The 230,686-nt window shown below is 70.1% G+C and carries 178 protein-coding genes, 2 tRNA genes, 3 rRNA genes, 3 pseudogenes and 1 riboswitch (2 of these 187 running past the window's edge); of the genes and pseudogenes, 79 read left to right on the top strand and 107 right to left on the bottom strand.

Going from position 1 to position 230,686, the window contains the following annotated elements:
* Both ACSYGN_RS24750 and ACSYGN_RS24745 read right to left on the bottom strand, forming a co-directional pair.
* Positions 1–355, bottom strand: the beginning of a protein-coding gene (locus ACSYGN_RS24750) for a serine/threonine-protein kinase (protein WP_460399175.1). The gene continues 887 nt to the left of window position 1, outside the view; 355 of the gene's 1,242 nt are visible here — the first part of the coding sequence; its start codon is at positions 353–355; its stop codon lies beyond the left edge, outside the window.
* 243 nt (positions 356–598) lie between these two features.
* Positions 599–2,305, bottom strand: coding sequence for a serine/threonine-protein kinase (locus ACSYGN_RS24745; protein WP_460403707.1), 1,707 nt, complete (start codon positions 2,303–2,305; stop codon positions 599–601).
* 529 nt (positions 2,306–2,834) lie between these two features.
* Between ACSYGN_RS24745 and ACSYGN_RS24740 the strand changes: the two genes are divergently transcribed.
* From ACSYGN_RS24740 to ACSYGN_RS24715, 6 genes are all read left to right on the top strand, one after another.
* Positions 2,835–6,728 (top strand): FHA domain-containing protein, encoded by a 3,894-nt coding sequence (locus tag ACSYGN_RS24740; RefSeq protein ID WP_460399173.1) that lies wholly within the window; start codon positions 2,835–2,837, stop codon positions 6,726–6,728.
* 396 nt (positions 6,729–7,124) lie between these two features.
* A complete protein-coding gene (locus ACSYGN_RS24735; RefSeq protein WP_460399171.1) occupies positions 7,125–8,510 on the top strand; it encodes an ABC transporter substrate-binding protein in 1,386 nt (461 codons plus the stop codon).
* Between the two features lie 100 nt (positions 8,511–8,610).
* Positions 8,611–9,891, top strand: coding sequence for a carbohydrate ABC transporter permease (locus ACSYGN_RS24730; RefSeq protein WP_460399169.1), 1,281 nt, complete (start codon positions 8,611–8,613; stop codon positions 9,889–9,891).
* The gene (locus tag ACSYGN_RS24725) at positions 9,888–10,799 is read left to right on the top strand and encodes a carbohydrate ABC transporter permease (RefSeq protein WP_460399167.1); all 912 of its coding nucleotides are present in this window, start codon (positions 9,888–9,890) and stop codon (positions 10,797–10,799) included. Before ACSYGN_RS24730 ends, ACSYGN_RS24725 begins: the two co-directional genes overlap by 4 nt.
* A gap of 257 nt (positions 10,800–11,056) precedes the next feature.
* On the top strand, positions 11,057–13,264 hold the full coding sequence (locus tag ACSYGN_RS24720) for a bifunctional glycosyltransferase/CDP-glycerol:glycerophosphate glycerophosphotransferase (RefSeq protein ID WP_460399165.1): 2,208 nt from the start codon (positions 11,057–11,059) through the stop codon (positions 13,262–13,264).
* Positions 13,265–13,266: 2 nt separating this feature from the next.
* Positions 13,267–15,486, top strand: a complete 2,220-nt coding sequence (locus ACSYGN_RS24715; protein ID WP_460399163.1) for a bifunctional glycosyltransferase/CDP-glycerol:glycerophosphate glycerophosphotransferase — start codon at positions 13,267–13,269, stop codon at positions 15,484–15,486.
* 109 nt (positions 15,487–15,595) lie between these two features.
* Here ACSYGN_RS24715 and ACSYGN_RS24710 read toward each other — a convergent pair whose 3' ends face one another.
* The gene (locus ACSYGN_RS24710; RefSeq protein WP_460399161.1) at positions 15,596–16,009 is read right to left on the bottom strand and encodes an organic hydroperoxide resistance protein; all 414 of its coding nucleotides are present in this window, start codon (positions 16,007–16,009) and stop codon (positions 15,596–15,598) included.
* Between the two features lie 122 nt (positions 16,010–16,131).
* On the opposite strand from ACSYGN_RS24710, the gene ACSYGN_RS24705 reads away from it, so the two are divergent.
* Positions 16,132–16,629, top strand: coding sequence for a MarR family winged helix-turn-helix transcriptional regulator (locus ACSYGN_RS24705; protein WP_460399159.1), 498 nt, complete (start codon positions 16,132–16,134; stop codon positions 16,627–16,629).
* Here ACSYGN_RS24705 and ACSYGN_RS24700 read toward each other — a convergent pair.
* A complete protein-coding gene (locus ACSYGN_RS24700; RefSeq protein ID WP_460399157.1) occupies positions 16,577–18,748 on the bottom strand; it encodes a glycosyltransferase family 39 protein in 2,172 nt (723 codons plus the stop codon). The two genes, ACSYGN_RS24705 and ACSYGN_RS24700, sit on opposite strands and share 53 nt — an antisense overlap.
* Before the next feature lie 148 nt (positions 18,749–18,896).
* Between ACSYGN_RS24700 and ACSYGN_RS24695 the strand changes: the two genes are divergently transcribed.
* Complete coding sequence (locus ACSYGN_RS24695) at positions 18,897–20,219, top strand: glycosyltransferase 87 family protein (RefSeq protein ID WP_460399155.1); 1,323 nt, start codon at positions 18,897–18,899, stop codon at positions 20,217–20,219.
* Between the two features lie 32 nt (positions 20,220–20,251).
* Positions 20,252–21,217 (top strand): UDP-glucose 4-epimerase GalE, encoded by a 966-nt coding sequence (gene galE, locus ACSYGN_RS24690; protein ID WP_460399153.1) that lies wholly within the window; start codon positions 20,252–20,254, stop codon positions 21,215–21,217.
* Between the two features lie 143 nt (positions 21,218–21,360).
* Here galE and ACSYGN_RS24685 read toward each other — a convergent pair whose 3' ends face one another.
* On the bottom strand, positions 21,361–21,987 hold the full coding sequence (locus tag ACSYGN_RS24685; RefSeq protein ID WP_460399151.1) for a TetR/AcrR family transcriptional regulator: 627 nt from the start codon (positions 21,985–21,987) through the stop codon (positions 21,361–21,363).
* A gap of 206 nt (positions 21,988–22,193) precedes the next feature.
* Between ACSYGN_RS24685 and ACSYGN_RS24680 the strand changes: the two genes are divergently transcribed.
* Positions 22,194–23,114, top strand: a complete 921-nt coding sequence (locus tag ACSYGN_RS24680) for an ABC transporter permease (RefSeq protein WP_460399149.1) — start codon at positions 22,194–22,196, stop codon at positions 23,112–23,114.
* Positions 23,107–23,964 carry an ABC transporter ATP-binding protein gene (locus ACSYGN_RS24675; protein WP_460399147.1) on the top strand — a complete coding sequence of 286 codons (858 nt, stop codon included), beginning with the start codon at positions 23,107–23,109 and terminating at the stop codon, positions 23,962–23,964. Before ACSYGN_RS24680 ends, ACSYGN_RS24675 begins: the two co-directional genes overlap by 8 nt.
* A 12-nt stretch (positions 23,965–23,976) precedes the next feature.
* Here ACSYGN_RS24675 and ACSYGN_RS24670 read toward each other — a convergent pair whose 3' ends face one another.
* Both ACSYGN_RS24670 and ACSYGN_RS24665 read right to left on the bottom strand, forming a co-directional pair.
* Positions 23,977–24,357 carry a GtrA family protein gene (locus ACSYGN_RS24670; protein WP_460399145.1) on the bottom strand — a complete coding sequence of 127 codons (381 nt, stop codon included), beginning with the start codon at positions 24,355–24,357 and terminating at the stop codon, positions 23,977–23,979.
* A gap of 225 nt (positions 24,358–24,582) precedes the next feature.
* Positions 24,583–29,520 carry an NAD-glutamate dehydrogenase gene (locus tag ACSYGN_RS24665; RefSeq protein ID WP_460399143.1) on the bottom strand — a complete coding sequence of 1,646 codons (4,938 nt, stop codon included), beginning with the start codon at positions 29,518–29,520 and terminating at the stop codon, positions 24,583–24,585.
* 509 nt (positions 29,521–30,029) lie between these two features.
* On the opposite strand from ACSYGN_RS24665, the gene ACSYGN_RS24660 reads away from it, so the two are divergent.
* Entirely contained in the window at positions 30,030–30,596 is a 567-nt protein-coding gene (locus ACSYGN_RS24660) for a DJ-1/PfpI family protein (RefSeq protein ID WP_460399141.1), read from the top strand.
* A 136-nt stretch (positions 30,597–30,732) separates the two neighbouring features.
* Here the strand turns inward: ACSYGN_RS24660 and ACSYGN_RS24655 are convergent, their stop codons facing one another.
* Positions 30,733–31,398, bottom strand: coding sequence for an HAD family hydrolase (locus tag ACSYGN_RS24655; protein ID WP_460399139.1), 666 nt, complete (start codon positions 31,396–31,398; stop codon positions 30,733–30,735).
* A gap of 69 nt (positions 31,399–31,467) precedes the next feature.
* Positions 31,468–31,983 carry a DUF6912 family protein gene (locus tag ACSYGN_RS24650; protein ID WP_460399137.1) on the bottom strand — a complete coding sequence of 172 codons (516 nt, stop codon included), beginning with the start codon at positions 31,981–31,983 and terminating at the stop codon, positions 31,468–31,470.
* A gap of 315 nt (positions 31,984–32,298) precedes the next feature.
* Between ACSYGN_RS24650 and ACSYGN_RS24645 the strand changes: the two genes are divergently transcribed.
* Positions 32,299–32,754, top strand: coding sequence for an Rv3235 family protein (locus ACSYGN_RS24645; RefSeq protein WP_460399135.1), 456 nt, complete (start codon positions 32,299–32,301; stop codon positions 32,752–32,754).
* 467 nt (positions 32,755–33,221) lie between these two features.
* Here ACSYGN_RS24645 and secA read toward each other — a convergent pair whose 3' ends face one another.
* Positions 33,222–36,041, bottom strand: coding sequence for a preprotein translocase subunit SecA (secA, locus tag ACSYGN_RS24640; protein WP_460399133.1), 2,820 nt, complete (start codon positions 36,039–36,041; stop codon positions 33,222–33,224).
* Positions 36,042–36,348: 307 nt separating this feature from the next.
* Here secA and ACSYGN_RS24635 point away from each other — a divergent pair, with 307 nt between their 5' ends.
* Both ACSYGN_RS24635 and ACSYGN_RS24630 read left to right on the top strand, forming a co-directional pair.
* Positions 36,349–36,930, top strand: coding sequence for a GNAT family N-acetyltransferase (locus ACSYGN_RS24635; protein WP_460399131.1), 582 nt, complete (start codon positions 36,349–36,351; stop codon positions 36,928–36,930).
* A gap of 299 nt (positions 36,931–37,229) precedes the next feature.
* Positions 37,230–38,408, top strand: coding sequence for a winged helix-turn-helix domain-containing protein (locus ACSYGN_RS24630; protein ID WP_460399129.1), 1,179 nt, complete (start codon positions 37,230–37,232; stop codon positions 38,406–38,408).
* Between the two features lie 13 nt (positions 38,409–38,421).
* On the opposite strand, the gene ACSYGN_RS24625 is transcribed toward ACSYGN_RS24630, so the two are convergent.
* The 7 genes from ACSYGN_RS24625 to mtnA form a co-directional block, all read right to left on the bottom strand.
* Positions 38,422–39,183, bottom strand: coding sequence for a response regulator (locus ACSYGN_RS24625; RefSeq protein WP_460399127.1), 762 nt, complete (start codon positions 39,181–39,183; stop codon positions 38,422–38,424).
* 205 nt (positions 39,184–39,388) lie between these two features.
* Positions 39,389–40,078: a ribosome hibernation-promoting factor, HPF/YfiA family gene (gene hpf, locus ACSYGN_RS24620; RefSeq protein WP_460399125.1), complete on the bottom strand. Its 690-nt coding sequence runs from the start codon at positions 40,076–40,078 to the stop codon at positions 39,389–39,391.
* Between the two features lie 314 nt (positions 40,079–40,392).
* Positions 40,393–41,358, bottom strand: a complete 966-nt coding sequence (locus ACSYGN_RS24615; RefSeq protein ID WP_460399123.1) for a ComF family protein — start codon at positions 41,356–41,358, stop codon at positions 40,393–40,395.
* Between the two features lie 247 nt (positions 41,359–41,605).
* Positions 41,606–43,453: an LpqB family beta-propeller domain-containing protein gene (locus ACSYGN_RS24610; protein ID WP_460399121.1), complete on the bottom strand. Its 1,848-nt coding sequence runs from the start codon at positions 43,451–43,453 to the stop codon at positions 41,606–41,608.
* Positions 43,443–45,533, bottom strand: coding sequence for an MtrAB system histidine kinase MtrB (gene mtrB / locus ACSYGN_RS24605; protein WP_460399119.1), 2,091 nt, complete (start codon positions 45,531–45,533; stop codon positions 43,443–43,445). Before mtrB ends, ACSYGN_RS24610 begins: the two co-directional genes overlap by 11 nt.
* 1 nt (position 45,534) lies before the next feature.
* Positions 45,535–46,224 carry a two-component system response regulator MtrA gene (gene mtrA / locus ACSYGN_RS24600; protein WP_383780672.1) on the bottom strand — a complete coding sequence of 230 codons (690 nt, stop codon included), beginning with the start codon at positions 46,222–46,224 and terminating at the stop codon, positions 45,535–45,537.
* A gap of 8 nt (positions 46,225–46,232) precedes the next feature.
* Complete coding sequence (gene mtnA / locus ACSYGN_RS24595; protein ID WP_460399116.1) at positions 46,233–47,372, bottom strand: S-methyl-5-thioribose-1-phosphate isomerase; 1,140 nt, start codon at positions 47,370–47,372, stop codon at positions 46,233–46,235.
* A 141-nt stretch (positions 47,373–47,513) separates the two neighbouring features.
* On the opposite strand from mtnA, the gene ACSYGN_RS24590 reads away from it, so the two are divergent.
* The 5 genes from ACSYGN_RS24590 to ACSYGN_RS24570 are packed head-to-tail and all read left to right on the top strand — an operon-like array spanning position 47,514 to position 53,265.
* Positions 47,514–48,923, top strand: coding sequence for a glycerophosphoryl diester phosphodiesterase membrane domain-containing protein (locus ACSYGN_RS24590; RefSeq protein WP_460399114.1), 1,410 nt, complete (start codon positions 47,514–47,516; stop codon positions 48,921–48,923).
* 4 nt (positions 48,924–48,927) lie between these two features.
* A complete protein-coding gene (locus ACSYGN_RS24585) occupies positions 48,928–49,743 on the top strand; it encodes a DUF4129 domain-containing protein (RefSeq protein WP_460399112.1) in 816 nt (271 codons plus the stop codon).
* Complete coding sequence (locus ACSYGN_RS24580; RefSeq protein WP_460399111.1) at positions 49,740–50,966, top strand: DUF4350 domain-containing protein; 1,227 nt, start codon at positions 49,740–49,742, stop codon at positions 50,964–50,966. Before ACSYGN_RS24585 ends, ACSYGN_RS24580 begins: the two co-directional genes overlap by 4 nt.
* A complete protein-coding gene (locus ACSYGN_RS24575) occupies positions 50,966–51,955 on the top strand; it encodes an AAA family ATPase (RefSeq protein WP_460399109.1) in 990 nt (329 codons plus the stop codon). The genes ACSYGN_RS24580 and ACSYGN_RS24575 overlap by 1 nt, the downstream gene beginning before the upstream one ends.
* Entirely contained in the window at positions 51,955–53,265 is a 1,311-nt protein-coding gene (locus ACSYGN_RS24570) for a DUF58 domain-containing protein (RefSeq protein ID WP_460399107.1), read from the top strand. The genes ACSYGN_RS24575 and ACSYGN_RS24570 overlap by 1 nt, the downstream gene beginning before the upstream one ends.
* Before the next feature lie 120 nt (positions 53,266–53,385).
* Here ACSYGN_RS24570 and rrf read toward each other — a convergent pair.
* The 4 genes from rrf to ACSYGN_RS24550 all read right to left on the bottom strand — a co-directional run bounded on the left by rrf (position 53,386) and on the right by ACSYGN_RS24550 (position 60,093).
* A 5S ribosomal RNA gene (gene rrf, locus ACSYGN_RS24565) occupies positions 53,386–53,502 on the bottom strand.
* Between the two features lie 88 nt (positions 53,503–53,590).
* Positions 53,591–56,709, bottom strand: a 23S ribosomal RNA gene (locus tag ACSYGN_RS24560).
* A 305-nt stretch (positions 56,710–57,014) separates the two neighbouring features.
* Positions 57,015–58,540 (bottom strand): 16S ribosomal RNA (locus tag ACSYGN_RS24555).
* The 16S, 23S and 5S rRNA genes sit together here, the layout of an rRNA operon.
* A gap of 545 nt (positions 58,541–59,085) precedes the next feature.
* The gene (locus tag ACSYGN_RS24550) at positions 59,086–60,093 is read right to left on the bottom strand and encodes a stage II sporulation protein M (protein ID WP_460399105.1); all 1,008 of its coding nucleotides are present in this window, start codon (positions 60,091–60,093) and stop codon (positions 59,086–59,088) included.
* Between the two features lie 164 nt (positions 60,094–60,257).
* Between ACSYGN_RS24550 and ACSYGN_RS24545 the strand changes: the two genes are divergently transcribed.
* Positions 60,258–61,256 carry an RDD family protein gene (locus tag ACSYGN_RS24545; RefSeq protein ID WP_460399103.1) on the top strand — a complete coding sequence of 333 codons (999 nt, stop codon included), beginning with the start codon at positions 60,258–60,260 and terminating at the stop codon, positions 61,254–61,256.
* A 56-nt stretch (positions 61,257–61,312) separates the two neighbouring features.
* On the opposite strand, the gene ACSYGN_RS24540 is transcribed toward ACSYGN_RS24545, so the two are convergent.
* From ACSYGN_RS24540 to ACSYGN_RS24505, 8 genes are all read right to left on the bottom strand, one after another.
* On the bottom strand, positions 61,313–61,933 hold the full coding sequence (locus tag ACSYGN_RS24540) for a hypothetical protein (RefSeq protein ID WP_460399101.1): 621 nt from the start codon (positions 61,931–61,933) through the stop codon (positions 61,313–61,315).
* Positions 61,934–62,080: 147 nt separating this feature from the next.
* Entirely contained in the window at positions 62,081–63,538 is a 1,458-nt protein-coding gene (gene ahcY, locus ACSYGN_RS24535) for an adenosylhomocysteinase (RefSeq protein ID WP_460399099.1), read from the bottom strand.
* A 377-nt stretch (positions 63,539–63,915) separates the two neighbouring features.
* A complete protein-coding gene (locus ACSYGN_RS24530; protein ID WP_460399096.1) occupies positions 63,916–64,896 on the bottom strand; it encodes a cation diffusion facilitator family transporter in 981 nt (326 codons plus the stop codon).
* A gap of 184 nt (positions 64,897–65,080) precedes the next feature.
* Positions 65,081–66,232 carry a mannose-6-phosphate isomerase, class I gene (gene manA / locus ACSYGN_RS24525; RefSeq protein ID WP_460399094.1) on the bottom strand — a complete coding sequence of 384 codons (1,152 nt, stop codon included), beginning with the start codon at positions 66,230–66,232 and terminating at the stop codon, positions 65,081–65,083.
* Positions 66,233–66,458: 226 nt separating this feature from the next.
* Entirely contained in the window at positions 66,459–67,592 is a 1,134-nt protein-coding gene (locus ACSYGN_RS24520) for an SIS domain-containing protein (RefSeq protein WP_460399092.1), read from the bottom strand.
* Positions 67,593–67,646: 54 nt separating this feature from the next.
* Positions 67,647–67,817, bottom strand: a complete 171-nt coding sequence (locus tag ACSYGN_RS24515; RefSeq protein WP_460399090.1) for a Trm112 family protein — start codon at positions 67,815–67,817, stop codon at positions 67,647–67,649.
* Between the two features lie 493 nt (positions 67,818–68,310).
* Positions 68,311–69,675, bottom strand: coding sequence for a phosphomannomutase/phosphoglucomutase (locus ACSYGN_RS24510; RefSeq protein ID WP_460399086.1), 1,365 nt, complete (start codon positions 69,673–69,675; stop codon positions 68,311–68,313).
* Between the two features lie 253 nt (positions 69,676–69,928).
* Entirely contained in the window at positions 69,929–70,348 is a 420-nt protein-coding gene (locus tag ACSYGN_RS24505; protein WP_460399084.1) for a DUF3499 domain-containing protein, read from the bottom strand.
* A 352-nt stretch (positions 70,349–70,700) separates the two neighbouring features.
* Here ACSYGN_RS24505 and ACSYGN_RS24500 point away from each other — a divergent pair, with 352 nt between their 5' ends.
* The gene (locus ACSYGN_RS24500; protein WP_460403705.1) at positions 70,701–71,150 is read left to right on the top strand and encodes a metallopeptidase family protein; all 450 of its coding nucleotides are present in this window, start codon (positions 70,701–70,703) and stop codon (positions 71,148–71,150) included.
* A 98-nt stretch (positions 71,151–71,248) separates the two neighbouring features.
* Here ACSYGN_RS24500 and ACSYGN_RS24495 read toward each other — a convergent pair whose 3' ends face one another.
* From ACSYGN_RS24495 to ACSYGN_RS24485, 3 genes are all read right to left on the bottom strand, one after another.
* Positions 71,249–72,769 (bottom strand): DUF5719 family protein, encoded by a 1,521-nt coding sequence (locus tag ACSYGN_RS24495; RefSeq protein ID WP_460399082.1) that lies wholly within the window; start codon positions 72,767–72,769, stop codon positions 71,249–71,251.
* Complete coding sequence (locus ACSYGN_RS24490; RefSeq protein ID WP_460399080.1) at positions 72,766–76,539, bottom strand: glycosyltransferase; 3,774 nt, start codon at positions 76,537–76,539, stop codon at positions 72,766–72,768. The genes ACSYGN_RS24495 and ACSYGN_RS24490 overlap by 4 nt, the downstream gene beginning before the upstream one ends.
* A 331-nt stretch (positions 76,540–76,870) precedes the next feature.
* Positions 76,871–77,134, bottom strand: coding sequence for a WhiB family transcriptional regulator (locus tag ACSYGN_RS24485; protein WP_003975777.1), 264 nt, complete (start codon positions 77,132–77,134; stop codon positions 76,871–76,873).
* 773 nt (positions 77,135–77,907) lie between these two features.
* On the opposite strand from ACSYGN_RS24485, the gene ACSYGN_RS24480 reads away from it, so the two are divergent.
* The 4 genes from ACSYGN_RS24480 (at position 77,908) to ACSYGN_RS24465 (ending at position 81,958) form a co-directional block, all read left to right on the top strand.
* The gene (locus tag ACSYGN_RS24480; protein WP_460399078.1) at positions 77,908–78,411 is read left to right on the top strand and encodes a cysteine dioxygenase; all 504 of its coding nucleotides are present in this window, start codon (positions 77,908–77,910) and stop codon (positions 78,409–78,411) included.
* Between the two features lie 34 nt (positions 78,412–78,445).
* Positions 78,446–79,405: a 2-phospho-L-lactate transferase gene (gene cofD, locus ACSYGN_RS24475; RefSeq protein ID WP_460399076.1), complete on the top strand. Its 960-nt coding sequence runs from the start codon at positions 78,446–78,448 to the stop codon at positions 79,403–79,405.
* 110 nt (positions 79,406–79,515) lie between these two features.
* Entirely contained in the window at positions 79,516–80,778 is a 1,263-nt protein-coding gene (locus tag ACSYGN_RS24470) for a coenzyme F420-0:L-glutamate ligase (protein ID WP_460403703.1), read from the top strand.
* Between the two features lie 151 nt (positions 80,779–80,929).
* Entirely contained in the window at positions 80,930–81,958 is a 1,029-nt protein-coding gene (locus tag ACSYGN_RS24465) for a DNA-3-methyladenine glycosylase family protein (protein ID WP_460399074.1), read from the top strand.
* A gap of 399 nt (positions 81,959–82,357) precedes the next feature.
* Here the strand turns inward: ACSYGN_RS24465 and manB are convergent, their stop codons facing one another.
* Together manB and ACSYGN_RS24455 are read right to left on the bottom strand one after the other, a co-directional pair.
* Positions 82,358–83,440 (bottom strand): mannose-1-phosphate guanylyltransferase, encoded by a 1,083-nt coding sequence (gene manB, locus ACSYGN_RS24460; RefSeq protein WP_460399071.1) that lies wholly within the window; start codon positions 83,438–83,440, stop codon positions 82,358–82,360.
* A gap of 200 nt (positions 83,441–83,640) precedes the next feature.
* The gene (locus ACSYGN_RS24455; protein ID WP_460399069.1) at positions 83,641–85,026 is read right to left on the bottom strand and encodes a peptidoglycan recognition protein family protein; all 1,386 of its coding nucleotides are present in this window, start codon (positions 85,024–85,026) and stop codon (positions 83,641–83,643) included.
* 129 nt (positions 85,027–85,155) lie between these two features.
* Here ACSYGN_RS24455 and ACSYGN_RS24450 point away from each other — a divergent pair, with 129 nt between their 5' ends.
* From ACSYGN_RS24450 to ACSYGN_RS24440, 3 genes are all read left to right on the top strand, one after another.
* Entirely contained in the window at positions 85,156–85,917 is a 762-nt protein-coding gene (locus ACSYGN_RS24450; protein ID WP_460399067.1) for a TIGR03089 family protein, read from the top strand.
* 568 nt (positions 85,918–86,485) lie between these two features.
* Positions 86,486–88,216 (top strand): LCP family protein, encoded by a 1,731-nt coding sequence (locus tag ACSYGN_RS24445; RefSeq protein ID WP_460399065.1) that lies wholly within the window; start codon positions 86,486–86,488, stop codon positions 88,214–88,216.
* Positions 88,217–88,356: 140 nt separating this feature from the next.
* Positions 88,357–89,964 carry an LCP family protein gene (locus tag ACSYGN_RS24440; protein WP_460403701.1) on the top strand — a complete coding sequence of 536 codons (1,608 nt, stop codon included), beginning with the start codon at positions 88,357–88,359 and terminating at the stop codon, positions 89,962–89,964.
* Positions 89,965–90,034: 70 nt separating this feature from the next.
* Here ACSYGN_RS24440 and ACSYGN_RS24435 read toward each other — a convergent pair whose 3' ends face one another.
* Positions 90,035–91,063: a glycosyltransferase family 2 protein gene (locus tag ACSYGN_RS24435; RefSeq protein ID WP_460399063.1), complete on the bottom strand. Its 1,029-nt coding sequence runs from the start codon at positions 91,061–91,063 to the stop codon at positions 90,035–90,037.
* A 125-nt stretch (positions 91,064–91,188) separates the two neighbouring features.
* On the opposite strand from ACSYGN_RS24435, the gene ACSYGN_RS24430 reads away from it, so the two are divergent.
* Positions 91,189–92,760, top strand: coding sequence for an LCP family protein (locus ACSYGN_RS24430; RefSeq protein WP_460399061.1), 1,572 nt, complete (start codon positions 91,189–91,191; stop codon positions 92,758–92,760).
* A 168-nt stretch (positions 92,761–92,928) separates the two neighbouring features.
* Here ACSYGN_RS24430 and ACSYGN_RS24425 read toward each other — a convergent pair whose 3' ends face one another.
* Positions 92,929–93,495, bottom strand: a complete 567-nt coding sequence (locus ACSYGN_RS24425; RefSeq protein WP_460399059.1) for an acyl-CoA thioesterase — start codon at positions 93,493–93,495, stop codon at positions 92,929–92,931.
* Between the two features lie 118 nt (positions 93,496–93,613).
* Between ACSYGN_RS24425 and ACSYGN_RS24420 the strand changes: the two genes are divergently transcribed.
* Both ACSYGN_RS24420 and ACSYGN_RS24415 read left to right on the top strand, forming a co-directional pair.
* Complete coding sequence (locus ACSYGN_RS24420; RefSeq protein WP_460399057.1) at positions 93,614–94,951, top strand: LCP family protein; 1,338 nt, start codon at positions 93,614–93,616, stop codon at positions 94,949–94,951.
* Positions 94,944–95,573, top strand: a complete 630-nt coding sequence (locus ACSYGN_RS24415) for an HAD family hydrolase (RefSeq protein ID WP_460399055.1) — start codon at positions 94,944–94,946, stop codon at positions 95,571–95,573. The genes ACSYGN_RS24420 and ACSYGN_RS24415 overlap by 8 nt, the downstream gene beginning before the upstream one ends.
* 181 nt (positions 95,574–95,754) lie before the next feature.
* Here ACSYGN_RS24415 and ACSYGN_RS24410 read toward each other — a convergent pair whose 3' ends face one another.
* Both ACSYGN_RS24410 and ACSYGN_RS24405 read right to left on the bottom strand, forming a co-directional pair.
* Entirely contained in the window at positions 95,755–96,123 is a 369-nt protein-coding gene (locus tag ACSYGN_RS24410) for a four-helix bundle copper-binding protein (RefSeq protein WP_460399052.1), read from the bottom strand.
* A 290-nt stretch (positions 96,124–96,413) separates the two neighbouring features.
* A complete protein-coding gene (locus tag ACSYGN_RS24405) occupies positions 96,414–97,586 on the bottom strand; it encodes an acyl-CoA dehydrogenase family protein (protein ID WP_460399050.1) in 1,173 nt (390 codons plus the stop codon).
* A 188-nt stretch (positions 97,587–97,774) separates the two neighbouring features.
* On the opposite strand from ACSYGN_RS24405, the gene ACSYGN_RS24400 reads away from it, so the two are divergent.
* Positions 97,775–99,118: a UDP-glucose dehydrogenase family protein gene (locus tag ACSYGN_RS24400; protein ID WP_460399048.1), complete on the top strand. Its 1,344-nt coding sequence runs from the start codon at positions 97,775–97,777 to the stop codon at positions 99,116–99,118.
* A gap of 162 nt (positions 99,119–99,280) precedes the next feature.
* On the opposite strand, the gene ACSYGN_RS24395 is transcribed toward ACSYGN_RS24400, so the two are convergent.
* Positions 99,281–99,787: a CGNR zinc finger domain-containing protein gene (locus tag ACSYGN_RS24395; protein WP_460399046.1), complete on the bottom strand. Its 507-nt coding sequence runs from the start codon at positions 99,785–99,787 to the stop codon at positions 99,281–99,283.
* A 157-nt stretch (positions 99,788–99,944) separates the two neighbouring features.
* Between ACSYGN_RS24395 and ACSYGN_RS24390 the strand changes: the two genes are divergently transcribed.
* Both ACSYGN_RS24390 and ACSYGN_RS24385 read left to right on the top strand, forming a co-directional pair.
* Positions 99,945–100,304 carry a VOC family protein gene (locus tag ACSYGN_RS24390; RefSeq protein ID WP_460399044.1) on the top strand — a complete coding sequence of 120 codons (360 nt, stop codon included), beginning with the start codon at positions 99,945–99,947 and terminating at the stop codon, positions 100,302–100,304.
* Positions 100,305–100,324: 20 nt separating this feature from the next.
* A complete protein-coding gene (locus ACSYGN_RS24385) occupies positions 100,325–100,729 on the top strand; it encodes a VOC family protein (protein WP_460399042.1) in 405 nt (134 codons plus the stop codon).
* Positions 100,730–100,807: 78 nt separating this feature from the next.
* Here ACSYGN_RS24385 and ACSYGN_RS24380 read toward each other — a convergent pair whose 3' ends face one another.
* The 4 genes from ACSYGN_RS24380 to ACSYGN_RS24365 are packed head-to-tail and all read right to left on the bottom strand — an operon-like array spanning position 100,808 to position 103,854.
* Positions 100,808–100,975 (bottom strand): type II toxin-antitoxin system Phd/YefM family antitoxin, encoded by a 168-nt coding sequence (locus tag ACSYGN_RS24380; RefSeq protein ID WP_460399040.1) that lies wholly within the window; start codon positions 100,973–100,975, stop codon positions 100,808–100,810.
* Positions 100,972–102,159 (bottom strand): dipeptidase, encoded by a 1,188-nt coding sequence (locus tag ACSYGN_RS24375; RefSeq protein WP_460399038.1) that lies wholly within the window; start codon positions 102,157–102,159, stop codon positions 100,972–100,974. Before ACSYGN_RS24375 ends, ACSYGN_RS24380 begins: the two co-directional genes overlap by 4 nt.
* 7 nt (positions 102,160–102,166) lie before the next feature.
* The gene (gene purE / locus ACSYGN_RS24370) at positions 102,167–102,688 is read right to left on the bottom strand and encodes a 5-(carboxyamino)imidazole ribonucleotide mutase (RefSeq protein WP_460399035.1); all 522 of its coding nucleotides are present in this window, start codon (positions 102,686–102,688) and stop codon (positions 102,167–102,169) included.
* Positions 102,685–103,854, bottom strand: coding sequence for a 5-(carboxyamino)imidazole ribonucleotide synthase (locus ACSYGN_RS24365; protein WP_460399033.1), 1,170 nt, complete (start codon positions 103,852–103,854; stop codon positions 102,685–102,687). Before ACSYGN_RS24365 ends, purE begins: the two co-directional genes overlap by 4 nt.
* Before the next feature lie 191 nt (positions 103,855–104,045).
* On the opposite strand from ACSYGN_RS24365, the gene ACSYGN_RS24360 reads away from it, so the two are divergent.
* Positions 104,046–104,684, top strand: coding sequence for a GtrA family protein (locus ACSYGN_RS24360; RefSeq protein ID WP_460399031.1), 639 nt, complete (start codon positions 104,046–104,048; stop codon positions 104,682–104,684).
* Between the two features lie 92 nt (positions 104,685–104,776).
* On the opposite strand, the gene ACSYGN_RS24355 is transcribed toward ACSYGN_RS24360, so the two are convergent.
* Both ACSYGN_RS24355 and ACSYGN_RS24350 read right to left on the bottom strand, forming a co-directional pair.
* A complete protein-coding gene (locus tag ACSYGN_RS24355) occupies positions 104,777–106,048 on the bottom strand; it encodes an ATP-binding protein (RefSeq protein ID WP_460399029.1) in 1,272 nt (423 codons plus the stop codon).
* A gap of 405 nt (positions 106,049–106,453) precedes the next feature.
* Positions 106,454–107,131 (bottom strand): response regulator transcription factor, encoded by a 678-nt coding sequence (locus ACSYGN_RS24350; protein WP_018566970.1) that lies wholly within the window; start codon positions 107,129–107,131, stop codon positions 106,454–106,456.
* 694 nt (positions 107,132–107,825) lie between these two features.
* On the opposite strand from ACSYGN_RS24350, the gene ACSYGN_RS24345 reads away from it, so the two are divergent.
* A complete protein-coding gene (locus tag ACSYGN_RS24345) occupies positions 107,826–109,331 on the top strand; it encodes a peptide MFS transporter (RefSeq protein WP_460399027.1) in 1,506 nt (501 codons plus the stop codon).
* Positions 109,332–109,525: 194 nt separating this feature from the next.
* Here ACSYGN_RS24345 and ACSYGN_RS24340 read toward each other — a convergent pair whose 3' ends face one another.
* From ACSYGN_RS24340 to ACSYGN_RS24315, 6 genes are all read right to left on the bottom strand, one after another.
* Positions 109,526–110,794 (bottom strand): hypothetical protein, encoded by a 1,269-nt coding sequence (locus tag ACSYGN_RS24340; protein ID WP_460403699.1) that lies wholly within the window; start codon positions 110,792–110,794, stop codon positions 109,526–109,528.
* 74 nt (positions 110,795–110,868) lie between these two features.
* Positions 110,869–112,155 carry a neocarzinostatin apoprotein domain-containing protein gene (locus tag ACSYGN_RS24335; protein WP_460399024.1) on the bottom strand — a complete coding sequence of 429 codons (1,287 nt, stop codon included), beginning with the start codon at positions 112,153–112,155 and terminating at the stop codon, positions 110,869–110,871.
* Complete coding sequence (locus ACSYGN_RS24330; RefSeq protein ID WP_460399022.1) at positions 112,152–113,138, bottom strand: COG1470 family protein; 987 nt, start codon at positions 113,136–113,138, stop codon at positions 112,152–112,154. The genes ACSYGN_RS24335 and ACSYGN_RS24330 overlap by 4 nt, the downstream gene beginning before the upstream one ends.
* A 78-nt stretch (positions 113,139–113,216) precedes the next feature.
* Positions 113,217–113,963, bottom strand: a complete 747-nt coding sequence (locus ACSYGN_RS24325; RefSeq protein ID WP_460399020.1) for an LPXTG cell wall anchor domain-containing protein — start codon at positions 113,961–113,963, stop codon at positions 113,217–113,219.
* Between the two features lie 188 nt (positions 113,964–114,151).
* A complete protein-coding gene (locus tag ACSYGN_RS24320; RefSeq protein WP_460399018.1) occupies positions 114,152–114,658 on the bottom strand; it encodes an ATP-binding protein in 507 nt (168 codons plus the stop codon).
* Between the two features lie 394 nt (positions 114,659–115,052).
* Positions 115,053–115,433 carry an STAS domain-containing protein gene (locus tag ACSYGN_RS24315; RefSeq protein ID WP_460399016.1) on the bottom strand — a complete coding sequence of 127 codons (381 nt, stop codon included), beginning with the start codon at positions 115,431–115,433 and terminating at the stop codon, positions 115,053–115,055.
* Positions 115,434–115,670: 237 nt separating this feature from the next.
* Here ACSYGN_RS24315 and ACSYGN_RS24310 point away from each other — a divergent pair, with 237 nt between their 5' ends.
* On the top strand, positions 115,671–116,774 hold the full coding sequence (locus ACSYGN_RS24310; protein ID WP_460399014.1) for an RNA polymerase sigma factor SigF: 1,104 nt from the start codon (positions 115,671–115,673) through the stop codon (positions 116,772–116,774).
* A 177-nt stretch (positions 116,775–116,951) separates the two neighbouring features.
* Here ACSYGN_RS24310 and hutI read toward each other — a convergent pair whose 3' ends face one another.
* From hutI to hutU, 4 genes are all read right to left on the bottom strand, one after another.
* Positions 116,952–118,124 (bottom strand): imidazolonepropionase, encoded by a 1,173-nt coding sequence (gene hutI / locus ACSYGN_RS24305; RefSeq protein ID WP_460399012.1) that lies wholly within the window; start codon positions 118,122–118,124, stop codon positions 116,952–116,954.
* A 95-nt stretch (positions 118,125–118,219) separates the two neighbouring features.
* Positions 118,220–119,581, bottom strand: coding sequence for a formimidoylglutamate deiminase (locus tag ACSYGN_RS24300; RefSeq protein ID WP_460399010.1), 1,362 nt, complete (start codon positions 119,579–119,581; stop codon positions 118,220–118,222).
* Complete coding sequence (locus tag ACSYGN_RS24295; protein WP_460403697.1) at positions 119,578–120,786, bottom strand: allantoate amidohydrolase; 1,209 nt, start codon at positions 120,784–120,786, stop codon at positions 119,578–119,580. The genes ACSYGN_RS24300 and ACSYGN_RS24295 overlap by 4 nt, the downstream gene beginning before the upstream one ends.
* Positions 120,787–120,884: 98 nt before the next feature.
* Positions 120,885–122,549, bottom strand: coding sequence for a urocanate hydratase (gene hutU, locus ACSYGN_RS24290; protein WP_460399008.1), 1,665 nt, complete (start codon positions 122,547–122,549; stop codon positions 120,885–120,887).
* Between the two features lie 244 nt (positions 122,550–122,793).
* Between hutU and ACSYGN_RS24285 the strand changes: the two genes are divergently transcribed.
* The 5 genes from ACSYGN_RS24285 (at position 122,794) to ACSYGN_RS24265 (ending at position 126,631) form a co-directional block, all read left to right on the top strand.
* Positions 122,794–124,188, top strand: coding sequence for a type III PLP-dependent enzyme domain-containing protein (locus ACSYGN_RS24285; RefSeq protein WP_460399006.1), 1,395 nt, complete (start codon positions 122,794–122,796; stop codon positions 124,186–124,188).
* Positions 124,189–124,368: 180 nt separating this feature from the next.
* Positions 124,369–124,893 carry a hypothetical protein gene (locus ACSYGN_RS24280; RefSeq protein WP_460399004.1) on the top strand — a complete coding sequence of 175 codons (525 nt, stop codon included), beginning with the start codon at positions 124,369–124,371 and terminating at the stop codon, positions 124,891–124,893.
* A complete protein-coding gene (locus tag ACSYGN_RS24275; protein ID WP_460399002.1) occupies positions 124,890–125,705 on the top strand; it encodes a transcriptional regulator in 816 nt (271 codons plus the stop codon). Before ACSYGN_RS24280 ends, ACSYGN_RS24275 begins: the two co-directional genes overlap by 4 nt.
* A gap of 28 nt (positions 125,706–125,733) precedes the next feature.
* On the top strand, positions 125,734–126,234 hold the full coding sequence (locus ACSYGN_RS24270; protein WP_460399000.1) for a roadblock/LC7 domain-containing protein: 501 nt from the start codon (positions 125,734–125,736) through the stop codon (positions 126,232–126,234).
* 22 nt (positions 126,235–126,256) lie between these two features.
* Positions 126,257–126,631, top strand: coding sequence for a roadblock/LC7 domain-containing protein (locus ACSYGN_RS24265; RefSeq protein ID WP_460398998.1), 375 nt, complete (start codon positions 126,257–126,259; stop codon positions 126,629–126,631).
* A 416-nt stretch (positions 126,632–127,047) separates the two neighbouring features.
* On the opposite strand, the gene ACSYGN_RS24260 is transcribed toward ACSYGN_RS24265, so the two are convergent.
* A complete protein-coding gene (locus ACSYGN_RS24260) occupies positions 127,048–127,632 on the bottom strand; it encodes a hypothetical protein (protein WP_460398996.1) in 585 nt (194 codons plus the stop codon).
* 136 nt (positions 127,633–127,768) lie between these two features.
* Positions 127,769–128,617, bottom strand: a complete 849-nt coding sequence (locus tag ACSYGN_RS24255) for a MurR/RpiR family transcriptional regulator (protein WP_460398994.1) — start codon at positions 128,615–128,617, stop codon at positions 127,769–127,771.
* A gap of 159 nt (positions 128,618–128,776) precedes the next feature.
* Here ACSYGN_RS24255 and ACSYGN_RS24250 point away from each other — a divergent pair, with 159 nt between their 5' ends.
* Entirely contained in the window at positions 128,777–129,214 is a 438-nt protein-coding gene (locus ACSYGN_RS24250; protein ID WP_460398992.1) for a hypothetical protein, read from the top strand.
* A gap of 410 nt (positions 129,215–129,624) precedes the next feature.
* Here the strand turns inward: ACSYGN_RS24250 and ACSYGN_RS24245 are convergent, their stop codons facing one another.
* Positions 129,625–131,016, bottom strand: coding sequence for a cystathionine beta-synthase (locus ACSYGN_RS24245; protein WP_460403695.1), 1,392 nt, complete (start codon positions 131,014–131,016; stop codon positions 129,625–129,627).
* A 151-nt stretch (positions 131,017–131,167) separates the two neighbouring features.
* Here ACSYGN_RS24245 and ACSYGN_RS24240 point away from each other — a divergent pair, with 151 nt between their 5' ends.
* The 3 genes from ACSYGN_RS24240 to ACSYGN_RS24230 all read left to right on the top strand — a co-directional run bounded on the left by ACSYGN_RS24240 (position 131,168) and on the right by ACSYGN_RS24230 (position 135,019).
* Entirely contained in the window at positions 131,168–132,448 is a 1,281-nt protein-coding gene (locus tag ACSYGN_RS24240; protein ID WP_460398990.1) for an SGNH/GDSL hydrolase family protein, read from the top strand.
* 243 nt (positions 132,449–132,691) lie between these two features.
* Entirely contained in the window at positions 132,692–133,912 is a 1,221-nt protein-coding gene (locus tag ACSYGN_RS24235; RefSeq protein ID WP_460398988.1) for an acetyl-CoA C-acetyltransferase, read from the top strand.
* Between the two features lie 336 nt (positions 133,913–134,248).
* Positions 134,249–135,019: a hypothetical protein gene (locus tag ACSYGN_RS24230; RefSeq protein ID WP_460403693.1), complete on the top strand. Its 771-nt coding sequence runs from the start codon at positions 134,249–134,251 to the stop codon at positions 135,017–135,019.
* Between the two features lie 21 nt (positions 135,020–135,040).
* On the opposite strand, the gene ACSYGN_RS24225 is transcribed toward ACSYGN_RS24230, so the two are convergent.
* Positions 135,041–135,322 carry a hypothetical protein gene (locus tag ACSYGN_RS24225; protein WP_460398986.1) on the bottom strand — a complete coding sequence of 94 codons (282 nt, stop codon included), beginning with the start codon at positions 135,320–135,322 and terminating at the stop codon, positions 135,041–135,043.
* Positions 135,323–135,453: 131 nt separating this feature from the next.
* Here ACSYGN_RS24225 and ACSYGN_RS24220 point away from each other — a divergent pair, with 131 nt between their 5' ends.
* A complete protein-coding gene (locus ACSYGN_RS24220) occupies positions 135,454–135,684 on the top strand; it encodes a DUF4287 domain-containing protein (protein ID WP_460398984.1) in 231 nt (76 codons plus the stop codon).
* A gap of 125 nt (positions 135,685–135,809) precedes the next feature.
* On the opposite strand, the gene ACSYGN_RS24215 is transcribed toward ACSYGN_RS24220, so the two are convergent.
* Positions 135,810–136,718, bottom strand: coding sequence for a Bax inhibitor-1/YccA family protein (locus ACSYGN_RS24215; RefSeq protein WP_460398981.1), 909 nt, complete (start codon positions 136,716–136,718; stop codon positions 135,810–135,812).
* A gap of 270 nt (positions 136,719–136,988) precedes the next feature.
* Between ACSYGN_RS24215 and ACSYGN_RS24210 the strand changes: the two genes are divergently transcribed.
* The gene (locus ACSYGN_RS24210; protein WP_460398979.1) at positions 136,989–138,026 is read left to right on the top strand and encodes a DUF6215 domain-containing protein; all 1,038 of its coding nucleotides are present in this window, start codon (positions 136,989–136,991) and stop codon (positions 138,024–138,026) included.
* A 34-nt stretch (positions 138,027–138,060) separates the two neighbouring features.
* Here ACSYGN_RS24210 and ACSYGN_RS24205 read toward each other — a convergent pair whose 3' ends face one another.
* Positions 138,061–139,242, bottom strand: a complete 1,182-nt coding sequence (locus ACSYGN_RS24205; RefSeq protein ID WP_460398977.1) for a 4-hydroxybenzoate 3-monooxygenase — start codon at positions 139,240–139,242, stop codon at positions 138,061–138,063.
* Between the two features lie 299 nt (positions 139,243–139,541).
* Here ACSYGN_RS24205 and ACSYGN_RS24200 point away from each other — a divergent pair.
* Positions 139,542–139,960, top strand: a pseudogene (locus tag ACSYGN_RS24200) (class I SAM-dependent methyltransferase); the annotation flags it as partial.
* 115 nt (positions 139,961–140,075) lie between these two features.
* Here the strand turns inward: ACSYGN_RS24200 and ACSYGN_RS24195 are convergent.
* Both ACSYGN_RS24195 and ACSYGN_RS24190 read right to left on the bottom strand, forming a co-directional pair.
* The gene (locus ACSYGN_RS24195; RefSeq protein WP_460398975.1) at positions 140,076–140,396 is read right to left on the bottom strand and encodes a MazG-like family protein; all 321 of its coding nucleotides are present in this window, start codon (positions 140,394–140,396) and stop codon (positions 140,076–140,078) included.
* 77 nt (positions 140,397–140,473) lie between these two features.
* Entirely contained in the window at positions 140,474–141,040 is a 567-nt protein-coding gene (locus ACSYGN_RS24190; protein ID WP_460398973.1) for an ATP-binding protein, read from the bottom strand.
* A 181-nt stretch (positions 141,041–141,221) separates the two neighbouring features.
* On the opposite strand from ACSYGN_RS24190, the gene ACSYGN_RS24185 reads away from it, so the two are divergent.
* Positions 141,222–142,529, top strand: coding sequence for a helix-turn-helix domain-containing protein (locus ACSYGN_RS24185; protein ID WP_460398971.1), 1,308 nt, complete (start codon positions 141,222–141,224; stop codon positions 142,527–142,529).
* Here ACSYGN_RS24185 and cutA read toward each other — a convergent pair.
* Entirely contained in the window at positions 142,526–142,846 is a 321-nt protein-coding gene (cutA, locus tag ACSYGN_RS24180; RefSeq protein WP_460398969.1) for a divalent-cation tolerance protein CutA, read from the bottom strand. The genes ACSYGN_RS24185 and cutA overlap by 4 nt on opposite strands.
* Positions 142,847–143,151: 305 nt before the next feature.
* Here cutA and ACSYGN_RS24175 point away from each other — a divergent pair, with 305 nt between their 5' ends.
* Positions 143,152–144,066, top strand: coding sequence for an HAD family hydrolase (locus ACSYGN_RS24175; RefSeq protein WP_460398967.1), 915 nt, complete (start codon positions 143,152–143,154; stop codon positions 144,064–144,066).
* A gap of 100 nt (positions 144,067–144,166) precedes the next feature.
* On the opposite strand, the gene ACSYGN_RS24170 is transcribed toward ACSYGN_RS24175, so the two are convergent.
* Positions 144,167–144,252: transfer RNA gene (locus tag ACSYGN_RS24170), tRNA-Leu, on the bottom strand.
* Between the two features lie 582 nt (positions 144,253–144,834).
* Between ACSYGN_RS24170 and ACSYGN_RS24165 the strand changes: the two genes are divergently transcribed.
* Positions 144,835–145,605 carry an ABC transporter ATP-binding protein gene (locus ACSYGN_RS24165; protein WP_460398965.1) on the top strand — a complete coding sequence of 257 codons (771 nt, stop codon included), beginning with the start codon at positions 144,835–144,837 and terminating at the stop codon, positions 145,603–145,605.
* A complete protein-coding gene (locus ACSYGN_RS24160; protein WP_460398963.1) occupies positions 145,605–148,133 on the top strand; it encodes an ABC transporter permease in 2,529 nt (842 codons plus the stop codon). The genes ACSYGN_RS24165 and ACSYGN_RS24160 overlap by 1 nt, the downstream gene beginning before the upstream one ends.
* Before the next feature lie 89 nt (positions 148,134–148,222).
* Here ACSYGN_RS24160 and ACSYGN_RS24155 read toward each other — a convergent pair whose 3' ends face one another.
* From ACSYGN_RS24155 to ACSYGN_RS24085, 15 genes are all read right to left on the bottom strand, one after another.
* Entirely contained in the window at positions 148,223–149,521 is a 1,299-nt protein-coding gene (locus ACSYGN_RS24155) for a class I SAM-dependent methyltransferase (protein ID WP_460398961.1), read from the bottom strand.
* 503 nt (positions 149,522–150,024) lie between these two features.
* Positions 150,025–151,428: an NAD(P)/FAD-dependent oxidoreductase gene (locus tag ACSYGN_RS24150; protein WP_460398959.1), complete on the bottom strand. Its 1,404-nt coding sequence runs from the start codon at positions 151,426–151,428 to the stop codon at positions 150,025–150,027.
* A gap of 465 nt (positions 151,429–151,893) precedes the next feature.
* The gene (locus tag ACSYGN_RS24145) at positions 151,894–152,844 is read right to left on the bottom strand and encodes a Ppx/GppA phosphatase family protein (RefSeq protein ID WP_460398957.1); all 951 of its coding nucleotides are present in this window, start codon (positions 152,842–152,844) and stop codon (positions 151,894–151,896) included.
* 160 nt (positions 152,845–153,004) lie between these two features.
* A complete protein-coding gene (locus ACSYGN_RS24140) occupies positions 153,005–153,523 on the bottom strand; it encodes a DUF501 domain-containing protein (protein ID WP_460398955.1) in 519 nt (172 codons plus the stop codon).
* 140 nt (positions 153,524–153,663) lie between these two features.
* Positions 153,664–154,140: an FtsB family cell division protein gene (locus ACSYGN_RS24135; protein ID WP_460398953.1), complete on the bottom strand. Its 477-nt coding sequence runs from the start codon at positions 154,138–154,140 to the stop codon at positions 153,664–153,666.
* A gap of 272 nt (positions 154,141–154,412) precedes the next feature.
* Complete coding sequence (gene eno, locus ACSYGN_RS24130; protein WP_460398951.1) at positions 154,413–155,693, bottom strand: phosphopyruvate hydratase; 1,281 nt, start codon at positions 155,691–155,693, stop codon at positions 154,413–154,415.
* Positions 155,694–156,260: 567 nt separating this feature from the next.
* Positions 156,261–156,950 (bottom strand): transglycosylase family protein, encoded by a 690-nt coding sequence (locus tag ACSYGN_RS24125; protein ID WP_460398949.1) that lies wholly within the window; start codon positions 156,948–156,950, stop codon positions 156,261–156,263.
* Between the two features lie 3 nt (positions 156,951–156,953).
* Positions 156,954–157,124, bottom strand: a riboswitch (cyclic di-AMP (ydaO/yuaA leader).
* Positions 157,125–157,322: 198 nt separating this feature from the next.
* Complete coding sequence (locus tag ACSYGN_RS24120; protein WP_460403691.1) at positions 157,323–158,387, bottom strand: transglycosylase family protein; 1,065 nt, start codon at positions 158,385–158,387, stop codon at positions 157,323–157,325.
* 198 nt (positions 158,388–158,585) lie between these two features.
* The gene (locus ACSYGN_RS24115; RefSeq protein ID WP_460398947.1) at positions 158,586–159,914 is read right to left on the bottom strand and encodes a cytochrome P450 family protein; all 1,329 of its coding nucleotides are present in this window, start codon (positions 159,912–159,914) and stop codon (positions 158,586–158,588) included.
* Positions 159,915–160,152: 238 nt separating this feature from the next.
* Positions 160,153–161,220, bottom strand: a complete 1,068-nt coding sequence (locus ACSYGN_RS24110) for a nucleoside triphosphate pyrophosphohydrolase (RefSeq protein WP_460398945.1) — start codon at positions 161,218–161,220, stop codon at positions 160,153–160,155.
* Positions 161,221–161,393: 173 nt separating this feature from the next.
* Entirely contained in the window at positions 161,394–162,041 is a 648-nt protein-coding gene (locus tag ACSYGN_RS24105) for a SurA N-terminal domain-containing protein (RefSeq protein WP_460398943.1), read from the bottom strand.
* Positions 162,042–162,203: 162 nt separating this feature from the next.
* Complete coding sequence (locus tag ACSYGN_RS24100) at positions 162,204–163,031, bottom strand: glycoside hydrolase domain-containing protein (protein ID WP_460398941.1); 828 nt, start codon at positions 163,029–163,031, stop codon at positions 162,204–162,206.
* Positions 163,032–163,210: 179 nt separating this feature from the next.
* Positions 163,211–164,695 carry a protein kinase domain-containing protein gene (locus ACSYGN_RS24095; protein ID WP_460403689.1) on the bottom strand — a complete coding sequence of 495 codons (1,485 nt, stop codon included), beginning with the start codon at positions 164,693–164,695 and terminating at the stop codon, positions 163,211–163,213.
* 38 nt (positions 164,696–164,733) lie between these two features.
* The gene (locus ACSYGN_RS24090) at positions 164,734–165,372 is read right to left on the bottom strand and encodes a hypothetical protein (RefSeq protein WP_460398939.1); all 639 of its coding nucleotides are present in this window, start codon (positions 165,370–165,372) and stop codon (positions 164,734–164,736) included.
* 354 nt (positions 165,373–165,726) lie between these two features.
* On the bottom strand, positions 165,727–168,057 hold the full coding sequence (locus ACSYGN_RS24085; RefSeq protein WP_460398937.1) for an N-6 DNA methylase: 2,331 nt from the start codon (positions 168,055–168,057) through the stop codon (positions 165,727–165,729).
* Positions 168,058–168,247: 190 nt separating this feature from the next.
* On the opposite strand from ACSYGN_RS24085, the gene ACSYGN_RS24080 reads away from it, so the two are divergent.
* Both ACSYGN_RS24080 and ACSYGN_RS24075 read left to right on the top strand, forming a co-directional pair.
* Positions 168,248–168,952 (top strand): hypothetical protein, encoded by a 705-nt coding sequence (locus ACSYGN_RS24080; protein ID WP_460398935.1) that lies wholly within the window; start codon positions 168,248–168,250, stop codon positions 168,950–168,952.
* Positions 168,953–169,039: 87 nt separating this feature from the next.
* Positions 169,040–169,834 carry a hypothetical protein gene (locus tag ACSYGN_RS24075; RefSeq protein WP_460398933.1) on the top strand — a complete coding sequence of 265 codons (795 nt, stop codon included), beginning with the start codon at positions 169,040–169,042 and terminating at the stop codon, positions 169,832–169,834.
* Between the two features lie 30 nt (positions 169,835–169,864).
* Here ACSYGN_RS24075 and ACSYGN_RS24070 read toward each other — a convergent pair whose 3' ends face one another.
* The 12 genes and pseudogenes from ACSYGN_RS24070 to ACSYGN_RS24015 all read right to left on the bottom strand — a co-directional run bounded on the left by ACSYGN_RS24070 (position 169,865) and on the right by ACSYGN_RS24015 (position 188,230).
* Positions 169,865–170,593 (bottom strand): HNH endonuclease family protein, encoded by a 729-nt coding sequence (locus ACSYGN_RS24070; RefSeq protein WP_460398931.1) that lies wholly within the window; start codon positions 170,591–170,593, stop codon positions 169,865–169,867.
* Positions 170,594–171,056: 463 nt separating this feature from the next.
* Positions 171,057–171,560 (bottom strand): hypothetical protein, encoded by a 504-nt coding sequence (locus ACSYGN_RS24065; RefSeq protein ID WP_460398929.1) that lies wholly within the window; start codon positions 171,558–171,560, stop codon positions 171,057–171,059.
* Positions 171,561–171,575: 15 nt separating this feature from the next.
* Positions 171,576–172,652: a suppressor of fused domain protein gene (locus ACSYGN_RS24060; protein WP_460398927.1), complete on the bottom strand. Its 1,077-nt coding sequence runs from the start codon at positions 172,650–172,652 to the stop codon at positions 171,576–171,578.
* Between the two features lie 94 nt (positions 172,653–172,746).
* Positions 172,747–173,763: a hypothetical protein gene (locus ACSYGN_RS24055; protein WP_460398924.1), complete on the bottom strand. Its 1,017-nt coding sequence runs from the start codon at positions 173,761–173,763 to the stop codon at positions 172,747–172,749.
* 56 nt (positions 173,764–173,819) lie between these two features.
* The gene (locus ACSYGN_RS24050) at positions 173,820–174,581 is read right to left on the bottom strand and encodes a DUF4265 domain-containing protein (RefSeq protein WP_460398922.1); all 762 of its coding nucleotides are present in this window, start codon (positions 174,579–174,581) and stop codon (positions 173,820–173,822) included.
* Complete coding sequence (locus tag ACSYGN_RS24045; RefSeq protein ID WP_460398920.1) at positions 174,557–174,913, bottom strand: hypothetical protein; 357 nt, start codon at positions 174,911–174,913, stop codon at positions 174,557–174,559. Before ACSYGN_RS24045 ends, ACSYGN_RS24050 begins: the two co-directional genes overlap by 25 nt.
* A 223-nt stretch (positions 174,914–175,136) precedes the next feature.
* Positions 175,137–175,640, bottom strand: a complete 504-nt coding sequence (locus ACSYGN_RS24040; RefSeq protein ID WP_460398918.1) for a hypothetical protein — start codon at positions 175,638–175,640, stop codon at positions 175,137–175,139.
* Positions 175,641–176,098: 458 nt separating this feature from the next.
* Complete coding sequence (locus ACSYGN_RS24035) at positions 176,099–176,728, bottom strand: SUKH-4 family immunity protein (protein ID WP_460398916.1); 630 nt, start codon at positions 176,726–176,728, stop codon at positions 176,099–176,101.
* Between the two features lie 74 nt (positions 176,729–176,802).
* Positions 176,803–183,531, bottom strand: a complete 6,729-nt coding sequence (locus ACSYGN_RS24030) for a LamG-like jellyroll fold domain-containing protein (protein WP_460398914.1) — start codon at positions 183,529–183,531, stop codon at positions 176,803–176,805.
* Positions 183,532–184,223: 692 nt separating this feature from the next.
* Positions 184,224–184,649 (bottom strand): annotated as a pseudogene (locus ACSYGN_RS24025) (LamG-like jellyroll fold domain-containing protein); the annotation flags it as partial.
* Positions 184,650–185,090: 441 nt separating this feature from the next.
* Positions 185,091–187,442, bottom strand: coding sequence for a DNRLRE domain-containing protein (locus ACSYGN_RS24020; RefSeq protein WP_460398912.1), 2,352 nt, complete (start codon positions 187,440–187,442; stop codon positions 185,091–185,093).
* 233 nt (positions 187,443–187,675) lie between these two features.
* On the bottom strand, positions 187,676–188,230 hold the full coding sequence (locus ACSYGN_RS24015) for a type 1 periplasmic-binding domain-containing protein (RefSeq protein ID WP_460398910.1): 555 nt from the start codon (positions 188,228–188,230) through the stop codon (positions 187,676–187,678).
* Between the two features lie 527 nt (positions 188,231–188,757).
* On the opposite strand from ACSYGN_RS24015, the gene ACSYGN_RS24010 reads away from it, so the two are divergent.
* Together ACSYGN_RS24010 and ACSYGN_RS24005 are read left to right on the top strand one after the other, a co-directional pair.
* Positions 188,758–189,258 (top strand): hypothetical protein, encoded by a 501-nt coding sequence (locus tag ACSYGN_RS24010; RefSeq protein WP_460398908.1) that lies wholly within the window; start codon positions 188,758–188,760, stop codon positions 189,256–189,258.
* Between the two features lie 188 nt (positions 189,259–189,446).
* Positions 189,447–189,998, top strand: coding sequence for a hypothetical protein (locus ACSYGN_RS24005; protein WP_460398906.1), 552 nt, complete (start codon positions 189,447–189,449; stop codon positions 189,996–189,998).
* Between the two features lie 157 nt (positions 189,999–190,155).
* Here ACSYGN_RS24005 and mfd read toward each other — a convergent pair whose 3' ends face one another.
* From mfd to ACSYGN_RS23990, 3 genes are all read right to left on the bottom strand, one after another.
* Positions 190,156–193,701, bottom strand: a complete 3,546-nt coding sequence (gene mfd / locus ACSYGN_RS24000) for a transcription-repair coupling factor (protein ID WP_460398904.1) — start codon at positions 193,699–193,701, stop codon at positions 190,156–190,158.
* 584 nt (positions 193,702–194,285) lie between these two features.
* The gene (locus ACSYGN_RS23995) at positions 194,286–196,865 is read right to left on the bottom strand and encodes an ABC transporter permease (protein ID WP_460398902.1); all 2,580 of its coding nucleotides are present in this window, start codon (positions 196,863–196,865) and stop codon (positions 194,286–194,288) included.
* A complete protein-coding gene (locus tag ACSYGN_RS23990) occupies positions 196,862–197,650 on the bottom strand; it encodes an ABC transporter ATP-binding protein (RefSeq protein ID WP_460398900.1) in 789 nt (262 codons plus the stop codon). Before ACSYGN_RS23990 ends, ACSYGN_RS23995 begins: the two co-directional genes overlap by 4 nt.
* Positions 197,651–198,106: 456 nt before the next feature.
* Between ACSYGN_RS23990 and ACSYGN_RS23985 the strand changes: the two genes are divergently transcribed.
* The 3 genes from ACSYGN_RS23985 (at position 198,107) to ACSYGN_RS23975 (ending at position 202,145) form a co-directional block, all read left to right on the top strand.
* Positions 198,107–199,618, top strand: coding sequence for an MFS transporter (locus ACSYGN_RS23985; RefSeq protein ID WP_460398898.1), 1,512 nt, complete (start codon positions 198,107–198,109; stop codon positions 199,616–199,618).
* Positions 199,619–200,106: 488 nt separating this feature from the next.
* Entirely contained in the window at positions 200,107–200,475 is a 369-nt protein-coding gene (locus tag ACSYGN_RS23980; protein WP_460403687.1) for a DUF485 domain-containing protein, read from the top strand.
* An 89-nt stretch (positions 200,476–200,564) separates the two neighbouring features.
* Positions 200,565–202,145: a sodium/solute symporter gene (locus ACSYGN_RS23975; protein WP_460403685.1), complete on the top strand. Its 1,581-nt coding sequence runs from the start codon at positions 200,565–200,567 to the stop codon at positions 202,143–202,145.
* Between the two features lie 96 nt (positions 202,146–202,241).
* Here ACSYGN_RS23975 and ACSYGN_RS23970 read toward each other — a convergent pair whose 3' ends face one another.
* The 3 genes from ACSYGN_RS23970 to ACSYGN_RS23960 all read right to left on the bottom strand — a co-directional run bounded on the left by ACSYGN_RS23970 (position 202,242) and on the right by ACSYGN_RS23960 (position 207,297).
* Positions 202,242–203,129: a cellulose-binding protein gene (locus ACSYGN_RS23970; RefSeq protein ID WP_460398896.1), complete on the bottom strand. Its 888-nt coding sequence runs from the start codon at positions 203,127–203,129 to the stop codon at positions 202,242–202,244.
* A 245-nt stretch (positions 203,130–203,374) separates the two neighbouring features.
* Positions 203,375–206,299 (bottom strand): SUKH-4 family immunity protein, encoded by a 2,925-nt coding sequence (locus tag ACSYGN_RS23965; RefSeq protein WP_460398894.1) that lies wholly within the window; start codon positions 206,297–206,299, stop codon positions 203,375–203,377.
* An 8-nt stretch (positions 206,300–206,307) separates the two neighbouring features.
* Entirely contained in the window at positions 206,308–207,297 is a 990-nt protein-coding gene (locus tag ACSYGN_RS23960) for an SMI1/KNR4 family protein (protein ID WP_460403683.1), read from the bottom strand.
* Positions 207,298–207,594: 297 nt separating this feature from the next.
* On the opposite strand from ACSYGN_RS23960, the gene ACSYGN_RS23955 reads away from it, so the two are divergent.
* Both ACSYGN_RS23955 and ACSYGN_RS23950 read left to right on the top strand, forming a co-directional pair.
* Entirely contained in the window at positions 207,595–208,212 is a 618-nt protein-coding gene (locus tag ACSYGN_RS23955) for a YwqJ-related putative deaminase (RefSeq protein ID WP_460398892.1), read from the top strand.
* Between the two features lie 88 nt (positions 208,213–208,300).
* Entirely contained in the window at positions 208,301–208,795 is a 495-nt protein-coding gene (locus tag ACSYGN_RS23950) for an SUKH-3 domain-containing protein (RefSeq protein WP_460398890.1), read from the top strand.
* Between the two features lie 60 nt (positions 208,796–208,855).
* Here the strand turns inward: ACSYGN_RS23950 and ACSYGN_RS23945 are convergent, their stop codons facing one another.
* Positions 208,856–210,172, bottom strand: a complete 1,317-nt coding sequence (locus ACSYGN_RS23945) for a sensor histidine kinase (RefSeq protein ID WP_460398888.1) — start codon at positions 210,170–210,172, stop codon at positions 208,856–208,858.
* A gap of 181 nt (positions 210,173–210,353) precedes the next feature.
* Here ACSYGN_RS23945 and ACSYGN_RS23940 point away from each other — a divergent pair.
* The 7 genes and pseudogenes from ACSYGN_RS23940 to ACSYGN_RS23910 all read left to right on the top strand — a co-directional run.
* Positions 210,354–211,055: pseudogene (locus ACSYGN_RS23940) on the top strand (hypothetical protein); the annotation flags it as partial.
* Between the two features lie 11 nt (positions 211,056–211,066).
* Positions 211,067–211,137 (top strand) — tRNA-Gln (locus ACSYGN_RS23935).
* Positions 211,138–211,266: 129 nt separating this feature from the next.
* Positions 211,267–212,715 carry a bifunctional UDP-N-acetylglucosamine diphosphorylase/glucosamine-1-phosphate N-acetyltransferase GlmU gene (glmU, locus tag ACSYGN_RS23930; protein WP_460398886.1) on the top strand — a complete coding sequence of 483 codons (1,449 nt, stop codon included), beginning with the start codon at positions 211,267–211,269 and terminating at the stop codon, positions 212,713–212,715.
* A gap of 132 nt (positions 212,716–212,847) precedes the next feature.
* A complete protein-coding gene (locus tag ACSYGN_RS23925; protein ID WP_460398885.1) occupies positions 212,848–213,828 on the top strand; it encodes a ribose-phosphate diphosphokinase in 981 nt (326 codons plus the stop codon).
* A gap of 261 nt (positions 213,829–214,089) precedes the next feature.
* A complete protein-coding gene (locus ACSYGN_RS23920) occupies positions 214,090–214,683 on the top strand; it encodes a 50S ribosomal protein L25/general stress protein Ctc (protein WP_460398883.1) in 594 nt (197 codons plus the stop codon).
* Positions 214,684–214,799: 116 nt separating this feature from the next.
* Positions 214,800–215,405, top strand: coding sequence for an aminoacyl-tRNA hydrolase (gene pth, locus ACSYGN_RS23915; RefSeq protein ID WP_460398881.1), 606 nt, complete (start codon positions 214,800–214,802; stop codon positions 215,403–215,405).
* Between the two features lie 53 nt (positions 215,406–215,458).
* Positions 215,459–215,968: a hypothetical protein gene (locus ACSYGN_RS23910; protein WP_460398879.1), complete on the top strand. Its 510-nt coding sequence runs from the start codon at positions 215,459–215,461 to the stop codon at positions 215,966–215,968.
* Between the two features lie 274 nt (positions 215,969–216,242).
* Here ACSYGN_RS23910 and ppc read toward each other — a convergent pair whose 3' ends face one another.
* Positions 216,243–218,975, bottom strand: coding sequence for a phosphoenolpyruvate carboxylase (ppc, locus tag ACSYGN_RS23905; protein ID WP_460398877.1), 2,733 nt, complete (start codon positions 218,973–218,975; stop codon positions 216,243–216,245).
* A gap of 390 nt (positions 218,976–219,365) precedes the next feature.
* Here ppc and ACSYGN_RS23900 point away from each other — a divergent pair, with 390 nt between their 5' ends.
* The 4 genes from ACSYGN_RS23900 (at position 219,366) to ACSYGN_RS23885 (ending at position 221,617) form a co-directional block, all read left to right on the top strand.
* On the top strand, positions 219,366–220,382 hold the full coding sequence (locus tag ACSYGN_RS23900; protein ID WP_460398875.1) for an acyl-CoA desaturase: 1,017 nt from the start codon (positions 219,366–219,368) through the stop codon (positions 220,380–220,382).
* Positions 220,379–221,053: a TetR family transcriptional regulator gene (locus ACSYGN_RS23895; protein ID WP_460398873.1), complete on the top strand. Its 675-nt coding sequence runs from the start codon at positions 220,379–220,381 to the stop codon at positions 221,051–221,053. Before ACSYGN_RS23900 ends, ACSYGN_RS23895 begins: the two co-directional genes overlap by 4 nt.
* A 64-nt stretch (positions 221,054–221,117) precedes the next feature.
* On the top strand, positions 221,118–221,372 hold the full coding sequence (locus ACSYGN_RS23890; protein ID WP_460398871.1) for a type II toxin-antitoxin system Phd/YefM family antitoxin: 255 nt from the start codon (positions 221,118–221,120) through the stop codon (positions 221,370–221,372).
* The gene (locus ACSYGN_RS23885; protein ID WP_460398869.1) at positions 221,369–221,617 is read left to right on the top strand and encodes a type II toxin-antitoxin system RelE family toxin; all 249 of its coding nucleotides are present in this window, start codon (positions 221,369–221,371) and stop codon (positions 221,615–221,617) included. The genes ACSYGN_RS23890 and ACSYGN_RS23885 overlap by 4 nt, the downstream gene beginning before the upstream one ends.
* On the opposite strand, the gene ACSYGN_RS23880 is transcribed toward ACSYGN_RS23885, so the two are convergent.
* The gene (locus ACSYGN_RS23880) at positions 221,592–221,972 is read right to left on the bottom strand and encodes a VOC family protein (protein ID WP_460398867.1); all 381 of its coding nucleotides are present in this window, start codon (positions 221,970–221,972) and stop codon (positions 221,592–221,594) included. The genes ACSYGN_RS23885 and ACSYGN_RS23880 overlap by 26 nt on opposite strands.
* A 1-nt stretch (position 221,973) precedes the next feature.
* Entirely contained in the window at positions 221,974–222,816 is an 843-nt protein-coding gene (locus ACSYGN_RS23875) for a trans-aconitate 2-methyltransferase (protein ID WP_460398865.1), read from the bottom strand.
* Between the two features lie 119 nt (positions 222,817–222,935).
* Here ACSYGN_RS23875 and ACSYGN_RS23870 point away from each other — a divergent pair, with 119 nt between their 5' ends.
* Positions 222,936–223,433 (top strand): MarR family winged helix-turn-helix transcriptional regulator, encoded by a 498-nt coding sequence (locus ACSYGN_RS23870; protein WP_460398863.1) that lies wholly within the window; start codon positions 222,936–222,938, stop codon positions 223,431–223,433.
* Here the strand turns inward: ACSYGN_RS23870 and ACSYGN_RS23865 are convergent.
* Positions 223,392–224,159, bottom strand: a complete 768-nt coding sequence (locus tag ACSYGN_RS23865; RefSeq protein ID WP_460398861.1) for a LuxR C-terminal-related transcriptional regulator — start codon at positions 224,157–224,159, stop codon at positions 223,392–223,394. The two genes, ACSYGN_RS23870 and ACSYGN_RS23865, sit on opposite strands and share 42 nt — an antisense overlap.
* Positions 224,160–224,440: 281 nt before the next feature.
* Here ACSYGN_RS23865 and ACSYGN_RS23860 point away from each other — a divergent pair, with 281 nt between their 5' ends.
* Both ACSYGN_RS23860 and ACSYGN_RS23855 read left to right on the top strand, forming a co-directional pair.
* Positions 224,441–224,896, top strand: coding sequence for a GNAT family N-acetyltransferase (locus ACSYGN_RS23860; protein WP_460403681.1), 456 nt, complete (start codon positions 224,441–224,443; stop codon positions 224,894–224,896).
* A 254-nt stretch (positions 224,897–225,150) separates the two neighbouring features.
* On the top strand, positions 225,151–226,236 hold the full coding sequence (locus ACSYGN_RS23855) for a hypothetical protein (RefSeq protein ID WP_460398859.1): 1,086 nt from the start codon (positions 225,151–225,153) through the stop codon (positions 226,234–226,236).
* 47 nt (positions 226,237–226,283) lie between these two features.
* Here the strand turns inward: ACSYGN_RS23855 and ACSYGN_RS23850 are convergent, their stop codons facing one another.
* Positions 226,284–226,676, bottom strand: a complete 393-nt coding sequence (locus tag ACSYGN_RS23850; protein ID WP_460398857.1) for a nuclear transport factor 2 family protein — start codon at positions 226,674–226,676, stop codon at positions 226,284–226,286.
* A 106-nt stretch (positions 226,677–226,782) separates the two neighbouring features.
* On the opposite strand from ACSYGN_RS23850, the gene ACSYGN_RS23845 reads away from it, so the two are divergent.
* Both ACSYGN_RS23845 and ACSYGN_RS23840 read left to right on the top strand, forming a co-directional pair.
* Positions 226,783–227,226 (top strand): MarR family winged helix-turn-helix transcriptional regulator, encoded by a 444-nt coding sequence (locus tag ACSYGN_RS23845; RefSeq protein ID WP_460398855.1) that lies wholly within the window; start codon positions 226,783–226,785, stop codon positions 227,224–227,226.
* 78 nt (positions 227,227–227,304) lie between these two features.
* Positions 227,305–227,508 (top strand): hypothetical protein, encoded by a 204-nt coding sequence (locus ACSYGN_RS23840; RefSeq protein WP_460398853.1) that lies wholly within the window; start codon positions 227,305–227,307, stop codon positions 227,506–227,508.
* Positions 227,509–227,550: 42 nt separating this feature from the next.
* Here the strand turns inward: ACSYGN_RS23840 and ACSYGN_RS23835 are convergent, their stop codons facing one another.
* The 3 genes in view from ACSYGN_RS23835 to ACSYGN_RS23825 are tightly spaced (at most 5 nt apart) and all read right to left on the bottom strand, a layout consistent with a single transcriptional unit that may run on beyond the window.
* Entirely contained in the window at positions 227,551–228,210 is a 660-nt protein-coding gene (locus tag ACSYGN_RS23835) for a hypothetical protein (RefSeq protein WP_460398851.1), read from the bottom strand.
* On the bottom strand, positions 228,210–230,387 hold the full coding sequence (locus tag ACSYGN_RS23830; protein WP_460398849.1) for a hypothetical protein: 2,178 nt from the start codon (positions 230,385–230,387) through the stop codon (positions 228,210–228,212). The genes ACSYGN_RS23835 and ACSYGN_RS23830 overlap by 1 nt, the downstream gene beginning before the upstream one ends.
* A gap of 5 nt (positions 230,388–230,392) precedes the next feature.
* Positions 230,393–230,686, bottom strand: the 3' portion of a protein-coding gene (locus tag ACSYGN_RS23825) for a hypothetical protein (protein WP_460398847.1). Its footprint extends 153 nt past the window's final position; 294 of the gene's 447 nt are visible here — the last part of the coding sequence; its start codon lies off the right edge, out of view — the gene reads right to left on this strand; its stop codon occupies positions 230,393–230,395.

The raw sequence follows: 230,686 nt of genomic DNA, 5'->3' as shown, positions 1-230,686 counted from the left end.
CGAGCCCGTCGGCGATGTCGGCGACGATCGCCACCGCCGCCTCGGGGGCGAGCCGCCGTTCCCGTTCCAGGCGGGTGCGCAGATCGGTGCCTCGGATGAGGTCCATCACGAGCGCCAGGTCGTTGCCGTCGACGACGAGGTCACGCACCGACACGACATTGGGGTGCTCCAGGCCCAGCAGCGCCGTGCGCTCCTGGACGAAGCGACCGACGAGCTCCTGGTCGGACGCGAGGTCCTCGCGCAGCAGCTTGATCGCGACGGGCCCGTCGGGCCCCTCGCCCAGCCACACCGTGCCGGCGCTGCCCCGCCCCAGGATCTGGTTCGCGGTGTACCGGCTGCCGATCTTCCGTCCCAAGACTGCTCCTACAGACGCGTGTTGCCGACAAAACTACGCGTCCGACGAACCGGCCCTCACCACAGAGGCGGAAATCACCCGCCACGTGTCGACAAATCCCCAGACTCGCCGCGAGCAGGGCGCAAGTGCCGGCTGTGCACTTCGTGCACAACCGGAACAACGGGCACGACTCGCACGGCGGACCGGCGGATCGGCGGATCCGGCCGTCCGTGGACAGCGGCATGCCCCGCCGACGGCGAACGGCTAGTTCCCGCCGGTCTTGGAGCCGATGTCCTTGATCCAGCCGCCCACGGAGTGGGCCCAGGCGCTCAGCTGTGCCCAGTAGCCCTTGCCCGTGCCGATCCAGTCCGGCAACGGGGTCAGCTTCCAGATCAGCCAGCTCGCGACGAACAGGATGACGATCGTGACCAGGCAGCCCTTCAGGCAGCCCAGACCGGGAATCTTCATCGGGTTCGCGCTGCGCTGCCGCGGCGGCCGGGGCTCGCGGGCGGGCCGCCGGGGTTCGGGCTGCGCTGGCGGAGCGTACCGCTGCGGGGCCTGGGGCTGCTGCGGCGGGGCGTAGTGCTGCGGCTGCTGCTGGGCGGGATGGCCGTAGCCCTGCTGGTAGCCGGGCTGCTGCTGCCGCTGCGGGGGACGCTGCACCTGGCGGCCCTGGGGCTGCGGGGCCTGGCGCGGCGGCTGGTCGGGGCGGGCCACCTGGCGCTGCGGGCGGCGGCGCAGCGGGTCCTCGCCGGGGTCGAGGTACTGGATCTGCGTCTGCTCGTTGCGGTCGCGGGCGGCGCGCAGCTGGGTCTGCCAGGGGTGCGGCTGCTCGGGCTGCTGCCCGCCCGGCTGGTTCTGCGGCACGGGCGGCATGACCGAGGTGGGATCGGCGGCGCCGGTGTGCGGCAGGACGGTCGTCGGGTCGGCGGCGCCCGGCGGGGTGCCGGTCTGCGGCAGGAAGCTGGTCGCGGCGTTCGGGTCGTAGGCCCCGGCCTGGCCCTGCGGCAGTACCTGCGTGGGGTCGGCGGCTCCGGGTACGCCCGGTACGGCGGCGGGCGACGGGTCGGGGGCCAACAGGGCGGCGACGCTCTCCGCGGCGGCGATCTGCATGCTGTTGGCATGCACGCCGATGCCCTCGGCGACGACGCGCAGGCCGCGGGCGAGGTTCTCGGCGCTGGGCCGCTCGGCGGGGTTCTTGCGCAGGCAGCGCTCTATGACGGTCCACAGCGGTTCGGGGACCGTGGAGGGGCGGCGGGGTTCGGCGCTCAGGTGCTGGTGCAGCACCTCCAGGGCGGTGCTTCCGGCGAACGGCGGACGGCCGGTGACCAGCTCGTAGAGCAGGATCCCGGCGCCGTAGACGTCGACGGCGGAGGTCTGCGGGCGGCCCTCGGCGGACTCCGGGGCGACGTACGCGGGCGTACCGACGAATTCCTGGGTGCGGGTGAGGCCGGGCGAGTCGGCGAGCCGGGCGATGCCGAAGTCGGTCAGCAGCGGGTGCATCTCGCCGCCGTTCTGCATCAGCAGCACGTTGGCCGGTTTCAGATCACGGTGGACGACGCCGTCGGCGTGGCTGGCGGCGAGCGCGTCGGCGATCTGCGCGGTGATCAGGGCGGCGCCGACCGGGGTGAAGGGGCCGTTCTCCCGCAGGAAGCGGTGCAGGTCCGGGCCGTCGACCAGGTCCATGACGAGGGCCAGCAGATCGCCCTCGACCACCAGGTCGCGCACCCGGACGATGTTCGGGTGGGTGAGGCGGAGCAGCACGGAACGCTCGCGCAGGAACCGCATCACGATGTCGGGGTCGCTCGCGAGCTCCTCCTTGAGGACCTTGATCGCAACCGTCTCACCGGGCTGGCCGGGCACAGCGGCCTCGGCACCCGCCGTCTCCCGCTGGCGGGCACGCCAGACGGTCCCCGTGGCACCGCGTCCGAGCGGCTCCTCGAGGAAGTACTTGCTGCCTACCGGCCGCACGTCATGCGCTCCCTGCTGCTGGTTCACGTTCCGACCCACTGTAGTGCCGGAAGCCCCGGCGACGGCCTGTCGTCCGGCTGTGCGTCACATGCGGGTCCGGTGTGCCGCCGCCGGGTCGTGCTCTGTTCCCTGCGTTCCTTACGCACGGCGTGTCGGACCTGTTCGCCGGATGTGTTCCCGGACCCTTCCCGGACATGTTCCCGGACACTTTCGCCGGACATGTTCGCCGGACATGTTCGAAGGAAAGACGCTCTCCTCGGTCCCGTGGTTGCCGGACCCGGACGTGACCGATCTCAAGCGGTCGTCCGCATGCCAGTTCTGCGGCACTTTTGCGGGCAGAGCCGACCAATCAAGATCACTTGACGCCGGGCGGAGGGCGGGCTGTCAGTGGCAGGTGGGAGGATGCGGGTGTACTGCTGGCCGACGTGCCCGCGTGCGGTGCCGGGGGTGGTCCGCGGCGCGGTGGGGGAACCGCGCGCATCCTCGTCCCGGAGTGCGCGGGTGCCGTGCAGAAGGGACCGCTGCGCCGATGCAGATCCGGCTGACCGTCGTAGACCCGCTGGGCCCGACCCCGCAGCAGCGGGGCCGCGCCGCGCGCCGCGACGTGCTGGTCACGGCACCGGCCGGCACCGCGCTGGCCGAGGTGGCGGCGGGGCTGGCGGCGGCAGTCGCGGGGGACGGCGGCGGCGCGGTCGTGCTGTACGCGGGCGCGGAGCGGCTGGACGGCAGGCGCTGCACCCTCGGCGAGCCCCCGCTGACCGACGGCGCGCTGCTGTCGCTGGGCGCGCCGGGCGAGCCGGAGGCCCATCCCCAGGCGGACGACGCCGCGGCCCGGCTGCATGTGGTGGCGGGTCCGGACGCGGGCGGGGTCCATCTTCTCCACGGCGGCCAGATCCGTATCGGCCGCTCCGCCGACGCCGATGTGCCCCTCGACGACCCGGACGTCTCCCGGCTGCACTGCGCGATCACCGTCGAGCCGGGCGGCCGGGTCTCGGTCGCCGATCTGGGCTCCACCAACGGCACCGTGCTGGACGGCACCCGGGTGGGCGCCCAAGCCGTCCGCTTCCCGACCGGCGCGCTGCTCCGTCTGGGGGAATCGGCCCTGCGCCTCACGCCGTCCGACGCGCCAGGGACGCGTACGGAGACGGCCCCGGACGGCGAGGGGCATGTCCGTCTGGCCACGGGGGCGGCAGGCTCGAAGGCTACGGCGGCTGCGGCCCATACGCGCATGACGCACGCCCCGGGAGACACGGACGCGCCGTCGGAGGGTACTCACCAGGCCTACGGCCCGGCAGGCTGGGGCAGCCCCGGGGAACCGCACGCGGTCCCGGGCCAGGGACACGCCCCGCGCATCGAGAGCCGGGGCGGTTCCGGGAGGGCGACGGCGGCCGACGGCGACGCGCGCGAGACACACAGCGGGGCGACGGGAAGGGGAACGGGGACAGGCAGCCTGCCCGGGCCCCGGACGGGCGGCGGGCTCGGTGCGGCTGCACCCGGCCGGGGAGCCCTGAGTGACGACCGGGACACCCACGCGCAGGGGCGATGGGCCCCGGGTGACGACAGCGCCCGCGCGCGAGACAGGGGCCCCGCCGGTACAGACCCGCGCGCGGGCGGCCACCCCGAGGACCGAGCGGGCGGAGCGTACGGCGCACGCGGCCGGGGTCCCGCAGGACGCGGCCGGGGTCCCGTAGGAGAGGACGGCGACACCCGCGCACAACGCCGAAGGACCACGGGCGGGGACGGACAGCCGTACGACCGGCAGGCCGCGGCCGACAACACAGACCCACGCGCGCGTGATCGCCACCCCGCCACCGGCACACCCACCGACCCGGCACCACACCACCGCAACGCGCCCCACGGCGAACCGGGCCAGCACGGCGACCCGGGCCCGCACCGTGACCCGGGCCCGGGCCCGCACAACACCCGGACCCCCGCCGACGCGGACCCCCGCACACGAGCCCGAGGCTTCACCGGTGCCCCCACGGATCCCGCCGTCCAGGGCAACGCAGGTCGGGACCAGAGCACAAGCCCGCGCCCCCACCGCACCCCCGCCGACGACGACCTCGGCCAACCCGCACGCCTCCCCGCCCCGGACGCCGACATTCCACACGCCGCCCGCAAGCGCGGTGGCCTGTCCGCGTGGGCCAGGAAGCTGGCCGGCGGCAAGGGCGCGCACCCGCAGCCGCACGAGGCGTACGGCGCCGGTGCCGCCGCCGGCACCGGCGCGGGTGACGCCGTACGACCGCAGCAGCCGGAGACCTGGCCCGACCCGGCGGCGCTGCTGCTGACGGCGCTGGGGCCGGGGCCGCGGTTGTGGGAGCGCGGGGCCGGGCACCCCGAGGCGCTCACCGTGCGGCTGGGCACAGCCGACCGTACGGCGCCGAACGGCCTGGGCCTGCTGCCCGCCGTACCGGTGACCACCGCGCTGCGCGAGGCCGGTGCGCTGGGCCTCGCGGGGCCGCGTCCCCGGCTGTCGGGGCTGGCCCGCTCGGTGCTGGCACAGCTCACCGCCCTGCACTCCCCCGATGTGCTGGAGGTCGTGCTGATCAGCACGGACCGCGCCCGCCCGGTCGAGGAGCGCACCGCCGAGTGGTCCTGGCTCGGCTGGCTGCCGCATCTGCGCCCGGCGAACGGGCAGGACTGCCGACTGCTGCTCGCCTACGACCGCGAACAGGCCGCGGCCCGCACGGACGAACTCCTGCGCAGGCTGGACGACCGCATGGCGCGCGACACCCAAGGCACACGGACCGGGGCCTTCCCGGTGCCGTACAGCGTGCTCGTCGTCGACGGTGACCCCGGTGGCGCCGATGTGCGGGATGCCGTGGAGCGGCTGGCGCTGGAGGGGCCCGCGGCCGGGATACACGTGCTGTGTCTCGCCGAGACCGCCCCGGCGGCACCCGCCTCGCCGGTGCCGGTGACGGAGACGTACGACGCGGCCTGCGCGGTGTCGCCCGCCTTCCGCGCCTGCGGAGCCGTCTCATTGCTCGGCGGTGATGTCGCGACCGCGCTGCATCTGATGCGCGTCGCGCACGGCGCCCCCGTCGGCTCCGGCACCGTGGCCGCCGTGGACGCGGTCTCGCCCGCCTGGGCCGAGCGGTTCGCGCGGGCCCTCGCACCGCTGCGCACCGACGGCGCCCAGGGCGAACCGCACGCGCGCGTGTCGGCCCCGCTGCCGCCGTCAGCCCGGCTGCTGGACGAGCTGGGCCTGGCCAGGGCCACCCCGGCGTCGCTGATGGCGCGCTGGGCGGACGCCGCCGACGACTCCGACTCGCCCGGCGGCAGGGCCCGCGCCGTGCTCGGGGCGGGACCACGTGGCCCGCTGACCGCGGATCTCGTCGCCGACGGCCCGCATCTGCTGATAGAAGGGCCGCCCGGCAGCGGTCGTACGGAACTGGTGCGGGCGGTCGTGGCGTCGCTGGCCGCGGCCGAGCGCCCCGACCGGCTCGGCATCGTCCTGGTCGACGGCCGGGACGGCACCGGCGCGTCCGGCAGCGCGGGCGGCGCCCATGGTTCTTCAGGCAGCTCTGGCAGCTCCGGCGGCCCCGGCGACGGGCTGCGCGTGTGCACCGAGGTACCGCACACCACCACCTATCTGACCGCCAACGACCCCGTCAGGATGCGGGAGTTCGCGCAGTCGCTGAGCGCCGAGCTGAAGCGGCGGGCCGAGTTGCTGGGCCGTACCGGCTTCGCCGAGTGGCACACCCGCCATGAGCTGTCTGGCCGGGTGGTCCCGCAGCACACGCCCGGCGGACGCACCGGGGCCGGGCGCACCGGCGCCGGGTCCGCCGCTGCCGCCGGCGGCGATCTGGAGAGCCCACCGAGCACCACGCTCCGGCTGCGCCCGTCGTCCGCCGCCCGGCAGGCGGAGGCCGCGCCGCCGCTGCCCCGGCTGGTGGTGGTCGTGGACGATCTGGACGCGCTGGTCTCCCCGGCGCTGGGTTCGCCCGGGCGGCCCGCGGCGGGCTCGGTGCTGCGGGCACTGGACGCGGTGGCCCGGGAGGGCGCACGACTCGGGGTGCACCTGGTCGCGGCGACCGGCCCGGGCGGCCGTACGGCGGACACCGAACCGGCCCGCCGGGCCACACTCCGCGTCACCCTGGACGCACCGCCCGCCCACCACGCCGCCACCGGGTCCCGCGGCCAGGAGCCCGGCGGTGAACCGGCCCCCGGGCGAGGCCGACTGGCGCATGCCGACGGCCGGGTGACCGCCTTCCAGGGCGGCCGGGTCACGGGCCGTATACCCCGCACCGCCACCCAGCGGCCCACGGTCGTACCGCTGGAGTGGCAGCGCATGGGCGATCCGCCGACCCGCCGTCATGTCCGCGAACTGGGCAACGGTCCGACGGATCTGGCGCTGCTGGCGAGCGCCCTGGAGCGGGCGGCCCGTTCGGTCGCGGCGGCCGAGGTCCCCTCACTCCTCTGAACAACCAGCCCCATCGGCCGGATGTGCCAGCCCTGTTGATCCCCCGTCAGCCGCCCCTGCCCGCAGGGTCCCTGCCCGCACGGGCCCCTGCGCGCCCGTGCCACCCGCCCGTCCCGAAAGCCCACCACAACCGCCGCACAAGTCCCGCGCATGCCCCGCGCAGACCCCACGCATACCCCGCGCATACCCCGCGCGAGTCCCCCACAGCCCCGTCCCGGCGACAACCCAACCCCCGTGCAACCGCCGCGCAAACCTCCATGACGGCACGTCACGAGGCGGTTACGATCAGCCGTTTGCCGAGGCAGGCACTCTTGCCGCCCGCAAGCGGACGGGCGTAGACCAGACCGCACGGGACAGCGCTCGAACGTTCAACGATGAACGAAGAACGGGGCAGTGATGCGCAGCGAAATGAGCAGCACGATCCGGACGAACTGGGCAGCGAGGACCGCGGCGGCGGTCACCGTGGGGGCGTTAGCACTCTCGCTCACCGCCTGCGGCGGCAGTGACGACAAGAAGAACGACGGCGGCAAGAGCAGCACCCCGAGCGGCAGCACCGTCACGCTCCCCAAACTGGACGGGGCGAGCCTGGAGGTCGCCGCCGTCTGGACCGGTCAGGAGCAGAAGAACTTCAAGCAGGTCCTCGCGGAGTTCTCCAAGCGCACGGGTGCCAAGGTCACCTTCGTGCCTGCGCAGGACCCCATCATCAACTTCCTCGGTTCGAAGATCGCGGGCGGTCAGCCGCCGGACGTCGCGCTGCTCCCGCAGCCCGGTGCCATCAAGCAGGCCGTGGAGAAGAAGTGGGCCAAGCCGCTCGGTGCCGAGGCTCAGGCGGAGCTGGCCAAGAACTACTCGCAGGGCTGGCAGGACATCGGCAAGGTCGACGGCAAGCAGTACGGCGTCTACTACAAGGCCGCGAACAAGTCACTGATCTGGTACAACGCCAAGGTCTTCGGGAACGCGGGCGCCAAGGAGCCGAAGACCTGGCAGGAGCTGATGACGGCGGCTCAGGCGGTGTACGACTCCGGTGTCACCCCGTTCTCTGTGGCCGGGGCGGACGGCTGGCCGCTGACGGACTGGTTCGAGAACGTCTATCTGTCGCAGGCGGGCCCGGAGAAGTACGACCAGCTCGCCCAGCACAAGATCAAGTGGACGGATCCCTCGGTCAAGCAGGCGCTGACGACGCTGGCGCAGATCTGGGGCAAGAAGGACTATGTGGCGGGCGGCCAGAGCGGCGCGCTGCAGACCGAGTTCCCCAAGTCGGTCACCCAGACCTTCACCGGCGGCGACCAGCCGAAGGCGGCGATGGTCTACGAGGGCGACTTCGTGCAGGTCAACATCGGTGAGACCAAGGCGAAGGTGGGCACGGACGCGAAGGTGTTCCCCTTCCCGGCGGTCGGCTCCACCGCGCCCGTGGTCTCCGGCGGCGATGCTGCGGTCATCCTGAAGGACTCCAAGGCGGCGCAGGCGCTGGCCACGTTCCTGGCCTCGCCGGACGCGGCGACGATCCAGGCGAAGCTGGGCGGCTATCTGTCCCCCAACAAGAACGTGCCGGTCTCCGCGTACCCGAACGAGGTGCAGCGCACGATCGCCAAGGCGCTGATCGCGTCCGGTGACGATTTCCGCTTCGACATGTCCGACCAGGCCCCGCAGGCGTTCGGCGGCACTCCGGGCAAGGGCGAGTGGAAGGACCTCCAGGACTTCCTGAAGAACCCGTCGGACGTGGCGGGCGCGCAGGCGAAGCTGGAGAAGGACGCGGCGGCGGCGTACGGCAGCGGGAGCTGATCCGGGGATGGCGTCGGCCACGGAGGCGGGGGCCCCTCACCCTGCACGGCCTGCCCCCGCCGCATCCAAGTCACCGAAGCAGCCGCGGGGCCGCAGGAGCGTGACCGGCACCCGCAGGACGGTGGCGGCGCTGTTCCTGCTGCCCGCCCTGGTCCTGCTCGGCGCGCTCGTGGTCTATCCGATCGGGTACTCGGTCGTCCGCAGCTTCTACGACTCCTCCGGGAACGGGTTCGCCGGTTTCGACAACTACAAGGCCCTCTTCACGGACGACGGCATCCGCGCCGCACTGAAGAACAACATCATCTGGGTGGTGGTCGCGCCGGCGGTCTCCACGGCGCTCGGTCTGGTCTTCGCGGTGCTGACCGAACGGGTGCGCTGGGGAACGGCGTTCAAGCTGATCGTCTTCATGCCGATGGCGATCTCGATGCTCGCGGCGGGGATCATCTTCCGGCTGGTCTACGACCAGGACCCGGACAAGGGCGTCGCGAACGCGGTGTGGGTCGGTATCCACGACACCTTCGCCCAGTCGTCGTCGTTCCCGAAGGCGCACCCCGGCCGTCAGTCGCCGCTGAAGCCCGATCACGGCGGGTTCATCACCTCGGCCGTCGTGCACACCGGCCAGACCGTCACGCTGCCCCTGGTGGGTGTCGCGCCCGACCAGATGCCCGGCGGCGCTGAGAAGGCCGTGGCGGCGCGGCCCGAGCCGGGGAAGATCACGGGAACGACCTGGCAGGACTTCACCCGCGGCAAGGGGGTCGGCAGGCTCGGCGAGCCCGATCCGGCCGAGCTCGGCTACTCCGGGATGAAGATCGAGGCGGTCAAGGACGGCAAGATGGTGGCGTCGGCGAAGGCCGCGGGCGACGGCACCTTCACGCTGCCCGCCGCGGCCGACGGGGCGCGACTGCGGCTGCCCGCGGGCAACTTCACGGAGCCGTACAACGGCGTGGACTGGCTGGGCCCGTCGCTGGTCACCCCGGCGATCATCGGGAGCTATGTCTGGATGTGGGCGGGCTTCGCGATGGTGCTGATCGCGGCCGGTCTGGCAAGTGTGCCGAGAGAGTTGCTGGAGGCCGCGCGGGTGGACGGCGCGGGCGAGTGGCAGGTGTTCCGCAGGATCACCGTGCCGCTCCTCGCGCCGGTGCTCGCGGTGGTCGTCGTCACCCTGATGATCAATGTGCTGAAGATCTTCGACCTGGTCTTCATCATCGCGCCGGGCTCCTCCCAGGACGACGCGAACGTGCTGGCCCTGGAGCTGTACCGGAAGGGCTTCTCCGAGGACCAGCCGGGCATCGCGAGCGCGATCGCGGTGTTCCTGCTGCTGCTCGTCATCCCGGTGATGCTGTTCAACATCCGCAGGCTCAGGCGGGAGGTACGGCGATGACGACGGCGCACGCCGAGAGCGTCACGAAGTCTGCCGCGCCGGTGGCGGCCAGGTCCGGGCCCTCGCTCGGGGAACGGCTGACCGGGCTGGTCAGCGGCAGCGCGGTCCGGGTGTTCCTGGTCCTGGTGGGCCTGTTCTGGCTGGTCCCGACGATCGGACTGCTGCTGTCCTCGCTGCGCACGCCGGAGGACATGAGCGCGAGCGGCTGGTGGAAGGTCTTCAGCGAGCCGTCGCAGCTCACCTTCGGCAGCTACCGGAAGCTGCTGGAGAACAGCGACATCACCGACTCCCTGGTGAACACGCTGCTGATCACCGTCCCGGCGACCCTGCTGGTCGTGGTGATCGGCTCCCTCGCGGGCTACGCGTTCGCGTGGATGGAGTTCCCGGGCCGCGACTGGTGGTTCCTGGGCGTGGTCGGGCTGCTGGTGGTGCCGGTGCAGGTGGCGCTCATCCCGATCGCCGAACTATTCGGCAAGATCGGCCTGTTCGGCACGATCCTCGGAGTGGTGCTGTTCCACACCGGCTTCGGGCTGCCGTTCGCGGTGTTCCTGCTGCGGAACTTCTTCGCCGAGATCCCCCGCGAACTGCTGGAGGCGGCCCGGCTGGACGGCGCCGGTGAACTCCGGGTGTTCACACGGGTCGTGATGCCGCTGGGCGGACCGGCGATCGCGAGCCTCGGCATCTTCCAGTTCCTGTGGGTGTGGAACGACATGCTGGTCGCGCTGGTGTTCACCAAGTCGAGCACCCAGCCGATCACCGTCGCACTCCAGACGCAGGTACGGCAGTTCGGCAACAACATCGACGTGCTGGCACCCGGCGCGTTCATCTCCATGGTGATCCCGCTGGCCGTGTTCTTCGCGTTCCAGCGGCAGTTCGTGTCCGGCGTGATGGCCGGGGCGGTCAAGTAACGTCGTCCGACCATCGGTCATCCAAGTAGCGCTCCTCAGGGCTGCGTTCCCAGAGGCGGGCCGACACCGGCCCGCCTCTTCGCGTTCACCGGGTGTCCCCCGCGAGCCGTAGCCAGCCGTAACCAGATCACTCCATCGGCCGTTGTCCGGGACGTACGCGTCGCCGTACGTCCGTGCCGTGACGTCACCCGGGCACGCCGTCGGCCTCCCGGTCCAGGAGGCGCCGTACGCCCGTGCCGTCCGACCGAGAGAGCAGAATGCCCCGCTTCAGCATCATCGTCCCGTCCCACGGGGTCGCCGGGCGGCTGTCCCAGGCGCTGGACTCGGTCCTCGGCCAGTCCTGCGGCGACCTGGAACTGATCCCCGTGACCGACGCCCCGGGCTGCCCCGCCGACGACGTGGTGGCCGGTTACACCGGGCGGGACTCCCGGGTGGTCCCGGTGCACTCACCGCCCTCCGCGGGCGTGGGCGGGGCGCGAAACGCCGGGCTGCGGGCGGCGACCGGCGCGTTTGTGCTGTTCCTGGACGGCGACGATCTGCTGGTGCGGGGCGCGCTCGCCGCACTGGACGCCCGGCTGGCCGAGACCGCTGCCGGTCAGGTCGACGTCCTGTACTGCGAGCACGAGCGGGTGCCGTGGTGGGAGGGCGAGCCGACCCAGCCCGCGCTGCTGCCGGGCACCACCCCGGCGGACGCCTTCGCCCCGGACCGGGTGCCGTCCCTCACCGGTGTGCCCTTCCCGGCGTGGAGCGCCGTATACCGCCGCGACTTCCTGCTGGAACACGAACTCGCCTTCCCCGACGGCCACTTCACCGACATCGGCTGGGGCGGTCTGGTCACGGTGCACGCCGGGCGGATCGCGGTGACGCGCTCGGTCGTCGTACGGCACCGGCTGCGGCGGCAGGGCAGCCGGCTCAACACACCCGGCGCGCATCAGCACGGCCTCCTCGACCAGGTGGACCTGGTGCTGACCCGGGCTGCGGAGCGGGGCCTCGCACCCGAGCGGTCGTACGCCCTGTTCACGCAGCTCTTCGCGCCGGTGCTGCGGACGGCGGCCCACCCCGAGCGGCTGCCGTCCGGCCGCCGCGCCTTCTTCCGCCGGGCCGCGCGCCTCTACCGGCGTCACCGCCCCGCCGGGTTCCGGACGCCCGGCGGCAGCCTCGGTGTGCAGCACCGGCTGCTGGCGTGGGGGGCCTACGGCGCGTTCAGCGCCCTGCGTGCCGTCAACCGCTCCGCCGTACGGGCCGCCGAGGCCGTGCCCCGCCCGCGCATGCTGCGCACCCGGCTGCGCTACGCCCGCGATCTGCGCCGCCCCCTCGACCCCAACCTTGCCGTCTACTGCGCCTATTGGGGCCGCGGCTATGCCTGCAACCCGGCCGCGATCCATGCCAGGGCACGTGAACTGGCCCCGCACATCCGCTCGGTGTTCCTCGTCGAGCCCGGCCAGGAGCACACCCTGCCGGAGGGTGTGGAGCACGCGGTGATCGGGAGCCGCCGCTACTGGGAGGTGCTGGCCCGCGCCACGTACCTGGTGAACAACGCCAACTTCGCGGAGGGCGTCGTCAAACGCCGCGGCAGCGTCCATCTCCAGACACAGCACGGCACACCGCTGAAGAAGATGGGCGTCGACCAGTCGACGTACCCCGTGGTCGCCGCCCAGAGCGGCAGCTTCACCAGGCTGCTGGGCCGGGTGGACCGCTGGGACTACAACCTCTCCTCCAACAGCCACTCCACCCAGATGTGGGAGCGCGCCTTCCCCGGCTCCTACGAGGCGCTGGAGTACGGCTATCCGCGCAACGACGTCTACTACTCGGCGACCGCCGACGACGTGGCCCGCGTCCGGCGCGAACTCGGCGTCCCGGACGGCGCGACCGCCGTCCTCTACGCCCCCACCCACCGCGACCACCGCACCCACTTCGAGACCGGACTCGACCTGGAGGCCTTCTGCCGGGCTGCCGGTGACGACGTCGTGGTCCTGCTGCGCGCCCACTACTTCTACGACCCGGGCGGCCCGGGCCGGACCACGGGCCGGGTCATCGACGTCACCGCGCACCGCTCCTCCGAGGACGTCTGCCTGGCCGCCGACGCGCTGATCACCGACTACTCGTCGATCATGTTCGACTACGCCAATCTGGACCGGCCGATCGTGGTGTACGCCGACGACTGGGACGTCTACCGGGACACCCGCGGCGTCTACTTCGACCTCCTAGCGGCACCGCCCGGCCCGGTGGCCCGCACCCCGAAAGAACTGGCCGCCGTGTTCCGCGAAGGGACGTACGCAGGACCGGAGTCCGCCCGCCTGAGGGCCGAATTCCGGAGGCGATTCTGCGAGTTCGACGACGGCCGGGCCGCCGAGCGGGTCGTACGGCGGGTGCTGCTGGGCGAGCCGCCGCAGGCGCTGCCGCCCGTGGTGCCGCTCGCCGAGCGCGTCCCCGCCCCCGCCGCCGTGTCCCACGCAAGGAGCTGACCGTGCCCCGCATCAGCGTCATCGTGCCCTGCTTCAAGGTGCAGGGCTTCCTGCGCGAGTGTCTCGACTCGGTGCTGGAGCAGTCGTACCGCGACATCGAGGTGATCGCCGTCGACGACCACTCCCCCGACGGCTGCGGCGCGATCCTCGACGAGTACGCCGCCCGCGACCCGCGGGTGACGGTGCTGCACCTGGCGGAGAACGCCGGTCTCGGACGCGCCCGCAACGCCGGACTCCCGCACGCCACCGGCGACTTCCTGCTCTTCCTCGACAGCGACGACACCCTCACCCCCGGCGCCCTCGCCGCCGTCGCGGCCCGGCTCGACGAGACCGGCGACCCGGATGTGCTGGTCTTCGACTACGCCCGCACCTACTGGTGGGGCGGGACGCGGCGCAACGTCCTCGCCGAGGTGCTGACCGAGGCGGGCGAGGGCACCTTCACGGCCGCCGAACACCCCCGGATCCTCGACCTGTTGATGGTCGTCTGGAACAAGGTGTACCGGCGCGCGTTCGTCGAGCAGAACGGCTTCGAGTTCCCGCCGGGCTACTACGAGGACACCCCCTGGACGTTCCCGGTGATGCTCAGCGCGGGCCGGATCGCCGCGCTCGACCGGATCTGCCTCAACTACCGCCAGCGCCGCCAGGGCAACATCCTCTCCACCACCAGCCGCAAGCACTTCGACATCCACGACCAGTACCGGCGGGTCTTCGCCTTCGTCGACTCCCGCCCGGAGCTGGCGGGTTGGCTGCCGTATCTGCACCGCAAGATGGGCGAGCACTGCCTCGACATCCTCGCCAAGCCGGACCGGCTGCCACCCGCCGACCGGCACGAGTTCTTCCGCCGTACGGTACGGCTGCTGCGCGAGCGCCGTCCGGACGGCGCCGTCATGGACGGCGAGCTGCGGCTGCTGACCGCGGGCTGGACGGCGTACCGGATCGGCCGGCAGACCGGGCGCGCCCGCCGCGAACTCGGCCGGCGCGCGGAGATCGTACGGCAGTCGGCGGCGGTACGCGCCGGACGCGGCTGGTCCGCGCTGCACGCGCTGCGCCCGCTGGACGAACGCCTCGTCGTGTACTCGGCGTTCTCGCACGACGGGATGCTCGGCGACCCGGCCGCGGTCTACCGCGCACAGCGGGAGTTCGCGCCGCAGCTGCGTGGGGTGTGGGTGGTGCGCGACGCCGAGCAGGCGGCGCTGCTGCCGCCGGGCACCGAGCATGTGCTGCCCGGCTCGCGCGGCTGTCTGGAGGTCACCGCACGCGCCAAGTACGTCGTCAGCAACGTCAATTGGCCCGGCACCCTGGCCAAGCGCCCCGGCAGTGTGCACATCCACACCCACCAGGGCACCCCGCTCAAGTACATGGCGGCCGATCTGCTGGACCGGCCCGGTGCCCGCTTCGGCGTCGATGTGCCGCAGCTGCTGCGCCGCGCCGACCGCTGGGACCACAGCCTGGTCGCCAACCGGCACTCCGAACTGGTGTGGGAGCGGGCCTACCCCTGCCACTTCGCCTCCGCGCGCACCGGCAGCCCCCGCAACGACGTGCTGGTCAACGCCACGGACGGAGACGGCGCCGCGTTCCGCTTCCGGTACGGCATCCCCGAGGACCACACCGTCGTGCTGTACGCCCCGACCCTGCGCGACCACGTCCGGGGCGGCCACACCGAACGCGTCGACCTGGCCGCGCTCGCCGCCTCGCTGGGCGAGGGGCACACCCTCGTCGTACGGCTGCATCCCTCGCTCGCGACCGGTCCGGCGCGCGGGCTCGGGCTCGCCGAGCTGCACCGGCGCGGCGTTCTGGTCGACGCGACGGACGAACCGCATGTCGAGGAGGTCATGCTCGCCTCCGACGCCCTGGTCACCGACTACTCGGCCCTGATGTTCGACTACGCCAACCTGGACCGGCCCATCGTGATCCACGCCGACGACTGGCCCACGTTTATCGCGAGCCGGGGCGCCTACTTCGACATCACCGCCGATCCGCCCGGCCATGTGTCCTACTCCGGGCGGGAGTTGCGGTGGCTGTTCGCCTCGGGGGCCTGGCGGGACGAGGAGTCGGAGCGGCTGCGGGCGGAATTCCGGGCGCGGTTCTGCGAGTTCGACGACGGCCGCGCCGCGGAGCGCGTCGTACGGACCCTGCTGCTCGGCGAGTCGATGCCGGCGCCCGGAGCGTCACCGGTGCCGGGACCGGCGGCGGGGCGGGAGGACCTGCTCACGGCGACGTGACGGGACCTGTCCACGTCACCGTCACAGCGTGCGGGGGCCGGTCGTTATCACAGTGCGGGGGCCGGTCGTTGCTCCGGCCCCCGCAATGCGGGTCAGTCGATGCAGCGCGTCACTCGACGATGAGGTCGACCTCGATGTTGCCGCGGGTGGCGTTGGAGTAGGGGCAGACCTGGTGGGCCTGGTCGACCAGCTTGCGGCCGGTGGCCTCGTCCACGGAGTCGGGCAGCTCCACGCGCAGCGTCACCTTCAGCCCGAAGCCCTCGCCCTGCTTGCCTATGCCGACCTCGGCGGTCACCGCCGCGTCGCTCACGTCCACCTTGGCGGCGCGGCCGACGAGGCCGAGGGCGCTGCCGAAGCAGGCGGCGTAACCGGCGGCGAAGAGCTGCTCGGGGTTGCTGCCCTGGCCGTTGCCGCCCATCTCCACCGGCAGGGCCAGCGCGAGATCGATCCGGCCGTCGGAGGAGACAGCGCGGCCGTCGCGGCCGTGGGTGGCGGTGGCGACAGCGGTGTAGAGCGCGTCCATGGAAAACCATCCCTCTCGAGTCACGTTCCGGCGGCCTCCCCTGGCCGCCTCACGACCATCAGTAGAGCACACAATTGAATTGCACACAACTAAATGTTGCCCGACGGGGTACTCTGGGGGTCATGAACGCGACCTCGCCCACCGCCGCCGAGCAGGACCAGCAGGAGGACTGGCTCCGTCTGGACCTCCAGATCTGCTTCTCCCTGCACGCCGCGGCCCGCGCCTTCAACGGCGTCTACCGCGTGATCCTCAAGGATCTCGGCCTCACCTATCCGCAGTACCTGGTGATGCTGGTGCTGTGGGAGCAGGGCGAGCTGCCCGTGAAGAAGCTGGGCGAGCGGCTGCGCCTGGACTCCGGCACGCTGTCCCCGCTGGTCAAGCGGCTGGAGACAGCAGGGCTGGTCCGGCGGGAGCGCAGCGTGCGCGACGAGCGGTCGGTGGAGGTGCGGCTGACCGAGCGGGGGGCGGCGCTGCGGGAGCGGGCGCTGGAGGTGCCCCGGCGGATCGTCGCCGCGACCGGCGTCCCGGCGAGTGAGATCGGTGACCTGAAGGAGCGGCTCGATCTGCTCACCAGGACGCTGGACGCTGCGGCGCTGCAGGCGGCCGAGGGGTGCGGATAGCCGGGCGGACAGCCAGACTGACAGCCGGGCGGCGCACGTAGAGGCGCACGGACACGGCGTCCCGTACGGACTCCTCGCGGAGGGTGAACTGCTCCTCCACGACGGACAGTTTGGCCCGCTCGGTGGGGTCGCCGGGGTAGCGCGGGGCGTCCAGCACACGCCGCTCGGCGACCACCCACACCCGGTTCAGCCCGGCGAGCCGGTGGCGCAGGGTCCGTTCGCCCACCTCACGGCCGTACAGCGTCCCCGACTCGGCGGCCGACCGCGCGAGCGCCACGTCGTCCATCCCGCGGAACCCGGCCGGATACGCCAGCGCGATACTCCGCGCCTGCCCCGGCAGGAACAGCACGGGGTCCCCCGGCCGCAACTCCCTGGTGGCAAGCGCGGCGAGCGCGGCGAGATTGTCGGGGCGGGTGTCCGGCACGCGGTCCGCGCGGAGGAGGGGGAGCTGGAGGAGGAAGACGAGGGCGACGGCCAGGGCGCCGGTGGTGGTGATGAGGGGGGAGGAGAGGAGGCGCGTGAGGGGGTGGGGGGTGGCGTGCAGGGGGGTGCCTGAAGCGGGGCAGGAGGACGGGCCCGGGGCGGGGCCGTCCTGGCCGGGGCCGGAAGGCGGGCGCGGGGCGGGAGCATCCGGGCCGGGGCCGCGCAACGGACGCACGGCGGTGTCCTGGCCTGAGCCGGAGGACCGGCGCAGGACTGCAGCATCCAGGTCGGGGCCGGAAGAAGCGTGAAGGGCGGCAGTGTCAAGGCCGGGGCCGCACGACGAGGGAACGGGGGTGTCCGGGCCCGGCACCGGCAAGGGGGTGCGCGAGGGTTGGTGAGGCCACCGGCCCGCAGTCTCCGTCCGGCGTGCGGCGCCGAGCGCGCCGAGCGCGCCGAGCGCGACCAGCAACGGCACTCCAGGGAGGCGGCGTGACGGGACGGGCAAGCGGCTGCGCGGGGCCGCAGCCGGGCGGGTGCCCGGGGAGCGGCGCGGCAGCCTGTCCGCGAGCTGCGTCAGCCACTCCGCACCGGATCCCGTGAGCCGCAGGGCCCCAGGGAGGCGGCGCGCCGCGATGGGCAAGCGGCTGCGCAGGACGGAGCGCGGGGCCGCACCGACGTCTGGGTGCCCGGAGCGGTGCCGTAGGTATCGGGTCGCCAGCTCCGTCAGGCGTTCCGCGCCCAGTGCCGTGAGGAGCGGGGCGCCGGCGAGGGCGTACAGGACGTACCGGTCGACGTAGAGCGGGGTGAGGAGGGACGCCGCCATCAGGGTCGCCGGGGGCACCAGCAGCAGCGGGAGCGCCACTCCGGCGCCCGTCGGCTCACCCCGGCGCCCCAGTGTCCGGGACGCGCCCAGCACCGCGAGGGCCAGGCACGTCCGGTAGATCCCGTCGGACTGCCCGAGGAACTCCCGCGCCAGCCACTCCGCGCTGTCCGTCCCGGGTTCCCTGAGCCAGGCCAGCTGGGCCGACTGCGCCCGTGACACCAGGACGACCGGGACGAGCGCCACAACGACAACACCCGCGGCCGGCGCCCACCCCCGCCACACCCTCCACGGCGCCCGGGCGAGGGCGAGGGTCACGGCGTGCGCGAGGAGGAGCAGCACCGCGAACTCGTGCAGCCAGCAGGTGACGCCGACGACCCCGCCGTACGCCCACCAGGACCGCCCGCCAGTGGTCACCGCCCGGACGAGCAGCAGCGTCGCGCCGGTCACACCGGCGGCGACCAGTGCGTAGGAGCGGCCTTCCTGGGCGTAGTGACCGGACATCGGGGTGACCGCGTACAGCAGCCCGGCCCACAGTCCGACGCGCGGCCGGGCGAGGCGGGTGCCGAGCGCGGCGACCAGTCCCGCGGTCAGCGCCGCCGCGCACACCGACGGCAGCCGCAGCAGGACCTCGTCGGCACGGACGGCCAGGACGGCGTGCATGAACAGGTAGTACAGGCCGTGCACGGCGTCGACGACGTGCAACAGCCGCCAGATCTGCGGCACCGAGCGGCGGGCGACCTGGAAGGTGACCGCCTCGTCGCGCCATATGCCGCCGCGGTCGAGCCCCCACAGTCCCAGCACGAGCATCACGGCGGAGGGCACCGCCACGGTCACGGCACGACGGAACCGGCTCGGCTCTCTGCAGCTCAGCATGATCCGATTTTCTGGAATTATCCCCTCTTTGCGAGGTATTGATGACATATCAGCGCCAATATGCCATCCGCCCGGCTTACCCTCCTCTGTGATGAACCACCTCACACATCACCTGACACGCCGTCTGAGACCCCGTCCGACAGGCGACATGACACGCCACCCGGCAGCAAGCGGCCTGGCAGACCGCCTGGCACCCCGACACACAAGCGGCCCGGCGCGCCCCGCGCTCCTCCTCGCCGCCGCCTGGCTGGCCACCCGCGCGCTGATGCTGTGGACGATCACGCACGCCACCTCCCGCCTGCTCGGCGGGGGCCGCGTGGCGCGCGAGGTGTACCGGCTGTACGTCCACTGGTACGGCGTCCTCGGGCACGGCGCCTTCCCGGCGCGCGACCCGCTGTGGCAGTACCCGCCGGGCGCGGGCCCGGTACTGCTGACGCCGGGACTGCTGCCGGGCCTGACGTACTTCCAGGCGTTCGTCGTCCTCTCGCTCGCCGCCGACGCGGCCGTGACGGTCGCTCTCGCGCGCGCGGGACGCCGTCCCGGCCACAGCATGCGCGGCGCGCTCTACTGGATCTGCTGTCTCCCCCTCCTCGTCCACCTCCCCTTCGCGCGCTACGACGTGCAGGTCACGGCGTTCGCCGTCATCGCCCTGCTGACGCTGTCGCGCTCCACGCGTGCGTGCGGCGCGCTGGCGGCGGTGGGCGGCCTGATGAAGGTGTGGCCGGTGCTGGTGCTGCTGGGGCTGGAGAGGGGACGGCCCGCGCGCCGCGCGTGGACATGGGCGGCGCTGACCGGCACCGTGTCCTTCACCCTCCTCGCCCTCTCGTTCAACAATCCGCTCTCCTTCGTGCTCCAGCAGGGCGGCCGGGGCGTGCAGATCGAGTCGTTCGGCGGCACGGTCCTGAGCCTCGCGCGCCACGCCGGGTGGCAGGGCGGGGTGCGCTATCAGTACGGCGCGATGGAGTTCACGGGGCGATATGTCGGCGCGGTGGCCGACGTGTCGCTCGCACTGACCGGTGTGGCGTTCGGGCTGCTTCTGGTGTGGCGGCTGCGGGCGAGGCGCTGGACCCGGGCGACGCCGTACGACGCGGCCCTGACGGCGGTCCTGCTGTTCACGGTCACCAGCAGGGTGATCAGCCCGCAGTACATGATCTGGCTGCTCGGTCTGGCGGCGGTGTGTCTGACATCACGGCAGACGGCGCAGCGCCCGGTGGCGGCGCTGATCGCGGTGGCGACGGCGGTGAGCACGGTCGTCTACCCCGTCATGTATCGCGAGGTCATCGTCTGCAGTGGGACGGGCACCACGCTGATTCTGCTGCGCAACGCCGTGCTGGCCGCCGCGGCCGTCCTGTCCTTCACCCGCCTCTGGTGCTCCACACGCCCCACGCCGCCGCCCCTACCACACCCGCTGCCGGAAACCCGTGCACCGGCTCCGGTCGTCCCTGCGGCCCGCCGGCGCCTGATTCACTGATACCGGACGACCAACGAAGGAGACGGCAGCAGATGACGTGGCTGATCACCGGAGGAGCCGGATACATCGGGGCGCACGTGGTGCGCGCGCTCACCGAGGCGGGCGAGCGGGCCGTGGTCTACGACGACCTGTCCACCGGCGTCGCCGCGCGCGTCCCGGACGGAGTGCCCCTGGTGGTGGGCTCGACGCTGGACGGCGAGCGGCTGGCGCGCGCCCTCGCGGACCACGGTGTCACGGGGGTCGTCCATCTGGCGGCGAAGAAGCAGGTGGGCGAGTCGGTGGAGCGCCCGCTGCACTACTACCACGAGAACGTGGAGGGCCTGCGGGTCCTGCTGGAGGCGGTGACCGCGGCCGGGGTCGGGTCCTTCGTCTTCACGTCGTCGGCGGCGGTGTACGGCATGACGGACGTCGACCTGGTGACGGAGGAGACGCCCTGCGTCCCGCTGTCCCCCTACGGCGAGACGAAGCTGGCGGGCGAGTGGCTGGTCCGTGCGACGGGCCGGGCGACCGGCCTGGCCACGGCCTGTCTGCGCTACTTCAACGTGGCGGGCGCGGGGGCCCCGGAACTGGCGGACACGGGCGTCTTCAACCTGATCCCGATGGTCTTCGAGAAGCTGACGGCAGGCGAGCCCCCGCAGATCTTCGGCGACGACTACCCGACCCCCGACGGCACCTGCGTACGCGACTACATCCACGTGGTCGACCTGGCGGAGGCCCACGTCGCCGCGGCCCGCGCCCTGCGCGCCGCCCCGGGCCGCGACCTCACCCTCAACATCGGCCGCGGCGAGGGCGTCTCGGTCCGCGAGATGATCGACCGCATCACGGCGGTCACCGGCCACACCCTGCCCCCTGTCGTCTCCCCGCGCCGCCCCGGCGACCCGGCCAAGGTCGTGGCCTCCGCGGACCGCATCACCACAGAGCTGTCCTGGAAGTCCCGCCACGACGTCCAGGACATGATCACCTCAGCCTGGCAGGGCTGGCAGCACCACCACTCCTAGGCCTCTCCTCTCAGCCCGTCCGGCGTTTGAGGACGAGGCCCGAAGGGCCGATAGAGCGGGGTCTGGGGGCGCAGCCCCCAGGGACGGGAACGGGAAGGGGCGGCAGGGGCGAACCCCCTCAAGCCCCGCCCCGCCCGCCCCGCTCACAGCGCCCGCAGCGCTGCCGCCGTCGCCCGGGCCAGGGACGCCAGATACCCCTTGGGAAGCTTCGGCGAACGGATGACAACGGACCGCCAGTACAACGGCCCGGAGATCAGGTCGAGCGCAAGATCCTCATCGAGCGATGCCGAGATGTCCCCCCGTGCGACCGCCGCCCGGACGATGCCGCTCGCCACCCCGTCCTGCCCCTCCCGCAGCGCCTTCTGCATGGCCTCGGCGATATCGGGATTGCGCGCCGCCTCCGCCTGGAGATCGGGTATGACCTGCGAGGCGACAGGATGGCGCAGCGCGCGCGCCATCACCTCGTAGAGCAGACGGAGATCCCCCTCCAGCGAACCGGTGTCCGGCGTGGGAAGGCCCTGGATGGCGAGGGCCGAGACCAGATCGAGCACCAGGTGCAGCTTGGAGCGCCAGCGGCGGTAGACGGCCGTCTTGCCGACTCCGGCCCGGCGGGCGATGCCCTCGATCGACATACGGGCATAGCCGACGGCCGCGAGTTCCTCGAAGACCGCAGCCTGAATGGCCTCGGTCACATCCTCGCGGAGTACGGCCGCCCCGGCGGGGGCACGGCGGCGAGGACGCGTCTGGGAGCCGTCGGCGTTCGTCGTCATGGGTCCAAGCATAGGGCGTTACGACGATACGGTTGCGTTCCGACGTCATAACGGCTTACTCTCACGTTGCGACGATACGGTCCCGTTCCGACGTAAGCAAACGTCTTGGAAAGCGTTGGCAAACGAACGGTGATGGTGCCGGTGTCGGCGCGCGGCACCCGGCGCCCCCGAGCGCCGCCCCCTCCCCCCGAGCGAAAGCAGCGGATGTGAGCCAGGTCCTTCACACACCGCCCTCCCCAGTGGCGGCACCCGCCGACGAGGCAGAACTCGCGGCGCTCGCCGCGCGGTACGGGCTCTCGGTCAGCGGCGCCCGCCCCTCCCTCCTCCAGTACGTCCGGCAGCTGTGGGCACGCCGCCACTTCATCACCGCGTTCGCCACCGCCAAGCTCACCGCGCAGTACAGCCAGGCAAAGCTCGGCCAGGTCTGGCAGGTCATGACCCCGCTGCTGAACGCGGCGGTGTACTACTTCGTCTTCGGTGTCCTGCTCGGCACCAAGCGGCACGTGCCGGACTTCATCCCGTTCCTGGTGACCGGCGTGTTCATCTGGACGTTCACGCAGAGCTCGATCATGGCGGGCACCCGCGCCATCTCCGGCAACCTCGGCCTGGTGCGGGCGCTGCACTTCCCGCGTGCCGCGCTGCCCATCTCCTTCGCGATCCAGCAGCTCCAGCAGCTGCTGTTCTCGATGGGCGCGCTCGTCGTGATCCTGCTCAGCTTCGGCGTGCCCTTCGCCGCCTCCTGGGTACTGGCGATCCCGGTCCTGGTCCTGCAGTCCTTGTTCAACGTCGGGGTCTCCATGATCGTGGCCCGGATGGGCGCGAAGACCCCGGACATCGCCCAGCTGATGCCGTTCCTCCTGCGCACCTGGATGTATGTCTCCGGTGTCATGTGGAGCATCGAAAAGCTGTCGGCATCGGACGGCATGCCGAATCTGGTAAAGGTTGCCCTGCAGCTCAACCCGGCCGCCGTCTACATCGGCCTGATGCGCTACGCCCTGATCGACAGCTTCCACTCCAGCCAGCTCCCCCACCATGTGTGGCTGGCGGCCGCGGCCTGGGCGTTCATTGCGGCCATCGGCGGCTTCATCTACTTCTGGAAGGCTGAGGAGACGTACGGCCGTGGCTGACCACTCCACCGACAGGATTCCCACCGTCGTCGTCGCGGGCGTCGACATCGTCTACCGCATCAACGGCACCGGCTCCGGACGCGGCTCCGCGACCGCTGCCCTCAACCGCATCCTGCACCGCAAGCAGGCCGAGAAGGCGGCCGGCACCCGCACGGTGCACGCCGTCAAGAACGCCTCGTTCGTCGCCTACAAGGGTGAGGCCGTCGGTCTCATCGGGACCAACGGCTCCGGCAAGTCCACCCTGCTCAAGGCCATCGCGGGCGTGCTGCCCGTCGAGAACGGCCACATCTACACCCACGGCCAGCCCTCCCTCCTCGGCGTCAACGCGGCGCTGATGGGCGACCTCACCGGCGAGCGCAACGTCTGGCTGGGCGGACTCGCCATGGGCATGTCCCGGGAGGAGGTCAAGGAGCGCTACCAGAGCATCGTCGACTTCTCCGGTATCAACGAGAAGGGCGACTTCATCACCCTCCCCATGCGCACCTACTCCTCCGGCATGGGCGCCCGGCTGCGTTTCTCCATCGCCGCCGCCAAGGACCACGATGTGCTGCTCATCGACGAGGCCCTCGCCACCGGCGACCGCCAGTTCCAGAAGCGCTCCGAGGGCCGGATCATGGAACTGCGCGAGCGCGCGGGCACGGTGTTCCTGGTCAGCCACAACAACAAGTCGATCCGCGACACCTGCGAGCGTGTGCTGTGGCTGGAGCGCGGCGAACTGCTCATGGACGGGCCGACCGAGGAGGTTCTGGAGGCCTACGAGGCGTTCACCGGCGGGCCCGACAAGGACAAGAAGACCAGGATCGAAGAGCTGAAGAACCGGGCGCAGCAGAACGCCAGCCCGGCGGCCTGAACCGCCCCCGCCTCAGCGCCGGAACACCCACGTCCGGTAGACCGCGAAGCGGAATACCGACGCCAGCACGATCGAAAGCGCCTTGTCCACGTCGGACTCCAGCGGCCCCTGCATTCCCAGGCCGTGATATCCGACGTAGAACAGGGCGCTTTCCATCACCACCCCGATGACGCTGAAGACGAAGAACAGCGCGATCTGCCGCCGGGTACGCGTGGCGCGGTCCCGGTAGGTGAAATAGCGGAACCCCAGGTAATTCGTGACCATGGCGACAGCGCTCGCCAGCACCGTCGAGGCCATCGCCGGCCAGTGCAGTCCGTGCAGCAGCACATTGAACGCCAGGAAATTCACCGCCACGCCGCTGCCGCCGGCCATGCTGAATTTCACGGCCTCCACGACGGCATTCCCCGCGGACACGCCGACGGCTCCCGGCCCCGGTCCCGGATGAGGGGCGGGGACGGCGGCGTACGGGGTCCGGGCGTCCACCCTTCCCGTGTACCGGGCGAAGGTAAGCCGTCTGCCCGATTCACTTCAGGGCTCGTCAAGAAAGCCGGCCCCGTCCCGGTCCGCGAGGACGCCCCGGCCGCCGTCGCGGACCGGGACGCCCTCACCGCCGTAGAGCTACGCGTGCGAGCGCAGCAGCGTCCGCATCGTGCGCATCGCGACCGACAGGTTGGCCAGGTCGAACGCCTCCGAGCTCTGGATCTCCACCAGCGTGCTGCGCGCCCGGCCGAGGATCGCCGCGTTGCCGCTCTCCCACAGCTCGAAGCGCTGCTCCGGCGTCGACACGCCGTTGCCCACGGCGAGCACGTCCGCCGTGACCGCCGCGTGCACCGCGTACAGGTCCTCGCGGATCGCAGCGCGGGCCATGGACTGCCAGCGGTCGGCACGCGGCAACTCGCTGACGCGGTCCATCAGCCGGGTGATGCCCAGGCGCTCGGCGAGGTCGTAATAGACCTCGGCGACGTCCATCGGCTCCTTGCCCATCCGGTCGGCCACCGAGACGATGTCCAGCGTCGGGAAGGCCGAGGAGAAACCGGCCACGCGGGTGGCCAGCTCGTCCGGGACACCGGAGCCGGCCATGGCGTCGTAGATGTGCTGGTACCACTCCAGATCCACGCCGCGCAGCAGCTTCTGGAGCTGCCCCCAGACCTGTTCGACGCGCTCGGAGAAGAACTCCACCGTCTCACCGAGCTGGAGGGGCTGCGGCCGGTTGTTGAGCAGCCAGCGGGTGCCGCGTTCGACGAGGCGGCGCGAGTGCAGCCGGATGCGGATCTGCACGGCCGCGTCGACCTTGTTGTCCAGCGCCTCCACCGCGTCCCACACAGGCGCCGAGCGGAAGATCGTGCGCGCCACGGTCTGCGCCCGCACGATCTCCTCCAGCGACGCGCCGGTCTCCTCGCGCAGCCGGTGCAGATATGTCGTACCGCCGGTGTTGACCGTGTCGTTGACCAGGACGGTCGTGGTGATCTCGCGGCGCAGCGGGTGGTGGTCGATCTGCTCCGCGAACTGCTCGCGCAGCGCGGTCGGGAAGTACGCGTACAGCAGAGTGCGCAGATACGGGTCGTCGGGCAGCGAGGTCGCCAGCAGCTCGTCGGCGACGGTGATCTTCGTGTACGCCAGCAGGACGGCTGTCTCCGGGCCGGTCAGGCCCTGCCCGGTGTTGAGCCGCTCACGGATCTGGCGGTCGGCGGGCAGGAACTCCAGCGCCCGGTCGAGGTGCCCCTCGCGCACCAGGTGGCGCATGAAGCGCTGCTGGGCGTGGAGCATGTCCTTGGACTGGGCGAGCGCGTTGGCGATCGCCGTGTTCTGCGCGTAGTTGTTGCGCAGGACCAGGCTTCCCACCTCGTCGGTCATCTCGGCCAGCAGCCTGTTGCGCTGCTTGAGGGTCATGTCGCCCTCGGTGACCAGGCCGTTGAGCAGGATCTTGATGTTCACCTCGTGGTCGGAGGTGTCCACACCCGCGCTGTTGTCGATGGCGTCGTTGTTGATACGGCCGCCGTGCAGCGCGAACTCGATACGGCCGAGCTGGGTCAGGCCCAGGTTGCCGCCCTCGCCCACGACCTTGGCCCGCAGGTCGGCGCCGTCGACGCGGATGGCGTCGTTGGCCTTGTCGCCGACGTCGGCGTGGGTCTCGGTGGACGCCTTCACATAGGTGCCGATGCCGCCGTTCCACAGCAGGTCGACCGGTGCCTGGAGGATGGCGCGCATCAGATCGGCCGGGGTCAGCTTGGTGACGCCGGACTCGATGCCGAGCGCGTCACGGATGTGCGCGTTGACGGTGATGGCCTTGGCGCTGCGCGGGAACACACCGCCGCCGGAGGACAGCAGGCCGGTGTCGTAGTCGGCCCAGCTGGAGCGGTTCAGCTCGAACAGGCGGCGGCGCTCGGCGTAGGAGGTGGCCGCGTCCGGGTCGGGGTCGATGAAGATGTGCCGGTGGTCGAAGGCGGCGACCAGGCGGATGTGCTCGGACAGCAGCATGCCGTTGCCGAACACGTCGCCGGACATGTCACCGATGCCGACGACCGTGAAGTCCTCGCTCTGGGTGTCGGTGCCCAGCCCGCGGAAGTGCCGTTTCACGGACTCCCAGGCGCCGCGGGCGGTGATGCCCATGCCCTTGTGGTCGTAGCCCGCGGAGCCGCCGGAGGCGAAGGCGTCGCCGAGCCAGAAGTCGTAGGCCTGGGCGACCTCGTTGGCGATGTCCGAGAACGTCGCCGTGCCCTTGTCGGCCGCGACCACCAGGTAGGTGTCGTCCTCGTCGTGCCGTACGACGTTCTCGGGCGACACGACCTCGCCGCCGACCATGTTGTCGGTGATGTCGAGCAGCGCGGAGATGAAGGTCTTGTAGCTGGCGATGCCCTCGGCCAGCCACGCGTCCCGGTCCACGCCCGGGTCGGGCAGTTGCTTGGCGACGAAGCCGCCCTTGGCGCCGACCGGCACGATCACCGTGTTCTTGACCATCTGCGCCTTGACCAGGCCGAGGATCTCGGTGCGGAAGTCCTCGCGTCGGTCGGACCAGCGCAGACCGCCGCGGGCGACCTTGCCGAACCTGAGGTGCACGCCCTCGACGCGCGGCGAGTACACCCAGATCTCGAACGCCGGGCGGGGCGCGGGCAGGTCCGGGATGACCTGCGGGTCGAACTTCATGGAGATGTAGTCGTGCGGTGTGCCGCTCTCGGTCTTCTGGAAGAAGTTCGTGCGCAGCGTCGCCTTGATGACGGTGAGGAAGGAGCGCAGGATGCGGTCCTCGTCGAGGCTGGCCACCTGGTCGAGCGCTGCGTCGAGCTCCTCCAGCAGGGCGTCGACCAGTTCGTGCCCGGCGTTCTGGCGCTCCGGCGCCATCCGTGCCTCGAAGAGGGAGACGAGCAGCCGGGTGGTGTGGACGTTGTCGCGGAGGGTGTCCTCCATGTAGTCCTGGCTGAAGGTGGAGCCCGCCTGGCGCAGATACTTGGCGTACGCGCGCAGCACCATCGCCTGCCGCCAGTTCAGGCCGGCGCCCAGCACCAGGGCGTTGAAGCCGTCGTTCTCCGCCTTGCCGGTCCAGGTCGCCTTGAACGCCTCCTGGAAGCGCTCGCGGCCGTCGTCGCCGAGGAGGTCGCCGCCCGGGGCGCTCGGCGTCCCGGGGATGCGCAGCCCGAAGTCGTAGATCCACGAGGTGGTGCGGTCGGCGCAGCGCAGTTCGTACGGCCGCTCGTCGATGACCTCGACGCCGAGCCGGTTGAGGACCGGCAGCACCGCGGACAGGGAGACGGACCGGCCCTTGCGGTAGATCTTGAAGCGGCGCTCCTCGGGTGCGGCGCCGACCGGTTCGTAGAGGCTGAGCGCGAAGCTGTTCTCGGCGCTGAGCGCCTCCAGATGGACCAGGTCGGCGACGGCGGCGCGCGGGCTGTGGTCGGCCTTGTAGCCCTCGGGGAACGCGTTGCCGTAGCGGCGCGCCAGTTCGGCGGCCCGTTCCTCGCCGCACTCGGCGTTCAGCGCCTCCGCGAAGCCGTCGGCCCAGGAGCGGGCGGCCTCCACGAGGCGGGCCTCGATGCGTTCCTTGTCGCTGTCGCTGAGCTGCGGCAGTTCGGTGCCCTGCGGGACGCGGACGACGAAGTGCAGCCGGGAGAGGATCGACTCGGTGTTCCAGGCGGTGAAGTCGACGCTGGTGCCGTGCAGCTCCTCCTTGAGGATGTCGATGATCCGCAGGCGCACGCCGGTGGTGTAGCGGTCGCGGGGGAGGTAGACGAGCGCCGAGTAGTAGCGCCCGTACTCGTCCTGGCGCAGGTAGAGGCGCAGCCGGCGGCGTTCCTGGAGGTAGAGCACCGAGGTGACGATGGCGCGCAGTTCGTCGGCCGGGGTCTGGAACAGCTCGTCGCGCGGGTACGTCTCCATGATCTGGAGCAGGTCGCGCCCGTCATGGCTGTTGGGCGAGAAGCCGGCGCCCCGCAGCACCTCGTCGACCTTGCGGCGCACGACGGGCACCCGGCGGACCGAGTCGGTGTAGGCGGACGAGGAGAACAGGCCGAGGAAGCGGCGCTCGCCGATGACGTCGCCGTTGACGTCGAACTTCTTGACGCCGATGTAGTCCAGGTAGGACGGCCGGTGCACCGTGGCGCGGCTGTTGGCCTTGGTCAGCACGAGCAGCTTGTGCTCGCGGGCCTTGGCGCGGGCGTCGACCGGCAGCCGCTCGAAGGAGGGGCTGGCGGGATGGCTTTCGTCGCCGACGTGGTGCTTCGGGTCGGACCGCAGTATGCCCAGGCCGGTGCCGGGGACGGCGGCGAGGGAGTCGTCGTCGCGCAGCCGGTACTCGCGGTAGCCGAGGAAGGTGAAGTGGTCGTCGACCAGCCAGCGCAGCAGCTCACGGGCCTCCTCGACCTCGTGGTCGCGCAGATCGCCGGGCTGCGGCTCGTCGGGCAGGCCCTCGGCGAGCCGGGCCGCCGCCAGATGCATCTTCTCCCAGTCCTCGACGGCCTCGCGGATGTCCGACAGGACACGCAGCAGATCGGCGGTGATCTGCTTGAGGTCCGCGCGGTCCGTCTCGCGGTCGATCTCCACGTGGATCCAGGACTCGTTGTGCGCGTCGTGCGGGAGGGGGTCGGCGGGCGGCTCGGGGAGGATCTCGATGAGCTTGCCGGTGAGGTCGCGGCGGGCGGTCATCTGCGGGTGGACGACGACGTGGATGCCGCGGCCCTGGCGGGTGAGCTCGTTGGTGACCGAGTCGACCAGGAAGGGCATGTCGTCGGTGACGACCTCCACGACGGAGTGGCTGCTCGTCCAGCCGTTCTCCTCGACCGTCGGGGTGTGGACCCGCACGCTCGCGGTGCCCTGGGGACGGTTCTCGGCCAGCCGGTAGTGGGAGAGCGCGGCGCCGAAGAGGTCCTCCGGGTCGCGGTCGGTGAGGTCCTCCGGGGCGATGTGCAGGTAGTAGCGCTGGAGGAACGTGAGCACGGCGTCCTGGTCCGGGAGGCCCCCGCTCGTCGTCCCGGTCGGTAGGTGCCCCCCGGCCGGGCCGTTCTCAGCTACCCGGGCGGCCCTCTCGAGCAACTCGGCCTTGGCTTCGTCCAGCTTGGTCTGCATTGTCCTCTGGCTCCTGTCGCGCGCCGTTGCGTGACGTAGAAAGAAATACGGTCTCTTCCCCTGTGGCGTGACGCCGCGACGCGTGGTGTCCGGTCTGTTCCGACGCTATGCCGCAGGGTGGGAGGAGCGGGGGGTTATCGGCCATTCTCGACTCGCCCGACGGATGTGACGCTGCTCTCCGTCCGGCCGCGTCCGGGTCTCTGCCCGGCGTCCAGGGGACCTGCGGGATCCCGGGCCGCCCGCGAGGACCAGCGACCGCCGCCCGGTCACGGAGGTGCTCCGTGCACACCGGGCGCGGAGCCGGGGCGGCATTGCCCCCGCGACCTATCGCGCTGATCACGCCACCCAGGCTAGCGCCCCCTACCCCGGCCCCGTCATGAGCCGTATGTGTACAAAACCTGGGGTGGAACTTTGACAGTTTGCACAGGGACGGGCGGGGTTGCGCCGTCGTATCCGGCAGGGCAGGTTGCACATGACAGCTCACGCCCGCCCGAGGGGAACGACTCGTCATGACAGCGAAAATCCTCATCGTCACCGGCGACGCGGCCGAGTCACTGGAGGTGCTGTACCCCTATCAGCGGCTCCGCGAGGAGGGCTACGAGGTCCATATCGCGGCGCCCACCCGCAAGAAGCTCCAGTTCGTCGTCCACGACTTCGAGCCCGGTTTCGACACCTACACCGAGAAGCCCGGCTACACCTGGCCTGCCGACCTGGCATTCTCCGAGGTGGACCCCGGGGACTACGCGGCCATCGTCATCCCCGGCGGCCGGGCCCCCGAGTATCTGCGCAACGACCCGGAGCTGCGCAAGATCCTCAAGTCCTTCTTCGACACCGACAAGCCGGTCGCCCAGATCTGCCACGGCCCGCTGCTGACCGCCGCGACGGACAGCCTGCGCGGCCGCCGGGTCACCGCCTACCCCGCCCTGGAACTGGACATGCAGTCCGCCGGAGCCACCTTCCAGGACACCGAGGCCGTGGTCGACGGCACGCTCATCTCCTCCCGGGCCTGGCCGGACCACCCGGCATGGATGCGGGAGTTCCTGAAGGTGCTGCGGGCCAAGACGCCGGCCGGATGAGCCCGCTCGTCGGCGGGCGGGGCGGGGCGGAACGGGGACGCCGGGGCGGGTGCTTGCCGCTCGCGCGGCGCGCGCGGGCCGTTGCCGCTCGCGGCACGGGACGGTGCCGCCTCGCTGCGGCGGCGGCCGTCCCGCCTCACGCCGCCATACGCCGGGCCTCCGTCACCGCTTCCGCCAGGGTGTCGACCACGGGGGCGCCGGTCTCCTCCAGGCTGGCCCGGCTGTGGGAGCCGCCGGTGTAGAGCACCGCCTGCGCGCCCACGTGCCGTGCGGCCAGCGCGTCGTCCGCGGCGTCGCCGATCACTACGGTGCGGGACGGCTCCACCTCGGCGAGTGCCTCCAGGTGGCGCACCATGTGCTCGGCCTTGCTGCCGCCGGACGGGCCGGTGCGCCCGTCGACCCGTATGAAGTGCGGCTCGATGCCGAAGCCCCGTACCAGCGGAACGAGTTCGTCATGCACATACATGCTGAGGATGGACTGGCTGTACCCCGCCGACCGCCACCCGGCGAGCAGTTCCTCCGCTCCCTCGGTCAGCCCGCACCGGGTGCGGTGCTCCGCGTAGTGGCGGTGGAAGACGCCGTCCATCAGCTCCCACTCGTCCTGCGAGGGCACCCGTCCTATCAGGCGCTCGTAGAACTTCGGCACGGGCACGCAGTACAGCGCCCGGTACCGCTCCAGCGTGAGCGGGGCCAGACCGAGTTCGGCGAACGCCGCGTTGGTCGCCCCGATGATCGCGTCGTTGTCGTGGAACAGCGTGCCGTTCCAGTCCCACACGATGTGCGTGGCTTCGTGCTTCCCCATGCCCAAAACCGTACCCGCCACCACTGACAATCAGGACAACGGCAGGTGGAAGCGCAGGTGGCAGGGCCTTCAGGCCCCGGCCGTCACCAGATTCGGGATCTCCTGCGTGGCGTACCACAGCAGTTCGTGGTCCTCGGCGCCGTCCACCACGAACTGCGCGTCGTCGTCGCCGGCATCCGCCGCCGCCAGTGCCCCGGCCGCCGCGGCCACATCCTGCTCCGCCTCGTCGGCGTCCGCGTGCACCGCCGCCGCCTTGGCCAGCCGTACGGTCCCGGAGACCCGCACCTCGCCCAGCGACGCCTGGTCGAGACCGCGGTCCGGGTCGGCAGCGGCGGCGTTGTCGGGCACGTCCACGGCCACGACGACCCGGCGCCGTACCGCATCCGGGTCCGCCGCGAGCAGCCGCAGCGAGGCCAGCGCGGCGCGGCTCAGTGCCGCGTACTCCAGTTCCTCGATGTCGTCCGACAGGTACCACTCGCGCAGCCCGGGCGTGACGGCGTAAGCGACGAACGGCCCGCTCGCCAGCTCGCCCGTCCTGTACGCCTCGGCGAGACCGGGAAGGGTCAGGGGGACGTAGACGCGCATGGCTGCCGCTCTCCGTAGGTGTCGGTGATCGTCGATCGTTCGGCGGGTCCTGAAGGGTCTTCAGGATACGTGCGAGTGTCCCCTTTCGAGTCGCTGACAGGGACCCCGGACACGTCCACCCGCACCCCCGTGATTCACCCGGTGCGGGCCCGCCGGCACTGGCCTCCCGCCGCCCAGGTCACCCTCACAGATGAACTTTCCCGCCGCCCGACACGGACGCGGCCCTGCTTGCCGCCACCGGGCCCGAGCCCGTACAAGAACCGCAACCGAAAGTTACCGCCCGGTATCAGCCGGGCCGTCCGTCACGGGGATCCCATGAACAAGGTCATGACCAGAGCGGCCCACCGTCCGCCGTCCCGCCGCGACCAGCGCCGTCCCGGCGACCGGCGGCCGGCGGCCGGACCGGCCGTCTCCCGGCCCCTGCCCGTCCCACGCCCCACCGACGTCTTCGCCGACCGTCTCCTCGCGGTGCTGAGCGGTCGGCGGCCCGTGCACTGGATGCTGCGGCACACCGTGGGCCGCGCCTACGACGACCTCGCCCGCCTCGCCGAAGGCGGCACCCTGCGCACCACCCGCGGCACCCTGCCCGTCGTCCGCGACATCGGCTACTTCGTGCCACGCCGGGGCGCCGTCGAGGCATTCGCCCGCATCGGCGCGGGCGACCAGGTACGCGCCATGGCCTTCCGCCTCGAACAGGGCCCCGACCTCCGCTGGCGCTGCACGGCCGTAGAACTGGGCGGCCCCCGCCCACCCCACGACACGGACGACTGACCCCCGGGGAGGCAACAGGGGGCGGCCAGGCGCCCTTGCCGGGCGGCGCTGGGCCAACCCCGGCGCCTTCCTCACCCGGGCGGCGAGCGGCGCCGTGCGGGACTCTCGGACCGGGGGCGGCGCCTGCGGGACTCTCGGCCGGGAGCAGCACTCTGGCGCGGGAGCGCGGCCCGGGAGCGCGGCCCGGGAGCGCCGCCGTCCGGGACCGTCAACACCCCCCCACGGGACGACTGGGCGGGTCCGGTGGGCGTCTCCCTGCACGGACCCGGGAGTTGCCCCTCCGGACCGGGCCTGCACCCCTGGACAGACCTGGCAGGCCCCTGGACAGACCCGTCCAGGGGGACCCGGACCCCACCCGGACCGGCCAGGGTGTCCCCGGACCCGGAACGCGCGAGGGCCGGGCTCCCCGGTGGGAAGCCCGGCCCTTCGAGCAGTCGCGGCGCTGTCGGCCGCAGCGCTGCCGTCGATTACTTCCGGCGGCGGCGGCCGGCCTTGGCCTGCTTGCGGCGTTCCGCGCGGGTGAGGCCGTCGGCCTCGGAGCGCACCGGCTCGTCGTCATCGGCGGTGAAGTCGCCCTCGACGGTGCCTCCCTCGCCGTCCACGGTCGGCGCCGAGAAGTGCAGGTTGCGCCGCTGCGGGGCGTCGAGGCCCTTGGCGCGGATCTCCGGGCGGGCCCCGGCCTGTGCGGGCACCGCGTCCTGCTTCTGGAGGTCGGCGACCGGCGCGGCGTCCTCGACGGGGACCTCTTCGACCTGCTGCTCGACCTGGACCTCCAGGTTGAACAGATAGCCGACGGACTCCTCCTTGATGCCCTCCATCATCGCGGTGAACATGTCGAAGCCCTCGCGCTGGTACTCGATCAGCGGGTCCTTCTGCGCCATCGCGCGCAGGCCGATGCCCTCCTGGAGGTAGTCCATCTCGTAGAGGTGCTCGCGCCACTTGCGGTCGAGGACCGACAGCACGACCCGGCGCTCCAGCTCACGCATGATCTCGGAGCCGAGCTGCACCTCGCGCGCCTCGTACTGGTCGCGGATGTCGTCCTTGATGGACTCGGAGATGAACTCGGCGGTCAGACCGGCCCGGTCACCGGCCGCGTCCTCGAGCTCCTCGATGGAGACAGCCACCGGGTAGAGCTGCTTGAACGCGCCCCACAGCCGTTCGAGGTCCCAGTCCTCCGCGAAACCCTCGGCGGTCTCGGCACCCACATAGGCGTCGATCGTGTCGTCCATGAAGTGCTGGACCTGCTCCTGGAGGTCCTCGCCCGCCAGCACGCGGCGGCGCTCGCCGTAGATGACCTCACGCTGCCGGTTGAGGACCTCGTCGTACTTGAGGACGTTCTTGCGGATCTCGAAGTTCTGCTGCTCGACCTGCGACTGGGCGGACGCGATCGCACGCGTGACCATCTTGTTCTCGATCGGCACGTCGTCCGGGACGTTCGCCATCGACATCACGCGCTCGACCATCTGGGCCTTGAACAGACGCATCAGATCGTCACCGAGGGAGAGATAGAAGCGCGACTCGCCGGGGTCGCCCTGACGGCCGGAACGACCGCGCAGCTGGTTGTCGATACGCCGCGACTCGTGCCGCTCGGTGCCGAGGACATAGAGGCCGCCGAGTTCCTCGACATCGTCCTTCTCGGCCTTGACGGCCTCCTCGGCACGCTTCAGAGCGGCCGGCAGGAACTGCGCCCACTCCTCGATGTGCTCCTCGGGGTCGAGGCCCTGCTGACGCAGCTCCGCCTCGGCGAGGTCCTCGGGGTTGCCGCCGAGCTTGATGTCGGTACCACGGCCGGCCATGTTGGTCGCCACGGTCACCGCGCCCCGGCGGCCGGCCTGGGCGACGATCTGGGCCTCACGCTCATGGTGCTTGGCGTTGAGCACCTCGTGCTGGACGCCGCGCTTGCTGAGCTGCTGCGAGAGGTACTCGGACTTCTCGACCGAGGTGGTGCCGACCAGGATCGGCTGGCCCTTCTCGTGCTTCTCGGCGATGTCGTCGACGACCGCCTCGAACTTCGCGACCTCGGTGCGGTAGATCAGGTCGGACTGGTCCTTGCGGATCATCGGCTTGTTGGTCGGGATGGGGACCACGCCGAGCTTGTAGATCTGGTGGAACTCGGCGGCCTCGGTCATCGCCGTACCGGTCATGCCGGACAGCTTCTTGTAGAGGCGGAAGAAGTTCTGCAGGGTGATCGTGGCGAGCGTCTGGTTCTCGTCCTTGATGTCCACCCCTTCCTTCGCCTCGATCGCCTGGTGCATGCCCTCGTTGTAACGACGGCCCGCGAGGATACGGCCGGTGTGCTCGTCGACGATCATGACCTCGCCGTCGAGGACGACGTAGTCCTTGTCGTTCTTGAAGAGCTCCTTGGCCTTGATGGCGTTGTTCAGATAACCCACGAGCGGGGTGTTGACCGACTCGTAGAGGTTGTCGATACCCAGCCAGTCCTCGACCTTGGTGACACCGCCCTCGTGGATGGCGACCGTGCGCTTCTTCTCGTCGACGTCGTAGTCGCCGGTCTCCTCCAGGCCCTTGAGCGGGTTGCCCGCCTCGCCGCGCTTGAGGCGCAGCACGAGCTTGGCGAAGTCGCCGTACCACTTGGTGGCCTGGTCGGCCGGGCCGGAGATGATCAGCGGCGTACGGGCCTCGTCGACCAGGATGGAGTCGACCTCGTCGACGATGGCGAAGTTGTGGGCGCGCTGGACCAGCTCGTCCTTCGACCAGGCCATGTTGTCGCGCAGGTAGTCGAAGCCGAACTCGTTGTTCGTGCCGTACGTGATGTCGCACGCGTACTGCTCGCGGCGCTGCGCCGGGGTCATGTTGGCCAGGATGCAACCGACGGTGAGGCCCAGGAACTTGTGGACCCGGCCCATCATCTCGGAGTCGCGCTCGGCCAGGTAGTCGTTGACCGTGACGATGTGGACGCCGTCTCCGGACAGGGCGTTCAGATACGCCGGCAGCGTGCCGACCAGGGTCTTGCCCTCACCGGTCTTCATCTCGGCGACATAGCCGAGGTGCAGCGCGGCGCCGCCCATCATCTGCACGTCGTAGTGCCGCTGGCCGAGGACGCGCTTGGCCGCCTCACGGACGGTGGCGAACGCCTCGGGGAGCAGGTCGTCCAGGCTCTCGCCGTCGGCGTAGCGCTCCTTGTACTCGTCGGTGAGGGCCCGCAGCTCGGCGTCGGAGAGGTCGACGAAGTCCTCTTCGATGGAGCTGACCTGGTCCGCGATGCGGTGCAGCTTGCGCAGGATCTTGCCTTCGCCTGCACGCATGATCTTCGAGAGGACGGACACGGGGGCTTGTCTCCTTGCCGGTCGGGCCTGGGACGGTCGGAATTCGATGTGACTTGTTGAGCAACGGCCATCGTATGCGAGGACACGGCCAAGCCGGGAGGCCCGCCGTGACGCCTGCTACGGCGACGGCCGCCCACTGCTGCCGGACCGCCTCCGGCGACACTCGATCGGCGCTTCGAATGGACAACGCCCGGGGGTCCCCGATGGTGCCGCGATCCGCAAACGAAAATTACGCGAACCGTGACCGCCTGCTCACACACGGCGAAAAGCCCTGGCATACGTGTGGACCACCGCGCAGAATCGGCCGATGGAGCCCGTCACCCTCACCACCAGCCGCCTCCTCCTGCGCACCGTCGGCGCGGGGGACACCGACGCCGTGTACGCGGCTGCCCAGGACCCCGACATCCAGCGCTGGACGACGATCCCGTCGCCCTACCTCGCCGAGCACGCGCAGAACTTCACACAGCAGCTCGTCCCCGACGGCTGGGCCACCGGCTCCGTGTTCACCTTCGGCGTCTTCGTACCGGACGGTGACCTGGCGGGCATGATCGGCCTCACCCGCCACTCCCTCGACACCGCGGAGATCGGCTTCTGGGCGACGAAGGAGCACCGCGGCCACGGCTACACCGCGGAGGCCGTGACCGCCGTAACCCGCTGGGCCTTCACAGCACTCTCCCTGGACCGCATCGAATGGCGAGCCGAGGTCGGCAACCGCCCCTCCCGCAAGGTCGCCGAAAATGCCGGCTTCACCTTCGAAGGCACCCTCCGCTCGGCCATCACCAACGCAGGCACCCGAAGAGACTGCTGGGTAGCCTCCCTACTCCCCTCAGACCTGAACCTCCCAAGCCCCTCCCCCTACCTCCCCCCGAACACCCCGTCCGACCACTGAGGCCAAGCCCCGCCCAGGCCACCCCCACCCACCTCATCTACCGCCCCCCAACCGCCCGTCCGGCGCTTGAGGCCGAGTCCCGCCCGGGCCGCCCCCCACCCACCCGCCCAGCCCCCTCTCAGCCCGTCCGGCGCTTGAGGACGAGGCCCGAAGGGCCGACAAGGGGGGTCCCTGGGGGCGCAGCCCCCAGGGACGGGAACGGGAAGGGGCGGCGGGGGCGAAACCCCTCAGGCCCCCACCCCCGCCCCAGCAACCCACCCCCACCCCCGTTGTCAGTGGCACCGCCTATCGTGCGCCCCATGACACCCGTCCCGCCCAGCCCCGGAACCACCCTCTCCGCCTCGGAGGCCCGCCGCCTCGCGCTAAGAGCCCAGGGCTTCCTAGGCCAAGGACCCGCCCGCCGCACAGGCGTCCGCGGGGTGCTCCGTCACCTCGGCGCGGTCCAGCTGGACACCATCTCCGTCCTGGCCCGCTCCCACGAGCTCGTCCCCTACGCCCGCCTCGGCGCGGTCGGCCGCAGGACGGTCGAGGACGCCTACTGGAAGGACACTCACGCCTTCGAGTACTGGTCGCACGCCGCCTGCATCCTCCCCGTCGAGGAGTGGCCGCATTTCGCCTTCCGCCGCCGCGCCTACCGCAACCGCCCGCACTGGAACCACGAACTCCCGGACGGCGCCTACGACCAGGTGATCAAGCAGCTCCGCACCGAGGGCCCCCTCACCGCGGCGGAGCTGGGCGGCGCGAAGCGGACCAGCGAGTGGTGGGACTGGTCGGGCACGAAGGTCGCGGTGGAGCGGGCGCTGATGTACGGCGAGGTGGTGTGCGTGGAGCGGCGCGGCTGGAAGCGGGTGTACAACCTGGCCGAGCGCGCGATCCCGGCGGAGCTCCTGCACGACGACCTGGACGACAGGGAGTGCCTGCGCCGCCTGGTGCGGCTGGCCGGTGAGTCGCTGGGCGTCGGCACGCGCGCGGACATCGCCGACTACCACCGGCTCAAGGGCGAGGAGTTCGACGCGGTGATCGCCGACTCGGGTCTGGTCCCGGTCACGGTCGAGGGCTGGGACAAGCCGGCCTGGGCCGACCCGGTGGCCCTGAAGTCGGAGCCCCGCGGCCGCCACCGCACCACGCTGCTGTCCCCTTTCGACTCCCTGATCTGGGAACGGGCGCGCACGGAGCGGATCTTCGGCTTCACCCACCGGCTGGAGGCCTATGTCCCCAAGCCGAAGCGTCTGTACGGCTATTTCGCGATGCCGATCCTGGCGGGCGGGCAACTGGTCGGCAGGGTGGACCCGGCGCGTGAGGGCCGCACCCTGGTCGCCCGGCAGATCGGGCTGAGGGGCCCGAAGGCGGTCCCGGCCGCGGCCCGGGCGCTGGTCGAGGCGGCGAGCTGGGTGGACTGCACGGACATACGGCTGGAACGCGTGGACGCCCCGGAACTGCACGCCCCTCTCACCGCGGCCGTGGCCGCCCTCCTCTGAGGCACCGGCGGTATCAGCGGATCTCGAGGATCTTCTCCCGCATCGCGTACACCACTGCCTCCATCCTGGAGTGCAGCTGCAGCTTCTCCAGGATGTTGCGCACATGGTTCTTCACGGTGTTCTCGGAGATGTACAGCTCCTTGGCGATGTCACGGTTGTTCATCCCCGTGGCGACGAGCTTGAGCACCTCCAGCTCACGGTCCGTCAACCGCGGTGCGGGCACCAGGCGCCGCTCGTCGGTGCGCTGGATCATCGACTTGAACTCGGTGAGCAGCTTCGACGCCATGGACGGACTGATCTGTGACTGTCCGTCGGCCACCGCGCGGATGGCGGTGGCGACCTCGTCGGTGGAGATCTCCTTGAGGAGATAGCCGGTCGCGCCCGCCTTGATCGCGTCGTAGAGGTCGGCCTCCTCGTCACTGATCGTCAGCATGATGATCTTGGCGCTGGGTGCCACCTCCTTGATGGAGGTGCAGGCCTCGATACCGCCCCGCTTGGGCATCCGCACATCCATCAGGACGATGTCGGGCAGCAGATCGGCCGCCTTGTCCACGGCTTCGGCGCCGTCCCCGGCCTCGCCGACGACCTGGATGTCCTCCTCGGCGGCGAGCACGATCTCCAGACCACGGCGGAAGAGGGCGTGGTCGTCGACGACAAGGACTCTGATCGGCTCCTTGCGTGAAGCGGTCGCACCCGTGTCCGGGCCCGGCCGAGAGCCCGTGCCGACGACGCCGTCGGCACCCGCCTCATGCATCGGTCCGAAGCTGTCCGCCATCGTTCCTCCCCCTGAAGGCTGTGGCCTGCGGTCCTGCGCCATCGCCAACCCAAGGCAGCGGCCCACCGGTTGGGCCGCACGGCCATGATTCCATGAACGCGCGACGGGACGGCGCCGACGCGGGCGCGAAGTGGTGGCACACCGGTGCCCCTGGGGGCGCACACGCGCTCCAGGGGCACCGCCTCAGCTGCCGGCCGGGTGCGGGTCAGCCGCCGAGGGAACCGCCCGCGTCGGACAGGGGCACCTCGGTGACCATCGTGTCGGTCCGCAGGTGGATCACGCCGTAGTCGTACGCGTGCCGCCGGTAGACGACACTGGGCTCCTTCGTCTCGGAGTCGACGAACAGATAGAAGTCGTGCCCGACCAGTTCCATCTCGTACAGCGCCTGGTCAAGGGTCATCGGGGCGGCGACGTGGGTCTTCTCGCGGACGATCAGCGGGCCTTCGCCCTGCACCTCCAGCGAACCGATCTTCTTCGTGGGCACCCCGCCCTGCTCTTCCTCCCCCACGATGTCGCCGCTGCCGTTCAACGTGGCCGCGCCCGGGACGTGGTCCGGGACCTCGGCGGCCGAGATACGGCGTCCGCGGCGCGAGTAACGCTTGTCGTGCTGCTTGCGCAGCCGGGCCTCCAGCTTCTCCGCCGCAAGATCGAGGGCCGCGTATGCATCGCTGGCCGCTGCCTCCGCCCGGATCACCGGACCACGGGAGCGGAGCGTGATCTCCACTCGGTCAGAACGGTCGGCCTGTCGCGGGTTGGGCTCCTTGGACACCTCGACGTCGAGGCTGATCACCTTGCCATCGAGCTTCTGGATCTTCTCCAGCTTCAGCTTCTCGACCACGTGCTTGCGGAACCGCTCGGGCACCTCGGTCTTGTGGCCCTTGACGACGATGTCCACGCAGAACTCCGTTCCCGGATCGCTCCGCACAGCGGCAGAGCGTCTCCCTTTTGCACCCGGCTCCGGTGAGCCCCGGAACCTCGGACTCGGTGACCTTCCACCTCCTCCTCCCCCACGGGCGAGTTCCCCATCCCGCAGCCGTGAGTGACTCGGAATACTCCGGCACGGCATTCGGATATGAGGGGTATGGCCTGCGGCTTTCCCTCACAACCTGAACATATCTCGCCGGGAGGTATGTCGTCACCCTCTATCGAGCCGTACCTCCGTTCAGCTGAATTGACCTTCTCAATGCCTGCAACGACCCACGTCTGCGGTCAGTTCCGGAATATTTCGAAGGAATCCGGAGGGGCGGCGACCACGGCGGCCGGCACCGTGCCGACGGCGCTGTCCGCGACCGCCAATTCCGGTGCGCCATACACGCAGTTCTCCTTCGCTTGTCTCCCCCCGTTCCTCGCCCCCCTTGGTCCGTCCCTCCGTTCCTCCATGCCTTCCCTGCGCACCGCCGCGTACACAGCCGCCGCCGCATCGCTCCCGTCTCTCGCATCACTCCTCTCCGGCTCCGGGGTGTCCCCTGCGGCGGCCCGCAGTGCACGCGCCGCCTCCGCCAGCGTGGCGCCCGTGGTCAGCAGGTCGTCGACGAGGACGACCCGCGCCCCGGCGAGCAGCCGTCCGCCGCCCGGCACCGTCTCCAGCGCACCTGCGAGATTGGCCAGCCGCTGCCGGGAGCCGAGCCCCGACTGGTCGGCCACCGTCCGCCGCTGCCGCAGCACCGCGAGCACCCTGGCCCCGATGCCGGTCCGCCGCAGCTCACCGGCCGCCGCGAGTGCGATCCGCCGCACCGGGTCGTGCCCCCGCGCCCGCACCGCCCAGCGCGCGGAGGGAACCGGCACCAGCAGCACCGCCCCGGTGGCCCCACGGAACCCCGGCAACCGCCCCTCGTGCCCCGTCGACGCGCTCCCGGGCCCGGTCGGCGCCGCTGTCCGCACCTCCCGCAGCGCCGCGCGCACGGAGCCCGCCAGCGCTTCGCCCAGGGGCGTCGCAAGGGCCAGCGCACCGCGTTCCTTGTGGGCGAGGAGAGCCGCGCGCACCGCGTCCGTGTACGGCGCCGCCGCGCACACCACGGGCAGCCCGGGCGGCTCCGGCACCGGCCGCACCCGGCGCGCCGCGGCTCCGGTCAGCGCCCGGCGGCACCGCGGGCAGAGCACCGCCCGGGGCCTTCCGCAGCCGCCGCAATCGGCCGGAAGGACCAGGTCGGTGAGGTCCTGCCACCACCCCCGCATCACCCCACTGTGCCCCGCCCGCCAGGAGTCGGCCACCCCTGTGGACAACACCCTGTGGACAACTCACCGCGGCACACCACGGGCCTCACACGCACGAGTGACCGCCCGTCAACAACCCGTGCGCCGCCCGCCGACCATGCGTACCTGATCCGGGACAGCCCGTACTCGACCGCCCGGCCACCCGACCGCTGGATCGCCGGACTACCCGACCGCCCGACAAGCGACCGGCCTTCCGACGGCCCGCGCCTCACCCGGGATAGACCGGCCCCGACCCCGCCTTGACCAGCTTCTGCCACTGCGCCCCGGAGGGCAGCCGCACGATGCCGTCCTCCGAGTGCGCCACCAGCGGCATCCGGTCGTCCTCGGACGCGGCGATCTCCTTCACCCCGGTCACCGCGGCCGGTGCCTGGCCCTCCGGTACGGAGCCGTCGACCTGGGCGTAGCGCATCTGCTGGAGGCCGCCGTGCTCGTTGCCCACGACGACGAGCCGGCTGTCCCCCGCCCACGACATGGCCGTGACGTCCTCCAGATCGGGGGCGACGGACCGCAGGTCGAGGACGGCGACGTCCGGCTGCTTCCCGGGCTTCGTCTCGGTGCGCTGGATACGGCCGACGAGCAGGGAGCGCTGGCCGTTCTTCTCGACGCGGAGCGCGATCCGCGTCCCGTCGGCGGCAACCCGTACCGCCACTATCCGGCCGTCGAGCTGCGGGGTCCGCACAGTGAGCGGCTGCCCGGAGCCCTGCTGCAGCAGGACCAGCCGAGGAGCGGCGGTGTCGCGGTCGGCAACCCACAGATCGCCCCGGGAGTCCCAGCTGGGGGCGGTCAGGCCGTCCTCGGCGGTCTTGCCGTTGCTGACCAGCACGGGCTCCCCGAGCGAGCCGCTCGACGCCACCGAGGCCACGTAGAGCGACCTCCCGTCGGTGGTGACTCCGGCCGCGGTGTGCTCGTCGCGGGAGACGGCCACCGACTCCAGCGGCTTGACGCCCTCACCGAGCGCGCCCGGGACCGTCTCCGGGGTCGTGACAGTGCTTCCTGCCGGGATGCGCACCAGCCGGTGCTTGTCGTCCAGGAAGTACACGTACTCGGGCCGGTTCTCGGGCCGGTTCGCCGCGCCGTGCGCGGCGACCGCCTCGGCATGGTCCTCGTCGAGCGTGCACAGCGCGCTGCCGTCCGTTGCCTCCAGTTCGACCGTGTCGACCGTGGGCGTCAGGCTCTGGAGCGTGAACAGGATCTGGGTCGCCATCTCGGTGCACCGGGCGGGAGCGACCTTCTTCGGCTTCACGTTCAGCGGCACCGTGAGCTTGTTCTGATCGTCGGGTGTCAGTGACGCGACGCCCTTGCGCAGCGCCACGTCGGTGGGGAAGCTCGAGCGGACCACGGGGCTGAGCCGGGTGGTGGGCCCGTTCAGCAGCGAACGCACGACCTGCGTCATCGGGTCGACGCGCTCGCGCACGTACACGGGATCCGCCACGGCCGCGGGCTGGCTCCCGGACGCAGTGTCCGAGGCGAAGTAGTACTTGTTCACGGACATGTAGTTGCGCTGGAAGTCCGACCTGGCCATGACGATGCCCTGGGGCAGCCCGTCGATGCGCCACTGGTCGGACTTGGTGTCACGCACGAGGTGCACCGGCTTGCTGTACCCCCCGGCGGTGGGCGAGTACGCCTGCTGCGTGTCCACCGTGGAGACGCTGTTGCCGGTCAGCAAGTAGGTGAGGCTGTCGGCGCTCTCCCGCCCGCCCGCCGCTCGGTCGAGCTCGATGCTCGGCCCGTTCTCCAGCACGGTCGTGGACCTCTCCGGCTGCCACCTGTGCGCCGCGTCGGCCGTGAGGTACTTGCGCGCGGTGTCGTAGTGCGGATCGTCGCTGGTCAGCGCCTCCAGGAAGCCCTGCACTATCTCCGCGGGCAGCGCGTCCTCGCGGGGCGGCATGGCGAAGACCCGTACCTGGGTGTCCTGCCGCGGCGTGGACGCCACGTCGCGCAGGTCCCCGTTGTCGGGCATCGAGGCGCACCCCGCCAGCAGGACGACGCCGAAGGCGGCGCACGCCGCGGCACGCCCTGGTCGGCGCAGGGGGCTCCCCGCGCGGTCAGCGCCCACGAAATGCCTCCCCTGGCTGATGCGCGTCCTGCGGCCCTGCGGCCCGGCCCGGGCCGCTGTCACCCGCCGTGTCGGCGGGCGGCGCGCCCTCGGGGCGGCGTACGCCCGCGGCGGCGGCTCTCGGCACCACGCGCGCGCCGTTGCCGTTGCCGGGCAGCGCGGCCGGATCGGCGGCGGGGTTGCCGCCGGTCGGCCGCGGCGTGATGGTCGCCCCGTTCGGCAGCGGCGGCACCGGTCCCGTGCCGGGCTGGGCGGGTACGGTGGCGGACTTGGTGCCGCTGCCGCTGGGCAGTCCGGCGTCGTCGAGGCCGCGGTTGCGGCGCGAGTCCTTGGGTTCGAGCGGTATCGGCGAGCCTCGCAGCGGTTCGTCCGCGGTGCGCGGCAGGGTCAGCCGGAACTGCGAGCCGCCGCCCGGCTCGCCCCATGCCTGGAGCCAGCCGCCGTGCAGCCGGGCGTCCTCCAGCGCGATGGACAGGCCGAGGCCCGTACCACCGGTGGTGCGCGCGCGTGCCGGGTCGGCCCGCCAGAAGCGGCTGAAGACGCGGGTGGCCTCGCCGGGCTTGAGCCCGACGCCGTAGTCGCGCACCGCGATGGCGACGGCACCGCCCGCGGAGGCCAGCCGGACGACGACGTCCTTGCCCTCGCCGTGCTCCACGGCGTTGACGACCAGGTTGCGCAGGACGCGCTCCACGCGGCGGGCATCGGCCTCGGCGACCACGGGCTGCTGGTCGCCGGTGACGCGGATGCGCGAGCTCTTGCGCTCGGCGAGCGGCTCGGCGCCGCTGACGACCCGGCGCACGACCTCCCTGAGGTCGATCGGCTCGGCCTCCAGGGCCGCCGCCCCGGCGTCGAAGCGGCTGATCTCCAGCAGGTCGGCCAGCAGCGACTCGAACCGGTCCAGCTGGTCGGCGAGCAGCTCCGCGGACCGCGCGGTCACGGGGTCGAAGTCCTCCCGCGCCTCGTGGATGACATCGGCGGCCATCCGTACGGTGGTCAGCGGGGTGCGCAGCTCGTGCGACACGTCGGAGACGAACCGGCGCTGCATCCGGGAGAGGTCCTCCAGCTGCTGGATCTTGAGCTGGAGGTTCTGCGCCATCTTGTTGAAGGCCTCGCCCAGGCGCGCGATGTCGTCCTCGCCGGTGACCTTCATACGTTCCTGGAGGCGTCCCGCGGACAGCCTTTCCGCGATCCCCGCGGCCATGCGGACCGGGGTGACGACCTGGCGCACCACGAGCCAGGCGATGGCGCCGAGCAGCACCACGACGAACAGCCCGGCCGTCGCCAGCGTCGTCTTGACGAGGCTCAGCGACTTCTCCTCCTGGGTGAGCGGGAAGAGGTAGTAGAGCTGGTACGGGTCGCCGTTCGGGTCGTTGACCTGCTTGCCGATGACGAGGGCGGGCTGGGACTGCTGGTCCTGGTCCTTGTAGACGATGCGGGTGTAGCTCTGCGCGGCCACCGGGCTCGCGTCGACCCGCTCGCGGAGGTTCTCGGGCACGCTGACGTTGGGGTCGACGCCGCCGGAGGCGCGCGGTCCGCGTCCGCCGCCGCTGTTCTGGCCCGCGGGCAGCGTCACCACGTCGAAGGCGCCCTGGCCGCCGCTGGAGAGCGATTCGACGAGATCGCTCATCCACTGGATGACGTTCTGGGAGGGGCGGCTGCCGTCCGAGGCGGTGGTGCCCTCTCCGGTTCCGGCGGCGGCCTCGTCGGCCTTCTGCCTGGCCACCCCGAAGCCGCCGGTGGCCTGGCTCTGCGACGCCTTGACCTTGGCGTCGAGCAGTCCGTTGCGCACCTGGCCGATGACGACGAAGCCGAGCATCAGGACGACGCCCAGCGACATCAGCAGGGTCGTGGCGACCACCCTGAGCTGGATGTTGCGCCGCCACAGCCGCATCACGGGCAGCAGCGGCCGGCGCACCCAGCGCAGCAGCAGCCTCAGGACCGGGCTGCCCTGGACCCCGCCCTGCAGCAGCCCGCCCGCCAGGACGCGCCTCCAACGCGAGCCCGGCGTCCTCCGGCCGACAGGCCGCTCCCCGCCGGCTCCCGGCCTGCCGGGAGCCGAAGCGGCACTGTCCCCGGACATGTCAGCTCGGTCCCGCCTTGTATCCGACGCCACGGACGGTCACCACGATCTCCGGGCGCTCCGGGTCTTTCTCGACCTTGGAGCGCAGCCGCTGGACGTGGACATTGACGAGGCGGGTGTCGGCGGCGTGCCGGTAGCCCCAGACCTGCTCCAGGAGCACCTCTCGGGTGAACACCTGCCACGGCTTGCGGGCCAGCGCGACCAGCAGGTCGAACTCCAGCGGCGTCAGCGCGATGGAGTGCCCGTCGCGCTTCACGGAGTGCCCGGCCACGTCGATGACCAGGTCGCCTATGGCGAGCTGCTCCGGCGCCGGCTCCTCCGACCTGCGCAGCCGCGCCCGGATCCGGGCGACCAGCTCCTTCGGCTTGAACGGCTTCACGATGTAGTCGTCTGCGCCCGACTCCAGGCCCACGACGACGTCGACGGTGTCGCTCTTGGCCGTGAGCATCACGATCGGCACCCCGGACTCCGCCCTGATCAGGCGGCACACCTCGATGCCGTCCCGGCCGGGCAGCATCAGGTCGAGCAGCACCAGGTCGGGCTTGGCCTCACGGAACGCAGCCAGCGCCTTGTCGCCGTCGGCCACGAAAGACGGCTCGAAACCCTCACCACGCAACACGATGCCGAGCATCTCGGCCAGTGCGGTGTCGTCATCGACGACAAGGACTCGTCCCTTCATAAACGACATCATCCCATTAGCTAAATCGTTACCTGGCGTGACCTGGCACACAGACCGGCAAGCGCCTCGGCCGTCACGGGTGACACAACGCCTTCCTCGGTGACGATCGCCGTCACCAACTCCGGTGGCGTCACGTCGAATGCCGGGTTGTACGCCTGAGTTCCCAGGGGTGCCACCGGAATCCCGCCTCCCGCTCCGGCCACCGGCACCTGGGGTGCTGTGACCTCGGTCACCTCGTATCCGGGGCGCTGTTCCACCTCGATGGACGCCCCGTCCGGCGTCTTAGGATCCATCGTCGTGACGGGTGCCACGACGATGAACGGCACATGGTGATACCGCGCGAGCACCGCGAGCGGATAGCTCCCCACCTTGTTCGCCACCGAACCGTCGGCCGCGATGCGGTCCGCCCCGACGAGCACCGCGTCCACCTCCCCGGCCGCGAACAGCGAACCCGCCGCGCCGTCGGTCAGCAGTGTGTACGCCATGCCGCTGCGTGCCGCCTCATAAGCCGTCAGGCGAGCACCTTGCAGCAACGGACGCGTTTCGTCCACCCAGAGGCGCCTGAGCCGTCCCTCCCGGTGTGCCGCGCGGGCCACCGCGAACGCCGTCCCCTCGCCGCCGGACACCAGCGAGCCGGTGTTGCAGTGGGTGAGGACGCGGTGGCCGCCACCGGGCAGCAACTCGTCGAGGAGGGCGAGCCCGTGCTGGGCCATCCGGGCGCTGGCCTCGGCATCCTCCTGGTGCAGCGCGCGTGCCGCGGCCAGCGCCATCGCCGACGACAGCTTCGAGTCCCCGGTCCTGGCGAGCCCGGCACGGTACGCGGCCTCGGCGCGGCGCACCCCGTGCGAGAGGTTCACCGCCGTGGGGCGGGCGGCCACCAGCGCGTTCACCGCCTCGTCGACGTCGAAGCCACGGGCGGCGGCGAGCGCGACACCGTAGGCACCGGCGATGCCGAGCAGGGGCGCGCCGCGCACGGCGAGCGAGCGGATCGCGTCGACCAGCGCCGACGCGTCCGTGCACACCAGCTCGACCTCCTCCGTCGGCAGTCTCGTCTGGTCCAGGAGGACCAGCACCGGGCCCTCGGGTGGCTCCTCCCAGCGGATCACGGGGATCTCGGTGGGCCGGTTGTCGTCGCCGGATCGCGCGTACTGATCAGCCATGCGGTCAGTCTGCCCCGGAACCGGCGGACAATTGAAGGTGCGCAGCCCATACGGGGGCCGCTGACCTTGTGACCTGCGCATGGCACGATGGCTCCGAACCAGCCGACGCCACCGCCGGACGCGCACCGTGAAGGAGCGACGATGAACGACTCTCCGGGCTGGGCCTCGCCCGGATCCGCCCCGTCCGACAGGCAGGAGCCCGGCGCGTCCCGTCCCGCCGGTCCCGAGGGGCCGCCCAGCGATCCGCCAGGCCAGAACCCGGCGGGCGCCGGTTCGAAGTGGTCGAGCGACCAGCCGCCGTCCGGACAGTGGTCCGCGCCCACGGGCGCCCCGGCCCCCGGCCAGACACCTCCTCCGCCTCCGCCCGGCCAGGGCTGGGGCGGCGGACCCGGCGGCCCGGGCAGTCCCGGCGGCCCGGGCAGTCCCGGTGGCCCGGGCAGTCCCGGTGGCTACGGCGGTCCCGGGGGTCCGGGAGGCCCGGGAGCCCCCGGTGGGTACGGGTACGGCGGCTACGGCCCGCCCGGCGGTTACGGCGCCCCGTGGGGCGGCTGGGGCGGTCCGCCGCCCGCCGCCAAGCCCGGCGTGATCCCGCTGCGCCCGCTGGGCGTCGGCGAGATCCTCGACGGCGCGATGTCCACGATGCGGGCCTACTGGCGCACGGTCCTGGGCATCTCCCTGACCGTCGCGATCGTCACCCGGACCATCACCGTGCTGTTCCAGGGCCTCGTCCTGAACGACCTCGCCGGCTCCGACGCGCTCGACGACCCGAACGCCAGCGGCGGCGAACTGGCCCGCGCCGTCGGAGACACCTTCGCGGGCCTCGGCGTCGTCTGGCTGATCACCCTGATCGGCACCGTGATAGCCACCGCCCTGCTGACGGCCGTCACCAGCCGCGCCGTGCTCGGCAAGCCGGTGACGGCAGGCGAGGCATGGCGTGACGCCCGCCCCCAGATTCTGAGGCTGTTCGGCCTGATCCTCCTGATGATCCTCATCGCCGTCGGTGTAGTCCTCGCCGGCACCGCGCCCGGCATCATCGTGGGCTTCTCCGCGTCCGGCCCCGCGGGCGCCGTGCTCGCCGTCGTCGGCGCCATCGCGGCCTTCGTCGTCACGCTGTGGCTCATGATCCGCTTCTCGCTGGCCTCGCCCGCCCTGATGCTCGAGAAGCAGAGCGTCCGGAAGTCGTTGAGCCGCTCCGTGAAGCTCGTGCGCGGCTCCTGGTGGCGGGTCTTCGGCATCCAGCTGCTCGCCATGATCATCGCGAACCTCATGGCATCGATCATCGCCATCCCGTTCACCTTCGCCGCCATGGCGCTGGACGGCAACGGCGTCACCGGGTTCCTGGAGAACTCCAGCGACCAGGTCGGCTGGACCTTCCTCATCATCAGCGGCATCGGCGCGGTGATCGGCTCCATGATCACCTTCCCGATCACGGCCGGTGTCGTCGTCCTGCTCTACATCGACCAGCGCATCCGCCGCGAGGCCCTCGACCTCGAACTGGCCCGCGCAGCCGGTGTCCAGGGCTACGGCCCCACCCCCGCCCCCGGGAGCTGACGGCGTGCACTGGACGGGGGGAGTGCTCACAGCGGTCCCGGCACCGCAGTACGCCGCGGACACGGCCGCTGGCCCGCTGACGCGGGCCGCGGACACGGCCGTACGGACGCTGCTGCACGGCCACGGCGCCGCCCTGCTGTCCCTGGCGCGCGCCGACGGCGAACCACCGGTGACGATCCCGCGCGACCCCGCGCAGAAGGCGGCCCGCCGCGAACTCTCCAAGCGGCTGTACCACCAGAACGACCCCAGCCTGTACGAGCGCGCCCTGAACGCGTTCTGGGACTGGCTCGGCAAGCTGTTCGGCGCCGCCTCGTCCGCCACCCCCGGCGGCACCGTAGGCCTGGTCGTCATCGCCCTGGCCGTCGTGGCCGTGGCGATCGCCCTGTGGTGGCGTCTCGGCACCCCGCGCCGCCAGGCCGTCTCCACGCCCGCCCTGTTCGACGACCGCCCCCGCAGCGCCGCCGAACACCGCGCCTCCGCCGAGGCGCACGCCGCCCAAGGCCACTGGAACCCCGCCCTCCAGGAACGTATGCGGGCCATCGTCCGCTCCCTCGAGGAACGCGCCCTGCTCGACGTCCGCCCCGGCCGCACCGCCGACGAAGCCGCCGCGGACGCCGCCGGCGCCCTCCCCGGACACACCGACCGGCTGTCCGCCGCGGCCCGCGAGTTCGACGACGTGACGTACGGCGGCCGAAGGGCGAGCAAGCAGTCGTACCAGCGGATCGCCGAACTCGACCGCGACCTGGAACGCACCAGGCCCGTCCACACGAGCAGCACCCCCAGCACGGCCCACAGCGGCCACCAGGGAGCCGCCTCATGACGACCCGGGCCACCCTCCCGTCCACCCCGGCCACCACCGCCCCGGGCACCACCTCCGTCTCGCCCACCGCCCGCCAGGTGTGGACCCGCTCGCGGGGCATCGCACTCGCCCTCGTCCTCATCGCCGTGGCGGGCGTGGTGATCGCCGCGATCCGCTCCGACACCCGGCACGGCGCCCTCGACCCGCGCTCCGCCGACCCCTACGGCAGCCACGCCGTCGCCGCGCTCCTCGCCGACCACGGCGTCTCCACACGTGTGGTCACCACCCTCGGTCAGGCACAGGCCGCGGCAGGCCCGGACACCACGCTCCTCGTCGCCGTCCCCGACCTGCTGACGAAGAGCCAGCAGACCCGGCTGCACACGGCGACCGCCAACGCCGCCGGACGCACCGTCCTCGTCGCCCCCGGCAGTTGGTCCGTCGAACAACTCGCCCCCGGAGTCACCGCGGACCCCGCCATCAGCGCCAAGACGACGCTCACCCCCGGCTGCAGCCTTCCCGAGGCCCTGCGCGCGGGTCCCGCCGACACGGGCGGCCTGCGCTACACCAGCACCCGCCTCGACACCGACACCTGCTACCCCAGCCAGCGCCTCGCCACCCTCCTGCGCATCCCTGCGGGCTCCGGAGCAGGCGACACCATCGTGCTCGGCTCGCCCGACATCCTCTTCAACAAGCGCCTCGCCCAACAGGGCAACGCCTCCCTCGCCCTTCAGCTCCTCGGCTCCCGAAGCCATCTCGTCTGGTACCTCCCCTCGCTCTCCGACACCACCGCCGCCGGCCCCCAGGGACAGCGCGGTCTGCTCGACCTGCTCCCCGCGGGCTGGCGCTGGGGCACACTCCAGCTCTTCGTCGCAGCGGCCCTCGCCGCCCTGTGGCGGGCACGCAGGCTCGGCCCGCTCGTGCCCGAGAAACTCCCCGTGGCGATCCGCGCCTCCGAGACCGTCGAAGGCCGCGCCCGCCTCTACCGCAAGGCAGACGCCCGTGACCGGGCCGCCGCCGCTCTCCGCTCCACCACCCGCACCCGGCTCGCCCCCCTCGCAGGCGTCCCCGTCGCCCAGGCACACGCTCCCGAGGCTCTGATCCCCGCCCTGTCCGCCCATCTCCACAGCGACGCACCGGCGGCCCTGCACGCCCTCCTCTTCGGCCCGCCACCCGGCGACGACACGGCCCTCGTCGCCCTCACCGACCAACTCGACGCCCTCGAAAGAGAGGTACGCCGTCCATGATGGCCCCGACCACTGACAACGCCGCGTACGCCGGCAATCCGGGCCAGGCCCGGGCCGCGCTGGAGTCCCTGCGCGCCGAGATCGCCAAGGCCGTGGTCGGCCAGGACCCCGCCGTCACCGGCCTCGTCGTCGCCCTCCTGTGCCGCGGACACGTCCTCCTCGAAGGCGTCCCCGGAGTCGCCAAGACCCTCCTCGTCCGCACCCTCGCCGCCGCGCTCGAACTCGACACCAAACGCGTCCAGTTCACCCCCGACCTCATGCCGAGCGACGTGACCGGCTCCCTCGTCTATGACACCCGCACCGCCGAGTTCTCCTTCCAGCCGGGCCCGGTCTTCACCAATCTGCTGCTCGCCGACGAGATCAACCGCACACCGCCCAAGACCCAGTCGTCCCTCCTCGAAGCCATGGAGGAACGCCAGGTCACCGTCGACGGCACCCCGCGTCCGCTCCCCGAGCCCTTCCTCGTCGCCGCCACCCAGAACCCCGTCGAATACGAGGGCACCTACCCTCTGCCCGAAGCCCAACTCGACCGCTTCCTCCTCAAGCTGACGATCCCTCTGCCCTCCCGCCAGGACGAGATCGACGTCGTCACCCGGCACGCCGAGGGCTTCAGCCCGCGCGACCTCCATGCCGCCGGCGTACGCCCCGTCGCCACCGCGACCGACCTCGAAGCCGCCCGCACCGCCGTCGCCAAGACGGCCGTCTCCCCCGAGATCGCGGCCTACGTCGTCGACATCTGCCGCGCCACCCGTGAATCACCCTCCCTCACCCTCGGCGTGTCGCCACGCGGCGCCACCGCCCTGCTCGCCACCTCACGAGCGTGGGCCTGGCTGACCGGCCGCGACTACGTCATCCCCGACGACGTCAAGGCCCTCGCCCTGCCCACCCTCCGCCATCGCGTCCAGTTGCGCCCCGAAGCGGAGATGGAGGGCGTGACCGCCGACTCCGTCATCAACGCCGTCCTCGCCCACGTCCCGGTCCCCCGCTGATGCCGCTCACCGGACGCACCGCACTCATCGCGGCCCTCGGCACCCTCCCCGTCGGTCTGTGGGGGCCCGGCTGGACGGGCGTCCTCGCCGTCGATCTACCCCTGGCGGCCGCCTGCGCATGCGACGTCGCGCTCGCGGCACCCGTACGGCGGATCACGCTCACCCGATCCGGTGACACCTCCGTGCGCCTGGGCGAGACCGCCGACGTGACACTTACCCTGACCAACCCCTCCCGGCGCCCGCTGCGCGCCCGCATCCGCGACGCCTGGCCGCCGAGCAGCTGGGAGCCCGGCACAGAGACCGCGGCCTCCCGGCACCGCCTGACCGTGCCGCCGGGCGAACGCAGACGCCTCACCACCCGCCTCAGCCCCACCCGCCGCGGCGACCGGCAGACCGACCGCGTGACGATCCGCTCCTACGGCCCCCTCGGCCTCTTCTCCCGCCAGGGCACCCACAAGGTCCCCTGGACCGTCCGCGTCCTGCCGCCCTTCACCAGCCGCAAACACCTGCCCGCCAAGCTGGCCCGGCTGCGCGAACTGGACGGCCGCACCAGCCTCCTCCAGCGCGGCGAGGGCACGGAGTTCGACAGCCTGCGCGAGTACGTCCCCGGCGACGACACCCGCTCCATCGACTGGCGCGCCACAGCCCGCCACTCCACCGTCGCCGTCCGCACCTGGCGCCCCGAACGCGACCGGCACATCCTGCTCGTCCTCGACACCGGCCGCACCTCCGCGGGCCGCGTGGGCGACGTGCCACGCCTCGACGCCGCCATGGACGCAGCCCTGCTCCTGGCGGCCCTGGCGTCCCGCGCCGGCGACCGTGTGGACCTGCTGGGCTACGACCGCCGGGTGCGCGCTCTGGTCCAGGGCCGCACGGCGCGCGATGTACTGCCGTCGCTGGTCACCGCGATGGCCACGCTGGAACCCGAGTTGGTGGAGACCGACGCCCGGGGCCTCGCCGCGACCGCACTGCGCTGCGCCCCGCGCCGCTCCCTGCTGGTGCTGCTCACCAGCCTCGACGCGGCACCGGTGGAGGAGGGCCTGCTGCCGGTCCTGCCCCAGCTCACCCAGCGTCATACGGTCCTGGTCGCCTCGGTCGCGGATCCCTACGTCGCGCGGATGGCGAAGGCCCGCGGCAGCACGGACGCGGTGTACCAGGCCGCCGCTGCGGCCCAGGCCCGGACGGAGCGCGACCGCACCGCCGAGCAACTCCGCAGGAACGGGGTCACCGTCGTGGACGCGACTCCGGAGGAGCTGGCGCCGGCGTTGGCGGATGCCTATCTGGCGCTGAAGGCGGCGGGACGTTTGTAGGCCGTCGTAGCCCCCTTGGCAAAGGGGGCACGGCAGCCCGGCAGACGGAAACCGATATGCATGCAGAAACAGAGAAGCCCCCGCACATGGTGTGCGGGGGCTTCCCCTTCATCAAAACTTGTTCGGCGGTGTCCTACTCTCCCACAGGGTCCCCCCTGCAGTACCATCGGCGCTGTGAGGCTTAGCTTCCGGGTTCGGAATGTAACCGGGCGTTTCCCTCACGCTATGACCACCGAAACACTATGAAACTGTCCAGCCACACCACGCAATAAAGCACGTGGGGCTGTTCGTGGTTTCAGAACCAACACAGTGGACGCGAGCAACTGAGGACAAGCCCTCGGCCTATTAGTACCGGTCACCTCCACCAGTTACCTGGCTTCCAGATCCGGCCTATCAACCCAGTCGTCTACTGGGAGCCTTACCCCATCAAGTGGGTGGGAGTCCTCATCTCGAAGCAGGCTTCCCGCTTAGATGCTTTCAGCGGTTATCCCTCCCGAACGTAGCCAACCAGCCATGCCCTTGGCAGAACAACTGGCACACCAGAGGTTCGTCCGTCCCGGTCCTCTCGTACTAGGGACAGCCCTTCTCAAGACTCCTGCGCGCGCAGCGGATAGGGACCGAACTGTCTCACGACGTTCTAAACCCAGCTCGCGTACCGCTTTAATGGGCGAACAGCCCAACCCTTGGGACCGACTCCAGCCCCAGGATGCGACGAGCCGACATCGAGGTGCCAAACCATCCCGTCGATATGGACTCTTGGGGAAGATCAGCCTGTTATCCCCGGGGTACCTTTTATCCGTTGAGCGACGGCGCTTCCACAAGCCACCGCCGGATCACTAGTCCCGACTTTCGTCCCTGCTCGACCCGTCGGTCTCACAGTCAAGCTCCCTTGTGCACTTACACTCAACACCTGATTGCCAACCAGGCTGAGGGAACCTTTGGGCGCCTCCGTTACTCTTTAGGAGGCAACCGCCCCAGTTAAACTACCCATCAGACACTGTCCCTGATCCGGATCACGGACCCAGGTTAGACATCCAGCACGACCAGACTGGTATTTCAACGACGACTCCACCACCACTGGCGTGGCAGTTTCACAGTCTCCCAGCTATCCTACACAAGCCGAACCGAACACCAATATCAAACTGTAGTAAAGGTCCCGGGGTCTTTCCGTCCTGCTGCGCGAAACGAGCATCTTTACTCGTAGTGCAATTTCACCGGGCCTATGGTTGAGACAGTCGAGAAGTCGTTACGCCATTCGTGCAGGTCGGAACTTACCCGACAAGGAATTTCGCTACCTTAGGATGGTTATAGTTACCACCGCCGTTTACTGGCGCTTAAGTTCTCAGCTTCGCCCCACCGAAATGGAGCTAACCGGTCCCCTTAACGTTCCAGCACCGGGCAGGCGTCAGTCCGTATACATCGCCTTACGGCTTCGCACGGACCTGTGTTTTTAGTAAACAGTCGCTTCTCGCTGGTCTCTGCGGCCACCCCCAGCTCAGGGAGAAAATCCCCTCACCAGGCGTGGCCCCCCTTCTCCCGAAGTTACGGGGGCATTTTGCCGAGTTCCTTAACCATAGTTCACCCGAACGCCTCGGTATTCTCTACCAGACCACCTGAGTCGGTTTAGGGTACGGGCCGCCATGAAACTCGCTAGAGGCTTTTCTCGACAGCATAGGATCATCCACTTCACCACAATCGGCTCGGCATCAGGTCTCAGACACATGAGCGGCGGATTTACCTACCACTCGTCCTACACCCTTACCCCGGGACAACCACCGCCCGGGATGGACTACCTTCCTGCGTCACCCCATCGCTCACCTACTACCAGCTCGGATCACCGGCTCCACCACTTTCCCCAACGGTAAACCGAAAGGGAACGGCTTCACGGGCTTAGCATCACCGGATTCGATGCTTTTCGCGTCACAGCGGGTACCGGAATATCAACCGGTTATCCATCGACTACGCCTGTCGGCCTCGCCTTAGGTCCCGACTTACCCTGGGCAGATCAGCTTGACCCAGGAACCCTTGGTCAATCGGCGCACACGTTTCTCACGTGTGAATCGCTACTCATGCCTGCATTCTCACTCGTCAACCGTCCACAACTCGCTTCCGCGGCTGCTTCACCCGGCAGACGACGCTCCCCTACCCATCACAGCGGGCGTTGGCCCTCATGCTGCAATGACACGACTTCGGCGGTACGCTTGAGCCCCGCTACATTGTCGGCGCGGAATCACTAGACCAGTGAGCTATTACGCACTCTTTCAAGGGTGGCTGCTTCTAAGCCAACCTCCTGGTTGTCTCTGCGACTCCACATCCTTTCCCACTTAGCGTACGCTTAGGGGCCTTAGTCGATGCTCTGGGCTGTTTCCCTCTCGACCATGGAGCTTATCCCCCACAGTCTCACTGCCGTGCTCTCACTTACCGGCATTCGGAGTTTGGCTAAGGTCAGTAACCCGGTAGGGCCCATCGCCTATCCAGTGCTCTACCTCCGGCAAGAAACACACGACGCTGCACCTAAATGCATTTCGGGGAGAACCAGCTATCACGGAGTTTGATTGGCCTTTCACCCCTAACCACAGGTCATCCCCCAGGTTTTCAACCCTGGTGGGTTCGGTCCTCCACGAAGTCTTACCTCCGCTTCAACCTGCCCATGGCTAGATCACTCCGCTTCGGGTCTTGAGCATGCTACTGAACGCCCTCTTCGGACTCGCTTTCGCTACGGCTACCCCACCCGGGTTAACCTCGCAACACACCGCAAACTCGCAGGCTCATTCTTCAAAAGGCACGCAGTCACGAGAGTGTGCAAGCACACTCCGACGCTCCCACGGCTTGTAGGCACACGGTTTCAGGTACTATTTCACTCCCCTCCCGGGGTACTTTTCACCATTCCCTCACGGTACTATCCGCTATCGGTCACCAGGGAATATTTAGGCTTAGCGGGTGGTCCCGCCAGATTCACACGGGATTTCTCGGGCCCCGTGCTACTTGGGTGTCTCTCAAACGAGCCGCTGACGTTTCAGCTACGGGGGTCTTACCCTCTACGCCGGACCTTTCGCATGTCCTTCGCCTACATCAACGGTTTCTGACTCGTCCTGCTGCCGGCAGACAGCAGAAGAGAGATCCCACAACCCCGCATGCGCAACCCCTGCCGGGTCTCACACGCATACGGTTTGGCCTCATCCGGTTTCGCTCGCCACTACTCCCGGAATCACGGTTGTTTTCTCTTCCTGAGGGTACTGAGATGTTTCACTTCCCCTCGTTCCCTCCACACTGCCTATGTGTTCAGCAGCGGGTGACAGCCCATGACGACTGCCGGGTTTCCCCATTCGGAAACCCCCGGATCAAAGCCTGGTTGACGACTCCCCGGGGACTATCGTGGCCTCCCACGTCCTTCATCGGTTCCTGGTGCCAAGGCATCCACCGTGCGCCCTTAAAAACTTGGCCACAGATGCTCGCGTCCACTGTGCAGTTCTCAAACAACGACCAGCCACCCACCACCCCGCACCAACACGCGCGAGTTCACTGGGACCGGCATGCCGAAGGGCGAGCAGCGCTCGCACCCTCAGACACCCAACAGCGTGCCCGACACCCCCGCCCTCTCGTCGTTCCGTTCCACGCCGAAGCAGTACTGGGAAGACACTGAGGTCCAGGTGTGCCGAGTAGTCAACGTTCCACCCATGAGCGACCAGCATCAGACGTTCGCTGATGTTCTGGCGTCTGGACCCCCGAAAGGGCCAGGTGCTCCTTAGAAAGGAGGTGATCCAGCCGCACCTTCCGGTACGGCTACCTTGTTACGACTTCGTCCCAATCGCCAGTCCCACCTTCGACAGCTCCCTCCCACAAGGGGTTGGGCCACCGGCTTCGGGTGTTACCGACTTTCGTGACGTGACGGGCGGTGTGTACAAGGCCCGGGAACGTATTCACCGCAGCAATGCTGATCTGCGATTACTAGCAACTCCGACTTCATGGGGTCGAGTTGCAGACCCCAATCCGAACTGAGACAGGCTTTTTGAGATTCGCTCAGCCTCACGGCATCGCAGCTCATTGTACCTGCCATTGTAGCACGTGTGCAGCCCAAGACATAAGGGGCATGATGACTTGACGTCGTCCCCACCTTCCTCCGAGTTGACCCCGGCAGTCTCCTGTGAGTCCCCATCACCCCGAAGGGCATGCTGGCAACACAGAACAAGGGTTGCGCTCGTTGCGGGACTTAACCCAACATCTCACGACACGAGCTGACGACAGCCATGCACCACCTGTACACCGACCACAAGGGGGACCCTGTCTCCAGGGTTTTCCGGCGTATGTCAAGCCTTGGTAAGGTTCTTCGCGTTGCGTCGAATTAAGCCACATGCTCCGCTGCTTGTGCGGGCCCCCGTCAATTCCTTTGAGTTTTAGCCTTGCGGCCGTACTCCCCAGGCGGGGAACTTAATGCGTTAGCTGCGGCACCGACGACGTGGAATGTCGCCAACACCTAGTTCCCACCGTTTACGGCGTGGACTACCAGGGTATCTAATCCTGTTCGCTCCCCACGCTTTCGCTCCTCAGCGTCAGTAATGGCCCAGAGATCCGCCTTCGCCACCGGTGTTCCTCCTGATATCTGCGCATTTCACCGCTACACCAGGAATTCCGATCTCCCCTACCACACTCTAGCCTGCCCGTATCGACTGCAGACCCGGGGTTGAGCCCCGGGCTTTCACAACCGACGCGACAAGCCGCCTACGAGCTCTTTACGCCCAATAATTCCGGACAACGCTTGCGCCCTACGTATTACCGCGGCTGCTGGCACGTAGTTAGCCGGCGCTTCTTCTGCAGGTACCGTCACTTTCGCTTCTTCCCTGCTGAAAGAGGTTTACAACCCGAAGGCCGTCATCCCTCACGCGGCGTCGCTGCATCAGGCTTTCGCCCATTGTGCAATATTCCCCACTGCTGCCTCCCGTAGGAGTCTGGGCCGTGTCTCAGTCCCAGTGTGGCCGGTCGCCCTCTCAGGCCGGCTACCCGTCGTCGCCTTGGTGAGCCACTACCTCACCAACAAGCTGATAGGCCGCGGGCTCATCCTGCACCGCCGGAGCTTTCCACCCGCCGAGATGCCTCGGCAGGTCGTATCCGGTATTAGACCCCGTTTCCAGGGCTTGTCCCAGAGTGCAGGGCAGATTGCCCACGTGTTACTCACCCGTTCGCCACTAATCCCCACCGAAGTGGTTCATCGTTCGACTTGCATGTGTTAAGCACGCCGCCAGCGTTCGTCCTGAGCCAGGATCAAACTCTCCGTGAATGCTTTTCACGGGAGCGGTACGAGAGGAGGAATAGTCCCCTCGTACACAGCGTCCTCGCTGTATTTTTCTTCAAAGGAACCACGTCCCGACCGGAGATCCGGCCAGAGACGGGGTATCAACATATCTGGCGTTGACTTTTGGCACGCTGTTGAGTTCTCAAGGAACGGACGCTTCCTTCGTACTCACCCTCTCGGGCTTTCCTTCGGGCTTCCCTTCGGTGTTTCCGACTCTATCAGATCTTTTTCCGATCCGATTTCCTCGGTGCTTTCCAGGTTCTCGCTCTTGCGAGCGATTTCCTTTCCGGCGGACCCGACTTTATCAGAAGTCTTGAGCCGGTCTAACCGGCCGCTCGTTTCCGATTCATCGGGAGGGGCTTCATCGAACTCGATGTCTCGATGTTCTGTGAAGCAGACAGACACTCACTGTCACCGACCGGGTAACCCAGTCCTAGGCAACTGTTCGAATCTACCTCCCCGCGAGCTCCGTGTCAACGGCTCCTTTGGGGCGAGGAAGAGATTAACAGTTCAACCGGGCTGTCCGCACATCAGGCCGCCGTAGGCACCGTGGCGCTGCGCTCGGCCTCGTCCACATCGCCCGTCTCACCGGCGCGCACGGCACGGCCGCCGAGGACGTAGACGTAGGCGAGGAAGGCGACTTCAGCGATGACGCCGATGCCGATGCGGGCCCAGGTGGGCAGTCCCGACGGGGTCACGAAGCCTTCGATGGCCCCGGAGACGAAGAGCACCAGGGCCAGTCCGATCGCCATACCGACGGCGGCTCGGCCTTCCTCCGCGAGCGCCGTCCGCCGGGTGCGTGAGCCGGGGTCGATGACGGTCCAGCCGAGGCGCAATCCGGTGCCCGCTGCGACGAACACGGCGGTCAGTTCGAGCAGTCCGTGCGGCAGGACGAGTCCGAGGAAGGTGTCGAGGCGGCCGGCGGAGGACATCAGACCGGCGCCGACACCGAGATTGAGCATGTTCTCGAGCAGGATCCAGAGAACCGGCAGGCCCAGGAAGATGCCCAGGACCAGGCACATCGCCGCGGCGCGCGCGTTGTTCGTCCACACCTGGGCGGCGAAGGACGCGGCGGGGTGACTGGAGTAGTAGGTCTCGTACTGGCCACCGGGGCGGGTCAGCGCCCGGAGCTCGTTGGGAGCGGCGATGGACGACTGGACATCCGGATGCGTGCCGATCCACCAGCCCAGGGCGACCGCGACCAGGGCCGAAATGAGCGCGGTGGGCACCCACCAGTGGCGGGACCGGTAGACGGCAGCGGGGAAACCCTGGCCGAGGAAACGGAGCACATCGCGCCAGGAGGCGCGGCGGGTGCCGGTGACGGCGCTGCGCGCGCGTGCGACGAGCTGGCTGAGCCGTCCGGTCAGTTGGGGGTCCGGCGCACTGGACTGGATCAGGGAGAGATGGGTGGCCGTGCGCTGGTAGAGGACGACGAGCTCGTCGGCTTCGGCCCCGTTGAGGCGCCGCTGACGTCGGAGCAGGGCTTCCAGGCGGTCCCACTCGGGTCGGTGGGCGGAGACGAAGACATCGAGGTCCATCGGTCGGCCTGCTCCTGGGCTGTTCGTCGACTGCTCGTCGGGGTTCCGGCGTGGTGTGATTGTGCTTCGTCGTGATCAGGTTGTCGTACTGGGGCGCACTGCGCACTCAGCTTGGCAGACTTGACGGTTCGCGGGGCAGGCCAGGGGAAGGGCGGGCGGCGGGCGTGAGTGAGCTGGTGACGGGTGAGGCGGTGGCGCTGGAGCTGCGTCCGGCGCGGCTGCCCAGCAGGGCGCTCGCGGTGGCGCTCGACCTGGGCGTGGCCATGCTCGTCTATATCGGGGTGACGATAGCGCTCACGGCTGCCACGTCCTCGATGGACGACGCGGCGCAGCTGGCGGTGTCGGTCGCCTGTTTTCTGCTGGTGCTGGTGGGTGTGCCGATCGCGGTGGAGACGCTCAGCCATGGGCGTTCGCTCGGGAAGCTGGCGTTCGGACTGCGGGTGGTGCGGGACGACGGCGGACCGATCCGCTTCCGGCATGCGCTGGTGCGGGGCGCGATCGGTGTCGTGGAGATCCTGATGACGTTCGGCGTCATCGCCTGTATCGCGTCGTTCGTGTCGGCGCGCGGGCGGCGTCTCGGTGATGTGTTCGCGGGGACGTTGGTGGTGCGGGAGCGGATACCGGCCGGACGGACCGGGTTTCTGCCCCCACCGCCGCCTTGGCTGGCCGGGCGGTTCGAGGAGCTCGATCTGTCTGCGGTGCCCGACGGGCTGTGGCTGGCCGTCCGCCAGTATCTGACCAGGATGCACCAGCTGGATCCGCAGGTCGCCTGGACCATGGCGGAGCGGCTCGCGGCCGATCTCGTGGCTGCCACGGGGGCTCCGGCGCCGCAGGGCGTGCCTCCGGCGGCGTATCTGACGGCGGTGGCGCAGGAACGGCAGTCCCGGGAGGCCCGGCGGGCCTTCGGGGGCTACGCCCCTCACCATCCCTACGGGGCCCACACCCCCTACGCCTCCCAGGTCCCGTACGGCGAGCAGGGCCGCCCGGCCCATCAGCCTCCGGCGCCCCAGTCGCCCGTACCGCCGTACAACCCGCCGCAGGCGTCGGCACCGCCCTACAACCCGCCGCAGCCCCAGTGGCAGTCCCAGCCGGAGCCGACGTCCCCGCAGCCCCCCGCCCCGTCGGCCGACCGCCCGTCCACCGGCTTCGCACCGCCTGCCTGACCGGCCCCCCACCGCCCGGCCGGACCCACCGCTGCAACCGACCCGGGGGGCGGGACTCAGCCGAACACCGACGGCGGTGAGTCGAGGTCCTCCAGTTCGATGCCGGGGGCCGCGAGAACCACGTCGCCGGCGATGTGCACGGAGTGCTGCTCTCCGGTGTCCAGGGCTGTGACCTGGTATTCGTCCACGGTCAGGGGGCCGTTGTCAGTGGCGTGTGTTTCTCTGTCCACCAGGGCCCAGGACTGGTCCACGGTGCGGGGTGCGAGGACCGGCTCCGTGAAGGCGACCAGGCGTACGCGGGTCGGCGCGGCGGCCGGGGAAGGGGTGAGGCGCAGCAGACGGGTGATGGCGACGAGGAAGGCCGGGGAGGTGCCGGTGAAGGTGTGAGCAGGGACGGTGTGCTCGGTGGCGAGGGCGCCGGTGGGGTCGGTGCGGACCCAGGTGACGCCGTCGAGGGCGGCGCCGCGCACCTGCCAGTCGGCGGTGTGGAGTTCGAGACGGATGGGGCGGCCGAGGTCGTCGAGGGCGAGGTCGACGGAGCCGCGGTGGTCGCCCGACGGGGTGGTCAGCCGGGAGACGTAGCGCCAGCCGGAGGGGCCGGGGGCGCAGTGGAAGTGTTCTTCTGCGAAGGGGGTGTGATCGTGCGGATCGTGCAGCGAATACCGGCCGCGGGGCATGGTGGTCCTGGGTCGTGACGGGCTGGTCCGGGCCGAAGGGGCAGGCCCCCGGCACGGGGGTGCGGGGGCCTGCCTCGGAATACCGGAGTACCGGCTACCGGAGTACCGGGCCGGGCGGACACGGTCCGCCCGGTGATGGTGGTCCGCTCAGTAGCGGTAGTGGTCCGGCTTGTACGGGCCCTCGACGTCGACCCCGATGTAGGCGGCCTGCTCCGGGCGCAGCCGGGTCAGCTTGACGCCGAGCGCGTCGAGGTGGAGCCGGGCGACCTTCTCGTCGAGGTGCTTGGGCAGCGTGTAGACGCCGACCGGGTACTCGTCGGGCTTGGTGAACAGCTCGATCTGGGCCAGCGTCTGGTCCGCGAAGGAGTTGGACATCACGAACGACGGGTGGCCGGTGGCGTTGCCCAGGTTCAGCAGGCGGCCCTCGGACAGGATGATGATCGTCTTGCCGTCGGGGAAGGTCCAGGTGTGGACCTGCGGCTTGACCTCGTCCTTGACGATGCCGGGGATCTCGGCGAGGCCGGCCATGTCGATCTCGTTGTCGAAGTGGCCGATGTTGCCCACGATCGCCTGGTGCTTCATCTTGGCCATGTCCGCGGCCATGATGATGTCCTTGTTGCCGGTCGTGGTGACGAAGATGTCGGCCTTGCCGATGACGTCGTCGAGGGTGGCCACCTGGTAGCCGTCCATGGCCGCCTGGAGGGCGCAGATCGGGTCGATCTCGGTGACGATCACCCGGGCGCCCTGGCCGCGCAGGGACTCCGCGCAGCCCTTGCCGACGTCGCCGTAGCCGCAGACGACGGCGGTCTTGCCGCCGATGAGGACGTCGGTGGCGCGGTTGATGCCGTCGATCAGGGAGTGGCGGCAGCCGTACTTGTTGTCGAACTTCGACTTGGTGACGGCGTCGTTGACGTTGATCGCCGGGAACAGGAGGACACCGTCGCGCTGCATCTCGTACAGGCGGTGGACGCCGGTCGTGGTCTCCTCGGTCACACCGCGGATCTCGGAGGCCAGCTGGGTCCACTTCTGCGAGCCGTCCGTGATGGTGCGGTGCAGCAGCTGGAGGATGACGCGGTGCTCGGCGGACTCGGCGGTGTCCAGGCCGGGGACCTTGCCGTCCTTCTCGTACTCGACGCCCTTGTGGACGAGGAGCGTGGCGTCGCCGCCGTCGTCGAGGATCATGTTGGGGCCGCCGGTGGGGCTGTCCGGCCAGGTCAGCGCCTGCTCGGTGCACCACCAGTACTCCTCCAGGGTCTCGCCCTTCCAGGCGAAGACCGGGACGCCCTGCGGGTCGTCGGGCGTGCCGTGCGGGCCGACTGCGATGGCGGCGGCCGCGTGGTCCTGGGTGGAGAAGATGTTGCAGGAGGCCCAGCGGACCCGTGCGCCGAGGGCGACGAGGGTCTCGATGAGCACGGCGGTCTGCACGGTCATGTGCAGCGAGCCGGTGACGCGGGCACCGGCGAGGGGCTGCGCCTCGGCGTACTCCTTGCGGATCGCCATGAGGCCCGGCATCTCGTGCTCGGCGAGGGTGATCTCCTTGCGGCCGAACACGGCCAGGGAGAGGTCGGCGACCTTGAAGTCCTGTCGGTTGTCGACAGTCGTCATTGCGAGCTGCTCCTCGGGGGTTTGGGTCGAGGTGGGTAGGGCTGGTCTGCGCGGCGGCGGGCACAGGGGTGCCCGCAGGAGGGCACGGACATGCCCGCGTACGGCGCGCAGCGCAGTCCGTCGGAGGCCCTCTCTCCCTCGGCCGGTCCGTGCTGGGACCGCCCGACCGCCATCAGCAGCGACGTCTGGCTCCGACCCAAGCTACACCGACGGCCCGGTGCTCCCCAGTCCGTCTCCGGACATCAGGCGGATCCCTAGAGTCTCCGGGGGACGCTGCCAGGCGGCCGTTCGCACGGCCCAGGGGGTCTGTTCGCGGGGCGCTGCGGGCGACTGCCCGCGCTGCCCCGGGCGTGGCGGACCAGGGCCGGGCCCGTGGGTCAGTGGCCGGCGGTGTGGGGGGTCGGGCCGCCGGGGGTGGCTTCGCGGTCCGGGCCCTTGGCGGCCTCGGCCTCGCTGTAGATGTCGGGCTCGAGGTAGATGGCGCGGGCGATGGGAACGGCGGCGCGGATGCGCGCCTCGGCGGCGTCGATCGCGCTCGCGACCTCGGCTGCGGTGTCGTCGTGCTGCACGGCGATCTTGGCGGCGATCAGCAGTTCCTCGGGGCCGAGGTGGAGGGTGCGCATGTGGATGACGCGGGTGACGGTGTCGCCGTCGACCATGGCGGCCTCGATCTGCTCGACGACCTCGGGGCCGGCGGCCTCTCCGAGCAGCAGCGACTTGGTCTCGGCGGCGAGGACGAGGGCGATGCCGATGAGCAGGACACCGATGCAGACGGTGCCGACGCCGTCCCAGACGCCGTCGCCGGTGAGCACGGCGAGACCGACGCCGCCCAGGGCGAGGGCCAGGCCGATCAGCGCGCCGAAGTCCTCCAGGAGGACGACGGGCAGTTCGGGCGCCTTGGCGCGGCGGATGAACTGCGCCCAGGACAGCGAGCCGCGCAGTTCGCTGGACTCCTTCATGGCCGTGCGGAAGGAGAAGCCCTCGGCGGCGAGCGCGAAGACGAGGACGCCGACCGGCCAGTACCAGTGCTCGATCTCGTGGGGGTGGCTGATCTTCTCGTAGCCCTCGTAGACGGCGAACACGCCGCCGATGGTGAACAGGACGATCGAGACGAGGAAGGCGTAGATGTAGCGTTCGCGGCCGAAGCCGAAGGGGTGCTCCGGAGTGGCCTCGCGCTGTGCCTTCTTGCCGCCGATCAGGAGCAGGAACTGGTTGCCGGAGTCGGCGACGGAGTGGACGCCCTCGGCGAGCATGGACGAGGAACCGCTGAACGCGAACGCCACGAACTTCGATGCCGCGATCGCGAGGTTGGCGCCCAGTGCCGCCACGATCGCCTTGCTGCCGCCTGACGCGCTCATGTGTTCGCGTGGTCCCTTCGTACGTCGTCTCGGGCGCCTCGGGCGCCTCTTGGGCACCTGGGCTCCCGCACCGTCCGGGCGGGGCCCGGTGGCGCTTTGCCCTGCCTTTGCCAGTGGGCCATTCTTGCAGCCCGCCATGGCGGTGGTGCGCCCGGACGTCCGCCGGGCGCACCGCAGGGGCCGGTCAGACGACGACGGTGGCCCGGAAGACCGTGCCGGTACCGGACACTTCGGCCGTTTCGCCCGCGGGGACGTAGACCGACTGACCCGGGGTCAGCTCGTGCTCACCGGCGCGGACGGTGCCCGCCGTGCAGAGCAGGATCTGCGGGGTCCCGCAGGTGAGGTCGCGGGCGGCACCGCCCTCGGTGAGGACGTAGCGGGACAGCCGGAACTCGTCGATCGGGGTGTCGTAGACCTCCTCGCCGTCCGGGGATGCCTCCGGGCGCAGCACGCCGGGGTCGGTCGGCTCGAAGCGGACGACGCGCAGGAGTTCGGGAACGTCGACGTGCTTGGGGGTCAGCCCGCAGCGCAGCACGTTGTCGGAGGTGGCCATGATCTCGACGGCGAGACCGTCGAGGTAGGCGTGCGGGATGCCCGCGCCGAGGTACAGGGCCTCGCCGGGCTGGAGGCGGACGTGGTTGAGGAGCATGCCCGCGACGACACCGGGGTCGCCGGGGTAGTGGTGGGCGATACCGGCGTAGACGGCGTAGTCGCCGCCGAGGCGGGCGCAGGCGGCCGCGGTCTCGGCGACGGTGCGGGCCATCTCCTCGCGGTCCGCGGTGAGGACCGCGGTGAGCACCTCGCGCAGCGCGGCCTCGGCGGGGTGGGCGTGCAGCAGGTCGACGTACGGCTTGAGGGAGTCGACGCCGAGGCCGTCGAGGAGACCGGCGGCGGCGAGCGGGTCACGGAAGCCGCACAGGCCGTCGAACAGGGTGAGCGCGCAGATCAGTTCGGGCTTGTGGTTGGCGTCCTTGTAGTTGCGCTGCGGGGCGTCCACGGGGATGCCTCGGCGCTCCTCGTCCTCGTAGCCCCGCTTCGCCTCGTCGAGGGTGGGGTGGACCTGGAGGGAGAGCGGTGCGGCCGCGGCGAGGATCTTGAGGAGGAAAGGCAGCCGCGGGCCGAACTTCGCCACGGCGGCGGGGCCGAGCTCGCGCTCCGGGTCGGCGGCGATGACCTCGGCGAGCGTGCCCCGCCCGGTGCGCGAGGGGGCGCCGGGATGGTCACCCATCCACATCTCCGCCTGCGGCTCGCCGCTGGGGGCGACGCCGAGCAGCTCGGGGATGGCTTTGGTGGATCCCCAGGCGTAGGGGCGGACGGTGTTGTCGAGGCGGTCCATCTATGTCTCTCTACGGTCTCTCGGTCGTTCTCTCCGCGTGCGGAACGGGTGCGCTCCGTGCACAGCCTCCCGGGCGGCCGTGTGCGGCCGTCCGGGTGCGGCCGTCCGGGTGCGGGATCGGGTTCGGGTTCGGGTTCGCAGGATGCGGGTCGGTCTGCGGTCTGCGAGGTGCGATCTGCGGTCTGCGAGGTGCAGGGTGCGGTCCGCGAGGTGCAGGGTGCGGGAGTCATGGTCGCGCCTCGGAGGCAAGCGCGAGGTAAACGGCGGCGAAATCCGTGATGGCGATCAGTTCGGCAAGCGACTCGAGTTCGCCGCCGCTCTCGGGCTCGAGCTCACTGATCGGCGTGTCGTGGCTGAGGGCCAGGTCACGGGCGGTCTGGGCGGCGGTGAGGCCGCCGATCGGACGGTCGCGCAGCAGCACCATGCGCGCGTGCAGCGCGGGAGCTTCCTCGACGCGGTCGCGGAAGAAGTCGTCGGGGTCGGCGCTGGCGGCGAGCGGACCGGCCAGCAGGGCGCTGTGCGCGGCGAGTGCGAGAGGCAGTTCCTCGACCAGCGCGGGGCGGCCTGCGAGTTCGGCCAGGGCGGCGGCGAAACGGCGGCCCGCGGCACCGGCCGAGGTGCCTTCCGTCCAGATCACCGGGAGGGTGTCGGCGAGTTCGGCGGCGAGGGTCTTGGCGGGGTTGCTGTACGTCACGACAGTCGGGCCGCAGCGCTCGGCGATCTGGTCGAGCCGGTCGGCGACCTTCTCCAGCGCCTCGGGCGGGGCGGTGAGCAGGCCGATGCGGTCGAGGAGGGCCAGCAGTGGGGTGAGCAGCGCCCAAAGCACGCCGGGCGAGGACGCGGCCACGGGTTCTTCCTGGTCGTACGGTGTGGTCGCCATCGGTACGAACAGTCCGTGGGCGGCGTCCAGGGCCTCGGCGACAGGGGTGCGGGCCGGGGCCACGGCGGCGACCGCGCAGCCGCGCCGGTAGGCCTGCTCGGTGAGCAGGGACAGGCTGGGTTCGGTGCCGTCGGGGGTGACGATGAGGAGCAGGTCGACCGATCCGGCCCAGCCCGGCAGCTCCCAGCGCAGGGCGCCGGAGGCGGGGGCGACACCGGTCGCGGGCAGCCGGGTCACGGGGCTGCCGGCAGCGGCCAGGGTGCCGAGGAGGTCGGCGGCGTGCGTGGCGGCGGCACCGGGGCCCGCGATCAGTACGGCGCGGGGGCGGCCGTCGGGCTTGAGGTCGCCGATCCCCGCCTCGACGGCGTGCCGGGCGGCCGTACGGACGCGGGCACCCGCCTCCGCGGCGCCGCGCAGCAGACCGCGGCGGTCCGCCTCCGCCAGCGCCTCGGGGGCGTCGAGCAGCGATTCGTCGAGCATGGGCGGCAGTCTCCGATCGCCGGGTGTTCGTCGGTGGGTGACGCCGGGCGGCTGTCAGGCGGGGTGACGGGCCTCGTCGACGAGGAGGACGGGGATGCCGTCGCGCACGGGGTAGGCGAGACCGCAGTCCTGGCCGGTGCAGATCAGCTCGTCGTCCTGCTCCTTGAGGGGGGCGTGGCAGGCCGGGCAGGCGAGGATCTCCAGGAGTCCGGCTTCTAGCGGCATGTCGTGTCCCTTCGGGCGGGGGTCTCGGTGCGTGCTCAGCGTAACCGGTGCGGGGGGTGGGGTGCGGCGCGCCGAACTGCCGGGGCTGCGCCCCTGCATGTCTCTTGCGGGGGCTCCGCCCCCTGGACCCCCGGCCTATGCCCCCCACCACCCGACTCGGCAGGCGGGACGGGAACCCACACAACCGATTGACTCGGGCGGGCCGCCCCGACTCGGTCAGCCGACTGGGCACCCAACGCAACCAACCGAGACGGGCGGGTGGGTGGGAAACCCGGGGGCGGAGCCCCCGGATCACACTGCGGGGACCGGGGCGAAGCCCCGGGAGCGGGTGCTGTGCAGCCGACCGAGACGGGCGGGCGGGTGGGCAAAACGGCGGGGCGCAGCCCCGACGCAGCGCTCCGGGGCAGGGGGCGCAGCCCCCGACCGAACTCCGGGCCCGGGGCGGAGCCCCGGGGCAGCGCTCCGGGGAAGGGCCCAGCCCTGCAGGGGAGTCTCAGGCTCGGATGAGTTTCAGGACTTCGTCGCGGACGGAGGACATCGTCCCCGCGTCCACCGCCTCCGCGTTCAGCCGCAGCAGCGGTTCCGTGTTGGAGAGGCGGACGTTGAACCACCAGTCGGCGGCGGAGACGGTGAGGCCGTCGAGGTCGTCGAGGGTGACCCCGGCCACGCCCTCGTACGCGGAGCGGATCGCGGCGAGCCGGGCCTCTTGGTCGTCGACCGTGGAGTTGATCTCGCCGGAGCCGGCGTACCGGTCGTACTGCGCGACCAGGGCGGACAGCGGGCCGTCCTGTCCGCCGAGCGCCGCGAGGACGTGCAGCGCTGCCAGCATGCCGGTGTCGGCGTTCCAGAAGTCCTTGAAGTAGTAGTGCGCGGAGTGCTCCCCGCCGAAGATGGCGCCGGTGCGGGCCATCTCCGCCTTGATGAAGGAGTGCCCGACGCGGGTGCGCACGGGGGTGCCGCCGTGCTCCTTCACGACCTCCGGGACCGACCGTGAGGTGATGAGGTTGTGGATGATGATGCCGTGGCCGCCGTTCCTGGCCAGTTCGCGGGTGGCGACCAGGGCCGTGATGGCGGACGGCGAGACCGGGTCGCCGTTCTCGTCGACGACGAAGCAGCGGTCGGCGTCCCCGTCGAAGGCGAGACCGAGGTCGGCGCCCTCCTCGCGGACCCGCTTCTGGAGGTCGACGAGGTTGGCGGGGTCGAGGGGGTTGGCCTCGTGGTTGGGGAAGGTGCCGTCGAGTTCGAAGTACATCGGGACGACGGTCAGGGGCAGGCCCGCGAGCACCGTGGGGACGGTGTGGCCGCCCATGCCGTTGCCCGCGTCGACGACGACCTTCAGGGGCCGGATCGAGGTCAGGTCGACGAGGGAGCGGAGGTGCGCCGCGTAGTCCTCCAACGTGTCGCGCCGGATGACGGTTCCCCGGCCGGGGACCGGTTCGGGTGCGCCCGAGTCCAGCCGGCTCTCGACCAGTTCACGGATCTCCGTGAGGCCGGTGTCCTGGCCGACGGGCGCGGCCCCGGCGCGGCACATCTTGATGCCGTTGTAGCGGGCCGGGTTGTGCGAGGCGGTGAACATGGCGCCGGGCAGGCCCAGCGCGCCCGAGGCGTAGTACAGCTGGTCGGTCGAGCACAGGCCGATCTCGGTGACGTCGGCGCCATGTGCCGCCGCCCCGCGCGCGAAGGCGGCCGAGAGACCGGGGGACGAGGGGCGCATGTCGTGGCCGATGACTACGGCGCTCGCGCCGGTCACCTGGGCGAACGCGGCGCCGAAGTGCTCGGCCAGTGACTCGTCCCACTGGTCCGGGACCACTCCGCGCACGTCGTACGCCTTGACGATCTGGGTCAGATCAGCAGCCACGGCCAACCCTCCTGAAAGTTCTATAGGTCGCCTCAAACTACCTCCTCAGGAAGGGCTGCTCGCCGCACGGCAACAGAGCCGACCCGACGCCGTCACGCGGTGATCACGCCCGCCGTTCACGGCAGCATCCAGGCCGGCACCTTGCGCGAGCCGGAGACGGCCACCCCGAACCAGCCGGCGCAAGAAACCGACGAAGGGCGGCGGAAACGGACCGCCGCCCTGCTGAAAGGTTTCGCGTGGAGCGTCTTCGCGCTCAGTTGTCCGGCGAGCGCAGCACCCGCAGATGCCCGCGCCGCGCGACCTCCATCGGGTCCGCCCCGCGCCCGCCGCCGGCCTGCGCGGCCCGCTCCTGCGGACGCGCCGCCTCACGCACGGCGTTGGCGAGTGCTTCCAGGTCGTCACCGCTGGGCCGGGCCGGGGCCGAGGTGTCGAGCAGGCGGACGACCTCCCAGCCGCGGGGTGCGGTGAGGCGCTCGGAGTGTTCGGCGCACAGGTCGTAACAGTGGGGTTCGGCGTATGTGGCGAGCGGGCCGAGGACCGCGGTCGAGTCGGCGTAGACGTACGTCAGCGTCGCGACGGCAGGTCGGCCGCAGGCGGTGCGCGAACAGCGACGTACAGGGCTCACGACGTTGGACGGTACCGCACTCTTGAGCGGGCCGCGACGACTCTCCACCAGGTCACTCCACCGTGTCGTGGCGTGAAGGGCCCTGTGCGCCCCTCCGGACCTGACCATGGTGACCTGCCGGGACGCTCCCCGCGAGGGCGCGTACCGTGCCGAATCCGGTCACGACCCGGCACAAACAGCGTCAATAGATCAGGGAACGACGGTCCGGGAAGGGCGGGAAATCGAGCCAGATGTTGGCTTGATCGGTCACCTGGCGACATGCCGTACAAGGGGCCGTCCGGGGACCCTGCGGCATCCGCGCGAGACGTCCACCATGGTCCGGCCGGGTGGCACACCCGGCCGTCCCGCGGCGCGTGGGCTCGGACACGCCGCGCGCCCGGGGGACTACGCTTCACCGGTGATGGACACTCCCGTACCGCCCCGTGGCACCGGCCGCGGGCCCAGGCGCCGTGACCGCCACGGCCGCGGCATGCGCGGACCGATCGCGCCTCCGCAGGTGCCCCTCGCGGCGAGCCGTGCCGAGGTGTTCGCCGACCTGGTGCAGGACTCGGTGGACCGGCTGGAACGCCGCTGGCCGCAGCTCGCGGACATCGACTTCCTGGTGCTGGAGGTGCCGAGCGCCGGCGGGCCCGCCGGACGGTGGAACGACGAGGCGGTGCCGCTGGGGGACACGCTCCCCGCGCGGGACGGGCAACGCGCGCGCGTCGTCGTCTACCGGCGGCCGGTCGAGATCCGCACCAAGGGCCGCGACGAACGCGCCGCCCTGGTGCACGACGTCGTCGTCGAGCAGGTCGCCGACCTCCTCGGCCTCACCCCGGAGACGGTGGACCCCCGCTACGGCGAGGACTGAACCCCGGCCCCGGACGGGAGGAACGAGCCCCGGCCGCAGGAGTCCACCCCGCACGCCGCAGGAGGGCGATGCCCCGGCCCCTCCCCCGCCCCCGGCGGCTACTTCTGCAGCACCGACACGTCCTCGTCCGCCTCCGGCACCGACACCATGCCCCGGTCGTCGGGGAGGGTCTGGACCGTGAAGCCCGGGACTCCCTCCTCTGTCGCCGTGAGGGTGCGTGCCGCGTAGACCGGGCCGCCCGACACGCGCTCCACGGTGAGGGCGTAGGTGCCCTTCAGGCCGCTCGGCACCGGTGCGTCGACGTTCTGGGTGGTGCCCGCCTTGAGGGTGAACGTCTTCGTCACCGCCGAACCGCTCTCGCTGCCAGCTGAGGCGGTGACCTTGACGGTCGCGGCGCTCTGGGGTGCGGCCAGCGACAGGGTGGTGCCCTTGCTGCTGTTGTCGGCCGCCGTCGCGCGGGTGCTCACCGGCGCGGTGGCCGGGATGAACGCCGTCTCCTGCTTGCTGCCCGTGCCCCGTACGACCTTCAGCGCGGCCACCACCGGCACGGAGGTGTCGCTCGCCGTCAGCACCAGGGAGCCGGCCTCGCCGCGGGTGACCTCGCCGAGGTCGACGGCGGTGGTCATGCCGGACTTGACGTGCAGGGTCTCGTTGCCGGCCGGGGTGATCTGCCCGTCCGGCGAGGCGAGCCGCACCTTGAGGTCCACATCGGCGTCGCCCGACGTGAACGCGATCAGCCGCACGTCGGTTGCGTCCTTGGGGATGCCCGGCAGCACCAGGCTGCCCGCCGCGTCGGTCGCCGCCGCCAGCCAGTCACCGCCCGTCTTGGTGTCCAGGGCCTGCACGGCCGCGCCCACCCGGCCGCTGCGGACGCCGACGTGCACGGTCAGGTCGGTCTGCTGCTTGTCGCTGAGCGTGGACAGCAGGATCGCCTTGGTCGTGTGCGGCGCGACGGTGATGCCCTCGCCCACGGTCGACTTGATCGCGCCGTCCTTGCCGTAGAGCTCGATGTCCACGACGGCGGCGGAGTCGTCCGGGTTGGTGAGGTGCACATAGTCCGTGCGGTCGGCAGAGGTGCTGGCGCCGGGGAACCAGAACTCGGTGTCCGGCGCGCCGCAGCTGAGGCCCTGGAGACCGCGGCCGGTGCCGGCGGCGACCTCGGTGGTCTGCTGGACGGTCCAGCCGGGCGCGTACTTGCCCTCGGCGGTGCCGATCAGCGCGGGCGATTCGCCGCCCGAGACGTCCCCGGTGGCCGGCTTGCCGGGAACGGCCGGGGTCAGGACGGCCTTCGTCGTCTTCTGCTTCCCGCTCTTGCCCGTGCCGCTCGAACTGCCGGTGCTGCCCGTGCTGCCGGCCGAATCCTCCGTCGCGGCCTGGAGCTGGGCCTTCCCGTCACTCGTGGTGCCCTCGGTGACCGGCGTGAACGACGTGTACGTCGTGTCGGCGATGTCGGAGAGGCTGGGCGCCGGGCACAGCAGGCTGGTGCGCTCCACGGGCAGCCGGGCCGCCGACTTCGCGCTGCCCGCGCCCGCCGCGTCCGGTGTGTTCAGCACGGCGAACCCGGTGACGGCGGCGAGGGCGGTCGTACCGGCGATCAGGGACAGGGTGGTGCGGTTCACTGCTGGCTCCCGTCGGGGCGCTCATTGCCGGTGCCGTGGGGGTGGGGCTGCGCGGGGTCGTACGCCGGGTCGTAGCCCTGCTGGTCGTAGCCCTGCTGGTAGGTCGGGTCATACGGGGTCTGGTCGTAGCCGCCCTGCTGGGGCGTGCCGCCGTAGGCGTACGGGTCGTACTGGCCGCCCTGGCCCGTCTGGTACGGGTCCTGCTGGTACGGGTCCTGCTGGTACGCCTGGTCGTAGCCGTCGGCCGGGTACTGCTGTGCGGCGGGCTGGTACTGCTCGTCGTACCCCTCGCCGCCGTAGGCGCCGTACGCGGGCTCCTGGTAGCCGCCGCCGGTGTCCCAGTCGGCGTAGGACTGCTGCTGCGGGATCGCGGCCGGGTCCTCCTCCGCGTTCTGCGCGTTCTCGACGTACTCCGCCTGCTCCGCGTGCTGCGGTACGGCGTCCGGGAAGGCGTCCTCCGGCTCGCCGGGCTGCTCCGCCTGGGCGGCCTCCGCCTCGGCCTGCGCGCGCAGCCGCCGGGCCCTGCGGCCCTCGCCGTCGGCGGTCTGGGCGGGCGCGGGCTGCTCCTCCTCGGGGAGGTCGTCGTCGTGGTCGCGGCGGCGGCCGGGGAGCGCGAGGACGACGAGGACGATCGCCAGCGCGCCCTGCGCCCAGTGCCAGCCGGTGTGGGTCAGCGGGGCCTCGTAGGTGACGTCCAGCCTGCCGCCCGAGGCGGGCAGTCGGAACCCCTGTGCCCAGCCGTCGACCGTGGTGCGGGTGAGTGTCTTGCCGTCCAGGGTGGCGGTCCAGCCGTCGGCTGCGGTGTCGGCGATGCGCAGGATCCGGCCGTCGGCACCGGACGGGACGGTGGTGTGGATCTCGACGGATCCGGCGGCGACGGACTGCGGGGTTCCGGAGCCGTCGGCGGACACGATGGTGGCGCGGGAGACCTGCTGGTCGACCCGCCACAGGCCGCTGCCGTTCTGCTGGCTGAGCCGGGACAGGCCGGGCGTGGCGTCCAGCACGCGCGTGATCTCGCGGGGCGCGCCCTTGTGGACGAGGACGTAGCGCACCGCGAACCCGCCGAGCTGGTCGGCCTGGTCGGCGCCGGAGCCGGCGACCAGGTTGGCGACGACCTTGTCGAGTCTGGTGTTCTCGCCGTCCGCGGCGGCCAGTTCGGCGTCGCCGAGGCGGGCGCCGGAGCCGCGGACCAGGGTGTAGCGCACGCGTGCGGTGGAGTCGCTGTCGAGGACCAGGGTGCGGGCCTGGTCGCGGGTGCCGCTCTCCTCGGCGACGAACGCGGGCACCTGCACGGGGTCGCGCCGCTCGACCGGGCCGTCGGCGCCGCTCAGTATCCAGCCCGCGGCGACGAGCAGCGGGCCCGCGGCCGCGGCGAACGCGATCAGCGCGGCCACCGGCTGGCGCCAGCCGAAGCTCTGCTCGGCGACCCGCGCGCGTGCGCCGTCGGCGCCGAGTGCGGCGGCGGCCAGCAGGGCGATGCCGTAGACGAGGGTGGCGGGACCGGCCCAGGTGGAGCCGTTGGACAGGACGGCGAAGACGAGCGCCACCAGGGCGGCGGCCCAGGCGGTCCGGATCGCCGCCTGGCGCTCGGAGCGCAGCAGCGCGCCGAGTGCTGCTAGCACGATGCCGATGAGCATCAGCCCGTCCACCGTGCCGGGGCCGCCGGGGCTGGCGCCGAGCAGGTCGAGGGCGGAGGCGGCCGAGGAGCCGAAGTCCAGGCCGGCCTCCTTGAAGAAGCCGGTCGGCAGCAGGGTGAGCGACCAGGGGGCCAGCACCAGCAGCGGGGTGGCCAGCTGGGCGATGAACCGCAGCCCGTAGGCGACGATCTCACGGCGGCGCACGGCCAGCAGCGCGATGCCGAGGACCAGGGCGATGGGCCACACGATCGGCGTGAACGCGGTGGTGACCGTCAGCAGCAGCGCGTACGCCCAGGTGGCACGCCAGCTGCCGCGGGCGCCGGAGGAGTTGGCCAGGCCGCTGGCGGCGACGCACGCGCGCGCGATGAGCGGCAGCAGGATCGCGAGGACGGCGGTGCCGAGGCGGCCGCCCGCGAGGGCGCCGGTGGCGGCGGGCAGGAAGGCATAGGCGACGGCCGCCCACGCGCGCAGGAGGCGTGAGGTGACCAGCGGCCGGGAGGCGAAGTACGCGGTGAGCCCGGCGAGCGGGACCGAGCAGACCAGCAGCACGGTGATCGCCAGGCCCGTCGAGCCGAACAGCAGGGAGGCCAGCATCGCGACGATCGCCAGATACGGCGGCGCCGACGGGGTGCCGCCCGCACCCACCGGGTGCCAGGCGTCCAGATAGCGCGACCACAGCTGTGAGGCGTCGGCCGGGGCGGGCAGCAGTGCGCCGCCCGACAGCGCGCCGCCGCCCAGCAGTTCGCGGCAGGCGGCCAGCGAGACGAGCAGCAGCAGGAGGAAGAGCACCGGTCCCGGTTTGCGGGCGATGCGCTTGAGGCGGGCGAACTGCTCGATCTCCAGGAAGTCCGCGTCGTCGCCGCCGGGCCCCGATTCGACCGCGCCGCCGTGCCGTCCGCCCACGGCGGCCTCGGGATCGGAGTGGCCGACGAGGTTGCCGGCGACCTGCTCCACGGTGGCTCGCACGGTCGCGCCGGGCGGCGGGAACAGGGGCCGCATCTCGTCCTTGTCGACCTGCGGCCTGCCGCGCCTGCGCCGTCCCGCGAGGATCCGCTCGGGGCGCAGCAGGGTGCCCATGAGGCCGCGGATCTCGTCGACGGCCTGTCCGGGGACCTTGCCGACGAGGTAGGCGAGCGTGCGCACCACGGTGCCGAGGATCAGCCGCAGCAGCACCCACGGCAGCCTGGCCGTACGGGTGTTGACGAGCAGGGTGTAGACGGCGCCCGCCTTGTCGACCTTGTGCGGGGAGGCCACGCTGCGGCCCACGCAGTCGACGCTGCGGCGCTCGCGGGCGGCGGCCTCGGCGTGCCGTACGACCGCGTCGGGGGCGATGAGGACACGGTGGCCGGCGCTGTGGGCACGCCAGCACAGGTCGACGTCGTCGCGCATCAGGGGCAGCCGGCGGTCGAAGCCGCCGAGTTCCTCGAAGACGTCGCGGCGGATCAGCATGCCCGCGGTGGACACGGACAGCACGGACCGGACGTGGTCGTGCTGGCCCTGGTCCTGTTCACGGCGGTCCAGGCCGGTCCAGCGGCGACCGGAGGAGGCGATGCTGACGCCGACCTCCAGGAGCTGGCGGCGGTCGTACCAGCCGTGCAGTTTGGGTCCGACAACAGCCACGTCGTCGCGGCCCAGTTCGAGTTCGTTGTCGACGACGCGCAGCAGTTCGGCCAGCGCGTCGGGTTCGGGGGCGCTGTCGTCGTGCAGCAGCCACAGCCAGTGGATCGGCTCTCCGTGCGGGAGCTCCGGCACGTCGTAGGCGTCGTCGCGCCAGCTGCGGGTGACGGGGTCCCAGCTGCTCGGGCGCTTCAGGTACGGCAGGTCGTCCGGGGTGAGGACGGGCGCGGTGCGGCTCGCCTCCTCGACGGCCTGGCCGAAGCCGGTACGGCGGGCGAGGTGCAGCACCCGGTCGGCGCCGAGGGCGTCCGTGATCAGCTGCGCGGACGCGTCGGCGCTGCCGGTGTCGGCGGCCGTCGCGTACTGGACGGGGCGCTCCTGGCCGAGCAGCCCCGCGAGCGCGTCGGGCAGCCAGCGGGCGCCGTCGTGGGAGACGAGCACCGCGGTCACCACATGACGCGGGAACTCAGGGGTGGCAGCGTGGTCTTGGGCTGCCGTATGGCTGTGCACGGACATCGAGGTACGGGCCCCGGTTCGTTGGACTGCGGTGGACGCCTGTGCCCTCTGGGGGCAGCGGGGCGTCTCGGACGAGCGACCACACTATCGGCTGACCAGGACAACGGCCCGCCGCCTGTGGACAACCCACCCGCGACGGGCCGTTAGGGCCGTATCCGTGCCGATTCCGCTTGCCTGAGCGATGTGCGCGCTTACGCGGGTGTGCTGTGCCGGTGCCGCACCGTGCCAGTGCTTTGCCGTGCCTGCGCCATACCGCTCCGACGGCGTCTTTCTCAGTACGCGACGGGTGCGCGCGAGCGGTGCACGCAAAGGGTGCACGCGACGGGCCGGGTCAGACCGCGGCCTTCTTCAGGCGGCGGCGCTCCCGCTCGGACAGACCGCCCCAGATACCGAAGCGCTCGTCGTTGGCGAGGGCGTACTCAAGGCACTCCGAGCGGACCTCACAGGCGAGACAGACCTTCTTGGCCTCACGGGTCGAGCCGCCCTTCTCGGGGAAGAAGGACTCGGGGTCGGTCTGGGCGCACAGCGCGCGCTCCTGCCAGCCGAGTTCCTCGTCCGCGTCGTCGACCAGCAGTTGCTGCACCAGCTCGGTCATGTGCGCCCCTCGTCTGTCTTTCGCGTCCCCGTGACGTCGCCGTTACCTGTGACGGCTGAACGACACGAGTGAAATTACAAGTGTGCTGCTCCGGGCGAGTCAAGCCGAGATCTGCTATTGGACCCGTTATTCACTCTGCAGAACCAAGGCCATACAGAAAGTGTTCAAATCACCCTAAACCTTGACACCCAGAAGGGATCCACGGGACCTTCCGACCCCGTACAGACCCTCGCACGGAGAAGGACGCCCAGGAGTTCGATCTCGTTCCGACCGATTCCGGCACGCGTTCCGGGGCGAGCCGGATCACGGTCGGATCACGGGATCGCAACGAGGTTTCGCGCGCCCGGATGTGCGCCATGTGTCCTGGCACCCCACAGAGCAAACCTTTCGTCATGCAGATGAACCGGATGAGGTGAAACATCTCCCCCCTTTCGGTCATGAAGTTGACAGTGAGGGGTGTGAGCCGCTTGCCTTGTGGGCATGCTCGCGAACTCGGCACTCGCCCCGACCCGCTCCGCCGGGTCCCTCGGTGCTGCCCGCGCTCGCTGTCTGTGTCGCTGTCTCTGTAGCTGTCGCCGCTTCGGCTGTTGAGCCTTTCGCGCTCCCGCCGTCCCTGAGCCCGACACGACCCGGTCGTTCCTGAACCGCACCCGGTGCGGCCCCGGCCGACGTCGTCACCCACCCCTCCGGAGTACGACCGCTCTCGTACCTCGTACGGGTGTCCTGTGCCGTATCTCTCTCCGCCGCCTCTTCAGCCGAGGAAACACCACCCCATGAACAGCGACAGCGACCTCCAGATCGCCGGCGACATCCTCGAAGTCCCGCACCTGCTCCAGCCGCCGCGTGAACACCCCGCCACCGTGGCCGAGTTCGTCGGTCTCGCACGCGCGGTCACCGCCGACCGCGCCCAGTGGGAGCACCTCGTCCGCTACGACGCCACGACCCGCTGGTATCACCGGCTGCGCACCGGCCCGGGCTACGAGGTGTGGCTGCTGTCGTGGCTGCCGGGCCAGGGCAGCGGGCGCCATGACCACGGCCGCTCCTCCGGCGTCCTGACCGTCCTCGCGGGCACGCTCACCGAGCACACCGTGCGGGGCACGCGCGCGCTGGGGCCGGGAGCGCAGAAGGTGTTCGCGCCGGGGTATGTGCACGAGGTCGTCAACGACGCGCTGGAGCCCGCGGTCACCCTGCACGTCTACTTCCCGGGCCTCACCGAGATGCCCATGCACCCGGCGGCCCCGCACTGCGAGGCACGCACGGCCTCCGCGACCGTGTGACGCGTTGTCGTACCCGCCTGCAAGACTTGCTCCCATGCGGATTGTGGTTCTGGCAGGCGGCATCGGTGGTGCGCGGTTCCTGCGCGGTCTGAGGAAGGCCGTGCCGGACGCGGACGTCACCGTCATCGGCAACACCGGCGACGACATCCACCTGTTCGGGCTGAAGGTCTGCCCGGATCTCGACACGGTGATGTACACGCTCGGCGGCGGCATCAACGAGGAGCAGGGCTGGGGCAGGGCCGACGAGACCTTCCATCTCAAGGAGGAACTCGGGGCGTACGGTGTCGGGCCGGAGTGGTTCGGGCTCGGCGACCGGGACTTCGCGACACACATCGTGCGGACGCAGATGATCGGCGCCGGTTATCCGCTCAGCGCGGTGACCGAGGCGCTGTGCGACCGCTGGCAGCCGGGGGTGCGGCTCATCCCCATGACCGACGACCGCGTCGAGACGCATGTGGCGGTCGAGGTCGACGGGGAGCGCAAGGCGGTGCACTTCCAGGAGTACTGGGTACGGCTGCGCGCCTCCGTGCCCGCCGAGGTGGTCGTGCCCGTCGGCGCAGACCAGGCCAAGCCGGCGCCGGGCGTCCTGGAGGCGATCGCAGAGGCCGACGTCGTCCTCTTCCCGCCCTCCAACCCGGTCGTGTCGATCGGCACGATCCTGGCGGTGCCGGGCATCCGCGAGGCGATCGCGGAGGCCGGGGTGCCGGTCGTCGGGCTCTCCCCCATCGTCGGGGACGCGCCCGTGCGGGGCATGGCCGACAAGGTCCTCGCGGCGGTCGGCGTGGAGTCCACGGCCGCGGCGGTCGCCGAGCACTACGGCTCCGGCCTGCTCGACGGCTGGCTCGTGGACACCGTGGACGCGGGCACGGTGGAGCGCGTCGAGGCGGCCGGGATCCGCTGCCGCGCCGTACCGCTGATGATGACCGACGTCGACGCGGCGGCACGCATGGCCGGCGAGGCGCTTGCGCTGGCGGAGGAGGTGCGAGGCGCGTGAGCGGGGCGTCTTCCGAGGGGCGGGAGGCTCCCGGCGGCGGGGCCGTGCAGGGGACCTCGGCCCGGGGCGCCGCGGCGGACGGCGGGTTTCGGGTGTGGGCCCCGGAGGGGATGCCCGAGGTGGTTCCGGGGGACGATCTCGCCAAGCTGATCGCCGCCGCCGAGCCCGGGTTCATGGACGGCGACGTCGTTCTCGTCACCTCGAAGATCGTGTCCAAGGCGGAGGGCCGGATCGTCGAGGCCGCCGACCGGGAGGCCGCGATCGACGCGGAGACCGTGCGTGTGGTCGCGCGGCGCGGGCCGCTGCGCATCGTGGAGAACCGGCAGGGCCTCGTCATGGCCGCCGCCGGGGTCGATGCCTCCAACACTCCCGCCGGGACCGTGCTGTTGCTGCCCGAGGACCCCGACGCCTCCGCGCGCGTGATCCGCGCAGGGCTGCTGGACACCCTCGGCGTCGATGTCGGTGTCGTCGTCACCGACACCTTCGGGCGTCCCTGGCGCGCGGGGCTCACCGATGTCGCCATCGGCGCCGCCGGTGTGCGCGTCCTCGACGATCTGCGCGGAAGCACGGACGCGCACGGCAACTCGCTCGCCGCGACCGTCGTCGCCACCGCCGACGAACTCGCCGCCGCGGGCGACCTCGTCAAGGGCAAGGCCGCCGGGCGGCCCGTCGCCGTCGTACGGGGGCTGCCCCATACGGTGGCCGAGGACGACGGGCCCGGGGCGCGGGCCCTGGTGCGCGACGCGCGCGCCGACATGTTCCGGCTCGGCACCTCCGAGGCCGTACGGGAGGCGGTCACCCAGCGGCGTACCATCCGGTCCTTCACCGACGAACCCGTCGACCCCGGCACGGTGCGGCGGGCGGTCGCCGCGGCCGTGACCGCACCCGCGCCGCACCACACCACGCCGTGGCGTTTCGTGCTCCTCGAATCGCCCGAGGCCCGGCTGCGGCTGCTCGACGCCATGCGCGACGCGTGGATCGCCGATCTGCGGCGCGACGGCAAGAGCGAGGAGTCCATCGCCAAGCGGGTGCGGCGCGGTGACGTGCTGCGCGACGCGCCGTATCTGGTGGTGCCGTGCCTCGTCATGGGCGGCTCCCACCATTATGGGGACGCGCGGCGGGACGGTGCGGAGCGGGAGATGTTCGTCGTCGCGGCGGGTGCCGGGGTGCAGAACTTCCTGGTCGCGCTCGCCGGGGAACGGCTGGGCTCGGCGTGGGTGTCGTCGACCATGTTCTGCCGGGACGTGGTGCGGGAGGTGCTGGGGCTGCCGGACGACTGGGATCCGATGGGGGCGGTGGCGGTCGGGCATCCGGCGGAATCGCCCCGGGTGCGGGGGGTGCGGGATGCCGGGGGGTTCATCGAGGTGCGGTGAGGCGAGGCGAGGGCGGGGTGGGAGCTGATTTTGGGTTCATGCCCGGGCTCGTGGCTGGGGGCGTCTCGCCGTTCTTGGGCTCGCCTACGCTTTAACCTCCTCCTACAACCGCCTCCTCCTTTTACATCTGGCTACCTCTGGGGTGTCATCCGTGGCTGGTCGCTTCGCACCTCGGTCCACGCGTACGACCGTGCGCGGCGGGCATGTCGGCGTACCCGCCGCGCCTGTGGTGTCCGGTGGGGTGCCCCGGCAGGGCGGTGCGCAGCCGCCCGAGCGGGTGCGGACGTTCGTGCCCGAGGGGGCGCTCGATCTCGGTCTTGTGCTCGGGCCGTTGCGGCGCGGGCCCGCCGATCCGACCTTCCGGGTCATGCCCGACGGCTCCGTCTGGCGGGCCTGTCGTACGCCTGCCGGGCCCGGCACGCTGCGGGTCTCGTGCTACGCCGGTGAGGTGCGCGGCGAGGCGTGGGGGCCGGGGGCCGAGTGGCTGCTCGACGGGCTGCCGGAACTGCTCGGCGCCGCCGACGATCCCGACGCGTTCGTGCCCCGGCACAAGGTGCTGGCGCTGGCGCGGCACCGGCGGCCGGGGTTGCGGCTGACGCGGACCGGGCTGGTGCTGGAATCGCTGATCCCGTCGATTCTGGAGCAGAAGGTCACGACCGACGAGGCGTACCGGGCCTGGCGGCTGCTGGTGCGGAAGTTCGGGGAGCCCGCGCCGGGGCCTGCGGCGGGCGGGCGGTTGTGGGTGATGCCGTCGGCTCGGACGTGGGCGCTCGTTCCGTCCTGGGAGTGGCATCGGGCCGGTGTCGACAACAAGCGGGCCTCCACTGTGCTGCGGGCCGTGCGGGTCGCTGCGCGGCTGGAGGAGGCGGCTTCCATGGCGCCCTCTGCTGCGCAGGCCCGGCTGGAGGTGGTGCCGGGGATCGGGCCGTGGACGTCTGCGGAGACGGTGCAGCGGGCGCTGGGGGCGGCGGATGCGGTGACCGTGGGGGATCTGCATCTGCCGGGGATCGTGGGGTGGGCGCTGGCGGGCGACCGGTATGCGGATGACTCCGTGATGCTGGAGTTGCTCGCGCCGTATGCCGGGCAGCGGCATCGGGCGGCTCGGTTGATTCTGCTCAGCGGGCGTGTGCCGGCGCGGCGGGCTCCTCGGATGCCTCGGGGTGACATCGGGCGGTTTTGAATCCTCTCCCGGCTGAAGCAGGGAGATTCCTGGCTCACGCTGCTCGGCCGCTCAGCGAGCGATCAAGTCTTCCGCGATCAACACCAGCCGGGTTGAAACCAGCCCGGGGTCTTGAAAAAAGTTCAAGAAGGCTGCGCGTGCTTGGTTCTCGCACCGCGCCGACGCCACGATAGCCGGTCGTGCAGTCAGTGATCCGCCAACGGGGGGGCGAATCACCGTTCCGGTGACGGGCGTCGGCCTCGGCGGGGGCGGGTGTTTTGCCCCCGCCGCCCCTTCCCGTTCCCGTCCCCGGGGGGCTCCGCCCCCGGCCCCCCGGACCTTCGCCCACCCGCCACCCGACTCGGTCGGCTGGAGGGTGGGCGACTCGCGGCGCGGGTGGGTACCTGCCCAGGGCCGGTGCTACTGGTCCGAGGAGAAGCGCACCGCTCCCGCCGGGATCCGGGCGTCGCACCAGATTCTGGCGCCCTCCCTCAGTTCGTTGTCCGCGCCGATGACCGCGCCGTCTCCGATCACCGTGCCCGTCAGGACGGACCGTTCGCCCACACGGGCCCGGGTGCCGATCAGGGAGTCGGTGATGACCGCCCCCGGCTCGATCACCGCCCCCGGCAGGATGGTGCTGCCGAAGACCCGCGCGCCCTCGGCCACGAAGGCGCCCTCCCCCACCACCGTGCCCCCCGTGAGCTTGGCGTCGGGTGCCACCCTGGCCGTCGGGAGGATCAGGCGGTCGCCGCAGCGGCCCGGCACCGCCGGGGACGGGGCTCGGCCGAGGACCAGGTCGGCGGAGCCGCGCACGAAGGCCGCCGGGGTGCCGAGGTCCAGCCAGTAGGTGGAGTCGACCATGCCCTGGAGGTGGGCTCCGGCGGAGAGGAGGTCGGGGAAGGTCTCGCGTTCGACGGAGACGGGGCGGCCCTGCGGGATCGTGTCGATCACCGAGCGGCGGAAGACGTACGCGCCCGCGTTGATCTGGTCCGTGATGATCTCTTCGGGCGTCTGCGGTTTTTCGAGGAAGGCGAGGACCCGGCCCGTCTCGTCCGTGGGGACCAGGCCGTAGGCACGCGGGTCGGTCACCTGCGTCAGGTGCAGCGACACGTCCGCGCCCGCCGTCTCGTGCGTGGCGACCAGGCGGCGGATGTCCAGGCCGGTGAGGATGTCACCGTTGAAGACCAGCACCGGGTCGTCGGGGCCCGAGTGGAGCCGGGCGGCCACGTTGCGGATGGCGCCGCCCGTGCCGAGGGGCTCGTCCTCCGTGACGTACTCGATGTGCAGCCCGAGCGACGAGCCGTCGCCGAAGAACGGCTCGAAGATCTCCGCTAGGTAGCTCGTCGCGAGGACGATGTGCTCCACGCCCGCCGCCCGCGCCCGTGCCAGCTGATGGGTGAGGAACGGGACTCCCGCCGCCCTGACCATCGGCTTGGGTGTGTGCACCGTGAGCGGGCGCAGCCGAGTGCCCTTGCCGCCGACCAGGAGGATCGCTTCTGTCACCTGTCGTCTCTGCTTCCTGCCGGGACCGGCCGAACTGTCCGTCGGCCGGCCAGTGTATGCAGACCGTTCGAGCGCGCCTTCGACGGTGTGGCGGGGTCCCGTGCGGTGACCCGTATGGCGTCCATGGTTTCCCCCCTTGGCGTCACGGCGTCCCCTCTGTTCTCCGGCCGCCCCCGACGGTGCTCCGAACGCGCCCGGCCTCAGCGCCCCTGGTCCTCGGCGGCGCTGGAACGGGCGGTGCCGAGCTCGCCGTAGAGCAGTCGCCCGGGGCAGTCGGTCCGGAACCCGTCGCGGTGACCGGAGATCACGTTCAGTCGTACGTTCTTTCCTTTTCGGTACAGATTCCCACCGCCGGACTTCAGATATGTGCTTCCGCGCGGATCGACCCCGTAAAGACCGAGTTTCCACGCGGTGAGCCGCGCGACGGCCCGGACCGCCGCGGCGGGCGGCGCGGAGCGGCTGAACGTGCCGATCACCGCGATCCCCATGCTGTCGGTGTTGAACCCGCGGGTGTGGGCGCCCATGACCGGTTTCGTCACTCCCCCGGCGCGGCCCTCGTAGATGTTTCCGCACTTGTCGACGAGGAAGTTGTAGCCGATGTCCCGCCAGCCGCTGCTGACCACGTGGTAGCGGTAGATACTGCGGATGACGGACGGGGCCTGCGAGCAGCGGTAGGTGTTGCCGGACGCCGTGTGATGCACGAAGGCCGCCTTGATCCGCTTGGTGTAGACGAACCCTTTCTCCCGCAGTTTCTCGTTCGCGCCCCAGCCGCGCCGGGTGATGATGCGCGGGCGCGGGCCGATGTACGGCTCAGCGGCGGGAGCCGCGGGGGCAGCAGATGCGGCGGGAGCGGCGGATGCGGCCGTGGTGTCGTCAGCGGATCCGTCCCCGCCCGGCCCGATACCGGTGCCCAGGCCCAGGCTCCTCGCCTCGCGTTCGGTCTGCTGTCTGGTCAGGGCCGGGAGGGCGTCAGGGGCTGCCGCGGCTGCCCGGTGGGCGGTGCTGCTGCCGCGGACGGGTGTGCGGGGTGGGGCGTCGTCGTCGCCCGGGTCCACCAGGTCCAGGCGCAGGCCCGCGGGGAGCGGGGCGGCAGCCGTTTCGGAGGAGTCCCGCGCCGCGGCGGGTACGACGCGTGCCGCCACGCCGTCCGAGTCGCCCACCCACAGCGGGGCCGTGGAGCCGTGGGTCCGGCCCCCTGCGCTCTCGGGGGCGTCCGGGTCGGCGCCGTGCTCCTCGTTGTGGGTCTCGACGTCCTGCCAGCCGGTCCACTGCCCCGAGCCGGTGGCCCGGGTGCGGACCTGGACGCGGCCCTCCAGTTCGGCGCCCGGGTCGTCCCAGACGACGCCCACGAGGGAGAAGCGGCGTACGTCCGGGCGGTACAGGGCCGCCTCCCGGGCCGCGCCGCCGATGCTGCCCCGGCCGGGCGCGGCGGGAGGCAGCGGCAGCGACTGGGTGCTGCCAGGGACGTCGCCCGCACCCCCGGGACCGTCGGCGGCCGGCCCTGCCGCCGAGGCGGGTGCGGCCGGTGGCAGGGCGAGGGCCGCCGCGCAGGCGACTCCGATGGAGGAAGCAATCAATCCACGCATAACGGAGATGTTGCGCATAGTCATATATGTCTGTCCATCGGGGACCTGACGGAGCGTCTGTTCCCGTTCCGCCGAACCGGTGGCCCCGCCATGCGGTGCACGCCGAGGGCCCGGCGTACCCTTGCCCGGGTGAATGCGACCGACCGCACCCCTGCCGACCTGCTGCGTTCCGCGCTCGCCGCGGACCCGGGACGCCCCCTGGTGACGTTCTACGACGACGCCACGGGCGAACGGGTCGAACTGTCCGTGGCCACCTTCGCCAATTGGGTGGCGAAGACGGCCAATCTGCTCCAGGACGACCTCGGCGCCGGGCCCGGCGACCGGGTGGCCCTGCTGCTGCCCGCGCACTGGCAGACCGCGGTGTGGCTGCTGGCGTGCTCCTCCGTCGGGGTCGTCGCGGATCTGGGCGCCGATCCGGCCGCCGCCGATCTGGTGGTCAGCGGGCCGGACACGCTGGAGGAGGCACGGGCCTGCCCCGGTGAGCGGGTGGCCATGGCGCTGCGCCCGCTGGGCGGCCGGTTCCCGCAGCCGCCGGCCGGCTTCACGGACTACGCCGTCGAGGTGCCGGGCCAGGGCGACCGGTTCGCGCCGTACGCGCCGGTCGATCCGGACGAGCCCGCGCTGAGTGTGGCCGGGGCCGAGCTCGGCGGGGCGGAACTCGTGGCGCGGGCACTGGCCGACGCGCCCGGCCTCGGGCTGACCGGACCCGGCTCGCGGCTGCTGTCGGGGCTGCCGTACGACACCTGGGAGGGCGTCAGCGCCGGCCTGTACGCACCCCTGGCGGCCGGGGGGTCCGTGGTGCTGTGCCGACACCTGGCCCGCCTCGACGACGACGCACTGGCGAAGCGGATCGAGAGCGAACGGGTCACGGCCACGGCCACCGGCCGCTGATCATTGCCGATCATTACTGGCCATTCGGACATTAATGGAAGTTTTCGGGACGGAAACGGCAATTAATGACCGAATTGGAGAAATTCCGATTCAGTGCCAGCTACGCCCACGCCATGGCCCTTACCGAGCCCCCACAACGCCCCGGCAATGCCCGGCAACGCCCCCGCCGCGCCCCGCCATGCCCCCGCTATGCCCCTGCTATGCCTCCGCCATGCCCTTCCGGTGTCCACTTTGCCCGATCGTGCCGCTATCCGGAACCCCACGACGGAGCTGCGGTTCGCACCCGGACGCGCCCCGGCGGCTCCCCGGACTGAGTCGTGGGTCACTTCCGGGTAAAGCCAGGGCCAAGGCAATGGAGTTTCCTTCAGGAGAATGAGGCGGATTGCACACTTGTAGGGACTGCGAATTTGCCGCCGGCGTCGCTTGGTGCCGTTTCTGGCGGATAGTGTGAGCCGATCCGGTGCACCCGGCCCAGGTCCGACCTGGGGTCGCGCACTGTTTGTACGAGACCCGAGCGCCTTGGTGGGGGGAAGGCGCCGCGTGGCCCCGACGGAGGATTCGGACAACCGTGGACGCGCAAAGCCGTGGGCGGGCGGACAACATCGACCCCGCAGACCAGTGGGTACTCAATCCGGACACCGGCGAATACGAACTGCGACTGCCATCTTCCGCTCCGCAGTCGACCGTTCCCCAGCCGCGCAGGTCCGCCCCGCGCAAAGCCTCCGGCGGCGGCTCGGCGCGAGGTGGTAAGCCGGCGCCTGAAGCGCCGGGGCGTGACGTTCCGCCTCAGCGGCGGCGCAGGAACTCGCCCGAGGAGCCCCCGCCGGGGCGCCGCTCGCGCAAGCCGGTGAAAAAGAAGTCGAAGGCGAAGAAGGTGCTGCTGTGGACCGGCGGGTCCATGGCGTTCGTCCTGGTCGCCGTGTCGGCCGCCGGGTACCTCTACATCAAGCACCTCAACGACAACATCACGTCCGTCCCCGACGACGGCGCCGGCACCGGTGGCTTCAGCAAGGACAAGGCGATCAACATCCTGCTGATCGGCACCGACAAACGCACCGGCAAGGGCAACGAGGGCTACGGCGACAAGGGCAGCGTCGGCCACGCCGATACCAACATCCTGCTGCACGTCTCCAAGGACCGCTCCAACGCGACCGCGCTGAGCATCCCTCGCGACCTGATCGTGGACGTCCCGGACTGCCCGACCACGCAGTCCGACGGCACCAAGAAGAACATCCCGGGCACCTCGAACGTCCGCTTCAACACCAGCCTCGGGCAGGACGGCCGTACGCCCTCCTGCACCATGCGCACGGTCACGAAGCTGACCGGCATCACACCGGACGACTTCATGGTCGCCGACTTCAACGCGGTCAAGTCGCTGACCACGGCGGTCGGCGGCGTGGACGTGTGTCTGGGCAAGGACATCAACGACAAGGACTCGCATCTCAACCTGAAGAAGGGCATACAGCACATCTCGGGCGAGAACGCGCTGGCGTTCGTGCGCACCCGGCACTCCGTCGGCTTCGGCGGCGACCTGAGCCGGATCCAGCTCCAGCAGCAGTTCCTGAGCGCGCTGATGCGCAAGCTGAAGTCCAACTCCACGCTCACCGACCCGACGAAGATGTTCGACGTCGCGGAGGCCGCCACCAAGGCACTCACTGTCGACTCGAAGATCAACAGCATCGGCAAGCTGAAGGACCTCGGTCTGGAGCTGGGCAAGCTCAACCCGAAGAACCTGACCTTCACCACCGTCCCGGTGAAGGACAACCCGGCGGAGAAGGTCCCCGTGACCGTCGTGCTCGAGGAGACGAAGGCCCCCCAGGTGTTCGCCGCCATCAAGGGCGACGTCTCCTTCAGCGACGTCAAGAAGAAGGCGAAGGCGGCCAAGGACGCCGCCGCCGACCGGCTCAAGGGCACCAAGTCCGCCGCCTCCGAGGTGCGGGTGCGCATCCTCAACGGCGGTGCCGTCGCGGGCTCCGCACAGGCCACTCTTAACTGGCTGCAGAATGATGAGGGCGTGACGAAGTCGGAGAACGACGGCAACGCACCGGCCACGCTCAGCAAGACCACGCTCGAATACGCGCCCGATCAGGCAGATCAGGCACGCAGGCTCGCCGCCATCATGGGGCTGTCCGGCTCCGCGATGAAGCCGGGCAAGAGCGTGACCAACTCCCAGGGACTGCCGACGATGACGCTGACCCTGGGCAAGGATTTCAAGGGCGCGGGCGTCTCGCTGACCACTCCGACCAAGGCACCGGATGTCCAGAAGTCCACAGCGGACAAAGTCGAGTGCGCCAAGTAACGACTCAGGGGTAACCCTTCTGGTCCGTCCCGCGTCTAACCGGACGCGGGACGGACCCGTGTCGGGCGCCGGGTGTGGGAGGGGCAGGCAAGTTGGCACGAAGCAGCGTGCGGGGGGAGGTGCCGGCGGTCGAGGACACGATGTCCCTGACACCGCAGGGCGCCGATGACGAGCCGCCGGTGGGCGGCCGCGGTCACGGCCGCGGCCAGGGCGGGGACGACGACACGGAGACCGGTGGTCGCAAGCCGCGCAGACGAAGAGTGCTGCGCTGGTCGGCGTCGGTACTGGCGGTGGTGATACTGGGCACCGCGGGTGCCGGATATCTCTACTACCAGCACCTCAACGACAACCTCAAAAAGGGCGCCCTGAACCTCGGCGACAAGAAGGACAGGGCGGCGGTGTCGAAGGCCAACGCCGCCGGCCAGACCCCGCTGAACATCCTGCTCATAGGCTCCGACGCCCGTGACAGCAAAGAGAACCAGAAGCTCGGCGGCGCCAAGGACACCTTCGGCTCCGCACCCCGCGCCGACGTCCAGATGCTGGTGCACCTCTCGGCGGACCGTACCAACATGTCGGTGATCAGCATGCCGCGCGACACCCTGGTGCAGATACCCAAGTGCACCGACCCGGCCACCGGCAAGGTGTACGCGGCGAGCACCTCCCTGGCGATGACCAACGACTCGCTCGGCCGCGGCGGCCCCGGGTGCACGGTGGCCACCTGGGAGAAACTGACCGACATTCACATCGACCACTTCATGATGGTCGACTTCGCGGGCGTGGTCTCCATGGCGGACGCCATCGGCGGCGTCCCGGTGTGCGTGGACGCCAACATCTACTCGCACACCTCCACCGGCCACGGCTCCGGTCTGAAGCTGAAGAAGGGCACCACTTCCGTCAAGGGGATCCAGGCCCTCCAGTGGCTGCGCACCCGGTACGGCTTCGAGGACGACACCGACATAGCGCGCACCAAGGCGCAGCACATGTACATGAACTCGATGGTGCGTCAGCTGCGCGAGAACGCCACGCTGAGCAACCCGGGCGAACTGCGCTCCCTCGCCGAGACGGCCACCAAGGCCCTCACGGTCGACGACGGCCTCGGCACGGTGGCCAAGCTCTACGACCTCAGCAAGGAACTGAAGAAGGTCCCCACCGGCCGTATCACCATGACGACGATGCCGTGGGAGTACTCCACGACCAGCAGCGGCCGGGTGGTGCCCAAGCCGGTCGACGCGGCGAAGCTGTTCCGGCTGGTGCGCGAGGACATCGCGCTGGACGGCAAGGACAAGAAGAAGACCGCGAGCGCGACGCCGACGGCGGCGGCCTCCGACCCGGCGGCGGCCGACGACCAGATCGCCGTACAGGTGCAGAACGGCACGCAGAGCAGCAGCGAGGCGGCCGTGTCGGGCCGGGCCCGCACCATCGCCGAACTCCTCGACTCCAAGGGCTTCACCAAGGCGGTCGCGGACTCCTCGGCCCTGCTCAGCGAGGACAAGACGGTCGTGCGCTACCCGAGCGCGGATCTCCAGGGCGACGCCCAGCGGGTCGCCAAGGCGCTCGGCATCCCCACCAGCCATGTGAAGAAGTCGACGGACGTGTCCGGGGTCACCCTGGTCGTCGGCGCCGACTGGCGCTCCGGCACGAAGTACAAGGCGGCGACCGAGGACGACACGACACCGACCTCGGCGGACGTCCTCAACGGCTCGGACACCAAGGCCTGTATGCACGTGGACCCGAACTACGTCTGGTAGTCCGGGTCCGGTGGTGCGGCAGTGGTTGCGTCGGTAGTACGGCGGTGGCGCATCGGTGCCGCTGCGGTGCTCAGCTCGCGCTGAGCACCGCGGGGCGGCGGGAGGCGATGACCCTCTTCGCCAGGGAGCGGGGGCTGGTCAGGAAGCCGAAGCCCCACGACATGTGCATGGTGGCGAGGGCAACGGGGATCTGGAGCCGCGCCTTCAGCGGCAGACCGCGGCCCGTCGGCAACGAGCCGAGGGCGATCGCCGCGAGATAACCGCCGGGCACCACCAGGGCCCACGGCGTCAGCGCGACGCCCGCCACGATCCCGGCTGCTATCACGCACACCGCGACGGGCGGGGCGAGATAGCGCAGGTTGATGGAGCCCTCGTGGTAGCGGGCCACGACGTGCCGCCAACGGCCGTAGTCCTTGTACTGCTTGGCCAGCGCCCGCACGCTCGGGCGCGGCCGGTACGACACCCTCAGCTCGGGCGAGAACCAGATCAGCCCGCCCGCCTCACGGATGCGGAAGTTCAGCTCCCAGTCCTGGGCGCGGATGAACTCCTCGTTGTAGCCGCCCTGCTGCTCCAGCGCCGCGCGCCGGAAGACACCGAGGTAGACGGTGTCGGCGGCACCGGCCTTGCCACCCGTGTGGAAGGAGGCGTTGCCGACGCCGATCTTCGAGGTCATGGCGGCGGCGACCGCGTGCTCCCAGTCGTTCTCACCCTCGGCGTGCATGATGCCGCCGACGTTCTCCGCGCCGGTCTCGTCCAGCAGCCGTACGGCGGTGGTGATGTAGTCCGGTGACAGCAGGCCGTGGCCGTCGACACGCACCACCACCGGATGGCGGGAGGCTTTGATCGCGGCGTTCAGCGCGGCGGGCGTGCGGCCGGTGGGATTGGGGACGGTGTGCACTCGGGGGTCCTCGGCCACGAGTTCGGCGGCGATCTCGTCCGTGCGGTCCGTGGACGGACCGAGGGCGATCACGACCTCCATCTCGCCACCGTACTCCTGAGCGAGGATCGCTTGGACGGCCCCGCGCAGATGCCGCTCCTCGTTGAGGACGGGCATGATCACAGACACGGCGGGGAGCCGCACGTCGGGCATGGCGTTCATAGGACGCTCACGTTACCGCGAACGGGGGACACCGGTGCGCGCCGCCCGGGTGGTGCTGCAGGCCGAAGGTCGTATGGGCCTACGGTGCTCACGGATCCCACGTACGGCCCTCGCGGAGGTGTCCCTTGCCCACGCCGCCCCGCTCCCCCGCCCGCAGGCCCACGGCCTCCCGCGGGGTGGGCGCACCACCGCGACCGCCGCGGCCCACGCACCCGCAGCGCCGCCCCCAGCCCCCGCCGCCCCGCCGGCCGCCCGCCGAAGCGGTCCGGCGCCGCCCGCGCTGGGCCGTGCGGGCGGTCACCACCCTCTCGGTGGTGGTGCTCGCCTCCGCCGGGATCGGCCACACGGTGATGACGGGCCTCGACTCGGGCATCACCCGGATCGACCCCTTCAAGGACATGAAGAACCGCCCGCGCGCCGGGCACGGCATGAACGTGCTGCTTGTCGGCACCGACAGCCGGGACCGGATCAGCGAGGCGCAGCGGCGCAGCTACCACCTGGGCGGCGCACCCTGCCACTGCACCGACACGATCATGATCGTGCACATCTCGGAGGACCGGGAGCGGGCCAGTGTGGTGAGCCTGCCACGCGACTCCTACGCCGTGGTCCCCGCGACCGCCGGCCGCCCAGCACACCCCGTCAAGCTCAACGCGGCGTACGCGGAGGGCGGCCCGAACCTCACCGTGCGCACGGTCGAGGACATGACCCACGTCAAGATCGACCACTATCTGGAGGTCGACTTCACCAGCTTCATGAAGACGGTCGACGTCCTCGGCGGCGTGAAGATCTGCACCACCCGGCCGCTGATCGACTCCTACACCGGCCTGGACCTGGCGCCCGGCTCGCACACCCTGATGGGCGGTCAGGCACTCCAGTACGTCCGCGCACGGCACGTCGACGGCGCGAGCGACCTCGGCAGGATGCAGCGTCAGCAGCACTTCCTGGCCTCGCTGATCGAGCAGGCCACCTCCTCCGGGGTGCTGCTGAACCCGCTGCGCTTCCGGGACGTCGTACGAGCGGTGCTCGGCTCGGTACGCGCCGACAAGGGCCTCGGGACCGGCGAACTCCTCGACCTGGGGCGCGCGATGCGGAACTTCTCGCCGTCCTCCTCCGAGTTCACCACCGTGCCCATCGGGCAGTTGGGCTACCCGGTCAAGGGCCTCGGCTCGACGGTGAAGTGGGACCCGGTCAAGTCGGCCCGGCTGTTCCAGGCGCTGCGCGAGGACGAACCACTCGCGGTCGAGAAGACGCCCGCGAAGGCGGCCGGAGCCGGGAAGCAGGACGGGACGAGTACGACCGCCGCCCCGCCCGCGCACGCCGAGCGGGTCGACGTCCCCCCGCAGCAGATCCACGTCCAGGTCGAGAACGGCACGGCTACGGCGGGGCTCGGCAGCCGGGTGGACGCTGCGCTGGCTTCCACCGGGTTTCTGACCACGCACCGGCCGGTCAATGCGGCGGAGCGTTCGGTACGGCGCACGGTGGTCCTCTACGACCCCCGCTGGGACCGCTCCGCGCGGTCCCTGGCCGCGGCGCTTCCTGGCAGCGAGCTGCGCCCTTCGAAGGGCCAGGGGCCGGTTCTGAAGGTGATCGCCGGTACGGATTTCACCGAGGTGCACAGGGTCCGGGCGGATGTGCCCGCGGAGAGCGGGTCGGGTGTCGTGACGGGGGACGAGGTGGTATGCCCGGACAAGGCGTAGCACGAACACCGGTGACCGCTGTGGCATGCAGCAGTACAACCCCCTAAGGGGCGCGGGGCTGTATCGAAAACGCGGCTCCGCCGCGGGGCGCGACCAGCCACAACGGCGCCGCAGCCGAATACCTGCAAGCCCGGCGCAAGCCAGAGCGCGGCGCCAGCCGGAGTGACGTCAGTCCTCGATCCCCTCGGCGGCACGCCGCTCACGGAGTTCCAGAATCGCCCGCCGCCGCGCCAGCCGGTGGGTGTGGCGGATCTGCGCCTCCTGGCTCCGCCGCCGGTCCTTCTCCGTCTCCGGGATCACCGGCGGGACGCGACGCGGCTTGCCGTCGGCGTCGACCGCGGCGAAGACCAGATAGGCCGAGCCGACCTTCACCGGCGGGGTGGACTCGTTCCAGCGCTCGGCCAGTACCCGCACCCCGATCTCCATGGAGGTGCGGCCGGTCCAGTTGACCTGTGCCTTGACGTGGACGAGGTCTCCGACGCGGACCGGTTCCAGGAAGTCCATCTCGTCCATGGACGCGGTGACGGCGGGACCGCCGCTGTGCCGGCCGGCCACCGCGCCCGCGGCGTCGTCGACAAGCTTCATGATCACACCACCGTGCACCGTCCCCAGCAGGTTGGTGTCGTTGTGGGTCATGATGTGGCTCAGGGTGGTGCGGGACGCTGAGATCAACTTGCCCGGGATGTCTGCTATATCCGGGGTGTCTGAATCCATGGCGCTGGCCTGGTCTGTCATGCGGTCCACCATAAGCGAGTCGGCATTCGGGGACTTTGTGTCGGGTTCGCAACAGCCGTGCCCCTGTTTGTCGCCGACCCTTGTGAAGGACATAGCCCGGCACTGCACACTAAGGCCCATGAACGATTGGCCCGAGGGATGGTCCGACGACAGCCGCGGCAACAGCTACGGACGCGGCAGCGCGAACGCGCAGCCCGAAAGTGCGCGTGTGATGCGGCAGGTCCGCCGCGGCCAGGCGGCACCGCCCGGCCAGGGCGGCGGCTACGGCCCGCCGCAGGGCGCGACACCGTACAACCCCGGCGTCCCGGAACAGCCGACCTATATAGACGGCCAGGGCTACGGCGGCCAGGACGGCTACGGCGGCAACGCCCCGGGCAACGGTTACGACAGCGGTTACAACACCGGCCAGGTCTACGGCGGCGGTGGCGGCGGTGGCTACGGCTCCGACGACAATGACCAGGCGGTCGGCCGGCCCCGGCCGAACTGGCGGCGCCGTATCAAATGGACCGCCATCACCGTGGTCAGCGTTCTGGTCGTCACCTCCGTGGCGACCTATTTCTGGGCCGACTCCAAGCTGCACCGCGACGTCGACCTCTCCAAGGTCATCGACCGCCCCGATGCCGGCAAGGGCACCAACTACCTGATCGTCGGCTCCGACAGCCGTGCCGGTCTGTCCGCCGCGGACAAGAAGAAGCTGCACACCGGGTCCGCGCCGGGCCAGCGCACAGACTCGATGATGATCCTGCACGTTGGCGACAACGGCGACACGCTGGTCTCGCTGCCGCGCGACTCGGACGTGGAGATCCCGTCGTACGTCGGCTCGACCTCGGGCAAGAAGTACAAGAGCACCGGCCGCCACACCAAGCTGAACGCGGCGTACGCCGAGGACGGCCCGACCCTGCTGGTGCGCGCGGTCGAGTACAACACCGGACTGCACATCGACCACTACGTGGAGATCGGCTTCGCCGGTTTCGCGAACATCGTGGACGCGGTCGGCGGCGTCACCATCGACATCGACAAGGGCTTCAAGGACAAGTACTCCGGCGCCGACTTCAAGTCGGGCAAGCAGACCCTGAACGGTGACCAGGCCCTGGCCTTCGTCCGCACCCGGCACGCCTTCGCGGCGTCCGACCTCCAGCGCACCAAGAACCAGCAGAAGTTCCTCTCGGCGCTGGCCCACCAGGTGGCCACCCCCTCCACCGTGCTCAACCCGTTCAAGCTGTACCCCACCATGGGGGCCGGACTTGACTCGCTGATCGTGGACAAGGACATGGGTCTGTGGGACCTGGCGTCCATGTTCTGGGCGATGAAGGGTGTCTCCGGCGGCGACGGCACGTCGATGAACATGCCCATCTCGGGCTCGACGGGCGGCAATCTCGTCTGGGACAAGGCTAAGGTCAAGACCCTGGTGAACGAGTTGCAGAACGACGAGAAGGTCACGGTGTCGAGTGGCTGAACCGGCAAGTGACAGACCGCCCTTCGACGCGGTGCTGTGTGATGTGGACAACGTGGTGCGCACCTTCGACTCGTCCGGTGTGACGGCTCTGGAACGGGCCGCCGGACTGGCCGAGGGCACCACGGCGAAGATCGGTTTCGCCCCGGAGACCGTCCTGCCGGCGCTGCGGGGCGAGATCACCCCGCAGGAGTGGGTGGCGGCCATCGCGGAGGGCCTGGCGGGTCTTCTGGAGGACGAGACGGCTGCCTGGGAGCTAGGCAGCGCGCTGCTGGAGTCCCCGTTCCGGGCGGACGAGACCGTGGTGGCGCTGCTGCGCCGGGCACGGATACGGGTGCCGGTGGTCCTGGTCAGCAATGCGATGCTGGGCCTGGAGGCCGACCTCGACTCGCTCGGCCTGAGCGACCTCGCCGACGACGTCGTCAACAGCGCCCGCGTCGGCATCGCCAAGCCCGACCCGCGCATCTTTCATCTCGCGGCGGCCCGTGCGGGGGTACGGCCGCAGCGGTGCCTGTTCGTGGACGACGCCCCGGAGAACGTCGAGGCGGCCACGGCGGTCGGCATGCGGGCGGTGCGCTACCGCGGCCCGACAGACCTGGAAGAGGCCCTGCGCCCCCTCTTCTGAGACCGCCGCAGGTTCCGCCTCTTCTGACACCGCCTGACGCCGCCACAGGACCTGTGCGCAGGACCTGTGCGCAGGACCCGTACGGTCCCGCCGGTCCCGCGCACGACCGAGGGCACCCCGGACGGCGCACAACACCACCAGGATGCCCTCGTCGATCACACCACCGTGGTCGTCACCGACGTCACATGGCGGCGCCCGCCATCGCACGGCAGGACTCGGCGCAGCGGCGACACGCCTCGGCGCAGCGCATCATCTGCGGATCGTCCGGCATGGTCATACACGCCTGCGCGCACATGTCGCAGGCCCTGGCGCACATCGCGCACATCTCCGCCGACATCGGGGAGCGGCGCATCATCATGTCGGCGCACATACGGGTCATCTCGGAGCAGTCGATCAGCGCACGCATGATCTGCATCTGGGCCTGGCCGCCGCCGCTCATCTGCATGCAGGAGCTCATCGTCTCCTCGCACACGGTGTGGCAGGACATGCAGGCCTCGATGCAGCTCTGCATCGCCTTGGACATGGCAGGCATGGTTCCCGACTGGGTCATGGCTCCTCCTCGAAGGGAGTGGGACCCGTGGACGGGCCCCGCGTGCCTTCCGTCCTACGCCAGCCGGGCAAGAGCCGCCATCCGGACGAACGCCGCCGATACGTCGTACAGGCCGCGTGCCGTACGAACCCTGACGTATCCCCCGCTATCACCGGCTCAAGTCCCCCTTGAGCCATCGGAGTGACCGCCGACACACCCGCGCCCGTCCGCCCACCTGGCGCCGGTTTCACCGGGAGGGCGCCCCGGCCGGTACGCCCTCCCGGTGAAACCGGCGGCCAACTGCCCTGCCGCTACGGCAGATTGCGCGCCATCACTATCCGCTGGACCTGATTCGTGCCCTCATAGATCTGGGTGATCTTCGCGTCGCGCATCATGCGCTCGACCGGGTAGTCGCGGGTGTAGCCGTAGCCGCCGAGGAGCTGGACGGCGTCCGTGGTGACCTCCATGGCGACGTCCGAGGCGAAGCACTTGGCGGCGGCGCCCTGGAAGGTGAGGTCGTTTTCCCGCCCGCCGACGGCGACGCGCTCGGACTTCGCGGCGGCCGCGTAGGTGAGCTGGCGGGCGGCCTCGATCTTCATGGCCATGTCGGCGAGCATGAACTGGACGCCCTGGAAGTCGGCGATCGGCTTGCCGAACTGCCTGCGTTCCTGGACATAGCCCTTGGCGTAGTCGAACGCGCCCTGGGCGACACCGAGGGCCTGGGCGGCGATGGTGATGCGGGTGTGGTCCAGGGTCTTCATCGCGGTGGCGAAGCCGGTGCCCTCCTCGCCGATCATGCGGTCGGCGGGGATGCGGACGTCGTCGAAGTAGACCTCGCGGGTCGGGGAGCCCTTGATGCCGAGCTTCTTCTCCGGGGCGCCGAAGGAGACACCCTCGTCGGACTTCTCGACGACGAAGGCGGAGATGCCCCGGGAGCGCCGGGCGGGGTCGGTCACGGCCATCACCGTGTAGTACTCGCTGACGCCCGCGTTGGTGATCCAGCGCTTCACACCGTTGAGGACCCAGTGGTCGCCGTCGCGCACCGCCTTGGTCGTCATACCGGCCGCGTCGGAGCCCGCCTCCGGCTCGGAGAGGCAGTACGAGAACATGACGTCGCCCTTGGCCAGCGGCACCAGGTACCTCTTCTTCAGGTCCTCGGAGCCGGACAGGATCACCGGGAGCGAACCCAGCTTGTTGACGGCCGGGATGAGGGAGGAGGAGACGCAGCCGCGGGCCACCTCCTCGATCACGATCACCGTGGCGAGCGCGTCGGCGCCCGCGCCGCCGTACTCCTCGGGCACATGGACGGCGTGCAGGTCGCCCGCGACGAGCGCGTCCAGCGCCTCCTGCGGGAAGCGGGCCTCCTCGTCCACGGCGGCGGCGTAGGGCGAGATTTTCGCCTCGACGAGCGCGCGGACTGCGTCACGGAGCATGTCGTGTTCTTCGGACGGGCGGTACAGGTCGAAGTCAGCCGTTCCGGCCAAGGTCTCTCACGCTCCAGTCGCGGTGGTGCCGACGCTAATTACCGTTAAGTAACCAGGATTCTAGAGCCCCGGTTGCCACGCGCCTAGGTGAGCTGGGCGACAGCCGGGAAGCCGCGCGCTCAGGTGTGCCCGCAGACCGGGGATATGCTCGGGCAGCGCATCGGATGACGTACCGTTCTGGAGCACTTATGAGCCTCAAGATCACTGTGATCGGCACCGGCTACCTCGGGGCGACACATGCCGCCGCCATGGCCGAGCTGGGCTTCGAGGTGCTCGCGATCGACGTGGTCGCCGAGAAGCTGGAACTGCTCGCGCGCGGCGAGACCCCGATGTACGAGCCCGGGCTCGACGACCTGCTGAGGAAGCACGTGGCCGGACTCGAGGGTTCCTCGGGGCGGCTGCGGTTCACCCAGGACTGGGCCGCGATCGGTGAGTTCGGTGATGTGCACTTCGTGTGCGTGAACACCCCGCAGCGGCGCGGCGAGTACGCCGCCGACATGTCGTACGTGGAGTCCGCGTTCGCCTCCCTCGCCCCGCATCTGTCCGGACCGGCCCTGGTGGTCGGCAAGTCCACCGTCCCCGTCGGCTCCGCCGACCGGCTCGCCGCCTACCTCGCCGAGCACGCGCCCGCGGGAGCCGACGCCGAACTGGCCTGGAACCCGGAGTTCCTTCGGGAGGGCTTCGCCGTCGACGACACCCTGCACCCCGACCGGATCGTGATCGGCGTACGCAGCGAGCGTGCCGAGAAGCTGCTCCGCGAGGTGTACGCCACCCCGGTCGCCGAGGGCTCGCCGTTCGTCGTCACCGACTTCCCGACCGCGGAGCTGGTGAAGACCTCCGCCAACTCCTTCCTCGCCACGAAGATCTCCTTCATCAACGCCATGGCCGAGGTCTGCGAGGCCGCGGGCGGCGACGTGGCCAAGCTGGCCGAGGCCATCGGCCACGACGACCGGATCGGGAAGAAGTTCCTGCGCGCCGGCATCGGCTTCGGCGGCGGCTGTCTGCCCAAGGACATCCGGGCGTTCATGGCGCGCGCCGGTGAGCTGGGCGCGGACCAGGCACTGACCTTCCTGCGCGAGATCGACTCCATCAACATGCGTCAGCGCGGTCAGATGGTGGAGCTCACGCGGCAGGCGGTGGGCGGCGGTTCCTTCCTGGGCAAGCATGTCGCGGTGCTCGGCGCCACCTTCAAGCCCGACTCGGACGACGTCCGTGACTCGCCCGCGCTGAACGTCGCCGGGCAGATACACCTCCAGGGCGGCCAGGTGACGGTGTACGACCCGAAGGGCATGGAGAACGCCCGCCGGGTCTTCCCGACGCTGGGCTACGCCGACTCGGCGCTGGAGGCCGTACGGGGCGCCGATGTCGTACTGCACCTGACGGAGTGGCGCGAGTTCCGGGAGCTGGACCCGGCGGCGCTCGGCGAGGTCGCGGCGGCGCGGGTCGTGCTGGACGGGCGCAACGCCCTGGACTCGGAGCTGTGGCGCCGGGCGGGCTGGAGCTACCGGGCGATGGGCCGCCCCACCGCGTAGGGCCTGTCCGGCGGATCAGCCGGAGACGCGTACGGCGGACAGCGGCCGGCAGGCGTGAGCAGGTGACTCCGGTTCGGCCGAGGCTCAGTCGGCCGAACCGGAGTCACGCTGCATTCTGCACCACTACGGCCCCGCTCCGTCGCCGAACCGCCCGCTCCCGCGTCACGCTTCTTTCGCCCGGTACCGCCGCATCTTCTGGCGCGCCCCGCACACCTGCATCGAGCACCAGCGGCTGCGGCCCGCGGGGCTGCGGTCGTAGTACGCCCACTGGCAGGTCACGGCCTCGCACGCCTTGAGCCGGGTCCAGGTGCCCGCGACCAGCCCCTCGGCCACGGCGGCGGCGACCCGGGAGAGCAGCGGGCCGGTGTCGGCGGCGGCGAGGCGCGCGGAGCCGTCGTGCTCGTCGACCGTGACCAGCAGCGGGGCGCCCGCCAGCAGCTCGCCGAGCGGGGTCACCGGGCGGTGCGGGGCGTGTCCGGCGTGGGCGAGCAGCGCGGCGCGCAGCGACTCGCGCAGTTCGCGGGCGGCGGGGAGGGCGTCCTGGGGGATGCCGAAGAGGGCCCGGCCGTCGGCCGTGTCGAGCGAGTCGGCGCCGGACTCGATGTCGAGTGTGTTCACCAGGGACTCGACGAGGGCCAGGCCCCCGGGCGCGGGCGGTCTCTCACTCATGGCCGTGACGCTACCTTTCGACGCCTTTCGAGAATCCCCTTGCGACGTTACCTCCAGTGGGGACCATCAGGTAACCGTTACCGGTTTCCGGCTCATGCAGGTAACTCACCGATCGTTCGATGATTCGATGAATCGATGATTCACCGAGGAGGAAGTCATGGCTCTCGCCAAGCTGGGCGTCGTCGTCCTGGACTGTCCCGACCCGCTCGCCCTCGCCGGTTTCTACGCCGGGGTGCTGGGCGGCACCGTGGAGGGCGAGGGAGACTGGGTGGACCTGAAGGTGCCGGGCGGTCAGTCGCTGGCCTTCCAGGCCGCACCGGGACACGTACCGCCGAAGTGGCCCGCGCCGGACGCCTCGCAGCAGTTCCATCTGGACCTGACCGTGGAGGACCTGGACGTGGCGGAGAAGGGCGTCCTGGCGCTGGGCGCCCGCCCGCTGGACACGGACGACCGCAGCCGCGGCTGGCGGGTCTACGCGGACCCGGCGGGGCATCCGTTCTGCCTGTGCGCCGGCTGACCCACGCACCTGGAGGTCCGATGCCCGCCGTGGCCCGTTTCCGCTCCGTGGTGATCGACTGCCCCGACCCGCTCGCCCTGGCCACCTTCTACGCGGGGCTGCTGGGCGGCACGCCCCGCGTGCAGGACGAGGACTGGGTGGTCCTGGAGACACCGGGCGTGCCACGGCTGGCCTTCAACCGCGAGCCGGGCTACCGGCCCCCGTCCTGGCCCCGAGCGGGCACGGACGCGCAGCAGTTCCACCTGGACCTGAACGCGGGCGCGACCTGGGCGGCGGTGGACGATGCCCAGGAGCGGGCGTTGGCGCTGGGCGCCGTCCCGCTGGACGTGGACAACGAACAGGATGACGACCCGGACCGCGACTATCGGGTGTTCAGAGACCCGGCGGGGCATCCGTTCTGCCTGTGCCGCATCGACCAGCGGTGACGAACAGGGGGCCTGCCCGGCGGATCACGCCGGACAGGCCCCGGACGGCCGGCGGCTGTCAGACGCCGTCCACCACCGTCAGGCGTCGCCCACCATCTCGCGCAGTTCCTCAAGCGTCACAGTGACGCCGGTGTGTCCCGCCTTGTCGTAGGCGACGGCGTCCTGGAGGTGCCGGGCGTTCGCGGGAGACCGCAGGAGGTACTCGGTCTCCCGGCTCGAGCCCTGACCGTCAGCGTTCGCCGTCATCCGTCGAGTTCCTCGATCCGCGCGTTCGACGCCCCCCGCTGCCCGCTCTGCTCCCGCGCCACGTCCTCCGCCGCCGACAGGACCCGTACCGCGTTCTGCCAGGTCAGCTTGGCCAGGTCGGGCCTGGACCAGCCCCTGTCGAGGAGTTCGGCGACGAGGTTGGGGTAGCCGGAGACGTCGTCGAGGCCGTCGGGGGTGAAGGCGGTGCCGTCGTAGTCGCCGCCGATGCCGATGTGGTCGACGCCCGCGGCCTCGCGCATGTGGTCGAGGTGGTCGGCGACCGTGGCGGCGGTGGCCACGGGGCGCGGGTTGCGCTCCTCGAAGGCCCGCTGCACCTTCATGGCCTCGGGCGTCATGTCGAGGTGGTGGAAGCCGTGCTCGCGCATGTTGGCGTCGGCGGCGACCGTCCAGTCCACCGCCGCCTGCAGCACGAACTTCGGCACGAACGTCACCATCGCCATGCCGCCGTTCTCGGGCAGCCGCTCCAGCACGTCGTCCGGGACGTTGCGCGGGTGGTCGCAGACGGCGCGCGCGGAGGAGTGCGAGAAGATCACCGGCGCGGCGGAGGCGTCCAGCGCGTCGCGCATGGTGGTGGCGGCGACGTGCGACAGGTCGACCAGCATGCCGAGCCGGTTCATCTCGCGGACGACCTCGCGGCCGAACGCCGAGAGCCCGCCGACGCCGGGCTCGTCGGTCGCGGAGTCCGCCCAGGGCACGTTGTCGTTGTGGGTGAGCGTCATATAGCGCACACCGAGCGCGTACAGGCCGCGCAGGGTGCCCAGGGAGCAGGCGATGGAGTGGCCGCCCTCGGCGCCCATGAGGGAGGCGACCCGGCCCTCCGCGCGCGCCGCCTCCATGTCGGCGGCGGTCAGTGCGGCCCGCAGGTCGGCCGGATGACGCTCGATGAGCCGCCGTACGCAGTCGATCTGTTCCAGGGTCGCGGGCACCGCGTCGGGCAGGTCCGAGCGGACGTACACCGACCAGTACTGCGCCCCGACGCCGCCCTGCCGGAGCCGGGGGATGTCGGTGTGCAGATGGGCGCGCTGGTCCTGGGCGATGTCGCGGGCGTCGAGGTCGTAGTCGACCTGTTCGCGCAGTGCGTACGGCAGGTCGTTGTGGCCGTCGACGACGGGGAACTCGCGCAGCAGTTCCCGGGCGCCCGCGAGGGAATCGGATGTCGTCATCGCGCCGTCACTTCCCGAAGCCGAAGCTGCCGGTGCCCTCGACCTTGGCGCGCAGGCGCCGGCCCTTCTCGGAGGCCTGGTCGTTGAGCTCCTGCTGGAAGTCCCGCATGCGGCCGAGGAGTTCCTCGTCGTGGGCGGCGAGGATCCGCGCGGCGAGCAGCCCCGCGTTGCGCGCGCCGCCGACGGACACCGTGGCGACGGGCACACCGGCCGGCATCTGCACGATGGACAGCAGGCTGTCCATGCCGTCGAGGTACTTCAGCGGCACCGGTACACCGATCACCGGCAGCGGGGTGACGGAGGCGAGCATGCCCGGGAGATGGGCGGCACCGCCCGCGCCCGCGACGATCACCTTGAGACCACGCTCCGCGGCCTGCTCGCCGTAGGCGATCATCTCGTGCGGCATCCGGTGCGCGGAGACCACGTCGACCTCGTACTCGATCTCGAACTCGGCGAGGGCCTGGGCGGCGGCCTCCATGACGGGCCAGTCGGAGTCCGACCCCATGACGATGCCAACAGCGGGGCTCATTCGGTGATCGTGCCTCTCAGATAGCCGGCAGCGTGACGGGCGCGCTCCAGCACGTCGTCGAGGTCGTCGCCGTAGGTGTTGACATGGCCGACCTTGCGGCCGGGCTTCACGTCCTTGCCGTACATGTGGATCTTCAGCTTGGGATCGCGGGCCATGCAGTGCAGATACGCGGAGTACATGTCCGGGTAGTCGCCGCCGAGGACGTTGGCCATCACGGTCCACCTCGCGCGCGGGCGCGGGTCGCCGAGCGGCAGGTCGAGGACGGCGCGGACATGGTTGGCGAACTGCGAGGTGACCGCGCCGTCCTGGCTCCAGTGGCCGGAGTTGTGCGGGCGCATCGCCAGCTCGTTGACCAGGACGCGCCCGTCGCGGGTCTGGAACAGCTCGACGGCGAGATGGCCGACCACACCGAGTTCCTTCGCGATGCGCAGCGCCATCTCCTCGGCGTGCAGGGCGAGGCCCTCGTCAAGGCCGGGGGCGGGCGCTATCACGGTGTCGCAGACGCCGTCGACCTGCCGGGACTCGACGACGGGGTAGGCGACGGCCTGGCCGTGCGGCGAGCGGACGACGTTGGCGGCGAGCTCCCGCACGAAGTCGACCTTCTCCTCCGCGAGCACCGGCACACCCGCCAGGAACGGCTCCTCGGCCTGCTCCGGGGAGTCGACGACCCACACGCCCTTGCCGTCGTAGCCGCCGCGGACGGTCTTGAGGACGACCGGGAAGCCGTCCGTGCCGTCCCCCGTGCCCTCGCCGCCCCCCAGCTCCGCGGCGAAGGCCGCCACGTCCGCGGGGCCGGTCACGATGCGGTGCCGCGGGCAGGGCACGCCGATCGCGTCGAGCTTCGCCCGCATCACGCCCTTGTCCTGGGCGTGCACCAGCGCGTCGGGGCCGGGGCGCACGGGGATGCCGTCCGCCTCCAGGGCCCTGAGGTGCTCGGTGGGCACATGCTCGTGGTCGAAGGTGATCACGTCGCATCCGCGCGCGAACTCACGCAGCGTCTGAAGGTCGCGGTAGTCGCCGACGACGACATCGCTGACGACCTGCGCCGCGGAGTCCTGCGGGGTGTCACTGAGGAGTTTGAACCTGATGCCCAACGGGATGCCCGCCTCGTGGGTCATACGAGCGAGCTGGCCACCGCCGACCATGCCGACTACCGGGAACGTCACGCCCCCAGCGTATCGGCCACGCCGCGGTGGCCGGATTCCGCTTCCGTTCCCCCTCCTCTTACCTGCTGCTTTCCGCCTTCTTGCTCAGCCGTTCCCGAGCCGTGAGCGAGCACGCGGACATTCACACAGGGGTGGTGGTTAGCATGACGGGGTTGACTTTTCCGCGAACCCGAACGGGGGCCTTCACGACCATGGACCATGGTTCCTCGGGGCTGCGCAAGATGCTGGACGAGGTTGCCAAGTTCGGGGCGGTGGGCGCCCTGGGCACGGTGGTGAACTTCGCCGTCTCCAACCTCCTCTGGCATCTGACCAGCCTCCAGGCCGTCCGCGCGAACGTGATCGCGACCGTCGTGGCCATCGGCTGCAACTACGTGGGCTTCCGCTATTTCACCTACCGGGACCGCGACAAGGGCGCCAAGAGCCGCGAGCTCACCCTGTTCCTGGCGTTCAGCGTGATCGGCCTGGTCATCGAGAACGGCATCCTCTACGCCGCGATCTACGGCTTCGGCTGGGACACCCAGCTGCAGCGGAACGTCTTCAAGGTCGTCGGCATCGGCATCGCCACGCTGTTCCGCTTCTGGTCGTACCGCACCTGGGTGTTCAAGACGCTGCCCGCCGAGGACGGCGCCGGGGCGAGGGACACGGTGGCCGGTGCGGAGGCGTTCCTCGCCGAGGCGGAGGCCGAAGCGGAGGCTGACATAGCCGGTGCGGAGGACGGTGCGGAGGCCGGTGTGGAGGCCGGTGCGCGGCTGGGCTCCCGTGTGGAGTCCGGGGTGGATCGGGTGGATGTGGCACGGCAGAAGCAGCGGACCGCGAAGCAGCGCGTCTGAGGCGTGCGCCTGCGGCTGCCGCGGGGGTGGTCGGCAGACCGTGGTCAATGGACTGTGGTCTCGGCGGACCGTCGTCTCAGCCGACCGTCGTCTCAGCGGACGGTGGGCTGCGTCCCGTCGTGCTTGCGGGACGGCGGGGTGCGGGACAGGAACAGACCGAAGACCGGCGGCTGCGCCTGGAGGAGCTCCAGCCGGCCGCCGTCGGCCTCCGCGAGGTCGCGGGCGACGGCCAGGCCGATCCCGGTGGAGTTGCGGCCGCTGATCGTCCGCTCGAAGATCCGCGCCCCGAGGTCCGCCGGGACGCCCGGCCCCTCGTCGGTCACCTCGACGACGGCCTGGTTGCCGGTGACGCGGGTGCGCAGCGCGACGGTGCCGCCGCCGTGCATCAGGGAGTTCTCGATCAGCGCCGCCAGCACCTGGGCGACCGCGGCCGGGGTGCCGACGGCCCGCAGATGCCGCTTCCCGGAGCTGACGATCGCCCGTCCGGCACTGCGGTAGGCGGGCCGCCACTCGGCGAGCTGCTGCTGGATGACCTCGTCGAGGTCGAACGGGACGGCGGAGCCGGTGCGCGGGTCACGGGAGTTGGTCAGCAGCCGCTCGACGACGTCCGTCAGGCGCTCCACCTGCGTCAGTGCGATGGTCGCCTCCTCCTTCACCGTGTCCGGGTCGTCGGTCAGGGTGATCTCCTCCAGCCGCATGGACAGCGCGGTCAGCGGGGTGCGCAGCTGGTGGGAAGCGTCGGCGGCGAGGCGGCGTTCGGCGGTGAGCATCCGGGCGATGCGCTCGGCGGAGGAGTCGAGGACGTCCGCGACACGGTCCAGTTCGGGGACGCCGTAGCGCTTGTGGCGGCGGCGCGGGTCGCCGGAGCCGAGGCGCTCGGCGGTCCGGGCGAGATCGGTGAGCGGGGAGGCGAGGCGGTTGGCCTGGCGCACCGCGAGGAGTACGGCAGCCACGACGGCCAGCAGCGCCACCAGGCCGATGATCAGCAGGGTCCGGCCGACCTCGCGGGACACGGTGGAGCGGGATTCCTGCACGGTGACCGTCTCGCCCTGCTCGCCGTCCGCCGTGGAGCGGATGACTTTGCCCTCGGGCCGGGTGCCGAGGGTGATGTTCGGCTTGCCGGGGATACGGATGACGGCGTACTGGCCCGGGGTGACCTGGCTGCGCAGGATCTCGGAGGTGACATGCTCCGCGCCGAGCAGCCGGCTGTCCACGATGCTGGCCAGCCGCACGGCCTCGGAGTCGACGCGCTCCTGGGCGCTGTTGCTGATGGTGCGGGTCTCGACGATGACGAGCGACAGCCCGAAAACAGCGATCACCACGAGCACCACGGCGAGCGTGGACTGGATCAGTCGACGGCGCATGTCCTCCAGCTTCCCCTGCGTATGCCTGTGACCGCGGCTTCGGCGGCGCCTGCGGCTGCCGCTCCGGCCACCGCTGCCACTGTGGCTGCCGCTCCGGCCACCGCTGTACCTGCGGCTCCCGCTGCGGCCACCGCTGCCACTGTGGCTGCCGCTCCGGCCACCGCTGCGACCGCGGCTCCCGCTGCGGCCGCCGCTGTGGGCAATCGTTCCGCAGGGCGGAACGGGTGGGCACAGCCCCCAGCACCGGGTGCCCACCAACCCCGGCCCACTGCCCCGACGGGGCGCCCCGAGGGACAGGAGTCACCCCGGGCCACCGGCACGCCCCGGGCCACCGGCAAGCGGCAAGCGGCAAGCGGCAAGCCCCGTGGGGCAAACCCCGTACGACGCGCCAAACCGCCAGAGGCCTCAGCTCTTCTCGAACCGGAACCCCACACCCCGCACAGTGGCGATGTACCGGGGATTCGCCGCATCGTCGCCGAGTTTCTTACGCAGCCAGGAGATGTGCATGTCGAGGGTCTTGGTCGACGACCACCAGGTGGTGTCCCAGACCTCGCGCATCAGCTGGTCCCGGGTCACGACCCGTCCGGCGTCCCGCACCAGCACCCGCAGCAGGTCGAACTCCTTGGCAGTGAGCTGGAGTTCCTCGTCGCCCATCCACGCGCGGTGCGACTCGACGTCGATGCGCACCCCGTGCGTGGCGGGCGGCTGCTGGGGCTCCGCGGCACCGCGCCGCAGCAGGGCCCGTACTCGGGCGAGGAGTTCGGCGAGCCGGAAGGGCTTGGTGACGTAGTCGTCGGCGCCCGCGTCGAGGCCGACGACGGTGTCCACCTCGTCGGCACGTGCGGTCAGGATGAGGATCGGAACGGTGTGGCCCTCTGCGCGCAGCCGGCGGGCCACTTCGAGGCCGTCCATGCCGGGCAGGCCCAGATCCAGCACGACCAGATCGACGCCGCCCTGCATCCCGGCGTCGAGCGCGGTGGGTCCGTCCTCGCGCACCTCGACCTCGTACCCCTCCCGGCGCAGGGCGCGGGCCAGCGGCTCCGAGATGGACGCGTCGTCCTCGGCGAGCAGTACACGAGTCATGAGGCTGATGGTAGTCCGACGGCGCTCGCTGCTGGGGTGTGATCGTGACGCGCGGCTTCTTACCTTCAGGCGGCCGTGGACGGGCCGGAGCTGGAGTTCCGCGGCGGTGGTGATGCCGGGACGGAATCCGATGTGCCTCCGTCGGGATTCCTTCGGGGTTCAGTCGGGGTTCCGTCGGGATTCCGATGGGAATCCGCTGAGGGCCCGCCAGGAGTCCGCCACGAGTCCGCCGAGAGCCAGCCGAGAGTCCCCTGAGAATCTGACAAGATGACAATCTGACGAGAACCTTGGAAAGGGTGGCCTTAGTTCCCGCACGACCTTGTGATCCGCGTCTCAGGTTCTTCCCTGACCGTCAATATTTCGGCTAGATTTCATCTACGCCTGTAGAACCGCACTACCCTTCGGCGACATTCCGACGCCGAAGGGCGCTTTTGCATACGGAGCGGCTCCGCCGGTTCGTGTGAGGAACGACCTGTGGCCGGGCCCCGAACCCAAAGACGCGAGCGGGGCGCGCATCCCGGTGGTCGCCGTCCACCGCTCCGTGACCCGGAGCGTAACCCCCTCAGGCGTGGGACAGGGCGGCCGGCCTTCCCCGGCACCGGCCGCCCCACCGGGCGCGAACCGTCCCCCGGAGCCTCCGGCTCGACCGAGCCGGAGACCCCTACGAGCGCGCCCCGACACCCAAGGAACGACCATGGCGTCCAGCCTGACGAAGGACTCGGTCACACCGGGCACCCCCGGTTCCGAGAAGACCTTCTTCGGCCACCCCCGCGGCCTGGCCACGCTGTTCATGACCGAGATGTGGGAGCGATTCTCCTACTACGGCATGAGAGCTCTGCTCCCGCTGTACCTGGTGGCTCCCGCCGGCCTGCACCTGAGTGCCGGTGCGGCGACCGCGATCTACTCGGTGTACGTATCGCTCGTCTACCTGCTCGCCCTCCCGGGCGGCTGGGTCGCGGACCGATTCCTCGGCCCGCGCAAGACGGTCGCCGTCGCCGGTGTGGTGATCATGTGCGGCCACCTCTCCCTTGCACTCCCGACCTCCGGCACCTTCTTCATGGGTCTCGGTCTGGTCGCCATCGGCTCCGGTCTGCTCAAGGCCAACATCTCCACGATGGTCGGCCACCTCTACGACGGCCCGGACGACGGTCGCCGTGACGGCGGCTTCACGCTCTTCTACATCGGCATCAACCTCGGAGCGTTCGCCGCGCCGCTGATCATCGGCACCGTCGGTGAGAACGTCAACTGGCACCTCGGCTTCGGTCTCGCCGCGCTCGGCATGGCGCTGGGTCTCGCCCAGTTCCTGCTCGGCACCCGCCACCTGAGCGAGCGCAGCGACATCGTCCCGACCCCGATGCCCGCCGAGCAGAAGGCCGCCACGCTGCGCAAGGGCCTGATCTGGCTCGCCATCGCCGCCGTGTTCTACGCGGTCGTCAGCTTCACCGGCCACTTCACCCTGAACTGGGCGCTGATCCCGCTCACCATCATCGGCCTGATCGTGCCGATCTTCGTGATCACCCGCATCCTGCGCGACAAGGAGCTGGACGCGGTCGAGCGGTCGAACGTGTCGGCGTACGTGTGGTTCTTCGTGGCCGCGGCCGTGTTCTGGATGATCTACGACCAGGGCGGTTCGACCCTGTCGATCTTCGCGGACGGCAAGGCCAAGAACAGCATCCTCGGCTGGGACTTCCCGGTCTCCTGGTACCAGTCGGTCAACCCGGTCATGATCATGGCGCTGGCGCCGGTGTTCGCGTGGCTGTGGCTGTGGCTGAACCGCCGCGGCAAGGAGCCGAGCACGATCGTGAAGTTCTCGTCCGCGCTCGTCCTCGTCGGTGCGTCGTTCGTGGTCTTCCTCGCCCCGCTGTCGATCGCCCAGGACGGCACCAAGGCCGCCGCGATGTGGCTGGTCGGGATCTACTTCGTCCAGACGATCGGTGAGCTGACGCTGTCCCCGGTGGGTCTGTCCGTCACCACGAAGATGGCGCCGAAGAAGTACGCCTCGCAGATGATGGGCGTCTGGTTCCTCGCGGTCACCGCGGGCGACTCCATCACCGCCCTGCTGTCCAACCCGGCGGTCGGCGGCGTCAACCTCGACCGCATGGGCTTCGTCGGCCTGGAGGCCGTCCTCGCCCTGATCGCCGGTGGCGCGGTGTGGATGTACCGCAACAAGGTCAACAAGCTGATGGCCGACGTGCACTGACGTCCGGCCACGGCAGCGGCCCTGGCTGAGGCCACGGCTGAAGCCACGGCTGGGCGGAGGGCCGCCGCGTCCCGGGGATCCCGGGGCGCGGCGGCCCTCCCTCGTTTCCGGCCCGCCGCACGGTGGCAGTGGCCATCGGCGGTAGCCGTCAGGGGTGGCCACCGGGGTCGCCGTAGGGGTCGCCGTAGGGCAGGTCACCGCGTCCGGCGCCGCGGCATGAACGTGAACACCGCACCGCCCAGCAGGATCGCCGTGCCCGCGACCAGGCCCAGCGCCTTGAGCGCGCCGTGATCACCGGAGCCGGTCTGGGCGAGGCCGCCGCTCGACGACGTACCGCTGCCCGAGGTGCCGCCCGAACCCGAGGTGCCGCCGCTCGCGCCGGACGCCTGCTGTGTGGTGTCCAGCGTCAGCGAGACCTCGGTCTTGGTCGGTGTGCAGGTGGTGGTGGTACCGAGCGCCTTGACCGTGAGGACGCCTGGCGAGAGTGTCGACTGCCCGCTCGCCCCCGGCTTGTAGGTGCCGGTCAGGTCCGGGATCGCGATCGGGTCGCCGGACTTGATGGCGGAGGAGTTGGCGGGCCCCTCGACATGGACCGTGCCCTTGTCCGAGCCGCCGAGCACGACCTCCATCGACGGCTTCACCGAGTCCTTGGGGATGTCGGCGGGGCTGTCCATCACCGATTTCTTGAACTGCACGGTGAGGTCGAAACTCCCGCCGTTCTTCTTCGCGTTGATCTGCACCGGCGAGGTGGCGTTCTTGTCCCCGATGGGTGTCTTGCAGGCGTAGGCGATCTGGACCTCCTTGCCGGTGAAGTCGGTCTGCCCGGTGCCGTCGCTCGCGGACTCCGACGGCGATGCCGACTCCGAGGCGGAGGTGGAGGCGGACGGGGACTGGGATCCCGGCTGCGAGGCGGAGTCGCTGGGATCCGGGCTGGTGCTCGGGCTCGTGCTCGGGCTGGAGCCGCCGTCCCCGGCGGTCACCTCGATGGTCGCCGCCTTCGACACGGTCACGGTCGGGGTGCACTTGGTGTCCGTCGACATCGCGTTGACGGTGTACGCGTCCGGCGTCAGCGTGACCTCGCCCGGCGCCGTCAGCTTCAGCGAGCCCTTCATGTCGGACAGCACCATGGCCGAGCCTTTGGGGATCGCCGGGTTCTCCCGCGGGCCCTGCATCGCGATGTTCCCGGTCTGCGCCCCGGCCGCCTTGAGGACGCCGGACGGCTGGACCGAGTTCGCGGGCAGATCGATGATGTTCGGGTTCTTGGACGCGGCCTGCACGAACTTCCACACCACGTCGACCGTGTCGCCCACCTTCGCGGTGGCCGGTGCGGTGATGTCGACCTTCGTGGTGCCGTCCACCGGGTCGATCCCGGCGGGCGGCACACAGTGCGTGGCGTACGACACCTCGGCGGCCTGGGCGGGCCCGGCGGCCGCGGCCAGCAGAAACCCGGCCGCGCCCAGCACCAGCGCCGACGCGGCCGCGCCCGCCCTGTGCAGGCCGCCGCGCGGACCGGCCGGGGTGACTCTCCTTGGCTTGCTCACGTGGGTCCCTTCCTGTTCGGAGTCGTCGGAGTCGTCGGAGTCGTCGGAGTCGTGGGAATCGTGGGAATCGTGGGAATCGTCGGATCCGTGGGACTCGCAGGGCCCGCAGGGCCCGCAGGACTCGTATGACCCGTAGGACTCATAGAACTCGTAGGACTCGTAGGACTGGCCGTGCTGTCGTCGTGCGGTGCGGAGAGTCGACCGGCCGGGTCCGGACCGGAGTCCGGGGTGAACCACGGCAGGGCCGAGATCGTGGGCTCGGTCTCCTCGGCGGGGGCGCCGCCGAAGCCGGGGATGATCCGGCGGCCGGCTGTACGCAGGCCGCCGATGCGCAGTCCGGGGATCCGCGGGGCGAGCCGGGGCAGCCGGGGCGCGCCGCGGCCATGGCCTCCCGAACGGCGCGGCCGCACCCGGTCGACCACGGCCATCCCGGCGCGGAACACCGCCGCCGGGACCACCAGACAGAGCAGGATCCAGAACACGGTCACGCCCCAGGGCCGTCCGACGCCCCAGGGCTGCTCGGCAAGCAGCTTGCCGCCGTATCGGAGGGAGACGGTGTAGTCGCCGTGCGCCCCGGCGGCCAGTTCGACGGGCAGCGCGATCCGGGCCCTGCCGCCGGGAGCGATGGTGCCGTGCCACTGCTGCTCGTCCCACTGCGGGGCGAACACCCCGTGCGCGGTGCCGACCCGGAAAACCGGGTCCTTGACGGCGGAGGAACCGGCGTTGCCGACGGTGAGGACGAGGGTGCGCGAGGGCGGCGCACCGAACCAGGTCAGCAGTCCGCCTGAGCCGTCGAGCCGGACGTCGGTGAGGACGGAGAGCCGGCCTGTGGAGGACTCGGCGGGCAGCGGTTCGACGGGGTGCCCGGCGACCTGGAGGACGGCGTCGGCGTCGGCGGTCGGACCGGTCGCGGTGGCCACATGCACCACGCAGGGGCAGGGCACGGGCGGTTCGGCGACCGGAAGGCTGCGGCTGAAAGCGCCCTTGGCGTCGGTGGTGACGGCTCTGCCGTCGGCGTTGGCGCAGGAGTTGGTGCCGCCGATGACACCCCGGGCCGGGGTGGCCCGTCCGCAGACGATCAGCATGAGCACGGTACGCGGCTGCCAGCCGGTACCGCTCACGGTGATCGAACCGCCCGCTCCCGCCTGGGACTTGGACAGCTTCATGGAGGGCCCGTCGGCCGCCGAGGCGGGTGCCAGGGGCGCGAGGAGCAGCGCGAGCGCCGCGAGCAGCACGGCGGGCACCGCAAGCAGCACGGCGGGCGCTACCGTCCGCCGCTTCACGCCACCGCTCCCGTCGTCAACTCGCCCTCTGGGCAGAGGTGTTCGGCGGGCGGTGGGGGCAGCTCGCCGTCCTCCGGCGTGCGGCGCCGCAGACGTCGTACGACCGCTACGACCGCTACGACGGCCCCGGCGGCCAGGGTCACGGCGACGCCCGCGCCCGCGACCGCCGCCGCCCCGCTCCACGACGCGGCCGGCACGAAGCGGACCGACATACCCGCCGTGTCGTGCGCGCCGCCCGCTGCCGTGACCGTCAGCCGTACGCCAACCGCGTCCAGGGCGGGGCGGTGCGGCCATGGCTCGCCGAGCCGGGTGCGGCTGCCGGGCGGGAGGCGGACGGGGAGGGTACGCGGGGCGCGGTCGAGGACCGTGCCGAGGACACCGTCCGCGTGCACGGCGAGGGTCGGGACGAGAACCGTCGTACCCCGGTTGACCAGCTCGTACGTGATGCGGTCACCGCGCACCGCGACATGCTCGACGGTCAGCGCGGACAGTGCCGGGCCACCGATGCGCAGCCGTACCCGCACGGTGGCAGTACGCCCGCCCCCGTCCCGTACGAGAACCGCGCCCGCCCGGTCACCCGGGGCCGCGTCCGCCGGGACCGTCAGCGCGAACGGCACATCGGCGCGGGTGCGGGCGGGGACGGTGACCCTGGTGCCGGCGAACACGAGGCGCAGGCCGCGTCCGCCGAGCCGTACCGTCACCGGGCGGGTCCCTCGGTTGGTCACGGAGACCGTGTCCCGCAGCACCGTGCCGGGTGCGCCCTCGGCGTAGAACGACGGACGTGCGCCGCCGGAGGGCGCGGCGGACCAGCCGGCGGACTGCCCGGACTGCCCGGAATGCCAGGACTGCCCGGACTGACCGGACTTCTCGGCGGAGGCAGCCGGTGCGGTGGCTGACGCGGTGGCGAGGAGGGCGAGGAGGGCGGCGAACGGGACGGCGAGGGCTGTCCGAAGGGCGCGGGGGGCGCGGTCGGCGGACGGCATGGGCGGCTCCAGCGGGCTCCAACAGGCTGCTGCGGTCTCCGGCAGTCTCCGGCGGTCGTATGTGCTGTGTGCGGAGGGTCAGCGGCGGGCGCGGGCCGTCTGATGACGCCGGGTCAGCCAGAGGGCGCCCGCCGCACCCGCGAGGAACACCGTGCCGCCGAGGGTGCCGAGGGCGACGACCGAGTCCTCGGGGCCGGTCTGCGGGAGCTGTCCGCCGGAGTCGGTGCCGCTCTGGCTGCCGCCGGAGGAACTGCTGCCACTGCTGCTGCCACCCTTGCTGCTTCCGCCGCTTCCGCTGCTCCCGCTGCTCCCGTTCGCCGCGGTGACGTCCAGAGTCAGCGACGGCTTGGGGCTGTTGGTGGGCGTGCAGGTGGTCGTGGTGCCGAGGGCCTTGATGGTGAGCACGGCCGCCGTGAAGGTGACCTTGCCGGAGGCCTTCGGGGTGTAGGTGCCGCTCAAGTCGTTAATTTTGATGGGTGTGTTGGCGGGGATCGCGGCCTGGTTGGCCGGTCCCGTCACCGTCATGGTGCCGCTGTCCGCGCCACCGAGTTTGATGGTGGCGCTCGGGTTCATCGCGCCCTTGCCCAGTTCGACCGGGCTGGAGGAGACGCCCTTCTGCCAGGACATGGTGATCTTGTAGCCGCTGCCGCTCTTCACGCCCGTGATGTCGATGGGCGAGACCGCGCTCTTCACCCCGATCGGTGTCTGGCAGTGGTAGTTGACGTCGACCACATCGGCCCGGGCCGCCGGGGCGGCCATGACTACCGCCGAGCCGGCCAGGGCCGCGATGGACGCGAGCACGGCGGTTCGCTTCTGGTACGACACGGTCCCCTCATTCCTGACGGCGCATCAGATCGGCCGTCAAGGTACGCCCGGGTACGAGAGGAAGGAAGACACGGCGCACGCCGGAGTTGTGACGATCCGGCGTGCATGCCACCGGCGCGGTGACGGCGCCGCCGCGGTGGCTCGGGCGGGTGCAGCGCGGGCGAGGTCGGCGGGGGACCGAGTGCGGCTCAGGCGGGTGCGCCGAGTTCCGCCCACACGGTCTTGCCGGCGACGCCGTTGGCGCGGACGACTCCCCAGTCCAGACAGAGCCGTTGCACTATGAACATCCCATGGCCGCCGGGCCGTCCGGCGCGGTGCGGAGTGCGCGGCGACGGATGGCCGGAGCCGCGGTCGGAGACCTCGACGCGGATGACCTTGTTGTCGTAGGAGATCCGCAGTTCGTCGGGACCCTCGGCGTGCAGGCAGGCGTTGGTGACCAGTTCGGAGACGACGAGCAGCACGTCCTCGGCGACGGCCCTCCGGTCGGCGGTTGCGGCGGGCAGCCAGCCCCACGCGTACAGCGCCTGGCGGGCGAAGTCGCGGGCGAGCGGGACGACCCCGCTCTCCTCGTCGAGGCGGAGTCTGCGGACCTCTCCCCCCTCCGACGGCGCGGCCGCGGCCTCTGCGGACGTCCCGGAGGCACCACTGGGCTCCGGGCCGCGGTCGCCCGGTATGAAGGGCCGGGTGGTGCTCATCAGCGCCTCACCTCACTGATTCCTCACCGATTCACCAGTTTCACAAGATCACGGTTCATTTGATGTGGTCGATACGGGTGCCGGGCCGGTCGGAACGTCGGGCCGGTCCGCCGGGTCGGTCCGTCGTACGTCATCCGTTGCGCGCCCGTACGCCCGTACGCCTCTGCACCTGTGCCCCTGTACGCCTGTGTACCGGTACGTCCGTACGTCTTTACGCATGCCGGGGGCGGGGCGTTCCGGGGCCGTCGCCGACCGTCTCCGGCCGCGCCGGTCCGCCCACCCCGTCGGCTGACAGGTCACGGAAGTCTCCTGCCCTGGCGGACCCGCGGAACACCCCGAAACCCGTGACGGGTGAGGCGCCGCGCGACGTGGAGCGGCCGACCAGGCGGGCGGATCAGCCCCCGGCGTCCTCGGCCAGCGCGGACTCGACCGTGTCGTGGACCGAGAAGACCCCGTCGGCGCCGGTGATCTCGAAGACCCGCGCCACCACCGGGAGCATCCCCGCGAGCCGCACCCGGCCCCCGGCGGACTGCGCCTTCAGGCGCGCCCCGAGCAGCACATTGAGCCCCGTGGAGTCGCAGAACTCCAGCCTCGTGCAGTCCACGACCAGCGTCGTGATCCCCTGGGACAGGAGGTCGTCGAGCGGTTCACGCAACAGACCGGCGGTGTGGTGATCGAGCTCGCCGGCCGGTGTCACGACGGCCGCGGAACCCTCCTCACGCACCTCCACCTGAAGCCGGCCCGACTGTGCACTGCCGACCGTCCCGCGGTCCATGCCGCCTCTCTCTCCCGAGGTCGTGGCTGCTGCTGACGCCCCCGAACACTACGCGTTCTCCACAATCTCCAACACCCAAACAACCGCCCACAGACGGACATAGCGCCGCAGAGCGGACTTGCGACCGCCTCTCGGAAGCGGGTAGGGCTAGTAGGGACACACAACCGGACGGCCGGCTTCGGAGGCGCCGCACACCGCAGTGCACGTACTGGCTTCGGCAGCCATATGCCGAGAACGATGGAGGACATCATGTCACCCCGGCTCGACGCATCGCATACCCGTACGGCGACGTCGACATCCCGACCGGACAGCCCGATCCCCGCCGCACGGCCGGACTCGTTCCCGTGGCAGGACCCGCCCCCACAGCCGGACGCGTTCCCGGAGCCGGACGCATTCCCAGAGCCGGACGCATCCTCGCGGCCGGATGCGTCCCCGCGGCCGGATGCGTCCCAGCAGCAGGACCCATTCCCGCAGCAGGACCCGTTCCCGCGGCAGCAGCGGCGGCAGCCGACGGCGGCGGTCGCGCAGAGCGACCCGCTTCTCGGGCTCCCGGAGATCCCCCCGTACGACGAGGTGGGGCCGGTCGATGCCCGGGCTCTGTCCAAGACCCTCTTCGAGCGGCTGGAGTCCCTCGAGGAAGGCACGCACGCGTACTCCTACGTCCGCAACACCCTGGTCGAGCTCAATCTCGCGCTCGTCAAGTTCGCCGCCTCCCGGTTCCGTTCCCGCAGTGAGCCGATGGAGGACATCGTCCAGGTGGGCACCATCGGCCTGATCAAGGCGATCGACCGGTTCGAGCTGAGCCGGGGCGTCGAGTTCCCCACCTTCGCCATGCCTACCGTCGTCGGCGAGATCAAACGGTTCTTCCGCGACACCTCGTGGTCGGTACGCGTCCCGCGCCGCCTCCAGGAACTGCGGCTCGACCTGGCCAAGGCCGGTGACGAGCTGGCCCAGCGGCTGGACCGGTCGCCCACGGTGGCGGAGCTGGCCGGGCATCTGGGGCTGACCGAGGACGAGGTCGTCGAGGGCATGGCCGCGTCGAACGCGTACACCGCGTCCTCGCTGGACGCGCAGCACGAGGAGAACGACGCCGAGGGCACCCTCGCGGACCGCATCGGCTACGAGGACCACGGGATCGAGGGCATCGAGTACATCGAGTCGCTGAAACCCCTCATCGCCCGGCTCCCGCAGCGCGACCGGCGGATCCTCGCGCTGCGCTTCGTCGCGGGGATGACCCAGTCGGAGATCGGGGACGAGCTCGGCATCTCACAGATGCATGTGTCCCGGCTGCTGTCCCGGACGCTGGTACGACTGCGCAAGGGTCTGACGGACGACGAGTGACGAGTCACGGCTGACGGCTGACGGCTGACGGCTGACGACACCCGGGGTTACCCTCAGCAACACCTTTCGCCGGCTGATCCGGTCGACGAATATGGGCGCACCCGGAACCGGCCGGTATGTCAGGGCCGGCCGGTGACCGGGGTCGCCCGGAGACCTCCGGGCGGGCGACGCCGCTGCTCAGACCACCTTCACTCCCCCGCGCCACACCCCTGCGACCAGCGGGACACCCGGGCGGTACGCGAGGTGGACGTGGCTGGGGGCGTCCAGCAGGATCAGGTCGGCGCGGGCGCCGGGGGTCAGGCAGCCGATGTCCGGGCGGCGCAGGGCCGCGGCACCGCCCGCCGTGGCCGACCAGACCGCCTCGTCCGGGGTCATCCCCATGTCCCGTACCGCCAGCGCGATACAGAACGGCACGGACGACGTGAACGACGACCCCGGGTTGCAGTCGGTCGACAGGGCGACGGTGACTCCGGCGTCCAGGAGGCGGCGCGCGTCGGGCCAGTCGGCGCGGGTGGAGAACTCGGCGCCGGGCAGCAGGGTGGCGACCGTACGGCTGCCCGCCAGAGCGGCCACGTCGGCGTCGGTGAGATGGGTGCAGTGGTCGGCGCTGGCCGCGTCGAGTTCCACGGCGAGCCGGACGCCGGGGCCGTGGGTGAGCTGGTTGGCGTGGATGCGCAGGCCGAGTCCGGCGGCGCGGCCCGCGGTGAGGATCGCGCGGGCTTGGTCGCCGTCGAAGGCGCCCTTCTCGCAGAAGACGTCGATCCAGCGGGCGTGCGGGGCGCAGGCGGTGAGCATCTCGCCGGTGACGAGATCGACGTAGGCGGCCGGGTCCTCGGCGTGGTCGGGCGGCACGATGTGGGCGCCGAGGTAGGTGACCTCGTCGGTGTGGGCGGCGGCGATGCGCAGGGCGCGGGCCTCGTCGGCGACGGTGAGGCCGTAGCCGGACTTGGTCTCCATGGTGGTGGTGCCCTGCCGGAGGGCCTCGGTGAGGTAGCGGGTGAGGTTGACCTCCAGGGCCTCGTCGCTCGCCGCCCGGGTCGCGTCGACGGTCGTACGGATGCCGCCCGCGCTGTAGGCCCGGCCGGACATCCGGGCGTTGAACTCGGCGGTGCGGTCACCTGCGAAGACGAGGTGGGAGTGGGAGTCGACGAAGCCCGGCAGGACGGTCCGGCCGGCGGCGTCGACCCGATTGTCAGTGGCGGGTGCTTTGCTGGTCTCACCGGTCCAGACGATGCGGTCGCCGTCGAAGACGACGGCCGCGTCCTGGACCAGACCGAGCGGAGAACTGTCGTCGAGGGAGGTGTCGTTGGTGATCAGCGTGGCAATGTTGGTGATGACGGTGCTGCTCATGGCGTCCTCGGCGATGAAGTTGACGACTGTGACAGGGAGTCGGACCCAGGCTCGGACCCGGGCTCGGACCCGGACTCAGGCCCGAGCCCGAACCCTCAGCCCCGCAGCGCGCCGATGGCGGCTGCCAGTGCGGACGGCACATCGGGTACGAGGGTGTGGGCGCCGTCCCGCACGACGTGCCGCCCGCCCACGACCGTATGACGCACATCGGCCGCGGACGCGGCGAATACGGCGGTCTCCGCGCCGAGCCGGGGCAGCGGCCCTGCCGTTCTGACCGAATCGAGGGCGATCGTCGTGAAGTCGGCGAGGCCCCCTTCACGCAGGCTGCCCGCGTCCTGCCAGCCGAGGGCGGCATGCCCGTCGGCCGAGGCCGCGCGCAGCAGGGCGGCGGCGGTCCAGTGGCCGCGGGCCCGGGTGCGCAGCCGCTCGTTCAGCTCCATGGCCCGTGCCTCTTCGAGCAGGTCGATCACGGCATGGCTGTCGGAGCCGAGGCTGAGCGGGGAACCGGCGGCCTGGAGGGCCGCGGCGGGGCCGATGCCGTCGGCGAGGTCGCGTTCAGTGGTCGGGCACATACAGGTGCCGGTGCCGGAGCCGCCGATGAGGGCGATGTCGTCATCGGTGAGGTGCGTGTTGTGAACGCCGGTGGTGCGCGGGCCGAGGACGCCGTGATCGGCGAGCAGCCGGGTGGGGGTGCACCCGTGGGCCCGCAGACAGGCGTCGTTCTCGGCGGGCTGCTCGGAGAGATGCACATGCAGCGGGGCCCGCCGCTGCTCCGCCCAGCGCGCCACCGTGGCCAGCTCACCGGCGGGCACGGCCCGTACGGAGTGAAGGGCGGCGCCGATCCGTGCGTGATCGCGTTCCTTGAGAACTGAACAGCGTTCGGCCCAGGCCTCCGCGCTGCCGTCGGAGAAGCGCAGTTGGTGGGTGTTCGGCGGCTCGCCGAAGCCGGCGGAGAGATAGACGGTGTCGAGGAGGGTGATGCGGACACCGGCGTCGGCGGCGGCCGCGATCAGCGCCTCGCCCATCGCGTTGGGGTCGCCGTAGGGAGTGCCGCCGGGGGCGTGGTGGACGTAGTGGAACTCGCCGACGGCACTCACCCCGGCGAGCGCCATCTCGGCGTACACGGCGCGGGCGAGGGCGTGGTAGGTGTCCGGGGTCAGCCGGTCGGCGACGGAGTACATGACCTCGCGCCAGGTCCAGAAGGTGCCGGAGCCGACCTGGACGGTGCCGCGCAGCGCACGGTGGAAGGCGTGGCTGTGGGCATTGGCGAGCCCGGGCAGGGTGAGCCCGCGCAACACCTCCGCGCCGGGCGGCGGGGCGGGCGTGCCGGTGCGCAGCCCGGTGATCCGACCGTCGGTGACATCCAGGGCCACGCCTGGCTCGACATAGGTGCCGAGCCAGGCGTGCTCCAGCCAGTAGGTCCGTGCGGCGGTCCGTGGGTGCGTGCTCCCCGTCACGGGCAGGCCAGTCCTTCCAGTACGTCGGCGAGCGCGCCCACCCCGGCCAGGCAGTCGTCCTCGGTGGCGGACTCGGCCGGGGAGTGCGAGACACCGGTGGGGTTGCGCACGAACAGCATGGCTGTGGGGATGCGCGAGGCGAGGATCCCGGCGTCGTGCCCGGCCCCGGTGCCGAGGACGGGAACGCTGAGGCCGCTGTCGTTGTGCTTGCCGAGAATGCGGGCGACGTCGTCGCGCAGGGCGTGGTCGAACTCGACGACCGGGGTGAAGGACTCCCGGACGACATCGAGGCGGACGCCGTGCGCGTCGGCGTACTCCCGGGCGGCCTTCTCGACCCCGCCGACCACGGTGTCGAGGGTGTCCTGTCCCGGTGCGCGCGAGTCGAGCCAGCCGCGCACCAGGGAGGGGACGGCGTTGACACCGTTGGGTTCGACGGCGACCTTGCCGAAGGTGGCGACGGCACCGGCACCGTGGGCCGCGCGGCGGGCGGCGAGCACGGTCTCGGCGTAGGGCAGCATCGGGTCGTGCCGGTCGGCGAGCCGGGTGGTCCCGGCGTGGTTGGCCTCGCCGCGGAAATCGAACCGCCAGCGGCCGTGGGGCCAGATGGCACTGGCGACACCGACCGGGTCGCCGGTCAGGTCCAGCGCACAGCCCTGTTCGACATGCAGCTCGACGAAGGCGCCGATACGGGCGAGCCGTTCGGGATCGGCCCCGATGGCGTCGGGGTCGTAGCCCGCGGCCTCCATGGCGCGGGGCAGGGTGATGCCGTCGCCGCCGGTCAGCCGGTGCGCCTGCTCGACGGCGAGCTGCCCGGTGGTGAGCCGGGACCCGACACAGGCGAGCCCGAACCGGGCGCCTTCCTCGTCACCGAAGTTGACGATGCCGAGGGGCCGCCCGATCCGCACCCCCCGGCCAAGCAGTTCATCGAGCGCGGCGAAGGCGGACACCACACCGAGCGGCCCGTCGAAGGCACCACCGTCGGGCACGGAGTCGAGATGCGACCCGGTGACCACGGCGTCCCCATCGTGGGGATCCCCGAACCAGGCCCACTGATTCCCGTTCCGGTCGACCTCGTAGGCGAGCCCGCGCGCCTCGGCCTGCCGCTGGAACCAGGCCCGGCACTCGCCGTCGACCGGCGTCCAGGCATACCGCCGATACCCACCGGAGCCGGCATGACGCCCGATGGGCTCCAGCTCACGCCACATCTCCAGGAAGGAGCCGAAGGAACCACCCACGCCCGCGCCCCGCGTCACGCCCGCGCCCCGCGTCACGCCCGCGCCCCGCGTCACGCCCGCGCCCCGCGTCACGCCTGGCCACCCTCACGCATCGGCACCCGCACCCCGCGGTCTTCGGCGACGGACTCGGCGATGTCGTACCCGGCGTCGACGTGCCGGATGACCCCCATGCCGGGGTCGTTGGTGAGGACGCGGCGGATCTTCTCACCGCCGAGCCTGGTGCCGTCGGCGACGGTCACCTGCCCGGCGTGGATGGACCGCCCCATGCCGACGCCGCCGCCGTGGTGGATGGAGACCCAGGAGGCTCCGGAGGCGACGTTGACCATGGCGTTGAGCAGCGGCCAGTCGGCAATGGCGTCGGAGCCGTCGAGCATGGACTCGGTCTCGCGGTACGGGGAGGCGACGGAACCGCAGTCGAGATGGTCGCGCCCGATGGCCAGAGGTGCGGCCAGTTCACCGGAGGCGACCATGTCGTTGAACCGCTCACCGGCCTTGTCGCGCTCGCCGTAGCCGAGCCAGCAGATACGGGCGGGCAGCCCCTGGAAGTGGACGCGCTCACCGGCCAGGCGGATCCAGCGGGCGAGGGACTCGTTCTCCGGGAAGAGGTCGAGGATCGCCTGGTCGGTCTTGTGGATGTCGGACGCCTCACCGGACAGCGCGGCCCACCGGAAGGGACCCTTGCCCTCGCAGAAGAGCGGCCGGATATAGGCGGGCACGAAGCCCGGGAAGGCGAACGCACGCTCATAGCCGGCGGTCTTCGCCTCGCCGCGGATGGAGTTGCCGTAGTCGAAGACCTCGGCACCGGCGTCGAGGAAGCCGACCATGGCCTCGACGTGCCGGGCCATGGACTCGCGGGCGCGGGTGGTGAATCCGGCGGGGTCCTTGGCGGCGTAGGAGGCCATGTCCTCGAAGGCGACACCGACGGGGAGATAGGCGAGCGGATCGTGGGCGGAGGTCTGGTCGGTGACGATGTCGATGGGGGCGCCCATGGCGAGAAGCTGCGGAACGAGATCGGCCGCATTGCCGAGAACCCCGATGGACAGCGGCCGACGGGCGTCCCGTGCCTCGACGGCGAGCTGCAGCGCGTGCTCGAGCGAATCGGCGCGCACATCCAGATACCGGTGCTCGATACGGCGCTCGATGGCACGGGGATCGCAGTCGACGCAGATCGCGACGCCGTCGTTCATGGTGACGGCGAGCGGCTGGGCACCGCCCATGCCACCGAGTCCGGCGGTGAGGGTGATGGTCCCGGCGAGGGTGCCGCCGAACTTCTTGGCGGCGACGGCGGCGAAGGTCTCGTAGGTGCCCTGGAGGATGCCCTGGGTGCCGATGTAGATCCAGGACCCGGCGGTCATCTGCCCGTACATGGTCAGCCCGAGCGCCTCCAGCCGCCGGAACTCCTCCCAGTTCGCCCAGTCGCCGACGAGATTGGAATTGGCGATGAGAACGCGGGGAGCCCACTCATGCGTCTGCATGACACCCACAGGCCGACCGGACTGCACGAGCATGGTCTCGTCCTGCTTGAGCGTGGTCAGCGTACGGACCATGGCGTCGAAGGACCGCCAGTCACGAGCGGCCTTACCGGTCCCGCCGTAGACAACGAGCTTGTCGGGATGCTCGGCGACCTCAGGATCGAGGTTGTTCTGCAACATCCGCAGAGCAGCCTCCTGCTGCCACCCCAGAGCACTGAGCTCAGCACCGCGGGGGGCTCGTACAGGACGGGGTCCGGACATGGGATCGCCTCCAGACGGATTTCACGAATATTCACATCCTGACCGCCTGAATAGACCTAGTCAACACACCCCACCTGCTGCACCCACACAGCCCAGCCAAATCGAGCCCGTCCGGCGTTTGAGGACGAGGCCCGAAGGGCCGAAAGGGGGTCTGGGGGCGCAGCCCCCAGGGCCGGGAACGGGAAGGGGCGGCGGGGGCGAAAAACACCCAAAGCCCACCCACCCGCACGGGTATAGCCACCGTATGGACCCAGTCACCCGCCGAGACAAAGCCATCACCGCAGCAGTAGCGCAGCGCCTCCTCACCCCCACCACCCCCCTCCTCGCCCTCCTGGACATCACCGGCATCAGAGAATCCGCCCAAGCCCTCCGCAGCGCGTTCGCCGCCGTCACACCTCCCGGCACCCCCGTCCTCCACGCCTTCGCGGTCAAGGCGACCCCCTTGGTCCCCGTACTCCACCTGCTGGCCACGGAGGGCTTGGGCGCAGAAGTGGCCAGCCCCGGCGAACTCGCCCTCGCCCAGGCAGCCGGAATACCCCCCACCCGCACGGTCCTGGACTCCCCCGCCAAGACCCCCCAGGAACTCCACGAGGCACTGACCCTGGGCATCGCGGTGAACGCGGACAACCCCCAGGAGTTGGACCGCATAGACACCCTGGTCCGCCCGACACACACCACCTCACCCCTGGGCATCAGGGTCAACCCTCAACTCGGCGCAGGCACGATCGAGGCTCTGTCGACAGCGACACCGACCTCGAAATTCGGCGTCCCCCTGCGGGACGAGGGCGCCCGCGAGTGGGTGATCGAAGCCTTCGAGGGCCGTCCGTGGCTGACGAGACTGCACGCCCACACCGGCTCCCAGGGCATCCCGCTCGACCTGCTGGCAAGGGGCATCGCCGAGACCTACGAACTGGCCGAGGAGATCAACGCACGAGCGGGCCGGAGACAGATCGACACCATCGACATAGGCGGCGGTCTGCCGGTGGATCTCACCGAGGACACGACGGCTCCCACGCACGCCGCGTACGCGAGGCTGCTCCGCGACACGGTGCCGGGCCTGTTCGACGGACGGTACGGACTGGTGACGGAGTTCGGCCGGTCACTGCTGGCCAAGCAGGGCACGGTGGTGGCACGGGTGGAGTACACCAAGACCGCGGGCGGCAGGCCGGTGGCGATCACGCACGCGGGCGTACAGGTGGCCACGCGGACGGTGTACGCCCCCGGGTCCTGGCCCCTGAGAATCAAGGCATACGACGCGAAGGGCCACCCCAAGCCGGGCCCCGAGGTGGTCCAGGACGTGGCGGGCCCGGCGTGCTTCGCGGGTGATCTGCTGGCGGAGGGCCGTGCTCTGCCGCTGCTGGAACCGGGCGATCTGGTGGCCGCACTGGACACCGGGGCGTACTACTTCGCACACCACTACGCGTACAACTCCTTGGCCCGCCCGGGAATCTACGGCTTCGCGCTCACCGCGACCGCAACCGGCGGAACCGACGCAACAACCGCAACGACCGACACCCCCGACACCCCCGTCACCTTCGCCACCATCCGCCCGCCACAGACCTTGGAAGAGATCGTCGCGGAATCCGGCGGGGCGCACACCACGGCCCTCACCACCCTCCCCGCCCCCGCACACCGTTGACGCACCCTGGTGGGCACGCGGTTCAACTGGGGTGAAACCAACGTGAAGCGGGGGTCAGCCGACCCACCCTAGACGTCCGGCGCACGTTCCACAGGAAAATGCCGGAAGACTCACCCGCCGCGCACACGTTGCGTAGTTTCGGCGTCACTCAGCCGAACCCCAGGCGGGAGGGGAGCAACGGTGCCCGGAATCGACGAGTGCCTGCTGGAAGCCATGAGACTGCCCGGTGCCCGGGGCGCCGCGCTGGTCGACTGGACCAGCGGCCTGGCCCTGGGCACCGTCGGGGAGTCCCCGGGCGGCGACCACGAGGCCGCAGCCACCGAGGCGGCCGAACTGGCCCGGCTGGCCGCGGAGCACCAGTGCTTCGCGGCCGCCGACCACCGGCAGAACCCGGACAACCCGAAGAGCCCGGACGACCCGAAGAACCTGCACGACCCAGAGGCCCTGGGTAATCCGGGGAACCCGGGGAATCCGGGAAACCCGGCGCACCCGGACACCGCAGCCGACCCGGGGTACGACGAACCGGATCCGCCCCTAGAGGACCTGATCATCAGCAACCGGGACAGCTACCACGTACTGCGCTTCGTCGGCTCGACGTTCGACAGCAGCATCGTCCTGCACCTCTGGCTCGCCCGCGCCGAGGGCAACCTGGCGCTCGCCCGCATCCGGCTCGGCGAGATGGCCGGACGGCTGGTGCTGGGATGACCGTGCTGAGAGCGACCCCGCCCCCGCCGCTGCCCGTGCGGGACAAGGAGGGCGCCCGGGAACAGGCGTGGGGCGGGGTCTCGCCGATGCTGACCCGGCTGGCCGCCGAGCAGGCGACCGGTGTCCTGGTGCGGGAGTCCGGGGCGCTGCACCTGGTGGACGGCATGGTGGTGCACGCCGAGAGCCCGTTCGCCCCCGGTGTCGAGGTGCTTCTGACCGCCCGCGGCACCCTGGACCCTGCGGTCTGGCGGGAGGCCGAAGGCCGGGCCGGCGGCCCGCCCGGCGCGCTCCGCCTGCTGGCGGACGCCGGCAGGCTCGGCCTGAGCGCGCTGGAGCTGTGCCTCCTGGGCGCGCTGTACGACGCGGCGTACTTCGCGCTGGCCCCCAGCAGCACCCCCGGCCGCTTCCGCTACGGCATCGCGCCTCTGCTCCCCGCGCTGCGCGCCGTACCGGTGGCCGCGCTGGAGCGGGAGACGTCACGCCGCCGCGGCCTGCTGCACGCGGTGTGGCCGGACACCGCGCCGGACGAGGCGCCGCTGACCCGCACCGGCCGGGCCGCGCCACCACCCCTGACGCCCCGCCAGCGCGCGGTGCTGGAACGGGTGGACGGCGTGCGCACCGCGCCGGACATCGCCCGTGATCTGGGCCGCCGGGCCTTCCCGACGCTGCTGGACGTACGGCGGCTGGTGGCGGCGGGGGTCGTGGTGGCCGGACCGCGTGCTCCCGACCCCGTCCCGATTCCCCCGACCGAGGTGAACGATCCCGACATCACATTGCTGAAGAGGCTCAGGGATGCGCTGGAGGCCCTTTGAGCGGCACCGCCCCGAGAGGAGAGACCAGATGGCGGCCGAGGCCGAGATACTCGATGAGATGCGCCGGCTGAGAGCCCGGGTCCCCCATCTCACGGGCGCTCTCGCGGCCACCGTAGACGGTCTCGTGCTCGCCCAGGACACCCCCGGCGTCGAGTCGGCGGACGTGGCCGCGCTCACCGCCTCGGCCCATGTCATCGCCACCCGTGTAGCGGACGCGACGGGCCAGGGGGACTTCCGCGAAATGCTCGTGCGCGGGGTCTACGGCTATGTCGCCACGTACGCGGCGGGCAGCGACGTCGTTCTGACCCTGCTCGCCCAGGACCGGGTGAACATCGGCCGGCTGCACCTGGAAGGCCGCCGGGCCGGAGCCCGCATCGGGGAGCTGATCGACGCCGCCGAGGGCCTGTCCGTCAGATCCTCCGCCCGGGCCGCCCGGGCCGCCGCGAGATCCGCCGCCGCACCACGAACCAGAACCCCGCGCGCGCCGCGCACGACTGCCACCAACGCGCGCACCACCACCGATAGTTGAGAAAGAACGAGGGAACACCGTCATGGCGAACACCGAAACCGCACTGAAAGAGGCGCTCGCCGCCATCGAGGGCGCCACCGGAGTCGCGCTCGTCGACTACACCAGCGGTATGGCGCTGGGCACGATGGGCGGCAGCAAGGGCTTCGACCTGAACGTCGCCGCCGCCGGCAACACCGACGTGGTGCGCGCCAAGATGCGCACCATGGAACACCTCGGGCTCAAGGGCCAGATCGAGGACATCCTCATCACGCTGACCGACCAGTACCACCTGATCCGTCTGATCAGCGGCCGCGGGGGCAACGGTCTGTTCCTCTACCTGGTGCTGGACTCCAAGCGCGCCAACCTGGCGATGGCCCGCCACCAGCTGAAGCGGATCGAGGAGGACATGGAGGTCTGACGGCAGGCCCGGGAGGTCTGACGGCAGGCCCGGGAGGTCTGACGGCAGGCCCGGGAGGTCTGACGGCAGGCCCGGGAGGTCCGACGGCAGGCCCGGGAGGTCCGACGGCAGGCCCGGGAGGTCCGACGGCAGGCCCGGGAGGTCCGACGGCAGGCCCGGGAGGTCCGACGGCAGGCCCGGGAGGTCCGACGGCAGGCCCGGAGGCCTGACAGCAGGCCCAGACGTCTGACTGCAGACCCGGATATCTGACAGAAGGCCCGCATTCCGCGGGCGGAAGGCCCGGCGTGCCACGGACCGGGATCCCGCAGCCGCCCCCGTCCCCATCCCGGTCCCACTCCGGTCCCGTCTCGTCCCCGCCCAGGCACCGCGCCCCCGCGCCCGGGCGGGGCGCGCCGTCCGTCCCCGATCGCGCCGGGTCACACCAGCGCGGCGGTACGGCGACGCGCCCCGCCCGGAGCGGCGTCACCGGCGGCGACTCCGGTACCGCGATAGGCCTTGACGGCCTTCCCGGCCGGACGTCCGCCCCGCGCGTCGAGCCAGTCCACGCGCACCCACAGCAGCGTGGCGTCCGCCCGCTCCCGCCGTCCCAGCCAGGCGGCCTTCAGCCGGAGCCCGGCGCCGGTCCCGGCGAGCAGCATCCCGCCTGCGGCGGACGCTGCGAACGCGCTGCCGAGTGCCACCGCGAAGGCCAGCAGCAGCCACCAGCGGTGCCCTCGGCGCCAGTTGCGCGCGGTCACCGCTCGGTCCTGGAGCACGTCGTACTTCCCGGCCTTGGCGGCGCCGCGGGCGAGAGCTCCGTAGCGCTTGCGGCGCGCGTACGCCACGACGGCCGCCGCCACGATGAACAGCGCGGCCCCGGCCAGCACCCCGATCCGCCGCCCGGTCAGCCCGGGCAGCAGCACCCCGACACCTGCCGCGCACACCCCCAGCCACCACAGCGGCGCCGCCCCGGCTCGCACGACGACAGCCACCCGAGCCAGCCCCTGCCCTCCACGCGCCACGTCCCGCCTCCTCGTCGTCACGGATGAGTTCGGCGGGCAGGCTACTGACAGAAACTGAAACCAATCTGAGAACGGCCCCTGAAAGGAGTCGTTCCACGAGTCATTCCACGGGTCATTCCATTAGTCATCCCACTGGTCATTCCACGAACAGCCCCCGCGCGGCAGCCTTGGCGTCGAACTCCTCCAGCCGCGCCTGGGCGTCGGGCAGTCCGTCGCACATCGCCTCCAGCAGGACCCGGCCGAGCAGCATGGGCGCACAGACCGTGTCGAAGGCGAGCCCGGTGCCGACGGCGGCGGGCAGCAGCAGATCGGAGGCCTTGGCGACCGGCGCGAAGGCGGAATCGGCGACGGTGACGACGGTGAGCCCGGCCTCCCGGGCGTGCATGAGGGCGTCGACCACCTCGCGCGGATGCCGGGGCAGGGCGAAGCACAGCAGCGCGGACGCCCCCGCCCGTACGGCACCGTCGACACGGTCCTGGAGCATGGTGCCGCTCTCGTCGAGGAGCCGTACGTCGGGGTGGACCTTGGCGGCGAAGTAGGCGAAGCCGTGGGCCTGTGCGGCGGCGGCGCGCAGCCCGAGGACGAGCAGCGGCCGTGAGGCGGCGAGTACCCGCCCGGCCCGCTGCACCGGTGCCGGATCGGCGAGCACCGCGGCGAGATGCCGGAGATTCTCGATCTCCGCCTCGACGGCCTGCTGATAGGCGTTGCAGGTCGCGGCGGCTCCCGTCGCAGCCTGCTCGGCGGGTGCGACCTCGCGCAGATGCCGCCGCAGGGCGGGGTACCCGTCGAAGCCGAGGGCCACGGCGAACCGGGTCACGGACGGCTGGCTGACCCCGGCCAGTTCGGCGAGTTCGACGCTGGACAGGAACGGCACATCGGCGGCGCGCCGCACCATGCTGTGCGCGATCCGGCGCTGCGTGGGCGTCAGCCGTCGCCCCTCGAACAGCGCCTGGAGCCGGGCCCCGGAGCCCTCAGCCACACCCATCCCGCACTCCCCCTAGCCATTCACCACCAGACCCTCCTGCATAAACATATACAGGTCGGCGGGCGCCGCGCACTCCTTCGTGACGCCCGGCTGGCCCGACCCCCGAAACGGGGGCTACCCCCAGTGCGCGGGCCCCGTGGGCTCCCTAGTTTGGTGGGCATGGACGTACATGACGCGGAGCTGAAGAAGGAGCTCGACGCGACGCTTCAGGCGCGCCGGGAGCTGGGCGAGCAGTACGAGTCCGCGCTGGTCGACTCGTTCCTGGAGAAGGTCGACCAGCGGATCGACGCGGCGGTCGAGCGGCGGGTGCGGCGGCAGATGGCCGAGCAGCAGATGCACTTCGCCCGGGGCACCCGTTCGCCGCGGCCGACGGATTCCTGGGGTGAGCGTTTCGGCTTCGGGATCGTGTCGCTGGTGCTGGCGATCCCGCTGTCCGCGATCGGCGGCGGAGTGGCGCATCTGCCCGGTCTGCTCATCGCCTGGATCGGCATCGTCGGCGTCAACATGGTGCAGGCCGTGCGGACCACGCCGGGATTCTTCGGCGCGCGCCGACGCCCGGGCGGCGACAAGGGGCGGGACGACGGCTGGGAGGAGTGACGGCCACGAGCGGCAAAGCCCGGAGAGGGGTATGCGCGGGGACCGCCGCACCCCCGTATACGGGGGGCGGGACGACGGCGGTCCCCGCGAGGGACGCGGGCCGGGTCAGGGCCGGGCTTGCGCGTCCATGGCGTCCGTGGAGGTCCGGGAGCCGCTCCGGAGGTCCTAGGCGCCGTATGGCGCCGGCCGGGGCGGGGAGCCGCTCCCGCCCTGCCGACACCCACTAATCTGCCCGACCCGTGTTAAGCGAGTGCTGCGCGGACGTGACACGCTCGTACCACTTCCGCGAAGTCCACCGGACCGGTAGGACACCGCGTTGAATTCCGCAAGTCCACCGCCGTCACGGGCCGTTCACCGAACGTTTCCTACGGCTCCTACTGCTCCTACGGCCCCTATTGCTCCTACCGCTCCTACTGCTTCGCGCTCTTGGCCAGGAAGGCCAGCAGATCCTGCCGGCTGACCACACCGGTCGGCTTGCCCTCCACGAGCACGATCGCCGCGTCGGCCTCACCGAGCACCGACATCAGGTCCGCGACCGGCTCGCCGGAGCCGACCTGCGGCAGCGGCGCCGACATGTGCTTCTCCAGCGGGTCCTCCAGCGACGCCCGCTTGGTGAACAGGGCGTCCAGCAGCTCGCGCTCCACGATCGAGCCGACGACCTCCGCGGCCATCACGTCCGGGTGACCGGCCCCCCGCTTCACGACGGGCATCTGCGAGACGCCGTACTCCCGCAGCACCTCGATGGCCTGCCCGACGTTCTCCTCCGGGTGCATGTGCACCAGGGACGGGATGGCGCCGTGCTCCTTGTCGTTCAGGACGTCGGCGACACGGGCGCTCGGGCCCTCGTCCTCCAGGAAGCCGTAGTCGGCCATCCACTCGTCGTTGAAGATCTTGCTGAGGTAGCCGCGCCCGCTGTCCGGCAGCAGCACGACCACCACGTCGTCCGGGCCCAGCCGCTCGGCCACCCGCAGCGCCGCGACCACCGCCATCCCGCAGGAGCCGCCGACCAGCAGCCCCTCCTCCTTCGCCAGCCGCCGTGTCATCTGGAAGGAGTCCTTGTCGGAGACCGCGACGACCTCGTCGGCGACCGTGCGGTCGTACGCCGTCGGCCAGAAGTCCTCACCGACGCCCTCGACCAGATACGGCCGCCCCGACCCGCCCGAGTACACCGAGCCCTCCGGGTCGGCGCCGATGACCTTCACCCTGCCGTCGCTGGCGTCCTTCAGATAGTTGCCGGTGCCGGAGATGGTGCCGCCGGTGCCGACGCCCGCCACAAAGTGGGTGATCTTCCCCTCCGTCTGCTCCCACAGCTCAGGGCCGGTGGAGTGGTAGTGGGAGAGAGGGTTCTGGGGGTTGGAGTACTGGTCGGGCTTCCAGGCGCCCGGTGTCTCACGGACCAGCCGGTCGGAGACGTTGTAGTACGAGTCCGGGTGCTCCGGCGCCACCGCGGTCGGGCAGACGACGACCTCCGCCCCGTACGCCCGCAGCACATTGATCTTGTCGGTGCTCACCTTGTCGGGGCACACGAAGATGCACTTGTACCCCTTCTGCTGCGCCACGATGGCCAGCCCCACACCGGTGTTGCCGCTGGTCGGCTCGACGATCGTGCCGCCCGGCTTGAGTTCCCCGCTCTCCTCCGCGGCCTCGATCATGCGCAGCGCGATGCGGTCCTTCACGGAACCGCCCGGGTTGAAGTACTCGACCTTGGCCAGGACGGTCGCCTTGATCCCCTTCGTCACGCTGTTGAGTCTCACCAGCGGGGTGTTGCCGACGAGGCTGATCATCGAGTCGTGGAAATGCACCGTTGTCTCCGGTTGCTTGCGATTCATGCGGGTCATCGTGGTGTCGCCAGCCTACGGCCCGGAACGCTCGTTCACTCCTGGTTGAGATTGATGAACGCCCTGTTCGGGGCAAGGAGTGGTTGAACAGTGACGAGGGAGGTGGCGGCGGGACATGACCAATATGTCGAGGGCGAGGACGGCCCGGCGGATCGCGGCCGGCGCAGCATACGGCGGCGGCGGGATCGGCCTGATCGGCGCCGCCACCGTGGGCCTGGTACTGGCCGAGGTACAGCTCGCCAAACGCCACGTGGGCAACGGCACGAACCCGCACGTCCCGGCGGCGGACGGGGTGTACGGGGCGCCGTACGCCGGGGTCTCCTCGGGGAACCCCACGGCGGGCCCGGCGGACGCCTCCGCAACAGGCTCGGCGGCAGCCCCGGCAAGGGGCCCGGCCGCAGGCCCGGTCATGGACTCGGCAGCAGGCCCGGTCATGGACTCGGCAGCAGGCCCGGTCATGGACTCGGCAGCAGGCCCCACTGCGGGCTTTTGGGGCTTTTCGCGCGACGCCGCCGGATACGCCCTGCCCGGCGAGGAGCCCCTGCGCCTGGTCGTGCTCGGCGACTCCACGGCCGCCGGCCAGGGGGTGCACCGGGCCGGGCAGACGCCGGGAGCGCTGGTGGCGTCCGGTCTCGCGGCGGTCGCCGAGCGCCCGGTGGAGCTGCGCAACGTCGCCCTGCCCGGCGCCCAGTCCGACGACCTCGACCGCCAGGTCTCGCTGGTACTGGCCGACCCGGCCCGGGTCCCGGACATCTGCGTGATCATGATCGGCGCCAACGACGTCACCCACCGGATGCCGCCCACCCGTTCGGTACGTCACCTCTCCTCGGCGGTACGGCGGCTGCGCACCGCCGGTGCGGAGGTGGTCGTCGGCACCTGCCCCGACCTCGGCACCATCGAGCCGGTGCAGCAGCCGCTGCGCTGGCTGGCCAGACGTGCCTCACGGCAGCTCGCGGCCGCCCAGACCATCGGCACCGTCGAACAGGGCGGCCGCACCGTGTCGCTGGGCGATCTGCTGGGCCCGGAGTTCGCGGCCAACCCGCGCGAGCTGTTCGGCCCCGACCACTACCACCCCTCCGCCGAGGGCTACGCCACCGCCGCGATGGCGGTGCTGCCGACGGTCTGCGCCTCCCTGGGGCTGTGGCCGGCGGAGGAGGAGCGCCCGGACGTGTCCCGCCGCGAGGGCTTCCTGCCGGTGGCGCGGGCCGCGGCGGAGGCGGCGTCGGAGGCGGGCACCGAGGTCGCGGCGGCCATGCCGACCGGGCCGCGCGGACCATGGGCCCTGCTCAAGCGCCGGCGGCGGCGCCGGGTGGCGGAACCGACGGTCACGGAGGACGGGGCCACAGCCGCGGCGGACGCTTCGGCGGCCAAGGCAGCCACGACGGCTCCCCGCTGAAAGCAGGTACTCGCCACTGAGAGTAGGTACGCGCGGTTGAAAACAGGTACTCGGCACCGAAAACAGGCACTTGACCAAAAAGCAAGCGCTTAGAAAACTGCGGTCAGTGTCACACTCCCACCCCCGTGACCCGGACCATACGGGCGGGTAACTTCCAGACACCGACAGACACCGACAGACACCGACAGACACCGAGTCACCTGTCCCCTTATCCCGTATCTCCCGTACGCCAATGGAGCCGTGATGCCCGAAGCCGTGATCGTCTCGACCGCCCGCTCCCCCATCGGCCGCGCCTTCAAGGGCTCCCTCAAGGAACTGCGCCCCGACGACCTCACCGCCACGATCATCCAGGCCGCCCTCGCCAAGATCCCCGAGCTGGACCCCCGGGACATCGAGGACCTGATGCTGGGCTGCGGCCTGCCCGGCGGCGAGCAGGGCAACAACCTCGGCCGGGTCGTCGCCGTACAGATGGGCATGGACCATCTGCCTGGCTGCACGATCACCCGCTACTGCTCCTCGTCGCTCCAGACGAGCCGTATGGCACTGCACGCGATCAAGGCGGGCGAGGGCGACGTCTTCATCTCGGCCGGTGTCGAGACGGTCTCCCGCTTCACCAAGGGCAACTCCGACAGCCTGCCGGACACCCGCAACCCGCTGTTCGCGGACGCCGAGGCGCGTACCGCCGCCGTCGCCGAGTCCGAGGGTTCGACCTGGCACGACCCGCGCGAGGACGGGCTGCTCCCCGACCCCTACATCGCGATGGGGCAGACGGCGGAGAACCTGGCGCGCACGAAGGGCATCACCCGCGAGGACATGGACGAGTTCGGCGTCCGCTCGCAGAACCTGGCCGAGGAGGCCATCAAGAACGGCTTCTGGGAGCGGGAGATCACCCCGGTCACCCTGCCCGACGGCACGGTCGTCGCCAGGGACGACGGCCCGCGCCCCGGCGTCACCATGGAGGGCGTGCGCGGCCTGAAGCCGGTGTTCCGCCCGGACGGCCTGGTCACCGCGGCCAACTGCTGCCCGCTCAACGACGGCGCCGCCGCGGTCGTCATCATGAGCGACACCAAGGCCCGCGAGCTCGGCCTGACCCCGCTCGCCCGCATCGTGTCGACCGGCGTCTCCGCACTGTCCCCGGAGATCATGGGCCTCGGTCCGGTCGAGGCGTCACAGCGCGCGCTGGAGCGCGCGGGGCTGGCCATCGGCGACATCGACCTGGTCGAGATCAACGAGGCGTTCGCCGCCCAGGTGATCCCCTCCTACCGCGAGCTCGGCATCGACATCGACAGGCTGAACGTCAACGGCGGCGCCATCGCCGTCGGCCACCCCTTCGGCATGACCGGCGCCCGTATCACGGGCACGCTGATCAACTCGCTCCAGTTCCACGACAAGCAGTTCGGCCTGGAGACGATGTGCGTCGGCGGCGGCCAGGGCATGGCGATGGTGATCGAGCGCCTCAGCTGACGGACTGACGCCAGGGCCACCGGCTGGCCACCGGTGGCGAGCCGGTGGCTGGCGGTGGCTGCCGGTAGCCACCGAAGGACCCAGGGTGAAGCAACGGCCCGGAGTCGGGGAATCGTCCGAACTCCGGGCCGATTTGTGACCCAATCTCGCCCAGGATGTGACCAATCTCCCGCGGAGGGGTGCTTTTCGCAGGTCAGAGCGCTTGCTTTGTGGATATCGGGACCAATGGCCCGTCCGTTTCGTGACGTTACGCACTGACAGCTGGTAAGTCCACCCTTCAAGCTGAGGTAGGAAGTCGGGGGTCGACTTTGAACCGGGAGTACGTCAGTGAGCGCCATGCCGATCGCCTTGTTGGTCACTACGGCCGCCACGGGCGCCGTGGGTGTCGCGGTGCTGCGCACCCTGTTCCAGCTGCGCCGTCAGGTGGCCGACCTGCACACTCAGCTCGCCGAGAACCACGCCGCCGCGACACGCGCCGTACTTCCGGCCGCCCGTACCGCGGCCGACGCCGACGAGATACGGGCCGCCGTAGCCGACGCGCTGGCCGACGAGCGGGAGCGCGAGCTGGCCGAGGCCCGCGCTTTCTGGGCCGCCCAGGAGGCCCGTGACGCGGCCGACGCCCCCTCACTGCTGGGTCTGCCGGACACCGACCTGTATCTGCCGCGCCAGGCCGACTTCGCGGGGATGGAGTCGCTGGAGCCGGTGGCCGAGCCGACCACGGACGCCGACGAGGCCGCCGAACTCGCCGCCGCCCGCCGCCGTCACCCCTCGCACCCCGACTTCGTACCGACGCAGTCACCTGTCGTCAACGACCATGAGCGCACCGTGGCCACCCTTGAGGAGCTGGCCGCCGCCGGCACCGCGCTGGCCGATGTCCGCCCCGGCCCGCTGGGCACGCTCGACGTGTACGTCTTCACGGACGGTACGACCCTCTGCATGACCCCGGGTCACCGGGAGACCGCGGAACGTCTGTCGGCGTCGCTGCGGGCGGGCGAGACCCCGATACTGCTGGGCGGCTCGGGCGTCTCGGGCGCGTACACGCTGACGTTCGCGTGCGGCGAGGAGAACGTCTACATCCTGGCGGACCGGGTCATCGCGTCGCTGTAGCCCCCTTCGCTCGCTCCGTCTCTACACTCCCGCCCGCTTCTGCGCCGCCGTGACGAGCGCGACCGCCTCCCGCACTTCGGCGTCACTGCGCAGCACCATGGCCAAATCGTGTCCTGCGACGGTGATCTGGTCGGCGGCGGCGAACATCCCGGCGTCGGGCATCTCCCGGGGCTCGGTCGAAGGCTCCTCGACCCGCTGCGCCCACCGCGCCAACTCCCTTGCCAGCGCGAGCGCTTCCGCGGCGGCACTGCGCTGGAGGCGGCTCTGCGGGGCGGCGCGCAGACGATCTGCGAAAAGATCCACGGAACGGGTCAGAGGCGTCGTATCTACCACGCCGTGAGCGTACGCTTCGAGGCGAGACTGTTGCCAACACGTCAACGCTCAGGCACGGTGACGTGAAGGACCGGCTTCGTCGAACACGTCCGGAGGCGCCGATGTCCCAAGTCTTCTCCGAGGAGACCCACCGCAACCTGCTCGCCCGCATCCCCCAGTGCACCGGTCGCGCGATCGCCGACTGGCTGCGCACCGTCGAAGACGGACCCGCTCTGGTCCGCTTCGAGGAGAAGGTCAGCTGGCTCCGCCACGAACACAACCTCGCATACGGCCACGCCAAGGCGCTCATCCACGAGTACGACATGAGGAGGGCCGCGCGCAAACTGCTCTAGCGCGCACCACCGTGACGCCGAAGGGCCCCGAGGCCGGCTTGACCGCCTCTGGGGCCCTTCGCACGACGACTGCAGGTCACGACGACTGCCGGCCGGCAGCACCGACCGGCGACCGCCGTGACTGGCTAGTCACTCTGATTGAGAATGGCGAGGATCCGCAGGAACTCCATGTAGATCCACACCAGGGTGAGGGTCAGGCCGAAGGCCGCGAGCCAGGCCTCCTCGCGCGGGGCGCCGTAGGCGATACCGTCCTCGACCTGCTTGAAGTCGAGGGCGAGGAAGCAGGCGCCGAGGATGATGCCGACGACACCGAAGAACACGCCGAGCGCGCCGCTCCGGAAGCCGAGGCCGTCACCGCCGCCGAAGGCAGCGAACAGCAGGTTGACGGTCATCAGCAGGATGAAGCCGAGCGCGGCGGCCATCACAAAGCCGTAGAAGCGGCGGTTGACGCGGATCCAGCCCGCCTTGTACGCGACCAGGACGCCGACGAAGACCGCCATGGTGCCGAGCACGGCCTGCATGGCGGCACCGCTGGCGATGCGGTTGTCGACGATGCTGGAGAGCACGCCGAGGAAGACGCCCTCGAGGGCCGCGTAGGAGAGGATCAGCGCGGGCGCGGGCCGACGCCTGAAAGACTGCACGAAGGCCAGCACCATCGCTACCAGCGACGAGACGATCCCGATGCCGTACGACCGGTTGATGTTCGCGTTGTCGACCGGCAGCAGCGCCCAGGCGAGCGCGGCGGTGATGATGAGCACGCCGAGCGTGGTTGCGGTGCGCATGACGACGTCGTCCATCGTCATACGGCCGGAGGTGGCGGCCGGGGCCGGGGGCGCCTGGGTGCCCGGCTGGGCGTACGAGTTCTGCGCGTAGGGGTTCTGGCCGTACGGGTTCTGCGCATACGGATTCTGCGCATACGGGTTGGCCTGCGTCCCCACAGCGGGTCCCCCGGCCTGCGGCGCGGTGTTGAAGCCCGCGTAGCCGTTGTCGCGGCTGAACCCCCGTCGCGAGAAGACCGGGTTTCTGCTCCTCATCTCACTCCTCCATGGCCACCTGGCGTGGCCTTGGCCTCAAGAGTAATGGTTCGGCAAAGGAACGATCTGGTCCCTGGGGAGGATCTTTCCCTTGTCACGTGCGCAACACGGTACGCGGAAGCGTGATTCCCGGCGACGGACCGTGTCATTCATCGGTATTGCTCCGTGGACCCCCCGCCTTCAGGACTCCACCGCGAAATCCACGGAACTCCCGCGGAACTGTGGCCTCCACCACAGCGTGGCAACCGTCAGTCCTGGTGAGATCACCGGATGCTCGGTTTCCTGCTCCGTCTCCTGCCGTTCTGGGTCCGCGAGCCCCTGCTCATCGCGGTCGGCTCCGTTCTCGGCGTCCGCATCATGTACCTCGCCGTCCGCGACGATGACCTGGTCGCGGCTGGTCTCGGTGTGGTGTTCCTCGTCTTCACCGCGATGCGGGTCCACGCGGTGGTCCGGGAACTGCGCGCACGCCAGAACTCGAACACGGCGCCCCCCGTGCCCGCGGTCGGACCGGTGACCGATGCGGCCGCAGGGCCCCAAGCCGCCCTGCCCCAGGCCACCCAGGCCACCCAGGCGGCAGCCGTGCCGGGTCCGGTCGCTCCGGAGAAGGAGCCCAACGCATGGGGCCAGGCCGTCGCGGCCGTGGCCCTGTTCGGGGTTCTCGGGGCCGTGTTGTGGGTGGTTCCGCACGTACTGCCGTCCGACGACAGCACGACGACGAAGGCCGCCTCGTGTTCGGCCCAGGAACACGAGGAACTGCCGAAGGCATACACGACGAAGCCCCAGGCGGCGACCGGTGACGAACTGTGCAAGGCACTCAACCGCCCCGATCTCGCCCGGCTCCTCGGAACGCCGGAAGAGACCGCGACCACGGCGTCCGGCAGCAACAACACCGCTGCCCTGACCGATGAGAAGGTCGCCGAGCCGGAGGCCGAGGTCGCGTTCGAGACGTACACCGTGAATCTGTCGGCCACCTACAACGAACTGTCGATAGCCCAGTACGTGAAGCTGAAGAAGATCGGGAACGAGCAGAACATCGAGACGCCCACGGTTCTCGGTCGGCCCGCGGTCTTCTCCTCGGATCACACCATGAAGCTGAAGATCAATCTCGGGAGCGGCGGAACCAGCGGCGGACCCGTCGAAGAGGGCCCCCTGGCCCGGACGTTGACGGTGGCCCTCGGCAAGGACGACCGGGGCGGCTACTACGACATCACCGTGTGGAGCACGTCCGGAGCCCTGCCCGACGACAGCGTCCTGATCGACATCGCAGAGAAGGTCCTCCCGGCGATCCCCGGACGGAGCGCACGATGAGCCGCATTGCCGAGCCCACGCCCGCCGACCGCCCTCAGCCGAACGGAAACCCGGTGTAAGCCTCGGCGAGGTCGGTCTCGGCGGCACGCGAGGAGACGATGCGCTCGAGCCGGGCGAGCTGGATGCGCTCGTCGAAGGGGGCGGCGCCGGGAACGCGATGCAGCAGAGTCGTCATGTCGTAGGAGAACCGCTCGGCCTGCCAGACACGGCGCAGACAGGTGTCGGAGTACGCGTCGAGCGACTCGGAGCACCTGGTGTCCCGCTGATGGATCAGCGCCCGGGCGAAGGTGACGACATCTCCGACGGCGAGGTTGAGCCCTTTGGCCCCGGTGGGCGGCACGATGTGGGCGGCATCACCGGCGAGGAAGAGCCGCCCGTACCGCATGGGCTCATGGACGTACGACCGCATGGGGGTGACGGCCTTCTGGGTGATCGGCCCCCGGGCGAGCCGCCACCCGTCACCCGTCTCGAACCGGCGCTCCAACTCATCCCAGACGGCGTCGTCACCCCACTCCCCGGCATCGGTCCCGTCGGGAACCTGAAGATAAAGCCGCGAAACGGACGGCGACCGCATGGACAGCAGCGCAAACCCACGATCGTGCCGGGCATAGACCAGCTCATCATGAGAAGGCGCGACGTCGGCAAGAATCCCGAGCCACCCGAACGGATAGCTCCGCTCGAACACCCGCACCAGCTCAGCCGGTACGGCACTCCGCGCAACCCCCCAAAACCCATCGCACCCCACGACGTAGTCACACTCGAGAACGTCCTCCCGCCCCCGATACCGAAACCGCACCCGGGGTTGCGCCCTGTCCCTCGCCACACCCTCGACCCCCAACGCCTCGGCCCCGAACAACAACGGGCCGCCCTTCACCACCTGAAGGGAGATCAGGTCCTTGCAGACCTCGGTCTGCGCGTAGACCATCACCGACCGCCCGCCGGTGAGCCCGGGAAAGTCCACACGATGCCGCCGCCCGCCGAACCGCAGCTCAATCCCGTCGTGCCGCAGCCCTTCCCGGTCCATCCGCTCCCCGACCCCGGCCGCCCGCAGCACATCCACGGTCCCCTGCTCAAGCACCCCGGCCCGCTGCCGCCGCTCGACATACCCACGGTCCCGGCTCTCCAACACGACCGACTCGATCCCGGCGTCGTACAACAACCGGGCGAGCAACAACCCGGCGGGTCCGGCGCCGATGATGCCGACGGTGGTACGCATCGGTGGTTCCCTTCGACGGTTCGCTTGTACGCGCCGACGCGGGCAGGAGGAACCACGCCGGTCGCCTGGTGAAACTTCCTTCACTGAACCTTGGGGAGTCTCCGCGGGGGGCCGCCGGGTGTCAACGGTCGTGCGATCGGCCGGTGCCGGACGTCAGGGGCTGCCAACGTTTGCTTCAACACGGTGATCCGGTCGTCTTCGGACTGGCCCGCGTTGCGGCCATCCTCGCGGGCCTGAGAATCCATCTTCAGCCGGTGGACGGCGGCCACCACCTCCAGGGGCGTCAGGACCATGTTGCCCGGATGGCAAAGGCCGCCGACGCGCTGCGGCCCGGTGGCGCCCTCGCCGTGGTCGCCACACAGCATGTGGCGGGCGGCAGCGAGGAGTTCTTCATCGAGGTCCAGGACTGCTACGAGCGTTTCGATCGGGCCACCCCACCGGGGCTCCGACTTCCTGCCGCAGAGGAGGTCGACACCTCGGATCACGCGGATGAAGTCGCACGCAGCGGCCGGTTCGGCCCCGTCGTCTTCCGGCGTTATGAGTGGGACCTGACGTACACCACGGCGGAGTACCTGCCGTGCTGCGGACCTACTCCGGCCACCGGGCGCTGCCGCCCGAGGCCAGGGAGGGACTGCTTGAGTGCATCGCCGCACTGATCGACGGACGGTACGGAGGCCGGGTCACCAAGCGGTACCTCACGGAACTACGGGTGTCACGAACGGCGCCCGCTCTTCAGAAGTACGACTTCAGCGGTGCCCACCGCACCTCTGACAGTTCGCCCCGCCCGGGGAGCCCGATGGGTCATCGTTGACCCATCGGGACAGCCCCTGGCTCTATGACTCCGACGGCACCCGCGCAACCAGGGCGTCCAGACGCTCCTGGAACACGTGCCCGGCGTCCGGGGCGATCGTGGCCAGGGCGACCATGGACGTCACGATGACGTCCACCAGCTCCTTCTGAACGTCCGGCCAGGTGTGAGAGTGGCCCTTCCTCGGGTTGGCACCGAGCGCGCCGTGCAGGGCCTCGGCGACCTCCCCGTACTCCTCCCCGATCTTCAGTACGCGCAGCAGCCGCACGTCCGCCGACCCGGCCACCTCGGCTTCGTCGTCCAGCCACTTCCGGATCGTGTCCACCTGCTGCCAGGTGTCTACCATCAGGTTCTCCTTGCTCAGTCATCAGAACAGTGCGGAAACCGCGTCTGCGGGGCGCGGGGTCGGTCACGGTCAGCGTTTCACCGGCCGGACGGCCGATCAGTCGTTTCCAGAGCGCAATCCGCCCACACCCGTTTGCCCCACGGCAACTCGTCGACGCCCCAGGCGTGCGAGATCTCCGCGACGAGAGCAAGACCGCGGCCGTTCTCGGCACCCGGCCCAAGTGTCTTACGGACCGGGCGTCCTCGGCTCTTGTCGATGACGGCCACGCGCACACCGCCAGGAATCCTGCGGAGCGTCAGCCGCATCACGTTCGCGCGGGTGTGCTGAACAGCGTTGGCAGCCAACTCGGTGACGACCAGGGCCACGTCATCGGTGATCGCGGTCAATTCCCATGCCTGCAAGACTTCACGGACGATGCCGCGGGCCAGGGGAACGGACTCCGGGGTGCGAGGCAGCACCTTTGTCAGGACCTCGGTTCCGTCGTTGGCCTGCGCGGCGCCCACCCCCGTCATCGGCTCCCCTAGCAGCCGGCGTTCAGCTTCGGTGGTGATCGCAGTCGGCCGGACTGCCGCGCAGTCGTCGGCGCAGGCACGCGAATCGGGCAAAGGCCCTGATGCTGCCGTCATTTGGGTTCGGTCCGGCATGGCGGCTCCTCGGCAATCGTCCACGCCCCGAGCAGGCAACCGACACCACAGCCTCCGGGGTTCTTCCTCATACAGGGTGGATTTCCGCTGAATCCAGCACATCCCAGGGCCGGGTATACCCATCATGGGTACTCCCCCCAAAGAGTCACCCCCACGACTCGGGCGAGCAGGAAGTGCAGGCATGTCCTACCAGCCACCCACCGCCCTGCCACAGCAGCTCCTCCAGAGCGAGGAAATGGTGCGCGCCCTTTCCCGGCACGACTTCGGGACCGTGTTCCGGCTCGCACGCGACCGTGCCGGAATCAGCTATTCGCGTATCGCCGCGGCTTGCGATGTCAAGCCGCAACGGGTCGGCACTCTCGCTCGGGGTGAGGGCCGGATCACAACGTTCGACAAGGTTGTGGAAATCGCCGACGCACTCCGCGTCCCCGGGCACATGGTGGGACTGGCCGCCCGCCCGTGGGAGGCGGGCGAAGCTCCTGTCCACGTGTACGCCCCAGAGAACGGATCAGCCGACGTGCGACGCCGTACCGTCCTTCAGGTCGCCTCCTCCGCGGGGCTGGCCGCGGCCCTGCCCGCGCTGCACCGGCCACCGGCCCCCAAGCGGGTCACCGACAGCGACATCGACCGCCTTCACCAGCGCACCGCCCGTCTACGGCGCCTCGACGACGTCCTCGGCGGCGGCGACACCTACCGTGTCTACCTGAGCGAGTACCAGGCGACCAAAAGCCTTCTGCGTACAGCCACGTTTACGCCGGAGGCCCGGCGCCGTCTGGTCGCCCTACTCGCCGAACAGGCCCAGCAAGCCGGTTGGGCCGCCTTCGACGGCGGGCGGCAGACCGAAGCGGAAGGGCTGTACGAGGAGAGTCGAGCCGCAGCGATCGAGGCGGGCGACAGCGATCTCCTCGGCAATTCCCTGGCGTTCCTCGCCTACCAGACCTCCGACCGGTGCACCGCCGTTGAGATCGCGGAAAACAGCTGCGCCGCGATCACCCCGAACACCCCGGCCAGCGTGCGGGCCCTCCTCCACGAACGGCTGGCATGGGCCTGTGCCATGGCCGACCAGCCTGCCCGAGCCGAACAGGCTCTGGACACCGCGCGCGCCGCGCTCGACGAGCAGCAGGACGGCGAGCCGCAACCGGACTGGGCAGCCTGGGTCGACGAGACCGAGCTGGACATCATGACCGGTCGGTGCTGGACCGAACTACGCCGCCCACTGCGTGCCGTCCCCGTCCTCACCCGGTCACTCGACCGGTACGACGACCACCACGCGCGAGACAAGGCCCTGTATCTGTCCTGGCTGGCCGACTCCTACCTCACCGCCGGAGAGGTCGAGGCGGCAGCTGCGGTGACCGGCCAGGCCGTGGACCTGGCCTTCGGGGTCGCCTCCGTACGGCCCCGGCAGCGGCTCGCCCCTGTACTGGAGCGACTCCATCGGCACAGGGAACTGAGCGCTGTCCGTGAAGTACTGGAGAAGGCCAGGCCCTAAGCAGACGTGACGTTGTCCTCGATCCACTGGAGGCACCGCGGTGCCCCCTCGATCGGGACGGCGATCACCTCAGGGTTGTCCCACGGGTGCTGCTCGATCAGGTACTTCTCCAGTGCCGGGTACCGCGCCCGCGTCGTGGTCAGCAGCAGCCGCCACTCCTCGCCCTCGCCGAATTCCCCGAGGTGCCAGAACACGGACCCCACGGGCCCGACGATCTGGGAGCCCGCGGCCAGACGCCCTTGGACCGCCCCCTTGGCAAGGCGGACGGCTTGCTCACGCTCCGGTGTGGCGGTCGACACCTGCACGTAGTCAGTCATGCCGGGAGCCTAGCGACGGGACATCCGGATGTGACCAAGAGAACCCCGCACCCGAAGACGGCATCGCAAGAAGGCCAGCTACCTGCGGCAACGCTCTCGTCTGCGTCCTCCGAACCGCGTCTGCCCGTATCAGCCCGTCGTACGCCAGACCACTGGCGCACCTGGCGCACAGCCTGCTGACCAGCGGCAGAGTGGCAGTGAACGACGGCCGGAGCCAGCTGGCGCTCGTGCCGTGACCGTAAACCCCGAAATCAGTACACTTCGGTTTGTATCGCAGATGAACAAACCTGATCGGGGAATCATCCATGAACCGCATCCAGGGCGGTCCCGACCTCGGCGGCTCTGAGGATCGGCGCATGCATGACGCGTCGGCCGGCCAGCTCAAGGTGGGGTCCCACACTCCGTCGCTTCCGGCAGCGCGTCCGCGTCTGCTCGCCATCGATGTGGACGGGACCTTGCTCAACAGCCGGCACAAGCTGAGCGAGGCGACAGTCAACGCCCTTGCCCAGGCCCGAACCGAGGGCGTCGAGGTGCTGCTCGCGTCCTCACGTGGGCCGCGTGCGATGTTTCCCATCCTGAGCTCGCTCGGACTCACCGATCCCTGTTCCTTCATCGGCTCGCAGGGCGCGCTCACCGGGCGGTATGCGGCCGACCGTGCGCTGCTGATCGACGCGCAACACCCGATCCCGGTCACCACTGCGCGGGAGATCGTCGTCGCCGCCGGGCAGCACGGGGTCCAGGTGAGCTGGTTCGCCGCTGACGACTGGTATGTCTCCGGCTTCGATCACACCGTGGAGCGTGAGGCGCGGATCGTGGGATGCGCGCCGGAGGTCCGCGATCTGCTCGCGGAGGAGAACGGCCCGGACAAGCTGATGATGATCGCGCCCAGCGACGATGTGGCGCCGTTGCAGTCCATCGCCGCGCGACTCTCCGTGGACGTGCGGGCCCAGGTGTCCAATCCCACCTACCTGGAGGTCACGCGAGTCGACGTGGACAAGGCCGCGGCCGTCGTCGCCTACTGCGACCACCGTGGCATCACCAGCGCCGAGGTGGTGGCCTTCGGGGACGGTCCCAACGATCTCGGGCTCTTCGCCTTCGCCGGTACCAGCGTCGCCCCCGCCAACGCCCGCCCCGAAGTTCTCGCCGCGGCCACCCTTCGCACCGACAGCAACGACGAGGACGGCATCGCGCGCGCCGTGACCGCCCTGCTCCGGTTGTGATGACGGCGCCGTGCGCCCCGGGGGCGGCTGTCATGCCGTCAAGAAGTGAAGGCAATCGGCGAGGGCCCGTCAGATCTCGGGGTCGGGCCCGTCGCCGTAGTGGTGCCCGGAACCGGACTTGAACCGGTACGCCCGCGAGGGGCAGCGAGGTTTAAGCTCGCCGTGTCTGCATTCCACCATCCGGGCAGGCCATGGGCTCCGCATCGAGATACCGAGCCTATCGGGGCGCGTCCCCCGAACAGCGGGCGTGCGGACCGATGTTGTCTTATTTTATTGGCGCCTGAGGGTGTATCAGCAACTCCAACCCCCCATCCGTACTTGCCAATAGCGTTGCGTGGCGTAGCCGCCCGTGTATGCGGAATGACGGAATTTCACCGTCCGAACAAGGGGGCTCCACCTGTTCTTGACGAGCGTCCGTTCGAGCCGGGTGGTGCGGGGGCGGCGGGAGGGGCGACGCACCGGCGTGCGCATCGGCGTCATACCTGGGTATGACCTCCGCCCCTGCGGTCCGACCTCAGAGTGTCCCCGGAACCGGAGCTGCGGCTGACTACACGGGGCGGCGGGGGCGGAAGCATGGTGGTCGGCGGCGGTTCCGGGCCCTCTCCCGGTTCCGCCGCAGCCTTCCGCGCGTGGACTCAGCAGTTCGCTGCGTCCACGGATACGGATACGGATACGCACACGGATACGGACGTCGGATCTCCGATAGCGCTCTGTGCCGCAGCGCGCCCGGATCCCGTACACCCTCGTCCTGAACAGGAGCACCTTGCCGTGACCACCACACCCGTCGCCGGCCGCGCCACCACCGTGGCCGCGCGTGCCACGGAGTTGTCCAAGATCTACGGGCAGGGCGAGACCCAGGTGGTCGCCCTCGATCAGGTCTCCGTCGAGTTCCGGCAGGCCGAGTTCACCGCCATCATGGGGCCCTCCGGGTCGGGGAAGTCCACGCTGATGCACTGCGTCGCCGGGCTGGACACCTTCTCCGCCGGGTCTGTGCGCATCGGTGACACCGAGCTGGGCGCTCTCAAGGACAAGCAGCTCACCAAGCTGCGGCGGGACAAGATCGGGTTCATCTTCCAGGCGTTCAATCTGCTGCCGACCCTGACCGCGCTCGAGAACATCACCCTTCCGATGGACATCGCCGGGCGCAAACCTGACAAGGCGTGGCTCGACACCGTGATAGGGATGGTCGGGCTCGCCGACCGGCTCAGTCACCGGCCGTCCCAGTTGTCCGGCGGGCAGCAGCAGCGGGTCGCGGTCGCCCGTGCGCTGGCGTCCAAGCCGGAGATCATCTTCGGTGACGAGCCCACCGGCAATCTCGACTCCCGTTCCGGTGCCGAGGTGCTCGGCTTCCTGCGCAACTCCGTGCGGGAGCACGGGCAGACCGTGGTGATGGTGACCCACGACCCCGGCGCCGCCTCCTACGCCGACCGGGTGGTCTTCCTCGCCGACGGACGCATCGTCGACGAGATGCTCGACCCCACCGCCGACTCCGTGCTCGACCTCATGAAGCGGTTCGACGCGAAGGGCCGTGCCGTCTGATGTTCCGCACCGCCCTGCGCAACGTCCTCGCGCACAAGGCCCGGCTGCTGATGACCGTCCTCGCCGTGATGCTCGGTGTGGCCTTCGTGTCCGGCACGCTGGTCTTCACCAACTCCATCTCCCAGGCCTTCCAGAACAGTTCGGCCAAGGGATTCGATCATGTCGACGTCGCCGTCACCGCCAAGTACCAGGGGTCCAAGGGGGATCAGGTCGGGAAGACGCCCGATCTGAGCCAGGCCCAGCTCGATGCCAGTGCCAAGGCGCCCGGCGCCGCCTCCGCCATCGGGGTTGTCCAAGGGTTCACCGCCATCGCCGACAAGGACGGCAAGCTCATCGGCGGGGGGTTCCGTTCCGAGGGCGGGAACTACTGGGGGGACAAGGATCCTCGGTATCCGCTCAGCTCCGGGCGGGCGCCTCGTGGCAGCGGTGAGGTCGCCGTCGACTCCGACACGGCCCGCCGCGCCGGGTACAAGGTCGGGGACACCGTACGGATCTCCGTCGACGGGCCTGTTCTGAAGCCTCGTATCACCGGCATCTTCACCACCGACGACGGCAATGTCGCCGCCGGTGGCAGCCTCGCCCTCTTCGACACCGCCACCGCGCAGAAGCTGTTCGGCAAGCCGGGCACGTACGACGAGATCGACGTGCAGGCCGAGGCCGGCACCAGTCAGGCAGCGCTGAAGAGCGCGGTGGACTCGGCGCTGTCCAAGGGGGTCGTGGAGACCCGGACGGGGCATCAGCTCGCCGACGAGCAGGCCACCGCCATCACCCAGTCGATGAGCAGCATGAAGCAGGGACTGCTGGTCTTCGCCGGGATCTCCCTCTTCGTCGGCACCTTCATCATCGCCAACACCTTCACCATGCTGGTAGCCCAGCGCACCAAGGAGCTGGCCCTGCTGCGCGCGGTCGGTGCCTCCCGGCGTCAGGTCACCCGGTCGGTGCTGATCGAGGCGTTCGTGGTCGGCGCGGTCGCCGGTGTGACCGGGCTCGTCGCCGGTATCGGCATCGGGGCCGGGCTGCGCGGTCTGATGGGCACCCTCGGCGCAACCGTCCCGGACGGGCCGCTGATCATCTCCTCCGGCACCGTCGCCAGCGCGCTCGCCGTCGGCATCGTCATCACCATGCTGGCCGCCTGGCTGCCCGGCCGCCGCGCCGCCAAGATCCCGCCGGTCGCCGCGATGAGCAGCGTGCACGCGCAGGCGACCACCAGGTCGCTGGTGCTGCGCAACACCCTCGGCGCCCTGTTCTCGGCCGCCGGCGTCGCCGTGGTCCTCGCGGCCACGTCGATGAACAGCTCGGACGGCCAGGCCCCCATGGGCATCGGCGCCGTTCTCCTGATCATCGGCGTGTTCATCCTGACCCCGCTGCTGTCCCGCCCGCTGATCGCGGCGACGGCACCCCTCATGCGCGGCTTCGGGGTCGCGGGCAAGCTGGCCCGGCTGAACTCGGTGCGCAACCCGCGCCGTACGGCGGCCACCGCGTCCGCGCTGATGATCGGACTGACCCTCATCACCGGCATGACCGTGATGGCGGGCAGTCTCCAGAACGCGATCGACAAGATGGCGTCCTCGGCGATCCGCGCCGACTACGTCGTCTCGATGGCCAACGGCAACATGCTCTCCCCCCACGTGGGCACAACGCTCGCCACTACCGACGGCGTCACCGCCATCAGCCCGCTGCGCAACGCCGCCTCCCGCATCGACGGGCAGACCGAGTTCCTGACCGGCGTCGACGGCTCCGCCATCGGCCGGCTGACCGACCTCCCCGTCAAGAGCGGCACCTTCACGGTGCGCGGCTCGCAGATCGTCGTCGACGAGGACACCGCCGACGCGCACCACTGGACGGCCGGCTCGCGCTTCACGGTGCACTACGAGGACGGCAAGGCGCAGCGGATGACGGTCGCCGGGGTCTACTCGGGCAACCAGATGATCAAGGGGATCATGCTCGACACCGCGACCCTGACCCCGCACCAGAAGGACCCGTCGGACATGCAGGTCCTGGTCAAGACGGCCCACGGCGCCTCCAGCGCCACCAAGGACCGGTTGGAGAAGGCCCTCGGGACCAACCCGGCGATCAAGGTGCAGGACAAGAAAGACCTGTCCAACAGCATCGGGAGCGTCTTCTCGCTCATCCTGAACATGGTCTACGGCCTGCTGGCGATGGCGGTGATCGTCGCGGTGCTCGGGGTCATCAACACCCTGGCCATGTCGGTGTTCGAGCGGTCCCAGGAGATCGGCTTGCTGCGCGCGATCGGTCTGGACCGGCGGTCGGTCAAGCGGATGGTGCGCCTCGAATCGCTGGTGATCTCGCTGTTCGGCGGGGTGCTCGGCATCGGTCTGGGCGTGTTCTTCGGCTGGGCGGCGGGCCAGTTGATGAGCACGAAGCTGACGACGTACGAGCTGGTGCTGCCCTGGTCGCGGATGGCCCTGTTCCTGGTGTTCGCCGCGGTGGTGGGGGTCCTGGCGGCCCTGTGGCCGGCCCGGCGTGCGGCACGGCTCAACATGCTGGCGGCCATCAAGTCCGAGTGACATCGGCAGTCGGGCAGGTGCAGCAGGGGCCCCGTTCCGGGTGGAGCGGGGCCCCTGCCGTGTCGGTACGACGACGGCTTCGGTCCGCTTCAGTTCCAGGCGCGGGCGCGCAGCGGCAGGCCGGAGGTGCCGTCGTCGGGGGTGCGGACGGCGAGGACCTGGTTGACGCCGATGCGGTTGCGTTCGAAGGCGACGGCGGAGGCGGCCATGTACAGGCGCCAGACGCGGGCGCGGGCGGGGCTGGTGAGCCGTACCGCCTGGTCCCAGCCGTCCTCCAGACGGGTCACCCAGCAGCGCAGGGTGAGGGCGTAGTGCTCGCGGATGGACTCGACGTCACGCACCTCGAACCCGGCCCGCTCCAGTTGGGTGACGGTGCTGCCGAGGGGGGCGAGTTCGCCGTCGGGGAAGACGTAGGCGTCGATGAACTCGTCTACGTGATACGTCGTCTCGTCGCGCTGCGGGGGGCGGGCGATCTGGTGGTTGAGCAGCCGTCCGCCGGGCCTCAGCAGTCCGTGGAGGAGTACGGCGTACTCCAGATACCGTTCGGCGCCGACGTGTTCGGCCATGCCGACGGAGGCGATCGCGTCGTAGGGGCCGTCGGTGACGTCCCGGTAGTCCTGGACGCGGATCTCGACGCGGTCGGTGAGCCCGGCGTCGGCGACGCGCTTGCGGGCGTAGGCGGCCTGCTCCTGGGAGAGGGTGATCCCGGTGACGTGCACACCGTGCTCACGGGCCGCGTGGACGGCCAGGGAGCCCCAGCCGCAGCCGACGTCGAGGAGGCGCTGACCGGGTTTCAGGCCGAGTTTGCGGCAGATCAGTTCGAGCTTGTCGTGCTGGGCGTCCTCCAGGCCGGCCGCGGGAGGCGGGGCGGACCAGTAGGCACAGGAGTACACCATGGACGGGCCGAGGACGAGTGCGTAGAAGTCGTTGCCGACGTCGTAGTGGTGGCTGATGGCGCGGCGGTCGGTGCGGCGGGTGTGAAGGTTGCGGTAGCGGCCTGGGGCCTCCTCGGGGGGCGGGGCGGGCGGCAGCGGCAGTCCGGCGAGCCCCACGAAGCCTCGTAGCGCCGCCCGGAACTCCGGGTCGCGCAGTGCCTGGAGGGTGCTGCGGCTGTCCTCGCCGCGCTCCCACACGGAGCCGGAGAGCAGGTCGAGGGCGGTGTAGAGGTCGCCTTCGATGTCCAGCTCACCGGCCACCCAGGCGCGGGCCAGGCCCAGTTCGCCCGGCTTCCACAGCAGTCGGCGCAGGGCACGGCGATGACGTACGACCAGTGCCGGCGCGTCCGGCGGGCCCGCCTGCGACCCGTCCCAGGTCCGGACACGCAACGGGAGCGGGGCTCCCAGCAACTGTTCGAGCAGGTGCTTCAGCCGCGGCGCGACGTCGGTCATGGCGCACACCTCCGAAGGGGGCATCCCCGTCCCGGCGGGCCGGCCGCCGGGGCGCGGGGAGGGGGTCTCGGAATGTCCAACACCACGTAAACACCCGCGGGGCCCGGCCGCAGTCCCCCACCGGCGTCACGGATGGCAAAAGACCCGAAGAGACCACGGAAATGCCCCTGGGACGGCGGGAAAATGCCCGTCGGGTCCCCCACCATGCCCGACGGATCCCCCGTACCGACGGATCCCCCGTACCGACGCATCCCCAACGCCCGGCGGATCCCCAGCTCCCGAGGGATGCCCGAGTCCCCGAGGGGTTCCCGACACCCGACGGATCCTCGAAATACCCGACAGGTGGCGAAAACACCGAAGGGCCTCCCGCACCACGGATGGCGGGAGGCCCTTCGGCTCGGACCGGACCGGGTCTGCAACCGGGGGTCAGGAGACCGGCAAGGCAATCGACGAGGCAGCCGACAAGGCGACCGGCAGGGCAGTCGGCTACGCGACCGGCAGGGTCAGGATGCCTTGGCCTTCTCCTCCGTCTTGGCGGCTGCGGCGACTGCGGAGGCCGCGGCGGCCACGGGCTTGGGCCGGGCGGCGGCGTAGAACTCGTCGCGCGGGTTCTGCATCGCGCCGAGGGAGACGACCTCGCGCTTGAGGAACAGTGCGAGGGTCCAGTCGGCGAAGACCCGGATCTTGCGGTTCCAGGTGGGCATCGCGAGACCGTGGTAGGTGCGGTGCATGTACCAGGCGATACGGCCCTTGAGCTTGATCTGCATCTTGCCGACGACGATCATCGCCACGCCCTTGTGGAGGCCGAGGCCCGCCACCGCGCCCTTGTTGGTGTGGCTGTACTCCTTCTGGGGGAAGCCCCGCAGCCCGGAGATGACGTTGTCGCCGAGGACCCTGGCCTGGCGCAGCGCGTGCTGGGCGTTGGGCGGGCACCAGGCGTTCTCGTTACCGGCCTTGCGGGCGGCGACGTCGGGTACCTGGGCGTTGTCGCCCGCGGCCCAGATGTAGTCGGTGCCCTGGACCTGGAGGGTGGGCGCGCAGTCGACGTGGCCGCGCGGGCCGAGCGGCAGGCCGAACTCGGCGAGCACCGGGTTGGGCTTGACGCCGGCCGTCCACACGACGGTGTCGGAGTCGACCTCCAGCCCGTTCTTCAGCACGACGTGCCCGTCGACGCAGGATTCCATGGAGGTGGAGAGGTAGATCTCCACGCCCCGGCTCTCCAGGTGCTCCTTGCCGTACTGGCCGAGCTTCGGGCCGACCTCCGGCAGAATCTTGTCGGCGGCGTCGACGAGGATGAAGCGCATGTCGTCGCGGGACACGTTGGTGTAGTACTTGGCCGCGTCCCGGGCCATGTCCTCGACCTCGCCGATGGTCTCCGCCCCCGCGAAGCCACCGCCGACGAAGACGAAGGTGAGCGCCTTGCGGCGGATCGCGTCGTCGGTCGTGGAGTCGGCCTTGTCTAGCTGCTCGATGACGTGGTTGCGCAGACCGATGGACTCCTCGATGCCCTTCATGCCGATGCCCTGCTCGGCGAGGCCGGGGATCGGGAAGGTGCGGGAGACCGCGCCCATCGCGATGACCAGGTAGTCGAAGGGCAGCTCGTACGGCTCGCCCACGAGCGGCGTGACCGCGGCGACCTTGCGGTCCTGGTCGATGCTGGTGACCCGGCCGGTGAGCACCTCCGCCTTCGGCAGCACACGGCGCAGCGGAACGACGACGTGGCGCGGGGAGATGTTGCCGGCGGCGGCTTCGGGAAGGAAGGGCTGGTAGGTCATGTACGAGCGCGGGTCGACGACCGTGACGGTCGCCTCGCCGTAGCGCATCTTCTTGAGGATGCGTCGCGCTGCGTACATGCCTACGTACCCACCGCCTACTACGAGGATCCTGGGACGCTCCGTGGTGCTCATGGGATCGAGTATCCACCTGGCCCAAGGGGGGTGTTCGTGAGCCCCTTCACAAGGTTGGACGGGGTCTGTGTTACACTGCGCGGCTCGCCCGATCCAGACAGGTCCCCCGGAGGCGCCCCGGGCGGGAACGGCCGTTCACCAAGGACCGCTGTCCATACGGCATGAGCTGCCCGTCCTCCCCTCCGGGAACCCGCGGACAGCGCGGCGTGCACCACCGGGAGGCACCCTCGCCGCACGCCGGTAGCGCGTTTCTGAACATGTTCACAGGGCCCTACAGTCCCTGGAAGGGTCTATCGGACCCCTTCCGTCGAGCGCCACGCCCGTTTTCCTTGTGAAGAACTTCACGAACTTTCCAGGCGGCCCGTCAGCGAGTGCTTGACGAGCCGCCCTTGCCCCGCTCATACGGCATCCGCCCTGCTCAGCGGTGGCTGCCGACGCGGCCGTCACCGGGCCGTCACCGGGACGTCAGACGGGCCGGGCCGCCGACCAGGCGATGCCGTCGAGGATGTCGTGCTCGCTCACCACGACCTCCCGCGCCCCGATCCGCTCCATGATCGACAGAAGGACCAGGGCTCCGGCGGCGATCACATCGACCCGGCCGGGATGCATGGCACCGATCGCCGCACGTTCGGCGTGCGTGGAGTGCGTCAGCCGGTCGGTGATCTCGCGCACACGGTCGTAGGGCACCCGGGAGTGGTGGATGGCGGCGGAGTCGTAGGCGGGCAGGTTCTGGGCGATGGCCGACACGGTGGTCACCGAGCCGGCGAGGCCGACCAGCGTGCGCGCCTCGTGCAGCGGGACCGTCTCCTCGACGCGGTCGAGGGCGGCGTCGATGTCCGCCCGCAGCGCGGCGATCTGCGCCTCGGTGGGCGGATCGGTGACGGCGCCGTCCTGCACCAAGTGCCGCTCCGTCATGCGCACACAGCCGACGTCCACGGAGCGCGCGGCGCGCACCCGGTCGTCGCCGACCACAAACTCGGTGGAGCCGCCGCCGATGTCCACCACGAGGAACGGCCGGGCGAAGCCGTCGGTGCCGGTGAGTTCCTTGGTGGCGCCGGTGAAGGACAGCTCGGCCTCCTGCTCCCCGCTGACCACCTCGGGCTCGACACCGAGGATGTCCAGCACGCCCCGCACGAACTCGTCCCGGTTCTCCGCGTCCCGGGAGGCGGAGGTCGCCACGAACCGCACCCGCTCGGCACCGAGTTCCTTGATGACGGCCGCGTACTCACGGCAGGCGGCGAAGGTCCGCTCCAGCGCCTCGGGGGCGAGCCGCCCGGTCCGGTCGACCCCCTGCCCGAGCCGCACAATGATCATCCGCCGGTCCAGCTCGACCAGTTCCCCGGTGGCAGGGTCGGCATCGGCGACGAGCAGCCGGATGGAGTTGGTACCGCAGTCGACGGCGGCGACACGGGTCATGGGGTTCCTTCACAGCAAGGTCGGTGTATCCAGCCCGTCTGGGGGTCCCCCCTGCTCGAAGAGCTTGGGGGAGTTTGAGGACGAGGCCGTTCAGGCCGAAAACGGGGTCCGGGGGCAGCGCCCCCGGGGTCGGGAACGGGAAGGGGCGGCGGGGGCGAACTCACTCCCCGCCCCCCACACACGGCCCCTTCCGCCACCACTCCGGCAGCATCGCGATCGCCTCGTCCCCGAGCGGATTCACCCCAGGCCCGGCAGCCAGCGAATGCGCCACCAGCACATGAAGACACTTCACCCGATCCGGCATCCCCCCGGCACTCGGGAACCCGGTCAGCTCCTCGATCGCGTCGCGCCGCCGGATGTAGTCCTCATGAGCGGCGCGATACGCCGCGGCCAGCTCCGGATCCGTACCCAGCCGCTCCGTCATCTCCTTCATCACGCCCTCCGCCTCCAGCGTGCCGATCGCGGAGGCGGCGCGCGGGCAGGTGAGGTAGTAGAGCGTGGGGAAGGGCGTGCCGTCGGGCAGCCGCGGGGCGGTCTCGACGACGTCCGGCTGCCCGCACGGGCACCGGTGCACGACGGCGCGCAGGCCGCGCGGGGGACGCCCGAGCTGCTCCTTGAAGGCTTCGACGTCCGCGTCGGTGGGCTCGGTGCGCGGGGTGGACGGCGGGGGCGTTTCCATGCGTGTCTTTCTGTCGGTCGCAGCGCTCTCGGTCGCAGCGCTCTCGGTCGCAGCTGTCGTCGCTCTGCATCGCTGCGGGTCGCGGGTTGCGGGTCGCTCCGAACGCTACCCGCAGCGAGGAAACACGACGAACGACGACGTCAGCGCCCGGCGGCGTCCGCCTTGTCGACCCCGTCCCACATATTCGCGTACCAGGACCGGTCGGCGGCCCCCTGCTGCGTGTGCGACTGCTTGGTCACCCCGGGGTTGATCACGATGTACCCGGTCTCGCCCGGGAGCACGTAGTGCAGCCGTTCGCGGATCCGCTGCTCGGCGTACGCGTCGTCCTGCCAGCGCGCCTTGAGGTCACGCAGTTGCTCGACACGCGCCGCGGCCTGGCGCTTCTGCCGCTGGAGGTCGGCGATCTCGGCGCGCTGGGAGACGTACTGGCGTATCGGGTAGGCGAGCGCGACCACAAGCGTGCACACGACGATGGCGAGCAGGGCGGCGCGGCCGGTGAGCCGGGAGCGGCGGGCCTGGCGTTTGGTCTGGGAGCGGTAGACACGCTCTGCGGTCTGTTCGCCGAGCAGCCTCAGCCGCGTCGCGGTGGAGAACCGGTCCCGGTTCTTCACGGCCATGGTCCCCGCCTCCCGTTCCGTCGGGTGCCGTCACCCGCATCGTCCTACGCCGCGTACGCGGCGTACGCACCCACACTCGGCCCGCACGCCCGTACGCCCCTACGTCCGTACACGCGCCCGCGCACCTACGTCGTCCGCACACCGGACGCACGCACCCGCGCACACCGTACGTATCCGCACGCCGCGCGCAGACGCACGTACGTCCCCGGACACGGTACGGGACCGCGTACGGGGACGTACGTGCGACTGGCTGAGGCTTGACCTCGGCCGGGTCAGCCCTTGAAGCGCGGGAAGGCGCTGCGGCCGGCGTACACCGCGGCGTCGTCGAGGATCTCCTCGATGCGCAGCAGCTGGTTGTACTTGGCGACACGCTCGGAGCGGGCCGGGGCACCGGTCTTGATCTGGCCGCAGTTGGTGGCGACGGCCAGGTCGGCGATGGTGACGTCCTCGGTCTCACCGGAGCGGTGCGACATCATGCACTTGTAGCCGCTGCGCTGGGCGAGCTCGACGGCGTCGAGGGTCTCGGTGAGCGAACCGATCTGGTTCACCTTCACCAGCAGGGCGTTGGCGCTGCCCTCCTCGATACCGCGGGCCAGGCGCTCCGGGTTGGTGACGAACAGGTCGTCGCCGACCAGCTGGACCTTGTCGCCGAGCTTGTCGGTGATGACCTTCCAGCCGGCCCAGTCGTCCTCGAACAGCGGGTCCTCGATGGAGACGAGCGGGTACGCCGCCACGAGCTCGGCGTAGTACTCCGTCATCTCGGCGGCGGAGCGCTCCTTGCCCTCGAAGAGGTACTTGCCGTCCTTGTAGAACTCGGAGGCGGCGACGTCGAGCGCGAGGGCGATCTGCTCGCCGGGGGCGTAACCGGCTTCCTTGATGGCCTCGAGGATCAGGTCGAGGGCCTCACGGTTGGAGCCCAGGTTCGGGGCGAAGCCGCCCTCGTCGCCGAGGCCGGTGGACAGGCCCTTGGTCTTCAGGACCTTCTTCAGCGTGTGGTAGACCTCGGCACCCCAGCGCAGGGCCTCGGAGAAGGACTCCGCGCCGATCGGGGCGATCATGAACTCCTGGATGTCCACGTTGGAGTCGGCGTGCGAGCCGCCGTTCAGGATGTTCATCATCGGCACCGGCAGCAGGTGCGCGTTGGGGCCGCCCAGGTAGCGGAACAGCGGGAGGTCGCTGGCCTCGGAGGCGGCGTGGGCGACGGCGAGCGAGACGCCGAGGATGGCGTTGGCGCCGAGCGAGCCCTTGTTGTCGGTCGCGTCCAGGTCGAACATGGCCTGGTCGATCAGGCGCTGCTCGGTCGCGTCGTAGCCGACCAGCTCCGGGCCGATCTGCTCGATGACGGCGAGGACGGCCTTCTCGACACCCTTGCCCTGGTAACGGTTGGGGTCGCCGTCGCGAAGCTCGATGGCCTCGAAGGCACCGGTGGAGGCGCCGGACGGGACGGCGGCACGACCCGTGCTGCCGTCGTCGAGGCCGACCTCGACCTCGACCGTGGGATTGCCTCGGGAGTCCAGGATTTCCCGGGCTACGACGACGTCGATGGACGGCACGAGCATCTCCTTCTCGGAATGTGACGCATGTGGTGCGGGGTGCACGTGGGCCTTTGACGGCCATGGTGGAGCCTTGCGACTAGAGCCTAACCGTCTCTGGGCAGTCGGCCAGCCGACCGACCGGTCCAAGGACTGGGTCAGACGGTACCCAATTGTTTCACCACGGAACAAAGCGAGGGTGGAGAACGCCTCGAATACACCCGGAGAAGAACACCGGTTGACCCTCCGGGGCACAGCCGGAAACGCGCCGGGGCATACCGAGGAACGCGCCGGGACACGCCGGAACACGCCGGGAACACCACGAATACGCCGGAACGCGGCGGAATGCGCCGGAGTTCACTTGTGAATTGCCCCGGAGAACCTGCAGAAGACCGGAGAACGCCGGAGAACGCACCTCGTGGGTGCGGAGAACGCCGACGAACCCGGAGAACGCAGAACCCCGCCCCGGCGCGTACGGGGGAATGCGCGCCGGGGCGGGGAGACCATGGGAGTCGCGGGACCCTCACGGGGCCTCAACTGTCATGGCCGGGGATGTGAGGGGCCTGTGGCTCAGCTGGCCACGGACTGTCACTTCAGGTGCAGCTGCTGGCCCGGGTAGATCAGGTCGGCGTGCTCGACGACGCCCTTGTTGAGCTTGAACAGCTTCTGCCAGCCGCCGTTGACGTGGTGCTTCACGGCGATGGAGCTGAGCGAGTCACCCTTGACGACCTTGTACTCGCCGTCACCCTTCTTGACCTTCTTGCCGGTCGGGGTGGTGACCGTCTTCGAGGCGGACTTCGCGGCCGGGCGCTGGGCGGAGCGGGAGGCGGCCGGCTTCTCGGTGGAGCGCTTGGTGGTGGCGGAGCCGGTGGAGCCCGAGGACGACGCCGTGCCGCCGTTGTAGGCGGCACCGGACAGGCCCGTGCCGCAGACCGGCCAGGCGCCCTTGCCCTGGGAGGCGAGAACCTTCTCGGCGATGGCGATCTGCTGCGCCTTGCTGGCCTGGTTGGCGGTCGGCGCGTACGCCGTGCCGCCGTACGCGGCCCAGGTGGAGGCGGAGAACTGGAGGCCGCCGTAGTAGCCGTTGCCGGTGTTGATGGCCCAGTTGCCGCCCGACTCGCACTGGGCGACGGCGTCCCACTCGGAGGCGGTGGCGGCGGAGGCGGTGCCGGCGGCCATCAGCGGGGCGGCTATCGCGGCGCCGGTGACACCGACGACGGCGACGACACGGGTGGCCTTGGACGGACGACGGTGCTTGCCCTTGCTGGAGAACAGCATGGAAGATCCCCTCACCGACGCCTGCGAGGTGAGCTGTCGGGTTCGGGCCGGTTGAGTTGCCCGGTCACACCTCCTGAGGAGGCATGACTTCACCCCTAGCCGGAACCGGCGTTCGACTGCCGGGCCCGGCGCCTACCTTGGGTCCCCCGCTCCTGCCTACGGCGCTTGACGCGACGACTGTTCCCGGACTGCCGCTGGCAGGACTCGGCGTAACGACGGCCGGGGCCCGGGGTGCCGGGCGGCATTGACCGTAGACACACGGCTCATGGAATTTCAAAGACGATCAGGGCTTCTGAGACTGATCCCACACTTTCACCAAAGTGGACATTACCGTACGAAACGGTGCATCAACTCCCGCTCGATTTCGCCCGTTTACGAACCGATCTGCAGAGTCTGACCAGCCGTGATGCGGTCGGGATCGGAACCGATGGTCTTCTTGTTCATGGCATAGAGGTGCCGCCACCCGCCGTCGAGGTCCAGGGCGTCCGTGATGGAGATGAGGCTGTCCCCGGCACGGACGGTGTACGTGCCGTCGGTCTGCGAGGCGTGCCGCCCGCCGGTGGAGTCGCTGGAGAGGCCGCCCTCGCCCTCGTCGCTGGCGCCACGGTGCCGTCCTGAGCCGAGGGCACCGGTGTCGACCAGGGCCGAAGTCCCGTCGGCCTGAAGGGAATCGTCCGTCGTGTCACCCGTCGGCGCCTCGGTCGGCGAGGTGGTCGGGGACTGCGAGCCGGTCGAGCCGGACCCCGTGGACTTCGTGGAGTCCGTCACACCGGAGGAGTCGGACTTACCGTTCTTGTCGGACTTGCCATTGTTGCTCTTCCCCTTGGACGACGAGGACGACCCGTTGCCCGAGCTGGACGAGTTGTCGGTCGAGGAGTCCGACAGACCGGATGAGACCGGCACATCGGACGAGTCAGAATCATCCTTCGAGTCCGACTTGTCCGAAGAGTTGGAGTTGCCTGAGTTGCCGTTCTCGTCCGACTGTGAGTTGTCCGACGACCCTGACGACGAGTCGGAGTTCTCGTCGTCGGCGACACCCGTGTCGACCGAGGCGTTGCCCGAGTCCTTGTCCAGTCCGTAGAGCGCACCACAGGTCGCCCACGCGTCGGCACCCTGGTCCGCGAGGATCTTCTCGGCGACGGCTATCTGCTGCTGCCGGCTGGCCTGGTCGGCACGCGCGGCATAGTCGAGACCGCCGTACTGCTCCCAGTCGGCCTGGGTGATCTGGAGGCCGCCGTAACGCCCGTTGCCTATGTCGGCACTCCAGGCGCCGTCGCTCTCGCACTGGGCGACCTTGTCCCATGTGGTGCCGTCGGCCGCGTGGGCGCTCGCCGCGCCGAGCAGCGGGATGGCGATGGCGGAGCCTGTCACACCGGCCGCGACGATGAGGGCCGGGGCCTGACGGGGGCGACGATGACGACCGTTCCCGGAGAGCATATCGGGGCCTTTCACGAGACAGCAGTGACCAGCGCGGCGTTTGAAGCTCGGTGTGTCGCCGTGCTGACGGTCGAACGTAGCGACAGACGATCAGTCATCACAAGTTCATGCCACGGAGATCACGCGAAGATCACAGAGGTGAGGGAATGTCACCTTTTGAGTAAGGCTCCCGTCAGTCGAAAATGTCGATCCGGTCGATTACCGGACGGGTGTGACGGAGGTGAACTCCACGGGCAAGCCGCGCAGTCCACGCATGATGAGCCCACCACGCCACCGCAAATCGGTCGATTCCACCGCCAGTTCCAGGTCCGGCAGCCGGGTCAGCAGGGTACCGAGCGCGGTCCGCCCCTCGACCCGGGCCAGGGGTGCGCCGAGGCAGTAGTGGATACCGTGGCCGTAACCAAGGTGTTGCATGTCACTTCGAGCGAGGTCGAGCACGTCCGGATTCTGGAACCTCTCGGGGTCCCGATCGGCCGCCGCGAGCACCACAAGTACAGGATCACCTGCAGCGATGCTCCGACCGCCGACCGTGAGCGGCCGGGTGGCGAACCGCCATGTCGCGATCTCCACCGGCCCGTCGTAGCGCAGGAGTTCCTCGACCCCGTTCTCCAGCAGCCCCCGTTCGCCGCGCGCGAGGGACTCCTGGAGCCGCCGCCGCTCCCCCGGGTGGGTCAGCAGCGCGTACATGCCGTTGCCGATGAGATTGACCGTGGTCTCGAAGCCGGCGAACAGCAGGATGAACGCCATCGCCGCAACCTCGTTCTCGGTGAGGTGCTCACCGTGGTCCGAGGCCCGGATGAGCCCCGAGAGGAGGTCCTCCCCCGCGCCTGGCTCATCGGGCAGCAGCTCCCTCTTTCTATGGATGAGTTCGGCGAGATAGCCACGCATCTTCCGCACCGACCGCGCCACCCCGCCACGCGGCCCTCCGCCATGACGGATCATCATGCCCGCCCAGTCCCGGAAGTCGTCCTGGTCCTCGCGCGGGACACCGAGCAGATCGCAGATCGCATAGATAGGGAGCGGAAACGCGAACTCATGGATGAGGTCCGCGCCGCCGCGCCCGGCGAACCCGTCGATCAGCCGGTCCGTCAGCTCCTGCACCCGCGGAGCGAACTCCGCGACCCGGCGCGGGGTGAACGCCTTGCTGACCAACCGCCGCAGCCGGGTGTGGTCCGGTGGATCGATGTTCAGCAGATGCGTCATCAGCTCCGCCTTGCGCTCACCCGGGATGCCCGTCCTGCCCCTGGCGTGCTCCGGCTCGTCGTGATGCTCCGGGTTCTTGGACAGCCGCGGATCGGCGAGCGCCTGCCGGGCGTCGGCGTACCGGGTGACCAGCCACGCCTCCACCCCGCTGGGCAACCTGGTCCACCGCACCGGCTCGTGCTCCCGTAGCCAGGCGTAGGCAGGGTAGGGGTCGGTGGCGAACTCCCAGGAGAACAGGGCGGGTGCGGGCGGCTCACCCTGCCGGGCGGGCTCACCAGGCCGGGCGGGCTCGGCGGGGGTCGGGGAGCTGGGCTGGTCGGTCACTCCCCGACGGTATCCGGGGCGGTGGGACGACCGCGCCCGGGGGACCGGGGCCGCGGCGCAGGGACGCGGCGGGCGCGAGGTTCAGGGACGTGGCGCAGGGCCGTGGCGCGAGACCCGAGCCATGGCGCGAGGCCGTGAGGCGGGGCCGTGGCGCAAGGCTGTGGAGGCGGGCCGCCTCCTCGTACCACTGCGCGGCTACCCGTGGCACGGGACGGACGGCCTTCGGCTGCGGCGACCGTCAGCTCTGCTCGTCCTGGGCGGACCCCATGACCTCGACGCCGTCCACACCCTCCACGCCTTCGATGCCCTCCACGTCCTCGACGCTCTCCCCGCCCCGAACGCCCTCCGCGGCACGTATCGCCTCCCGGTACGCTCGCGCCGCCGCGCGCAGTGCCGTCTCCGGGTCCACCCCCTCCGCCTCGGCCCGGGCCGCCAGTGCCAGCAGCTCGTAGCCGACGCCCTCGCCGTGGGGCAGCGGTACGTCGAGGGCTGCTGTGCGGGCGCGGGAGGCCAGCTTCGCGGCCAGGGCAAGGCCGGGCTGGCCCAGGGGGATGCCCTCCGTGACGGAGGTGCGGCGCTTCTCCTCCGCCTTGGTGCGCAGCCAGTGCTCCTTGACGTCCTCCGGGGTCTCGGCCGTCTCGTCGCCGAAGACATGGGGATGGCGGTGGATGAGCTTGGCGACGATGCCGCCCGCGACGTCGTCGATGGAGAACGGCGCCTCGGGGTCCTCCTCCGCTATCCGCGCGTGGAAGACGACCTGGAGCAGTACGTCGCCGAGTTCCTCGCGCAGTTCGGCGCGGTCACCGGCCTCGATCGCCTCGACGAGCTCGTACGCCTCCTCGATGCCGTACTTGGCCAGTCCCTCATGGGTCTGCCGGGACGACCAGGGGCACTCGGCGCGGATACGGTCCATTACCTGGACGAGGTCGAGGAGGCGCGCACCCGGCAGGTCGTAGGAGGCGGGCAGCAGCTCCAGATCCGGCATGCTCACCCGGCCGGAACCGGCGAGACGGGCCAGTCCGTCGGTGAGCGCGGGCTCACCCTCGCCGGTGGCCACGACCACCACGGTGCGGCCACCCGCGCAGGTGTCGACGAGCTGCTCGGCGGTCGGGGCGGCCTCGTCGACGGTTATGCCGGCCTCGCGCAGATACGGCAGCTGCGGATGGGCGCCGTCCGCGCACAGCACACGGTCGGCGGAGCGCAGCGCCTGCCAGGCGGGCCAGGACAGCAGTCCGGGTGCGACGCGGTGGCTGGTGGTGAGCAGGACGATACGTCCGGGAGCGGCTTCGGGGCTGGTGGTGTTCACGCTCCGAACGTAACGCACCCCGCGGACCGGCCTCCGGCGTTGTCCACAGGCCCGGGATGCCGATCGGATCGTAGGACCGCAGCAGACGCCGTACCGCCGCCGGTACTACACCGCGGCCCACGGCCCGCCCCGCCCGACCTGAGGCGCCCCGCCTCAGGTCGCTTCAGGTCGCCTCAGGTCGCCGTCTGCTGCGAGGCCGCCGTGACGTCCCGTACCCACGGGGTCTTGGCGTCGACGCGGCTGCTCTTCGTGACGTCCCAGGTGCCGTAGCGGGGGTTGAGGTCGACGCGGAGTGCCTTGGACGCGGCGGACAGGGCCTTCCAGAAGGCGGGCTGGCTGGTGTCGGTGCCGAGCGTCGTGGCGAGCTTCTGGGCCTCCAGCTGGAGGTGGAGGTTGTCGTCGAGACGCTTGGGCGCGATGCCGTAGCGCTGGAGCCAGACCGTCTCCAGCGCCTTGGAGCCGCCCGCCTGCTGCTCCAGGCTGGTGCGCAACTGCTGGACCTCGTTGCGGGTGGCGGTGACGCCCGCGGTCTGCGCGGCCTTGTGCAGCACCTTGTCGAGGACCAACGCGTGGAGGGTGTCGCGGGTGAGGCTGCCGGAGCTGGCGAGCACCTGCTGGTACTGCGTGTCGTCCGACACCGCCGCCCGCTGCGCCGCGCGCACCTCGTTGACCCGGGTCTGGAGCTGCCCCACGGTGATCCGCTGGCCCCCCACGACAGCCGCCGCACCCGGGTGCGAGTCGTCACCGCAGGCGGTGAGCAGCGGCGCCGCCGCGAGGAGCGCGGCGGACAGGACGAGCGCGGAGCGACGGCGGCGGTGCAAGGAAACCTCCCGAGGAGCTTGTGCCGGGGTGCACAAAGTCTTGCGGTGATCGATGTTAGGCAGTGGCCCAGCTCAGGCCAACCCTTCCGCTCAACGATTCACCATGATTTCGGGCAACGCCGGGGCCGCGGCCACCGCCGCCGCCCCGGCCGGCGCCCTGCGTCAGCCGGTGATGGCCACCGGGGCGTCCCAGGCGTCACGGTCGACGGTGATGGTGTAGCCGCCGCGCGTCTCCTTGCTGTTGACCATGTACTGGTGGGCCCGGCTGTGCCCGGTGAACTGGGTGGCCCCCCACGGCCAGTCGGCGGTCGTGGTGTTCTGCTTGTCCCACAGCGCGTACCAGAGGTTGCCCGGCAGGTCCGTCTTGTCCTTCGCCGTGGCGATGGCCTTGGCGCTGGAGCTGGTGAAGCCGTAGTAGCCCGCGCGGTAGGTCTTGGCGTGCAGCCCCTTGTCGAAGGCGCGGACGTACGTCAGCACGGCGTCGTTGCACGACGTGTTCGTGGTGTCGTACGACTCCATGTCGAGGTAGATCGGGCTGCCGGCCTTCATACCGAGGGCCGACGCCTTGGCCACCGCGTCGGCGGCGTCGCTCGCGCCGAGGCTCGCCGCGGTGGACGCGGAGATCTTCTCGGGGCTGGAGCCGGTCTGGCAGGGCGGCTGGGCACCTACGTAGAGCGGTATGAGCTTCCAGCCGACCGTGGTCACCGACTTGACCCAGGAGGCGGTGAGGTTGGGCTGGGCGCAGCCGCGGTTCTTGCCGCCGACGTAGACGGCCGCGGCGCCGTAGAAGCCGTCGTGCCATGCCTTCATGGCGGCGGTGGACGGTGCGGCGCAGGTGTCGAAGGCGCGGCCGGTGAACGTCTTCTGCGCGGGCCAGGTGGTGGCTGCCATGGAGGTCTGCGCGGCGATCCCCGCCCCGGCGACGACGGCGACTCCGACGGCCCCCCATATGAGGTATCTGCGCTTCTTCGACTGCCGATGGCCGGACATGGTCTACCCCACCCCTGGATGTGTATTACATGAGCAGAAAAAACGCGCCAAAGGACACAAAAATCGAGAGTGGCCTGAATCGCGCGGCAAAACGGACCGAACCGTATCCGAAGCGGCCCCCGCCTGCGGGAAACACCGGACCATGCAGATCACAGATGTCTCTCAGGACCCGGCAAACTCTACCCCCGCATCTGTCCCAGCCATTGCAGGGTGCGGCGGATCTCGGCCGCGAGCGGATGGCCGGGTCCGCGCAGCATCTCGACGTCGAGCAGCAGGCGCGCGAGGGTGTCGTGCGCGGCGGCGCGGTCGCCGAGGGCGAGCAGCAGAAGCCCGATGCGGCGGCGTACGTCGTGGGAGAGCTCGGGGTCTCCGGCGACGTACTGGTTCTCGTAGTACGGCAGCAGCGAGCGGTACTCCGCGAGCGCGGCCGCCGGTTCGCCGAGCTGCTCCAGGCACTGGGCGGCTTCGTAGCGGTAGCGCAGGGACTGCGGGTCGGCGTGCCCGGCCTCGGCGGCGCGCTCGTCGGCGAGCCGGCGCAGTTCGGGCAGCGCGCGCCGGTACTGGCCGTCGTCCAGGAGCGTGGCCGCGTACTGCTTGCGCAGGGTGCGCACCACCGGGGAGTGCTCGCCGTGCTGCTGCGCGGCGGCGGGCAGGATCGCGCCGAGGATGTCGACGGCCTGGGTGATGCGGCCCTCGCCGAGCAGCCGCTTGACCTCGTCGACCGCGGCGGCGACATCGGGCTTGTCGGGCACGGCCGCCACGGGGGCGGGCTGGGGCGCGGGGGTGCGCGCGCGGTCCGGCCAGGGGGCTTGCGGGCGCAGGAAAGGGCGCGTGGGGTCGAGCGGCGCGCCGGTGGGGGTGCCGCGCGGCGGGAGCAGCAGCTCCAGGTGCTCGTACACCTCCTGCGCGGAGGCCGGGCGGTGCTGCGGGTCCTTGGCCAGCAGGCGCAGTACGAGCGCTTCGAGCGGCTCCGGCACCTCGGGGCGCAGCCGGCGCACGGGCAGTGGCGGCTCGTACAGATGGCGGTGCAGCACGCCCAGCGCCGTCGATCCCGCGAACGGCACATCGCCGCTGAGCAGCTCGTGCATCAGCACGCCCAGCGCGTACAGGTCCGTGTACGGGCCGACGGCACCGCCCATGGCCTGCTCCGGCGCCATATAGGCGGGCGAGCCGATCGGGGAGCCGGTGTGGGTCAGGCGGGTGGTGTCGTTGTCCATGACGGAGGCGACGCCCAGGTCGAGGACGGTGACGGTGCCGTCCTGCTTCACCATCACATTGCGCGGCTTGAGGTCGCGGTGAATGATCGGCACGGCGTGCACGGCGCTCAGCACGGCGCACAGCTGCGCGGCGACCGCGACCGTCCACTGCCACGGGTACGGGTCGTGCTCGGCGAGATGGTCGGAGAGGTCGGCGCCGTCGATGTACTGCATGACGAGGAACAGCTCCTCGCCCTCGCTGCCCGCGTCGTGCACCGTGACCAGGCCGGGATGGTCGACCTGCGCGGTCACCCGGCACTCGCGCACGAAGCGGCGGCGCAGTTCGTCGGCCTCCTGGCCGGCCACCTTGTCGGGGCGCAGCAGTTTCACCGCCACACGCCGGTCGAGCCGCTGGTCGTACGCCGTCCAGACCTGGCCCATGCCGCCCTGCCCTATGAGCGTGGACAGTTCGTAGCGGTCGGCGACGACACGTCCTGTCGCCACGGTCACCTTCCGCCCTCGTGGTTGCCGTCCTGGGTGCCGTCGTGTTTGCGCAGATAGTCGCTGAGTTCGTCGAGCTCGGCGCGCACCTGGTCGATATGGGCCGGCGTGCGTCGTTGCGGGGGCGGCGGCGCCGTCGACAGCGGCGGCTGGGGCGCGGGCATCGGGGGCGGGGTGTGGTGCGGAGTGGGGGCCGGGTACGGCGTGGCGGCAGGGTACGGCGTAGCGGCGGGGTACGGCGCCGGAGGCAGCGGATAGCCGTACGCCCCGGCGGACTGCTGTGTGCCGTAGGCCGCTTGGCGCTGGCCCTGGTAGTACCGGATCTCGGCCGCGAGGTAGTACGCCGTCGCCGCCACCAGTGTGCTCAGCAGCAGGAACAGGCCCAGCCAGCCGCCGGTGGTGTGGATCTTGTCACCGGGCTCGGCTGCGATCAGCGCCATGCTGAGGGTGTCGGCCGCCATCACGGCCACGAGCAGGCCCCAGTCCACCGACTTGCGCGTCACGATCGCCAGCCGCAGCAGCATCGCCCAGGCCAGGAAGCCCAGACTGCAGAAGGACAGGACCACGAGCACCGCGCGCAGCAGGATCAGCCATCCGGTGGCGGGCGGCTGCTTCACCGGCTGTGCGTAGCCGTGGCCTTGCATGGCTGCTCCTGATGCCTGAGTAGAACGCGTGCGCGGCATACCCCGTCCCCGGTGCTCCGGGCAACGACGGTCGTGCCATTGTCGCTTCGAGCGTATAGGTCCACACGGACAACCGGTCCGGGTTGTACCGAACCGTTGTCGCGCCGATCACTCCTGATGACGCCGCAGGTGCCGCCGGTGATCGGCGGTGATCAGCGGAGTGAGGGCTTCCGGAAAATGCCGGGCGCACGCCCCCCGCGCGTGATGCCCGGCTTGCGCCGGCGTGGATGTGCGGCCGGGTGCGGGTGGGGTGCGCGCCGGACGTCCGGATCGCACCGCGTAACCCGCGCGCGAGTCGTCCGCACGCGCGGGTCGTCAGTCCGGAGTCACCGTGCCGTCCGTCAGGCCGTCGTACATGCCGCGCACGAGCTGCTCGCCGAGCCGTCCCGCGTACCTGAGCGCCCGTTCGAACTCGTCCAGGGCGCGGAACCGCGCGCCGTAGCGACGCTGTTCGTCGAGCGGGAGACGGGGCAACTGGAGGCGACGCACATCGAGGCGGGTGGCGGTGGACGCATAGCTGCTGGCCTGGCGGTTGTTGGCGGTGCCGCGCAGGAACCCGGCGAGGAACCACGGATCGAGCGCCGCGGCGTCGGGCCGCAGCAGCACGAGATTGCGCCCCAGGGCGGCGCCCGCGGTCGCGTCGTCGACCACGCGCGCGACCGAGCCGCCCCCGAGCACCGGGACGACGACATCCCCGGCCTCCGCGAGGACGGCCTCCTCGTCGCTCTCGGGCAGCGTCCCCGACGGGCCGGTGCCCGCCAGGACGTCATTGTCGGTGAGCACGGGCACGCGCGCGTTGCCGCCGTTTCCGCCGGTGCGCAGCAGCAGTGCGCCCCCGCGCGCGAGTTCGCCGACGGTGGTGAGCGGCCAGCGGGCGGGCCGGGCGGACTCGGCCGGGGGCGGGGTGAGATCGGCGGTCAGGCGCAGGGTCTCGCCGAGGAGGTCCCGTACGGCGGTGAGCTGCTCGGCGCCGTCGGCTGCGGCGGGCGGCGGCAGATGGCGGGCGGGGGCGAGGTCCACGTCGTCGTCGAGGAGATCGATGACCGGCACCGAACGGGCCAGCCCCGGACGCTCGTCGAGCCGTCCGGCGCGGTCGAAGGCCCGCCAGGCGTCCAGGACCGTGTCCCGCACGCCCTGCCAGTCCGGGCCGCCGCGCCCGCCGGTGGCGAACCGGCCGGTGTCGGCGAGCAGCACCTCGGGCTGCGCGGGCGCCGTACCGGGGCGCCGCAGCACCCAGATGTGCAGCGGGATGTTGTACGGCGGCGCCGCCCCGACCGGCAGGGCCAGCACGGCCCGCAGCGCGCCCCGGCGCAGCAGGTCGGCGCGGATACGGCGGCCGGAGCGGCGGGAGGCGGTGGCGGGCGGCATGAGCAGGACGGCGGTGCCGCCCTCCTTCAGCCGTGCGAGCGCGTGCTGCACCCAGGCCAGCTCGGACTCGGTGCGCGCGGGGAAGCCGTACTCCCAGCGGGCGTCGTAGGCGAGTTCGTCGTGGCCCCAGTTGCGCTCGTTGAACGGGGGGTGGCACAGCACGACGTCGGCGCGCAGCCCCGGGTATGCGTCGGCGCGCAGGGTGTCGCCCACGGTGCCGCGCACGGCGGCCCGGGTGTGCAGCGCGAGCCGGAGCGCGGTGAGCGCGGCGAGGTCGGCGGCGCTGTCCTGGGCGTAGAGCTCCTGGCCGGGGCGGTCGGGGACTGCGCGAAGCAGGGCGCCGGTGCCGCAGGCGGGGTCGAGCACGGTGCGGGCGGGGCCCGCGAGGTCGGCCATGAGACCGGCGAGTTCGGCGGGGGTGAGGGTGTACTGGCGCGGGTTGGCGTCGAGGTGCCGTCCCAGCAGGAACTCGAAGGTCTGGCGGGCGCCCAGTTCGGCGGCCAGTTCGGCGGCGCCGCGCAGCAAGCGGACGGAGGGGAGGAGCTGGGGGCCGGTGGGGGTGTGAACCGCTGGCTGGGCGTTCACAGGGGGTCGCGAGTTCACGACGGCCGTGGGGTTCACAGGGGGTGTGCTCTGGGGTCGGGCGCTCGCGAGGGGCGGGGTGTGAGCGGCGGGCGGGGTGTTCACAGAACGCGGACGGTTCACGGCGTGGGGGCCGTTCGCGGCGGGCGCGGTGTGCGCGCCCTCGGCGGCCGACGGCGTGTGAACAGCGCCTCGCGCGGCAGTCGAGGCACCCGGGGCGGCCGGGGCGACCGACGCCGCTGACGGGGTCGCTGACGGGGTCTGACCGCCCGCCGCCGGCGCACCCGCCGTCCCCGTCGGCACCCCGAAGCGTGGCCCCAGCACCTCAGCCAGCGCCTCGGGCAGCATCGCCGCCAGCCGCTCGTCGGAACCGGCGCTCACGTCCAACCAGACAGTGGGCCGGTCATGGACGAGCAGCAGGGCGCAGCCCGCGTGCACCAGGGCGGTGACCGGCCCTTCCGGGTGCCCGGCGAGCTGCTGCCAGACGCGCTCGCGCAGCGGCACCTCGGCGAGCTTCCCCTGCCTGCGCAGCCATGCCTCGACCTCGGCCAGCGCGAAGGAGGGACTGGTCTCGGTGCCGCCCACCGGCTTGGGGAAGTCGGGGTGCCGGCGCCGCCAGTTGCTGACCGCGGCTCGGCCGACACCGGCGAGCCGTGCGATTCCCGCCGCAGTCACTTCCGTCGCGTTGTCCTGCACGCACCCCACTCCCCTCGTCCCGTCTGTGACGCCGAGCATACCGGGGAAGGCAGGAGAATCCCGTTCACGCATGTGTATTGGTCACCACGCGTGAATCGTGTTGACTCGGTTCACGGCCCGTGCTGTTATTGACCCAGCGAACGAGCGGTCGCAGAGCAGGAGCGGTCGCCGTCATCGGGGAGGGAAAGCCATGGGTATGAAGGCCAAGATCGCGCTGGGCGCCGTCGTGGGCGTCGTCGTCATCGGCGCCGTGTCGGCGAACACCGGAGGCGGCGGCAAGGACGACAGCGGCAAGAGCGGCGGCTCCGACAAAGGCTCCTCCGCCTCAGCCCCGCACAAGTCCGGCGGCACGAAGAAGGACGCCGGCAAGGGCGACGCGAAGGCCGCGAAGAAGGTCGCCTTCAAGGGCGACGGCGACTTCCGGGTCGGCTCGGACATCAAGCCCGGCACCTACCGCTCGACCGGCAACACCGACGGCATGTGCTACTGGGAGCGCGCCAAGGACGCCTCGGGCGAGACGGACTCGCTGCTGGCCAACGACAACGTGACGGGCACGAGCTATGTCACGGTCAAGGCCACCGACAAGATCTTCAAGACGAGCGGCTGCTCGGACTGGGAGACCGTCGACCCGAAGGCCGAGAGCGGCTCCCCCACCGCGAAGATGTCCGGCGACGGTGGCATGTTCAAGGTCGGCACCGATGTCGCCCCCGGCACCTACCGCTCCACCGGGAACAAGGACGACTCCTGTTACTGGGAGCGCACCAAGGACGCGGAGCAGTCCCTCGACTCGATCATCGCCAACAACAACGTGACCGGCACGGCCGTCGTCACGATCGGCAAGGGCGACGGCTACTTCAAGACGACCGGCTGCGGCGACTGGAAGAAGTCCTCCTGAGTCGCCCCCTGGTGGCCGGCCGCCGGCCGCACCGGCGTCACACCACCGCTCATCGCACCACTTCACGCCATCCACGAAGGACAACCCATGCGTCGCACCGCACTCGCCGCCGTCTGTCTCACCGCGGCGGTCGCCACCGCGCTCACCGGCTGCCAGTCCGGCAAGGACAACGCAGGCAACAGGACGGGCAGCTCCACCGGTTCCAAGAAGTCCGCCGCCACGAAGGACCCCTTCGCCGGACTGACCGGCGCTCAGATCGCCGAACGCGCCCTGGACGCCACCACCGGCGCCTCGTCGGTCCGGATGAAGGGCGACATCGCCGACGACGAGAGCTCCGGCATGATCACCCTCGACATGGCCCTCAACAAGAAGGGCGAGTGCGCCGGGACGATGAGCATGAGCGGCCAGGGCAAGGCCGACCTGATCAAGGTCGGGGACACCGTCTACATGAAGTACGACGAGGCGTTCCTGCGCGCCCAGGGCAAGGGCGAGTCGAAGTCCGACACCGACGCCGCCGTGGCCCTGCTCGCCGGGAAGTGGACCAAGATGGCCGCCACGGGCCAGGATGCCAAGGACATCGCGGGCTTCTGCGACCTGGACACCGTGCTGAAAGGCGCCGAGGACGGCAAGGGCTCCACATCCGCCACCACCAAGGGCGCGGCAGCCACGGTGAACGGCGCCCCAGCCGTCACCCTGCACGAGAAGGACGGCAGCGAGAGCTACACGATCTACGTCGCGACCGAGGGCAAACCGTATCTTCTGCGGCTGGACAGCCTCACCGGCAAGGACAAGGGCTCCGTCACCTTCACCGACTACAACGAGCCGGTCCCGGCGAAGAAGCCCGCGGGCAGCATCCTCGACCTGGACAAGCTGGGCGGCTGACCGAGGCCCCGCCCCGGCCGGGAGCGGGGCCTAGTCCGCATGGAACCGCTCCGGTGCTTTCGTCGGATTGCCGCCCGACGGGAGATCCTGGCCAGGACAGGCGGACAGAACCCTCTTCATCGTGGCCTTCTCCGCTGCGGTGACCCACAGCTGGTACTTCTTCTTCACGGCGACCTGGGCCGCGACATACGTGCACCGGTACGACTTGTTGTCCGGCAGCCAGGTCGCCGTGTCGCCGTCACCCTTGCCGCGGTTGGCACTCGCATCGACAGCGAGGAGGTTGAGGGGATCGTTGGCCAGAGCTATCCGCTTGCCGGCGTCCCAGTACTTGGCGCCCTTCTGCCAGGCGTCCGAGAGGGAGACGAGGTGGTCGATGTCCACCTGACTGCGCCCGCGCCGGTACGTCACCTCCGTACCGGAGTAAGGGTCGGGCCGCAGCACCCCGGAGGACACCTTGCAGGTGCCGCCGGTGAACTTCACGTCCTTCAGGTCCCGTTTGAGGATGTCGTCCCGCGTGTCACAGGAATTGGAGTCGGTGTCCGCCCAGGCAGTGCCGAACCGGGAGCGTTCGTAACCCGTCTTCGGTGCACGGCCCTTGACGGTCAGCGAGTCGACGGCGGCCAGCGCCGCGCCGCTGCCACCCGAACCCGGTGTGCTTGACGAGCCGTCGGATCCTCCGGTCGTGTCCTTGCATCCCGCGAGCGTGCTCAGCAGCACGACGACAGCGGCAGCGGCGACCCCACCCCTCATACGCATCACAACGCCGTCCCTCCCCTTGCCTGCCCGGTTCCGCCCTTCGTTCGGACGGATGTTCGCCGGTCCCACGGTAACGGTGAGGAGCAGGCCGACGACCCCCATCAGCGCATCGACCACCGTGCCGGGGAGCTGCGAGACTCCCCCGGAGAGGCCGAGGCGATGGTGGGGACGGGGCAGAAGTACTGGTGAGCCCGGCTTCGGAAGAGAACGGAGGCTTCACAACGGTGGCTGTGCTGATCAATCACTGCGAGTCCCGCCTCGGCCGACTGGCCGGGGCTTGGTCGGCTACCGAGCGAGCCCCAGGGGGCGCGACGCACATCGGGTACTTCACCGGGGGTGCCATTCCGGGCATCCAGGTGTACGCCACTATCGGCCTGTCCACGAGGCATCTTACGTCACGCATGTCCGATCGGCCGCAGCACCTCGATATCGGCCAGACCCGCAATCACCGCAGGGCACCGCACGGTCAGGAGATTCCGCAGACCTCCTCGAGTTGCGCCAGCTGAAGGCCGACCGCCTGGCGGCAGCGGGGGTCCTCCTGTTCCGCATTGACGGTGAACGTCCGGCCGAGGGCGGCGACGGACAGGACGGACTCGTAGCAGGAGGAGAGAACTTCCAGGAGTTCTTCGGAGTTGTCCTCCCCGAGCAGGAAATCGGAGTACTGCGCCAGCCCTTGACACAGCGAGGCCGCGGTGAATGGGGACTTGCTGTCCTGCCAGTCACAGGCCTCCGCGAACAGTTGGCCCCACGTTTCCGACACCGTCTCGGCACAGCCCGCGAAAGAGCGGAACTCACCGACGGCATTCCGGAACAGTGCGACCGTGTCCTGATCGAACAACTCCTCCAAGGGCCGCACGTAAACCTTTGGCGTCTCCTCGATGACCCGCAGCCCGAGAGTACGCAGAGAGCCGACGGGGCACTTCAGCAGGTCGTCCTCGAATCGGCCGACCTCGGCATCCCAGAGAGTCAATGAATCCTCGCGATTTCAGGTGAATTGGGATGGCTCATCCCGTTCGAAGGCCATCTCGGCCCGGTTCAGATCCAGCAGGTCGGGATCCTGCCGGACCAGTTCCTCCTCGAAGGCAGTCCATCCGTTCTCCCTGACGAACGCCACTTCGGCGGTACCGATGGGGACGAGCCACACCACCGACGTCTCGACCCTGTTCTCCAGTACGACCGATGCGAATTCATCGTCGAAGCAGACCGGGAGCGCGGCGTACAGAGCCGTCATCGCGCCGCCGGGGATCAAGGGCATGGGCAGGGGGACGACGTCTCCACGCAGAACCGCCTCCCCGCTGGCCACCAGACGGTCGGCGACCCATTCCAGCACCCCGGGCAGTGGCCCGTGTTCGTCTCCCGGTACGGGGCGTCCGCACGCCAGCAGTTCCAGGTGCTGGTGCCTATCGGACATGCGCGACGTCAGATGTCTCTTGAACAGCTTGAAGAACCACCTCAGGGCCTCGGCCTTGTCCCGGCCTCCGGCGGTTCCGTCCCTGTACCAGCAGGCAGCCGTGTACATCGCTCCGTCATGGCCGGACTCGGCGGCCCTCAGATAGCTGCGCAGCGCCTCGGCATCCTGATCCATCGCCGCGAGCAGGTCACCGAGCACGGCATATGCCTCGTCGACACCACCCTCCGCGGCGGATCGCAGGAGACCGGCGACGGCTTGAGGGTCGCCTTTCCCCCACCGCAGTTGCGCCAGATTGAACTGAGCGTGGGCGTCTCCCTGGTCGGCGGCCTCCGTGAAGAGCCGTTCAGCCTGCGCGAGATCCTGCGGAACCCCCAGTCCGTTCGCGTAGAGATGACCGAGGCTCCGCTTGCCGACGGCACTGCCCCGCTCGGCCGCCTTCGTGAACCAGAGGGCAGCATCGGAGGGACTCTCCGCAAATCCGAGGAGAACCCCTCCGAGCACGTTCTGGGCAGCCACGTCGCCGGATTCCGCCGCCTCCCTGAGCGAGGGCAGCATGTCGCCGAGCCGGTCGGCCGCGGCTGAATCTCCCGCTTGTACGCGGTTCAAAAGGTCCAGTGCCGCTGCCGCTGTGCCTGAGCGCTCCTCTGCCACTGGATCATGGTAGGCCCCGCTCTCCTCAGCCGCGGTCGACGACCCGGCTCACGCGACCGCCCCAGGAACGGCCGTGCCAACCCGCCGTCCGGGGTCAGCCCTGGAAGACCATGTGGTGCGGGTGCGCGGGATTGGCGGGGCAGGTGAAGACGTTCATGTCGCCCCCGCGGCCGACGGTCACCTGCGACGGCCTGCTGGCGAACATTGCGTCGACGGTCGGCAGGTCCTCGACGGGGATCCAGGTGCGGCAGCCGTTGTCCCACTCGGTGCTGGCGACGGTGAGCAGCAGCTCCATCGTCCGGCCGCAGTCGCAGACTACGGGTGCCGGGTCGGTAGCGTGCCAGGAGGCGAATCCGCCGGCCTTCCACCCGGGGGCGATCGACAGATCCGTCTGGTAGGTGACCGAGTCCTCTTCGATCTCGTCCTCGTCGCCTTCCCAGGCGAGGATTTGTTCCCGCAGTTCCTGCGGCAGCAGGTCGAGGTACGGGTACTCGACGACCTGTTCGGGGTGCAGGACGCAGCTTTCCGGCACGTAGCCCTCCGACCCGACCACCTCGGGTTCGGGCTGTTCGGCGACGACCTCGCCGACGTCGGCCGAGCGGCGCCAGCGCAGTTCGACAGCGGGCTGATGACGACCGCCGTGCGCGTCGAAGGGGCACCACAGCACCTGGAGCATGTCGCAGTCGGCCGGTCCCCCGAGGTCGGGTACGTCGTGGCGAGAGAGCTGTGCCAGCGCCAGCATCGGGATCGGGTCGGTGTCCTGCAGCCAGGGTGCGTGCCGGCCGCGCTTGAGCGAGGCGAGGATGTCGCGCTCCTCGGCGGTGGGCCCTGGCTGCCGCCCCGGCTCGGGAGTGCGGCTCCATGCCTCCGCGAGGATCCGCCGCCGCAGCCGTACATCCGCCACACGGTCCCCGTAACGGCGCCGGTGGCGCTCGGTGCACATCGGCCACGGCTCATCCACCGGCCACAGCAGCGGACCGCCCACCGAACTGTCCCGCACCCCGGGCGTCCCGAGCCGGGGGTGCAGCCGGGTCGCAGTGCCGCGGAAACCGGCCAGCTCGGGGAAGAGCCGTTCGACCCGCACCGGACGGGGCGGGGTGGTGCGGGACATCGTGAAAACCTCCAAGTACTACCGCTATTGCAGATTTGGCGAAATAAAAATCCAGGTCAGGTAGATCTGAAATTTTTGGAATCATTCCATTCCCGGAAAGCGGTTCTGTTTTGAATTTCCCCATGTATGGAATCGAAGACTGATTGCACAGCTGAGATATCAGTGACATCGATAGCCACATGACGGTCGCCGTTCCATTCGCTCAGAAGCCCGGCGGACTCGACAGCTGTGCTTAGTGCCGATCGGCTGTCCGTCGAGGGTCGAGGCTCGGCGAAGAATACCCGAAGGACACGATGCCCCGACTTGCTGACCAAATCGCCAGCGGTATTCGAGTCGGTCTTCTCCACCACGTCGCCCAGTGCGAGACCGTAGGCATAGAAGGGAATGCAGCAGACTTCATAGCCGCAGCCTTCCTCGTCCTTCCTGAGCCACACCTGCTCAATCATTCCTCCCAGATCGAATGGAGTCAGATCGACCATGGCCATGAAATTATTATCTCCTCTCCATGCCGGGTCCTCGTGGCTAACATAGATAATTCCATCAATCGTGACCTGCAAGATGCCCTCCATTGTTATGAAAATCAATGTGCGGCGTGCCGCATTTGCGGCCCGCCGCACCCAATCTATGGAATTACTCTGAGGTTGGGCACTGTCGCCTCCATGTTTGCTGGCCACCGGGGAGGCGGCCATTGTCCCGAGTGGTTCGGCGGCGGATTCAACGGAGCCACCCTGTCCCGCGAACGCATCCCACGCAGTCACCCCGCAGAGATCGCCACTGTCAGCCTCTGCGAGAGTCAAGCGATCGGCTTGGGAGTCCACTCCATGGCCTCCCGCCATCCCGGGCGGTCGTAAGCCCAGTCGCTCATAAGCGCGGCGATATCATCAAACCGCAGCAATTCATGCATTGGGGCCACATGGGCCTGATAGTGTCGGTCCGGTCCGCCCTCGCGGTACTCCACCTGACAGCTCATGTCGTCATTCAGATATACCTGAATGTAATGTTGACCGCTCGGCTCTCTACCAAACCGCCTGAGGATAACGAAGCGAAAGCGAAGATTCATCTCGCTCAGCACGTTCGCCAATGTCTCCCATGACGGATCGTCATAGACTTCGTCGGCCGCAGTGAATACACGCAAAGCAGGTGACATCATGGCGTAAATCTAGCAGGCGCCTCAGGCACGGGAAATTGGAAGCCCTGCGGGCCTGATCTCCAGGTACCCAGGGGTGCTCACTTCTGCAGTCGGAAGGGATGTTTTTGTGTGTCTCCGGTTCACCTTGACGTGTAAGCCTGCGGCAGGGCCGCTACGCAAGCCGGAGGCCTCGCGGTGAGGGGACCCTCCCGATCAAAGACGGGAGAGTCCCCTCAATCGGCAACTACGGGGCGTATCCGAACTGACGCAGCAGCCGCCACCACTGATCTGACTCCGGGGCACCGGTTAGCCGCAGATATCCTGGACCGAGTCCGTATTTCATAACAAACTCGGCAAGACTGTCTGCCGCTCTCTCGAAATCTTGACTTGCCCACCAGGAAGTCAAGATGTCGGAATAAATCCAGACCGATCCATTCTGGCGATTCAACAGCACAGGATTCTCATTGACTTTACCGGCGACAAACCAGTTATCGGGATCCTCGGGAACATCTACATTGCCAGGAGAAATCCACACCTGGGACTTCTCGGCGCTCTTCCTGTCAAGGATTACCACACACCCCATGATGACCCCGTCAGCTATCAACAGGAAGTCGATATATTCCTCCGGCGCGTCCAACTCCGGCCGCCGAGAGGCGCCGTCTGGAATGGAGTTGTAGATACTCCACTCCACTCCTGATTCGATTTCTTCACGAGCCTTCGAAAGGGCTCGCCCGAGTTCATCTGCCATCGGGAGGCCCCTGAACCTTCACGGTTATGGGCGTAAAGTCCGGCGTATGCGCGATTTGCAACCTGATCTGCCGACCTATTACTTGGTTGGTGGTGGCATCGAGCATATGGAGATTACTCACGACATCAGGCCCTCCTAGTTGCAGTTCCCAGACGTGATCGGGATTCATGTTTCCAAATATCCGCTTTCGCGCCGCCGCCACAAACTCTGGATTTCTCGCCTGAAACTGATCATATTATAGGGATCGGCGATGTCATAACCTCGGAGCAACAGCGCAGGTGACGGCTACTCGACCCAAGTCCCGCAGGAGCGGGCCGATGCGTTGCGGCGGCGGCCCCAGGCACGGAGATTGGACGGACCGACGGCTTCACCGCGTTATGGCCGAAGCACTCGCCAAGAAATGAGCCTTTTCGGTCTGACCCCCTTGCGGGTGACGGGCGGGGCCAGACCGAAAAGGATCAGTCGGCCTCGAAGGGGTTCGACCCAAATCGGAATGGAGGGTAACCCGTTTCCTCCCAGGTCTCGCGATAAAGGTTCCTCCAGTACCCTTCGGGATCATCCCAGGCCACTGGGTCAAGGTCGCGCATCTTCCAAAGATACCTCTCGCTAACCGACCAAAGAATGTCATCATCGGGCTCGACAGGCGCATGCATCTCGGCGCGCTGCTTCGCGGAGGGGGCCCCGAACAGGTCGATATACTGTGCGGCTTCCAGATCGAGAGCCCTCAAGAAGGACAAAACGGAAGTGTTCACCAATCGGGGCACGCCAAAAGCGGTCTGCGAGTCCACTTCGTCGGAAGGCACCTTGGGATGAGCTCGGAATACTCGCCCCGTGTGTGACTCCGCGCCGAAGCAACAGTAGGCTCGATCTGGGTTCCAAAGGGATACCTTGCGAACAATCTCATACAATGGTTCAATTCCCTCGAAGTGAAGAATTGGGGCCTTGCCTCTCTGGATGCGAGCAGCTTTCCATGAGGCGGCCATTTTAGGCACGCCGACAGTCTGCAGTGCTTGCTTGGCGTCCTCGGGAAGAAGCCACTCCTCGACATGGGGGCCAGCGAAGACATGACCAACGAAAGATTGGGTCACCGTCTGAAACTCCTCGGACATGCCGCACGGGGCGCCGAAAATCGGCGCCCCGTGCGAAACTGGGGTGCAATGCCTCAGCGCAGTATACCGCGGCGGCGCATTGCTCTGGAGATGAGGTCATTGAGGATAGAAACTGCGTCCTTCCGGACCTGCGGGTCAGCGGTATATTCCACCGAATAGCTCACTGGGACGCCCGGGAATTCGGATTTGACGAAGGCGTCACAGTTGGCGCTCCAATCCCCGCAAGGGGCTCGCTCCGAATAGATGCCGTCGACATCTTCCTTCTTGTACCCAGCCTTGGAGATCGCGGCAGGCAACCCAACTTCTGAGTGGTCGTCGGCACCCTTGCTGATCGCCCCGACGAACTCTCCGTCACGCATCTTGGCAACAGCCACGTTCCTTCCCGCGCTGAAGTTCCTGATCTTCATGCGGAAGTCGAAGGCTCCCTTACTCATGCCCTCATGGCCGTAGAGTTCATTGACTGCTCCGATCGGGCATTGGTCATCCGTGTTGTGGACGAGCACCACCGTCTCGCCAGCCGCCACCTGGTAGGTGTGGAGGCCGTCGATGGTCAGGTCGTACGTGACGTGCTGTGCCGTGTAGGACTTGACCTTGGTGATCGGGGTTGTGCCACCGTCCCCGTTCTGGAGCTTGTAGCCTGCCTTGAGGTCGGTGGCCTGGGTCCAGGTGTTGCGGGTGGCTTCGTAGAACTGGTGGTGTTTGGTGGTGTGGATCGTCTTGGGGCCGGACTTGGTGGCGACGGTGACGTCGACGTAGTCGCGGTCGGTCTTGGTGACGATCACCGCCTCGACCTGGTGTTTCTCCTTGGTCTTCTTGCCGGGTTCGGCGGTCAGGACCCAGTCGCCGGCCTTGATCTGGGAGATCGGCTTGGTGATGGCGTTCGCCATGAGCACACCGGTGGAGCCGGTGAAGCTGTGCGGCGTGCAGCCGCCCTTGCCGTATTTGCTGGCGGCTGCTCCGAAGAGTCCGCCGAGTGCGGCGCCAGCGGCGGTGGCTTTGGCTGCGCCGCTGGCGCTGCAGCCTTCCTCGGTCTTGGAGCAGGTGGCGCCGTAGTCGACGGCGCCTGCGGCGGCTCCGCCCGCGGCGCCGGTGGCGGCGCCCTGGAAGATCTTGCTGCCGACATTCTGGAGGAGGCGGCCCACTACACCGGAGGCTGCTTCGCCGGCAGCGCCGGTCACGGCGCCGACGGCGAGGCCCATGGCGGTCGCGCCGACGAGGCCGGTGAGGGTTTTGGGTCCGTCGCTCATCATGTAGCCGACGGCGTTGGCGGCGGCACCCGCCAGGGCTCCGCAGGCGACCACGCCCCCGCCCAACGTGCCGCCCGTGCAGCCGGCGAAGACCGCCACGCCGACGGCGACGGAGGCGATGGTCGCGGCGTGTTGTTTGACGTAGTTGGCTGAGGCCTTGGCCGCGTTCCTGACGCCTCTGCCGATCCTGGCGACGGATTTCTTGGCGGCCTTGTAGGCCCTGGCGGCTACGTGTCCGGCAGCCTTGGCGTACTGGTGGTATTTCTTCTTGGCGTGCTGGACGACCTTGTGGGCGTAGCGTTTGACGCGTTTGTAGGTGCGTTTGACGTATCTCTTGGCTTTTTCGTAGTGGTCGTGAACGTAGTGAACGGCCTTGTGGAACTGCCGGCGTGCCCTGTGGGCGATCCTCCTGGCGGCCTTCTTGATTCTCTTGGCGGCCCTGCGGACGCGCTTCTCGGCCCGCTTGACCCTGGCCTTGGTCTTCTTCCAGGCCGAACTCGCGGCCTTCTTGACCTGCCTGGCCTTCTTGACGGCTTTCTTGTAGGCCTTCTTGATGAAGGAGAACCAGTGGCCGGTCGGGTCGGTGCCGGTCATCGGGTTGTCGTTGGCGTAGGCGTACTGGTTGGCGTTCACCGAGTCGGGCAGCGGGTCGTTGCCCACGGTGTCGCGGCTGTTGAACTGACCGGTCTGCGGCGAGTACCAGCGGGCGGCCATGTTCACCTTGGCCGTCTCCGGGTCGGTCCACCCGGACTGGTAGCCGAGGTTGCCCAGCATCCCCGTCGTCGCGGACGTCTTGCCGAACGGTGTGTAGGTCGCCGAACCGGCCAGCGTCTGCGCGGAGTCGGTGAACTGGGCCACCACGTCGTCGTGGATGTCCGTCCAGGCCAGTGCCGAGGAGGTGGCCGTCTTGACGCCAAGGAGGCTGCCGTCCGCGTCGCGGCTGTAGGACGTCATGCCGTCCGAGGCCACGTCGTTGCCGGCGCCGCTGTACTTGAACGAGTAGACCTCGGCGCCCGTCTGGTCCTTGGCGTTCAGGACCCGGTCCAGGCCGTCGTAGGTGTACGTCCGGTCACCCTCGTTGGTCACACGGTTGAAGGCGTCGGCGTTGAGCTGGGTCTGTTTCCCGGTCTCGTCCGTGATCGTCTTCAGCGTGCCGCGCGCGGTGTACGCGTACGTGTTGTGCCCGTCCGAGGTGAGCCGGTTACGGGCGTCGTAGGTGTACGTGTCGCCGCCGACGCGGGTGCGGTTGCCCGACGCGTCGTAGCCGTAGTCCTCCGTCGTCGTCCCGTTGTTCCACGACGTGAGGCGGTTCGACCAGTCGTAGTTGTAGGTGTTCGACGAGGCACCGGTGACTCCCGTCGTCGTCTTCGACGCCAGGTTGTCGTTGTCGTCCCATCCGTAGGAGATGGAGGCGAGCACCGTGCCGGTGGACGAGGTCAGTTTGTCGTTGGTGATCCGTTCCAGGGAGTCGTAGGAGAACTCCCGCTTGGACTTGGCGGTGCCGTAGTCGATCTGCTTGACGGCGTTGTTCTCGTTGTAGGTGTAGGTCAGCGTGGAGCCGGTGGCCCCGTCGTCGACCGTCTTCAGCCGGCCGGCGGTGTCGTACCCGTAGGCCGACGTGCCCGACTCGTCGGTCCGCGAGGTCATCGCCCCGTCGCCGTTGTAGGCGAAGGACGAGGTGCCCGACGGGCCGGCCGTCGACAGCAGCAGACCGCGGTCGTCGTAGGTGAAGGTGTTCTGGTTTGTTCCGTCGCCCGCCACGGCCGTGACACGGTCGTCGGAGTCGTACGCGTAGGTGTGGTCGACCGTGGCGGCCGTGGTACCCGTGCCGGTCGACCTGGTCAGCCGGCTCTTGGCGTCGTACTCGTTGGCGACGGTCACACCGCCCGCGGAGCGCTGCTCCGTCACCCGGCCGTCGGCGTCGTACAGCGTGGTGAAGGTGCGGTTGTTCAGGGCCGTGTGGGCCGGGGTGGACGGCTCGATCAGCGACTCGGGCAGCCCCCAGGTGTTGTAGGTGGTGATGAACGGGTTGCCGCGGCCGTCGGTGAAGCGGGTGCGGTTGCCCGCCGCGTCGTAGCCGTAGGTCGTGGTGATGGATTCGGTCGCGGAGACCGGCTCCACGGCCTTGGTGACCAGACCTGAGGGGTCCACGGTGCGCGTGGTGGTGTGGCCGCGGTAGTCGGTCACCGACACCGGGTTGCCCGCGCGGTCGTACGTGGAGCGGCTGGTGCGCAGCACCCCGCCCAGCGGGTCCAGGTCCTGGGTGGTGACCAGCTGGCCGTACCCGTCGTAGGTGTTCTTGGTACTCGTGCCGTCGGTGTCATGGGCGACGAGGACATCGCCGTCCATGTTGTAGGTGTACGTCGACACGTTGCCCGCGGGATCGGTCGTCTCGGTGACGTCGCCCAGAACGTTGTACTTGTAGGACTGGGTCACACCCGTCGGGCTGATCTGACGGGAGAGATCGCCCCCGGGCGCGTCGTACTCGTTGATCGCCGTGTAGGCCCGCTGCGTCGGCTGGCGCACGATCTCCGTGCTGGTCAGCTCGTTGCCGAGGTAGTCCCAAGTGGACTCCTCACGAGCCCCGTTGGGCCGGGTGGTGGAGAGCAGGTCGCCGTTGGTGTCGTACACGAATGTCGATCTGTCGCCGCCCGGATCCGTGACGGAGGCAACGTCGCCGAGCTGCGTGTACGTGTACGTCTTGCGGTTGCCCAGCGGGTCGACCTCCGCCGTGACCTGGCCGAGGTCGTTGTACTCGTTCCAGGACGTGGCCGTGATCGGTGCCGGAGCCCCCGGCGCGGTGTAGTCCGGCAGCTTCGTCGAGGTCTCCTGGCCCTCGGCGTCGTAGGCGGTGACCGTGACGTTGCCGAGCGGGTCGGACGACTCGGTCTGCTCGCCGAACGTGTTGTACCCGGTCATCGACACCGGGCGGACGGCCGTGGCCGTGCCGCCGTTCGTCTCGGCGTTGACGACCGGCTCGGTGACGGTGGTCTGCTGAGCGGCCTCGTCGTACCCGTAGTCGGTGGTGTTGCCGTTGGCGTCGGTCGTGGACACCGGCAGACCGCGCTGGTCCAGCTTCCAGGTGGTGGACCGGACCGAGCTGCCGGCCGCCGGCAGTGTGCCGCCGTACAGCGACGACACCTGGGAGGCGGTCAGGGCCTCCCCGTAGACCTGGACGTCGGCGATCGAGCCGTTGGTGTTCTCGGCGTACGTCCCGTTGTAGAGCCGTCGTCCGATCTGCAGCGGGCCGGTGGCCTCCCAGGGGGAGGTGAAGGCGGCCGTCGTACCGGACTGGGAGCCGTTGACGTACAGCTTCAGCGATGCCGAGGCCTGGTCATAGACACCGGTGAGGTGGGTCCAGGTGCCGGTCGTCACTGCCGATGTGCCGGAGTAGGTGCGGATGGTCGCGGGACTGGTGGTGTCCGAGCCGTGGCGGTTGAAGGTCCAGCCGTACGCCGTGGAGTAGTACAGCTGGAAGCCGCTGGCGACCTTTCCGTCCTGTCCGAGGAACGTGCTGTTCGCACTCGTGGAGCCGAGCTTGACCCACGCAGAGACGGTGAAGCTGCCGCTGGTGTTGACGGCCGGGCCGTCGGCCTGGCCGTAGGCGTTGGCGGTGCCGTTGAAGACGGCGGAACCGCCCTTCTCCGTCGAGCGGGTGACGGCGCTGCCCAGCGTCACCTTGTGGTTGCCGCCGGAGGAGTCGTCGGCCGTGAGGCCGCTTGTCTCCGACAGCTTCCAGCGCGCCACGGGCGCGGTGGTCCCGTCGTGCACGGTGCTCGCGGTGATGTTGCCCAGGTTGTCGTAGAGCGTGTCCGCGGTGCTGACGTCACCGGTCGCCGGGTCGGTCTCCGTCTCGCTGACGACGTTGTCGTCCGGGTCGTAGGAGACCTTCGTGGACCGGTTGAGCCCGGACGGGTCGAGCACCGTCGACGTGACACGGTCGTCCGCGTCCACGGTGGTCGCGGTCGTGGTCCGGCCGTCGTTGGTCACCTGTTTGATCAGGTTCCCGGCCATGTCGTAGGTGTTGGACTCCTCGACGAACTCCTTGCCGCTTGCCGGGTCCTTGCGCGTGACCGTGGCCGACAGACCGTCGTCGGTGTAGGTGTACGCCGTCACCCAGCCCATCGCGTCGGTGAGCGACGCGAGCCGGCCCGCCGGGTCGTACGCCCGGGACTCCTGGACCAGCGTGGTCGCGGCCGAGGGGTTGTTCGGGTCGCCGGTGTAGTCGAGCAGATTGGTCGTCAGAGGACGGCTCTCACCGTCATAGGTGTAGGTGTTGGCGTTGCTCTCGGGGTCGGTCTCCTTCACCTTGTTGCCGTAGACGTCGTACTCGAACGACGTGACGTCGCCGCCGGGGTCCGTCCGCGTGGCGAGACGGTTGTACGCGTCGTACGTCATCGACGACGTCCGCGAGGCGTCACCGCCGGTGAGGTCGGCGACGGTCTGCGAGCTGACGTTGCCGTCGTAGTCGTAGAACGTGCTGGTCTTCGCCTGGTGCACCGCGCCGGTCACGCGGTTGGTGACCGCCGGGGCGCTCTCGGTGGCCACCTGGTCGTCCTTGTCGTACGTCCAGGAGGTGGTCAGGCCAGTCGGGTTGGCGTCGGAGATCTCGGTCTGGGAGATCTTCCGGCCCAGGTTGTCGTACGTGTACGTCAGCTTGGCGCCGTTGGCGTCGGTGACCGAGGCGGGGTCGCCGTTGGCGAAGTAGACGTACTTCGTCGTCTTCCCGCCCGGCGTCGTCACCGTGTCCATGAGGCCCGCCGGCGCCACCGCCGTACCGCCCTCGGCCGCCGGGGTCGAGGTGGTGGTGTAGGTGGTGGCGGCGGTGCGGCCGTTGGGGTGGCCGGCCACCGGGGGGCCGGTCACCGACAGCAGGTTGCCGCCGGTGTCATAGGAGTAGCTGGTCAGGTACGTGTTGTCCGTCGCGGACGTGGAACGGGCGTCCCGCTCCGTCAGGAGCAGGTCGTTGCGGGGGTCCATCGGCGGGAACGCGGTGGTCGCGTCCGGGTAGTACGTGTAGTACTCGGTGCCGCACTTGTTCGCGGCCGTGTCCTGGCAGTCGGTCTGGGAGACCGTGTTGCCCCGGATGTCGTGCCCGGTGGTGCTGCGGTTGCCGTTGGCGTCCGTCACGGTGCGCAGGAAGCCGCCCGTGTCGTAGCCGTACGTCGTCCGCTTGCCCTCGGTGTCGATCGCGGTCAGCAGGCGGTTGCCCAGCTCCGCGTCGTACACGTACGTCAGCGTCTTGTCGGTCGGGTCGGTCAGCGTGACCGTGCGCACCGGCGCGACGCCGGAGGACGCCTTGTACGCCGACCAGTGCTGCTCGACCTCGTCCGCGCCCACGGCGTGGTCGTAGGCCGCGACCTCGGCGATGGAACCGGTGAAGTGGCTGACGTCACCCGGCGACTGGTACCAGTTCTTGGTGTAGCCCGCGCCGACGAAGGTGCGGGTGTTGGACTGGTCGGCGGTCTGGCCGCTGAAGTCGGCCACCTTGGCGCCGTCGAGGTACATCGTCTGGGTCGTGCCCGAGGTGGACATGACCGCGTGGTGCCACTGGTTGTCGTTGACGGTGCCCGTGGTCCGAAGGCGGCGCTGCCGGAGGCCGAGCCGCTCCACCAGTGGCCGTGCAGCTTGCCGTCGGCGCCCACGTACAGCAGCGGGGTCCAGGTGCCGGCCGGGGTCGAGCCGGTGGGCGGCTGCGACTGGTCGGAGAGGATCACACCGGGGCTGCCGGTCTTGAACCACAGCTCGACCGCGCGCTGGGACGAGCCGTGCCACGGTGCGTACGGGATCTCGGCGTACGACGAGGTGCCGTTGAAGGACGCCGCGGTCACGTCACCCGCGCCGAACGGGCCCGCCACACCCTGGGTGACGGTGTTGTACGTACCGAAACCGGTGTGGATCTCGTTGGCGGCCTGCGCGGCGCCCTGGGTGTCGGCCAGCCTCCAGTAGCCGGACGGGGCGGAGCCCATCACGGCGGAGCGGTAGACCTGCGAGGAGCCGGTGACGGTGGGCGGGTTGAGCTTCCAGGTGCCTCCGTCGCCGTCCGTGGCCTGCGTGACCAGGTCGTCGGTGGTGCCGTAGACGACCTGGGCCTGGGTCTTCAGGCCGGGAGTGGTGATCTTGTTGAGCAGACCGGCGGACCGCTTGGCGGCCTGGTACTGCGCGGTGATCACCGACGGGTCGAGGGGCTCGGAGTAGATGGCGACCTCGGCCATCTGACCGGTGTAGTGCCCGAGCTTGTCGTTCGGGTTCATCGCCGGCCAGCCCTGGGTGTTCACGCCCGCGCCGAGCGAGATGTAGGGCTGTTCCCAGTCGTTGATGGTGCCGGTGAGGGAGCCCTGGGACACTCCGTCGAGGTACAGGGTCTGGCTGGTGGCCTGTCCGGTGAGGACCGCGTTGTGCCACGCGCCGTCGGTGACGGTGGCGCCGGAGACGACGGTGGGGCTGCAACTGGGCGACATGGCCAGGCAGCCGCGCAGCTTGCCGTCGGTGCCGACGTACACCGCGGGAGTGTTCTTCGTCGTGTTGTTCACCGGGTCGGCGTCGCTCAGCGGCTTGTCGCCGTAGTAGAAGAGCACACCACCGGCCGTGGTCGTCTTGAACCACAGCGAGACTGTCGTGTACGACGGCGTCGCACCCGGTGCCGACGGCATCTCCACGTACGACGTGGTGCCGTTGAAGGTGGCCGTGGGCTGGGTGGAGCCCGCCAGGACGGAGGAGCCGCCCAGGGTCACGTTGTGGTAGAGGCCGTTGTACTGGCCCTGGTTGAGGTCGACCGAGTCCTTGGCGACGGTCGCCCCGGATGCCTCGCCCAGACGCCAGTAGGCGTAGGGGTCGGCGTCCAGCACGGTGGTGCGGTAGTGGTTGCCGGTGGCATAGGTGTACGTGGTGCAGTGAGACCAGTCGGCCGGCGGGCAGACCTTGGTCAGCTGGTCACCCGTGTAGCCGTACTGCCAGGTCTGCACGGTGTTGGAGTCGCCGGCCGTGGCGGGGTCGGTGAAGACCGTGTCGACGTGCGCGGTGGTGGCACCGGCCGGGGTCTGCCAGGTCAGGCTGAGCGAGCGCTTCGACGTCTCGTTGGTGATCTTGGTGAGCTACTTGGAGGTGTTGTACGTGAACGTCTCGGTGCGGCCCGCGTAGTCCTTGATCTTGGATATCGCGTACGTGCCGGCCTTCGCGGTGGTCTGCGTGAAGGAGTACTCCGTGAAGTCCTTGTCCGTCAGCGTGTATCCGCCGGTGACCGACTGAAGGCGGGCGTAGCGGCCCAGCGGCGGCTGAAACGTTCCGTCGCTGTTGCGGCCGAACGCGACCTGCTCGCCGCCCGGGTAGGTGACGATGACACTGGAGACGGTGCCCGCAGGGTCCTTGACCTCGGTCGCCTCCATGTCGGCCACCGTCGACCAGCCGGCTCCGAACGCGCCGTCGATCCGCGGATCGATGCTGTTGTACGCGCGGTCGATCTCCAGCGACGGGCCGACCACCTCCACATCGGCGTCGCTGTCCTCGGTGGTGTAGTTCGCGTCGGACGGGTCGAACTCGTGGCCGTCGGTGTTCTGGGCCAGGCCCGAGGTCACCGGAGGCTGCGGCACGGCCGTGGTGAAGCGGCTGGAGTGCGTCACCTCCTCGTAGCCGTCGCTCACCCCCACGTACCACACGTAGTTCTTGGACCACGTCAGCTTGCCCGACGGGATCTTCCAGCTCCCCTTGGAGATGGCGCCGGAGGTGGCCACCGGCGTGGTGCTGCCGGAGTCGGCGTCGTAGACCTCGAAGGAGTACGTCAGGGCGGCGTTCGGCCACTTGTCCGCGTCGCTCGCGTAGACCAGCAGCTCCGGCCGGAGGGTGTTGGCCTGGAAGTTCTCCGGCGGGTACTGGGCGTTGACCTGCGGCTCGGTGTTGGGCGTGTAGGTCAGGTCCAGCGACGGACGCCAGCTCGCGGTGGCCGAGTCGTCCGAGTGGAACTTCTTCCAGTGCAGACCGTCACTCGTCGGCGCCGCCATGGCCAGGCCGTAGTTGGCGCCGCCTGTGGCCACCTGGGTGAACCACGACGTCGACAGTGTCACCGGCATCTTCACGCCGACGCCCGTGCTGCCGCTGGTGTTGGTGCAGGAGGCGCCGGGGGCGACGGTGGCGGTGCCTATGGCGGAGTCGTACGACGGGCCGGGGTAGGTCGTGGTCGTCGACGGCGACCACGACTGGGTCACCGGATACACCGAGAAGGGCTGGGCGTCACACGTGGAGGACCACAGCGCCCAGACGTTGAGAGTCGCCGCGGAGACCTTCTGGCCGGCGAGCGTCGTACCCAGCGACGAGAACTGCAGGAAGGAGTTGGCCTTCGTGGTGCCCGCGTCGTAGGAGCCGACCTTGATCTGGGTCTCGGCGGAGCGGTTGGCGCTGTAGTCGTTCTGGACGTACGTCGCCTCGCTCGCGAGGACCGTCGTCGGGTCGACGGTGACCGGGTAGGCCCGCTCGGGGTCGTCCAGCCAGGTGCGGTCGGCGGTCATACGCAGCGCCGGCTCGCCGTCCACGGTGGTCAGCTCGTAAGAGACCTTCGCGGAGCGGGCGCCCTCACCGGAGTGCCGGCCGACCTTGGCGTCCTCCATGTAGGCATGGGGGATGGTGGCCGCCACCTTGCCGTCGGCGCCCGTGAACTCCACGTCCCCGTCCTCGGCGAGGCGCGGCGTCAGGCCTTTCGCGTCGAGCGGGAAGACCCAGGAGTTCGCCGCGTCCGGCGAGTTCAGGACGAGGTTCTCCTTGAAACCGTCGGCGACCGGGACGAGCTGGACGTCCGTCTCGGCGAGCACGTCCTGGTAGAGGACCGTGCCGTCCTCGCCCTCGGTGGCCGCCGCCTTGTCCGCGCCGCGCAGGGCGTACGTCAGGGACCGGCCGGCGCCGAAGTCGACAGAGGCCAGCTTCTTGTCGGCGGCGTCCGCAGCGAACTCGACGTCGAGGGAGTTGGCCTTCTGCTCGAAGCGGCCGTCCTGGTCCTTGACCAGGCTGGTGTCGATCGGCTTCCAGGTGCCGTCGTCCGCCTTGAAGTTGGCGCGGCCGCTGTAGTGGCGGATCGTGGTCGAGCCGTCGGCGTTGACGTAGTAGTCCGACGTGGCCGTCGACTTCTCGGCGTCACGCTCGCTGGTGGCCGGGTCGAAGCTCTTCGCGGTGCCCTTGGCCTGGCCGGTGGTGACCTTCTCGGTCCCCTCGACGGCGCGCCGGTACGGGTCGAGTTCGCCCTTGCCCTTACCTGGCTCGCGGCCGACGCCGCCGTCGGCGCTGGTCGCCGCCGTCGATGCGTAGTGGCTCTTGCCGCCAGCGGTGCCGCCCTCCTGGTCGGGGGTGTCCGGCGAAGAGGGTTCACTGGCCCACTTCCACAAGCCGGAAAGTGAGAACTCCGGCATCTCCGGCGCCGACAGGGTGGCGCCGGTGGCCTCCGCTGTCTCGGTGGTGAGCATGAACGAGAAGGACAGCAGAACGGAAAGTGCTGTAACCCTCGCTCTGCGCCGTCCTGAACCACCCGGAGGGTACAGGCGAGGGCTACGCACCCAGCGAACACGCATGGGCAAGCCTTTGCTAAAGAAGCGTCAATTAAGCTTCAAAAGCTTGCCCTGGTGATCACATAGGAACCACACAAGATCACAGTCGTTAGTTGATCTTTATCGAACGACGGGAACCATCGGCCGTTTTGTCATCTCTTGACCTTGTGCACGGCCTGCCGGACCGCCTCCGTCACCGTCTCCTTGAGCTGTGCATCGGGCTTTGCAGTCGTGATGTTGTCGGCCTCTGAAGCCTCGCCGTCGCCGTCCACCACGACGAAGCGCACACCGGGGTGTTGCGGGGCGGCGGCCCGTGCGACCTGGACCTGGGCGTCGCCGACGGCCAGGACGACCTCGCACTGCCGCTGCATCAGGCTGTTGAAGAACGGCCGGACGTTGCCGACCGACTGAGGTCCCGTCACCGGTACGTAGTTGACCCGGGCCAGAGTCTCCAGGGACGCCTTCTGCATGCCCTGCCACACGGTGGCGGCGCGCGTGCCCGCCTGGATGCCCTTCTCGCCGGTCAGCAGGCAGGCGTCGACCTCGGTGTACTGCCGCGCACGCGCATCAGGCGGCCCGTCCTGCTCACTGCCGCCGAACAACCACACGCCCGCCAGCGCGAGCACGACCACCCCTGCGCCGCCTGCCGCCGCCCAGCCCCTGCGGCCCCGCAACGCGTCGGCGACCACGGCCGTCACCCGAGTCACGGACACTCTGCTCCAGATGCTGCCGGCCTCGCGCGCCCCGCTGCGGCGCTCGTTCTCGCGCCAAGCACGCCGGACCTTCATCGCGATCCGCCCGCGGACGATCCGGCCGACTGGCGGAGTCCCCGGGCCGACGGCCCCACGATGCCCGGCCTCGACCCGGCCGTGCGGCCCGTGTGAGCGGCACCCACGTCGTGCTTCACAGCGATCTACCTCTGCTCTCGGGATGTGCGTACGTATGCGCGAATGCGGAAGCGACGCGTAGGGTACATGGCGCGCGGCCGGAGGGCCGACTCATGGGGCGAGGGAGCGGTCCGGGGCGGCAGGCTGGGCGGCGGGTGCCGTCCGCTCGCCGTGAGGGATCGCGCCGGCCGCCGCCACCGGGACCTTTACCAGATGGTCGGCAACTCCACGACCGTGGCCAGTCGGCGGGACACCGAGCACCGCTGCCGAGGCCGCCAGTCCGAACGCCGCCTTGCGTGCTGCCTTCTTGGTCTGGCACGTGCCAGGGATCGGAATGTAGATAGTCGATGAACACTCTCGCAAAAACGGTGGTTCAAGCCTCCCGGTCGGAGCTGGGAAGTGACCTGGAGAGCCTCAACGAGACGCTCACCGAGCTTGGGTGGACAGCCTCAGGTTCGACGGCCCCTCAGTACTCTCGTCACTTCGAGGCACAGGGGATTCGACTCAACCTCTACCAGGACAGCGGTAGTTGGTTCATCGATGTTCTCTTCAAGGAAGTCTATCCAGCTGACGCCGACGATCTGGGATACGAAGCCGTCATTGCGGTCTGTGAGGCTGAAGAAGGTTTCTTCCGGCATGTCATGGGCGATCTGGTGAACCAGGTAACCGCAAGGGGCGTCGACGTTGAGCGCGGGGAAGAGTTGGGGATTGACCGGGAGGAGTTCATTCTGCTCGCCGAATGGAAGATCGGCCATCTTCCCCTCATCCTCGGCATTGCATACATCGACACTGGTCTACCAGTGAGTGTGATGGCGCGGTTCCCCGCGGGACACCAGCACGACGGGTGAGTTCGTTATGGCGCACGTGGGTCGAACCGTCCGGTCCAGGTACGCAGCGGCGTTCTGCCGAGTTGCAACCATTGACGTTTCGACGCCGATCGCGGGGGCGGCTCTCCTGGAGGGCACCTTCGCAGTGTCCTAAACTGCTCTCTGCGGTGTGCAGAGTGGCACATGGCGCTTGGAACTACAGAGGATCAATGCTGGTCGAAGCGGATGTCGTGGCGGTTCTTCAAGGAGACGGCGGGGGCGTCGCCCGTGTCTACGCGGCTGGCTGCGTCGAGCGCATGGCCCAGATTTTCACCGGTCTGCGTGCGGGCACGCCGGAGCGGGGCGCAGACGTTGATTTCTTCATCGGAACGCTGCAGCGTCTGTGGGACCTCGGAGACTCGCTGGACGATTTTTCCGACAGGGTGCGACGCCTTGAAGGATTCCCGGAGATGCAACCGCCAGAAACAGGCCACACCGCCGTTGATGATATCTATGCCTTTTGCAGCGTGCTCGCTCTACGCTATGCCATCCTCTGCGCCGGTTCCACGAATGCTGCAGAAGCCGAGCGATGCGGGCACATCGTTCTGACGGCAATGGGTCAATTGCAGCAGAATGTGACAGGGGCCCATTTCTACGAAGAAGAGCTCGATTGGCAGCGCCGCTCCATCCGTCACGCCGGCGAGGCGGTCGACACCATTGCTCTGCGGACGGACTGCGCCCATACAGGCAGGGAGCGTCTCGCTGCGCTGTTGGCGAGTTGATGAAGGGGCCTCCGTTTCCGCTATCTGCCGCAGGTTGAGGTCTTACCGGAAGCCCGGCGCCGAGCGAGCCGGGGTCCTGGAGGTTCGCGCGCGGCCCGGGTGAGGGATGTCCTCGCCCGGGCCGCGGGTGTGAAGTCGTGTCAGCTGTCCCCCGCCGCTACGAGCCCAGGATCGATGCCAGGAACTCGCCCACCCAGCCCAGCAGTTCCCTGCCGATCAGCGGTTTGCCGCCCACCTTCGCCGTCTTGGGGCGGGGTACCAGTACCTGGTGGGCGGCCGGTTTGATGACCGAGCCCGGGTAGAGGCGCTTGAGGCGCAGTTCCTGGGACTCGCGCAGTTCCACCGGTGCGAAGCGGATGTTGGTGCCCTGGAGGACGATCTCGCCGACGCCGCACGCGCGGGCCAGCATCCGCAGGCCCGCCACCAGCAGCAGGTTCTCCACCGGCTCGGGCAGCTTGCCGTAGCGGTCGACCAGTTCCTCGCGGACCGACTTGATGTCGTCCTCCGAGTTGACGGAGGCGATGGCACGGTACGCCTGGAGACGCAGCCGCTCGCCGGGCGCGTAGTCGTGCGGGACGTGCGCGTCGACCGGGAGCTCGATCTTGACCTCCAGCGGGGCCTCCTCCTCGATCTCTCCCGTCTCCAGCTGCCTCCGGTAGTCCGCGACCGCCTCGCCGACCATGCGTACGTACAGGTCGAAGCCGACGCCCGCGATATGGCCGGACTGCTCGCCACCCAGGAGGTTTCCGGCGCCGCGGATCTCCAGGTCCTTCATCGCCACGTACATGCCCGCGCCCATCTCGGTGTGCTGGGCGATGGTGGCGAGCCGCTCGTGCGCGGTCTCCGTGAGCGGCTTCTCCGGCGGGTACAGGAAGTAGGCGTAGCCGCGCTCACGGCCGCGCCCGACCCGGCCGCGCAGCTGGTGCAGCTGGGACAGCCCGAAGGTGTCGCCGCGCTCCACGATCAGCGTGTTGGCGTTGGAGATGTCGATGCCGGACTCGACGATCGTCGTCGACACCAGGACATCGAACTTCTTCTCCCAGAAGTCGACGACGACCTGTTCGAGGGCCGACTCCGACATCTGGCCGTGGGCGGTGGCGATCCGGGCCTCGGGGACGATGTCGCGGAGACGCGCAGCCGCCCGGTCGATGGATTCGACCCGGTTGTGGATGTAGAAGACCTGGCCCTCGCGCAGCAGTTCACGGCGCACCGCGGCGCCGATCTGCTTCTCCTCGTACGGCCCGACGAAGGTGAGCACCGGGTGGCGCTCCTCGGGCGGGGTGGTGATCGTCGACATCTCGCGGATGCCGGTGACCGCCATCTCCAGGGTGCGCGGGATCGGGGTCGCGGACATCGTCAGCACGTCGACGTTGGCGCGCAGCTTCTTCAGCTGCTCCTTGTGTTCGACGCCGAAGCGCTGCTCCTCGTCGACGATGACCAGGCCGAGGTCCTTGAACTTGGTCTCGGAGGAGAACAGCCGGTGGGTGCCGATGACGACGTCCACCGCGCCCTCCCGCAGGCCCTCCAGGACGGCCTTCGCCTCCGTGTCGGTCTGGAAGCGGGACAGGGCGCGCACATTGACGGGGAACTGGGAGTAGCGCTCGCCGAAGGTGCCGAAGTGCTGCTGCACCAGCAGGGTCGTGGGCACCAGGACGGCGACCTGCTTGCCGTCCTGGACGGCCTTGAACGCGGCGCGGACCGCGATCTCCGTCTTGCCGTAGCCGACGTCGCCGCAGATCAGGCGGTCCATCGGGACCGACTTCTCCATGTCGTCCTTGACCTCGGCGATGGTGGTCAGCTGGTCGGGGGTCTCCGCGTACGGGAAGGCGTCCTCCAGCTCGCGCTGCCACGGCGTGTCGGTACCGAAGGCGTGTCCCGGCGCGGCCATGCGCGCGCTGTAGAGCTTGATGAGGTCGGCCGCGATCTCCTTGACGGCCTTCTTCGCGCGCGCCTTGGTCTTCGTCCAGTCGGCGCCGCCGAGCCGGTGCAGGGTGGGCGCCTCGCCGCCGACGTACTTGGTGATCTGCTCGAGCTGGTCGGTGGGGATGTAGAGCCGGTCGCCGGGCTGGCCGCGCTTGGCCGGGGCGTACTCGACGACCAGGTACTCACGGGTGGCGCCCTGCACGGTGCGCTGCGCCATCTCGATGTAGCGGCCGACGCCGTGCTGCTCGTGGACGATGTAGTCGCCCGCCTCCAGGGTGAGCGGGTCGATGGTCTTGCGGCGGCGGGCCGGCATGCGCGCGCCGTCGCGGCCCGCGGCCTTCTGGCCGGTCAGATCGGTCTCGGTGAGCACCGCGAGCTTCAGGTCCGGGTCGACGAAGCCGTAGTCGATCGACCCGCATGCCACATGCACGACCGCCGGGGACAGCGCGCCGAGATCGGTGTCGAGGCGGGCGGCGATGCCCTCGCTGCCGAGCACCTCGGCCGTGCGGGCCGCGGGGCCGTGGCCCTCGGTGACGAACACCGCGCGCCAGCCGTAGGCGAGCCAGCCCTTGGTGTCGGCGAGCGCCCTCGCGGTGTCGCCGCGGTAGGTCTCCGGCGCGTGCATGCCCAGCTTGAGGGTGTCGTTGCCGTTGTCGAGGGCGAAGGTGTCGTCGGCGGCGAACGGGGACACCGACCACCACATCATGTCCAGCTCGCGCGCGCGGTCCCGTACGTCCGCGATGGACCACAGGGAGGCGGCACCGACGTCGATGGGCGCCTCCCCGCCGCCCGCTGTCGCCGCCCAGGACGCCTGGAGGAACTCCTGCGAGGTGGCCACGAGGTCGCTCGCGCGCGTGCGCACCCGCTCCGGGTCGCACACGACGGCCATCGCGCCCTTGGGCAGCACGTCGAGCATCAGCTCCATGTCGTCGACCAGGACGGGCGCCAGACTCTCCATGCCCTCCACGGCGATGCCCTCGGCGATCCTGCCGAGCAGTTCGCCGAGCTCCGGGTGCTGTTCGGCGAGCGCACGCGCGCGCGTGCGGACGTCGTCGGTGAGCAGCAGTTCGCGGCACGGCGGCGCCCACAGGCCGTGTTCGGCGACCTCCAGGGAGCGCTGGTCGGCGACCTTGAAGTAGCGGATCTCCTCGACGTCGTCGCCCCAGAACTCGACGCGCAGGGGGTGTTCCTCGGTGGGCGGGAACACGTCCAGGATGCCGCCGCGTACGGCGAACTCGCCGCGCTTCTCGACCAGTTCCACCCGTGAGTACGCGGCCGCCGCCAACGCCTCGACCACGGTGCCGAGATCGGCCGTGCCGCCCGTGCGCAAAGACACCGGCTCCAGGTCGCCGAGGCCCCTGACCTGCGGCTGGAGCACGGACCGTACGGGCGCCACGACCACCGAGACCGGCCCGGTGGCGGGGTCGTCGGGGTTCGGGTGGGCCAGGCGGCGCAGTACGGCGAGACGGCGGCCGACGGTGTCGCTGCGCGGGCTGAGCCGCTCGTGGGGCAGCGTCTCCCACGACGGGAACTCGACGACGCCCTCGGGCGGCAGCAGGGAGCGCAGGGCCGCCGCCAGGTCCTCGGCCTCCCGGCCGGTCGCGGTCACCGCGAGCACCGGGCGGCCGGTCTCGCGGGCCAGCGCGGCCACCGTGAAGGGACGCGCCGCCGGGGGGCCGACCAGGTCGACATGCATCCGGTTGCCGTCGGTGGCCGCCTTGATCGCTTCCGCGAGGGCGGTGTCCTTGACGACGGCGTCGAGCAGACCGTGCAGGCTCATGGAGGGGGCTTTCGTCCGAGGGTGCGGGGGGTTCAGGGCGGGGTTTCGCCCGGTTTCCGGGGCCGGGTGGGAGGGGGCGGGCAACACGAAGTGCCCGGCACGTCCGACGGGGCGGGGGGCTTCCAGCCTACGACGACGGCCCTGCCGGTGCCGGAGCCTGTGGACAACTCGCCATCACCCTGGCGCCGGGCGCTCCGCGGGAAGGGCCGCTATGGGCCATCGGTCGTCTGCGGGTGCGTCGTGGCTGGTCGCGCAGTTCCCCGCGCCCCTTGGGGTGCTGCCCGGCCGTCGGCAGACCCCGCCAGGGGCGCTCAGCGCACGGTGCGGATGGGCCGTCGATCGTCTGCGGGTGCGTCGTGGCTGGTCGCGCCCACGCGGCGGAGCCGCATATCGGCACAGCCCCGCGCCCCTTGGGTGCTGCCGGACCGTAGTCGACTTCGCAGGGTCCGCTCTACCACCGCAAACGCCGTAGGGCCCGGTGCCGGGAAGCCCCCCGTAGGCTTCCCGGTACCGGGCCCGCACCCCCGTGCGATCGGCACCCCGTACGACCGTCGCCCCCGTACGACGAGGTGCCGTAGCTGCCACTACTCCGTGGCGATCGCGTTGAGGACGTTCATGCGGCCTGCGCGGAACGCCGGCACCAGGGCTGCGAGGAGGCCTACGAAGGCCGAGCCGATGAAGACCGCGATGATCGTCGGCCAGGGGATCTCCAGGACCTTCAGGCCCTCCAGTGCGAGGAGCTGCTGGGCGGTGGCGCCCCAGCCCATGCCCAGGCCGAGGCCGAGGAGCGCGCCGAACAGGGCGATCACGACCGACTCCAGGCGGATCATGCGGCGGAGCTGGCGGCGGGAGAGGCCGATCGCCCGCATCAGGCCGATCTCGCGGGTCCGTTCGACCACCGAGAGGGCCAGGGTGTTCACCACGCCGAGGATCGCGACGATGATCGCCAGGGCCAGCAGGCCGTAGATCATGTTCAGGAGCTGGCCGATCTGGTCCTTGAGCGCCTTCTTGTAGTCGGTCTGGTCGCGCACGGTGTACTGCGGGTAGTCGTGCATTGCGGACTTCAGCGACTTGTACGCGGCGGCCTGCTGCCCGTCCTCGGCGGAGGCGAAGACCAGCTGGTCGAGCGGCATCCGGTCGGCGGGCACGTACTTGGCGAGCGTCGAGATCGCGGTGTACATGGAGCCCTTGTCGATGACGACGTCGTCGCTGGTGATCGCGCGGACCGTGAGCCGGGCCGTGCCGCCGTCCTTGAAGTCGACGGCGATCGTGGAGCCCAGGTGGATGCCGTGGTCCTTGGCGAACTTGTCGTGCACGGACATGGAGTTCGGCTTGTAGGCGTCCGCGAGGTCTCCGGCGACCGTCTTGGTGCGCAGGTCGGTGGCGTAGGTCGGGTCGGCCGCCGTGATCCGCGTGTTCTTGAGGGTCTTGCCGTCGGGTGTGGTGAACGCGGCCTCGGTGCTGCGGTACTCGGTGACCCGCGCCAGCCCCGGCGTCGACTTGACGGCCTTCACCGCTTGCGGGGTGATGAGCTGACCGGAGTCGTTGCCGATGATGAAGTCGGTGCCGACGGTCTTGTCGAGCTGGTCGGTCGCCGAGGCGACCATGGACGAGCCGACGACCGACAGACAGGCGACCAGCGCCAGGCCGATCATCAGCGCGGCGCCGGTGGCGCCGGTACGGCGCGGGTTGCGCAGCGCGTTGCGCTCGGCGAGACGGCCGACGGAACCGAAGACCCGCAGCAGGACGGCGCTGAGCACCCTGACCAGTCCGCCCACCAGGAGCGGGCCGACGGCCACGAAGCCGATCAGGGACAGCACCACGCCCAGGCCGAGCCAGGCCGAGCCCGTGGTCGCCTTGGCGGCAGTGGCGGCCAGGTACAGGCAGAAGGCGCCGCCGGCGGTGAGGAGCAGGCCGATGCTCGCGCGGATGGTGCTCGCCTTGGCGTCGGCCGGGGCGCCCGCGTCGCGCAGGGCGGCCATCGGGGAGACCTTTCCGGCGCGCCGGGCGGGCAGATAGGCGGCGAGGACGGTGACGACGACACCGAGGACCAGGCCGACCACCGGGGTCGTCCAGGCGACCGTCAGGTCGTCCGTGGACAGCGTCATGCCCATCGAGGTCATCAGCTTCATCAGGCCGATCGCGATGCCGACGCCCGCGCCGACACCCAGGACCGAGCCGACGACACCGAGCAGCAGGGCCTCCGCGAGCACGGAGCGGTTGACCTGCCGGCGCGAGGAGCCGATGGCCCTCATGAGGCCGATCTCCCGGGTGCGCTGGGCGACCAGCATGGAGAACGTGTTGATGATCAGGAAAATACCGACCAGGAAGGCGACACCGGCGAAGCCGAGCATGCCGTACCTCATGACGTCCATGAAGCTCTTGACGTCCTTCTGGTTGGCGTCCGCGTTCTCCTTGGCGGTGCGGACCTTGTAGTCGCCGCCCGTCGCGGCGGCCACGTTCTGCTTCAGCTGCGTCTGGGTGACACCCTTGACCGCCATGACCTCGACGTTCGTGTACACGCCGGTCCGGCCGACCAGGGCGTGCTGCGCGGTCGGGGTGTCCAGGTAGAAGATCGCGGCACCGGGGTTGGTGACGGCGAAGTCGGCGATACCGGAGAGCTTCGCGGTGTGCGTGCCGACCGCGCTGATCAGACCGATCTCGTCACCCAGCTTGAGGTGGTGCTTGTCGGCGGTGTCCTTGTCGACCATGACCTGGCCGGAGCCGTGCGGCGCCGTCCCGGACGCGATCTTCATGGTGCGGGCGTCGTTGCGGTTCCAGTTGCCGACGATGGTCGGCGCGCCGCTCTTCGGCGACAGGCTGTCCTTCTTCGCGTCGACGACGGTCACCGAGGTGGAGAACACCGTGCCCTCGGCCCACCGGACGCCCTGCGCCTTGCGCACGTTCGTGAGCACGGAGGCGGGCATCACCGGCGGTTTGCCGTTGTCGGAGGTCGTCGCGCCGTTGTCGGAGGCGGCCTTGGCGCTCACCGTCACATCGGCGGAGGTGGCCTGGAACAGCTTGTCGAAGGTGGTGTTCATGGTGTCGGTGAACACGAGCGTCCCGCAGACGAACGCCACCGACAGCAGGACCGCGACCGCGGAGAGGGCCATGCGCCCCTTGTGCGCGAAGAAGTTGCGCAGGGAGGTCTTCATGACGGTCATGACGTACGCCCCCGGGCGTCGAAGTCCTTCATGCGGTCCAGGACCTGATCGGCCGTCGGCTGGTGCATCTCGTCGACGATGCGGCCGTCGGCGAGGTACAGCACACGGTCCGCGTACGACGCGGCACCCGGGTCGTGGGTGACCATCACGATGGTCTGGCCCAGCTCGTCCACGGACCGCCGCAGGAAGCCCAGCACCTCGGCACCCGCACGCGAGTCCAGGTTGCCGGTCGGCTCGTCACCGAAGATGATCTCTGGGCGGGCCGCCAGGGCGCGCGCCACGGCGACACGCTGCTGCTGGCCGCCGGACAACTGGGCGGGGCGGTGCTTGAGCCGGTCTGCGAGCCCCACGGTCTCCACGACCTGCTGGAGCCACGCCTTGTCCGGCTTGCGGCCGGCGATGTCCATCGGGAGCGTGATGTTCTCGAGCGCGTTCAGCGTGGGCAGCAGATTGAACGCCTGGAAGATGAAGCCGATCCGGTCCCGGCGCAGCTGCGTGAGCTTCTTGTCCTTCAGTCCGGTTATCTCGGTCTCGTCCAGGTAGATCTGCCCGCTGGAGACGGTGTCCAGGCCCGCGAGGCAGTGCATCAGCGTCGACTTGCCGGAGCCCGACGGCCCCATGATCGCGGTGAACTGGCCCCGGGCGATGTCCACGTCGACATGGTCGAGGGCGACGACGCGGGTCTCCCCGGTCCCGTAAGCCTTGACGACCTGCCGCGCCCGCGCGGCGACGGCCGTACGCTCTCCAGTGCCCCCATGCCTGGGAATGGTCACAGCCGAAGTCACGGTGTATCTCCTCAGTAGATCCTGCGAGTGTTGTCAGCCCGCGCCGATCGGTTCGGCGGACGGTGCGGGCGCACGGTGCCTGTCGTGGTGCCGTCTCCTCGACGACACGGACGAGTCTTCCTTCCGGAAAGCCGCGGCGCGCTGGTGCACAGCCCCGTCTTTCCCTGGGGAAAACCCCACCCCCGCCGGTTCGGTCACCGCCCCCCAGCGGCGTAAAGCCAGGTTAAGGAGCGCAACCCGCCCCTCTCGTCCTCCGCCGGGACGAACGCCCCCCGACCCCTGATAAGGACCAACCCCTAGGGGCTTTCCACCCCCGGGTGGAGACCTCCTCGGGGTCGCCTCCACCCGGCGGCACCGATCCGGCCGTGCTGACCAGGCTGCGCCCTGCCGTCGCGTCAGGGTCAAGTGGGAAGCTGGGTCCGGCAGATGGGTGCAGGGGGCACGGAGGGGGACCCGGTGGAGAGCACAAGCCCGGCGGCACACGACGAGAAGTCCTCCGCCCCCGGCACCCGTCCCATCCGCCCAGGCGCGGTCGTCGCCGCCCTCATGCTGGCGATGGCGCTGCCCGCACTCGACTCGACCGTCGTCTCCACGGCCGTGCCGCAGATCGTCGGCGACCTCGGCGGCTTTTCGGTCTTCTCCTGGCTGTTCTCGGGCTATCTGCTCGCCGTCACCGTCACCCTGCCCGTCTACGGCAAGCTCTCCGACACCCTCGGCCGCAAACCCGTGCTGGTCGCGGGCGCCGCCGTGTTCCTGCTCGGCTCCCTGCTGTGCGCGGCGGCCTGGAACATGGGCGCGCTGATCGCGTTCCGGGTGGTGCAGGGTCTGGGCGGCGGCGCGCTCCAGGGCACCGTCCAGACGCTCGCCGCCGACCTCTACCCGCTTCAGGAGCGCCCGAAGATCCAGGCGAAGCTGTCCACGGTGTGGGCCGTGTCGGCGGTGGCGGGACCCGGGATCGGCGGGGTCCTCGCGGCATACGCCGACTGGCGCTGGATCTTCCTGCTCAACCTGCCGATCGGCGCCGTCGCCCTGTGGCTGATCGTCCGTCACCTCCACGAACCGGAACGAGCAGAACGCGTACGCGGCCCACGCCCGCGGGTCGACCGGGCGGGCGCGGTGGCGGTCTTCGTGTGCGGGGGCGTCCTGCTGACGGCGCTGGTGCAGGGCGGGGTCGCCTGGCCCTGGCTGTCGGCGCCGTCGCTCGCCCTGTTCGGCACGGGACTCGCGCTGGTCGCCGTGGTGGTGGCCGTCGAGCGTCGCGCGGCCGAGCCGATCATCCCGGGCTGGGTGTGGCGCCGCCGCACGATCGCCGCCGTGAACCTCGCCCTCGGCGCACTGGGACTGCTCATGGTGGCGCCGACGGTGTTCCTGCCGACGTACGCGCAGGCGGTGCTCGGCCTCAGCCCGGTGACCGCCGGGTTCGTCCTGTCGGTGTGGACCCTGACCTGGCCGGTGTCCGCCGCCCTCAGCCAGCACGTCTACCGCCGCATCGGCTTCCGCGACACGGCTGTGGCGGGCATCGGTGCGGCGGCGCTGATCCTGTTCGCGTTCCCGTTCCTGCCCTACCCGGGCCGGGCCTGGCAGCCGACGCTGCTGATGCTCCTGCTCGGCGCCGCCCTGGGGCTGTTCCAGCTGCCGCTCATCGTCGGCGTCCAGTCGACCGTGGTGTGGGCGGAACGCGGCACCGCCACCGCCTCGATCCTCTTCTGCCGCCAAACCGGCCAGACGGTCGGCGCGGCCGTCTTCGGCGCCGTCGCCAACGGGGTCCTCGCCACCCGGCTCGGCGGCGCCGGCGGCCTGGACTCCATCACCCGCACCCTGGACACCGGAACGGTCCCCGAACACACCCGGCGGGCCATCGCCGACGCGATCCACGCCGTCTACCTGGGCGCGTCCTGCGCTGCCGCCGTCGCATTCGTCGTCCTGCTCCTGCTGGCGCCGCGGCGCTTCCCGGTGCTCGGCGACTGACGGGACCACGCGCGGTGACCGGGCCGAGGGGCGCAGCCGCGCATTCCGGCCGGCGGCTTCGGCACCGGCCCCTCAAAAGTCTGAGTTACTCCGGGTAACGACACGGGACGGCAACACATCCGCCAAGGAAGCGCATACCGACCGGACAGTTTGGTGAAACTACTGCGCGGAATCGCTACCAGTAAGTAACGTGCGGGCTCGCTCACCCCCCTCCCTGCGGTCCGCAAGCTGCGGACCCGAGCCGTGCAAGGAGCGCCGGGATGTCCTTCGACCCGTCCCCGCCCAACTCGTCGCCCCCGCCCAACTCGTCGCCCCCGCCCAACCCGCCGTACCCAACCAACTCGTCGTACCCAGCCAACCCGTCGTACCCGCCCAGTTCGTCGTACCCGCCGTACCAGTCGTATCCGTCGCCCCGCCCGTCGCGGCCGCCGTCGTATCCGCGCCCCCGCCCGTCGCAGCCGCCGTATCCGGCGCCCCGGCAGCCGGACCTGCCGTACTCCTGGCAGTCGCCCGAGACCCCGTCCGGGCCGGAGTACCCCCACCCGGCCGCGCCGGGGCCGGGCGGTGATCTGCGGGTGCTGCGCGAGGCCTACCGATGGCAGCGGCGGACGGCTTCACTGACCGCGCTCGGGTACTTCACCCTCTTCCTCCTCCTGTCGGCGTTCGCACCGGGCCTCATGACCGACAAGGCCGTGGACGGACTGCCCGCCGGACTGCTGCTCGCACTGCTCCAACTGCCGGTCACCTGGCTGGCGATCGGCCTCTACGAGCGCACCGCGCACCGCCGCGTCGATCCGGTCGCCGACCGCATCCGCAGACAGTCCGAGCTGGACGCACGACGGGAGGCCGCCCGATGACCCCAACCGTCCTCCTCACCTCGGCCGCCTCGGCCGCCTCGGCAGCCGACGCGGGCGGATCCATCGGCTTCAGCGACTCGGCGCAGGCCATGTCGCTGGTGGCCTTCTCCGCCGTCGCGACAATCACCCTCCTGCTGTGCGTGATGACCGGACCCGACCGCGACGACCTCGACGAGTTCTACACCGGCTACGGCTCCCTCTCCCCCATGCGCAACGGCCTCGCCATCGCCGGGGACTACATCTCCGCGGCCACCGTCCTCGGCACCGGCGGCGTCATCGCACTGTGCGGCTACGACGGCATCGTCGTCGCCCTCAGTACCGCCCTGTCGCTCGTCCTGCTGATGTTCCTGCTGGCCGAACCCCTGCGCAACGCCGGCCGGTTCACCATGGGCGACGCCCTGACCCGCCGCGCACCCGGGCGGACCGTGCGGATCACCGCGAGCGTGGTGACCATCGCCGCCCTACTGCCGCTGATGCTGGTGCAACTCGCGGGCACCGGCCAGCTGATGGCGTTCATCCTCGGCTTCTCCAGCGACGCACTGAAGACCGGCTGCATCATCGGCCTCGGCGCGCTGATGATCAGCTACGCGGCCATCGGCGGTATGAAGGGCACCGCCCTCATCCAGATCCTGAAGATCGTGATGCTGCTCGGTTCCGGCACGGTCGTCGCCCTGCTGATCCTCCGGCGCTTCGACTGGGACCCCGGAACGCTCTTCGACGCCGCCGCCGCACAGAGCGGCGCGGGTCCCGCGTTCCTCCGCTCCGGGCTGGAGTTCACCGGCGGCACGTACCCCCGGATCGACATGATCACGTCGGCCCTGACCATCGTCCTCGGCGGCGCCTGCCTGCCCCACATCACCATGCGCATGAACACCGCGTCCGACGCCCGCCAGGTACGCCGCTCCATGTCCTGGGCGGTGTCGGGAGTCGTCCTGTTCGTGCTCGTCATGACCGTCGTCGCGATCGGCGCCACCGCGCTCATCGGCCGCGCCGCGATCGCGAGCGCCGACCCGCACGGCAACACCGCCTATCTCCTGGGCTCACGGGCAGCCCTCGGGGCGCAGGTGTCCCCGGCGGAGACCCTCCTGTTCACCGCCGTCACCACCGCCCTCTTCCTCACCCTGCTCGCCTCCGTCGCCGGCATGATCCTCGCCTGCGCCAACTCCCTCGCCCACGACGTGTTCGCCACCCGCGCGAAGCCGACGACGGCACGCCGCGAGATGACCATCGCGCGCATGTCGGCACTGGCGGTGGGCATCCCGGCGATCCTGCTGGCCACCCTCGTCCAGCACCGCAGCCTCCAGCCCCTCGTGACCCTCTCCTTCTGCCTCGGCGCCTCGGCCATCGCCCCCGCGCTCGTCTACAGCCTCTTCTGGCGCCGCTACACCCGCACCGGCCTCATGTGGACCCTCATCGGCGGCTCCCTGGCCGTCCTGCTGCTGATGCCGGGCACCAACCTCGTCTCCGGCTCCCCGCTCGCGGCCTTCCCCGGCGCCGACTTCAACTGGTTCCCCTTCACCACCACCGGGATCGTCTCCATCCCGGCCGGTTTCGCGGCGGGTTGGATCGGGACGGTGATCTCCGGCCCGCGGGAGGCGGCGGAACAGCGCCGTCAGTACGAGGCGGTGGAGGGGTGGATCCTGGCGGGGGCGGTGCGCAGGAGAGCCTGACGCCGGGTTCGGGGGTGCACGGGGGCTCGGGGGCGCAGGGGGGCTCGGGGCGCAGGGGGGCTCGGAGGCGCCGAGCGGGCCGCCTCCAGCGCCGTCTCACTCCGCCGGAGTGCGCCCCGTCAGCGCCGACAGACTGCTGCTGACCTGGGCCAGCTGCGCGTGCACGTCGTCCGACCGGTCGGCGTGCTCGCGCAGTACACGCTCCGTCTCCCGGGCGACCCGGTCCTGACGGGCCTTCGCCTCGGCGAGCACGGCCTCCGCACGGCCCCGGGCATCCTCCTGGACCCGTGCGGCCGACTCCTGCGCCGCCCCGAACTCCCGCTGCGCCTCGGCCAAGGCGGTCTCGGCGCGGGTCAGGGACGCCGCGTGGAGCGTATCCAGGGCCTCGGCCCGCCCGGCGGCCTCCCGCTCGGCAGCGGCCCACCGCTCGGCGTGCTCCTTCTGCTGTCCGGCCAACGTCTCCTCCGTACGCCGGCGCATCTCGCGCAGCGCGGCCAGCACCTCCCCGCGCCCCCGCTTCACCTCCCGCCGCGCCGCCACCCGCACCTCGTCGGCCTCGGCGCGCGCCGTCAGCAGACGCTGCCGGGCATCCTCCTCGGCCCGGGCGCGTACGGCGTCCACGGGCGGGCGTGCGGCCTCCCGCACGCCCTCAGCGCACACCTTCGTCTCCTCCACACGGCGCACTGCCTCTTCGCGCGCGCTGTCCCACAGTTCCCGCGCCTCCTCCTGCGCAAGCTGGAAGATGCACCGTGCGCGCTCCCCCAGCACCTCGTACGACTGCGGCGCGAGCCCCTCCACCGCCGCCCGCAACCGCTCCAGCTCCGCCTCCATGTCCCTGGCCAGCACCGTGAGCCGGGCGGCCCGCTCCCAGGCGGCGTCACGGTCCCGCGAGAGCGCCTCGGTGAACACATCGACCTGGTCACGGCGGTAACCCCGCCTCCGGACCGCCCCGAGGCCGCACAGCGACACCCACGGTCTGCCCATCCCGGGACCCCTCTCCATCCGAAAAGGCGCGAAATGATGATGCTGATTACCGATTCGTCGATTCGCGCATATTTTGATGGATCAGGAGTTAATCGACATAACATGACACTCCGCGCGCAAACAACAGGGCTGGGCCCGGTCGGGTGACCGGGCCCAGCCCTGTCGTGCACGTTCATGCACATTCGGCCTGACGCCGACGGGTCTACGGCTCAGGCGGATCTACGGCTCAGTGGCTCGGCGGCGCCTCACAGCAGCCCGTCCCACATCTGCTCCAGCAGCACCGACCACCAGCTCTCCGGCGAACTCAGCGCCGCCGGATCCAGGGACGCCAGCTGCGCCTGGAAGTCGACAGTCCAGCGGCCCGCCTGCTCCTGGTTCAGCCCGAATCGCAGCCGCCACATCCGGCCCAGCAGCGCCAGACAACGCGCGAACTCCGGCAGCCCCGTGTTCACGAACTGCGGCGGCACCGGAGCACCACCCGGACCGGCCTCCACCGGTACCGCCACGATGTTCGCCGTGCCGTACTGCACACACACGGCCTTGCCGAAATCGGTACCCATCACGAGGTACGACCCCGCATCCGCGGCCGGCTGCACCCCGCGCTCCTGCGCCAGCTCCGCCAGCGTCGGCACCGGACGGCCCGGCTGGGCCTGCGCCCAGAAGAACGGCCCCAGGTCCAGCGGCAGCCCCGCCGCCACCAGCGTGTGCGCCACGATCGGCGGCACACCCTGCCGGGACACCGCGGCCTGCTCGAACCGGAAGACCCCCGGCCCGAACGCCGCCCCCAGCTCCTGCGCGATCCCCTCAGGCGGGATCGGCGGCGCGGGCTGCACCGGCGGCACCGGCACCCGCACCGGCGCCTGCCGCGCGGGACCGTCCGCCACCTGGTGCAGCTCGCCCTGGTGCGCCAGCAACTGCTGCATGCCCTGCTGCCGGCTCGCGTGATCCGTGCCGTACGGCGCGATGCTCGTGATCCGCGCCTGCGGCCACTGCTCCCGGATCATCCGCGCGCAGTACGCGCCCGGCAGCTCGCACGACTCCAGCTCCGTGTGCAGCTCCAGCACCTGGCCGGGCGGCACGTTCATACCGCGCAGCTCGTGGAAGATCTGCCACTCCGGGTGCGGGGTGCCCGGCGCCGAACGCCGGATCAGCTGCTGCTCCGAACCGTCCTGCGCCCGGTAGCGCAGCACCGCCTGATAGCCGGGGCCGACCATGGGCAGCCCCTGCTGCTGCGGATAGCCGTACGCGGGGGGCTGCTGCCCCGGCATGGGCTGACCGGGCATCGGCTGACCGGGCATCCCCGGGATGGGCTGGCCCGGCATCTGCTGACCGGCCATGGGCTGACCCGGTACGGGCGGCGGCCCGGGCGGTACCGCGCCGGGCGGCACCCCGGGCACCCCGGGGGCGGGCGGCGGCGGAGGCGCACCCGGCGCGCCCACCGGGGGCCCGGCCAGCACCGTCTCCGCGTGGTGCACGGCACCGGGGGCGCCGGGTACGCCGGGCGCACCAGGAGCACCGGGAGCACCTGGCGGCAACGGGGCGCCGCCGGGGCCCATCGGGTTCGGGTTCGGGTTCGGGTTGGCCAGCATCGTCGCGGCATGGTGGACGCCACCCGGGGGCGTACCGCCGGGTACACCGGGCGGCTGCGGCGCGCCGGGAGCGGGCGCGGGCTGCGGTCCGTCCGGGCCCAGCGACGACACCAACTGCGTCGGCTGGTACCCGCCACCGGGCGCGCCCGGTACGGGCGGCGGCGGAGGCGGGCTGCCCTGCTGGGCACCCGGCATCCCCGGTACACCCGGCACCGGCGGGGGCGGCGGCGGAGGCGCGCCCGTACCGCCCCGGCGGGCCCGCGCGGGCGGCGGGGCCTTGCTGGTCGCCGCGTCCGCGATGTCTTCGGCGTTCGGTGCCAGCCGCCGCCCCGGGTCACCGGGAGCGCCAGGAGCACCAAGACCGCCCGGTGCACCCGGAGCACCAGGACCGCCCTGCGCACCGGGTCCGCCCGGCGGGAAGCCGTACGACGGCGGCGGAGGCGTGGACGCCACACCCTGCGGACCACCCGGCAGCGGAACGGGAGCACCCGGAGCCCCGGGGCCGCCCTCCGGATAGCCGTACGACGGCGTGGGCGGCGGAGACGGCGGCATGCTGCCCTGCGGCCCGCCCGGAGCGCCCGGCGGGGTCGGCACGCCCGGCGGGGTCGGGTAGCCGTACGACGGCGCGCCCGGCGGCGGAGGCGGAGTGCTGCCCTGGAGCGGCGTCTCCGGCTCCAGCGCACGCGCGCGCGTGGTGGGCGGCAACTGGCTGCCCCCCGGGATCAGCGCCGTCCGCGCGTCCGGCGGCGTGTCCATCGGGGCGTCCTCCGGCTCATCGCCCAGCGCCGACGCGAACACCGTCGCCGGCAGCGGCACCGAACCGTCCTCACCGGCGCCCGCGCTGGTGTCCGTACCCGTCCACGGCGTCGCCCCCTCCGGCACCGGCGGCGCACCCGCACCCGTGCCCGGCACCCCGGCGGCCGGCGGCCACACGGCAGCACCGCCCCCCGACACACCGGACCCGGCTCCCGGCACCCGATCGGCAGGAGCCCGATCGGACGGAACCCGGTCGGACGGAACCCGATCAGCAGGCTCCGCGACCCCGGCACGGGCACCAGCACCGGCACCGGCACCGCTCCCCGGCACCCCCGCCTGCGTCTCCGGCAGCCCGCCGGACCACCCGGAACCGGAAGAATCCCCGGCAGCGGCACCGGCCGAGACCCCGCGCCCCGACGTACCCGGCCCCCCGCCCCGCCGATCCGGTATCCCCAGCCGATCCGCCGCCTCCTGCAACCACTCCGGCGGCGACAGCAGGAACGACGTCTGATTCAGATCCACCCGCGCCGCAGCAGGCGCCGCCACCGGCTCGTCCTCCACATCCGCACGGCCGTACTCCTCCTCGTACCGGCGGATCACCTCACCCACCGGCAGCGCGGGCCACAGCGTCGCGTCCCCGCTGTCCCGGGCGATCACCAGCCGCTGCCCGCCCCCGTCCGAACGCGGCCCCTCAGGACGGTCCTCCGCCCACACCACGAACCCGAGCTCGAACTCCCGCACCCGCACCTCACGATGCTGATACGAGGGCACGTCCCCGTTGACCCACTCTTCCGCACGCTCCTGCGCCTGCGCGAACGTCACCATCGCCCGGCTCACTCCCCCACCGAAGACACGGGAACGACATGCGCGAAACCGCCGTCCACCATCAGATTCGCCACGGTCTCCAACTCCGGCGGGGAACCCGCCAGCCGCGACAGGAAGACATCGAAGTCCTCACCGCACGGCAACAGCAGCCGCTCCACCCGCTCCGCCTGCGACCACCCCGGATCCACGTCCCGTACATCGTCGTAGGCGCAGAACCACACCGAACCGGCGCCCTGCCCGCGCACCTTCACCGCCAGCAGCCCGCCCTGCACAAAACCGATCCCCAGATAATCCTTGGTGAGATGGTCACGCAGGCATTTGTTCACATAGACCAGATCATTGACCGCCGCCTCGTCCCGCACCGTGAAGAACGGCTGGTCCACCAGCAGCCCCAACTCCGCGTACAACGCCGTCCCCACCGGCGCACACCCACCCGCCGCCTTCAGGAACGAACGGTACGGACCCGGCAACCGGTACCCCAGATCCTCCTCCACCCCCTGCACCTGCGACTCCGTCACCGCCACCAACGACTTCGACAACCCGAAATGCGCCGGACGCGTCTCCTGCAACGGCCGCGTACCCCGCTTGAACTGATCCACATTCGCGGTCGCTATCCCACCGTGATGCCGCAGCAGCGCCTTCACATCCACCGGGACCAGCTCGACACGCCGCGAACCCACCACGTGATGCCAGGTCCAGCCGTGCGGCGTCGCCACCTCCGGCACCGTGTCCCACAACTCATGACCCGACGCCGCCAGAGCCGCGTTCGCCGACACATAATCCGTCAGCCGCAGCTCGTCGACCCCGAACCCCTCAGGCGGCTCCGCGATCTCCGCCGCCGCACGCGCATACGGCGAGAAATCCGGGTAACCCCGCTCGTCCACCCGCACACCCCGCGGATGACGGGCCGCCCGGACCGGATCCGGGAAATGCACGACCTGCCCGGCATAGGCCGCGTTCGGCGGCGCGGCTTGCTGCCCGAGCCGACCTGTCGTCATGACGGTTGCCCCCTGCGGCACTCTGTACGGACCGAATTCACCATCCGTAATGACCACCTCTGGCGCACTACGGCCCGTATCGACTGTCTCCAACGCGTTGACCGCGCGGATCGCGGTGCCGACAGCCTATTCGCTACGGCGACACAGGTCACCGGCCCTCCGCTTCCGTGACCTGCCGTCACCTCGCCGTGACAGCCCGCCCAAACCCGGGCGTGTCGCACGGCCCCGGTTACCGCACGAGCCACGCGATTTGGCACCCTGTGGACTCCGGGGCATGCTCGGGAGGGAATGACGATCATGAACGCGACGCAGACGGGAACGCGCACAGGGGCCCCCGAGCCACCGCAGAGCGGCACCTCGGGCACCCCCCGCACGGGCATGCCCGGCGCCCCCCGCACCAGCACCAGCACCACCGCAGACCCGCGCACCGGCGCCACCGGCGACCCCCGCGTCGGCTGGAGCGCCACCGGCCCCCGCACCGCCCCCGCGCTCCACCACCGCCGCGACGGCATACTCCCCACCGTCGCCGCCGCCCTCTCCGTACGCGGCGCCACCCTCACCGGCACCGCCGCCCGCGGCGACCAGCCACCCCAGCTCCACCCCCTCGTCCAGGACTTCCTGGACACCCTCACCAGCGCCCAACGCGACCGCTTCACCGGCCGCTGCGCCGAAACCATCCTCATCTCCCGGCACATCACCACCGCCGACGCCGCCCGCAGCAAACGCGCCGCACGCAAACCCATGACCAACGGCGAAGCCCGCAAGGCCCTCAAACAGGCCAAACTCACCACCCGCCACATCCGCGAGGCCGGCGACCCCCTGCACGGCGGATTCGCCGCCCCCTGCCGCGCCTGCACCGCACTCACCGCCCACTTCGGCGTCCGCGTCGTCGAACCCGCGGCCACAGCCGACTGAACACCCGCCCCCACCCGCACGTACAGGAACACCCAGGTCCGACACAACCCGGTTACGACACAAGCCAGGCACGACGATCGAAGAGCAGATGCACCGCGACCGCACCTCAACCACCCGCTTCCCCGTCCCCGTCGACGCCGCCCTGCGTGCCGCCGGCTGGCAACCCGGACGCTGGGACATACAGCAGGCCGAGAACTGGGCCGACACCCTGCGCGGTCACATCTCACCCGCCGGACATCTGCACGCCGTCTTCCCCGCCGCCGTCGAAGCATGGGCCGAATTCGGCGGACTGCACATCACCCCCACCGGCAACGGCCGCCAGATCGCCCCCACCACCCTCCACCTCGACCCCCTGCACGGCCTCCACCTCGCCCGCACCCTCAGCGACCTCGGCCGCGCCCTCGACACCGAGGTCAGCCCCCTCGGCGCCGAACCCGACACCCACGCCGTACTCGCCATCGACGCCATCGGCCGCGTCTACACCCTCGACCACACCGGCGACTGGTACCTCGGCAACGACATCGACCAAGCCCTCGCGGCCCTCGTCACCGGCACAGAACCAGTACGCCTCACGGCAGGCTGACGCGCCACACCACGGCAGCGCGGCAGGGTGGCAGCGCGGCAGCGCCAAAGGAGTCCGGGCCTACGCCGCCGGAATCACCGCGGACACCCGGAACCCCCCGGCATCCGTCGGCCCCGACACGAACACCCCGCCCAGCGCCAGCACCCGCTCCCGCATCCCGACCAGCCCGTTGCCACCCGACGGCAGCCCCGCCGCGTCCGCCGCCGAAGGCTCCGGCGGCGGCTCGTTCTCCACCTGCATCGCGATCTCGGACACCCGATGCGCCAGCCGTACATACGTCTTGGCACCCGCCGCATGCTTGTGCACGTTCGTCAGCGCCTCCTGCACCACCCGGTACGCCGTCTGCTCGATCTCCCGCGTATACACCCGCGCCTCGCCCTGCACCGACAGATCCACTGTCATCCCCGCCGCCGCGGACTGCCCGACCAACTCGTCCAGCTCCGAGAGACAGGGCCCTTCCTCATGATGGGCGGAATCGGCGGCCGCGGCCGCAGCCGCCCCCACGGCGGCCAGCGGCAACCCGGCCTCCGCCGGAACCCGCCGCCCCCCGACATCCCCACTACCACTGCGCAGCACCCCGAGCATCTCCCGCAACTCGGTCAGCGCCTGCCGCCCCATGTCACCGACCAGAGCGGCATTCTTGACGGCCTTGTCAGGATCCTTCCGAGCGACGGCCTGCAGCGCAGCGGCATGCACCACCATCAAGCTCACCCGATGCGCGACGACGTCATGCATCTCCCGCGCGATACGCGTCCGCTCCTCGTTACGGGCCCACTCGGCCCGCTCCTCCGCCCGCTCCGCAAGCAACTGGAGCTCCCGCTCCAGACTGTCGGCACGCTCCCTGAGGCTCTCCATCAGCCGCCGCCGCGCACCGACGTACAGCCCGAGCAGTACCGGCGGGGCCGTCAGCCCGAGCGAGGTCGTGATCGAGGCGAACGGCACGAACCAGTCCCCGATGGTCCAGTCGCCCCGCGCGATGTCCTGACGCGCCCGCACGAACGTCACGATCATCGTGCCGACCATCGCCATACCGGCCAGCGCCACGATGATCCGCCGGGGCACCTCGGCCGCGGCAAGCGTGTAGAGGCCGACGATGCCCATCAGGAAGCCCATCTGGGCCGGAGTGATGGCGATCGCCACCAGCACCACCGCGATCGGCCACTTCCGCCGGAACAGCAGCACCGAACCCGCGAGCACCCCGAAGACGATCCCGACCGACAGCGGGATCCCCGCGTCACGGGCGAACGGAATGCCCTCCAGACCGCACTCCAGTGCGGACGCCACCGCAAGAGTCCCGTCGAGCACCGCACTGCGCCACCGCGCCCACCACCACGGCCCGGTCAAAGCCGCAGAGTGGTCTGCCCCCGTCGTGGTCATGCGTCCAGCCTACGGGCGCCAGGGGGATCTTTTCCGGTGAGTTTCCCCTACTTCCCTCCACCACATGCCGTAATCGGATCACAACGAAACCCACCGGTATCGCTCGAACTGGTGAACCGCCCTCGTTCACCTACTGAACCCCACATTCCGGCCGGACGGTATGGGTATGGCACAAGCACATCGCACGCGTGCGAAAGACGACGTCAGGGCGAAAGCCAGGGAGCGCCGGCACCAAGGCTGGACGTACGACCAGATCAAGGCGGAGCTGGGCTGCTCGAAGAGCTAGGTCTCGCTGTGGGTACGGGACCTGCCGAAGCCGGAACGCAGGCGCAGCCGCGAGGAAGCGGCAGCGCTCGCCCGCACGGGCTGGGAGGGGAGACTCCGCATCCAGGAGGAGGAGCGACTGAAGACCAAGGAATCGGCACGACAGGCGGTCGGCAGTCTCACCGCCCTCGAACTGTTCTTCGTCGGGGTCAGCCTCTATTGGGCCGAGGGCACCAAGGACAAGGCCTATGCCCGGCGAGAGAGGGTCACCTTCGTGAACAGCGACCCCTCCATGATCAGGGCCTTCCTGGAGTGGCTCGACTTCCTGGACGTCGAGCGGGACCGCCTCCGGTTCAACGTCATGATCCACGAGACTGCCGACGTACCGGCCGCCGAACGGTACTGGGCCGACATCGTCGGCGCCGATCAGGACGCCTTCAACAAGACGACCCTGAAGAAGCACAACCCCAAAACGGTCCGCAAGAACATCGGCGACTCCTACCTCGGCTGCCTGACCATCAGGGTCCTGAAGAGCGCCGACTTGTACCGTCGCATCGAGGGGACTTGGTACGGCATAGTAGGGGCTGCGACTGCGACCGATCCAGAAAATCGGACATAATGCGCTAACCATCCCGGATCGTCTAACGGCAGGACAAATGGTTTTGGTCCATTGAATGAGGGTTCGATTCCTTCTCCGGGAGCACGACAAAAAAGACCGGGCCTCTGACAGCACCGTCAGGGGCCCGCTCTCATGTCCGCCCCCGGCACCCCCGCTATCCTGCGGATGTCCCCCCACACAGCACACCACTCCACAGCCGAAGGGCAACTCCGTGAGCGTCATTCGCCCGGCAGCCGTCGTCGTACTCGCAGCGGGTGAGGGCACCCGTATGAAGTCGGCCACACCGAAGGTCCTGCATGAGATCTGTGGCCGTTCCCTGGTGGGTCATGTGCTCGCCGCGGCCCGTGAGCTGGACCCCGAGCATCTGGTCGTCGTGGTCGGACACGGCAGGGACCAGGTCACCGCGCATCTCGCCGAGGCCGATCCGCAGGCGCGCGCGGTCGTGCAGGCGGAGCAGAACGGCACCGGGCACGCCGTGCGTATCGCGCTGGAGGAGCTGGGCGGTGCCGTCGAGGGGACTGTCGTGGTCGTGTGCGGTGACACCCCGCTGCTGACCGGTGAGACCCTGCGGCAGCTCGCCGGTACGCACCAGGGCGACGGCAACGCGGTGACCGTGCTGACCGCCGAGGTCCCGGACGCCACCGGCTACGGCCGTATCGTCCGCGACGACGCGACAGGTGCCGTCACCGCGATCGTGGAGCACAAGGACGCCACCGAGGAGCAGCGGGCGGTCCGGGAGATCAATTCGGGGGTGTTCGCGTTCGACGGGCGGCTGCTGGCGGACGCGTTGAAGAAGGTGCGGACGGACAACAGTCAGGGTGAGGAGTACCTGACCGATGTCCTCGGGATTCTGGGTGGGGCCGGGTATCGGGTGGGTGCCTCGGTGGCCGGTGATCATCATGAGATCGCCGGGATCAACAACCGGGTGCAGTTGGCCGAGGCGCGGCGGATTCTCAACGACCGGTTGCTGACGCGGGCGATGCTGGACGGGGTCACGGTCGTCGATCCCGCCACGACGTGGGTGGATGTGACGGTGACGTTCGAGCGGGATGCCGTGGTGCATCCGGGGACGCAGCTGCATGGCAGGACGCATGTGGGTGAGGGTGCGGAGGTCGGGCCGAACAGCCGGCTGACGGACACGCTGGTGGATGCGGGGGCGCGGGTGGACAACACGGTGGCCGTGGGGGCGCATGTGGGGCCGCAGGCATCGGTGGGGCCGTTCGCCTATCTGCGGCCGGGGTCGCGGTTGGGGCTGAAGTCGAAGGTGGGGACGTACGTCGAGTTGAAGAACGCGTCGATCGGTACGGGGACGAAGGTTCCGCATCTGTCGTATGTGGGGGACGCGACGATCGGGGAGCACACGAACATCGGTGCGGCGAGTGTGTTTGTGAATTACGACGGGGAGAACAAGCACCACACCACGATCGGGTCGCATTGCCGTACGGGTGCGGACAATATGTTTGTGGCTCCTGTCACGGTGGGGGACGGTGCGTACAGCGCGGCGGGGTCTGTGATCACGAAGGACGTACCGCCCGGTTCGCTGGCTGTGGCCCGTGGTCAGCAGCGGAATATCGAGGGCTGGGTGGCCCGGAAGCGGCCCGGGAGTGCGGCTGCGAAGGCGGCGGAGGCGGCGTCGGGGCAGGGTGGGGGCGAGGACTGAGGGGAAACGCGCACGCCGGACACGGCGTACCGTGATAAGTGCCCATCCGCACCCCACCAGCTGAGACGTCCTCTCGCGCCGAGGAGAGTGGACGTGCGCGCTCGGCTGAACACCCTCTGAGGAGACAGTGCTGTGACCGGGATCAAGACGACCGGCGAGAAGAAGATGATGTTCTTTTCCGGCCGTGCCCACCCCGAGCTTGCTGAGGAGGTAGCTGAGCGGCTGGGCGTCGGGGTCGTCCCGACGAAGGCCTTCGACTTCGCCAACGGTGAGATCTATGTGCGGTACGAGGAGTCGGCGCGTGGTGCCGATTGCTTCCTGATCCAGAGCCACACGGCTCCGATCAACAAGTGGATCATGGAGCAGCTGATCATGATCGACGCGCTGAAGCGTGCGTCGGCTCGTTCGATCACGGTCATCGTGCCCTTCTACGGTTACGCGCGGCAGGACAAGAAGCACCGGGGCCGTGAACCGATCTCGGCGCGTCTGATCGCGGATCTGATGAAGACGGCGGGTGCGGACCGGATCCTGACGGTCGATCTGCACACGGACCAGATCCAGGGCTTCTTCGACGGTCCGGTGGATCATCTGTTCGCGCTGCCGCTGCTGGCGGACTATGTGGGCGGCAAGGTGGACCGCGCGAAGCTGACGGTGGTGTCGCCGGACGCCGGCCGGGTGCGGGTGGCGGACCGCTGGTGCGACCGGCTGGGCGCGCCGCTGGCGATCGTGCACAAGCGGCGTGACAAGGACGTGGCGAACCAGGTGACGGTGCACGAGGTGGTCGGTGAGGTCGAGGGCCGGGTGTGTGTGCTGGTCGACGACATGATCGACACCGGTGGCACGATCTGCGCCGCGGCGGACGCGTTGTTCGCGCACGGTGCGGAGGATGTCATCGTGACGGCGACGCACGGTGTGCTGTCGGGTCCGGCGGCGGACCGGCTGAAGAACTCGCGGGTGAGCGAGTTCATCTTCACGGACACGCTGCCGACGGCGGGTGAGCTGAGCGGTGATCTGGACAAGATCACGGTGCTGTCGATCGCGCCGACGATCGCGAGCGCGGTGCGTGAGGTGTTCGAGGACGGTTCGGTGACGAGCCTGTTCGACGAGCAGTAGTCCGGTAGTTCCGTCACGGACTCCCGGGTGTCCCCGTCTGACCGTTGATCGATTTTTCCGCGGCCTCCCCCTCCGAGTACTCTGTTGCAGTTGCTCGGCGAGGGAGGCCGTGTCCGCGTCCGTGTGGATGTCCATGTGGATGGGGATCTGGTGCTCCGTTATCGACGCGCTCTTCGTAGCAGGCCGTTCGTGGCCGGGTGACCACGTCCGTCCTGAGTTCGTACAGGTCGGATCCCGACTGGTTTTCTACGAGGAGTGAACATGTCCGAGGTGAAGCTGAGCGCCGAGACGCGTACCGAGTTCGGCAAGGGTGCCGCCCGCCGTATCCGCCGTGACAACAAGGTTCCGGGTGTGCTGTACGGCCACGGTTCGGACCCGCTGCACCTGACGCTTCCGGGCCACGACCTGCTGCTGGCGCTGCGTACGCCGAACGTCCTGATCTCCCTGGACATCGACGGCAAGACCAACGAGCTGGCGATCCCGAAGTCGGTGCAGCGCGACCCGATCAAGGGCTTCCTTGAGCACGTGGACCTGCAGCTGGTCAAGCGGGGCGAGAAGGTCACGGTCGAGATCCCGGTGCACACCGAGGGCGAGCTGGCCGCGGGCGGCAACCTGCTGGAGCACGTGCTGAACGCGCTTCCGGTGGAGGCCGAGGCCACCCACATCCCGCAGGCCGTGACGGTGTCCGTGGAGGGTCTGACGGCCGGTGCGTCGGTCCTCGCCAAGGACATCACCCTGCCGTCGGGTGTGTCGCTGGCCGTCGAGGAGGACGCGGTGGTTCTCCAGGTGCTGGCCGCGCAGGCCGAGGAGGCGCCGGAGGGTGCCGAGGGCGAGGCAGAGGTCGCCGAGGCCTGATCCGGGCCCCGTCGTCGTACGTCAGCCGCTGTTCCCGGGTGGGGGCAGCGGCTGGCGCGTGTCCGAGCAGTGCCGTAGTGCCGTAGTAGTTGCGCAGTTGCGCATTTCGAGGAGACATGGACGACGTGAACACGCCTGCCAATGCCCCCTGGCTCGTCGTCGGGCTGGGCAATCCGGGGCCGGAGTACGCGATGAACCGGCACAACGTGGGGTTCATGGTGGCCGATCTGCTGGCGGAGCGGATGGGCGGGAAGTTCAAGCGGGCGGGGAAGGCGCAGGCCCAGGTGGTGGAGGGGCGGATCGGTCCGCCGGGTCCGGGCAGCCGCCGGGTGGTGCTGGTGAAGCCGATGTCGTTCATGAATCTGTCCGGCGGGCCGGTGAACGCGCTGCGGGACTTCTTCAAGGTGCCGGTGGCGAACGTCGTGGCGGTGCACGACGAACTGGACATCGACTACGGGACGCTGCGGCTGAAGCTGGGCGGCGGGGACAACGGGCACAACGGTCTGAAGTCGATCACGAAGGCGCTGGGGGCGGACTATCACCGGGTGCGGTTCGGGATCGGGCGGCCGCCGGGGCGGATGCAGGTGGCGGACTTTGTACTGAAGGACTTCGCGTCGGCCGAGCGCAAGGAGCTGGACTACTTCGTGGACCGGGCGGCGGACGCGGTGGAGTGTCTGGTCGTGGAGGGCCTGGAGCGGGCGCAGAGTACGTACAACTCGTGACTTGTCCGCCCGCCTGTTCCCCTGCGAGTTGACCTGGTGTGCGGCCATGGCCAATGATCCCGGCCATGCCTGCTGCCTCCGCCGCTTCGTCCCGCCCGGGTGCGCGTGCCGCACTGCGGTTCGGGCGGACGGCCGCCATGAGTGTGGTCGCCGCGCTGATCCTGTTCTGCGGGGTGTGGGGGTCGTGGAGTACGGCGCAGTACGTGATGCTGACCAAGGGACGTGAGCGGGGCACGATCGCGGTGACGTCGTGCGACGCGGACACCTGCTGGGGGCCGTACACGCCGTTGACGACGGGTTCGGCGGCCCGGAAGCGAGTGGTGATCGAGAAGTCGGTGGCGGTGCGCAAGGGCCGTACGTACACGGTGGTCGTGAAGCCGGGCACCGGTGACGAGGTGGTCCGCTCGGGCCCGGCCGGGGTCCTGTACGCGTGGGTCCCGATGGGCGGTGCGCTGCTGCTGGCGTCGGTGGTGGTGGCAGGCGGCCTACGCCGCCCACGACTGGCGTGGCTACTGGCCGGGACCGGCGTGGCCTTCCTGACGGCGACTTTCGTGACGCTGTGAACTCCTCCCCGCCGTAGACCTCCTCCCCTCCCCTACGACATGACAGTGCCCCCACGACATGACAGTGCCCCCACGCTCGCAAGATGCCGAGCACGGGGGCAAAGCCGCAGCCGGGGGCAGCCGCAGCCACCCCTGCTGTGGGCCATCGTTCCTCCCCCAAGCTCTTCGAGCAGGGGGGACCCCAGGCGGAACGGGTGGGCACAGCCCCCAGCACCGGGTGCCTCGCAACCCGGTCCAGCCGCTGTCAGCCGAGCACCAGCCGTGCCGACCGGTATCAGCCGGTGTTACGCAGCCCCGCAGCAACCCCGTTGACGGTGAGCAGCAGCGCACGCGAGAGCAGCGGATCCGCCGCCTCCCCAGCAGCCGCCGCATCCCGCTGCCGCTTGAGCAGCGTGACCTGGAGGTACGAGATCGGGTCGAGATAGGCGTCGCGGATACCGAGGGTCTGGCGGAGCCCCGGCGTATGGTCGAGCAGCCCCTTCTCCCCGGTGACCTTGAGCAGCTCCCGCACGGTGAGGTCGTGCTCGGCGCGGATGGTGTCGAAGACGTGGTGCAGTTCCTCGGGGACGAGGGTCTCGACGTAGTGCGCGGCGATCCGCAGATCGGTCTTGGCGAGGGTCATCTCGACGTTGGAGATGAAGTTGCGGAAGAAGTGCCAGCGCTGGTGCATCTCGGCGAGGACGGTGTCGAGGCCGGCCTCGCGCAGTGCGGCAAGTCCGGAGCCGACGCCGAACCAGCCGGGGACGACCTGCCGGGACTGGGTCCAGCCGAACACCCAGGGGATGGCGCGCAGTCCGTCGAGTCCGGCGCCGGAGTCGGGGCGGCGGGAGGGGCGGGAGCCGAGGTAGAGGTCGGCGAGCTGGTCGACGGGGGTGGCGGCGAAGAAGTAGGCGGGCAGGTCTGGGTCTTCGACGAGGTGGCGGTAGGCGGCGTGGGCGGCGTCGGAGACGACGTCCATGGCGGCGTCCCAGCGGGCGAGGGCCTCGTCGGACTGGCGGGGGGCGGTGTGCAGGGCGGATGCCTGGAGGGTGGCGGCGACGGTGAGTTCGAGGTTCTCTCGGGCGAGGGACGGCACGAGGTACTTGTCGGAGATGACCTCGCCCTGTTCGGTGACCTTGATCTCGCCTTCGAGGGTGCCCCAGGGCTGGGCGAGGATGGCGTCGTGGGAGGGGCCGCCGCCGCGGCCGACGGTTCCGCCGCGGCCGTGGAAGAGGCGCAGACGTACGCCGTAGCGGTGGGCGACGTCGCGGAGTCGGCGCTGGGCGCGGTGGATCTCCCACTGGGAGGTGGTGATGCCGCCGAACTTGGAGGAGTCGGAGTAGCCGAGCATGACCTCCTGGACGTCTCCGCGGAGCGCGACGAGGCGCCGGTAGGAGGGGTCGGAGAGCATGTCTTCGAGGATGGTGTCGGCGGCCTTGAGCTCGTCGGTGGTTTCGAGGAGCGGCACGATGCCGATCTTGGCCCAGCCGGCGTGGAGGTCGAGGAGGCCTGCTTCGCGGGCGAGGACGGTGGCGGCGAAGACGTCGTCGGCGCCCTGGCACATGGAGATGATGTACGACTCGATGACCTCGGGTCCGAAGACCTCCAGGGCCCGCTTCACGGTCTCGAAGACACCGAGGGTCCTGGCGCCGGCCGCGTCGACGGGTGCCGGGGTGGAGGCGAGGGGCCGTCGTGAGCGCAGTTCCTTGGCGAGGAGCTTGGCGCGGTAGTCGCGGGGCATGTCGGAGTAGCGCCAGGATTCTTCGCCGAGGCGGTCGAAGAGCTGGCCGAGGGCGTGGTGGTGGGCGTCGGCGTGTTCGCGGACGTCCATGGTGGCGAGCTGGAGGCCGAAGGCGGCGAGGGTGCGGATGGTGCGGTCGAGGCGGCCGTCGGCGAAGAGGCCGGCGCGGTGCTCGCGCAGAGAGGTCTGGAGTATCCGCAGGTCGTGGAGGAGTTCGGCGGTGCCGAGGTAGTCGTGGCCGGGCTCGTGGGGGGTGCCGCCGGCAAGGCGGACCTTGGTGTTGGCGAGCTTCTGGCGGATGCAGGTGGCCTTGAGCCGGTAGGGCTCCTCGGCGTTGAGGCGCTTGTAGCGGGGGCTGATCTCGGGGAGCCGGTCGAGGTCGGCGCGCAGGGAGTCGAGGAGTTCTTCGGTGGCGCCGGAGTAGCGGATGGAGTTGGAGAGCAGGCCGCGCAGTTCGTCGATGGTGGCGAGGGCGTCGTTGATGCCGTGCTCGTGCTGGAGGATCAGGACGTCCCAGGTGACCTCGGGGGTGACGTTGGGGTTGCCGTCGCGGTCGCCGCCGATCCAGGTGCCGAAGGTGAGGGGGCGGGTGGTGTCGGGGATCTTCACCCCGACGCGTTCCAGTTCGTGGGCGAGGTCCTCGAGGACGTCGCCTACGGCGCCGGCGTGGAGTTCGTCGAGGTAGTAGATGGCGTTGCGGGCCTCGTCGACGGGTTCGGGGCGGGCGACGCGGAGTTCGTCGGTCTGCCAGATGAGGTCGATGTTCTCGGCGAGCCGCATGTCGTGGCGGCGGCGGTCGGATTCGAGGACCGGGGTCTCGAGGAGCGCGGCGATGCGGCGGAGCTTGTTGAGGACGGAGCGGCGTGCGGCCTCGGTGGGGTGCGCGGTGAAGACGGGGCGGACGTTGAGGTGCCGGACGGTGAGCTTGAGGTGCTCGGGGTCGGCGTCCTTGAGGCGGTCGGCGGTGCGGGCTAGGAGGCCGCCCTCGGCGGCGCGGCGGGCGCGCAGTTCTCGGCCGCGGTGCACCTGCTCGGTGACGTTGGCGAGGTGGAAGTAGACGGAGAAGGCGCGGACGAGCTTGGCGGCGGTCTCCAGTTCGATGCCGCGCAGCAGTTCGGTGGCGTCCTCGCCGTCCTCGCGGGTGAGGCGGCGGACCTTTTCGACCAGTTCCAGGAGCTCGGGTCCTTCCTGCCTGACGAGGGTCTCGCCGAGGAGGTCGCCCAGCCGCCTGATGTCGGCGCGCAGCTCTGTGCTGGTCGTCGTGGTCTGGTCGTCGGCGCTGCTCACAGGTGCGGCTCCTTGCAGTGGTGAAGCTCGTCTGGAGGGACCCGGGCGTCCCGTCAGGCGGCGGGGGCCGCTTGAAGTCCGGACATCCGGGAAGAATTCAGAGCGGACCGCGCTGTCCGACCGACTCCAAGGATAGGTGTCGATGCGGACGCGCGGGTTCTCGCACCCTTGCCGCGCGGCATCGCGCTGCAATACTTACGACGCCGTAGGTTACGGAAGCGTAGGAACGTGGTACTCGACTCCCGCCGGCGCAGCGCGCAGCGGTGACCTGTTGCCCGATTCAGCCGATCCCAGCCCATCCCGGTCCAAACAACCCAGCCAACCTATGCAACCCATGCAACCCATGCACCTCTCGGCCCCATTCATCTCTCGACCCCACAGGGGACGCCCATGACCACGAGCTCCGATGTGATCGACGACGCCCCGGAGGCGACCGGCGGCGGTGGCGCTGTGCGGCCGTCCGCCACGCTGGGCGGGGAGCAGAAGCGTTCGATCGAGCAGATCATGCTGCTGATCTTCATCATCGTCCCGTTCCTGGCGCTGCTGGCGGCGGTGCCGCTGGCGTGGGGGTGGGGGGTGAGCTGGCTGGACCTCGGTCTGCTGGTGTTCTTCTATTTCCTCGGCTGTCACGGCATCACCATCGGTTTTCACCGTTATTTCACCCATGGTTCGTTCAAGGCGGTGCGTCCGCTGCGGATCGCGCTGGCGGTTGCGGGGTCGATGGCGGTGGAGGGGCCGCTGGTGCGCTGGGTGGCGGATCACCGCAAGCATCACCGGTTCTCGGACGCGGAGGGCGACCCGCACTCGCCGTGGCGCTACGGGGAGACGGTCCCGGCGCTGCTGAAGGGCCTGTGGTGGGCGCACATCGGCTGGATGTTCAAAGAGGAGCAGACGTCTCAGGAGAAGTACGCCCCCGATCTGATCAAGGACCCGGCGATGCGGGCGATCTCCCGCCAGTTCGTGCTGTGGACGGCGGTGTCGCTGGCGGTGCCGCCGCTGGTGGGGGGGCTGGTGACGATGTCGTGGTGGGGCGCGTTCACCGGGTTCTTCTGGGGCTCCCTGGTCCGTGTCGCCCTGCTCCACCACGTCACGTGGTCGATCAACTCGATCTGCCATGCCGTGGGCAAGCGGCCGTTCAAGTCGCGGGACCGTTCGGGCAATGTGTGGTGGCTGGCGGTGCTGTCGTGCGGCGAGTCGTGGCACAACCTGCACCATGCCGACCAGACGTCGGCGCGGCACGGGGTGGAGCGGGGGCAGGTGGACTCCTCGGCGCGGATCATCCGCTGGTTCGAGGCGTTCGGCTGGGCGTACGACGTGCGCTGGCCGTCACGCTCGCGTATCGATTCGCGTCGTAACGGCGGTGAAGACGGCTCCCAGCACCGGAAGGAGGCGGCTGAGGCGGCATGATTGACGCCGTGGCGACCGATTCGAGCACTCCCAGCACCGACAAGCAGCGGCGGGCGCGCCGTACCCGTATGACCGGTGCGGAGCGCCGCCAGCAGTTGCTCGAGATCGGTCGGACGCTGTTCGCGGCGAAGGGTTTCGAGGCGACGTCGGTGGAGGAGATCGCGGCGAAGGCCGGGGTGTCGAAGCCGGTGGTGTACGAGCACTTCGGTGGCAAGGAGGGCCTGTACGCGGTGGTCGTGGACCGGGAGATGCGCCGTCTCCTGGACATGGTGACCAGTTCTCTGACCGCCGGCCATCCCCGTGAGCTGTGCGAGCAGGCGGCGTTCGCGCTGCTCGACTACATCGAGGAGTACACGGACGGCTTCCGCATCCTGGTCCGGGACTCTCCCATCCCGCAGTCGACGGGTTCCTTCGCCTCCCTGATCTCGGACATCGCCACGCAGGTCGAGGACATCCTGGGCCGCGAGTTCAAGAGCCGCGGCTTCGACCCGAAGCTGGCCCCGCTGTACGCCCAGGCCCTGGTCGGCATGGTCGCCCTGACCGGCCAGTGGTGGCTGGACGTCCGCCGCCCGAAGAAGGCGGAGGTGGCGGCCCACCTGGTCAACCTGGCCTGGCACGGCCTGGACGGCCTGGAGCAGAAGCCGCGGCTGATAGGGCACCGGAAGAACTGACGGGAGCCACCCGAATCAGTGACATCAATGGACCACAAGAGGCATCTTGTGCAACCATCGGTTCATGACCGAGATCACGATCAGCGCGGCCCGTTCCCAGCTCGGCGACCTGGTCCGGCGCGCGGCTCACAGCCGCGAGACCATCGCCCTCACCGACCATGGGCACGTCGCGGCGCTCCTGGTCTCTCCTCAAGTGATAGAGGATCTCGAGGACGCTCTGGCCGTCGCCGACTACCAGCGACGCAAGGCAGAGGGGTCATTGGGCAAGGCGATCCCCATGGCCGAAGTGCGCAAGCGGTTGGGGCTCGAGAAGCAGTGACCTACGAGATCGTCTTCGAACCACACGCCGTCGACGCCGCGACACGTTTCCTGAAAGAGGACCCCACCGGCCTCGCCATGGTCCTGGACGCAATCGACGGGCTTGCCCACGATCCCCGCCCAGCGGGGTCGACACCGTACGGCCCCGATATCCGCCGCCTGCGCGTCGGCGACTACCGCGTTCTGTATGTCATCGACGACAACGTGATCCACGTTCTCGTCACTCATCTGGGCCGGACAGCCTGACCGGTTCCAGGAACTCAAGCCGATTGCCGACCGGGTCCGCGGAGTAGAAGCGGCGGTGGCCGGGGAGGGCGTCGTCCCATGCGACCGGGGCGCCGCTGGCGCTCAGGCGGGCGGCGTACGCCTCGATGCCGGTGACGCGGAGGCCGGGGTGGGCCTTTTCCGCTGGGCGGAAGTCCTGGTCGATCCCTAGATGCAGTTGCACGGGCCCGGCCTGGAACCAGCAGCCGCCGCGCGCAGCGAGCACCGGCGGCCTGGGGATCTCGGTCATGCCGAGGACACCCGCGTAGTAGGCCCGCAGCCGGTCCTCGGAGCCGGGCGGGGCGGCGAGCTGGACGTGGTCGACACCGGTGATCACGTCACGCCCCCTCGGTCGGCCTGGTCGCCACGGTGAACAGGCGGCGGAAGGGCAGGACGGTGCCGTACGGCGTGCTCGGGTATGCGGCCCGCAGGAGGTCGCGGTATTCGGTGAGGAAGGCGTTCCGGGACTCGGGGTCGTCGCCGAGGGCGGTCAGGATCGGGCGCAGGGCGGTGCCCTTGGCCCAGTCGAGGACGGGGTCCGCGCCCTCCAGGACGTGCAGATACGTCGTCTCCCACACGTCCGTCGCGCAGCCGAGCCGGGCGAGCCGGTCGAGGTAGACGGCGGCGGGGTGCACGGAGTCGGTGCGGCGGGGTACGTCGCCGAGGCGGGAGCTCCAGCGCAGGCTGGTGGCGAGTTCGCGCATGAGGGCGTGCAGGGGTGCGTCGATGTTGTGCGGCACCTGGAAGGCGAAGGTGCCGCCGGGTGCGAGGCCGTCGAGCCAGGCGGGGAAGGCGTCGAGGTGACCGTCCACCCAGTGCAGGGCGGCGTTGGAGACGATCAGGTCGTACGTCCCTGTCGGCGTCCAGGTGCGCAGGTCGGCGTCGGCAAAGTCGAGGCGGCCGCCGCCCGGGGTGGGCCCGGCGCGTTCGGTGAGCGCCGTGTCGAGCATCGCGGGCGAGTTGTCGTAGCCGGTGATGAGGGCGGTGGGCCAGCGGTCGGCGAGGAGGGCGGTGACGTTGCCGGGTCCGCAGCCGAGGTCGGCGATGCGGGGCGGGCTGCCGGGCAGGTCGGGGATACGGGCGAGGAGGTCGGCGAAGGGCCGGGCGCGGTGGCCGGCGTGCCGGAGGTACTGGCCGGGATCCCAGGAGGGCGAGGGCGAGGGCGCAGCTGAAGTGGTCATACACACCACCTTCCCCACCCCATCTCTCGAAATCAAGAGACTCGACATCAAGATATTCATCCATCGAGAGAATGCACATCAAGAGACTTCACATCGACACAACCACTACACTGATCTCCATGGAGGACGAGGTCGATCGGCTGGTCGCAGCATGGCGCCGGGAGCGCCCTGACCTCGACGTGGAACCGCTCGAGGTGCTCAGCCGGGTGAGCAGGCTGGCCCGGCACCTCGATCGCGCCCGACGGCTGGCCTTCTCGGAACACGGCCTGGAGCCCTGGGAGTTCGACGTGCTGACCGCGCTGCGGCGCGCGGGTGCGCCGTACCAGCTCTCGCCGGGACAACTGCTGACGCAGACCCTGGTCACCTCGGGCACGATGACGAACCGTATCGACCGGCTGGCCAAGAAGGGCCTGGTGGAGCGGCTGCCCGACCCGAGCGACCGGCGTGGTGTGCTGGTCCGGCTGACGGCGGAGGGGCAGGGGCGGGCGGACGCGGCACTGGCCGGGCTGCTGGAGCAGGAGCGGGCCATCCTCGCGGAGCTGACCCGCGCCCAGCGCGGCGAACTGGCCGGTCTGCTACGCCAGCTGACCGCCCCGTTCGACAACATCCCCGGCTAGATCCACCGGCCCGACCCCGGCCCGCCGGGCGAGCGCGACGGCGGCGAGCGTGGAGTGCACGCCGAGTTTGCCTAGCACGTTCTGCATATGGGTGCGGACGGTGTGCGGGGAGAGGAACAGCCGTTCGGCGACGGCCTTGCGCCCGAGGCCGGCGACCATGCAGCGCAGTACTTCCCGCTCCCTCGGGGTGAGAGACTCCACGAGCCGCTCGCTCTCGGTGCGGTGCTTGCGGGCGGCGGTCAGTTCACGCAGTACGCCGGTGAGCAGGGCGGGCGGCAGATGCGTCTCCTCGCGCAGCACGCCGCGGATGACGTTGAGCAGCCGCGACAGGGAGCAGTCCTTGGCGACCCAGCCGGAGGCACCGGCCTGGAGGGCGAGTGCGGCCCGCCGGGGGTCGTCCTTCTCGGCGAGCACGATGGTCCGCACCGCGGGATGCGCGGACCGCACGCCCGCGACCAGCGATATCCCGTCGACGAGACCGTCCTCACGGACCTCGTGCACGGGCGCGGCGGGCCGTATGCCCGCCCCGCCCACCCCCAGATCGGCGTCGACGAGCAGCACATCGAACCGGCGGCCCTCGGCGGCCCCGCGCTCCAGGCAGCGCAGTGCGGCAGGACCGCTGCCCGCGGCGGACACGTCGACGTCGGGCTCGGCGGCGAGCGCCGCGGCGAGCGACTCGGCGAAGATCCGGTGGTCGTCGACGACCAGGACTCGGATACGAACCATGAAACCCCCTTCCCCGTGCTCCTGGCGGAGCAGGGGAGACACCCCAACGTCGGAGACACCCCATCGTCGATGAACGACAACCGGCGCGGGTACGACCCCCGAAGGGAGCCGCAGCCGCACGGCCGCCGCCGTGCAGAAGCTGCTTCTACCCCCCGATCGGGCGTCGTACCCGACTGTCTCGCCCCCTGAGCGGCGCCGGCCCCCACCGGCGCTGTCCATCAGGGTACGGGCGGGGGCGGGGAGGGGAAGGAAAATTGCAGAACTGGCGGTCCGGCACGTTTATGGTGTGCCGCATGTTCCGTATTGAGGCAGAAGTCGACAACAGGCGGCGCGATCTGCTTCGTTCCCGGTTGCGCGACACCAACACCGAGGCGTCCCCGGTCCTGCGCGCCCTGCGCGGAACTCCGGCCGAGCACGAGGTGCCGCTGCATCTGTGGGCCCTGGACGAGGACGGCACCCTGGCGGGCGGCCTGGTCGGCCACACCTGGACGACCTGGCTGCATGTGGACTACCTCTGGGTCGCCGAGGACCACCGCGACGAGGGCCTGGGCTCCCGCCTCCTGACCCGGGCCGAACACATCGCCCACACCGAACGCACCTGCCACGGCGCCCGCCTGGAAACCTGGGACTTCCAGGCCCCGCACTTCTACCGCCGCCATGGCTACAAGGTCGTCTGCGCCATCCCGGACTACCCGCCGGGCATCACGGAATACACGCTGATCAAGCCGCTGGGCTGACCGCTGATCCAGCCGGTGGGCTGACCGGAGGACACCGGACGCCGCTCACGCCGAGGGCGGCGGGTCGCTTTCTCGACCTTCGCTGATCACGCCTGGAATTATGCCAACCAGCAATAAGTTAACCAGTGAACCATTGGTTACCGTTATCGCATGCCATTCCCCGTCCCCCTTCGTACTGCTGGCGTCTCGGACGCGAGCCCTGTGAGAGAGGCGTCATCGCCATGAGTTCGCCTGAACCGAAGAGAAGAACGGCAATGTCGCCAGGCCTCAAGCAACCCGAGCGCGGGCTCGTGGCAGCACTCCTCGTCATGGCGGCATCGCTGATCTTCATCTCGCTGTTCGACTGGCCGACCTTCTCCGGCTGGGTCTCCTACTACCTCATGTGCACCGTCCCCATCAGCATGGTGATAGGCGTGATCTGGCAGGGCGAGCAACCCGCCTTCATAGCCGCTCAGCGCCAGCCGTTGCGTGGCCTGCTGTTCCTGCTCCTGGCCTTGGCGGTCGGCGCCGTCGTCGCCGCCGTGCACTTCGTCGCTCTCGGCGGTGTCAGCCCGCCCTCGCCGATGCTCCTGCAGAGGATCGTCGCTTCGGTCGTGGTCGTCTTCCTGATGACGATCATGTGGGGAGGATGGCCGTTCGTGCTCATCCGGAACCCGCTGGCCGCCGGATTCGGACTGCTCATCGGCTGCTACCTGCTGAATTACGTGTTGTTCCAGGTCTTCTTCAACTACGAATTCATGAAGGGCAGTTCGCTGTACCACGCTGGACAGGACCCGCACGGCCTGTTCAGCGCCTCAAGCGCGGTGTCCTTCTACGTCACGGTCGGCACCATCATGTTCCTGACGCTCCACTTCGACCTCTGGCCGCTGACTCGCGTCCCGTCCCTGATGAAGCAGCCGGTGCTCGGTCTGGTCTGGTTCACGATCGCCCTGGTGCTCGGCGCTGGCGTCTTCACCCTCGGCACTCAGGTACTCGACATGGCCGGGCCGCAGTACGACACGAAGGTGACGATCCCGTTTATCTTCGGCTCGATCATCGTTCTGAACATATGCGGTGGATCACTGTTCCCGCCGATGACTCAGCCCCTCAAGGGCCTGTGCAGTGCGCTCACCGCCACGGTCACCGGCACTGTCCTGTCCCTCCTCTACGGTCTGCTGGCTCCCGTCGTGACAGGACACCTGCAGGCGGGGCCGCCGGCGTTCGACTTCGAGGTCTGGCTGTCGACCGCTCTGCTCGCGGTGACCTTCCCGTTCCTGACCTTCCACGCGGACTTCTTCTCGATGTGGCCCTTGGCGGAGAGCCGGGAGGACGGGAACGAGGGCGTGGAGCAGTCGACCTGAGGCACGGGCAGCATGGTCAGCCCCGAAGGACTTCCGGAGCCGACCACCTAGCGGGCGCTGCCGATGCCGCGGTCCGTATCAGAGCCCTCCAGCATCAACGTGGTCTCCTCTATGCGGCTGAACCGGCCGTCGGGGGCGAGGTCGGCGAAGACGTAGACCTCCATGGTCACGGTCGAGCCGTCCTTCTTCGTGATGTACACGGTGTGCCGGTCGGCGTACTTGCTGCCCTCGTACAGCTCATCGTGGACCTCCACGCGACCCTCCGCGACAAGGCCGCGCACGTGGGTGATGTGCTCGATGAACGCGGCGCGGTCGTTCCACTGCCCATCGGTGCGCTGCCGGTACTCCGGGGTGAAGTGCCGGTCGGCGGCCTGCTCCACGGTGAGGTCGCGGTTGAAGATCAGGTCGGCGAGGGCGGCCTTGATGCCGGTGCGGGTCATGGAACATCCCTTCGAGGACAAGAACTCCAAGAATGCGTGCGCCGCGCACGCTTCTGCCCGAATGTAGCACTCTCAACGCGTGCGCGGCGCACGCTATTCTTTGGGTGTGAGTGACGACGTAGGTCATGAGATCGCCGACGCGCTGGGCATCCTGTTGCGCCGCACCACCCGCGTGCAGCTGCACAAGAAGCTGACCGAGGGTATGGGCGAGGCGGTGGACGAACTGACGTACCCCGTGCTCAGCGCACTCGCCCGCACCGGACCCCGCAGCGCCGCCGAACTGGCGCCCGACGTCGGCCTCGACCGCTCCGGCGTCACCCGTCGGGCCTCCCGCCTGGAAGCCGCCGGTCTCGTCCGCCGTGAACCGGACCTTTCAGACCGGCGTGCACACCTGCTGGTCCTCACCGAGCAGGGTGAACGCGCGGTGGAAGAGCTGCGCACACGGCTGGCGGCCCACATCACGGCGAGCCTGGCCTCGTGGACGCCGGGCGAGGCCGAGGCGTTCGCCCGAAACCTGCTCCGCTTCACGCTGGAGGGCCCGTTCACCTGACGGGGACGACCCGCGCGAGCGCGCGTGCCACACGGCCTCCAGGCACCCTCGGCCGCGCGCGCGTGGACGGTCCGGCTGTTGTGCGACACCGACACCGCAGAAACTGCGGCCCAGCATCCAGCCGCCTCAACACGGCCGGCGTTCGACTTCGAGGTCTGGCTGTCGACCGCTCTGCTCGCGGTGACCTTCCCGTTCCTGACCTTCCACGCGGACTTCTTCTCGATGTGGCCCTTGGCGGAGAGCCGGGAGGAGAAGAACGAGGTCGTGGAGCAGTTGGCCTGAGGCGGCCCGAGGCAGGCATGCACGGCCGCTGCCGAATCGAGGTCAGCTGTCCTTGTAGCGGGGCAATTCCTTTGGAAAGTCGCGGGGAGCCTTGCATTCGGCCAGTTTGTAGGCGCGTTCGCTGAGCCGGTAAGCGAAGTCGGTCAGGGTTTGGCGCAGCGGTATGCCGTTGGCCTTTGCAGATCCGCTGACCCATGCCTCTCCGACTACGGCGTAGGGCCGGGAGGCGCTGTACTCGGGTACGGCGGGCGGAGAACAAGGGACATAGACCGATGCGGTGTTCTCACCGGAGTCGATCCGCGCCAGGGCTTCTATGCCACCGACGGAGACACGAATAATCCGCTTCGACTCGACGCTCCGATAATATTCGAGCCAACCGTCACGGGAGAGTCGCTGAACACTCGCCCGCCCCGAGAGGGACGAATCGCCACTGGTCGTAACGTGACACCGAAGGTTAAGGCCTGCCCCCACTCCCCGACTTCCCGAACCGCTGTCCGCCGATCGCGCCCCGGGCAAGACTTGCTTGACCGTATCTCGCCCGAGGATGCCATCACACATCTTACTCGGGAGGAGGTAGAGACCCTTGTTCTCAAAAAGCCATCCACCAGCACAGAAAAGCCCGATGACCGCCAGGGAGAGAATGAATATCTTCCCGTTCCAAGAAAAGGAAAATTTCGCTCGACTCTTCTGCGTCTGCTCCATCAGGGACGCTCCTTCGTGTCGCTCAAGTAGTCACTGCTGGCATCCCATCCTTCGTTCACGGCGTTTCGGACGAGATCCTTGATGCCGTCCTGGGGCAGGTTCACATGGTGGCGGGCGAGCGCATCTGCAGCAGACCACTGCGTTTGCTGATTGACCGAATCCCGCATCGCGTACAGATCCTTGGCGCTCGTGTACAGCCCCGCATCCTTGGCCCCCTGCATCTGCTGCCCCTCGATCAGACGGTCGACGGCGCCACCGGCAACGGCTCCGGCCGCTCCTCCGACCACGGATCCCATGACATCTCCCCCGAGGTGTTCGGGGACCTTGAGGCCGGTAAAAGCGATCGTGACCCAGGTCTTGGCGGCATCTCCCTTGGCCTTGAGTGCATCGTTGTAATCCGACTCTCCACCGATCGCCGCCTGGACTTCACCATCTGCGACGGAATGCCCGACGAGCCCCTCGATTGATCCAGCATTTTTGGCGATGCTCTGGATGACCTGATCACGGGAGCCATCGAAGAGGGATGGATCAGAGAGATGCGATTCAAGGAGACTGCCGGTATAAATGCTCTCCCCATAGACAATCCCGGCCCTGCCTGCCGAGTCTGCGGATACCGAGGAAATAAATCTCACGACATCGGGGACTCTCTCGTCACGGAAGGGATCGGAAACTTCGCTGTTCGTAAGGAAGACAGAGGCCGAACCGGGACCGGCCAGGGCCTGGCTGATCTCCGGCATATAGCCCGCCGCCATGTCCCCGAAGCTTTCGCCCAACCCATGGCTGACCAGGTCCGCTCCCCCATCAGGATCTGCCACCGCGTGCATGACGTTGGCCATGATTCCCACCTGTACAGCGCTGTGCGGCGGCGCCGTCGTATTACCGCCGCCGTCGGCGACTCCGGTGACGGCGGCCTCCAGGGCCCGCCCGAGGGACTCTCCTCGGTCCGTGTACCTCGTGGTGGAAAGCATGTGGTCCAGGTCCGACTTGGACTCGAAGGCGTGTGTGGCCGCCTCGGGGTTGTGGGAAAGGCCGTCGAACAGCCCCTCCAACGGGTCACGGCCGTTGCCGTCACCGAAGACGAGGTCCACGGCGTCATAGCCTTTGACCCACAGGGCGTCGGTGTTGGTGTCCCCGGCCCCCTTGTCCGCCTTGAACAGCTTCTCGCGGTAGTCGTCGAGGAACTCGGTGTCGTACTGTCCTTGATGCAGAAGGCTGCTGATCACCTGGGAGCCGAGGGCTCCGACGGGGTTGGGTGAGTCTGCAGCGCGGAAGTTGGTGTTGCGCTCCGCGATGAGGTCCTTCTTCCAGTCGCGCATGGCGTCCGAGTCCGAGAAGGACGCGGCCGCCAGGGTCATGCCCAGATTGGTCTGAAGGTCTTTCATTGTCTTGAGTTCCGCACCTCTGGCTCCGGCATGGGCAGAGGCCATCTCGGTCCAGAACTGGAGCGTTCCCTTGGCCCCGAGACGCGTCGCGAACCGCTCCGCGAACAGCGGGTCGTCGTGGTACTTCTCCATCGTCCGGTTGAAGGCTGCAATGTCGTCGAGGCTCATGTCGCCCGGTTTCCTGGCCATCTTCGCCAGCTTCTCCGCCGCCGCGACGGCGTCGGCCGCCTCGTCCCGGTTGGCGTACGAGGCGTCGTTGAAGCCGTACTCAGCCTGGTCGACGATCAGTCTGAGGGCCTGGTCCGCACTGTTGTCGCTGTTCGTCGCCTTGGTCAGGATGCCCTGGATCTCGGTGCGGAAGGCGTCCACCACCTTCTGGTCCGTCGCCCCGGTCTTCCCACTCGGGTCGGACGCCCAATCGGGCCGGGTGTTCCCGGCGACCGTGAACGCGCCGTCACCTGTGTCGACGACGGTCAGGTGCTGCTCCGCGGCCCGCTTGATCGCGTCGTTCAGCTGAGACCGATAGCCGATGAGTTCGCCACGTGTGTCGCTGAGAATCTTGGTGATGGAGTCGGCCTGAGTGTGCGCGTCGGCGAACTCGGCGGCGGTCTTGGCGATGAACTCCCGGCTGACGGTGGCGTTGACACCCGCCCACCTGGCCTTGTCGGCCTTGGCCTTGAGGTTGTCCTCGGCGTCCTTCTTCAGCTCGGCAAGCTTCTTCGTCATCTGCTCCCAGTCGGTGACCGCTTCACCGAGCTTGCCGAAGTCACCGTGGCGCAGCGCGTCGAGATCCATCCGCGTCAGTGACCCTTCCGGTCGTCGAAACCCTCGTCGAGCGTGGCGATGCCGCTGACCGCGCCGGCGATGTAGGAGTCATCGGCTGCGTGCTGGTTCTTCGTGTACCGAAGGTGGTTGGAGATGTGGGCGCAGGCGTCCAGTAGCGTCTTGGTCTGCTCGCTCCAGCGCTGCGTGACATGTTCCAGCGCGCTTCCCAGGGCAAATCCCTCGCCCTTCAGTCCGCCCGCCGCCGCCTCGGAGGCAACGCGCGCGTGCCCGCTGTAGTCGGTGAAGTGGTCGAACAGATCATGGGCGGC

This window comes from Streptomyces sp. YIM S03343, assembly GCF_054729195.1.
The sequence above is the reverse complement of the archived record's forward strand: the minus strand, read 5'-3'. Positions and strand labels throughout refer to the sequence as shown.

Excerpts from the sequence above, each read along its gene's own strand:
- ACSYGN_RS24395 (WP_460399046.1), bottom strand. The coding sequence starts at position 99,787 with ATGAGTGAGAGACCGCCCGCGCCCGGGGGCCTGGCCCTCGTCGAGTCC.
- ACSYGN_RS23970 (WP_460398896.1), bottom strand. The coding sequence starts at position 203,129 with ATGGGCAGACCGTGGGTGTCGCTGTGCGGCCTCGGGGCGGTCCGGAGG.
- ACSYGN_RS24120 (WP_460403691.1), bottom strand. The coding sequence starts at position 158,387 with ATGCTCTCCGGGAACGGTCGTCATCGTCGCCCCCGTCAGGCCCCGGCC.
- ACSYGN_RS24205 (WP_460398977.1), bottom strand. The coding sequence starts at position 139,242 with ATGCGTACCACCGTCGGCATCATCGGCGCCGGACCCGCCGGGTTGTTG.
- ACSYGN_RS23835 (WP_460398851.1), bottom strand. The coding sequence starts at position 228,210 with ATGGAGCAGACGCAGAAGAGTCGAGCGAAATTTTCCTTTTCTTGGAAC.
- ACSYGN_RS24520 (WP_460399092.1), bottom strand. The coding sequence starts at position 67,592 with ATGCTCGACGAATCGCTGCTCGACGCCCCCGAGGCGCTGGCGGAGGCG.
- ACSYGN_RS24515 (WP_460399090.1), bottom strand. The coding sequence starts at position 67,817 with ATGCCGCTAGAAGCCGGACTCCTGGAGATCCTCGCCTGCCCGGCCTGC.
- ACSYGN_RS23850 (WP_460398857.1), bottom strand. The coding sequence starts at position 226,676 with ATGACCCGCACCGGCATCAAGGCCGCCCTCGCCGACCTGATCTTCAAC.
- ACSYGN_RS24155 (WP_460398961.1), bottom strand. The coding sequence starts at position 149,521 with ATGACCGACGTCGCGCCGCGGCTGAAGCACCTGCTCGAACAGTTGCTG.
- ACSYGN_RS23855 (WP_460398859.1), top strand. The coding sequence starts at position 225,151 with ATGTCGCCAGGCCTCAAGCAACCCGAGCGCGGGCTCGTGGCAGCACTC.
- ACSYGN_RS24720 (WP_460399165.1), top strand. The coding sequence starts at position 11,057 with ATGCCCCGCTTCAGCATCATCGTCCCGTCCCACGGGGTCGCCGGGCGG.
- ACSYGN_RS24375 (WP_460399038.1), bottom strand. The coding sequence starts at position 102,159 with ATGACGACATCCGATTCCCTCGCGGGCGCCCGGGAACTGCTGCGCGAG.
- ACSYGN_RS24660 (WP_460399141.1), top strand. The coding sequence starts at position 30,030 with ATGACAGCGAAAATCCTCATCGTCACCGGCGACGCGGCCGAGTCACTG.
- ACSYGN_RS24145 (WP_460398957.1), bottom strand. The coding sequence starts at position 152,844 with ATGACCCGTGTCGCCGCCGTCGACTGCGGTACCAACTCCATCCGGCTG.
- ACSYGN_RS24685 (WP_460399151.1), bottom strand. The coding sequence starts at position 21,987 with ATGACGACGAACGCCGACGGCTCCCAGACGCGTCCTCGCCGCCGTGCC.
- ACSYGN_RS24350 (WP_018566970.1), bottom strand. The coding sequence starts at position 107,131 with ATGACTCGTGTACTGCTCGCCGAGGACGACGCGTCCATCTCGGAGCCG.
- ACSYGN_RS24135 (WP_460398953.1), bottom strand. The coding sequence starts at position 154,140 with ATGGCCGTGAAGAACCGGGACCGGTTCTCCACCGCGACGCGGCTGAGG.
- cofD (WP_460399076.1), top strand. The coding sequence starts at position 78,446 with ATGCGGATTGTGGTTCTGGCAGGCGGCATCGGTGGTGCGCGGTTCCTG.
- ACSYGN_RS24355 (WP_460399029.1), bottom strand. The coding sequence starts at position 106,048 with ATGCGCCGTCGACTGATCCAGTCCACGCTCGCCGTGGTGCTCGTGGTG.
- ACSYGN_RS24485 (WP_003975777.1), bottom strand. The coding sequence starts at position 77,134 with ATGACCGAGCTGGTGCAGCAACTGCTGGTCGACGACGCGGACGAGGAA.
- ACSYGN_RS24735 (WP_460399171.1), top strand. The coding sequence starts at position 7,125 with ATGCGCAGCGAAATGAGCAGCACGATCCGGACGAACTGGGCAGCGAGG.
- manA (WP_460399094.1), bottom strand. The coding sequence starts at position 66,232 with ATGGACCGCCTCGACAACACCGTCCGCCCCTACGCCTGGGGATCCACC.
- mtrA (WP_383780672.1), bottom strand. The coding sequence starts at position 46,224 with ATGATGTCGTTTATGAAGGGACGAGTCCTTGTCGTCGATGACGACACC.
- ACSYGN_RS24330 (WP_460399022.1), bottom strand. The coding sequence starts at position 113,138 with ATGCCGTCCGCCGACCGCGCCCCCCGCGCCCTTCGGACAGCCCTCGCC.
- ACSYGN_RS24385 (WP_460399042.1), top strand. The coding sequence starts at position 100,325 with ATGCCCGCCGTGGCCCGTTTCCGCTCCGTGGTGATCGACTGCCCCGAC.
- ACSYGN_RS24705 (WP_460399159.1), top strand. The coding sequence starts at position 16,132 with ATGAACGCGACCTCGCCCACCGCCGCCGAGCAGGACCAGCAGGAGGAC.
- ACSYGN_RS24390 (WP_460399044.1), top strand. The coding sequence starts at position 99,945 with ATGGCTCTCGCCAAGCTGGGCGTCGTCGTCCTGGACTGTCCCGACCCG.
- ACSYGN_RS24575 (WP_460399109.1), top strand. The coding sequence starts at position 50,966 with ATGGCCCCGACCACTGACAACGCCGCGTACGCCGGCAATCCGGGCCAG.
- ACSYGN_RS24400 (WP_460399048.1), top strand. The coding sequence starts at position 97,775 with ATGAGCCTCAAGATCACTGTGATCGGCACCGGCTACCTCGGGGCGACA.
- ACSYGN_RS24230 (WP_460403693.1), top strand. The coding sequence starts at position 134,249 with ATGCCGATCGCCTTGTTGGTCACTACGGCCGCCACGGGCGCCGTGGGT.
- ACSYGN_RS24700 (WP_460399157.1), bottom strand. The coding sequence starts at position 18,748 with ATGCTGAGCTGCAGAGAGCCGAGCCGGTTCCGTCGTGCCGTGACCGTG.
- ACSYGN_RS24590 (WP_460399114.1), top strand. The coding sequence starts at position 47,514 with ATGAACGACTCTCCGGGCTGGGCCTCGCCCGGATCCGCCCCGTCCGAC.
- ACSYGN_RS24045 (WP_460398920.1), bottom strand. The coding sequence starts at position 174,913 with ATGATGTCACCTGCTTTGCGTGTATTCACTGCGGCCGACGAAGTCTAT.
- ACSYGN_RS24175 (WP_460398967.1), top strand. The coding sequence starts at position 143,152 with ATGAACCGCATCCAGGGCGGTCCCGACCTCGGCGGCTCTGAGGATCGG.
- ACSYGN_RS24215 (WP_460398981.1), bottom strand. The coding sequence starts at position 136,718 with ATGAGGAGCAGAAACCCGGTCTTCTCGCGACGGGGGTTCAGCCGCGAC.
- ACSYGN_RS24410 (WP_460399052.1), bottom strand. The coding sequence starts at position 96,123 with ATGACCCAGTCGGGAACCATGCCTGCCATGTCCAAGGCGATGCAGAGC.
- ACSYGN_RS24140 (WP_460398955.1), bottom strand. The coding sequence starts at position 153,523 with ATGGAAACGCCCCCGCCGTCCACCCCGCGCACCGAGCCCACCGACGCG.
- ACSYGN_RS24055 (WP_460398924.1), bottom strand. The coding sequence starts at position 173,763 with ATGTCCCGCACCACCCCGCCCCGTCCGGTGCGGGTCGAACGGCTCTTC.
- ACSYGN_RS24740 (WP_460399173.1), top strand. The coding sequence starts at position 2,835 with ATGCAGATCCGGCTGACCGTCGTAGACCCGCTGGGCCCGACCCCGCAG.
- ACSYGN_RS23830 (WP_460398849.1), bottom strand. The coding sequence starts at position 230,387 with ATGGATCTCGACGCGCTGCGCCACGGTGACTTCGGCAAGCTCGGTGAA.
- ACSYGN_RS24380 (WP_460399040.1), bottom strand. The coding sequence starts at position 100,975 with ATGACGGCGAACGCTGACGGTCAGGGCTCGAGCCGGGAGACCGAGTAC.
- ACSYGN_RS24655 (WP_460399139.1), bottom strand. The coding sequence starts at position 31,398 with ATGGGGAAGCACGAAGCCACGCACATCGTGTGGGACTGGAACGGCACG.
- ACSYGN_RS24570 (WP_460399107.1), top strand. The coding sequence starts at position 51,955 with ATGCCGCTCACCGGACGCACCGCACTCATCGCGGCCCTCGGCACCCTC.
- ACSYGN_RS24710 (WP_460399161.1), bottom strand. The coding sequence starts at position 16,009 with ATGGACGCGCTCTACACCGCTGTCGCCACCGCCACCCACGGCCGCGAC.
- ACSYGN_RS24240 (WP_460398990.1), top strand. The coding sequence starts at position 131,168 with ATGACCAATATGTCGAGGGCGAGGACGGCCCGGCGGATCGCGGCCGGC.
- ACSYGN_RS24490 (WP_460399080.1), bottom strand. The coding sequence starts at position 76,539 with ATGTCCGTGCACAGCCATACGGCAGCCCAAGACCACGCTGCCACCCCT.
- ACSYGN_RS24150 (WP_460398959.1), bottom strand. The coding sequence starts at position 151,428 with ATGAGCACCACGGAGCGTCCCAGGATCCTCGTAGTAGGCGGTGGGTAC.
- ACSYGN_RS23955 (WP_460398892.1), top strand. The coding sequence starts at position 207,595 with ATGAACGCGACGCAGACGGGAACGCGCACAGGGGCCCCCGAGCCACCG.
- ACSYGN_RS23960 (WP_460403683.1), bottom strand. The coding sequence starts at position 207,297 with ATGACGACAGGTCGGCTCGGGCAGCAAGCCGCGCCGCCGAACGCGGCC.
- ACSYGN_RS24040 (WP_460398918.1), bottom strand. The coding sequence starts at position 175,640 with ATGGCAGATGAACTCGGGCGAGCCCTTTCGAAGGCTCGTGAAGAAATC.
- ACSYGN_RS24625 (WP_460399127.1), bottom strand. The coding sequence starts at position 39,183 with ATGGCGGACAGCTTCGGACCGATGCATGAGGCGGGTGCCGACGGCGTC.
- ACSYGN_RS24360 (WP_460399031.1), top strand. The coding sequence starts at position 104,046 with ATGGACCATGGTTCCTCGGGGCTGCGCAAGATGCTGGACGAGGTTGCC.
- ACSYGN_RS24005 (WP_460398906.1), top strand. The coding sequence starts at position 189,447 with ATGCTGGTCGAAGCGGATGTCGTGGCGGTTCTTCAAGGAGACGGCGGG.
- ACSYGN_RS23975 (WP_460403685.1), top strand. The coding sequence starts at position 200,565 with ATGTCGCTGGTGGCCTTCTCCGCCGTCGCGACAATCACCCTCCTGCTG.
- hutI (WP_460399012.1), bottom strand. The coding sequence starts at position 118,124 with ATGAGCAGCACCGTCATCACCAACATTGCCACGCTGATCACCAACGAC.
- ACSYGN_RS23945 (WP_460398888.1), bottom strand. The coding sequence starts at position 210,172 with ATGACCACGACGGGGGCAGACCACTCTGCGGCTTTGACCGGGCCGTGG.
- ACSYGN_RS24665 (WP_460399143.1), bottom strand. The coding sequence starts at position 29,520 with ATGCAGACCAAGCTGGACGAAGCCAAGGCCGAGTTGCTCGAGAGGGCC.
- ACSYGN_RS24185 (WP_460398971.1), top strand. The coding sequence starts at position 141,222 with ATGTCCTACCAGCCACCCACCGCCCTGCCACAGCAGCTCCTCCAGAGC.
- ACSYGN_RS24550 (WP_460399105.1), bottom strand. The coding sequence starts at position 60,093 with ATGGACCTCGATGTCTTCGTCTCCGCCCACCGACCCGAGTGGGACCGC.
- ACSYGN_RS24435 (WP_460399063.1), bottom strand. The coding sequence starts at position 91,063 with ATGAACGCCATGCCCGACGTGCGGCTCCCCGCCGTGTCTGTGATCATG.
- ACSYGN_RS23920 (WP_460398883.1), top strand. The coding sequence starts at position 214,090 with ATGTCCGAGGTGAAGCTGAGCGCCGAGACGCGTACCGAGTTCGGCAAG.
- ACSYGN_RS23890 (WP_460398871.1), top strand. The coding sequence starts at position 221,118 with ATGACCGAGATCACGATCAGCGCGGCCCGTTCCCAGCTCGGCGACCTG.
- ahcY (WP_460399099.1), bottom strand. The coding sequence starts at position 63,538 with ATGACGACTGTCGACAACCGACAGGACTTCAAGGTCGCCGACCTCTCC.
- mtrB (WP_460399119.1), bottom strand. The coding sequence starts at position 45,533 with ATGTCCGGGGACAGTGCCGCTTCGGCTCCCGGCAGGCCGGGAGCCGGC.
- ACSYGN_RS24650 (WP_460399137.1), bottom strand. The coding sequence starts at position 31,983 with ATGCGCGTCTACGTCCCCCTGACCCTTCCCGGTCTCGCCGAGGCGTAC.
- pth (WP_460398881.1), top strand. The coding sequence starts at position 214,800 with ATGGACGACGTGAACACGCCTGCCAATGCCCCCTGGCTCGTCGTCGGG.
- ACSYGN_RS23910 (WP_460398879.1), top strand. The coding sequence starts at position 215,459 with ATGATCCCGGCCATGCCTGCTGCCTCCGCCGCTTCGTCCCGCCCGGGT.
- ACSYGN_RS24285 (WP_460399006.1), top strand. The coding sequence starts at position 122,794 with ATGGACCCAGTCACCCGCCGAGACAAAGCCATCACCGCAGCAGTAGCG.
- ACSYGN_RS24255 (WP_460398994.1), bottom strand. The coding sequence starts at position 128,617 with ATGGGTGTGGCTGAGGGCTCCGGGGCCCGGCTCCAGGCGCTGTTCGAG.
- mtnA (WP_460399116.1), bottom strand. The coding sequence starts at position 47,372 with ATGGCTGATCAGTACGCGCGATCCGGCGACGACAACCGGCCCACCGAG.
- ACSYGN_RS23895 (WP_460398873.1), top strand. The coding sequence starts at position 220,379 with ATGATTGACGCCGTGGCGACCGATTCGAGCACTCCCAGCACCGACAAG.
- ACSYGN_RS24695 (WP_460399155.1), top strand. The coding sequence starts at position 18,897 with ATGACACGCCACCCGGCAGCAAGCGGCCTGGCAGACCGCCTGGCACCC.
- ACSYGN_RS24020 (WP_460398912.1), bottom strand. The coding sequence starts at position 187,442 with ATGCTCACCACCGAGACAGCGGAGGCCACCGGCGCCACCCTGTCGGCG.
- ACSYGN_RS24645 (WP_460399135.1), top strand. The coding sequence starts at position 32,299 with ATGAACAAGGTCATGACCAGAGCGGCCCACCGTCCGCCGTCCCGCCGC.
- ACSYGN_RS24480 (WP_460399078.1), top strand. The coding sequence starts at position 77,908 with ATGAACAGCGACAGCGACCTCCAGATCGCCGGCGACATCCTCGAAGTC.
- purE (WP_460399035.1), bottom strand. The coding sequence starts at position 102,688 with ATGAGCCCCGCTGTTGGCATCGTCATGGGGTCGGACTCCGACTGGCCC.
- ACSYGN_RS24500 (WP_460403705.1), top strand. The coding sequence starts at position 70,701 with ATGGACACTCCCGTACCGCCCCGTGGCACCGGCCGCGGGCCCAGGCGC.
- ACSYGN_RS24090 (WP_460398939.1), bottom strand. The coding sequence starts at position 165,372 with ATGCAAGGCCACGGCTACGCACAGCCGGTGAAGCAGCCGCCCGCCACC.
- ACSYGN_RS24100 (WP_460398941.1), bottom strand. The coding sequence starts at position 163,031 with ATGTCCGGCCATCGGCAGTCGAAGAAGCGCAGATACCTCATATGGGGG.
- ACSYGN_RS24345 (WP_460399027.1), top strand. The coding sequence starts at position 107,826 with ATGGCGTCCAGCCTGACGAAGGACTCGGTCACACCGGGCACCCCCGGT.
- ACSYGN_RS24420 (WP_460399057.1), top strand. The coding sequence starts at position 93,614 with ATGAACGATTGGCCCGAGGGATGGTCCGACGACAGCCGCGGCAACAGC.
- ACSYGN_RS24470 (WP_460403703.1), top strand. The coding sequence starts at position 79,516 with ATGCCCGAGGTGGTTCCGGGGGACGATCTCGCCAAGCTGATCGCCGCC.
- ACSYGN_RS24220 (WP_460398984.1), top strand. The coding sequence starts at position 135,454 with ATGTCCCAAGTCTTCTCCGAGGAGACCCACCGCAACCTGCTCGCCCGC.
- ACSYGN_RS24010 (WP_460398908.1), top strand. The coding sequence starts at position 188,758 with ATGAACACTCTCGCAAAAACGGTGGTTCAAGCCTCCCGGTCGGAGCTG.
- ACSYGN_RS24580 (WP_460399111.1), top strand. The coding sequence starts at position 49,740 with ATGACGACCCGGGCCACCCTCCCGTCCACCCCGGCCACCACCGCCCCG.
- ACSYGN_RS24530 (WP_460399096.1), bottom strand. The coding sequence starts at position 64,896 with ATGAGCGCGTCAGGCGGCAGCAAGGCGATCGTGGCGGCACTGGGCGCC.
- ACSYGN_RS24630 (WP_460399129.1), top strand. The coding sequence starts at position 37,230 with ATGACACCCGTCCCGCCCAGCCCCGGAACCACCCTCTCCGCCTCGGAG.
- ACSYGN_RS24270 (WP_460399000.1), top strand. The coding sequence starts at position 125,734 with ATGGCGGCCGAGGCCGAGATACTCGATGAGATGCGCCGGCTGAGAGCC.
- cutA (WP_460398969.1), bottom strand. The coding sequence starts at position 142,846 with ATGACTGACTACGTGCAGGTGTCGACCGCCACACCGGAGCGTGAGCAA.
- ACSYGN_RS24455 (WP_460399069.1), bottom strand. The coding sequence starts at position 85,026 with ATGCGTGGATTGATTGCTTCCTCCATCGGAGTCGCCTGCGCGGCGGCC.
- ACSYGN_RS24310 (WP_460399014.1), top strand. The coding sequence starts at position 115,671 with ATGGAGGACATCATGTCACCCCGGCTCGACGCATCGCATACCCGTACG.
- ACSYGN_RS24540 (WP_460399101.1), bottom strand. The coding sequence starts at position 61,933 with ATGCCCCGCGGCCGGTATTCGCTGCACGATCCGCACGATCACACCCCC.
- ACSYGN_RS24250 (WP_460398992.1), top strand. The coding sequence starts at position 128,777 with ATGGACGTACATGACGCGGAGCTGAAGAAGGAGCTCGACGCGACGCTT.
- ACSYGN_RS24080 (WP_460398935.1), top strand. The coding sequence starts at position 168,248 with ATGGGTATGAAGGCCAAGATCGCGCTGGGCGCCGTCGTGGGCGTCGTC.
- ACSYGN_RS24320 (WP_460399018.1), bottom strand. The coding sequence starts at position 114,658 with ATGAGCACCACCCGGCCCTTCATACCGGGCGACCGCGGCCCGGAGCCC.
- ACSYGN_RS23860 (WP_460403681.1), top strand. The coding sequence starts at position 224,441 with ATGGTGTGCCGCATGTTCCGTATTGAGGCAGAAGTCGACAACAGGCGG.
- ACSYGN_RS24195 (WP_460398975.1), bottom strand. The coding sequence starts at position 140,396 with ATGGTAGACACCTGGCAGCAGGTGGACACGATCCGGAAGTGGCTGGAC.
- ACSYGN_RS24030 (WP_460398914.1), bottom strand. The coding sequence starts at position 183,531 with ATGTCCACCTCGGGCACGACCCAGACGATGTACCTCGACGGCGCCAAG.
- ACSYGN_RS23875 (WP_460398865.1), bottom strand. The coding sequence starts at position 222,816 with ATGACCACTTCAGCTGCGCCCTCGCCCTCGCCCTCCTGGGATCCCGGC.
- ACSYGN_RS24440 (WP_460403701.1), top strand. The coding sequence starts at position 88,357 with ATGTCCCTGACACCGCAGGGCGCCGATGACGAGCCGCCGGTGGGCGGC.
- ACSYGN_RS23950 (WP_460398890.1), top strand. The coding sequence starts at position 208,301 with ATGCACCGCGACCGCACCTCAACCACCCGCTTCCCCGTCCCCGTCGAC.
- ACSYGN_RS24235 (WP_460398988.1), top strand. The coding sequence starts at position 132,692 with ATGCCCGAAGCCGTGATCGTCTCGACCGCCCGCTCCCCCATCGGCCGC.
- ACSYGN_RS24075 (WP_460398933.1), top strand. The coding sequence starts at position 169,040 with ATGCGTCGCACCGCACTCGCCGCCGTCTGTCTCACCGCGGCGGTCGCC.
- ACSYGN_RS24295 (WP_460403697.1), bottom strand. The coding sequence starts at position 120,786 with ATGTGGCGTGAGCTGGAGCCCATCGGGCGTCATGCCGGCTCCGGTGGG.
- ACSYGN_RS23900 (WP_460398875.1), top strand. The coding sequence starts at position 219,366 with ATGACCACGAGCTCCGATGTGATCGACGACGCCCCGGAGGCGACCGGC.
- ACSYGN_RS24615 (WP_460399123.1), bottom strand. The coding sequence starts at position 41,358 with ATGCGGGGGTGGTGGCAGGACCTCACCGACCTGGTCCTTCCGGCCGAT.
- ACSYGN_RS24210 (WP_460398979.1), top strand. The coding sequence starts at position 136,989 with ATGCTCGGTTTCCTGCTCCGTCTCCTGCCGTTCTGGGTCCGCGAGCCC.
- ACSYGN_RS24265 (WP_460398998.1), top strand. The coding sequence starts at position 126,257 with ATGGCGAACACCGAAACCGCACTGAAAGAGGCGCTCGCCGCCATCGAG.
- ACSYGN_RS24725 (WP_460399167.1), top strand. The coding sequence starts at position 9,888 with ATGACGACGGCGCACGCCGAGAGCGTCACGAAGTCTGCCGCGCCGGTG.
- mfd (WP_460398904.1), bottom strand. The coding sequence starts at position 193,701 with ATGAGCCTGCACGGTCTGCTCGACGCCGTCGTCAAGGACACCGCCCTC.
- galE (WP_460399153.1), top strand. The coding sequence starts at position 20,252 with ATGACGTGGCTGATCACCGGAGGAGCCGGATACATCGGGGCGCACGTG.
- ACSYGN_RS24425 (WP_460399059.1), bottom strand. The coding sequence starts at position 93,495 with ATGACAGACCAGGCCAGCGCCATGGATTCAGACACCCCGGATATAGCA.
- ACSYGN_RS23965 (WP_460398894.1), bottom strand. The coding sequence starts at position 206,299 with ATGGTGACGTTCGCGCAGGCGCAGGAGCGTGCGGAAGAGTGGGTCAAC.
- ACSYGN_RS23995 (WP_460398902.1), bottom strand. The coding sequence starts at position 196,865 with ATGACCGTCATGAAGACCTCCCTGCGCAACTTCTTCGCGCACAAGGGG.
- hutU (WP_460399008.1), bottom strand. The coding sequence starts at position 122,549 with ATGTCCGGACCCCGTCCTGTACGAGCCCCCCGCGGTGCTGAGCTCAGT.
- ACSYGN_RS23870 (WP_460398863.1), top strand. The coding sequence starts at position 222,936 with ATGGAGGACGAGGTCGATCGGCTGGTCGCAGCATGGCGCCGGGAGCGC.
- ACSYGN_RS24635 (WP_460399131.1), top strand. The coding sequence starts at position 36,349 with ATGGAGCCCGTCACCCTCACCACCAGCCGCCTCCTCCTGCGCACCGTC.
- ACSYGN_RS24190 (WP_460398973.1), bottom strand. The coding sequence starts at position 141,040 with ATGCCGGACCGAACCCAAATGACGGCAGCATCAGGGCCTTTGCCCGAT.
- ACSYGN_RS24315 (WP_460399016.1), bottom strand. The coding sequence starts at position 115,433 with ATGGACCGCGGGACGGTCGGCAGTGCACAGTCGGGCCGGCTTCAGGTG.
- ACSYGN_RS24160 (WP_460398963.1), top strand. The coding sequence starts at position 145,605 with ATGTTCCGCACCGCCCTGCGCAACGTCCTCGCGCACAAGGCCCGGCTG.
- ACSYGN_RS23865 (WP_460398861.1), bottom strand. The coding sequence starts at position 224,159 with ATGGTTCGTATCCGAGTCCTGGTCGTCGACGACCACCGGATCTTCGCC.
- ACSYGN_RS24275 (WP_460399002.1), top strand. The coding sequence starts at position 124,890 with ATGACCGTGCTGAGAGCGACCCCGCCCCCGCCGCTGCCCGTGCGGGAC.
- ACSYGN_RS24125 (WP_460398949.1), bottom strand. The coding sequence starts at position 156,950 with ATGCTGTTCTCCAGCAAGGGCAAGCACCGTCGTCCGTCCAAGGCCACC.